Origin of the sequence: Gemmiger gallinarum (assembly GCF_014982805.1) — a bacterium.
GTDB lineage: Bacteria > Bacillota > Clostridia > Oscillospirales > Ruminococcaceae > Gemmiger > Gemmiger gallinarum.
This window is the reverse complement of record NZ_JADCKC010000002.1, coordinates 284,023-514,708: the sequence shown is the minus strand read 5'-3', so window position 1 is coordinate 514,708 and position 230,686 is coordinate 284,023. Positions and strand designations below refer to the sequence as shown.

At 59.0% G+C, this 230,686-nt stretch carries 212 protein-coding genes, 1 tRNA gene and 2 pseudogenes (2 of these 215 running past the window's edge); 143 read left to right on the top strand and 72 right to left on the bottom strand.

Annotation, left to right across the window (positions count from 1 at the left end; genetic code table 11):
* The 4 genes in view from INF35_RS07995 to INF35_RS07980 are tightly spaced (at most 16 nt apart) and all read right to left on the bottom strand, a layout consistent with a single transcriptional unit that may run on beyond the window.
* Positions 1-176: the 5' portion of a PHP-associated domain-containing protein gene (locus INF35_RS07995; RefSeq protein WP_193501299.1), read on the bottom strand. It extends 649 nt beyond the left edge of the window; the window shows 176 of its 825 coding nt (coding positions 1-176); its start codon is at positions 174-176; its stop codon lies beyond the left edge, outside the window.
* Between the two features lie 16 nt (positions 177-192).
* The gene (locus INF35_RS07990) at positions 193-1,020 is read right to left on the bottom strand and encodes an energy-coupling factor transporter transmembrane component T family protein (RefSeq protein ID WP_193501297.1); all 828 of its coding nucleotides are present in this window, start codon (positions 1,018-1,020) and stop codon (positions 193-195) included.
* On the bottom strand, positions 1,017-2,720 hold the full coding sequence (locus tag INF35_RS07985; RefSeq protein WP_193501295.1) for an ABC transporter ATP-binding protein: 1,704 nt from the start codon (positions 2,718-2,720) through the stop codon (positions 1,017-1,019). Before INF35_RS07985 ends, INF35_RS07990 begins: the two co-directional genes overlap by 4 nt.
* A gap of 6 nt (positions 2,721-2,726) precedes the next feature.
* Positions 2,727-3,557 (bottom strand): cell division protein FtsQ, encoded by an 831-nt coding sequence (locus INF35_RS07980; protein ID WP_193501293.1) that lies wholly within the window; start codon positions 3,555-3,557, stop codon positions 2,727-2,729.
* 329 nt (positions 3,558-3,886) lie between these two features.
* Here INF35_RS07980 and INF35_RS07975 point away from each other — a divergent pair, with 329 nt between their 5' ends.
* From INF35_RS07975 to INF35_RS07930, 11 genes and pseudogenes are all read left to right on the top strand, one after another.
* Complete coding sequence (locus INF35_RS07975) at positions 3,887-5,149, top strand: L-cysteine desulfidase family protein (RefSeq protein ID WP_193501291.1); 1,263 nt, start codon at positions 3,887-3,889, stop codon at positions 5,147-5,149.
* Positions 5,150-5,283: 134 nt separating this feature from the next.
* Positions 5,284-6,411: an ROK family transcriptional regulator gene (locus tag INF35_RS07970; RefSeq protein WP_193501289.1), complete on the top strand. Its 1,128-nt coding sequence runs from the start codon at positions 5,284-5,286 to the stop codon at positions 6,409-6,411.
* Positions 6,412-6,614: 203 nt separating this feature from the next.
* Positions 6,615-7,664: a zinc-dependent alcohol dehydrogenase gene (locus INF35_RS07965; RefSeq protein WP_193501773.1), complete on the top strand. Its 1,050-nt coding sequence runs from the start codon at positions 6,615-6,617 to the stop codon at positions 7,662-7,664.
* Between the two features lie 3 nt (positions 7,665-7,667).
* Entirely contained in the window at positions 7,668-8,060 is a 393-nt protein-coding gene (locus tag INF35_RS07960) for a VOC family protein (RefSeq protein WP_193501287.1), read from the top strand.
* A gap of 268 nt (positions 8,061-8,328) precedes the next feature.
* Positions 8,329-9,375 carry a LacI family DNA-binding transcriptional regulator gene (locus tag INF35_RS07955; RefSeq protein WP_193501285.1) on the top strand — a complete coding sequence of 349 codons (1,047 nt, stop codon included), beginning with the start codon at positions 8,329-8,331 and terminating at the stop codon, positions 9,373-9,375.
* A gap of 244 nt (positions 9,376-9,619) precedes the next feature.
* Positions 9,620-10,504, top strand: coding sequence for an ABC transporter substrate-binding protein (locus INF35_RS07950; protein ID WP_193501283.1), 885 nt, complete (start codon positions 9,620-9,622; stop codon positions 10,502-10,504).
* Between the two features lie 36 nt (positions 10,505-10,540).
* Positions 10,541-10,738: a hypothetical protein gene (locus INF35_RS07945; protein ID WP_193501281.1), complete on the top strand. Its 198-nt coding sequence runs from the start codon at positions 10,541-10,543 to the stop codon at positions 10,736-10,738.
* A gap of 71 nt (positions 10,739-10,809) precedes the next feature.
* Positions 10,810-11,007 carry a hypothetical protein gene (locus INF35_RS14115; RefSeq protein ID WP_407925638.1) on the top strand — a complete coding sequence of 66 codons (198 nt, stop codon included), beginning with the start codon at positions 10,810-10,812 and terminating at the stop codon, positions 11,005-11,007.
* Positions 11,008-11,028: 21 nt separating this feature from the next.
* Positions 11,029-11,598: an ABC transporter permease gene (locus tag INF35_RS07940; RefSeq protein ID WP_407925637.1), complete on the top strand. Its 570-nt coding sequence runs from the start codon at positions 11,029-11,031 to the stop codon at positions 11,596-11,598.
* Positions 11,595-12,383, top strand: coding sequence for an ABC transporter permease (locus INF35_RS07935; RefSeq protein ID WP_193501279.1), 789 nt, complete (start codon positions 11,595-11,597; stop codon positions 12,381-12,383). The genes INF35_RS07940 and INF35_RS07935 overlap by 4 nt, the downstream gene beginning before the upstream one ends.
* Positions 12,356-12,538, top strand: a pseudogene (locus INF35_RS07930) (ABC transporter ATP-binding protein); the annotation flags it as partial. The gene INF35_RS07935 and the pseudogene INF35_RS07930, both read left to right, overlap by 28 nt.
* A gap of 1,748 nt (positions 12,539-14,286) precedes the next feature.
* Here the strand turns inward: INF35_RS07930 and INF35_RS07925 are convergent.
* The 7 genes from INF35_RS07925 to INF35_RS07895 are packed head-to-tail and all read right to left on the bottom strand — an operon-like array spanning position 14,287 to position 23,191.
* Positions 14,287-15,105: a histidinol-phosphatase HisJ family protein gene (locus INF35_RS07925; RefSeq protein WP_193501277.1), complete on the bottom strand. Its 819-nt coding sequence runs from the start codon at positions 15,103-15,105 to the stop codon at positions 14,287-14,289.
* Positions 15,089-16,195 (bottom strand): ATP-binding protein, encoded by a 1,107-nt coding sequence (locus INF35_RS07920; RefSeq protein ID WP_193501275.1) that lies wholly within the window; start codon positions 16,193-16,195, stop codon positions 15,089-15,091. Before INF35_RS07920 ends, INF35_RS07925 begins: the two co-directional genes overlap by 17 nt.
* 10 nt (positions 16,196-16,205) lie before the next feature.
* On the bottom strand, positions 16,206-16,583 hold the full coding sequence (locus INF35_RS07915) for a hypothetical protein (protein ID WP_193501273.1): 378 nt from the start codon (positions 16,581-16,583) through the stop codon (positions 16,206-16,208).
* Positions 16,570-17,361: a HipA domain-containing protein gene (locus tag INF35_RS07910; RefSeq protein ID WP_193501271.1), complete on the bottom strand. Its 792-nt coding sequence runs from the start codon at positions 17,359-17,361 to the stop codon at positions 16,570-16,572. Before INF35_RS07910 ends, INF35_RS07915 begins: the two co-directional genes overlap by 14 nt.
* Before the next feature lie 31 nt (positions 17,362-17,392).
* Entirely contained in the window at positions 17,393-18,529 is a 1,137-nt protein-coding gene (locus INF35_RS07905) for a glycosyltransferase (RefSeq protein WP_193501269.1), read from the bottom strand.
* Positions 18,526-22,143, bottom strand: a complete 3,618-nt coding sequence (locus INF35_RS07900) for a glycosyltransferase (RefSeq protein WP_193501267.1) — start codon at positions 22,141-22,143, stop codon at positions 18,526-18,528. The genes INF35_RS07905 and INF35_RS07900 overlap by 4 nt, the downstream gene beginning before the upstream one ends.
* Complete coding sequence (locus INF35_RS07895) at positions 22,106-23,191, bottom strand: hypothetical protein (RefSeq protein ID WP_193501265.1); 1,086 nt, start codon at positions 23,189-23,191, stop codon at positions 22,106-22,108. Before INF35_RS07895 ends, INF35_RS07900 begins: the two co-directional genes overlap by 38 nt.
* 982 nt (positions 23,192-24,173) lie before the next feature.
* On the opposite strand from INF35_RS07895, the gene INF35_RS07890 reads away from it, so the two are divergent.
* The 6 genes from INF35_RS07890 to INF35_RS07865 all read left to right on the top strand — a co-directional run bounded on the left by INF35_RS07890 (position 24,174) and on the right by INF35_RS07865 (position 31,075).
* Positions 24,174-26,354: a dynamin family protein gene (locus INF35_RS07890; RefSeq protein WP_193501263.1), complete on the top strand. Its 2,181-nt coding sequence runs from the start codon at positions 24,174-24,176 to the stop codon at positions 26,352-26,354.
* Between the two features lie 54 nt (positions 26,355-26,408).
* The gene (locus INF35_RS07885) at positions 26,409-27,236 is read left to right on the top strand and encodes a hypothetical protein (protein WP_193501261.1); all 828 of its coding nucleotides are present in this window, start codon (positions 26,409-26,411) and stop codon (positions 27,234-27,236) included.
* A 5-nt stretch (positions 27,237-27,241) separates the two neighbouring features.
* The gene (locus INF35_RS07880) at positions 27,242-28,468 is read left to right on the top strand and encodes a hypothetical protein (RefSeq protein WP_193501259.1); all 1,227 of its coding nucleotides are present in this window, start codon (positions 27,242-27,244) and stop codon (positions 28,466-28,468) included.
* 9 nt (positions 28,469-28,477) lie between these two features.
* A complete protein-coding gene (locus INF35_RS07875; protein ID WP_193501257.1) occupies positions 28,478-28,828 on the top strand; it encodes a hypothetical protein in 351 nt (116 codons plus the stop codon).
* A gap of 140 nt (positions 28,829-28,968) precedes the next feature.
* Positions 28,969-29,364, top strand: coding sequence for a hypothetical protein (locus INF35_RS07870; protein ID WP_193501255.1), 396 nt, complete (start codon positions 28,969-28,971; stop codon positions 29,362-29,364).
* A gap of 895 nt (positions 29,365-30,259) precedes the next feature.
* A complete protein-coding gene (locus tag INF35_RS07865; protein WP_193501253.1) occupies positions 30,260-31,075 on the top strand; it encodes an alpha/beta fold hydrolase in 816 nt (271 codons plus the stop codon).
* A 267-nt stretch (positions 31,076-31,342) separates the two neighbouring features.
* Here the strand turns inward: INF35_RS07865 and INF35_RS07860 are convergent, their stop codons facing one another.
* From INF35_RS07860 to INF35_RS07835, 6 genes are all read right to left on the bottom strand, one after another.
* The gene (locus tag INF35_RS07860) at positions 31,343-31,609 is read right to left on the bottom strand and encodes a hypothetical protein (RefSeq protein WP_193501251.1); all 267 of its coding nucleotides are present in this window, start codon (positions 31,607-31,609) and stop codon (positions 31,343-31,345) included.
* Between the two features lie 14 nt (positions 31,610-31,623).
* On the bottom strand, positions 31,624-31,806 hold the full coding sequence (locus tag INF35_RS07855; protein WP_193501249.1) for a Sec23/Sec24 zinc finger-containing protein: 183 nt from the start codon (positions 31,804-31,806) through the stop codon (positions 31,624-31,626).
* Complete coding sequence (locus tag INF35_RS07850; protein WP_193501246.1) at positions 31,799-32,605, bottom strand: MerR family transcriptional regulator; 807 nt, start codon at positions 32,603-32,605, stop codon at positions 31,799-31,801. The genes INF35_RS07855 and INF35_RS07850 overlap by 8 nt, the downstream gene beginning before the upstream one ends.
* Positions 32,606-32,766: 161 nt before the next feature.
* Positions 32,767-33,498 carry an AlkZ-related protein gene (locus tag INF35_RS07845; RefSeq protein WP_193501244.1) on the bottom strand — a complete coding sequence of 244 codons (732 nt, stop codon included), beginning with the start codon at positions 33,496-33,498 and terminating at the stop codon, positions 32,767-32,769.
* 225 nt (positions 33,499-33,723) lie between these two features.
* Positions 33,724-34,899, bottom strand: a complete 1,176-nt coding sequence (locus INF35_RS07840) for a Fic family protein (RefSeq protein WP_193501242.1) — start codon at positions 34,897-34,899, stop codon at positions 33,724-33,726.
* Positions 34,900-35,047: 148 nt separating this feature from the next.
* A complete protein-coding gene (locus INF35_RS07835) occupies positions 35,048-35,995 on the bottom strand; it encodes a phosphoadenosine phosphosulfate reductase family protein (protein ID WP_235983159.1) in 948 nt (315 codons plus the stop codon).
* Positions 35,996-36,242: 247 nt separating this feature from the next.
* Between INF35_RS07835 and dndC the strand changes: the two genes are divergently transcribed.
* From dndC to INF35_RS07795, 8 genes are read left to right on the top strand one after another with little or no spacing between them, the layout of a single operon-like run.
* Entirely contained in the window at positions 36,243-37,655 is a 1,413-nt protein-coding gene (gene dndC, locus INF35_RS07830; protein ID WP_193501240.1) for a DNA phosphorothioation system sulfurtransferase DndC, read from the top strand.
* Entirely contained in the window at positions 37,627-39,822 is a 2,196-nt protein-coding gene (locus tag INF35_RS07825) for an AAA family ATPase (RefSeq protein ID WP_193501238.1), read from the top strand. Before dndC ends, INF35_RS07825 begins: the two co-directional genes overlap by 29 nt.
* Positions 39,819-40,199, top strand: a complete 381-nt coding sequence (locus INF35_RS07820; RefSeq protein WP_193501236.1) for a DndE family protein — start codon at positions 39,819-39,821, stop codon at positions 40,197-40,199. The genes INF35_RS07825 and INF35_RS07820 overlap by 4 nt, the downstream gene beginning before the upstream one ends.
* Complete coding sequence (locus INF35_RS07815) at positions 40,196-41,380, top strand: cysteine desulfurase family protein (protein ID WP_193501234.1); 1,185 nt, start codon at positions 40,196-40,198, stop codon at positions 41,378-41,380. Before INF35_RS07820 ends, INF35_RS07815 begins: the two co-directional genes overlap by 4 nt.
* Positions 41,381-41,408: 28 nt before the next feature.
* Positions 41,409-43,457, top strand: a complete 2,049-nt coding sequence (locus tag INF35_RS07810; protein WP_193501232.1) for a DEAD/DEAH box helicase family protein — start codon at positions 41,409-41,411, stop codon at positions 43,455-43,457.
* A 16-nt stretch (positions 43,458-43,473) separates the two neighbouring features.
* Positions 43,474-43,644, top strand: a complete 171-nt coding sequence (locus tag INF35_RS07805) for a hypothetical protein (protein WP_193501230.1) — start codon at positions 43,474-43,476, stop codon at positions 43,642-43,644.
* Complete coding sequence (locus INF35_RS07800) at positions 43,641-45,611, top strand: AAA family ATPase (protein WP_193501228.1); 1,971 nt, start codon at positions 43,641-43,643, stop codon at positions 45,609-45,611. The genes INF35_RS07805 and INF35_RS07800 overlap by 4 nt, the downstream gene beginning before the upstream one ends.
* A 2-nt stretch (positions 45,612-45,613) precedes the next feature.
* The gene (locus INF35_RS07795) at positions 45,614-46,000 is read left to right on the top strand and encodes a hypothetical protein (protein ID WP_193501226.1); all 387 of its coding nucleotides are present in this window, start codon (positions 45,614-45,616) and stop codon (positions 45,998-46,000) included.
* A 61-nt stretch (positions 46,001-46,061) separates the two neighbouring features.
* Here INF35_RS07795 and INF35_RS07790 read toward each other — a convergent pair whose 3' ends face one another.
* From INF35_RS07790 to INF35_RS07780, 3 genes are all read right to left on the bottom strand, one after another.
* Positions 46,062-47,858, bottom strand: a complete 1,797-nt coding sequence (locus INF35_RS07790; RefSeq protein ID WP_193501224.1) for a DUF262 domain-containing protein — start codon at positions 47,856-47,858, stop codon at positions 46,062-46,064.
* A 107-nt stretch (positions 47,859-47,965) separates the two neighbouring features.
* The gene (locus tag INF35_RS07785; protein ID WP_193501222.1) at positions 47,966-48,439 is read right to left on the bottom strand and encodes a YaiI/YqxD family protein; all 474 of its coding nucleotides are present in this window, start codon (positions 48,437-48,439) and stop codon (positions 47,966-47,968) included.
* Between the two features lie 155 nt (positions 48,440-48,594).
* Positions 48,595-49,056, bottom strand: coding sequence for a hypothetical protein (locus tag INF35_RS07780; protein WP_193501220.1), 462 nt, complete (start codon positions 49,054-49,056; stop codon positions 48,595-48,597).
* A 390-nt stretch (positions 49,057-49,446) separates the two neighbouring features.
* Between INF35_RS07780 and INF35_RS07775 the strand changes: the two genes are divergently transcribed.
* The 7 genes from INF35_RS07775 to INF35_RS07745 all read left to right on the top strand — a co-directional run bounded on the left by INF35_RS07775 (position 49,447) and on the right by INF35_RS07745 (position 55,244).
* Positions 49,447-50,505 (top strand): AAA family ATPase, encoded by a 1,059-nt coding sequence (locus tag INF35_RS07775; RefSeq protein WP_193501217.1) that lies wholly within the window; start codon positions 49,447-49,449, stop codon positions 50,503-50,505.
* Between the two features lie 97 nt (positions 50,506-50,602).
* Positions 50,603-51,694 carry a tyrosine-type recombinase/integrase gene (locus INF35_RS07770; RefSeq protein ID WP_193501215.1) on the top strand — a complete coding sequence of 364 codons (1,092 nt, stop codon included), beginning with the start codon at positions 50,603-50,605 and terminating at the stop codon, positions 51,692-51,694.
* A 216-nt stretch (positions 51,695-51,910) separates the two neighbouring features.
* Positions 51,911-52,246 (top strand): PadR family transcriptional regulator, encoded by a 336-nt coding sequence (locus tag INF35_RS07765; RefSeq protein WP_193501213.1) that lies wholly within the window; start codon positions 51,911-51,913, stop codon positions 52,244-52,246.
* A complete protein-coding gene (locus tag INF35_RS07760) occupies positions 52,239-52,901 on the top strand; it encodes a hypothetical protein (protein ID WP_193501211.1) in 663 nt (220 codons plus the stop codon). The genes INF35_RS07765 and INF35_RS07760 overlap by 8 nt, the downstream gene beginning before the upstream one ends.
* Before the next feature lie 288 nt (positions 52,902-53,189).
* Positions 53,190-54,365: a tyrosine-type recombinase/integrase gene (locus INF35_RS07755; RefSeq protein WP_193501209.1), complete on the top strand. Its 1,176-nt coding sequence runs from the start codon at positions 53,190-53,192 to the stop codon at positions 54,363-54,365.
* 97 nt (positions 54,366-54,462) lie between these two features.
* The gene (locus INF35_RS07750; RefSeq protein ID WP_193501207.1) at positions 54,463-54,732 is read left to right on the top strand and encodes a GNAT family N-acetyltransferase; all 270 of its coding nucleotides are present in this window, start codon (positions 54,463-54,465) and stop codon (positions 54,730-54,732) included.
* Positions 54,733-54,785: 53 nt separating this feature from the next.
* Positions 54,786-55,244, top strand: a complete 459-nt coding sequence (locus INF35_RS07745; RefSeq protein ID WP_193501205.1) for a DUF6998 domain-containing protein — start codon at positions 54,786-54,788, stop codon at positions 55,242-55,244.
* 103 nt (positions 55,245-55,347) lie between these two features.
* Here the strand turns inward: INF35_RS07745 and INF35_RS07740 are convergent, their stop codons facing one another.
* Positions 55,348-55,545, bottom strand: coding sequence for a ribbon-helix-helix protein, CopG family (locus tag INF35_RS07740; protein WP_193501203.1), 198 nt, complete (start codon positions 55,543-55,545; stop codon positions 55,348-55,350).
* A gap of 103 nt (positions 55,546-55,648) precedes the next feature.
* Here INF35_RS07740 and INF35_RS07735 point away from each other — a divergent pair, with 103 nt between their 5' ends.
* The 3 genes from INF35_RS07735 (at position 55,649) to INF35_RS07725 (ending at position 57,880) form a co-directional block, all read left to right on the top strand.
* Positions 55,649-56,131: an SLOG family protein gene (locus INF35_RS07735; protein WP_193501200.1), complete on the top strand. Its 483-nt coding sequence runs from the start codon at positions 55,649-55,651 to the stop codon at positions 56,129-56,131.
* 479 nt (positions 56,132-56,610) lie between these two features.
* Entirely contained in the window at positions 56,611-57,258 is a 648-nt protein-coding gene (locus tag INF35_RS07730; RefSeq protein WP_193501198.1) for a hypothetical protein, read from the top strand.
* The gene (locus INF35_RS07725; protein WP_193501196.1) at positions 57,245-57,880 is read left to right on the top strand and encodes a class I SAM-dependent methyltransferase; all 636 of its coding nucleotides are present in this window, start codon (positions 57,245-57,247) and stop codon (positions 57,878-57,880) included. The genes INF35_RS07730 and INF35_RS07725 overlap by 14 nt, the downstream gene beginning before the upstream one ends.
* A 312-nt stretch (positions 57,881-58,192) precedes the next feature.
* Here INF35_RS07725 and INF35_RS07720 read toward each other — a convergent pair.
* Positions 58,193-58,269 (bottom strand) — tRNA-Arg (locus INF35_RS07720).
* A 409-nt stretch (positions 58,270-58,678) separates the two neighbouring features.
* Between INF35_RS07720 and INF35_RS07715 the strand changes: the two genes are divergently transcribed.
* Entirely contained in the window at positions 58,679-59,797 is a 1,119-nt protein-coding gene (locus INF35_RS07715; RefSeq protein ID WP_235983158.1) for a linear amide C-N hydrolase, read from the top strand.
* A 6-nt stretch (positions 59,798-59,803) separates the two neighbouring features.
* On the opposite strand, the gene INF35_RS07710 is transcribed toward INF35_RS07715, so the two are convergent.
* From INF35_RS07710 to INF35_RS07690, 5 genes are all read right to left on the bottom strand, one after another.
* Entirely contained in the window at positions 59,804-60,772 is a 969-nt protein-coding gene (locus INF35_RS07710; RefSeq protein ID WP_193501194.1) for a hypothetical protein, read from the bottom strand.
* A 105-nt stretch (positions 60,773-60,877) separates the two neighbouring features.
* Positions 60,878-61,234, bottom strand: coding sequence for a DUF1667 domain-containing protein (locus INF35_RS07705; protein ID WP_193501192.1), 357 nt, complete (start codon positions 61,232-61,234; stop codon positions 60,878-60,880).
* Positions 61,231-62,508 carry an NAD(P)/FAD-dependent oxidoreductase gene (locus tag INF35_RS07700; protein ID WP_193501190.1) on the bottom strand — a complete coding sequence of 426 codons (1,278 nt, stop codon included), beginning with the start codon at positions 62,506-62,508 and terminating at the stop codon, positions 61,231-61,233. Before INF35_RS07700 ends, INF35_RS07705 begins: the two co-directional genes overlap by 4 nt.
* Positions 62,501-63,958 carry an NAD(P)/FAD-dependent oxidoreductase gene (locus tag INF35_RS07695; protein ID WP_193501188.1) on the bottom strand — a complete coding sequence of 486 codons (1,458 nt, stop codon included), beginning with the start codon at positions 63,956-63,958 and terminating at the stop codon, positions 62,501-62,503. Before INF35_RS07695 ends, INF35_RS07700 begins: the two co-directional genes overlap by 8 nt.
* A 76-nt stretch (positions 63,959-64,034) precedes the next feature.
* Complete coding sequence (locus INF35_RS07690) at positions 64,035-65,879, bottom strand: alpha/beta hydrolase (protein ID WP_193501186.1); 1,845 nt, start codon at positions 65,877-65,879, stop codon at positions 64,035-64,037.
* A gap of 391 nt (positions 65,880-66,270) precedes the next feature.
* Here INF35_RS07690 and INF35_RS07685 point away from each other — a divergent pair, with 391 nt between their 5' ends.
* A complete protein-coding gene (locus tag INF35_RS07685) occupies positions 66,271-66,858 on the top strand; it encodes a glycerol-3-phosphate responsive antiterminator (RefSeq protein ID WP_328740579.1) in 588 nt (195 codons plus the stop codon).
* A 30-nt stretch (positions 66,859-66,888) separates the two neighbouring features.
* A complete protein-coding gene (gene glpK / locus INF35_RS07680; protein ID WP_193501184.1) occupies positions 66,889-68,376 on the top strand; it encodes a glycerol kinase GlpK in 1,488 nt (495 codons plus the stop codon).
* 263 nt (positions 68,377-68,639) lie between these two features.
* Here the strand turns inward: glpK and INF35_RS07675 are convergent, their stop codons facing one another.
* From INF35_RS07675 to INF35_RS07635, 9 genes are all read right to left on the bottom strand, one after another.
* A complete protein-coding gene (locus INF35_RS07675; RefSeq protein WP_193501182.1) occupies positions 68,640-69,899 on the bottom strand; it encodes a glucose-6-phosphate isomerase in 1,260 nt (419 codons plus the stop codon).
* 25 nt (positions 69,900-69,924) lie between these two features.
* Positions 69,925-71,085, bottom strand: a complete 1,161-nt coding sequence (locus INF35_RS07670) for a diphosphate--fructose-6-phosphate 1-phosphotransferase (protein ID WP_193501180.1) — start codon at positions 71,083-71,085, stop codon at positions 69,925-69,927.
* A gap of 13 nt (positions 71,086-71,098) precedes the next feature.
* On the bottom strand, positions 71,099-72,595 hold the full coding sequence (locus INF35_RS07665; protein ID WP_193501178.1) for a lactate racemase domain-containing protein: 1,497 nt from the start codon (positions 72,593-72,595) through the stop codon (positions 71,099-71,101).
* Between the two features lie 29 nt (positions 72,596-72,624).
* Positions 72,625-73,470, bottom strand: coding sequence for a triose-phosphate isomerase (locus tag INF35_RS07660; protein ID WP_193501176.1), 846 nt, complete (start codon positions 73,468-73,470; stop codon positions 72,625-72,627).
* A 2-nt stretch (positions 73,471-73,472) separates the two neighbouring features.
* On the bottom strand, positions 73,473-74,627 hold the full coding sequence (locus INF35_RS07655; protein WP_193501174.1) for a class II fructose-bisphosphate aldolase: 1,155 nt from the start codon (positions 74,625-74,627) through the stop codon (positions 73,473-73,475).
* A gap of 258 nt (positions 74,628-74,885) precedes the next feature.
* Positions 74,886-77,342, bottom strand: coding sequence for a glycoside hydrolase family 3 N-terminal domain-containing protein (locus INF35_RS07650; RefSeq protein WP_193501172.1), 2,457 nt, complete (start codon positions 77,340-77,342; stop codon positions 74,886-74,888).
* 275 nt (positions 77,343-77,617) lie between these two features.
* Positions 77,618-78,055, bottom strand: a complete 438-nt coding sequence (locus INF35_RS07645; RefSeq protein WP_193501170.1) for a hypothetical protein — start codon at positions 78,053-78,055, stop codon at positions 77,618-77,620.
* 154 nt (positions 78,056-78,209) lie between these two features.
* A complete protein-coding gene (locus INF35_RS07640) occupies positions 78,210-79,826 on the bottom strand; it encodes a sulfatase-like hydrolase/transferase (RefSeq protein ID WP_193501168.1) in 1,617 nt (538 codons plus the stop codon).
* A gap of 21 nt (positions 79,827-79,847) precedes the next feature.
* Entirely contained in the window at positions 79,848-80,417 is a 570-nt protein-coding gene (locus INF35_RS07635) for a sulfatase family protein (RefSeq protein WP_193501166.1), read from the bottom strand.
* A gap of 5 nt (positions 80,418-80,422) precedes the next feature.
* Between INF35_RS07635 and INF35_RS07630 the strand changes: the two genes are divergently transcribed.
* From INF35_RS07630 to INF35_RS07595, 8 genes are all read left to right on the top strand, one after another.
* Positions 80,423-81,691, top strand: coding sequence for an ABC transporter substrate-binding protein (locus INF35_RS07630; RefSeq protein ID WP_193501164.1), 1,269 nt, complete (start codon positions 80,423-80,425; stop codon positions 81,689-81,691).
* 36 nt (positions 81,692-81,727) lie between these two features.
* Positions 81,728-82,696, top strand: coding sequence for an ABC transporter permease (locus INF35_RS07625; protein WP_193501163.1), 969 nt, complete (start codon positions 81,728-81,730; stop codon positions 82,694-82,696).
* A complete protein-coding gene (locus tag INF35_RS07620; RefSeq protein WP_193501162.1) occupies positions 82,689-83,573 on the top strand; it encodes an ABC transporter permease in 885 nt (294 codons plus the stop codon). The genes INF35_RS07625 and INF35_RS07620 overlap by 8 nt, the downstream gene beginning before the upstream one ends.
* Before the next feature lie 18 nt (positions 83,574-83,591).
* Positions 83,592-84,593 (top strand): ABC transporter ATP-binding protein, encoded by a 1,002-nt coding sequence (locus tag INF35_RS07615; RefSeq protein WP_193501161.1) that lies wholly within the window; start codon positions 83,592-83,594, stop codon positions 84,591-84,593.
* A 3-nt stretch (positions 84,594-84,596) separates the two neighbouring features.
* The gene (locus tag INF35_RS07610) at positions 84,597-85,547 is read left to right on the top strand and encodes an ABC transporter ATP-binding protein (RefSeq protein ID WP_193501160.1); all 951 of its coding nucleotides are present in this window, start codon (positions 84,597-84,599) and stop codon (positions 85,545-85,547) included.
* A 25-nt stretch (positions 85,548-85,572) separates the two neighbouring features.
* Positions 85,573-87,024 (top strand): sulfatase-like hydrolase/transferase, encoded by a 1,452-nt coding sequence (locus INF35_RS07605; protein ID WP_193501159.1) that lies wholly within the window; start codon positions 85,573-85,575, stop codon positions 87,022-87,024.
* 74 nt (positions 87,025-87,098) lie between these two features.
* Positions 87,099-87,941, top strand: a complete 843-nt coding sequence (locus INF35_RS07600; RefSeq protein WP_193501158.1) for an alpha/beta hydrolase family protein — start codon at positions 87,099-87,101, stop codon at positions 87,939-87,941.
* Positions 87,942-87,956: 15 nt separating this feature from the next.
* On the top strand, positions 87,957-89,450 hold the full coding sequence (locus tag INF35_RS07595; protein ID WP_193501156.1) for a sulfatase-like hydrolase/transferase: 1,494 nt from the start codon (positions 87,957-87,959) through the stop codon (positions 89,448-89,450).
* 338 nt (positions 89,451-89,788) lie between these two features.
* Here the strand turns inward: INF35_RS07595 and INF35_RS07590 are convergent, their stop codons facing one another.
* Positions 89,789-91,021 (bottom strand): ROK family transcriptional regulator, encoded by a 1,233-nt coding sequence (locus INF35_RS07590; RefSeq protein WP_193501154.1) that lies wholly within the window; start codon positions 91,019-91,021, stop codon positions 89,789-89,791.
* 48 nt (positions 91,022-91,069) lie between these two features.
* On the opposite strand from INF35_RS07590, the gene INF35_RS07585 reads away from it, so the two are divergent.
* Positions 91,070-91,279 (top strand): hypothetical protein, encoded by a 210-nt coding sequence (locus INF35_RS07585; RefSeq protein ID WP_193501152.1) that lies wholly within the window; start codon positions 91,070-91,072, stop codon positions 91,277-91,279.
* A 150-nt stretch (positions 91,280-91,429) separates the two neighbouring features.
* Positions 91,430-93,566 (top strand): annotated as a pseudogene (locus INF35_RS14110) (fructose-1,6-bisphosphatase).
* A 100-nt stretch (positions 93,567-93,666) separates the two neighbouring features.
* Here INF35_RS14110 and INF35_RS07575 read toward each other — a convergent pair.
* The 3 genes from INF35_RS07575 to INF35_RS07565 form a co-directional block, all read right to left on the bottom strand.
* On the bottom strand, positions 93,667-93,936 hold the full coding sequence (locus tag INF35_RS07575; protein ID WP_193501150.1) for a DUF6465 family protein: 270 nt from the start codon (positions 93,934-93,936) through the stop codon (positions 93,667-93,669).
* Between the two features lie 247 nt (positions 93,937-94,183).
* Complete coding sequence (locus INF35_RS07570; RefSeq protein WP_235983157.1) at positions 94,184-94,762, bottom strand: nitroreductase family protein; 579 nt, start codon at positions 94,760-94,762, stop codon at positions 94,184-94,186.
* Positions 94,763-94,813: 51 nt separating this feature from the next.
* The gene (locus tag INF35_RS07565; protein WP_193501148.1) at positions 94,814-95,158 is read right to left on the bottom strand and encodes a hypothetical protein; all 345 of its coding nucleotides are present in this window, start codon (positions 95,156-95,158) and stop codon (positions 94,814-94,816) included.
* A 213-nt stretch (positions 95,159-95,371) separates the two neighbouring features.
* Here INF35_RS07565 and INF35_RS07560 point away from each other — a divergent pair, with 213 nt between their 5' ends.
* The 24 genes from INF35_RS07560 (at position 95,372) to INF35_RS07445 (ending at position 113,977) form a co-directional block, all read left to right on the top strand.
* The gene (locus tag INF35_RS07560; protein ID WP_193501146.1) at positions 95,372-95,878 is read left to right on the top strand and encodes a CarD family transcriptional regulator; all 507 of its coding nucleotides are present in this window, start codon (positions 95,372-95,374) and stop codon (positions 95,876-95,878) included.
* A 346-nt stretch (positions 95,879-96,224) separates the two neighbouring features.
* Positions 96,225-96,509: a hypothetical protein gene (locus INF35_RS07555; protein ID WP_193501144.1), complete on the top strand. Its 285-nt coding sequence runs from the start codon at positions 96,225-96,227 to the stop codon at positions 96,507-96,509.
* Positions 96,506-97,855 (top strand): terminase, encoded by a 1,350-nt coding sequence (locus INF35_RS07550; protein WP_193501143.1) that lies wholly within the window; start codon positions 96,506-96,508, stop codon positions 97,853-97,855. Before INF35_RS07555 ends, INF35_RS07550 begins: the two co-directional genes overlap by 4 nt.
* Before the next feature lie 16 nt (positions 97,856-97,871).
* Positions 97,872-99,299 (top strand): capsid protein, encoded by a 1,428-nt coding sequence (locus INF35_RS07545; RefSeq protein ID WP_193501141.1) that lies wholly within the window; start codon positions 97,872-97,874, stop codon positions 99,297-99,299.
* A 97-nt stretch (positions 99,300-99,396) separates the two neighbouring features.
* A complete protein-coding gene (locus INF35_RS07540) occupies positions 99,397-99,885 on the top strand; it encodes a hypothetical protein (protein WP_193501139.1) in 489 nt (162 codons plus the stop codon).
* A gap of 27 nt (positions 99,886-99,912) precedes the next feature.
* A complete protein-coding gene (locus INF35_RS07535) occupies positions 99,913-100,851 on the top strand; it encodes a phage capsid protein (RefSeq protein ID WP_193501137.1) in 939 nt (312 codons plus the stop codon).
* 13 nt (positions 100,852-100,864) lie between these two features.
* Entirely contained in the window at positions 100,865-101,248 is a 384-nt protein-coding gene (locus tag INF35_RS07530) for a head-tail connector protein (protein ID WP_193501135.1), read from the top strand.
* Entirely contained in the window at positions 101,245-101,625 is a 381-nt protein-coding gene (locus tag INF35_RS07525) for a hypothetical protein (RefSeq protein ID WP_193501133.1), read from the top strand. The genes INF35_RS07530 and INF35_RS07525 overlap by 4 nt, the downstream gene beginning before the upstream one ends.
* A gap of 14 nt (positions 101,626-101,639) precedes the next feature.
* Positions 101,640-102,041, top strand: a complete 402-nt coding sequence (locus tag INF35_RS07520; protein WP_193501131.1) for a hypothetical protein — start codon at positions 101,640-101,642, stop codon at positions 102,039-102,041.
* A 41-nt stretch (positions 102,042-102,082) separates the two neighbouring features.
* A complete protein-coding gene (locus INF35_RS07515) occupies positions 102,083-102,532 on the top strand; it encodes a phage tail tube protein (RefSeq protein WP_193501129.1) in 450 nt (149 codons plus the stop codon).
* A gap of 82 nt (positions 102,533-102,614) precedes the next feature.
* Entirely contained in the window at positions 102,615-102,941 is a 327-nt protein-coding gene (locus INF35_RS07510) for a hypothetical protein (protein ID WP_193501127.1), read from the top strand.
* Entirely contained in the window at positions 102,874-103,350 is a 477-nt protein-coding gene (locus INF35_RS07505) for a Gp15 family bacteriophage protein (protein ID WP_268885734.1), read from the top strand. The genes INF35_RS07510 and INF35_RS07505 overlap by 68 nt, the downstream gene beginning before the upstream one ends.
* Positions 103,319-105,010, top strand: coding sequence for a hypothetical protein (locus tag INF35_RS07500; protein WP_193501123.1), 1,692 nt, complete (start codon positions 103,319-103,321; stop codon positions 105,008-105,010). The genes INF35_RS07505 and INF35_RS07500 overlap by 32 nt, the downstream gene beginning before the upstream one ends.
* Entirely contained in the window at positions 105,007-105,375 is a 369-nt protein-coding gene (locus INF35_RS07495) for a hypothetical protein (RefSeq protein WP_193501121.1), read from the top strand. Before INF35_RS07500 ends, INF35_RS07495 begins: the two co-directional genes overlap by 4 nt.
* A 12-nt stretch (positions 105,376-105,387) precedes the next feature.
* Entirely contained in the window at positions 105,388-107,241 is a 1,854-nt protein-coding gene (locus INF35_RS07490) for a hypothetical protein (RefSeq protein WP_193501119.1), read from the top strand.
* The gene (locus tag INF35_RS07485; RefSeq protein WP_193501117.1) at positions 107,238-107,396 is read left to right on the top strand and encodes a hypothetical protein; all 159 of its coding nucleotides are present in this window, start codon (positions 107,238-107,240) and stop codon (positions 107,394-107,396) included. Before INF35_RS07490 ends, INF35_RS07485 begins: the two co-directional genes overlap by 4 nt.
* Before the next feature lie 2 nt (positions 107,397-107,398).
* Positions 107,399-107,572, top strand: coding sequence for a hypothetical protein (locus tag INF35_RS07480; protein ID WP_193501115.1), 174 nt, complete (start codon positions 107,399-107,401; stop codon positions 107,570-107,572).
* Positions 107,565-108,557 carry a hypothetical protein gene (locus INF35_RS07475; RefSeq protein ID WP_193501113.1) on the top strand — a complete coding sequence of 331 codons (993 nt, stop codon included), beginning with the start codon at positions 107,565-107,567 and terminating at the stop codon, positions 108,555-108,557. Before INF35_RS07480 ends, INF35_RS07475 begins: the two co-directional genes overlap by 8 nt.
* A 56-nt stretch (positions 108,558-108,613) precedes the next feature.
* A complete protein-coding gene (locus INF35_RS07470; RefSeq protein WP_193501111.1) occupies positions 108,614-109,684 on the top strand; it encodes a hypothetical protein in 1,071 nt (356 codons plus the stop codon).
* A gap of 2 nt (positions 109,685-109,686) precedes the next feature.
* The gene (locus INF35_RS07465; RefSeq protein WP_193501109.1) at positions 109,687-110,178 is read left to right on the top strand and encodes a phage holin family protein; all 492 of its coding nucleotides are present in this window, start codon (positions 109,687-109,689) and stop codon (positions 110,176-110,178) included.
* 134 nt (positions 110,179-110,312) lie between these two features.
* Positions 110,313-110,462, top strand: coding sequence for a six-cysteine ranthipeptide SCIFF (gene scfA / locus INF35_RS07460; RefSeq protein WP_193501107.1), 150 nt, complete (start codon positions 110,313-110,315; stop codon positions 110,460-110,462).
* A gap of 83 nt (positions 110,463-110,545) precedes the next feature.
* Positions 110,546-112,006 carry a thioether cross-link-forming SCIFF peptide maturase gene (gene scfB / locus INF35_RS07455; RefSeq protein WP_193501105.1) on the top strand — a complete coding sequence of 487 codons (1,461 nt, stop codon included), beginning with the start codon at positions 110,546-110,548 and terminating at the stop codon, positions 112,004-112,006.
* A 163-nt stretch (positions 112,007-112,169) separates the two neighbouring features.
* Positions 112,170-113,030 (top strand): transketolase, encoded by an 861-nt coding sequence (locus INF35_RS07450; protein ID WP_193501103.1) that lies wholly within the window; start codon positions 112,170-112,172, stop codon positions 113,028-113,030.
* Positions 113,030-113,977 (top strand): transketolase family protein, encoded by a 948-nt coding sequence (locus INF35_RS07445; protein WP_193501101.1) that lies wholly within the window; start codon positions 113,030-113,032, stop codon positions 113,975-113,977. The genes INF35_RS07450 and INF35_RS07445 overlap by 1 nt, the downstream gene beginning before the upstream one ends.
* Before the next feature lie 135 nt (positions 113,978-114,112).
* On the opposite strand, the gene INF35_RS14030 is transcribed toward INF35_RS07445, so the two are convergent.
* The 7 genes from INF35_RS14030 to INF35_RS07410 are packed head-to-tail and all read right to left on the bottom strand — an operon-like array spanning position 114,113 to position 122,012.
* Positions 114,113-115,567 (bottom strand): aminotransferase class I/II-fold pyridoxal phosphate-dependent enzyme, encoded by a 1,455-nt coding sequence (locus INF35_RS14030; RefSeq protein ID WP_193501099.1) that lies wholly within the window; start codon positions 115,565-115,567, stop codon positions 114,113-114,115.
* A gap of 20 nt (positions 115,568-115,587) precedes the next feature.
* Positions 115,588-116,151, bottom strand: a complete 564-nt coding sequence (locus INF35_RS07435; RefSeq protein WP_193501097.1) for a prolyl-tRNA synthetase associated domain-containing protein — start codon at positions 116,149-116,151, stop codon at positions 115,588-115,590.
* A gap of 41 nt (positions 116,152-116,192) precedes the next feature.
* On the bottom strand, positions 116,193-119,003 hold the full coding sequence (locus INF35_RS13965; protein ID WP_193501095.1) for an AAA family ATPase: 2,811 nt from the start codon (positions 119,001-119,003) through the stop codon (positions 116,193-116,195).
* On the bottom strand, positions 118,991-120,139 hold the full coding sequence (locus tag INF35_RS07425; RefSeq protein ID WP_193501093.1) for an exonuclease SbcCD subunit D: 1,149 nt from the start codon (positions 120,137-120,139) through the stop codon (positions 118,991-118,993). Before INF35_RS07425 ends, INF35_RS13965 begins: the two co-directional genes overlap by 13 nt.
* A gap of 57 nt (positions 120,140-120,196) precedes the next feature.
* Positions 120,197-120,694: a GNAT family N-acetyltransferase gene (locus tag INF35_RS07420; protein ID WP_193501091.1), complete on the bottom strand. Its 498-nt coding sequence runs from the start codon at positions 120,692-120,694 to the stop codon at positions 120,197-120,199.
* 44 nt (positions 120,695-120,738) lie between these two features.
* Positions 120,739-121,083 carry a NusG domain II-containing protein gene (locus INF35_RS07415; protein ID WP_193501089.1) on the bottom strand — a complete coding sequence of 115 codons (345 nt, stop codon included), beginning with the start codon at positions 121,081-121,083 and terminating at the stop codon, positions 120,739-120,741.
* A gap of 29 nt (positions 121,084-121,112) precedes the next feature.
* A complete protein-coding gene (locus tag INF35_RS07410) occupies positions 121,113-122,012 on the bottom strand; it encodes a ribonuclease Z (RefSeq protein WP_193501087.1) in 900 nt (299 codons plus the stop codon).
* Positions 122,013-122,253: 241 nt separating this feature from the next.
* Between INF35_RS07410 and INF35_RS07405 the strand changes: the two genes are divergently transcribed.
* Positions 122,254-123,558: an Ig-like domain-containing protein gene (locus tag INF35_RS07405; protein WP_193501085.1), complete on the top strand. Its 1,305-nt coding sequence runs from the start codon at positions 122,254-122,256 to the stop codon at positions 123,556-123,558.
* 94 nt (positions 123,559-123,652) lie between these two features.
* Here INF35_RS07405 and INF35_RS07400 read toward each other — a convergent pair whose 3' ends face one another.
* Positions 123,653-124,528 (bottom strand): helix-turn-helix domain-containing protein, encoded by an 876-nt coding sequence (locus INF35_RS07400; RefSeq protein WP_235983156.1) that lies wholly within the window; start codon positions 124,526-124,528, stop codon positions 123,653-123,655.
* A gap of 281 nt (positions 124,529-124,809) precedes the next feature.
* Between INF35_RS07400 and INF35_RS07395 the strand changes: the two genes are divergently transcribed.
* From INF35_RS07395 to INF35_RS07360, 8 genes are all read left to right on the top strand, one after another.
* The gene (locus INF35_RS07395) at positions 124,810-126,420 is read left to right on the top strand and encodes a mannitol dehydrogenase family protein (RefSeq protein WP_193501083.1); all 1,611 of its coding nucleotides are present in this window, start codon (positions 124,810-124,812) and stop codon (positions 126,418-126,420) included.
* A gap of 47 nt (positions 126,421-126,467) precedes the next feature.
* Positions 126,468-127,568, top strand: coding sequence for a mannonate dehydratase (gene uxuA, locus INF35_RS07390; RefSeq protein WP_193501082.1), 1,101 nt, complete (start codon positions 126,468-126,470; stop codon positions 127,566-127,568).
* Between the two features lie 132 nt (positions 127,569-127,700).
* Positions 127,701-128,870, top strand: coding sequence for a M20/M25/M40 family metallo-hydrolase (locus INF35_RS07385; RefSeq protein ID WP_193501081.1), 1,170 nt, complete (start codon positions 127,701-127,703; stop codon positions 128,868-128,870).
* 238 nt (positions 128,871-129,108) lie between these two features.
* Positions 129,109-130,518, top strand: a complete 1,410-nt coding sequence (locus tag INF35_RS07380) for a hypothetical protein (RefSeq protein ID WP_193501080.1) — start codon at positions 129,109-129,111, stop codon at positions 130,516-130,518.
* A 319-nt stretch (positions 130,519-130,837) separates the two neighbouring features.
* On the top strand, positions 130,838-131,050 hold the full coding sequence (locus tag INF35_RS07375; protein ID WP_193501079.1) for a FeoA family protein: 213 nt from the start codon (positions 130,838-130,840) through the stop codon (positions 131,048-131,050).
* Positions 131,051-131,097: 47 nt separating this feature from the next.
* Positions 131,098-131,319 (top strand): FeoA family protein, encoded by a 222-nt coding sequence (locus INF35_RS07370; RefSeq protein WP_193501078.1) that lies wholly within the window; start codon positions 131,098-131,100, stop codon positions 131,317-131,319.
* Between the two features lie 38 nt (positions 131,320-131,357).
* Positions 131,358-133,544 (top strand): ferrous iron transport protein B, encoded by a 2,187-nt coding sequence (gene feoB, locus INF35_RS07365; protein ID WP_193501076.1) that lies wholly within the window; start codon positions 131,358-131,360, stop codon positions 133,542-133,544.
* 87 nt (positions 133,545-133,631) lie between these two features.
* Positions 133,632-133,790: a FeoB-associated Cys-rich membrane protein gene (locus INF35_RS07360; protein WP_193501074.1), complete on the top strand. Its 159-nt coding sequence runs from the start codon at positions 133,632-133,634 to the stop codon at positions 133,788-133,790.
* Positions 133,791-134,339: 549 nt separating this feature from the next.
* Here INF35_RS07360 and INF35_RS07355 read toward each other — a convergent pair.
* Entirely contained in the window at positions 134,340-134,645 is a 306-nt protein-coding gene (locus tag INF35_RS07355; RefSeq protein ID WP_193501072.1) for a hypothetical protein, read from the bottom strand.
* A gap of 111 nt (positions 134,646-134,756) precedes the next feature.
* Here INF35_RS07355 and INF35_RS07350 point away from each other — a divergent pair, with 111 nt between their 5' ends.
* The gene (locus tag INF35_RS07350; RefSeq protein WP_193501070.1) at positions 134,757-135,617 is read left to right on the top strand and encodes a hypothetical protein; all 861 of its coding nucleotides are present in this window, start codon (positions 134,757-134,759) and stop codon (positions 135,615-135,617) included.
* Between the two features lie 4 nt (positions 135,618-135,621).
* Here INF35_RS07350 and pdxR read toward each other — a convergent pair whose 3' ends face one another.
* Positions 135,622-137,031 carry a MocR-like pyridoxine biosynthesis transcription factor PdxR gene (gene pdxR, locus INF35_RS07345; protein ID WP_193501068.1) on the bottom strand — a complete coding sequence of 470 codons (1,410 nt, stop codon included), beginning with the start codon at positions 137,029-137,031 and terminating at the stop codon, positions 135,622-135,624.
* Positions 137,032-137,187: 156 nt separating this feature from the next.
* Between pdxR and INF35_RS07340 the strand changes: the two genes are divergently transcribed.
* The 3 genes from INF35_RS07340 to INF35_RS07330 all read left to right on the top strand — a co-directional run bounded on the left by INF35_RS07340 (position 137,188) and on the right by INF35_RS07330 (position 140,618).
* Complete coding sequence (locus INF35_RS07340; RefSeq protein ID WP_193501066.1) at positions 137,188-137,871, top strand: ECF transporter S component; 684 nt, start codon at positions 137,188-137,190, stop codon at positions 137,869-137,871.
* Positions 137,872-138,032: 161 nt separating this feature from the next.
* Positions 138,033-139,286 carry an SGNH/GDSL hydrolase family protein gene (locus INF35_RS07335; RefSeq protein ID WP_193501064.1) on the top strand — a complete coding sequence of 418 codons (1,254 nt, stop codon included), beginning with the start codon at positions 138,033-138,035 and terminating at the stop codon, positions 139,284-139,286.
* A gap of 165 nt (positions 139,287-139,451) precedes the next feature.
* A complete protein-coding gene (locus tag INF35_RS07330; protein WP_193501062.1) occupies positions 139,452-140,618 on the top strand; it encodes a cation diffusion facilitator family transporter in 1,167 nt (388 codons plus the stop codon).
* Between the two features lie 4 nt (positions 140,619-140,622).
* On the opposite strand, the gene INF35_RS07325 is transcribed toward INF35_RS07330, so the two are convergent.
* Complete coding sequence (locus INF35_RS07325) at positions 140,623-141,393, bottom strand: HD domain-containing protein (RefSeq protein WP_193501060.1); 771 nt, start codon at positions 141,391-141,393, stop codon at positions 140,623-140,625.
* A gap of 397 nt (positions 141,394-141,790) precedes the next feature.
* On the opposite strand from INF35_RS07325, the gene INF35_RS07320 reads away from it, so the two are divergent.
* The 4 genes from INF35_RS07320 to INF35_RS07305 all read left to right on the top strand — a co-directional run bounded on the left by INF35_RS07320 (position 141,791) and on the right by INF35_RS07305 (position 144,230).
* Entirely contained in the window at positions 141,791-142,408 is a 618-nt protein-coding gene (locus INF35_RS07320) for a TetR/AcrR family transcriptional regulator (protein WP_193501058.1), read from the top strand.
* A 141-nt stretch (positions 142,409-142,549) separates the two neighbouring features.
* Positions 142,550-143,062, top strand: coding sequence for a PTS sugar transporter subunit IIA (locus tag INF35_RS07315; RefSeq protein WP_193501056.1), 513 nt, complete (start codon positions 142,550-142,552; stop codon positions 143,060-143,062).
* A gap of 154 nt (positions 143,063-143,216) precedes the next feature.
* A complete protein-coding gene (locus INF35_RS07310) occupies positions 143,217-143,633 on the top strand; it encodes a PH domain-containing protein (RefSeq protein ID WP_193501054.1) in 417 nt (138 codons plus the stop codon).
* Between the two features lie 15 nt (positions 143,634-143,648).
* A complete protein-coding gene (locus INF35_RS07305) occupies positions 143,649-144,230 on the top strand; it encodes an Ntn hydrolase family protein (RefSeq protein WP_193501052.1) in 582 nt (193 codons plus the stop codon).
* A gap of 65 nt (positions 144,231-144,295) precedes the next feature.
* On the opposite strand, the gene INF35_RS07300 is transcribed toward INF35_RS07305, so the two are convergent.
* Entirely contained in the window at positions 144,296-145,612 is a 1,317-nt protein-coding gene (locus INF35_RS07300; RefSeq protein ID WP_193501050.1) for a cysteine peptidase family C39 domain-containing protein, read from the bottom strand.
* Positions 145,613-145,650: 38 nt separating this feature from the next.
* The gene (locus tag INF35_RS07295; protein WP_193501048.1) at positions 145,651-146,472 is read right to left on the bottom strand and encodes a YesL family protein; all 822 of its coding nucleotides are present in this window, start codon (positions 146,470-146,472) and stop codon (positions 145,651-145,653) included.
* A 232-nt stretch (positions 146,473-146,704) separates the two neighbouring features.
* Here INF35_RS07295 and INF35_RS07290 point away from each other — a divergent pair, with 232 nt between their 5' ends.
* From INF35_RS07290 to INF35_RS07185, 22 genes are all read left to right on the top strand, one after another.
* Positions 146,705-147,469 carry a hypothetical protein gene (locus INF35_RS07290; RefSeq protein WP_193501046.1) on the top strand — a complete coding sequence of 255 codons (765 nt, stop codon included), beginning with the start codon at positions 146,705-146,707 and terminating at the stop codon, positions 147,467-147,469.
* Entirely contained in the window at positions 147,466-147,633 is a 168-nt protein-coding gene (locus INF35_RS07285; protein WP_193501045.1) for a hypothetical protein, read from the top strand. The genes INF35_RS07290 and INF35_RS07285 overlap by 4 nt, the downstream gene beginning before the upstream one ends.
* Before the next feature lie 163 nt (positions 147,634-147,796).
* Positions 147,797-148,921, top strand: a complete 1,125-nt coding sequence (locus INF35_RS07280; RefSeq protein WP_193501044.1) for a bifunctional chorismate mutase/prephenate dehydratase — start codon at positions 147,797-147,799, stop codon at positions 148,919-148,921.
* Positions 148,918-149,949, top strand: a complete 1,032-nt coding sequence (aroB, locus tag INF35_RS07275; RefSeq protein ID WP_193501043.1) for a 3-dehydroquinate synthase — start codon at positions 148,918-148,920, stop codon at positions 149,947-149,949. The genes INF35_RS07280 and aroB overlap by 4 nt, the downstream gene beginning before the upstream one ends.
* A gap of 33 nt (positions 149,950-149,982) precedes the next feature.
* Positions 149,983-151,095, top strand: coding sequence for a chorismate synthase (aroC, locus tag INF35_RS07270; protein ID WP_193501042.1), 1,113 nt, complete (start codon positions 149,983-149,985; stop codon positions 151,093-151,095).
* Positions 151,096-151,147: 52 nt separating this feature from the next.
* Positions 151,148-152,401 (top strand): shikimate kinase, encoded by a 1,254-nt coding sequence (locus tag INF35_RS07265; RefSeq protein WP_193501041.1) that lies wholly within the window; start codon positions 151,148-151,150, stop codon positions 152,399-152,401.
* A gap of 42 nt (positions 152,402-152,443) precedes the next feature.
* Positions 152,444-153,733, top strand: coding sequence for a 3-phosphoshikimate 1-carboxyvinyltransferase (gene aroA / locus INF35_RS07260; RefSeq protein WP_193501040.1), 1,290 nt, complete (start codon positions 152,444-152,446; stop codon positions 153,731-153,733).
* The gene (locus INF35_RS07255) at positions 153,723-154,676 is read left to right on the top strand and encodes a prephenate dehydrogenase (RefSeq protein WP_193501038.1); all 954 of its coding nucleotides are present in this window, start codon (positions 153,723-153,725) and stop codon (positions 154,674-154,676) included. Before aroA ends, INF35_RS07255 begins: the two co-directional genes overlap by 11 nt.
* Entirely contained in the window at positions 154,634-155,629 is a 996-nt protein-coding gene (locus INF35_RS07250) for a helix-turn-helix transcriptional regulator (protein WP_193501036.1), read from the top strand. Before INF35_RS07255 ends, INF35_RS07250 begins: the two co-directional genes overlap by 43 nt.
* Positions 155,630-155,656: 27 nt before the next feature.
* Entirely contained in the window at positions 155,657-157,747 is a 2,091-nt protein-coding gene (locus tag INF35_RS07245) for a hypothetical protein (RefSeq protein WP_193501035.1), read from the top strand.
* 296 nt (positions 157,748-158,043) lie between these two features.
* On the top strand, positions 158,044-159,456 hold the full coding sequence (locus tag INF35_RS07240) for an undecaprenyl-phosphate glucose phosphotransferase (protein WP_193501032.1): 1,413 nt from the start codon (positions 158,044-158,046) through the stop codon (positions 159,454-159,456).
* Between the two features lie 44 nt (positions 159,457-159,500).
* Positions 159,501-160,676: a glycosyltransferase gene (locus INF35_RS07235; protein WP_193501030.1), complete on the top strand. Its 1,176-nt coding sequence runs from the start codon at positions 159,501-159,503 to the stop codon at positions 160,674-160,676.
* Positions 160,673-161,731 (top strand): glycosyltransferase family 4 protein, encoded by a 1,059-nt coding sequence (locus tag INF35_RS14025; RefSeq protein ID WP_193501028.1) that lies wholly within the window; start codon positions 160,673-160,675, stop codon positions 161,729-161,731. The genes INF35_RS07235 and INF35_RS14025 overlap by 4 nt, the downstream gene beginning before the upstream one ends.
* A 15-nt stretch (positions 161,732-161,746) precedes the next feature.
* Complete coding sequence (locus INF35_RS07225; RefSeq protein ID WP_193501026.1) at positions 161,747-162,688, top strand: glycosyltransferase family 2 protein; 942 nt, start codon at positions 161,747-161,749, stop codon at positions 162,686-162,688.
* Between the two features lie 143 nt (positions 162,689-162,831).
* On the top strand, positions 162,832-163,953 hold the full coding sequence (gene glf, locus INF35_RS07220; protein ID WP_193501023.1) for a UDP-galactopyranose mutase: 1,122 nt from the start codon (positions 162,832-162,834) through the stop codon (positions 163,951-163,953).
* A 37-nt stretch (positions 163,954-163,990) separates the two neighbouring features.
* Positions 163,991-165,070 carry a M24 family metallopeptidase gene (locus INF35_RS07215; protein WP_193501021.1) on the top strand — a complete coding sequence of 360 codons (1,080 nt, stop codon included), beginning with the start codon at positions 163,991-163,993 and terminating at the stop codon, positions 165,068-165,070.
* Between the two features lie 29 nt (positions 165,071-165,099).
* Positions 165,100-165,750, top strand: a complete 651-nt coding sequence (gene rpe / locus INF35_RS07210; RefSeq protein WP_193501019.1) for a ribulose-phosphate 3-epimerase — start codon at positions 165,100-165,102, stop codon at positions 165,748-165,750.
* A gap of 15 nt (positions 165,751-165,765) precedes the next feature.
* The gene (locus INF35_RS07205; protein ID WP_193501017.1) at positions 165,766-166,785 is read left to right on the top strand and encodes an RnfABCDGE type electron transport complex subunit D; all 1,020 of its coding nucleotides are present in this window, start codon (positions 165,766-165,768) and stop codon (positions 166,783-166,785) included.
* A complete protein-coding gene (locus tag INF35_RS07200) occupies positions 166,760-167,689 on the top strand; it encodes an Rnf-Nqr domain containing protein (protein WP_193501015.1) in 930 nt (309 codons plus the stop codon). Before INF35_RS07205 ends, INF35_RS07200 begins: the two co-directional genes overlap by 26 nt.
* Entirely contained in the window at positions 167,670-168,317 is a 648-nt protein-coding gene (locus INF35_RS07195; RefSeq protein ID WP_193501013.1) for an Rnf-Nqr domain containing protein, read from the top strand. Before INF35_RS07200 ends, INF35_RS07195 begins: the two co-directional genes overlap by 20 nt.
* Before the next feature lie 28 nt (positions 168,318-168,345).
* Positions 168,346-169,638 carry a DUF1015 domain-containing protein gene (locus INF35_RS07190; protein WP_193501011.1) on the top strand — a complete coding sequence of 431 codons (1,293 nt, stop codon included), beginning with the start codon at positions 168,346-168,348 and terminating at the stop codon, positions 169,636-169,638.
* 36 nt (positions 169,639-169,674) lie between these two features.
* Positions 169,675-170,250: a hypothetical protein gene (locus INF35_RS07185; RefSeq protein WP_193501009.1), complete on the top strand. Its 576-nt coding sequence runs from the start codon at positions 169,675-169,677 to the stop codon at positions 170,248-170,250.
* Between the two features lie 151 nt (positions 170,251-170,401).
* On the opposite strand, the gene INF35_RS07180 is transcribed toward INF35_RS07185, so the two are convergent.
* The 13 genes from INF35_RS07180 to INF35_RS07120 all read right to left on the bottom strand — a co-directional run bounded on the left by INF35_RS07180 (position 170,402) and on the right by INF35_RS07120 (position 184,174).
* Entirely contained in the window at positions 170,402-171,664 is a 1,263-nt protein-coding gene (locus tag INF35_RS07180) for a DNA polymerase Y family protein (protein WP_193501007.1), read from the bottom strand.
* Between the two features lie 30 nt (positions 171,665-171,694).
* Entirely contained in the window at positions 171,695-172,870 is a 1,176-nt protein-coding gene (locus INF35_RS07175; RefSeq protein WP_193501005.1) for an aldo/keto reductase, read from the bottom strand.
* Between the two features lie 166 nt (positions 172,871-173,036).
* Positions 173,037-174,512: a TrkH family potassium uptake protein gene (locus INF35_RS07170; RefSeq protein WP_193501003.1), complete on the bottom strand. Its 1,476-nt coding sequence runs from the start codon at positions 174,510-174,512 to the stop codon at positions 173,037-173,039.
* Positions 174,513-174,524: 12 nt separating this feature from the next.
* On the bottom strand, positions 174,525-175,916 hold the full coding sequence (trkA, locus tag INF35_RS07165; RefSeq protein ID WP_193501001.1) for a Trk system potassium transporter TrkA: 1,392 nt from the start codon (positions 175,914-175,916) through the stop codon (positions 174,525-174,527).
* Between the two features lie 149 nt (positions 175,917-176,065).
* Positions 176,066-176,611 carry a DUF4352 domain-containing protein gene (locus INF35_RS07160; RefSeq protein WP_193500999.1) on the bottom strand — a complete coding sequence of 182 codons (546 nt, stop codon included), beginning with the start codon at positions 176,609-176,611 and terminating at the stop codon, positions 176,066-176,068.
* 233 nt (positions 176,612-176,844) lie between these two features.
* Entirely contained in the window at positions 176,845-178,428 is a 1,584-nt protein-coding gene (locus INF35_RS07155) for a DUF4179 domain-containing protein (protein ID WP_193500997.1), read from the bottom strand.
* Positions 178,421-178,966 (bottom strand): RNA polymerase sigma factor, encoded by a 546-nt coding sequence (locus tag INF35_RS07150; protein ID WP_328740557.1) that lies wholly within the window; start codon positions 178,964-178,966, stop codon positions 178,421-178,423. Before INF35_RS07150 ends, INF35_RS07155 begins: the two co-directional genes overlap by 8 nt.
* Positions 178,967-179,119: 153 nt before the next feature.
* A complete protein-coding gene (gene mreB / locus INF35_RS07145) occupies positions 179,120-180,139 on the bottom strand; it encodes a rod shape-determining protein (protein ID WP_193500995.1) in 1,020 nt (339 codons plus the stop codon).
* Between the two features lie 95 nt (positions 180,140-180,234).
* Positions 180,235-180,792, bottom strand: a complete 558-nt coding sequence (locus INF35_RS07140) for a Maf family protein (protein ID WP_193500993.1) — start codon at positions 180,790-180,792, stop codon at positions 180,235-180,237.
* A gap of 114 nt (positions 180,793-180,906) precedes the next feature.
* A complete protein-coding gene (gene dut, locus INF35_RS07135) occupies positions 180,907-181,356 on the bottom strand; it encodes a dUTP diphosphatase (RefSeq protein ID WP_193500991.1) in 450 nt (149 codons plus the stop codon).
* Between the two features lie 48 nt (positions 181,357-181,404).
* Positions 181,405-181,641: a hypothetical protein gene (locus INF35_RS07130; RefSeq protein WP_193500989.1), complete on the bottom strand. Its 237-nt coding sequence runs from the start codon at positions 181,639-181,641 to the stop codon at positions 181,405-181,407.
* A 38-nt stretch (positions 181,642-181,679) separates the two neighbouring features.
* Complete coding sequence (locus tag INF35_RS07125; protein ID WP_193500987.1) at positions 181,680-183,809, bottom strand: peptidase U32 family protein; 2,130 nt, start codon at positions 183,807-183,809, stop codon at positions 181,680-181,682.
* Positions 183,809-184,174: a cell division protein ZapA gene (locus INF35_RS07120; protein ID WP_193500985.1), complete on the bottom strand. Its 366-nt coding sequence runs from the start codon at positions 184,172-184,174 to the stop codon at positions 183,809-183,811. Before INF35_RS07120 ends, INF35_RS07125 begins: the two co-directional genes overlap by 1 nt.
* A gap of 346 nt (positions 184,175-184,520) precedes the next feature.
* Between INF35_RS07120 and INF35_RS07115 the strand changes: the two genes are divergently transcribed.
* The 7 genes from INF35_RS07115 to gpmI all read left to right on the top strand — a co-directional run bounded on the left by INF35_RS07115 (position 184,521) and on the right by gpmI (position 195,151).
* Positions 184,521-186,929: a glycogen/starch/alpha-glucan phosphorylase gene (locus INF35_RS07115; RefSeq protein WP_193501755.1), complete on the top strand. Its 2,409-nt coding sequence runs from the start codon at positions 184,521-184,523 to the stop codon at positions 186,927-186,929.
* Positions 186,930-187,286: 357 nt separating this feature from the next.
* Positions 187,287-189,134, top strand: a complete 1,848-nt coding sequence (locus INF35_RS07110; RefSeq protein ID WP_193500983.1) for a glycoside hydrolase family 13 protein — start codon at positions 187,287-187,289, stop codon at positions 189,132-189,134.
* Between the two features lie 521 nt (positions 189,135-189,655).
* Positions 189,656-190,099: an NfeD family protein gene (locus INF35_RS07105; RefSeq protein WP_193500981.1), complete on the top strand. Its 444-nt coding sequence runs from the start codon at positions 189,656-189,658 to the stop codon at positions 190,097-190,099.
* A 64-nt stretch (positions 190,100-190,163) separates the two neighbouring features.
* Positions 190,164-191,069: an SPFH domain-containing protein gene (locus tag INF35_RS07100; protein ID WP_193500979.1), complete on the top strand. Its 906-nt coding sequence runs from the start codon at positions 190,164-190,166 to the stop codon at positions 191,067-191,069.
* 312 nt (positions 191,070-191,381) lie between these two features.
* Positions 191,382-192,590: a phosphoglycerate kinase gene (locus INF35_RS07095; RefSeq protein WP_193500977.1), complete on the top strand. Its 1,209-nt coding sequence runs from the start codon at positions 191,382-191,384 to the stop codon at positions 192,588-192,590.
* A 172-nt stretch (positions 192,591-192,762) separates the two neighbouring features.
* Entirely contained in the window at positions 192,763-193,533 is a 771-nt protein-coding gene (gene tpiA, locus INF35_RS07090; protein WP_193500975.1) for a triose-phosphate isomerase, read from the top strand.
* 91 nt (positions 193,534-193,624) lie between these two features.
* Positions 193,625-195,151 (top strand): 2,3-bisphosphoglycerate-independent phosphoglycerate mutase, encoded by a 1,527-nt coding sequence (gene gpmI / locus INF35_RS07085; RefSeq protein WP_193500973.1) that lies wholly within the window; start codon positions 193,625-193,627, stop codon positions 195,149-195,151.
* Positions 195,152-195,284: 133 nt separating this feature from the next.
* Here gpmI and INF35_RS07080 read toward each other — a convergent pair whose 3' ends face one another.
* A complete protein-coding gene (locus tag INF35_RS07080; RefSeq protein ID WP_193500971.1) occupies positions 195,285-196,718 on the bottom strand; it encodes a glycosyltransferase family 39 protein in 1,434 nt (477 codons plus the stop codon).
* Positions 196,719-196,974: 256 nt separating this feature from the next.
* On the opposite strand from INF35_RS07080, the gene INF35_RS07075 reads away from it, so the two are divergent.
* The 19 genes from INF35_RS07075 to deoC all read left to right on the top strand — a co-directional run bounded on the left by INF35_RS07075 (position 196,975) and on the right by deoC (position 217,453).
* A complete protein-coding gene (locus tag INF35_RS07075) occupies positions 196,975-198,093 on the top strand; it encodes an N-acetyl sugar amidotransferase (protein WP_193500969.1) in 1,119 nt (372 codons plus the stop codon).
* 81 nt (positions 198,094-198,174) lie between these two features.
* Positions 198,175-199,344 carry an amidohydrolase gene (locus INF35_RS07070; RefSeq protein WP_193500967.1) on the top strand — a complete coding sequence of 390 codons (1,170 nt, stop codon included), beginning with the start codon at positions 198,175-198,177 and terminating at the stop codon, positions 199,342-199,344.
* A gap of 197 nt (positions 199,345-199,541) precedes the next feature.
* The gene (locus INF35_RS07065; protein ID WP_193500966.1) at positions 199,542-200,915 is read left to right on the top strand and encodes an N-acetyl sugar amidotransferase; all 1,374 of its coding nucleotides are present in this window, start codon (positions 199,542-199,544) and stop codon (positions 200,913-200,915) included.
* Positions 200,916-200,927: 12 nt separating this feature from the next.
* Positions 200,928-201,689, top strand: coding sequence for an imidazole glycerol phosphate synthase subunit HisF (gene hisF / locus INF35_RS07060; protein ID WP_193500965.1), 762 nt, complete (start codon positions 200,928-200,930; stop codon positions 201,687-201,689).
* Positions 201,686-202,339 (top strand): imidazole glycerol phosphate synthase subunit HisH, encoded by a 654-nt coding sequence (gene hisH, locus INF35_RS07055; protein WP_193500964.1) that lies wholly within the window; start codon positions 201,686-201,688, stop codon positions 202,337-202,339. Before hisF ends, hisH begins: the two co-directional genes overlap by 4 nt.
* A 203-nt stretch (positions 202,340-202,542) precedes the next feature.
* The gene (locus tag INF35_RS07050) at positions 202,543-204,852 is read left to right on the top strand and encodes a 6-pyruvoyl-tetrahydropterin synthase-related protein (RefSeq protein ID WP_193500963.1); all 2,310 of its coding nucleotides are present in this window, start codon (positions 202,543-202,545) and stop codon (positions 204,850-204,852) included.
* Positions 204,853-205,126: 274 nt separating this feature from the next.
* A complete protein-coding gene (locus tag INF35_RS07045) occupies positions 205,127-206,059 on the top strand; it encodes a sugar nucleotide-binding protein (protein WP_193500962.1) in 933 nt (310 codons plus the stop codon).
* A 3-nt stretch (positions 206,060-206,062) separates the two neighbouring features.
* Complete coding sequence (locus INF35_RS07040) at positions 206,063-206,854, top strand: sugar phosphate isomerase/epimerase family protein (protein ID WP_193500961.1); 792 nt, start codon at positions 206,063-206,065, stop codon at positions 206,852-206,854.
* Positions 206,851-207,651 carry a glycosyltransferase family 2 protein gene (locus INF35_RS07035; protein ID WP_193500960.1) on the top strand — a complete coding sequence of 267 codons (801 nt, stop codon included), beginning with the start codon at positions 206,851-206,853 and terminating at the stop codon, positions 207,649-207,651. Before INF35_RS07040 ends, INF35_RS07035 begins: the two co-directional genes overlap by 4 nt.
* Before the next feature lie 18 nt (positions 207,652-207,669).
* A complete protein-coding gene (locus tag INF35_RS07030; RefSeq protein ID WP_193500957.1) occupies positions 207,670-208,788 on the top strand; it encodes an NAD(P)/FAD-dependent oxidoreductase in 1,119 nt (372 codons plus the stop codon).
* A complete protein-coding gene (locus INF35_RS07025; RefSeq protein WP_193500955.1) occupies positions 208,785-209,699 on the top strand; it encodes a glycosyltransferase in 915 nt (304 codons plus the stop codon). Before INF35_RS07030 ends, INF35_RS07025 begins: the two co-directional genes overlap by 4 nt.
* A gap of 33 nt (positions 209,700-209,732) precedes the next feature.
* The gene (locus INF35_RS07020) at positions 209,733-211,436 is read left to right on the top strand and encodes a hypothetical protein (RefSeq protein ID WP_193500954.1); all 1,704 of its coding nucleotides are present in this window, start codon (positions 209,733-209,735) and stop codon (positions 211,434-211,436) included.
* Positions 211,429-212,655: a BaiN/RdsA family NAD(P)/FAD-dependent oxidoreductase gene (locus INF35_RS07015; RefSeq protein ID WP_193501735.1), complete on the top strand. Its 1,227-nt coding sequence runs from the start codon at positions 211,429-211,431 to the stop codon at positions 212,653-212,655. Before INF35_RS07020 ends, INF35_RS07015 begins: the two co-directional genes overlap by 8 nt.
* Positions 212,656-212,690: 35 nt before the next feature.
* Positions 212,691-213,356 (top strand): (d)CMP kinase, encoded by a 666-nt coding sequence (gene cmk, locus INF35_RS07010; protein WP_193500953.1) that lies wholly within the window; start codon positions 212,691-212,693, stop codon positions 213,354-213,356.
* A gap of 37 nt (positions 213,357-213,393) precedes the next feature.
* Positions 213,394-214,014: a lysophospholipid acyltransferase family protein gene (locus INF35_RS07005; protein WP_193500952.1), complete on the top strand. Its 621-nt coding sequence runs from the start codon at positions 213,394-213,396 to the stop codon at positions 214,012-214,014.
* Between the two features lie 76 nt (positions 214,015-214,090).
* Positions 214,091-216,022, top strand: a complete 1,932-nt coding sequence (locus INF35_RS07000) for a bifunctional 4-hydroxy-3-methylbut-2-enyl diphosphate reductase/30S ribosomal protein S1 (protein ID WP_193500951.1) — start codon at positions 214,091-214,093, stop codon at positions 216,020-216,022.
* A 121-nt stretch (positions 216,023-216,143) separates the two neighbouring features.
* On the top strand, positions 216,144-216,596 hold the full coding sequence (locus tag INF35_RS06995; RefSeq protein WP_193500950.1) for a GtrA family protein: 453 nt from the start codon (positions 216,144-216,146) through the stop codon (positions 216,594-216,596).
* 48 nt (positions 216,597-216,644) lie between these two features.
* Complete coding sequence (locus INF35_RS06990; protein ID WP_193500949.1) at positions 216,645-216,800, top strand: hypothetical protein; 156 nt, start codon at positions 216,645-216,647, stop codon at positions 216,798-216,800.
* Positions 216,797-217,453: a deoxyribose-phosphate aldolase gene (gene deoC, locus INF35_RS06985; RefSeq protein WP_193500947.1), complete on the top strand. Its 657-nt coding sequence runs from the start codon at positions 216,797-216,799 to the stop codon at positions 217,451-217,453. Before INF35_RS06990 ends, deoC begins: the two co-directional genes overlap by 4 nt.
* A gap of 193 nt (positions 217,454-217,646) precedes the next feature.
* Here deoC and INF35_RS06980 read toward each other — a convergent pair whose 3' ends face one another.
* The 3 genes from INF35_RS06980 to INF35_RS06970 form a co-directional block, all read right to left on the bottom strand.
* Positions 217,647-218,879: a 6-phosphofructokinase gene (locus INF35_RS06980; protein ID WP_193500945.1), complete on the bottom strand. Its 1,233-nt coding sequence runs from the start codon at positions 218,877-218,879 to the stop codon at positions 217,647-217,649.
* 400 nt (positions 218,880-219,279) lie between these two features.
* A complete protein-coding gene (locus INF35_RS06975; RefSeq protein ID WP_193500943.1) occupies positions 219,280-220,518 on the bottom strand; it encodes a 6-phosphofructokinase in 1,239 nt (412 codons plus the stop codon).
* A gap of 122 nt (positions 220,519-220,640) precedes the next feature.
* On the bottom strand, positions 220,641-221,468 hold the full coding sequence (locus tag INF35_RS06970) for a Cof-type HAD-IIB family hydrolase (RefSeq protein ID WP_193500941.1): 828 nt from the start codon (positions 221,466-221,468) through the stop codon (positions 220,641-220,643).
* A 273-nt stretch (positions 221,469-221,741) separates the two neighbouring features.
* Between INF35_RS06970 and INF35_RS06965 the strand changes: the two genes are divergently transcribed.
* The 4 genes from INF35_RS06965 to INF35_RS06950 all read left to right on the top strand — a co-directional run bounded on the left by INF35_RS06965 (position 221,742) and on the right by INF35_RS06950 (position 225,479).
* Positions 221,742-222,509, top strand: coding sequence for a heparan-alpha-glucosaminide N-acetyltransferase domain-containing protein (locus tag INF35_RS06965; protein ID WP_193500940.1), 768 nt, complete (start codon positions 221,742-221,744; stop codon positions 222,507-222,509).
* Between the two features lie 114 nt (positions 222,510-222,623).
* Positions 222,624-223,574 (top strand): glycosyltransferase family 2 protein, encoded by a 951-nt coding sequence (locus INF35_RS06960; protein ID WP_193500939.1) that lies wholly within the window; start codon positions 222,624-222,626, stop codon positions 223,572-223,574.
* A 178-nt stretch (positions 223,575-223,752) separates the two neighbouring features.
* Positions 223,753-225,159 (top strand): MATE family efflux transporter, encoded by a 1,407-nt coding sequence (locus INF35_RS06955; RefSeq protein ID WP_193500938.1) that lies wholly within the window; start codon positions 223,753-223,755, stop codon positions 225,157-225,159.
* 26 nt (positions 225,160-225,185) lie between these two features.
* Positions 225,186-225,479 carry a DUF1294 domain-containing protein gene (locus INF35_RS06950; RefSeq protein WP_193500937.1) on the top strand — a complete coding sequence of 98 codons (294 nt, stop codon included), beginning with the start codon at positions 225,186-225,188 and terminating at the stop codon, positions 225,477-225,479.
* 83 nt (positions 225,480-225,562) lie between these two features.
* On the opposite strand, the gene fba is transcribed toward INF35_RS06950, so the two are convergent.
* Positions 225,563-226,426, bottom strand: a complete 864-nt coding sequence (gene fba / locus INF35_RS06945) for a class II fructose-1,6-bisphosphate aldolase (protein ID WP_193500936.1) — start codon at positions 226,424-226,426, stop codon at positions 225,563-225,565.
* Positions 226,427-226,594: 168 nt separating this feature from the next.
* Positions 226,595-227,509, bottom strand: a complete 915-nt coding sequence (locus INF35_RS06940) for a DNA-3-methyladenine glycosylase family protein (protein WP_193500935.1) — start codon at positions 227,507-227,509, stop codon at positions 226,595-226,597.
* A 589-nt stretch (positions 227,510-228,098) separates the two neighbouring features.
* On the opposite strand from INF35_RS06940, the gene rlmB reads away from it, so the two are divergent.
* Positions 228,099-228,884 carry a 23S rRNA (guanosine(2251)-2'-O)-methyltransferase RlmB gene (gene rlmB / locus INF35_RS06935; RefSeq protein ID WP_193500934.1) on the top strand — a complete coding sequence of 262 codons (786 nt, stop codon included), beginning with the start codon at positions 228,099-228,101 and terminating at the stop codon, positions 228,882-228,884.
* A gap of 44 nt (positions 228,885-228,928) precedes the next feature.
* Positions 228,929-230,686, top strand: partial view of a hypothetical protein gene (locus INF35_RS06930; RefSeq protein ID WP_193500932.1) — the 5' portion only. 2,157 nt of this gene lie beyond the right edge of the window; the window shows 1,758 of its 3,915 coding nt (coding positions 1-1,758); the start codon lies at positions 228,929-228,931; its stop codon lies off the right edge, out of view.

The window sequence follows — 230,686 nt, the reverse complement described above, 5'->3', positions numbered from 1 at the left end:
GCATGGGAGGCGATATAGCTGTACAGCTCGGCAAAGCCCCAGGTGTTGAAATGCTCGGTCAGGCAGAGGGCGTCCAGCCCGGCGGAGCGGGCCTCCCCAAACAGCCAGTGGGTGTATTCCTGGGAAAAGGGCAGCTTTTTGGCCAGCTTGCCGTGGGTGTGAAAATCCAGATACATAGGTTCCTTCCTCCTGTTACACAAGGTTGGAAAGCAGCACCGTGACGGCCACCCACAGCACCGAGACCGCGGCAAAAATACCGTCGTCCCAGGTGAGATGCAGCCCCGCCAGCTTGATGCGGCGCACCGCCTTGTCCTGCGCGGCATAGCGATAGCCGCGGATCTCCAGCGCCTCCACCGTAGTGCGGCTGCGCTTGGCAGTGTTGAGCATCAGCGGATAGAAGGCGTACATGATGATTTTGACCTGATAGATCAGGTAGCGGACCTTGCCCGCGAAGGTGTCGTGGGCGGGGGGATTGCCCCGCAGCCGGTAGCTGAGCAGCACGTTCTGGAACTCCTCCATGAGCATGGGCAGAATGCGGTAGGCGTAGGAGATGGAGAAGGACAGCCGTTCCGGGCAGCCGAACCACATCAGGCCGTTGGCCAGACGGTCGGGGTCCAGGCCGGAGAACACCGTCACCGATGCCAGGGAGATGGTGGCGACCTTGAGGGTCAGCACCAGCAGCGGCGCAATGGCGGAGGCGTCGCCGCCGAACAGCCAGGTGACCAGCAGCAGGTATCCGGTCTGAGAGAAGACCCCTACCCCGAACAGCAGCAGCACCAGCCCCGCCACCCGGGCCAGCAGGGTGGTGATCATGACCAGCACAAAGCAGCCCAGCAGAAATGCGGTGTCCTGCACGAACCAGGGCACCAGCCCGAAGAACAGGTACCACACCAGCAGCACCCGGGGGTCCCGGGCGGCAATGACGGTATCGTTGTTGCCGTAGGCGTTTTTCAGCACCTGATTGCGCAGGAAATCCATGGAAAATTTGTCCAGGATGTTTTCAGACAGTTTTTGCATCATACCGCATTCTCTCCTTCAAACTGCCGCAGGAATTCCGGCACCGTGTAGCACAGGGAAGTATCGTCCAGAGCGCGGCCCATGGCAAAGATCTCCGGCGGGCGGATGCCCACCTGCGCCGCCAGGGCGGTGTTGCCGAAGATCTCGTCCCGAGTGCCGTCCGCCACCACCTTGCCGCCGCAGAGCACAATGATGCGCTGGGCCCATTCGCAGACCAGCTGCATGTCATGGGTGGCGATGAGCACCGTGTCGGTGATCTCCTTCATATCGTTGAGGGTGCGCAGGATCTCCCGCCGGGTGGCGATGTCCAGATTGGCGGTGGGCTCGTCCAGCAGCAGGATGCCCGGGTTCAGGGCCACGCCGATGGCCAGGCTGGCCCGGCGCATCTGCCCGCCGGACAGCAGCCGTCCGTCCCGGTGGGCCAGCTCGGTGAGCCGGAACCGTTCCAGCAGGGCCCTGGTCTTTTCGGGCCAGTTTTCCACCCCGCGCACTTGCATGGCGTAGGCGATGTCCGCCTCGATGCTGTCCTTGATGAACATTTCCTCGGGGTTCTGGTAGACCAGGGAGATGCGGCGGGAAAGCTGTTCCGGCTTGGTGTCCCGCAGCGGGGTGCCGTCCAGAGAGACGGAGCCTTCGTTGGGCTTGAGCAGCCCCACCAGCAGCTTCATCAGGGTGGACTTGCCCGCGCCGTTGGACCCGATGAGGGCGATCTTCTCCCCTTTGTAAAGGGTCAGGTCCAGCCCTTCAAAGACTACCCGGGGCGCGCCCTTGACGCTGCGGTAGGAGACCGTCACCCCGTGCAGGGCGGCGGACTCGGGGCCCTGCTCCGCCGGATGGGGGAGAGCCCGGTCAATGTCCCGGCGGGGCAGGGAGGCAAAGGCTGCCTTGCCCTCCTCCACCGTGGTGGGCAGTTCCTGCTCCGGGGACAGCAGACCTTTCTGCTGCAAGGCATAGCCCGCCTGGGTCACCTGGGGCGGGAAGATGTTGCTCTGCTGCAATTCCTCCACCCGGGCAAGAGCCCGGCGGGTGGGCAGCATCCAGCGCACCTGACCTTCTTTGAGAAGCAGGACGTGCTTGCAGTAGTCGGCGATGTACTCGGTGTGGTGCTCAATGACCAGAATGGTCTTGCCCCATTTCTCGTTCAGCTCCCGCAGCACGCCGTAGATGCGGTCGGCGTGGCCGGGGTCCAGCTGGGCAATGGGCTCGTCCAGGATCAGGATGTCCGGCCCCAGGGCCACCGCACCCGCCAAAGCCAGCAGATGGGTCTGCCCGCCGGAAAGCTGCCAGACGTATTCCTCCTCCCGGCCCTGCAGCCCGCACCGGGCCAGAGCCTGCCGCCCCTGGGCCAGGTAGTCCTCCATGCCGTAGTTCAGGCAGGCGTAGGAAGCGTCGTCCAGCACGGTGGGGCGGACGATCTGGTTTTCAAAATCCTGATACACATACCCCACCTTGCGGGCAAGGGCGCCCACGTCGCTTTGCAGGGTATCCTGCCCGGCAACTTTGACCGAGCCGGTGAAAGTTCCCGTGATGAAGTGCGGGATCAGCCCGTTGAGCACCTTGCACAAAGTGGATTTCCCACACCCGTTGTTGCCAACGATGGCGAGGAAATCCCCTTGCTCGACCGTAAGGTCCAGATGATTCAATGTAGGCTGTGCCGCACCGGGATAGGTATAACAAAGGTCCCTGATCTCGATGATGGCCATAGTCTCTTATTTCGCCTCAGCTTTTTTCTTCATGAGCACCAGCACGGCCAGGGCCAGCAGGGCGGCCACGATCATGCCCACCGCAAAGGCGGTGCCGCTCTCCGCCCAGGAGGCTTCCCAGTCGATGAGTTCCAGACCGCTGGTGGCCAGCATTTCCGCCGCCACGGCGCAGACAAAGGCCACGGCGCAGCCTGCCAGCGTCCTGACGCTGAGGGCGGGGGCAGCGGTCTCCGGGGTGCGGGGGCTCATGCCCAGCAGCGGCTCGATCTTGCCGTAGAGCCTGGGGACCAGGTACAGCGTGGGCAGCAGGCAGAACAGGATGCCCGAGAACAGCAGGTCGTTGAGGAAGGCAAAGCCCTCGGTGGCAAAGACACTCTCCGGCAGGCCGGCCACGGCTTCAAAGTCCTCCACCGCAAACTGTACCTTGCAGATGTCCACGATGGTGCCCATGAGCAGCTGGGCGCCGGTGCCCAGGATGGCCGCAATGCCCACCATGCGGGTGTTGCGGGGATCGCGCACCAGACGGCCCGCCAGGTAGACGCCGATGGTGACGGTGATGAACTTTTCCAGCTCGCCCAGGCCGCCGAACTGGCCCAGCATGATCTCGCTGAACACCAGCTCTCCGGTGGCAGCGCCCAGCGCCGCGGACAGCGGGTCGAACAGCATGGACAGGACCAGCGGAATGAACAGGAAATACTCCACCGAGAATTCCACGATGCCTACCTGGAATTTCGGGATGAGCTCGGTAAACAGGGTCGCCAGACCGTACAGCGACATGGTCAGCACAAAGACCATCAGCTTCTGGGACTGATTCATTTTGCTTTGCGTCGGATTCATAGTGGATTGCCTCCCCAATCTTGTTTGCTCCGTTTTGCATTCCCGCTTGTCGGGAACAGTTTCATTGTAAGCTGAGCGTGAAAATTTCTCCACCTTGATGCGGTAAAATGAAAGTTAATTTTCAGTAAAGTGGGGACCTGCAGGGGCCCCTTTGCAACTGAACACAGAACATGGTATCATCCTTTTAGTATGCTGATTTTCCCGGCCGGTTCGGCGCAACGGCAGCTCCCGGCCGGGAAGTGAGGGCAGGGCCGGTCTGCCGTGCGCAGCAGCCTGCTGAAAGACTTTGGAACGAGACCGGACACCATCCTCTCGGAAAGGGGCTTATCATGACGGAAGAACTCTATGCAATGTATACCGCCATTCTGACGGAAGAACTGATCCCCGCGATGGGCTGTACCGAGCCCATTGCCCTGGCCTATGCCGCTGCCCGCGCCCGGGAGGTGCTGGCCGCCGAGCCGGACCGCATCCTGGCCAAATGCAGCGGTAACATGATCAAGAACGTGCGCTGCGTGCAGATCCCCAACTCCGGCGGAATGACCGGCATTGAAGCCGCCGTCTGCCTGGGCGCTTTCGGCGGGGATGCCGACCGCCGGATGGAAGTGCTGGAGTCGGTCACCGGTCCCGACCGTCAGCGGGCGGCGGACTTCATTGCCGCCGGACAATGCCGGGTGGAATTTCTGGATTCCGAGATCCCGCTGCACTTTATTGTGGAACTTTCTCACGGGACGGATACCGTGGCGGTGGAGGTGCGCTATGCCCACACCAACATTGTCTCCATCCTGAAAAACGGCCGGTCGGTCTTTTCGGGCGGGGACGGCCAGCAGGGCGTTCAGACCGACCGCAGCAAGCTGACCATCGATGCCATCAAGGAGTACGCCGACACAGTCCCTCTGGACAGGATCCGGCGCATCTTTGAGCGCCAGATCCGCTGCAATATGGACATTGCCTATGAGGGAATGAGCGGCAACTACGGCGTGGGCATCGGCCGGATGCTGCGCACAGCCTATCCGGACAGCACATTCACCCGGATGCGCGCCTATGCGGCGGCTGCCTCGGAAGCCCGCATGGCAGGCTGCGACATGCCGGTCATCATCAACTCGGGCAGCGGCAACCAGGGGATTGCCTCCTCGGTGCCGGTGATCGTCTACGCCCGGGAGCACTTTCTGCCCGCGGAAAAACTGTATCGGGCACTGGCCTTCTCAGGGCTGCTGACCGTCCACCAGAAGGAGTACATCGGCAAGCTCAGCGCCTTCTGCGGTGCGGTGTCGGCCTCCTGCGCGGCGGGCGCCGCCATCACCTATCTGGTGGGCGGCACCCTGGACCAGATCAAGGCGACCATCGACAATACTCTGGCCAATATCCCCGGCATCATCTGTGACGGCGCCAAGGCCAGCTGCGCCGCCAAAATCGCCGCCAGCCTGGATGCCGCCGTGCTGGCCCACAATCTGGCCATGGCAGGCAGGAGCTACGGCGCCCACAACGGCATTCTGCGGGAGGATGCGGACGAGACCATCAGCTGTGTGGGGCGCATCGGCAAGGAAGGCATGCGGGAAACCGACCGGGAAATCATTCGGCTGATGCTGCAGTAAGGCGGCCTTCCGGAGCTTCGGCATGGTCCCGCCCATGCCGAGCCGTGAATGGGCGGTGCAGCTGCTGCACCGCAGCAAACAGTTCCCGGACAGATGCCCGGGCAGATGAGGAAAGCGCGAAAGGGAGAAGGTACATGAAAAACAGCAGTTCAGAGATCCGCCGGCGTAACCGGACCTCCGCTTTGCGGGAGCTGCTTCACTGCGAAAAACTTACCAAGCCGGAACTGGCAGTGCGGCTGAAGCTGAGCCTTCCCACTGCGGGACAGCTGATGGAAGAACTGGAGACCCAGGGACTTGTGCGGGAGAGCGGACTGGCTGAGTCGGCCGGCGGACGGCGGGCAATGTACTACGAGGCGCAGAAAAACAGCCGGCTGGCCATAGGGGCGGATATTACCCGCAACCATCTGCGGCTGGCACTGCTGAATCTGGCCGGAGAGGTACAGGATACCCGGCGCATCCGCCTTGCCTTTGCCAATGACGAGGCCTACCGGCAGCGGCTCCGGCAGGAGCTGGAAGCATTCCTGAACAAAAATCAGGTGATGAAGACGGCTCTGGTAGGGGTGGGGTACTCTCTGCCGGGAATTGTAAGCGCCGACCGGCAGCGGCTGACACTTTCCCACATTTTGGGCATCATGGAGCCGGAGACCTTTGCTCCCGCACACTGGGCGGACTGTCCCTATCAGTGCTTCAACGACGCCGATGCCGCCTGTATTCGGGAGTGCTATGACCGGGAAGATATGACCGATTTTGCCTTTTTGTCTCTCAGCGATACGGTGGGCGGGGCGCTGGTGCTGAACGGAGAAATTCAGCGAGGGCTGAACGGCCGATGCGGTGAAATCGGGCATATGCGTGTGGAAGCCGGCCCCGGGGCACGGATGTGTTACTGCGGACGGCGCGGACATTACGATCCCTACGGATCGGCGGAACGCCTGGCGGAACAGGCGGACGGAAGCCTGGAACTTTTTTTTCAGCGGCTGGAACAGGGAGACCTTCCGGCGCGGCAGGTGTTTGAGGAGTATTTGGACCGGCTGGCGGCAGTGGTACAAAACCTGGCCGTCTTTACGGACATGGATGTGGTGATCGGGGGATATGTGGGTCACTATCTGGGGCCCTATCTGGACCGCCTCCGGGAAAAGGTCGATGGGATGGACAGCCGACAGTTTGCCAGCGCCCGTCACATCCGGCTGTGCCGGCACGGCGTGGACGCCGCGGCGGCAGGCAGTGCGCTGCCGTTGATCCGGCAGTTTATTCAGACAGTGTGATCCCGGCGGTTTGCACAAGAACCGCCGGGCTGTGGTGGGCAATGTAACGGTTTTTTTTTGCGGATTGACAGTACGGTGAAACCATGCTATTCTTGGGGCAAGTTAATAAATACACTTTATAAAGTGTAAACATGAAGATGGGCCGGTGCGCGCCCGACCCCTCGATGACCCGTTCAAAGGAGGAAACCAGAATGGGAAAAACCATGAAGCAGCAGGTGATGCTGGCTCCCGCTACAAAAGAAAAGCCCGCCGAGATCGTGTTCCGTGATGTGGAGATCCCGGAGCCGGGACCCGGGCAGGTGCTTATTAAGATCAAAGAAATCGGTGTGTGCGGCAGTGACATCCATGTTTATTACGGCGAGCATTCCGGCACCGGCTATCCGGTGACCCAGGGCCATGAGGTATCGGGCTGCGTGGAAAAGCTGGGCCCCGGTGTGGAGGGCCTTCATCCCGGCCAGAAGGTGACCATTGAGCCCCAGGTGGTCTGCGGCAAGTGCTATCCCTGCCGCCACGGCAAGTACAATCTGTGTGAGGAACTCAAGGTCATGGGGTTCCAGACCACCGGCATGGCCAGCGAGTATTTCTGCGTGGACCGGAGCAAGGTCACCCCGCTGCCGGATGACATGGACTACAGCGACGGCGCCATGATCGAGCCTTTGGCAGTCACGGTCCATGCGGCCCGACGGTTTGAAAAGATGGAGGGCGCCAAGGTGGCAGTGCTGGGCTGTGGTCCCATCGGCATCCTGCTGGCCCAGACCTGCAAAGCCATGGGTGCGGCCAAGGTGATGATTACCGATGTGTCGGATTATCGGCTGGAATTGGCGTCCCGCTGCGGTGTGGATGCGGCTGTCAATACAAAAAACAGGGATTTTGGCGAGGCCATGGTGGAAGAATTCGGCCCCGACAAGGCAGATGTGATTTATGACTGCGCCGGAAACAATGTGACCATCGGGCAGGCCATCCGTTATGCGCGCAAGGGCAGCAAGATCATCCTGGTGGCAGTATTTGCCGGTATGGCTTCCGTGGATCTGTTCACCCTCAACGACCATGAACTGGACCTGGATACCACCATGATGTACCGCCATGAGGACTATGTGGAGGCTATCCGTCTGGTGGGCGAGGGCAAGATTCAGCTCAAGCCCCTGCAGAGCCGGCATTTTGCCTTTACCGATTATGTGAAAGCCTATCAGTATATCGAGGCCAATCGGGAGACTACCATGAAGGTTCTGATCGATGTGGACCCGGAGGGGTGAGCTATGGGCGAAGCGGCATATATCACAGGCCTGCAGCATGTGGGCATCCCCACCAATGATCTGGAGGCGACCATCGCGTTTTACACCTCATTGGGGTTTGAAGTGGCCCTGCGTACAGGGAACCCGAAAGCCGACGAGCAGGTCTGCTTTCTGACCCTGGGAAACCTGTGCATAGAGACCTATGAGAACGGCTGCGCGGTGGGAAAGCCCGGAGCGGTGGATCACATCGCCCTGAACGTGACGGACATCGAGGGGGCGTTCCGGGAGGCAAAGCGCGCGGGGCGGACCCTGCTGGACCAGGAGGTGCAGTTCCTGCCCTTCTGGGAGAAGGGCGTCCGATTTTTTACCATTCTGGGCCCCAACGGGGAAAAGGTGGAATTCTGCCAGAAACTGTAATCCTGTTGGGTCTGTACGGAGTAAAGCCCCGCACCCGGCTGAAACAGCCGGTGCGGGGTTTTTCTCGTTTTTTCGGCGGTATCCCGTGGGAGAACGGCGCCGGCAGGCTTGATTGTGGAAGATATTGGCAGTATAATAATGGTAAGAAAAGATAGGATAGGTTCGCATCTCTGCCCACATACCGAAACTTGCCGCCCACCTGTACACGATTACCGGCATGCGCCTGAAGTGTGCCGGTTTACTTAGTGTTGAAAAGTAGGGAGATTGCATGACGTCAAGAGAATTTGCCAAACTGATTGGGGTTTCCCAGTCCACCGTTTCCCGGGCGCTGAACAACAGTCCGCTGGTGCCGGAGGAAAAGCGCAAATTGATCCTGGCCAAAGCCCGTGAAGTGGGGTTCGAACTCAATAGCCATGCCAAAAGTCTGCGCACCCAACGCACCGGCACCATCGGAATTCTGTTCCCCAAACACTTCGTCAGCATGAGCGCCAATATGATGCTGGCGCATCTGTATGACTGCATCCAGAATGAGATGCACCACTACAACTACGATATCATGGTCGTGTATTATGAATCCACGTCCGAGGATTTTTCCAGTTTTGAGCGGATTATCCGCACGCGCAAGGTGGACGGCTTTCTGGTATTGCGCATGGAATTGTCCCACGCGGAAATGTGTCTGATTGAGGAGTATCAGGTCCCCTGTGTCTTTCTGATGAACGCCGGCAGCAAGATCCGACCTCAGCTTAACTATCTGTTTTCGGATAGCGAATATGGCGGGTATATTGCCGGCCGGTATTTTGGGGGCTTTCCGGATTACCACAAACTGTTCATTACGGTACATGAGGAACTGGAGGACGCAGAGCGCCGTCTGGAAGGTTACCGCCGCGGTCTGGAAAGCTGCGGCTGCCCGCTGGAGGAAAGCGACATCCTGTTCTGCCGCCTGAGCATTGAGGATGCCTACAACTGTATTCTGCAAAACAGGGATCGCTTGTCCCGCCAGAAAACCGCCATTTTTGCCTACAGCGATACCCTGGGCGTCGGTATCATCAATGCGTGCCGGGAACTGGGGCTGTGTATTCCGGAACAGGTGCAAATCATCAGCATGGATGATATCCCCCTGGCCCAGCAGCTGCATCCCCGGCTGAGCACCCTGCACATCAATGTGGAGGAGATGGTGCCCCGCAGCTGCCGCTTGCTGATGGAAGGTATCGACCGCAAGGAGGGCCTGGTTCAGGAATGGATTCGTCCCCGGCTGATATTGCGGGATACCACCGTCAACCGGGAAGACCACTTTCTTTTGAAAGAGTTGGCATAAACGAAACACCGCACGGAAAACTTGTCCGTGCGGTGTTTTGTTGTCAAAAAGCACAAAAGGCATAGGAAAAGTTTGAAATAAATAGAGAAAAAGGCCTTTGCACGTTGACAACATAGGGGAATAATGATATAACAGGATCAACAAATGAATACGTATGCAAAGCTATTGGACCCAAGATTGCATACGTATTCAAAAATGAAAGAAATCGTCTGTCCGCTGCAAACCCGTTCACAAAGGAGGAACTGTGAAAACACGTTGGATCGCACTTTCTATGGTGGCTGCCATGGCGCTTTCCCTGGTCGGCTGCGGAGGAGACACTTCCTCCGCAGGGACTTCTGAGTCCACTTCGACTTCGACCGCCACTGCGGAGACCCAGTCTTCCGCGGAAACATCCGGAAAGCCCACCGCTTCCGGCAAAACGCTGATTGTCGGCACAATGGCCAACTCTCTGGGACTGCCGGTACACCAGGCGGAGATCGCCGGGTACTTTGAAGAGGCGGGCCTGGATGTCCAGATCGAGATCTTCGCCACCGGCGCTCCCATCAACGAGGCCATGGCCGCAGGCAACCTGGACGTGGCGGTCAGCGGCATGGCGTCGGTGTACGCACTGGCCACCGGCATGTATACCTACATCGGCGACGGCGTCATCACCTCCGGTGGCGAGGCCATCTACGCCCGGCCGGACAGTGCCATTGCCCAGCAGGCAGCGGATGACCGGGGCATCATCGGCAGTGCCGATACCCTGAAAGGCGTCTCTATCCTGGGCCCTCTGGCAACCACCGCCCACTATCAGGCCATCAGCTACATCGAGCACTTCGGCCTGACTGCTGACGATTTCAGCATGGTTTCCATGGATTATCCTCAGGCCTATCAGGCATTCATCACCGGCGAGGGCGACCTGGTGGTCATGAAGATGCCCTACACCAACCAGCTGGAAGAAGCCGGTTATGTGCGGGTCTGTGACATGAATCAGGTCCTGGACGACCCCATTGTGGACACCATCTTTGTGCAGAACTCGGTGGCAGAGGAGCGGGCCGGCGACCCGGAGCTCTTCCTGGACTGCTACTACCGTGCCTGCGCCGATCTGATGAGCGATGAGGCCAACCGCCGCGACGTGGCCATGACCTAGTACGCGGAGGAAGGCATCAACTACAGCGAGTCGGATATGGACGCGGAGATCGAGGTCAAAGATTACTATACGCTGGACGAGGTGGACACCGACAGCGCCATCGGCTCTTTCATGAATGATATTGCTCAGTTCTTTGTGGATCAGGAGATGATCGATCCCAACGACCTGCCCAATGTGGAAGCCAGCGTCGACCACAGCTTCCTGGATAACGTGAAGACCTGGAGCGGCAAATAACAGGAATATGACAGGGATTTGGCGAAATACCAAATCCCTGTTATATCAAGAGTGAAAAGTAGAGGTTAACGATGAAAGAGCGAAAAGGTAACGGTAAATATATTCTGATTTCCTGCGCGTCGGTATGCCTGGTGCTCCTGGTATGGTTTGTGTGCATCAACGTGCTGCACCTCAAGTCGGAAACGGTTTTCCCGGGGCCGGTCAAGGTGTTTGAGACCTTTGTGGAAAAGCTGTACACCAAGGCGCCGGACGGCGCCACGCTGCTCTAGCATCTGTGGTCCAGTATCCGGGTGGCGCTGTTCGGTTATGCGCTGGGCGCTGTGGTGGGAGTTCCTCTGGGAATCGCCATGGCGTGGAACAAGTGGGTGGACCGCTTTGTCCGCCCCCTGTTTGACCTGATCCGCCCCATCCCCGGTCTGGCCTGGATCCCCATGTTCATTCTGCTGTTCGGCATCGGCATCACCTCCAAGGCCCTGGTCATCTTCCTGGGCGCGCTGATCGCCTGCGTGGTCAACAGCTATACCGGAATCCAGCAGACCCAGGAGCTGCATCTGTGGGTGGGGGATGTCTTCGGTGCAAGCAATGCCCAGAAGCTGTTCAAAATCGCCATTCCCACCGCACTGCCCATGATCTTTACCGGCCTGCGGGTGGCGCTGGGCACTTCCTGGACGGCACTGGTGGCGGCAGAGCTGCTGGCCTCCACCCAGGGCCTGGGCTACATGATCCAGCAGGCCCGGGCTATCTCCCGGTCGGACATCATCATCGTGGGTATGCTGGCCATCGGCGCAGTGGGCGCGGTGTTTGACGCCCTGCTGCATCTGGTCGAAATCAAAGTGGCGAAAGGAATGAATGCGGAATGAAGGCAAAAAACGTTTCGGAAAAGGCGTTGGGCGCGATCGCTGCCTGCATTTCCATCGGCCTTTTTCTCATCTTGTGGGGCTGGGGTACGGCCGCCACTTCTCTGGGCCTGCTGATCCCCGGACCCATCGAGGTAATCCAGGCTGTTTTTGAAGGAATTGTGGGCAAGGTGGGCCGGCACAGCATTCTGGTCCACGCAGGCTACAGCCTGATGCGCGTCATGATCGGCTTTGTGATCGGCTCCGTTGTGGGCGTGATTCTGGGCCTGCTCATGGGCTGGTACCGGATCGCGGAAGCTATTTTTAATCCCTTGTTCCGCATCATCCGTCCCATCCCGCCCATCGCGTGGATTCCCATCTCCATCATCTGGTTCGGTCTGGGTGAGGATGCCAAGATTTTTCTGATCTTCCTGGCCTCCTTCTCCAACACCACTCTCAACTCCATGGCCGGCGCCAAGTCGGTGGACCCGGAGGTGGTCAACGCGGCCCGGATGCTGGGTGCAAATGAACGGCAGATCTTCACCACCATCGTCCTGCCTGCCTCAGTACCGGCCATTTTCGCCGGTCTGCAGGTGGCGCTGTCCAGCAGCTGGGCTACGGTTCTGGCCGCCGAGATGGTGCGCTCTTCCGAGGGCCTGGGATGGATGATCGTGGCTGGTATGAACAACAACGACATGATCCAGATTTTGTCCGGCATCCTGATGATCGGTGTGGTGGGCTTTATCCTGTCGATCATAATGAGAAAGGCGGAGAGTGTGTTATGCCGATGGAACAAAAGCGGACGGTGAGCCCCGTCATCGAGTGCACGGATGTTTGCAAATCCTTTGTCACCCCGGAAGGGGAACACCAGGTGGTGGATCACTTCTCCATGCAGGCAAAGGAAAATGAGTTTCTGGTCCTGTTCGGCCCCGGCCAGTGCGGCAAGACCACCATCATCAACCTGATCGCCGGATTTGAGAAAGCCTCCTCCGGCCAGATTAAGGCGGATGGCAAGACCATCCCGTTTTATCAAGCAGGTCGATAACATCCGTATGTGACATATCCTTGTTAATCATGCAATATACCGTTTGCAACATATCATAGTTGCCAATAGTTTCCAATGGCGCGGTTTCACTTTCTGGAACATCTTGGCTATCTCCATTTTGGCTTTTTAAGTCAGATTCACTTGAAGAAGATACGCTTTCACTGTTTGGGGTATCTACTTTATTGGCACAAGCGGAGAAAGCCAAAAGAGCAACCGTCGATATAACTATTGACGCAAAAATTCTTTTCCTAATTTTATATCGCCTCATTTGTCGGCACAGACCTTATTGCCACTATAAACTTTATCAGTTGATCTCAGCCTTTACTGATTACAGTATCCATATATTTACTTTTAGCATATTAAAGATTTATACAGCAAAAAAAGAGCACGTTACAATATGTGTACTGTAACGCGCTCTTGGTGCGGCCGGGGGGATTCGGACCTTTGGCCTTTGGAGTCGGAGAACTGTGACGGACAGGCAAATAGCATGAACCAGCGCCGGAAATTGTGTGGTATGCACAACTTCCGGCGCTGGTTGTGGTGGTTATAAAAGAATGTTGGGACGTAAAAATGATATACGGAACCGGCTGGGAGGAAGGAGTGGTCAGATGGTGGTCAGAAAAGGGGACCGTTTACTTCAATTCGTCATAAAACTCTTGATACTCCGGATACCTTTCTTGCATCTAAATAAAATTTTCGATTTTTTCGATGCTCATGATGTCTTCTGGCGGAACTGGTCCTTTCGTTTTCTCTGTAAAATCAATACTACAGCCCCTTTTCCCGAAAGAACTTATGATATTTCACAATTTTAGAAAATGCAGAAACGCTTATACGGTTCTTGTCTATAAAGATCTTGATTGATGCCTCTCAATGACCACCGTAAAGTTTCACCTCCGAAATTGAGCGTGTACACATTTACCTGGTCGTTTGTATATACTTGCTGCTTACCGCCAAAAAAATTGACAGCATGTGTTCTTGTTTCCTTATCTCTCCGCCAATAATTAAGAAGCGACTTACCTGCCTTTACAGGCAGACTTGTTTCCTAAAGATGGGATCTCTACACTGGATCTTTTTCAATATGCACACTGCAGTCCTATGACTTTGAGAAAACGACTCACTGTTCTGATGGGTGCCACCATGCTCTTGCTGAAAAACACAGCCATACCAAATTCTATCGGTTGAATTTCGAAACATTTCCCGCTCCAACTACAGACCAATAATTCCATCACCAAAAACATGCTATCCTCCAAGTAGGAGAAGATGTGAATTTTTATGAATGCTTAGATGCCAAGCCTTAAGCATCGGTTTGTTCCGTGCCCATGGTATTCACGCCAATGCCGAAGAACTGCCAGAAAAATCCTTTTTATTACGGGCTACGCTACCAAAACGGAAGACCGGCGTCATAAGTTTGTCGATGTTGGTGACGTTGATTTTGATCTCGCTATCCCGGAAGTAGTTATGCAAAAACTTGTGGATCTCCGGCTTTCGGAGCTTTTCTCCCTAGATTAGCCACCGCAATGCCTTTTCACACTCAGCGCTGACACAGCGGTTCCATTCTCGGCAAATAGAGCGAAAGGGGAGAGTAGAATGCCACCGCACAGGGCAATAAAAGGTCTTTTGTTTCTGCTCGCCTTCGATGTGCGGTTACGAGGGCGGGGACCGGATAATCAGTGCCTTGCTCCTATATGGATACTATCTTTGAGCATAATTCCTTTTTCCACCGCAAAGTAGAACGCTTGCCGCACAGCCAAATCATACAGTTGCCCACGATGGTGGCAGTCGCTTCCAATCATCCCCCATAGGCCATACTCCTTTACATATTTCCAAAACAAATCGGCAGGATATTTACGACGTTCTCCAATCTTGCTTAGGAAGGTCGGTTTTCTGAACCCGTTTGCGTTTATCTCCAAGACTGTATTTACAGAGGATATGGAACTCAGAAACTTACAGATTGCCTGTTCGGTTATATGGGTATAAACCAAATCACATCCGAAGCAGTAGTCAGGATGTGCGATCATGGGAAACAGGCCGCTTTGGGCCGCATAAATCAACGAATCAAAGTATTTTGCAATTGTTTTTTCATCTTCAATACGCTTTGTTTTTACATAGCATCCACTATTCTGATCTTTGAAATAGTGTTGTCCCAGTATAAGGTAGTCTACGCCATAATCGCGGTATAGTTGATGATAATACGGCAGGTCATCTTCAAAATACTCTATTTCCAATCCGGCAAAAATTTTGATATAAGGAGCGTATTTCTTCTGCAAAAGCCGTACTTGGCCGATATAGTTTATTAATTCAGAGAATGCCATCCGTCCGAACCGATTATCGGGAAACGGAGCATGCTCTGAGAAGCCGAGCTCCTGCATGCCAAGCGAAATTGCCTCGCAGATGGTTTCCTCCGCATCAATTGTTCCATGATTGCACCACTGTGTATGTGTGTGATAATTCCGGCAGAAAACTCCTGCCTCAGTTTCCATGCTCATTGGAACATATCTCCTGCAAATCAAAATGATCCGTATGGAACAATTCAATGATAAGTTCATGCAATTTTCCGGTGGAGAATCGTTTTTGGGAAAACAAATGAATATGCAGCTGGCGCTCTTTTTCCCATATTTCAGCATCTATTGCACCGCCCTCAAAAGACAAGTGCAGTGGGGCGACCTCCGTATAGCTGCATTCCAGCCGTTCCAGGATTCGTGCCAATATCGTTTGTATGATGGTCGTTTTCTCCAGTAAGAGTTGGGAAACCACAACATCAATAATATATGTATAGCAGCGGTATAATGGCTTCTCTGGAGGAACGTTCAGCTGTATATATTCACGGCACTTTTTCTCATATCCGCGGGGGATGGTCAGTACAAAACCGCTTGGCAGGTGCACTGAGGCGCGGATTTTATGCGACACGGCAAATTGGGAGGCTTTTTCATTCAGATCCTTTAATTGGTCCATCAACGGGATCGTATATTCAGCTCCATAATCCTTGAACTGCAAGGGGCAGCCTTCTCTGGAATATTCAAAATATTTGTCTCCGGTATCGCCGACCCGGCGTACTGATATGCCTTTGCCCGCAAGGTATTGTTGAATTTCATCATTGTTCATCTTTGCAAGCGGACGGAAAATCTGAAAGTGCGCGGGCAGTTCCACCGCCTGATTGAAATATCTATTGAAATATGGTGTGCCGCCTTTTCCGTTCCTTTCCAAACGATTGAATAGCATTTTGTCCTCTTTGGAATCTCCCGTGCAAATATAGGTAATTCCCTTTTCCACTGCGTATTCGACGGTCTTTTGATCCATGATTCCCTTGCAGAAGCGGCATGGTCTTCCGGAAAAGTTATTCAATAACAGGTCCGAAAGTTCCCGCGTAATATCAACAACGGTAAGTTGCACCCCGAATTGACTGCACTTGGCGATGGCCTCCTGTGTCGGAATACCATAACTCCATCTATGGGTAAAATGAATTGCCCGACAAGGCACTTCATGCTCAATAAGCATCAGCAATGCCGCTATACTGTCCTTGCCGCCCGAAAGCTGTAACAACACTTCCTGGTTCCTTACTCTGTCAAAAATTTCCACAGGATTCACCTCACTCCGCAACAAACATTTCATCTCCAAAATATTGAGAAGTTGTCTGCTTCAGCCATTGTAACGGAATATACTTTTCCATATTCATTCCGGCCATCAGACATTGCAAATTTTCTCTTGTATGGATGGGAGCGCGCTCTGTAATAAAAGTCGGCAAAACATTTTTGCGGATGTATTTCCTTTTCCGCAGACGCAAATTGAGCCCTTGGATTCCATGAAAAACGCCTGGCGGCAACCGGTCGATCACGTCATAGTCAGGGGTGAAAACATAGAAAAAATTTTGCGAACTATCCTCATAATACTCTATACGGCATATCTTAGCCGGAGCCTGGCACCCGTATGGAAAATAGATATGTGCTATAGTCTTATCTGTTCTCACTGTGCCACCTCTGCTTTAGCTGCGTGAAATTGTCACATAAAATTTTCAAGAACCAGTTTTCCGCTATTTGTTTGGGGACTGCAGAAGAACGTAATTCTTCTGCTATCTGCTGCAAAGAGAACTGGTCTATTACATATTGGGTGGCCAGATTGCACAGGGGAAACTGGCACGACGAAATAATGGCAATCCGCGGCTTTTTCTCGCCACGGAACGACATTCGCGGGACAGGTGGATCACCAACGCCAGTAAACGGCATTCCGGAATACAATTTGTAATAAAAGCTCGAGGAATTGTCAAATGCCGGTGCCGGGAAAAGCTGTCCCCGGTGCCCGATAAACCCCCAGTTGGATGCGTTTCGTCCACCCGCGCTTATGAGATAATCGACGAGGTAGAGTTTCCAGAACCATTTCAGCGCTTCGCATGGTTGCGCAATTCCTGGATACGCAAAAAGGATTTTGACAATGTTTTCATAGGAATAGGACACATCCGCATGATCGGCATCGTAGTTCTCCTCGATCATGCTGCCGAAAGGCAGAAAATAGTCACTTTTCTCCAAAAAATCTTCCACTAAAATGGACGGGATTCCTTGCCATCTCGTAATGACAACATTTTGCACAGGCCACCCGAGTTGCCGGTATACGATGGAGGCTACATACTCCGCATATATCTTAATTTCTTTCTGCTCATTGCGTGCAGGTTTCAAAATATAGTCTTTTCCATGCCATGTGACACCGTATTTTTCATCTTTCCCAGAGTAAAACTTCCCATTCAAATTCATTGTATTTGTTCCTTATCTCGTGCGGTCTCTGTCAACCGTGCTTTTCTGCAAGCAGAAGTTCAAAAAGGCGGTTATAGTAAGAAAAGACTTTTTCCCAGGAATAATCTGAGCGGGCCTTTACTTGATAGCCCTGACTTAAAATTTTATACAGACATTCGTTTGCCATATCGGGGGAGTCCAAACAGTATCCAATATGATCATTTTCACAGAATAGCTCTCTTGTCCCGCCGGCGTTGTGCGCAATCAGGGGAATCCCCTGTGTAATCGCTTCCATCATACTGCGGCCCATTGTTTCTGTATGAATAAATGTACCGCCGTCGATGTTCTCTTCCCATTCCAGACTGGAATTAACAAAAACATCCCCGATGGAAATACTGCGCACCGCGTCCGAATGAGATACTGCCCCAAGGTAAGTCCAGAAGTCTAAAGGAAAGTCTTGTTCCAGGGCGGACAGGATTCTTTGCTTCTCTTTACCATCACCGAGTAAAAGTAAATGGCACAGATCCAGGAAAGGAGCTTTGCGAAGTTCATGCAGATATTCTACAATCCCCTTAAACGGCGCAAAGCGGCTGGCTATGACAAGAAGGAACTTGCCGTTTGTGTGGTATTTTTGATCAAATTCAGCGCGATTTTTCTCCCGATTCAGAATATTTCTTTCTGTCTGGAGCGTGTCCACGCCCCCTCGCACTTTCACCATCTTTTCTTCATGTATTCCGATTGCTCTGTTGCGTTTGAGTGAATAGTCACTGTTTGCAATGAGAACATCCACGCATTGGTTTACAATCTGCACGACACACGTCACCTTTTGAGAAAGTGTCATGTCCGGTTCCTTTGCCAATGCCTTAAAGACATCATTTCCGCCGCTTCGGATCACAATGGGGACATATGGAAATCGCATCCTTAGCACCGGGATTTCCCTCACCCAGCTCAGATTATTAAAGAAAAAGATCGTTTCCGGTGTTGTTACAGACTCCAAGAATGCACAGACTTCGGTTAACGTAATATAGGAGGCAACACATTTTTGCCCTGTCATCACGTCAAAAGCACCGTGCTTTACAACCAGACAGAAACATTCCTTCTGGTAATATCCTATAAATGCCTCCTGATGTGCTTCCATCCCGCCGAAACGCGAACTGATGTTGTCAGAAAACAAAATGATTCTGTTCATGTTTTCCTTCTTTCCCACGAGGCTAGCCGTTCTTGCATTTCTTTACGGTCGGACCCCTTCCGAATGGCCCTTCCAATCCGAATTTTCAAAACAATGCACAGCAATTCCAAATCCGCCCGTGTCAAAGACTGAACCATACAGCTATCTACATTTTCAGGTGAAAATTCCGATAATAAATAGCATAAATCCCATCGACGCGGACCACGACAGCAGTTCTGGAAATCAAATACCCTCAGCCCAGCGCGTTCTGTCAGTCCCAAATTTTTCAGTAAAAAATCTCCGTGTGTAAAGGTTTCTGGATGTTGATCCCTCAGGACTTTCTTGTCTTTTTGCACATCTGTATCATAGGCATCTGCATATCGGTCAAGCGCCGAAAAGAACTCCGGCAAAAACTCCCGAAAGGAGCGCAGCGACTCACAATCTACCCGCTGCAGAAAATCAAGCAGCATCGTAATGTCGGCCAAAAACGTCCCGTCCAATCGCTTTTTCAAAACTGGATATACCGGATTATACTCGCTCTGGATATACCACATCGAGTTTTCATAATCATAAGAAAGAAAAGAAGGCTTTGGCGTAGGCACACCCTGTTCCCAAGCCGCTTTTTGCGCAAGGAACTCTGCCCGGACCTTTGCGTGGTTATCATAGCGGAAGTATTTGCGAACATTTTTCCCATTTTGATAACAAATAGAATAGCGCCCGGCATAAAGTTGTTTGCAGAATTTCAAATCCCAGTCATCATACGGTGTTTCCAGGTTAAATCTCCGATAGAGTAACTCCATTAACAGGCGTTCCCGTTCCACATAGTAAGAAACTCTGGTTCCTATTTTTAAAACTTCCTGCGAAGCTTTATGGAACATATCCGGCGTTGTATAGAGTTTATAAATGCACTCCGCCATTTCTTGCTCAGATGACAAAAAGAAAACGCCCGCATTCCCTTGCGCATATTTCTTCACAACACGAAGAGAGTCAGACAGAACCGAAGGAAGCCCAGCCACGAATCCTTCAAAAATCCCGCGCCCGAAAGTTTCCCACCGGCTGCATGAAATGCTTATATCCATTTCCTTGAGAATCTCATTGAGCTGTTTCTGTGAAATCCCGCTATAAATTTTCACATTGTCAGACAAGCCGTGTTCCCTCGTATAGGAAAGAATCTCCTGATAACAGGCATGATCATGGACAGCCCCAACCAGCGTCAAACACACCTCGGCAATTCCCATCTGTTTCAGAATTTCGACAACACGCAGTACTGCAATGTGGTTTTTCTGCTTTTTGAAGGAGCCAATCGCGATTATCTGCAATCTTTTTTGCGCGTGCGTTCTTACCTTACCCTGGATAACAGGCGAAATCCCCCGCGGAATAATGCGGATTTTTTCAGGTGCAATTTCCGAATAATCTGTTAGGATATCGTGGTATTCTTCTGTACTAGGGGTAATGATTCCGCTTACGTTCCTCAATACGCCCTCTTCCATCATGGTATATAACGAAGGAACCGTTTCATTGGCCCGCTGGTACCCGGACGTTAACATCATCGGGAATATGATGCTTTTTTGCATGATTGCCTTATCGTTTTCCAAGCCGAACAATTTACTGCAATGTCCCGCCAGAATCAGGTCATATTCTATTCCGTTCAGCACTGCAGTCCGGTTCGTTCCGATATTGTCAAACCGCCGGGAAAATTTATTGTCTTTCGGGTGAATATACTCTTCGTAACGTATGGCATGTACCATCGGATCAGCAAAAGTCTCATGTTCTTTTCGTATGAACGTAATATCCAGGCAGCAATGCGTCTTCAAACTGTCAATCAACTGATTGGCAAGTTGGCTTCCCCCATCAATATCAGACGAATCTGCCGGGAATTTTCCAAGATATAACAGGATCTTCTTCTTTCGGATTTGGATAAATGCCTGTATGCGTTGCAGCAGATCCTCTGTAACATCCTCTGGCATTTCCGCAAAAAAATCAAACGGAGGAAAATTGTGGTAATCATATCCAAGCCCATAGTGTAAAACAACCACACTGTGCCCACATGATACCGGCAGGCTCAATTCCGTTTCGCGGGTTATGCGTCCCTCTGAGTCCCGCACAACTTGTACACGTATATGCCGGTCTTTTGTAAGAGTATGTAAAATCGCGGCAAGGCTGGAAGAATCGATGCTTTTATGAAGGACAAGTAAAATCACATCGTCTTCACGTTTCCCTGTGTAATAATTCCACTTGTCCAAAGCATCCTTGCCAATCTGCGTCTGCTGTTTCAAAAGTTCTTCCATCTGACGGGCCATGAGCTGATTGGCCTTGGCATTGCAATGCAGTGGGAAATCCAAAAACCATGTTTCACTGTGCGGTTTGTATAGGTTGAACCATTTGTTCATATCAAGGATGCCATAGCTGGAGTCATCTGGAATATCCTCAAAGATATCCATAATTATGACTGTGTCCCCATCTGCAAGAGGGGTATTCATTACATCCATGCAAATATTCAGCAAATTGCGTCCAAGCAACGCACCACGATTTTGTACCTGTAACCTGTTTGTTTGGCAATACGCGGATTCCTGCAGAAAAGACGCGATCGTTTGCTGGTCTTTTGTATACAAACCAAATGTTATGCACGTTCCAAACAAATAGATCGTATTGACCGGATTTGCTATCTGTCCGGTTGTACGGCGGCGTCCGTTTTTCACCGTCAGCAAAGGAGTTTCCACATCACTTTGCTGATAGATAAAACCATTGTCAGATAAAAAAGATTTCCGGTAATTGCCGGTTTTAAGATAGGCAATCTCTGCGGTATCATCCCCTGCAAAACAGCGCATATATTCGGCGTCTGAAAATAGCTCCCGAATACTTTTTCTATGCAAGCGGCTTTGTTCTTCCCTTGCAGACAGGCAGGTCAGTCTATCGTAAACCGGATTGCGCAGGAGGTAAAAATGGATATCCCGATTTCGGCAGTAAGATACCATTTCAGAAAATGCTACCTTTTCTACGATTTTATAGAACTCCTTTACCTTTCCTAATACACAACTGCAGCACAATCTTTTATAACGGATTGGATACTTAAAATTAAAAACGACATCATAGTCGGAGTAATCAGATGCTTCGCACGGATCCTTATAATCAATCTTCCTCCAAGGGAAAAGAGCAGAAAATTCGACGTACGTTGTCTTATCTCCGATAAAAAGAATCTGTTTCCATCCTGATGAGGAAAAATAATTTTCTAGTGGCCGTGAAAACAAGGTGGCATACCGCATGGCCATTTTATTTTTTTCGATATTTCTAGCTTCTTCTGGCTGGGATTGGTCATCAAATTCAGCCAGCAGTTCCCCATCCTGTAAAAGGACCGCCAGCCTACTCAGCCCAGGCTCTTTTTGAAAGACATCTTCAATTTCCTCTTGTGTAAAAAGCCGGTCCGTTTTTTGGCAGACATAATATTGGTTTACAGAAGGCAATTTTTCATTCACTGGAATATCATTTTTTCTTAAAACAGAAATGACAGTATCGCCATCCATTACATACAAATATCGATACGGATACTTACAAAAAAAGTCGATTGCAATATCGTTTGTAAACTCTGTGCTTTGTACTTTAGTCAAGTCTTCCGCGTTTGTTCTGCGTAAAATCATAAAGAATCCTTTCCAGGCTATCTTTCCAGGACAGTTCCCTTATAAAACCGCTTTGCTGCCTATGCAATTCAGACAAATCTGACGTGGCCCTTTCTATCAGTTCGTCAATTGGAATCGTACCATCAAAGCGAAAGGCCATCGAAAATCCCCCATCAGGATTTACTACGTCATTCCAATTAGATATAGAAATAGAGCCTGCGTTGATTCCTCGTGAAATCCTTTCATGGATTGTAGCATGGTAGTTCGGATCTATATTGAGAACATAACGATACCGATTCATTTGTTTTTCAATTTCAAAATAATCATATTTGCCAATAAATCTTATGTTTTTGTTTTCAGGAATTTCCGGATTCTCATAGTTTTCTCCTGCGATATATACAGGCAGCGTATGAATTGAATTGATTGCCTGAATCCGCTTATTGGTTCTGAGGTATGAGTTTGTCAGGCGAAAAATTTCGATTTTCTTATCTGCCGAAAATCCCTGTGTGAAGGTTTGCAATTTTTGAATATAGGATGTGTCATAGTTATATGTCTCAATAAAATCCAATATTTCTTTACGATACACAGATTTTTTGATCTGTTGCCGAATCGACTGTAAATTTCTGATTTGGCCGGGAAATAAAATGGCATTCACCTTTTTGCTGGAAAAAGGCTGTTTCTTTTTTTTTGAATACCCGAGCGGCAATATCAATGGATTCTGTTGCAGTGTTCCTGCAATATCCGAAAACTGTTTATCTATAAAAATATACGTGATGTTTACACTGTGGTGGTCCAGATGAAATTTTAACGGATTATCCGAAAGCCATTGATAGTGCGGAAGATTGTATAAATCATAAAGAGGCGTCCCTTCTAATCTGTACGGGAAGACCCCTAGACACAAAGAAAAACTGATATCCTGACGTTCTATCGCTGCAATTGCGTCTTCGAGGCGGGAAACGAATATACAAGCTACGCCCAATTCCTGACAGGCATCTACAAGTTCCGAGTAGAAGTATTGATTAGAAACATATGAACCATAGAAATTGTTGTTTAGAAGTAATATTTTCACGATGCCCACATCTTTCCAAAGAAATGCACACAGCTATCTTTCATTTGTCGCTGGATTGTAGATGCAATATCCCCAAAATAAGGACGTGTATTTCCTTAATAGAATTTTTGTTCTGGTTGGAAGTAAAATTTTCTAAAAAGTATTTAATCAAGTGATAGACGTATATCCGAAAGGCACTTTATATATAACTAATTATATCAAAAAGCAATCACGGCTGGAACTATTTCCCCTATAAAATGCACACGCTAAAAAGCTATCTTAAATAGAATCTGAAAGTATGGTTGTGTACACATTACTCGCAACAGCGCTTTTCGGCACATCACTACCGTGCCCGAGTGTTATGCCGACTGTTTGTGGTCGTGATACGAGCTTGTACATTAGTCGGCAAGAAACAACCTAGTGGGCAATGAGTTAAGAATTAACTTATACCATAGAATAGAGTTTTGTAACAATGGTGAACAGATCAGAAAAAAGCATGTCTACAAAACGTTGGACTCTGGATGGAAGTAGCAGAATGGCGTTAACATAAAATGGTTGTTGTCTACATGGAACTGAGTAAGCGAAAATGGATAAGAGATAACATATTTCCTAACAGGGGACACAAACGCTGTATATCAAGCAGAGAGTGAAAAAAGATAAAGCCTCCCGGTCAATATTTTGTAGGATGCTAGCCAGTTTTATGTAGCGGGAAACAATGGATAATTTTCCGCAGTATCAGTATGGCAAGATTGTGTTGCACTCTTTCAGTGTTGCAGGAGGCTTGATTCCTTGTTTTGGAGGCTAGTTCTGTCTATACGTACTTATATAGTTCACGAATAGAAAAAGCAGCTGTCGAAGAGCAGGAAGATAATGAGATAAGCTCTGGTAGAAAAGACGAAATGCAAATTTGCATAATTATTTTATGCGAATTTGCATAAATCTATTGACAGATGGGGAGCGTAACGGTAAAATGTAGTCGTAAAATCTTAAAGGAGGCGTTTTTATGGATCTAAAATCTTTCCGTGAGGACAAGTTGAAAATTAAAACTCAGACTGCCTTTGCAGAGTTGATTGGTGTTGAACAATCCAATATTTCTCGCTGGGAAAAAGATCCGGACAGTATTCCATTTCAGATTATTCAACGGATTCTTGAAAAGACCGGTGCTACATACGAAGAACTTACAGGGTGGACAAAGCCTATACCAAAGCCGCTGAAGGTAGAAGATACATGGAAAAAGGCTGATTTCACCAAAGGCACACTGAGCGAATACATCGGCAATGCGCTCAAGCAGATAGACTTGCCAGAAGAGCAAAGAAAAGCGTATGTTGATGATCTGAGTGCTGGTATCAATGGGAATCTTGTAAAACCAAAAGTGGCCATTGTTGGGCGGTCAGATACCGGCAAAAGTACTTTAATTAATGCTCTGGTCGGAAGCGACAAAATGCCTACTTCTTGGACACCTACGACTTCTATTGCGGTTTACATCAAGCACATTTCGGATCGTCCATCCTTTATTGAGGAAGAGGCCTGGGTGTTTGCAAATCATTTGGGCAGTGAAAATATGTGGAATGAACGACACCTCTATGATGAAGAGTATTGCCGTTCATGGAAAATCGCAGCCGGTGGAGTGGAGATTCTTCGCTCCTTTGGAACCCGCCAGGGCGAGCACTATGATAAGCAAGCCGGGTCTGCCGTTGTCTTTCTCGATGCACCTATTCTCAAAACCTGCGACATTGTTGATCTTCCTGGTTTTGGGACTGAAACTGAAAGTGATGACGAAATCACATTTGCTGCTGCACAAAAAGCAGATGTTGTTATTTATTTATCCCAGGCAAACGGGTTTATGAGAATCGAAGATATTACATATCTCAAGCGCAATATCAGTGAACTGCCGGTCTGGGAGGCACAAGGCCAAAATGAACTAAAACCACTTTCCAATCTGTTTGTCGTTGCATCTCAAGCACATACCGTTAGTAACGGTAATCGTGCTCAGCTTTCGGAAATCCTCGATGTTGGTTGTAAAAATCTGATGAAAACGCTCCCGAAAGGATACTGGACAGAGAGAGAAAGGGCATCCGGTTATAACTATCAAGGCGATGGTTATGAAGAGCTTCGTGCACGTTTCTTTGCGTACACTACTGATATTCCGGATATTTGCGAACCATTCAATGAAGAGCTGGCAAAGGTTCTTGAAGTTCTTCCTGTAATTATTGATGAGCGGACAAAACAGTTTGTTAGAAAATATGTGGCTTCACGCAAGCCCAACCTAACAAAAGAAATTCAAAAATATGAGGGTATTGTAGCTGATCGTGAACGGTATATGGCCCTGCTGTCTGAGATTGAAGCTAACGAACTTACAAGGGTACGAGATAACGATAAGCGGAAATGTGATGTCCGTGATGAAATTTCGCGTTTGCAAAAAGATTCTATCAATGAATTTAGCACTTATATTTCCAGCTTGATCAATGTTGATACATTGGTTCAACTGATGCGCGAAAAGGGTATAAAAAATAAGAAGGAAGATGTTGAACTGTTTGGCAGTTCTTTGCAAAGTACCATTCAATCGCGGTGTGAAGGTATCTTAAAAGCAAAGTCCGCAACTCTTGCTGAAAAAACCAAAAACTATGTTGACGCTTTTTCCGCAAGCATAGAAAAACCTTTTAAGGACAGCAACCTTGATATTGATTTTGATGCGGGTTGGGCATTTGCTTCTGCGCTATCAACGCTGGGGGTGATTGGCGGATTTGGAGCATTCCTTGCCAGCACGATTTCAGGTGCAATTTTGTTTGCCGGTATAGGTTTAGGAATTGGTACATCTATTTTGGCGGGTATGGCAACTGCTTCCATCTTTGGCCCTGTTGGGATTGCGGCCGGACTTCTTATCGCTGGTGGATTAGGACTTGCAAAGCTTTTTGGTGGTGGATGGGAGAAAAGTGTCGCGAAAAAAATTGTTGCAGCAATGGAAGAAAATGATGTTGCGGACAAGTACAGAGAGGGAATCAAAAAGTATTGGACTCAGACGGAGCGAGCCTTCAATCAGGCGGCAGAAAAATTGGACACCGAATGGAACGCCTATGTTGAAAACCTGAGAGCAATGGTCGACAGTTACGATATCAATGAAATTCAGACCAAGATTGCAACGCTTAAATACCTTTCCGATTTTTTCGACAATATCCCATTGTAAAATATTGGCTTACGCATCTTTACAAGTGGGATAGCCCCAAAGGAGGTTGATTTAATGCTGGAACTCTTTAATACTTATAAAAATGCGGGGAAAATTTCCCAAGCCTTGATGGTTGGTCGTAATGCATTTAATCGCAATTCCGATAATGCCGAAGTTTTCGATGCATACTTTTCTTACCTGTGTACACTTGCAGAAACATTGCCTGCCCTTGCAGACAGATCTCATTTTGTCGATCAAGCAAATGTGGCCTTGTCATTCTATATCGAAAACGCAGACTTAACCGAGTCGGTTGTAGGCGATATTATGGAATATCGGTCCCGTCTTGATACTGTTTACAACGCAATTGCTAAGGATCAGCAGGAAAGGTCGGAGAAGCAGCGCAAGGAAATCGAGCATCATAACTCTGAATGCTTGAAGGAGCTTTATACGCTGAAGGACAAACTTCGGACGACTTCGTCGAAGAAAGAATTTGATGAACTTTTGGGCCAAATTGGGGATGTTGATGCAAAAATCGATAAAGAAAGTTTCACCAAAGAACAGAGTGACACCTATGATTCCCTCACCAAAGAACATACAGATTTGATCAGTTCCAAAATGCGGGAATTTGAATACAAGAAAAATGTTGCTTATAACAAACAGGCAGCGGATTCGTTTGCAAAAGCCTTCAATCAGTTCCGTAGCAATGAAGGCAAGTACAAGAACCAGACCCAATTGTTTTCGCTGGTATCGGCAACGCTCTTTAATTATGATGCATCCCGCCTGTTCAATGAAACGCTGATTTACTACAATCACGTGTATTCCTATATTTTTAGTAAGCTGGATGATGAGGGCAAACTTGCGCTTACCAGATTCTCTATTGAGTGCGAACGGAAGTTGAGGTGAGTTATATGCTGACGGCAATTCAGAAAAATCGCAGCCTCACTTTCTACCAGCAGCCGTCACTTTCCTATCAAAGCAAAATTTCCACTGCCCATACAGGTGGCATGGCGGCTGCCGCTCTTTCTGGTACCTCCTTCCAGACCGCTGCTACGACAACTGGGTTTAATCATCAGTTAAATGAGTTCCTTTCCGCATTGAATACAGAACGTGAACGTCTTGCGGAAAAAGTCGCGCAGGGATTAGCCCGGGATCCGTCTTATACGGGTGCCCGAAATGATGGCGTTTCCTTGGCGTGGGATTACGAAGCAGCCGACATCAAAATGGGCGGTAGCGGATCAGAAAACTGGAGCCCGGCAGAACAGCAAGAAATCTTGGAAAACCGTCCAGATATCGTAAATAAGGTCAAAGTTGTGGAAGGCAAAACTGTTAATCCTAGAGCAGGTATCCGTGGTGCAGAGGGGCACCATCAAAAAAATGTTGCAAATCACCCGGAGCAGCAAGCAGACCCCGACAATATCAAATTCTATAGAACCAAGCAGCAGCACAAAGAAGAAGGACATGGAGGCAACTGGAAAAACGAAAGCGACAAGCCGGTGACCGATAAAAATCGAATGCTTGAAAAAACCAACTCCAAGCGCGTCTTTAGGAATGAACTGCGAGGCATTGGGATTGCGGTGGCAATCGGTGCAGGACTTGGCATGACGATCGGATTTGCGACAACATTGGCACAGTCGGGTGTTACTCCGGATTCTGTTAGACTTGCTTTTGCAGAAGGTGCGAAGGGCGGATTGGAATCTGGTGCTTTGGCTGGTGTAAGCTATAGCATTGGAAGAACTCTCGGTGACATAGCTTCAAAAACAGTTGCAGGTGCTTTTGAAAATATCGGCGTAACAATCACAGAAAATATTTCTAAAATGATTAACATGGGCGTTGTCGGCACACTGACTATCGCAGTTTTTTCCACCTATCAGTTTGTTATGCTTAAACGCCACGGCATTGCAACGAAGGAAGCATTGATTCAAGTCGGAAAACAGGCACTTTTTTCATTGTCACTTTTGGCCGTTTCGATAGCGGTACAAGGCCTTTGTGGAGGCGCGTCCGGAATCATTGTATCGGTGAGCATGGGCATTATCATGATCACATATTCCGTTGTGGATTCAGTGCATCAGCGGCACTTCGCAGAAAAAGTTCGGATTTATACGATTGAAAAATGTTACCCGTCTTTTGTAGTGTGAGGGGATTATATGGAATTTTCAAAGTTTGTAGAGAAAGCCGTTCTGTATGATCATCGAAATATCTTTTCTGCATATGATGGAAATCTCAATGGAATACCAGACGAGTTAAAAGAGTTCTATCAAAAGAGTAATCCAGTCGATGTGGAAGTCAACAGTGTCCGCTTTTTCCCAGCTGAGGAACTTCACGAGTTGCAGGCAGAATATTCGTATTTGAATGCGCAGTTTGTGTTTGCCTCCTGCAATGGCGATCCGATTTTCCTTCAGGATGGACTTGTGTACACTGCCCCCCATGGAGTAGAAAAACCAAAGTGGGAATTATTGTCTTCAAATATAGAAACATACCTTGCAGAGCTGCTTTAAGAAAGGACATCTGCATAGGCTGTTGCTACTGAACCCGATGGGAAAAAGGGCTTATTACATGGCCACCCTTATCTTACAAAATCCAGATATTTGATGAAGTACACTTGGGGATTATCAGACTCGACAAAGGAGGAAAAACGATGGCAAATTTATATAGTCGTATGCTCAAACTTGGCCGTATTTTGCTGGAACCGGACTGTAATGACGATATCATATTGTTGGGACCACTGTGGCTGTTGTGGCATGGACAATGGAAAGATGTGCTGCGTGCCTATCTGCCATTGACGATCATCTGGGGAGCAGCCTTTGGTATATTCAGCTATGGGTGGGGTCAGCAAAATAAAATGTTGGTACTGCTTGGAAACGCCGGAATGATTGCAGTGATCGTCGTAGGACTTGCTATCAATATATGGTTGTTCCGGTATTGGCACAAAAGGCCGGTGGGGTCAGGCAGACACTTTGTGCAGCCTGTGCTTTGGATAATCGGCGTATTCTTGCTGGTAGATAGATGTATGTGGCTAGGATCGGTCCTTTAATACGGCTCTATAGAAAATATCAAATAAACCCGGCTGGCCAGGTGTTCAGAATAACATCTGGCCAGCCGGGTTGTTTTGTCTAGATTAGATATGTGATTTAAATTTATTCCCCGCATTTCGCAGTGCAGGTTTTAAGTGTATAGTGACTTACATTGTCATAGTCCTTTTGAAAAGAACTATATGGTCCGACAAGTGTGAATTAAAAGATGACTTTTGAATCGGGTACTTCTACAAAAAAGAAACGCAACAACGCTTTTATTGATTTTTAAGTGGCTTGGCTGATTTGGAATCAGTTGTCAATAGTCCAGTTGGACGTAGTAGTCTGGTCGGAGAACTGTGACGCACAGGCAAATAGCATGATACAGCGCCGAAAATTGTGTAGTGTGCACAACTTCCGGCGCTGTTTTTGATGGTTATAAAAGGATGTTGGAACGTAAAAAACAATACACGGAACCGGCTGGGAAGAAGAAGTGGTCAGATGGTGGTCAAGCTGTCTCGTCTTGCCTGAATCGGCAGTTACGGCCTGTGGATACTCCCGGCCACCTGTATAGGCTGGCCTGCACAAAACAAAAGACTTCTCTGCCCCTACGCAGGGCGGAAAAGTCTGTTTGCCTATCGAAGGACGGAGCCTCAGGCCTCGGTAAATACCTTGGCCATGATCTTCCAGCCGTCCGGTCCCTTCTTCTGGGCGTGGAAGTCCACATAAACGGCACTTACTGCAGAGAAAGCGTCCCGCCCACAGGAAAGCGCCGGAATCTGTGCAAGGTGTCCAGATTCCGGCGCTGATTTTTGTGAGTGCAAACAGAGGCTGGGGGCTGTCCATGCTGCTCCAAGAGGCTGTGCTTTCCCCGGGGTTGCTGTATAATGAAAGCAGAAATCGCAGGAGGTGACAGCCATGCAGGAAAAGCTCTACGAAACGCCCTGCGGCAAGATTCATTACTGGGTGAATCGTGACTGCGGCCCCGAAGCCATCACCCTGGTTTTTCTGCCGGGGCTGACCGCTGACCATCGGCTGTTTGACAAACAGATTGCCTGTTTCGAAGGAAAATACAATCTGCTGGTATGGGACGCCCCCGGCCATGCCGCTTCCTGGCCGTTCACGCTGACCTTCACCCTGATGGACAAGGCAAGATGGCTGGACGAGATTCTCTGCCGGGAAGCTCTGTGCCAGCCGGTGATCGTGGGGCAGTCTATGGGCGGCTATGTGGGACAAGCCTATGCGGAATTGTTTCCCCGGAAGCTGAAGGGCTTTGTGGCCATGGATTCGGCCCCTCTGCAGCGAAAGTATGTAACGGGCATCGAACTGTGGCTGCTGAAACGGATGGAGCCGGTCTATCGCCATTACCCGTGGAATTCCCTGCTCAAAACCGGGTCGAAAGGGGTGGCCACCTCCGCCTATGGACAGGCCCTGATGCACGCCATGATGATGACCTACGACGGCGACCAGGAACGATACGCCAGACTGTCAGGCCATGGGATGCGGATGCTGGCCCAGGCTATGGAAGCTGACCTTCCCTACGAGATTCCCTGCCCGGCGCTGCTGATCTGCGGAGAGAAGGATCATGCCGGTTCCTGCATCCGGTACAACAAGGCCTGGCACAAAAACACCGGCATCCCGCTGGTGTGGATTCCCGGAGCCGGACACAATGCCAACACCGATGCACCGGACGAAGTGAATGAGCTGATAAGGAAGTTTGTCGAAGGGTTGTGATGGAGAGGGGCGCACTTCCGGCAGGTACCCGGCTGCATACAGTGCCGCCTATTCCTCAATGGTAGCCTCTTGCATGTGAAGCTATTCTTGGGTATCTTGGCTCGGACCGATAGTTGTCTGTATTTCAACGGAACAGGAGTCTGAAAGAAGCAATCGACAAGCGCCCAAGATTTTCACCTTAATAAATGGAAAGTGGGCTGTATTCCAGCCTAGAAATATACACGGTATTCTAAGCCATCGTTCATTTATCGATAAGCTTCAATAAAATCATTTTTTACTTTTGATAAGTGCGTCCATTAACTCGATATCAGAGTGCGGCATGTTGTTATCTTCAAACTCGCCAACATAAGCAACATCGTGATATTTTTGTCCGTCATATTCATAACCTGTATATGGGTATCCTTTTTGCGTGGTCCCTTGGAATGGCTTGAATTCCGCCATAGCTTCTTCTTTGGTATAATACTTTGCATCAAAGTATATGCCCTCTTTTTCTTTTCCCCACCCCATTTTTGTGGCTTTAAAAACATGTCTCATTATGACTCTCCTTTTTATTGATTAAAGTTACGATATTCTTCCTCCGATTCATAGATGGAATCTGATGAAATACTGTTTTTATGGCCACATACTGTGCATTTCCAGACATAGTGATGGTCATCAAACCCTGGTTGATCATTGAGGTAAGCATTGCAACGATCACAGTACCAATCTACCTCGGGGAAACGTTCACTCATCTTTTTTGCTCCTTTCTCGATCTAACGATTCACAATATACCTGAAGGGCTTGCAACAAAAAATCTGTTGCTCCTTGTTTTGAAAAAAGTAGGTCCACCACTCTTTCAAAGCTCATATTGCTAAACAGCCGGGCTCCCAACAGGACGTCCTGTATTGACGACTTGCTTGGTTGTGCCGTCATCCCCATAAAACGGAGTATTTCCGAAATCGCTGTTTGCACTTTTGCGTCTTGTGGTTCGTATTTCAAAACCGTTCTCAGCTGCTCAAACAATTCCGTGACCTTTTGAGCTTGCTTTTCTATATCTCCTGCGTTGAGACCCTCTGTCAATTCATGGTTGATTTTTTTCATGCCTTGTTCAACAAGCTCATCATCATTATCTGCAAAACAGTCAACAGCAAATCGATCAATGTCATTATTAAAATCGGAACTGTCAAATGCGATCCACCGATGTTCAGCCTCATTTGCATATCTCATGAATTCAGCTACGAATATCGCATTTTCAAGGTGCCTCTTTCTCTGTTTTAGCTCCTCAATTTGTTCGTCGAGAACATTTTCCCAATCAAAACCCGGAGAGAGAATCATCTTTCTGATTTTATCAGCAGAATAGCCCAACTGACGATATAGCGCAATTTGTCGCACTTTTATTACATCTGCTTCGCTATACAGCCATGTTTCTTTAGCGCCTTGAATCATTTTGTCGGAAGGCTGAATCATGCCACGCTCTATGTAATATTTGATAGTCCGCTTATCAAGCCCGGTTATATGAGACACATCCCGAATTGTATACACGCGCTTCATGATTTTCCCCTCCTTTTAATTAGATACTAATATTGGCCGATATCGGCCGTCAAGGCTTTTTTGATAGATCTTTTAAAATATTCTGTTTATGGAGGAAAGCTTTTCATACAATGTAAGCTATCGATTTTCCTTTTCCAAATCGATTAGCACACTTCCATTTTTTAGGCACACCTTCCCAGCACCGCACGCAGTCGCTCTTCGGTGGCGGCGGGAAAATGGGCCTGAATCTGGCGGAACACCTTCGTCCGGGACTGTACCGGGTCGGTGGCGTAGGCTGCCGCGATGTACGCCGCGCCCCAGAGCGCTTCCGGCGTTGTATATTCTGCCCGGGACCAGCCGTAAGGCTGGCCTTTTTTGTTCAGTTTCTGACGGAAATCCCGGATAACCAGATAACTGCTCATCTGCAGGTCGGTCACGGTGCCCTCGAAGTTCTTCTCTCCGCCCTTGCCGAATCCAGCCCGCTCTTTCAGTTCATAGGAGAGCAGGGCGTCCGCTTCGGTGAACTGGTCCATGATCTTCTTCTGGCGGGCGGTGGCGAGGCCATCGTCCCACCGGCTGTCAAAGTCGTAGCCGTCCCGCCGCCAGTTGGCAAAGTCCGGAAACCAGGCTTTGGAGATGAAACCTGCCTTCTTGCCGAAGAACTTGCCGTAGGCCACCCGGCCGCTGCGGGCAATCGTCTGCCGCCACTCCCAGGGGTCACGGTCCACATCACCGCTCCACCAGTCAGTAGGGCAGGTGTGCTCCTCCGCCGAAAAGCCGTCGATGCCGTTGCGGAAGAGGGGCAGGAATCCCACCTCGTCGATCCAGTCCACCAGTTCCTGCCAGCTGTGGATACAGGCCGGGTCCTCCCAAGCCGGTCCCCGCATGATCCACTCCCCGTTTTCCACTGCCATGCTGACGTCCCCCTTTTCCATCTGATAAAAACAGTATAACACAAAAGCCTCCGGCAGATGGCCGGAGGCTTGGATTGTTTCTTATGGCAATGACCTGCTGGGAAAGAAAGGAAAAATCGTCTATATGTTAAGAGAAACCCCAACAAGTGAACTTAACAACTTAAGTTTTCGTTATGTTTCTTCACTTATTGCTGCATTTCCTCTTACGTTGCTGCGAGTCTTTCTTTACTTTCCATCCTGAATCCGGTATTTGACCCGGTTGCCGTAGTGGACCGAAGTCAGCAGGCCGAGGCGCTCGAATTTGAGAACGAAGCTCCGGATTGTGGCATAAGCCGCATCGCCGAAGTCTTTTTCCAACCGCTTGGTGGAAAACTCTTCGCTGCCATAGGCAGTGAGAACAAACTGCCAGAGGGCCCGCTCCTTCTCGGTAACCTTTCCTTGCTGCAGCGCTTCCTCAAAAGCCTGTAGCGTCCGGGGCTGCGGCTGATCTTCTCCCAGCCGGTGATACACCGATTCGGCAAAATAGACCAGGAACGGCGTCACATCCAGCACGCCGCTGATCTGCTGATTCTGTTCCACTTGGGTATACGCTTTATAATACCGGGAGCGGCTTTCCTCCACAAAGCGGGACATCGGCACGAACAATGCTGATGAGTATCCCTGCTGCACCAGATACCACAAATGGAGCAGGCGCGCCATCCGACCGTTTCCATCAAAGTAGGGATGCAGATAGGCAAGCGCGAAATGCAAAATGGCTGCCTTGATTAGATCATTCTGTGCTGTTTTCTCAGCAGCAAACGCAACCAGTTCTGCCATATAGGTCGGCAGTTTCTGCCAAGGCAATCCAGTGTGTTCCAACTTGCTGCCTACGATATACACGCTATCATGCCGATACCAATGTTCGGGCAGTAAACGATCCTCCTCTGGCAGGAAGTCGCCAATGGTCATCTGATACAGCCGAAAGAGATTTTCCTCCGTGATGGTATGAGATCTGTCCGCGATAAATTCCAGGCCTTGTTTCATGCCATAGATGCGATGTTCTTCCTTATCCTTGGGTGCCTGACCGGATAAAATCCGCCGCACACTTTCCCTGCTGGTGTCAATCTGTTCGATTCGGAAGGTAGACACGATTTCCTCTTCCATCGCCTTGGTTCCATACAGACGGGAACTCTGCTGCGGCGTCAGCAAAACACGCGCCGCCGACAGTGAAACCCGCGCCACACTTTCCAGGTATACCATCGGTTTTCCATCAAAGTCATGCAGGGGTAGTTCCTGATAAAAATCACGTTTGAGTAGTGTGAGAAATTCCTGCAGATCTCCTTGACCGTATTTATATCCCATCTTTTTGAGGTCCAACATCCCTGGGTCTGAGAGCATCTTGGCAAACACAGAAGCGTCCATGGAGGTCCTCCTTTCGAAAAGCGATATAAAATAGTATCATTTAGTATCAGTATAACCTATTTCATTAGTTTTATCAACCTGTTTTTTGTCCCATTCTTGTTAGAAGTCCCTGTTAATGTATGCATAGAATGATATAATCAAAATAGCATCAATAGGGAATTCCGCACGCTTTGAATAGAGATGCCCATCGGGACACCATGTAGTCATATTCCTTCGGGTGTGTCAGCGACAATCTCTCAAAGCGGTTAATTCCAAATTTCCGTCGCTCTGCACACAGACCGAAACCACAAAACATACATCCGTTTCTTTGATATCCTTGTCCATACAAATCGGAAATAGGTATTTTATAAAGTTCAATATAATCCCAGATGTCTCGTTCTGTCCAGAAAGACAGCGGCCTACACTGGTTGTCTTTCTTCTGAAAGAAGATATTGGAACCATACGCAATCCAATCCCTTTTCCGGACCCGGCTTTCTTCTGCCAGTGTTCCGATTATACTACATTGCGTTTGCATCCGTTTTGCCATACGCTTCAAGGGCGCCTTTTTCAATTTTTCACAGCACAGGTCAGAAATATTGTAATCCAGATAGGATAGTGCCTTGGGATACATCCGTCCCAAATAATCCAGTGCGTGCTGCTTTGTTACAGGCGTTTTCGCGTGTCGATATGTCCGTATTCCATTGGCAATCGCCTTGGAGAATAGTGGGTAGCCATAGGTTGCAACTACGCGCTCAAAGGTCCATACCGAGCCATCCCGACAAACGGGACGCACAGGCACAATGTTTTTCCCTCTCTGGCGCTCCTCCTCAACGAAAGACAGGGTTTCCGGATATTCACAGCCTGTATCCGAAAACAAATGCAGGATGTCCGGTTTTAAACTGCACACAAGAGATGACAGAACCGTTGAATCCTTTCCCCCTGAAAAGGAAATATAAACCTGCTCATCAAAGGTTTCCATGCAACTTACAATCAAGTTTTTAGAAAGCGCGATCTTCTCTTCCAACGGCAACTTTTGTAAATACTTCAGTCCTTCCTTTCTGGATTCAAATGCCCTTAGTATCGTCGTTTCTTGATTTTCACGAACCCTATTTTCCATTTCGTAACCTCCTCGGAAAAGCGTTTGTGTTGTGTTAACTCTATTCCGAGGGAATTGCAAGAGGTTTCCGCAAATTCGGTCAAATACCGGGAAGGCTGAGTTTTTTCGTCGGACAAGGTGCATTTTGTTCCGTAAAATGTTATACTTGATAATGGTGTAGTATTGGACAAGACTGTACTTCCACACAGGAAAAATATACAGTTTTCTCCATACCAGAAAAGACTTCTAGAGGGAGTAAAATCCATACATGAAAGAATACAATGGAAAGCCTCTGGTTGAGGGTTTGCTTGAAGAAATCAAGCATGTGTATAGGTCCGACAATCGTCCCTGGGTGATTGGATATAGCGGTGGTAAAGACTCCACCGTCGTTGTCCATCTGGTCTATCAGATGCTGAAAAACCTTCGGCCCGAGGAGCGCCATAAAACTGTATACATCGTATCTTCCGATACTCTTGTGGAAAATCCCCTGATCAAGATCTATCTGGATGATATGCTTCATCTTTTGGATAAGTCTGCCAAACGGGATAGCTTGCCGATCAGCGTAAATAAAGTCACACCCAAACCAGATACTTCGTTCTGGGCCAATGTCATTGGTAGAGGTTTTCCCACTCCGCGTCTGAACGGCACCTTCCGTTGGTGTACAGACCGCCTGAAGATTGCCCCCAGCGGACAGTTTGTAGAAAACATCATTAAGGAACAACATACCGAGATTGTTTTTATCCTTGGTGTGCGCAAGGCCGAAAGCGCGGCACGAAAGCGCCGCATTGAAGGTCGAGAACTGGCTGATCGCCTTTTGAATCGCCATGAGACCATCAAGGAAGCCTATGTATATCCCCCGATTGTTTCCTTGTCCACCGATGATGTCTGGGACATCTTGATGTCCAACAACCGGAAAAATGCCTGGGGTGGCGATAACTCCCAACTGATTGAATTGTATTCTGGTGCTGACAGCGGTGAATGCCCCTTCGCGGGATACTCCTCCAAGGAAGATCAGCAACAGTCCTGCGGTCAATCCCGCTTTGGCTGTTGGATCTGCACTGTCGTTCAGGAAGATAAGTCTTTGAATGGCTTCATCCGTTCCGGGCACCGTGAATTGATTCCCCTGGCCGAATTCAGAAAATGGCTTATGAGCATTCGCGATGTACCGGAGTATCGCGAAAAGAAGCGCCGCGACGGTAGTGTCTATCGCACCTCCCAAAACCAGCTCGGCTTTGGTCCGTTTACCTGGGAAGCGCGCCAAATGATTTTGCGTCGCCTTCTGCAAACGCAAAAGCAGATGAACTATGAGCTCATTACCATCGATGAACTCCGCGCCATAGACCGTATTTGGGACGAGGAACAGGATCTGAGCTGTCGTGTGCTGGTAGACCTCTACTATGATGAGATGGGAGAGCGCTTGCCTTGGGACCAGTTAAAGCGCCCCGTCTTTGATGAGGAAACCTGCAAAAAGCTGGAAAAGTATGCCTCTGAATTCTCGGTTCCCATGGACCTTATGAAGAGCATGATTTTCAGAACAAACAAAACCAAATTTTTCTCGAACACTCGCATTCTTCGTGAGTCTCTCCGGAAAGCCGTTACGCAGCAATGGCTCCAGGAAGCTGAATTGGTGAATGCGCAGGAAGGAACCCGGAATGAAGATCAACAGAGTGACACTCTATAATTTCAGCTCGTATGTGGGGGAAAACACAATCGCGTTGGATACCCATGGTGAGCAAAATATTATTCTGATCGGCGGAAACAACGGTGCTGGTAAGACCTCCTTTTTCACTGCCATCAAATTGGCTTTATATGGTCCCCAATGCTTCCGCTTTCAGGATAAAAACAACCGCTATACCGCACGAATCAAAGAGCTGATCAACCATGATGCGTTCTTGTCCAACAATGTCAAGTCCTATGTCGAAGTAGAAATCGACCTTCCTACGGATCGCGTCCATACACTGTATACCATTCGTCGTGAATGGTCTTTTATCGAAAAACGCCTTCACGAAACCTATTCCGTGTATAAAGACCAGCAGCTCCTTGCCAACAAGAACCTGGATTTCTTTCAGAACTATTTGTTCTCTGTCATTCCTCCCAACCTGTTTGACTTTTTCTTCTTCGACGGCGAAGAAATCGGGGACTTTTTTGCAACAGGCAATTACAGCAACTATATTAAGAATGCAGTCCTGACATTAAGTGGTTACGATACCTTCAATATAATACAGAAATTCTGCGATTCTTATATCGGAGATGAGGAAGGAAACGAAGATTACGACCAGGTTGCCAAACTGGTGGAACATGAAGAAGCCAACCTTTCTGCTTATACGACCAGAAACAGCGCCTTGGAGTCCCAAAAGCAGCAGCTGACGGCCCAATTGGTTTCTGCCCAGGAGGAAAAAGAATCTCTTGATCACCAATTTTCTCGTTCTGGTGGTCTGACCGCCCAAGAGCAAGAACGGCTGGAAACACAGCGTGCAACACAGGAACGTGTGAAAGGCGATAAGGCAAAACGGATTCGGGAATTTGTAGAATCCATGATGCCCCTTTACATCACCAAAGATCTAGCCGCTGTCGCCTATAAGCAACTCAAAGATGAACGGGCCGTTCGCCAGTATCACACCATTTGTGATCTGCTGGATGCGCAAACCATTCAGGATGTCTTGGAACAGCAGCCCAATTGCGACACAGCGCAAGTTCCTGCATTGGCGCAGGCGATTTCCAACGGAATTGCGAAGAAAGCTTTGCCCTCCTTTCCGCTGGAAAGCTTCACCTCTATCCACGATCTGTCGCAGGAACAGGAAAGCCAGGTTATCAGCGATATTGTAAGAACACAGCATTTTGCTGAAGTAGACGCGCCTCAATTGATTAAAGCCATCGCGGAGAAGAAAAAGGCTTCTCAAAAATACGATGAGATTAGCAAAAAGATTCGCGAGGCTTTGCCTTCTGTTGATGCTGCGGCCTACTTTGAAAGAGTTCGCTTTCTCACGGAGCGCATTGCAGCCTACGAGGATAGTCTGGAAAGCGTGGAAAACCAAATTGCGGAACTGGAAGCCACCATCACCGACCAGAAAGCTTTGGTGGAACGCTTGCGCAAAGCGCTGTTCGCCAAGGCGAAGGATCGTACGGCGCATGAATTTACCGCCCGCATCAGCCAAGTCATGCAGCGTATGATTTCCGATGTGACGCAGGAGAAATTCCACCAGATTGAGTCTCTTGCACTTGAGATGTTTAACAAGATCATCCGCAAGGAAAACTTTGTGCAGCTTATTGAGTTGGATGACAATTTCAATGTCAACCTTTATAAGAAGCAGACCTATACAACGCATGAATTGCTGCTGCTCGCCAACAACATTGGGCTGGATGCATTGGAAAAGCGATTGGGAAGTGCGGGACTCAAAGAGGCTGCCCACCTTTTAACAAACGATTCTATCGACGAACTGCGCCGGTATTTTTCAGGGAAAATCGTCACCGATCAAATTTCCTTCCAGGACGATATAGAGCTTCCCCTGTACAATCGCGTGGAGCTCAATCAGCTATCCAAAGGCGAAAAGCAGGTTTTTATTCTTTCCCTGTATTGGGCAATCATCAAGACCTCCAACCAGGCGGTTCCCTTCATCATCGATACTCCTTTTGCCCGTATCGATACGGAACATCGCGAACAAATTTCCGCCTTGTTTTTCCCCAACATCAGCGGTCAGGTTATCATCCTTTCTACCGACGAAGAAGTGGTGGGTTCGTATCGTGCCATCATCCAACCGCATATTGCGCACGAGTATCTGCTTGAGTACAACGTAGAACAGGGTTGCACCTCCGTACAACCAGGTTATTTCAAGGAGGCAAAGGCATGATTTTCAAGCTAAAGACTTCCAAAAAAACGCAGGAAATTTTTGAAGAGATTGGGAAAAGCACTGCCTTAAAGCCGTATACGCTGGTCAAGCACGCGATTGCCTGGTCTTTAAAAGAGCAAGGAAAAATCACTTCGTTCGACAGCGATACAGATGGCCTTGAACTCAATCGACAAACGATTACCGGCGAATATGACGATTACTTCAAAGTCCTGATTGAACAGGCAGAAGGACGCCATTTAAGCAATGAGGAATACTTTCCCAAGTATATGAAAGCGCACATAGATCGCGGAGCCATCCTTTTGGAATCCCGCTATAAACACGCCGGTGATCTGGACAAATATGTGCTGGAAACATTTGGGATTGGTGATACCGTATGATTTATTTAGACAATAGTGCCACGTCCCCCATCGCGCAGGAAGTGTTTGAGGCGATGCGCCCTTACTTGCAAGAGGAATACGGGAACCCTTCCAGCAAGTATTATCCCCTTGCCGCCCATGCTGCCGATGCTGTGGAAAATAGCCGGAGCTGGGTTGCCAAGTTAATTCACGCCAAACCGGAAGAAATCATTTTTACCTGCGGGTCCACCGAGAGCACCAATATGATTATAAAAGGTGTGGCGGACTACAAAAAATACTACGAAAAAAAGGGCAACCATATTATCACATCGAAGGTTGAGCATCATGCCACATTAAATACTTGCCGCTTTTTGAACGGCGATATTTACTCCAATCAGGATGCCACCTTTTCGCTGTTTGGCAAAGTTCCCAAAGTGGACCGCGGCTATGAGGTCACCTTCCTGGATGTAAACGAGTATGGCCAGGTGACGCCCGATTCCTTTGAAAAAGCCATACGCCCCACAACCACCCTAGCATCCTTTATCTGGGCAAATAACGAAATCGGCTCTCTCAACGATATGGACGCATTAGCGGCTGTTGCACATAAGCATCAGGTGTTACTCCACGCTGATGCCACCCAAATAGCTGGAAAACTGCCCATCGATGTTGAACAAACCAGAGTGGATTTTCTTTCTCTCTCCGCTCACAAGTTCCACGGGCCCAAGGGCGTGGGTGCTGCCTATATTCGGGGAGATGATTATGGCCTTCCTCCGATGAGTGCTTTCATGCATGGGGGCGAACAGGAACACGGCCTGCGTGCCGGCACATTGGCTGTTCACAACATTGTTGGCTTCGGGAAAGCCGCCGAGCTGGCCATTGCGAACGAGCAACAGCAGACAGCCTATATTCAGAAACTGGAGCAGGCCGCCAAGAAGATCATTGCATTCAACGAGCATCTGGAACTTTTAGGTGATCCGGAACATCACCTGCCAGGTGTCATCAGTTTGGTGGTTAATCAGGACGACTTTGACAACGAGCGCTTTGTGAAGCGTGTTAGCGCAAAGTTCGCAATCTCTACTGGTTCTGCCTGCACGGCGGGTATGCCTTCCCATGTATTGCAGGCTATCGGTAAGGGGGACGCTGTGTCCAGAGTTTTGCGCATTTCGCTGTCCGCAGAAAACACCATCGATCAGGTGGAGGCGTTCCTGAAAGAACTTTCCTAATATATTTTTCCGAAAGGGGGATGATGGCATGAGCCTGCGCACAGTGTCATTCCAAGACACTTACTGGAGCGGGGAAAACGATCTGATCAAAGAATTCTATGTTCCCTGCATGGAGGAGAGCATTGAATACTGCCGCGCTGTCGGATATTTCAACTCTTCCATCTTGTGCTACATCACCAACGGTTTGTATCCCTTTATTCAAAACGGCGGACGGATGCGCATTGTATGCAGTGTGAATCTGAGCCCGGAAGATGAGCGCCAGATCGCCCTCGGCTATGATATCCGTCAGCTGTTGGAGGATAAAATCGACCCTGTCACTCAGAATCTTATCGATCTTAATATTGCCAACATCAAGAATCTCTGTTGGCTCATCAAAAACAACCGCTTGGACATTAAAGTGTGCCTTCGGAAAGACCCCAATGATCCCGGCACCTATCACTTGTTCCACGAAAAATTCGGTATTTTCAAAGACGCAGACGGAAACGCAATCTCTTTCTTAGGGTCTGTAAATGAAACGCTTGGCGGATGGATTAATAACGAGGAGTCCTTTGAGGTTTCGCAAAATTGGATTCCGGTATTGCAGTCCAGGGTAGAGCAGAAAATCCAGCGCTTTGAAAGATTGTGGGACGGGACAGCCGGAAATATTGTAACATTCGATTTCCCCAAGGCCTCTCGCCTGAAGTTGATTCAAAATGCACCGGAACATCCTGTCGATTACGTTTATCGCGTATCCGCCGGGATTCATCCCAACTTCAAGCCGCGTTCCTGCCAAGAGGATGCCAAAAACGCTTTTCTGCAGAAAGACTTTTCCTGCCTTTTCATGATGGCAACCGGTTCTGGCAAAACCAAGGCGGCAATGTACGCAATCAGCCAGATCGACACCTGGAAACTTCTTCTTATCTGTGTTCCCAGCCTAGAACTCGTAGAACAATGGGAAGCGGATGTCCACCTGTTTTATCCTGATATCACCATTATCAAGTGTGGGTCCCCTTATCGTGGCCACAAAGAGTTGCTGAAATCCCTCACCCAGGCGCGTTTCCCAGAACAAGTGGTGGTCATTTCCACCTATGACTCTGCCCAGGGTGATTTCTACATGGCAAAGTGGCGACAGGCAAAGCCGGAACAATTTGCTATGATCTGCGATGAAGTTCACAATATGGGTGCTCCAAAATCTCAGTGCCTCATGGAACTGAATCCAGCTTACCGCATTGGCCTTAGTGCAACGCCTCGCCGGAACTTTGATGAAATTGGATCTGAAAAGATTCTGAATTTCTATCACCAGAACACCTTCGAATTCTCGATCAAGGATGCCCAGCGTGAACACTACCTGGTGGAATACCAATATAGGGTTCTTCCCTGTGCAATGCCGGAAGAGGACTGGGAGTCGTATAAAGCGTTCTCAAAGGAAATCGTACAGCTTCAGCACGCACTGGAACAGGAAGATGATGAGAAAGATCGCCTGCGGTTACAGCAGCGTATCGAAGGCCGCTACCGTGATCGTGCCAAACTGCTCAAGAAGAACGATCAAAAAGTTCAAACGCTGCAGACGATCTTTGACGAGATTCCCCCTTCCGCCCGGGTTCTGATTTATGGCGATGATCTGAACCATTTGGACGAACTGGGAAAAGAACTGGACCGGATGGGCAAATACTATTTCAAATACACCGGAGAACTGGACGCGCAAAAAGAACGCCCCACAATTCTGAAGGAATTCCGACAGGGAATCCGTAAAATTCTGTTGGCTGTTGGCTGTCTCGATGAAGGCATCGATATCCCTGCTTGCGATGTTGCAGTTTTTATCAGTTCGTCAACCTCAGAACGTCAGTTTATTCAACGCAGAGGCCGTGTCCTTCGTATTGCGCCGGGCAAGACAACTGCCTGGATTTATGACTATCTGGTCTATCCGGTTCTTCCGGCTAGTACCAGCGATGAGGAACGTCGCATGGCTCTGTCTATGATTGACGCGCAATATCGGCGAATCAACTTAATGGTAGACGATGCCATCAATGGCATCCAAGAGCGTCAGAAACTCGATCAGTTTTTATCTCAGCGGAAGTTGAATCCGTATGATTTTTAAGGAGGTCGGCAAAACGATGGATCCATTGCTTGTCCAAGTCGCAGAAGAATACCATATTGATGCCTCTATCGTAGAGAATATTCTCCAGGTGGAGAAGGACCATGTATACCAGAAAAGCCGTCATACTCGCGGCCCCATTAAACAGATCATCGCTAATATGAGCGGAGAGGAGGATTCGGACCAATGATTTTCAATTCTCTCCGCATAAACAACTACCGCGCTTATTATGGGGAATGCAACTTCGATTTTCCCATTGATGGTGAACGAAACATCAGCATCCTTTACGCCGACAATGACGTGGGAAAATCCTGCTTCTTTTCCGCAATTTTGTTCTGCCTGTACGGTCCCAAAGACAGCGACGATCTTAAAGATCTGATCAATGTAAATGCCCAATCGGAGAAGTGCTATCATGCTGAAGTTTCTCTGTTTGTAGAGAATGGATCTGACAAGATTGAAATTTCTCGCTTCATTGACCTGCGCGGGAAACTGGAGGCCACCCCAAGCAGCAAAGACTTCAAATGCACGTTGGAACTAATCAAGAACAATGTTCCGGTGAGCAGCGAAGAGGATGAGAAAGCGGATTTCATCAATTCTCTTGTACATCAGGATGCCTCACAGTATTTCTTCTTTGACGGCGAAAAAATCAACGATTATAGTACGGCCAGCGGAAGCCAGTATAAAGACGCCATTGCCCGTGTCCTTGGTATTAAGGAAGTTTATAACGCCGTAGAAGATCTCGGCCTGCTGAAAAAGGAATTTGAAAAAAGCCGGGATACTTGGATTCAAAATCAAAACAAGTATCAAGATATTCTGCAGCAGAAAATAGAAGCGGACCAGAAAGTTGCTGAGCAGGAAGCCTTGTTGCGCCAATATGAACAGGAGATTAACGCCGCCAACGAGCAGATACAAAAGGACGAAGATAAGCTGAAGGATTTCAAGGAGATTTCCGAAAAGGTTACCCAAAAGCAGAAATTGTCTGAGCAAATCAAGCAGCTTACCGACGACTTGAAACGTATTCGTCAGGAACAGTCTGAATGCTTCCAAAAGAATGCCACCCTCATGTTGGCTGCTTCCATTTTTGCTAAAATGCAGCAGGATACATCTACTGAACCTACGGAATACCATATCACCGAACCGGTGAAAGAGTATCTGGTTCGCCTTATGGAACAGCCTGTTTGTGTATGCGGTGAGCCAATGACGGATTCCCACAAAGAAAAGATCCAGGCATTCATTCGGGAGCACTTAGTCACAGACGATGCCATTCTTGTTGAAAAGGAGCGCCACGCTCTTTTCAATGCTTGTGCCCAATATCAACCCCACGGATTCCAGACACGTGCCGCTTACATTTCTCTGAGTGAGGAAGTTTGGAAAAAAGAGAAGGAACGCTCCTCAAAAAAGGAAGAGTTTGAGCATTTGCGTAAAGATATCGGTTCTTTTAGTGAGGAAGCTGGCGAACGTATCATCCAGAACATTGCCAGTACCGAGGCGAAAAAGAAGGAAACCGAAAATCGTCGCACACGGACAGAAGTTCTATTGTCGCAAGACCGAGAAAAACTTGCCCGGCTAGAAGAGAAGCTTGCCGAGCTTAGCCAGTTGGATAAAGAGGGTGCTCTGTGCCAGAAGAAATTGGAAAACACGATTGCGTTGGAAAAGATCTTCAGTGAGTATCGCAATCGTCTTCTGGAAGAAAAACGTGCTTCTGTGGAGAAATATGCCACCGAAGTTTTCTTGCAAATCACGAACGCACCCCAAAAGTATAAAGGCATCAAAATTTCCAAAGACTACAGCCTTTTGCTTGAACTTACGAATGGTGAAACCTATCAGATCGAGCCTGGCCGCACGCTGAATCCTTCGACTGGTCAGTCTAAGGTGATCAGCCTTTCTTATATTGCGGGATTGAATCGCTCCTCCAATTTTGCCGCACCGGTTATCATTGATAACCCCCTTGGCCTGTTTTCGGATGAGCATCGTGCTGCAATTACTCGTTTCTTGCCGCATATGGGCAAGCAGGTAATTTTTATGGTCTCCACCGGTGATCTGACTGAGAAGTATCAAAACGAGCTGAAGCCGTATGTTAAGACCGTTTATAAGTTGGAAAACCACAGTGATCAGACCTGGCCCAAGACGGTGATTGCAAGCAAGGAGGTATATTGAAAATGGCAGCACAAGAGTTCTTTTCAATGAATCCCTCTACTCACATTCGCACAACCACTGAAAATCGTCGCTTTTATGATCTCTTGGTAGATGAGAAGCACATTTTTTCCACAAAATATCAATTGTACACGTTTGCAATCATGGTTGCACTACAAGCTGGTGCTAAACCCGATCCTGCGACGAAAAACTTGGATATCTGCTTGGTTGGAAATGTGGACAAAGATAATTTTGCAGTTGCCAAAGGATTGGTTGCTCACCTTTGCCCGGAAATCAATAATGGCAGCGATCTGATAAAGCGCATGAATGAATATGCTGACGCCGGTATTGCGATTCTGCGCACCGACTACGAAAACAATGACGAGGACTTTGATCCAAGCGAATACCTCTAATAAATCAAAATACTAAATAGAGAATCGCCGCAAAGACTTTTCTTTGCGGCGATTCTCTCTATCATTTAACAACAAAAATTTTGCAACCAAAATCGACCAGATAGTTTTCCCATTCGGTGGCTTCATCCGGCTGCCACGCATCATACTTTGCTAAATCTCCATTGATCTTATAGCAGGACTTAGCATATGTTTCTTTCTTTTCTGCAAACGGTTTGTTACCCACTCTATTGCCATTATCATCTCTCGAAAGGATTGTAAGATTCTTCAATTTGTTTAAACTTTCTTTCGGGAGAGTGTTTCCATCTTGCGCATGTTGAGAGTCAATGTGCTCAATCGTCACATTATCATAGTTGATTATATGTTCCTTATTTGCACATGGATTCCCATGCTCTCCTTCTTTATGCCACCTGTAATAATCGCACAAAGTACTGAAGAAATACCGTAAAGATTTATTTCCTCCTGATGGTTGATATGCAAGATTTTTAAGTCCCACTTTAAACTTTTCATCATTTGCCTTTTCTTCAAGCAATTTTTGAAGCGCTTTTGATAAACTCGACAGTGAATAGTTGTCGGGGTCACGCCGAATTTCTTTGGCTTCTTTGTTATACAGTTCACTCAATACTTGATGTGGATTGTTACAAATCGTTTTATACCTAAACATAAACTTTTCAAGCATATGAACTAGGTCGGCGTATTTTTTCTGTTTTAACTTTGTGGCTGCCAGTAAAAGAGGCAATGTGATGTCATACGATAGGAATGTCACCAAAACCTGAAGTCGATTCCTATCCCATCCCGTAACGGGTTGCTCTTCAGGATACGGCCATTCTCCCGCGGTAATCTTTCTATAAATTCGAATTTCAGCGAGAATATTCTGTACTTCTATCAGTAAATCGTTGGCTTCCTGTTTTGTTTTAGGCAGATTTCCATTAAACGGCCCTGGAAAAAATACCTTTAAAAAGTCATCATACAGCGATGCTCTCCCAGCGCGCTTACCATAGCAAGAAGCATAATACGTTCGCAGAAAGTTTTCGACCTTTGAGGGATCCTCTTCCAATATCTCATCCCAACATTTTTGCGCTTGTTCTTGCTCTTCAGGGAATTTCTCTAGAGCTTCCAATGTTTTCGATTTTAAAAGGTCTCCTTCGTTTAAACCTGCACCTCGATCATTTAAAACTTGGAAAAGTTTGTAGGCTGAATCCCTGGAATCACAGTCCATAAATATTACAGTACAGTTGGCTTGCAGCGCGTGCTCAATCTTAGCGAGCACATCTATTTTTTCAGTATCCTCAGTGCATTGATTCAGTTTGTCTCTTACAAACTTTTCTAGCAGCTGATTTGCCTTCTTAATTTTTTCATGAGAATCTCTTTCAGGTTCTATTGGCCTACCGTTGAGGATGCCTTCAAAGAAATCCTTATCCGCAAGCGACAATACAAGCTTATGTACAATTATGGGCTTACGATTGATTTCGTCGTTGTAATTAATATACTTTTCATTCAGCTTATCTATGCGAGACTTTACAATTTTCTTATCATCTTCTGACAGTGTATCAACATTTAATAACTCTTCGTACTTTCTGATTAGGTTAATAATGAGCAGAATTGAAGTGGTAAGACGCTGTTGGCCGTCGATCAGCTCTTTCTGTTGGCGGGTGGACCCATCAACCTTTTTTGAAACACAAACAATTCCACCAAAAAAGTGGTCCTTCTCAGAATCCGCTAGAATTCCATCAAGGTCCTTTATAAAATCGTTGACTTGTTCAGGTTCCCACGCATAATATCTTTGATATTTGGGGACTTCAAAAAGGAAATTTTGTTCAAACATACGGCCTATTGCAATATATGTAGGTGTAATTGTCATAATTATCTCCTTAAGGTTATATCATTTTTCATGTCGATATTTTTTGAAATTATATCATATATTGCACAAAAAAACAAACTGTCTATTTATAATAATGTACTTTATGTCTAACTGTTTCGTTTTTTATCCTCTCTAATAATCTTATCGAGTTTTTCTACAAATACCTCGTCCTGCTCCTTCGTGCGTTTGGCTGGCTCCTTCGTGCGTTTGGCTGGCCCTTTCGGGTGCTTGCCGGCACGGAGGAGCTTTTTGTTTTCATGCCGACGGGCCAGCAGACCGTCAATGTTCTGGGCCGTGTACTCCAGCCCGTTTTGGTTGAGCACTCTGGCCCGCCGGGCCAGGCACATACTGGCAAGCCCATAGTCCTGGGTGATGACAATATCTCCCGGCTGCACACGGTTGACCAGGGCAAAGTCCACGCTGTCAGCGCCCTTGTCAAAGACCAGCGTCTCAGCACCCTCCCGCTCGATGCGATGGGCCGTGTCACAGAGGATTTTCACTGGCACGCCATGAGCCTGGCCGACTCGCACTGTCAGGTCCACCACCGGGCAGCCGTCTGCGTCAATCAAAATCGTTGGCATCCTGGTGTCCTTTCCGCCGCCGCTTACCGGCGGCTTTTTGTTTGTATTGTAGCAGTTTTACGCCCTTCTTTTCCATGATTTTCGAAAAAAGGAGCAGTGAATCTTAATAAGATTCACTTTTTCTTAAAACAGCCATGTATGAATCTTATTAAGATTCATAAGGGAGCACCTCTTTTCGGAAAAAGTGAATCATAGCATGATTCACTTTTTCTGAGTAAGCAAGAAATGTCGGCAGAGAGTGAATCATAGCATGATTCACTCTCCCAGCCGGTTTTACCACCGACTGGGACGAAAGAGGGGCCCAAAAGCCCCCCCACCTGCTGGCAGATGGTTTTGCTAGCATAGCGTTTGGATATCCAAACGCAAATTTGGGGGCTCACCCCAAACCCCGTTGTGCTGCCGCAGCCCAGCAGCCTCCGCTTGAAAAAACAAGAAACAGTCAACAAAGAAAATTTCATATTTGCCGTGTATAGTAAAAAGTACTCCAGTACCTTGAAAATTGAATATTCAGCACAATCGGTACGTTCCACGGAAAGTGAGCGAGAGATGTTGGCGCCAGGATGGCCGATACGGCCGGAGCGAATCCACAACAATCCAAGGGAAATCCCATCAGCCACCGGGATTTCTCCGCCAGGACCTTTCGAGTGGTGACAATGATACGCAGGTTTCCCCACACGTCAGATGGGGCTGCACGTTTCAGGTTGAAATCCTTAGACCTCCAACGACTGCAGGTGAACGGGCGGTGGCGCCCTGCCGATTGTGTTCCTCCAGTCCGGGGGCGAGCGGCAAACAGGACTGATGCTTTTCTTTTATTAATATAGAACTTGCCTGTGCAAGTGGTTTTTATAAAAGCGCATATTGGCGCGTATTTTTTGACTTTTGAAAAGATTCAAGGGGAAAGTGTACCCTTTTTTCAATCTATCACACATACAAAGCACCCGGTGCCTTTGACAGAAATGTCGAGGGCACCGGGTGCTTTTTTTATTTTTCAAGAAAGGAAATGTCCTATGTTAGATGAACTCAACACCTATACGCTTCAGGAACTCTACAAACAGCCTATCGAACCCATCCCTTGGGTGGTGGAAGATCTGCTGGCACCAGGGTTGTATTTCCTGGGTGGTTCGCCAAAAGTGGGAAAAAGCTGGCTGGCACTGCAGCTTTGCCTGGCTGTATGCCGTGGAGAGCCCTTTCTGGGGTTCGAGACCAAGCGGAACGAAGTTCTTTACATCTCTTTGGAGGACGGTCCTCGGCGGCTGCATATCCGCTCATTGCGGCTGACCGAGGAGGCTCCCGCCGGTCTGTATCTTTGCACCCATGCGCATTTGATTGGTCACGGACTGGAGCAGCAACTGGATCAGATGCTGGCTGAACACCCGGCCGTCAAGCTGGTCGTCATTGACACGCTGCAAAAAATCCGGGAGGCAACCAGTGCCACCCCCTCCTACAGCATCGACTACCGGGATGCCTCGGCTTTGAAAGCGGTGGCAGACCGGAACGATATCTGTATGGTGGTTGTACACCATCTGCGCAAACAGAAGGATGAGGATCCTTTCAAGCAGATGTCGGGAACGAACGGGCTGAACGGTGCCGCCGACGGATCCATCGTTCTCGACCGCCAAAAACGCCGGGAAGGGACGGCTACGATGTCAGCCACCGGACGGGATATCGAAGATATGGAACTGACGCTGGACTTTTCCGACTGCCGCTGGAGCCGAGGCTGCTCACCGGAGCAGCTGCAGATGCTTCAGCTCCTGTCCGCCCTGCAGCGTTTGTTGGCCGACAAGCCGTTTTCCGGTACTGCCACCGAATTGACAGCCCAGCTGGGCGACGAGGGAAACTTATGGGGGCCGGCTCAGCTGTCCCGGTACCTGCAGAGCCATGAAGAGGAACTGGCAAGGTATGGTATTTTGGTGAGTACCCGGCGTACCAGCAAGCAGCGCCTTCTGCAGCTTTGCTGCCGTCCGCATGACGAGAATGACGGTTGTGACGCTTCTGACACAGGATTTGAAATACCGGATGTTTCGTCACAACCGTCATCACCGTCACTGACGTCACAGGCATCTTAAGGAAGGAGGAACAAACATGGCCTATATTCAACAACGCGGAGAAAGAAAGTATAAAATTACAGTTTGTAATGGCTACACCACAACGGGGAAAAAACGGATGCAGGCGCGCACCATGGATGTCCCCAAGGAGATTCCCAAGCGCAGTATCAGGCAGTATGTCTATGCGGAGGCTGAGCGCCTGGAAAAACGATTCCGCACCGGCATCGACGAAAGTGAAAACACCAAGTTCGAGGCCTACGCAGAGCATTGGCTGGACAGGGCAGCCAAGCGATACAAAGGCAGTACGCTGGCCGGTTACCGAAAAATGCTGGAGGTGGCATACCCTTTCATTGGCGGTTTGCCGCTCTGCAAGATCCGGCCCATGGTCCTGGAGGAATTTGCAGAAGAACTGCGCAAGCGGCCCGGGCGGGGCGGCAAGCCTCTGAGCGAAAACACCGTACATAAATATCTGGATGCCGTTTCCGCTGTGCTGCAGGACGCAGCGAAAAATGACATCCTGCTCTATAATCCTGCCCATCGGGTTGAAAAAGTACGGGTGGAAAAGCCTCAGCAGCGCATTCCCCAACAATGGGAGATGCGAAAGCTCCTGCAGTGCCTTCTGCAGGAGCCGCTGCTCTATCGTGTATTCTATCTGATGGCCCTCTCCACCGGTCTGCGCCGCGGTGAGCTGTGTGCCCTTCGGTGGTGTGATCTGCACGGCGGGAATCAGGTAAAGATCCAGCATTCCCGCAGCACTGTGGTAGGGCAGGGCGTGCTGGAAAGTGACACCAAGAACCACCGTACCCGCATCGTGGTCATGCCGCAGATCGTCTTCGACGATCTGGGAGAGCTGTTCACTGAGCAGGCCCTGGAAAACAACGGAGCCGACTGGAACGGGCTGATTTTCCAGCGAAATGGCAAGCCGGTACACCCCAATACTTTCAGTCACCATCTGCGGCGGCTGTATGACCAGAACGGTTTTCCCGAGGAATACCACCTGCATACCATGCGGCATTTCTTCGCCACCTATCTGCTGGAACACGGAACCAGCAAGCAGGTGGCAGCCGACCTGCTGGGACACGCAGATACCGCCTTTCTGGAACGAACCTACTGCCATCCGCAGGATATCTGCAAAGAGGAGGCTGCCGGGTTGTTTGATTCTCTGCTGGCACCGGCAGAGGAAGAATACTACGACACTTTGCAGGACTAACATTCCCCGGGCAATGTGCCCGGGTTTTTTGTTTGTCCGGCACACCCACAGTGAGGATTTTGAATAAAGGCGAAATTATCAACGTCTGGTACTTTCTCAAAACAAACTCATACTTGACTAGGACACTACTATGTGATACGATGTAGTAAAGAAAACTTACCCTGGGGAAGTCAAAAGTTGCTATTCTCTGTAACCCAATATAAGAAAGGAGGTACCATGGGAAGCCAGACGCAATTTATGAAAGGCGTGTTGGAATTATGTGTCCTGAAAATCATCTCCGAAGAACCAACCTACGGATATGCGATCCTGACAGAGCTGCAAAAATCCTCCTATTCTGACCTGACTGAAAGCACTCTCTATCCGCTACTGTTTCGCCTGGAGCAGCACAAGGATGTGACCATCGAACGGCGAGCCTCGCCCAATGGTCCGAGCCGAAAGTATTATACGATCACAGAACATGGACGTGAAACACTCTCAGAATATTGGGAAAACTGGCAACAGGTTTGTGACCTTGTTTCCTCCGTTTTTCAGAAAGGAGCGCCCTATGAATAGCTACCTTACACTCCGCAAAGCCAACAAAATGCGTCTTGCCATGGTCTCGGAAACAAGCCAAAAGCAAATACGGGACATGGTACACTATCTGCAGGTGGTGAGCTGGGATATTTCTGGCGCAGAGGCAATCAAGAGCGACCTCATTGACATGGCAATTCAGGCAAATAAAGAGGGAAAAGAACTCTTTACTGTTCCGGAGGAAGCAGCTTCCTTCGCGGCGGAAATGAAGAAGCAGTGCGCCACGCCAAACTTCCGGAATCTTTTCTTCCTCCTCATCTGGTTTTTCCTGTACAATGCGGTCGGGTATCTGCTGTTGTATTTTGTGGATCAGCAATTGCTGGCACCAATGGATACCAACTACCTCTTCAGTCTGGTAATTGGTACACTGTCCACCTATGTCCTATGGAAATATGTGATACGGCAAATCGCATTTCCCATGAGAAAGCACCTACTTGTATTTATCGCGCTGCTGGTTGCGTATTCTGTGATTATGTATCTGCTGGTCGGGATTTTGCACAGCTTCGTGCCACCAATTGTTGCTGTCAACATGAACTTCTTGGGATGGAGTATATTCTACTGGGTGCTTTTCATCCTTCTATATTGTTTGCGGCTGTACCACTACGGACATAACCCTGCTGTTGTAAACAGACTGTGATACCGGATAGCATCTCTCTGCCACCTCTCTGCTGGAACGGGGCGTCAGCAGAGAAAGAATACTGTGCCACCTTGGATGAACAAACGCCAATGCTTTTGTTTGTCCGGCACACCCACAGTGAGGATTTTCCCTTTTGGGAGAATCCTCACTATTAGTTATGTTTGCAAACTTTTGGTGTTTTGCCCGGTTTGCACAAGTATCGTGGCCGTTCTTCGTTGGGTTTGGTGATAGCTTTGTATCGCAGAGGTTGGTATCCTTTGTGTCAATACACACAAAGGAGTGGTCAAAATGGCAAGCATCCGAAAACGAGGACAAAACAGTTATCTCATTGTAGTATCCCGCGGATACGATTACGAAGGGAACCGGCTGAAAGCCGCACAGAAAACGGTACACCCACCGAAAGAGCTCACGCCCGGCCAGTGCAAAAAATGGCTGAACGAACAGGCTGTTCTGTTCGAGCGGGAAGTACGGCATGACCCACAACCCGTGAACCATGCCATGACACTGGCAGCGTATACCGAACATTGGCTGCGGGATATCGCCCCAGGCAAGCTGGCAGCCAGTACCTATTCCCGTGACCAACAGGATATCCGGCGCATCCTGCCAGCACTGGGACATTACAAACTGACCGATCTGCGCAAGGAAACCATCCGTGCCTTCTACGAAGCCATGCGCTCAGAGCCTAAACTGACGGATGGACAGCCGCTATCGGAACGGTCCGTAGAGGGACTGCACAACACACTGTGCAGCATCTTGTCTGGTGCCGTGGATGAAGGCTACCTGACCCATAACCCAGCCTGGCGGGTGTACAAACCCAAAGGCGTGCGCAAAGAGCTCCCGGTGGCCGACGAGGAAACGGTGCAAAAGCTGATCGCCGCTCTGGAAACACAAAGCATGAAATATGAAGTGTACTTCAAACTGGTACTGGCCACAGGGATGCGCCGCGGCGAAGCCTGCGGATTACGCTGGTCTGACATTGACTGGAGGCACCGGACCATCCATGTGCAGCGGACGGTGGTCAAACTCAGCGGACAAAAGATCTTTACCAAGGAGCCGAAAACCACAAGCGGCAACCGGAGGGTGTACATCAGTAAAGAGATGTGCAAGCTGTTGAAAGCGTGGAAGCAGGAATGTGCATGGCAAATGGAACAGGCAGAAGGGCAGACCCTGACGGAGGAAGATTACCTCTTCCGGCAGCCGAGCGGCGATCCAATGGTACCCACGACCTTTACCTTCCGTTTCAAGAAAATCCTCAAGGAAAATGGGTTGCCTCAAAACTTATCTGTCCACAGCCTGCGCCATACCAACGCCAGCCTGCTCATTGCCCAGGGCGTGGATGTCCGCACCGTCGCAGGACTGCTTGGTCACTCCCAGCCCAGTACCACACTGGATATCTATGCCCACGCCTTTGATAAAACCAAGCGAGAGGCACAGGAAAAGCTGGGAAAGGTGATGGGGCTATAAACGAATCTGCAACAGCCATGTTCCTGCCGAGGCGGCAGGAACATGGCTGTTGCTCTTGTCCGACTTTTTTGTTACACTGAAGTTGGAGGTGTTTGTTATGGAGTTTTGCAAAGAACCGGGCCGGATTTTTGCCACGGATGAAACGGGGAAACTGCTGGCAGAAGTAACCTTCCCGGAACAGGAGGGCATTGCTATCATCAACCATACCTTTGTGGACGGTTCTCTGCGGGGACAGGGGGTTGCCGGACAGCTTCTGCGCGCAGTGGCCGATACTCTACGCCAGGATGGCCGTAAGGCCAGGGCCACCTGTTCTTATGCCATACACTGGTTTGAGACTCATCCCGAGGATCAGGACTTGCTGGGGTAAAATCATCCACGCAGAAAGTTTATCCAAAAGTTCTTACGAAAGGATGATTCGAGATGAACCCTGTTGACTTGCAGACATCGGTGGCCGAAAAGATCAAGGCACTGTATGCCATCTCCCGGGAACTGGAGCAGCTTTTCCCCGGCAGGCACTACACGCCGGACGGCCACATGATCGGCAGCATCGGGGAAGCCCTGGCCGCCGGCTGGTATGGGCTGGAACTCTTCGAAGCCTCCGCCAAAACCCACGACGCCAAAGCCCCCGACGGACGCCTTGTGCAGATCAAGGCCACCCAGATTGACCGGGTGGCGCTGTCCAGCAAACCGAATTGGCTGCTTGTGCTGAAGATCCACCCCGACGGAACCTTTACCGAGGAATACAACGGGCCCGGCAAACTGGCCTGGGAGCACTGCGGGAAAAAGCAAACGAATGGTCAGCGTCCCATTACGCTGGCGACTCTTCACAAGCTGCAGGCGGAAGTCCCGATGGACCAGCGGCTGCGGCAATTCGTTTGAACGGAGTCGTGCTGCCCACAGGAAAGTTCACCCTTCTCAACGAATACATCCCAATAAAAAGAAAATGGCAGGTATCCTCAAAATGAGGATACCTGCCTGTTTTTTATTCTTCGGTAATCTCCAGCCGGGCCAGCGCATAGTCGATGCACATCTGCACAAGCTCATTGCGGGAACGGCCCGTTTTGGACGCTACGTCCTCCAGCTTCGCCAGCATGGTGTCGGGCAGCCGCACCGATACCACCGTGGACTTTCCTACCGCGGGTTTGCGCTGCGGCACAATAAATTTATCCTCCTGCGCCATCGTGTACCTCCCGAGCATTTTGTTGTAGTTATTATGGCGCACATTGGTGTATTATTTATATACTACAAATATGTAATACATAATGTAATTGAGGAGGATTTTCATGGACAAACGCACACAAACTTGCTGTTTCACCGGCCACCGTCATCTGCCTGCCGGGGAGGAGGAAGCCATCTGGAAGCGGGTGCAGGAACATCTGATTCCTCTGCTGGAGCAGGGTGTCCGCTATTTCGGGGTAGGCGGTGCGCTGGGGTTTGATACTTTGGTCGCGGAAAAACTGCTGGATCTGCGACGGCAGTATCCGCAAATCCGGGTGATCCTGGTGCTGCCGTTCCGCGGCTACCAAAGCCGCTGGACAGCGGCCCAGCAGGCCCGCGCTGCGCGGATTGAATCCCGGGTCGATAAGGTGGTCTACTGCTGCGACGCCCCCAGCCGTGAGGCCTTTCTGGCCCGTGACCGGCATCTGGTGGACGGCTCAGCCTACTGTATCGGTTACTGTACAAGAGCCACCGGTGGTACAGCGTATACACTGCGGTATGCGGAGAAGCAGGGATTGCAGATATGGAATGTAATAAAATCAATATAATGTGCATGGCCTAATATTGATGCGGCAACGATATCCAATACTATGATGAACCGGAGAAAAGTCACACATTCCAACAGAACTCCTAAAAAGCCTTTGTGTTTTGCATCCAATTCAATAAATAATAGTAATGCGTAATATTAGCTATCATTTGTTATCCATTTTTAAAAATGGTATAATCCAGTTAATTAATATAATAGAGATAGTATATTATCCCGTTCTGTTTTGAAAATTTCATGTACACATTGTGCACAATAATAGCCGACCATACTATCTTGAAATGTCTAACAATCATCACGAGAACGGAATAAGTGATGTTGCCTCTATATGTCATTTGATATCGTCTCTTTTAAACCCCTTGACGGTTAAGAGTAGCCACTTATATTTTGCCTAGGGTTGGATATGTCAATTATTGTACTTCTACTATGATATACTAATTATAGGATGCACTGTTGAATATTTAAGAAAGTTGGGGATAAAAAATGCCTGATAACTTATTGACTCTTATTGATACCGCCATAAACTATTTAAACGCAAATATGCCCACAAATAATTTTTGGGGTGCTCTTTTTGATTCTACGATTTTTAGTACTTTCGTTGGTGCAGCTATTTCGCTTGTGATAACTAGGTGTACTACCCATTGGGCGGAAAAGCAAACCGAGAAAAAACAAAAAATTGAAGAATATGAAAAGAAACTTAAAGACTTTTATAATCCTTTGTATTTCCTTATTGTAAAGAACACAAAGCTTTATGAAATATTCAAGGTAGATAAAAAGTATAAGAATAAGCGTACTTTACTTATTTTGCTTGACCAAAAAGATGTTCTCTCCGATGCAGACAAAAGCATTCTTGAAGAAATCATTGCAAACAATCACGAAATTCTACAACTCATCAATCAAAACGCCGGATATATCGAAGATGATATGATGGACGATTTTGTAGAACTTGCAAGACATTACGTGTTACTTGAAAAAGCATTCCAAAATAAATTGCCAAATCTCCCCGAGTATCGGGAACATACATACCCGAGGGATATCAACACGAAAATCAAAAATAAAGTTAAAGCTCTCCGTTCAGAAATAATGGATACTTCACCTAAAGAGAAAAAGGAAACCAATGAATCAAAATAACTACCAATATTGGAATACATTCTACTTGGTCGATAACACTATAAAAGAAAACGATCAGTATGACAATTGGTTGAACAGTTACAAGGCCTATTTCAAATCTGGCATATCTGTTTTAGATTTAGGATGTGGCACAGGTATAAATTTGCCCGCATTACTTGGGTTTGGCGCTAATGTAGTTGCGTCTGATTTTAGTGAAGCTGCAATTAAAATAATAAAAGACTCTTTTTCCGAAGAAAGGTTGAAACTTCTGTGCTTTGATATGAAAGATAGGTTTCCATTCATTGATAACACTTTTGATATCATTGTAGCAGACCTGTCGCTACACTATTTTGGAAATGAAGAAATGCAACATATTGTCGGAGAATTAAAAAGAGTTTTAAAGCAAAATGGAAAACTAATAGCACGCGTTCACTCAATAAATCAAGTTAGACCTTCCGAAAGTATTGAAATCGAACCCGGTTTGTACTATTGTGACGGATGCTGCAGAAAGTATTTTACTAAAGAAGAAATACAAACTTTATTCTCCTGCTGGACAATGATAAGCCTGAAAGAAAAAAATATACACCGATACGGTCAGGAAAAAAAGGTCTTTGAATTTTCCGCCACAAAGATTTCCAAATGATCTGAAGAATAACAATAAAAAGCTGAATCCTTATTGATGCTGCTTTTTTATTTGGTAGAATTTCAAACTCATCCTTTTGCTTGCAGACGGAATCCGAAATCTTCCCATAAAAACAAAAACTGATAAAATAGCTCTCGTGCTGCCCGATGTACAAAACCAGCACGGAAAGGAGATTCCATGAGCTATCTTATCAGTTTTTTCGTGTCTGTCATGGCCGATGTTACCGCGTACATAGTCAAAAAATGGATTGACAAGCACTGAGCCGTGACAAAATAAAAAAGGTCGCTGTACTGCAATACAGCGACCTTTTTTTGGTGCGGCCGGGGGGATTCGAACCTCTGGCCTTTGGAGTCGGAGTCCAACGCTCTATCCAGCTGAGCTACGACCGCACATGTATGAAAATCGTCGCTGGGACGAGATTCATCGTATAAAATTGTGAAAATCGGGTTGGTGGTCAATTCGTGGTCAGTCTACCGCGAGCCACCGGGTGATGCGCCTTCTTTTTTACGTTATGACGAGCAATTTCTTGTCGATTGCCTAACGTGCCACAGTTGTCGGAGTCCAACGCTCTATCCAGCTGAGCTACGACCGCACATGTATGAGGGGGCTGGAAACGGTCAGGCGGAACGTTCCCGGCGCCGGTAAGTTATATTATAGCAAAGGTCAAAGCAAAAAGCAATCAAAATTTGACGAAACTGGATGGCAAGGCATAAAACAGCTCCGGCTGGTCCAGAATTGTGAGAAAATCGGAATCCGGCGGCGGGGAAAAGTCACCGGCCCAAACAGGAGGTTTCGCAAATGACGGACAGCAATCGGATGGCAGGCAGGGCAGCGTTTGCAGAGGCTATGGGGGCGGGGTGCAGCGCCATTTGCTGGCCGGGCGGGGATGGGCGCAGGCTGTACGGGCGCAATCTGGACTTTGACCGGCTGGCCCGGGGCACCGGCATTCTCTATCTGCCGGGTGGACAGCATTACCGGTGCTGTCTCGACGAGAAGGACGCCCGCCCGGGGGAGGCAGTCTGCAGTCGGTATGCCCTTATGGGAATGGGGCTTATGCTTCCCGGCGGGACGGCGGCCCTCTACGACGGCATCAACGAAAAGGGGCTGATGGGGGCGCAGCTCTACTACCGGGGCTTTGCCCACTTCGATGCCCCGCCCGCCCATGGAGTACGGCTGCAGCCGCCCTTGCTGGTGACCCATCTGCTGTCCCAGTGCGCCACCGTGGAGGAGGCAGTGCGGTTTTTGCGGGAAAAGGTGACCCTCTGTGCCGTGCCGCTGATGGGCACTGTGCCGCCGCTGCACTGGATGTTCTCCGACCGGGGCGGGGAGGCGGTCGTTGTGGAACCGGACGCCGATGGGCTGCACATTTACCGCAACACCATGGGGGTCATGACCAACAGCCCCGGCTATCCCTGGCATCGCACCCATCTTTTGTGCTTTTCCGGCATTCAGGACACCGACCGGGGTGCCATGCGCTTCGGTCCCGAGGTGCTGGAGCCCTGCTTTTCGGGCAGCGGATGTGCGGGGCTGCCGGGAGACTGGAGTTCTCCCTCCCGGTTTGTGCGGCTGGCCTTTTGGCAGAAGTACGCCCGGCCCGGCGCCGACGAGGCCGCCGACGTGGGCAATCTCTTCCATGCCCTGCAGAGTGCGGCCTTCCCCCTGGGCATGGTGCGGGTGGAGCAGGCGCCTGCCGCGGACTACGACACCGACATCCGGCCCTTTGACTACACAGTGTACAGCGCCGTCATGTGCACCCAGTCCCTGCGCTACTACTGGACCAGCTACGAAAACCAGCGCATCCAGTGCGTCTCCCTGGAGGAACTGAGCCGGGGCGGCGTGGCACGCCGGTTTGCGCTGGACCGTGCGCCGGACGTTCTCATGCGGGGCCCGGAGGAGGGGGAGGCGCTGACCGAGTAAAAGGGCTTACAGCCGCAGGGAGGCGGCCACCTCCGGCCGGTAGGAGGCGTGGTAGGCGTCCAGAGCAGCCCGGCGCACCGCCTGCACCCGGTGCTTCCAGCGGGCATAGTCTCCGGTGTATTCCTCCCCGAAGACCCGGCGGGAGAGGTCGCCCACCACCCGCCAGGCTGCATAGGCGTGGGAGTTGGCAGGGGAGGTGCTGTCCGCCGAGAAGAGCATACCCCGGAAGCAGGCGATCCCCGAGGAGTAGATCAGCTCCGCCAGCTTGGCCCGGTATTCCAGCAGCACGCCGGAGGTCTCGCCGCAGCACTCCCGATCATAGATGTGCTGGGCCTCGTGCTTGAGAAAGGACACCTGAAAGGCCTCCGACTCCACGCCGCCCCGGTACCGGTGCAGCACGCAGTACAGGGTATCCCCGTCCTGCCAGCCGCCTGCCCCGATCTGCCCCAGGGACAGATAGTCCAGCCAGCCTTTGGCGATAAAATCACTGAGCAGGCAGACCTTGCAGGGCTGGATGCGGTCGGGCAGCTCTACCTGCGCCACCTGCTCTGTGGTGGTCTGCCAGATGTAGGGGCCAAAGTATCCCTGGGTCCGTCCGCCCAGATAGTGGACGCCTCTGGCTTCCAGAAGTTCCGCCAGTCGGCCTTCCGTCACCTCCATGGCCCGGGGGATGTCGTCGGGCAGGTCGGCGGGGGAGAGCCCGGCCAGAGGCACCAGGGCCGCCAGCAGGCGGGCGTCGCAGTCCGGCAGGGGAAGCTCCTGCCAGAACACCTCGTTATAATAGGTCTGGAACGTCCTGTCCAGCGCGGCGAGCAGCGGGTCCGCATCCCGGCAGAGCGGCCGGGGGTTGGTGAACCGCCGTCGGGTGCGCTGGATGAGCCCGGCGGCTTCAGGAAAGGGGGCGAGGTAATCCAGGGCCTGGTGCAGGCGGCCCTGAACCAGCAGACCTTTGTAGACGGAAGAATCGTACGGCATGGCGGCATACTCCTTGGATGAAATTTAACCTTGCAGAATACAGTATAAGAAAACCCCGCCGGAAGTGCAACCCGGCGGGGTTTTGACAGGAAGAATGCTGGTAAATTACGGAGCTACGGGCATGGCCCGGGAGGCGATGAGATCGGCGCCGGTGCCCAGCAGGTCGGGGATGATGACCTGCCCGGCTTCCACCGGGGCGGTCAGGCTGACTTTGGCGGCCTCCTCCATGGCGGCCAGGAGCAGGCCCTTGGGAATGGCCCTGTTGGTCCGCACCGGCAGGCGGCGGTGCATGCCTCCTGCTACCTTGACGGTGGTGGTCAGCACACGGGTGGGGTTCTGCAGCTCGGTGCGGCCGTACTCGGCGCCCCGGGGGCAGCTGTTGCCGGTGACGGCATAGCCGTTGTCCTCATCCACCGTCAGGCGGCAGCCGCGGGGACAGACAATGCAGACAAGTTCTTTCATTGCGGCACCTCCTCAATGCGGATGGTCAGCGGGGACGAAGCGCTTTGCAGCGCGGCGGCGGGCAGGGCAATATGCTCCATCTCGCCGGGGGCCAGGTGACCCCGTTTGAAGCGGGCGGTCTCCTTGCCGTCGGCGTCCTCCACCACAATGGCCGCGGCCTTGGTGACCCGGTTGACCCGGAAAAAGACCTCGGCGGTGCGGGCCTGGGTCCCCAGGCGAATCTGCTGGGGCACAGTGTAGGTGACGCCCTCCCCGTTTTTCAGGGCGATGATGTGGTCGGCGGGCTCCTCCTGGCCGGCCTGGACGTAGGCGGCAGCCGCGGCACCGGCCCGCTCGCTCTCGGCGGAGACGTAGTCCACCAGGTCATGGACGTGCAGCACGTTGCCACAGGCGAAAATGCCGGGAATGCTGGTCTCCATGTTCTCGTAGACCTGAGCGCCGCTGGTGCGGGGGTCCATGGCAATGCCGGCACCCTTGGTCAGCTCGTTCTCGGGGATGAGGCCGACGCTGAGAAGCACGGTGTCGCAGTCAAAGACCATCTCGGTGCCGGGAATGGGGCAGCGGTCGGGGCCCACCTCACTCACCGTCACCTGCTCCACCCGGTTATGGCCCCGGATGTCGGTGATGGTGTGGGAGAGATACAGGGGAATGTCGTAGTCCTGGAGGCACTGGACGATATTGCGGGTCAGACCGCTGGAATAGGGCATGAGCTCCACGCAGGCCAGCACCTTGGCGCCTTCCAGCGTCATGCGGCGGGCCATGATGAGGCCGATGTCGCCCGAACCCAGGATGACCACCCGGCGGCCCACCATATAGCCCTCAATGTTCAGGTAGCGCTGGGCTGCTCCCGCTGTGAAGATGCCTGCGGGGCGCTCGCCGGGAATGGAGATGGCACCCCGGGTGCGCTCCCGGCAGCCCATGGCCAGAATCACGGCCCGGGTCTCCAGCACCTGGTAGCCCTCCTGGCCGTTGATGGCGTGGACCTGATGGGGTGCACCGTCCCTGCCGGGGACGATCTGCAGGGCCATGGTGTCCAGCTGGACCTGCACGCCGGTCTTTTGCAGCATGGTGATGAACCGCCCGGCGTACTCGGGGCCGGTGAGCTCTTCCTTGAAGCGCTGCAGGCCGAAGCCGTTGTGAATGCACTGGTTGAGAATGCCCCCCAGCTCCCGGTCACGCTCGATGACCAGAATCCGGCGCAGGCCCGCGTCCCAGGCTCTGCAGGCGGCGGCAAGGCCCGCAGGTCCGCCGCCAATGACGATCAGTTCATACATTGCCTGCATCCTCCTTTGCCTGTTTGGTCTCGCAGGCCAGCAGCCAGCTGCCTTCCTGCTCCATGCAGATCTGGGTGGGCGGAATGCCCAGCTCCCGGGAGATGATCTCCTGGACCCGGGGCCCGCAGAAGCCGCCCTGGCAGCGGCCCATGCCTGCATTGCACCGCCGCTTGACGCCGTTGACGGTGCAGGCGGGGACCGGCCCGTGCAGCGCCGCCACGATCTCCGCCTCGGTGATGGTCTCGCAGCGGCAGATCACCCGGCCGTAGCGGGGATCTTTGGCGACGAGGGCGTTTTTCTCCTCCGGGGGGAGATGGCGGAAGCGCACCACATGGCGCTCGTCCCGGAAATCGGGGTTTTCCTCCAGGGTGAGCCCCGCCTGGGCGGCCAGCTCCACCGCCCGCTTGCCGATGGCCGGGGCCGAGGACAGGCCGGGGGATTTGATGCCCGCCAGGTCGATGAAGCCGGGATAGTTGGGGCTTGCGGCAATGAGGAAGTCCCCCTGGTCAGTGTTGGCACGGATGCCGCTGAAATTGCGGATATTCTGCCGGAAGTTGATGCCCGGTACACTCTTGAGGGCCCGGGAGCGGACAAAGTCGAGGCCGTCGGCGGTGTTGCCCACATCCAGGCGGTCGGTGACCGGCTCGGCGTTGGGCCCGGCGATGAGGTTGCCGTGGACGGTGGGGGAAACCAGCACGCCCTTGCCCTCGGGGCCGGGGCACTGGAAGATCACATGGTCCACCAGACTGCCCTCGCTCTTGTCGAAGAGGTAGTACTCGCCCCGGTTGGGGGTCATCTTCCAGTTGACCGGTTCCAGCAGTTCATGGACGCGGTCGGCCTCCACACCCGCCGCATTGATGACGCAGCGGGCCTCAAAGCTGCCCTTGGGGGTGGTGAGGCGGAAGCCTCCCTCCGGCAGAGCGTCGATGGCGGTGACCGGGCAGCTGCGGTGAAGCTCCACTCCGTTTTGCACGGCGGTCTCGATCATGGCCAGGGCAAAGCCCCAGGGGTCGATGATGCCGGCGGTGGGGGCCAGCAGCGCCCCGCAGACTTCCGCAGAAAGATTCGGCTCCAGGGCGTGGGCTTCCTCTCCGGAAAGCAGGCGCAGCTGGGGCACGCCGTTGGCTACCCCCCGCTGATACAGCTTTTCCAGCATGGCCTGGTCCTCCGGGGTGAAGGCAACCACCAGTGAGCCGCACCGCCGGAAGGGAACATCCAGCTTCCGGCAGATCTCGGCGGTCATGCGGTTGCCCTCCACGTTGAGGGCGGCCATGAGGGTGCCGGGTTCGGGGTCGTAGCCCGCGTGGATGATGGCGCTGTTGGCTTTGGTGGTGCCGTTGGCCACATCGTTGCAGGCTTCCAGCACGGCGGTACGCAGACGGTAGCGCGCCAGCCGGTAGGCGGTGGCGGCGCCCACGACGCCGCAGCCGATGACAATGATGTCATACATAACAGTGAAGCCTCCCTTTTGTCAGGGTGAAAGGTGCCGGACGCCGCCCCGTTTCCGGGGCGGCGCGGCAGGAACATTACAGCTGGGTGAGGGTGTTGGTGCAGCTCATGGTGGTGACCAGCAATGCCATGAGGATGCCGGCCAGGTAGGGGTTGCGGGTCCGCTTGTAGAGAATGCGGGAGACCACTGCCGCCACCGGCAGGATGACGATGATGGGGTACAGCCAGATGCCGATGATGCTGCCGCCGAACCAGGGCACGAACTCACTGGGCAGGTGACCGGTGATGAAGAAGCAGGAGTACATGACGATGACCATGACCACCGGGGCCAGGGCGTTGAACACTGCCATGACGGTGGTGTTGACCCAGGGCTTCTTGCCCATCTCGAAGTAGCTGTAGCAGTTGATGGAGATGCTGTTGCAGATATAGTATACGAGGAAGAAAGGCAGATACATCAGGATGATGGGCAGCTTGTCGGCGGTGAAGGCCTTGAGGGGCAGCACCCACAGACGGAAGTCGGTCTTGAAGAAGTAGTCCGCCAGGAAGACCAGACCATAGGAGGCGACTGCCACGATGAGGGCCAGCAGGATGGTCAGGCCCAGCTTGGGCAGGGAGATCCTGACGCCGGTGAGGGCGGCATCCCGCTTGCCGGTGATGCGGTTGCCGATGGCGATGAGCACCAGAGTGAAGAGACCGCACAAAAGGCTCCACATGCCGATGAAATAGACGGGAGACTGGGGGAAGAAGGAGGGCATGGACCCGCCGATGATGGAGTAGCCGATCATGTAGACCACAAAGGAGAAGACGGCGGCGATGAGGTTGCTGGCCCAGAACCAGCTCTTGCCGCGGCCGGTGAGGGCGGGCGCCGGTGCCACCAGCTCGGGAGCCTTGAGGGAGGCGAAGGGTTTGGTGCCCACCAGGACCAGGGCCAGGCTGACGGCGAACATCATGAAGCCCACCAGGCCGATGGCGTTGAAGAAGACCTTGAACTGCCAGATCTGGTTGTTGCCGTCGATGGAGACGGGGGCGCCCAGGGCGGCGTCAAAGAAGCCGATGCTGGAGGCCACCACGCCCTTGGAGAAGTGCGCCCAGGGATGGGTGATGGCGGGGTTGAAGATGACACGGATGGCTTCCTGGCCGTCGATGTCCTGGGTGTACATGGTGTAGCTGGAGCGTTCCTCCTGACCGGCGGGGTCCTGACCGAAGTAGAGGAAGGACTGGGCCGTGGCCTGATGGATGTAATCCCGCGGGGCGGAACGGCTGCCGTCCTCCTGCTTGACGCGGTGGAAGAACTCGTCGTACTGGCAGGCAACGATACCGGCGTCACGGCTGCCGAACATGTTGTAGTAGCTGCCGTTTTCATCGGTGTAGACGGCGTCGTTGGAGACCAGCAGCGCCGCGGCGATGAGCTGGGTGTCGGCCTTGTTGTCCAGCAGCACGGCGGTGCGGCTGGCCAGGGCGCCGTTGGAGTGGCCGGTGACGCCGATGCGGCTGGCATCCACAAAGGGAAGCTGGGCCATCATCTTGACGGCGTCATACATGCCGTTGGCGTTGTTGGCGTCGTCCCACCAGGTGCCGTTGGGCAGGTTGTCCGAGTTGCCGTGGCCGTACATGTCGATGGACAGCACCACAAAGCCCCGGCGGGCATATTCCACATAGTTCAGGTCCTGCATCTCACGGTTGTTGTACCAGCCGTGGCTGCAGACGATGGCCGGGGCGGGATTTTCCGCCGTGGCGTTGTCGGGAATCAGAAGAAGGGCGCTCATCTGGTGGCCGCTGGATGTCTCAAACCGCAGATCCTTGATGGTGACCTTGCCGAAGTTGGTCTGCACCACACTGGCGCCGATGCAGCTGATCAGGCAGATGACCAGGGCGATGCACAGCCAGAACTTTGCCGTGCGCTTTTTTGGGGTTGCATTCATGTGTGATTCCTTCCTTTCTTTTTGGAGATTCGCTCCGGACAAGTTCTGCACCGAATGCCGTTCGGACCGCGCCTGTCTGCAGTCTGAAGCCGCGGCAGCTGCGTAAACAGGCGTAAAAAAAGCGCAAAGGCACCCATCTGCCTTTACGCCCGCACTCGATACTCCAGAGCATATCGTTCGGCTATCATGCTACCACTATGCACAGAAATTGTCAACGATATAGACAAAAACTGTTATTGTGTCCAAAACAGGAGGCCTGGATTCGTTAAAACACAGAATTTACACTTCAGGGCTTTACTTTTGGCAAGAGCTTTGCCATAATGAAAATCGTTCAGAGAGTAGCGAGCGGGACGGACTGTGGGTTCGGCCCGCTTTGTTTTATCAAAAGGGTGTGGAAATCACGAATCAGCTGCAGCATGAGCAGGCCTGCCATCGCCTGCTGGACAGCCCGGTCATCGCCGCCGTCAAGGACGACGCCGGACTGGATGCCGCCCTCCAGAGTGAGTGCGGCGCTATCTTTCTTCTGTACGGCAGTGCCGCCGGCGTCTGCGCACAGGTGGAAAAGGTCCGCCGGGCAGGCAAGCTGGCCATTGTACATATCGATCTCATCGACGGACTGTCCGGCCGGGAAGCCGCTGTGGATGCCCTGGAGGTACTCTGCCATCCCGACGGCATCATCTCCACCAAGCCGGTGGTGGTGCGCCGGGCGCGTCACCGGGGACTTCTCACGGTGCAGAGGGCCTTTCTCCTCGACTCGCTGTCGCTGGAAAACCTCCCCGCTCAGCTGGGGGTGGGCAAGCCGGACTTTATTGAGGTGCTGCCCGGCATCATTCCCCGGGTTATCGCCCGCATCACCGCATGTACCGAGACCCCGGTCATCGCGGGCGGGCTCATCAAATACAAGGACGAAGTTATGGCAGCCATGGGCGCGGGTGCCGCGGCGGTATCCAGCAGCAGCCCGGCCGTATGGGCCATGTGAGTGCAATACATCCAAAAGGGAGGCTTTGCCATGAAGCAATACGTCATCGCGCTTGACCAGGGCACCACCAGCAGCCGGTGCATCCTGTTCGACCGCGAGCAGAACATCGTCCAGCTGGCACAGAAGGAGTTCACCCAGAATTACCCTCACCCCGGCTGGGTGGAGCACGATCCCATGGAGATCTATTCCAGCCAGTATGGCGTCCTCATGGAAGTGCTGGCCCAGAGCGGCATCGATGTCCGGGAGATCGCGGGCATCGGCATCACCAACCAGCGGGAGACCGCCATCGTCTGGGACAGGGAGACCGGCCGCCCCGTCTACAATGCCATCGTCTGGCAGTGCCGCCGCACAGCCGACTTTTGTGAAGAACTGATGAAGGACGCCGAGTTCACCGCCTATGTGAAGGAACACACCGGCCTGCTCATCGACGCCTATTTCTCCGCCACCAAGATCCGCTGGATCTTGGATAACGTCCCCGGGGCCCGGCAAAAGGCCGAGGCGGGACAGCTTTTGTTCGGCACGGTGGACACCTGGCTCATCTGGAAGCTCACCGGCGGCAAGGTCCACGTGACCGACTACACCAACGCCAGCCGTACCATGCTCTACGACATCAAGAACCTCTGCTGGGACAAGCGCATCTGTGAAAAGCTGGGGATCCCCATGAACATGCTGCCCGAAGTCCGCAGCTGCAGCGAGGTGTACGGCACCGTCAACATTCAGGGCGTGGAGGTGCCCATTGCGGGCATTGCCGGGGACCAGCAGGCGGCGCTGTTCGGCCAGACCTGCTTTGACCCCGGCGAGGCTAAAAATACCTACGGCACCGGCTGCTTCCTTCTCATGAACACCGGCAGCGAGATGTTCGTCAGCAAAAACGGACTGCTCACCACCATTGCGGCGGGGCTGGACGGCAAGGTGACCTATGCCCTGGAAGGCAGCGTCTTTGTGGGCGGCGCCGTGGTCCAGTGGCTGCGGGATGAGCTCCATCTCATCACCGAGGCCTCCGACACCGAGTACTTTGCCCAGAAGGTCCGGGACAGCGCCGGGGTCTACGTGGTGCCGGCCTTTACCGGTTTAGGCGCGCCGTACTGGGATATGTACGCCCGGGGCGCCATCCTGGGCCTGACCCGGGGGGCCGGGCGCAACCACATCATCCGGGCGGCGCTGGAGTCCATCGCCTATCAGACTGGCGACGTGCTCCACGCCATGGAGGAGGATACCGGCATCTCCCTCAAGGAGCTGCGGGTGGACGGCGGGGCTTCGGCCAACAACTTCCTCATGCAGTTCCAGGCAGACATTGTGGGACGCAGCATCCGCCGTCCCATGATCCGGGAGACCACCGCCCTGGGCGCTGCCTATCTGGCCGGTCTTGCCACCGGCGTGTGGAAAGATCTGGACGAGATCCGCAGCCAGTGGACGCTGGACAAGGTATATACCCCTGTTATGGACGCCGACCGGCGCGACCGCCTTTATGCAGGCTGGCGCAAGGCGGTGAGCCGGGCAAGGGAATGGGCGGAATGAATGGAAAATCCGAGCATGGTCTCCTCCGATAAAAAATCATAAACATTACAGCGCGGCATATTTTTAATAAATATGCCGCGCTGTATTTTTTTGCGGCCGCGGAGGCTGCGGCGGAGGAAAGAAAAGAAACCCGAAAGCCCCCCGGAAGAGAAGCCCGGCAGGCTGCGGGCACAGCCAAAAAAAGAGACGGGAAGCCCCCGCAGTGCAGCGCACCGCGGGGGCTTCCCGTGTGAAAAAAATATGGCAAAAGGAAGAAAGCGGAATTATTTGCCCAGGGCCTTGAACATCCAGCCCTTGTAGGCTTCCACGCCGGGCTGATTGAAGGGATCAATGCCCAGCAGGCTGCCCGAGATATAGCAGGCAAACTGGAAGAAGTAGAACAGCTGGCCGAAGTTGTAGGCATCCAGCGCCGGAACGTCGAAGATCAGGCAGGGCAGCTTTTCGCTGTGAGCGGTGACGGTGGCGGAGAAAGCCGCCTTGTTGATGTCGTAGAAGTCCTTGCCGTTGAGGTAGTCGAAGTAGTCGGCCTTGCCGTCGGGCATGACCACCAGGCTGTCCTGGCGGGCTTCCACGTCCAGGAAGGTCTCGAACATGAGCGGCGCGCCGTCCTGAATGTACTGACCCACTGCGTGCAGCTCCTCAGAAAATTCGGCGGTGACGGGGAAAAGTCCCTTGCCGTCCTTGCCTTCGCTTTCGGCAAAGAGCTGGACCCACCACTTGTAGAACCACCGGAACTGAGGCTCGAAGCTGGCCAGAAGTTCCAGCTTGTAGCCCCGCTGATAGTACAGGTTGCGCAGCACGGCATAACGCAGGGCAAGGTTATCCTCCGGCGCGCCGGTGTGCAGGGCGGTCTCCATGTCGGAGGCACCGCGTACCAGGGCACGGATGTCGATGCCCGCTACAGCCATGGGCAAAAGCCCTACATAGGTCATGGCGGTGTAGCGGCCGCCCACGTTGGTGGGGAAGGGGACAAAGGTGTAACCCTCGGTCTTGCACAGCTCTTCCAGAGAGGAGCCGTAGGTGCCGGTGCAGATGATGCGGCTGGCGGCTTCCTCAGGAGAATAGCGGGCAGCCAGTTCCCGACGCAGTACCCGGAAGGAGGCGCCGGGTTCCAGCGTCTCGAAGTTTTTGGCGATGCAGTCGATGGCAAAGTGCTTGCCTTCCAGCTTTTTGAGCATGCGGTTCATGGCATTGGCGGACAGGGTGTTGCCCGCGTAGACGATCTCGGGGCCGGAACCGTCGGCCAGTGCCTCGATGACGGCACGGGCAGCATTGTTGGAGCCGCCCACGCCGATGAGTACAAAGGCATCGCAGGTCTCGCGGATGTGGGACGCGATACGCTCGATGTTGGCAAGGATCTCCTCCCCGGCCCATTCATCCACGTTGAGCCAGCCCTGGCTGTCGGCGTAGCGCTCTTCCCCGGCCTGGGCCAGCTGCAAGGCGGGAACGCCGTCCCGGATGGCGGCCGTGAGTTCGGCTTCGCCTACCAGAGCGCGCTGATCGCGGATACTCAATTTCAACATGATATTCACTCCCCTTTGGTTGTTGTCAGGGTCTTAGGTCCATGAGCTTGGGCAGAGGTGCTCCGATGAGGGGGCGGCACCACTCCTTGAAGGCCTCGGTGATGTTGTTGCCCCGGGCGTTGATGAACTCGTCGGGCAGTTTGCGCTCGGTCATCATGACTTCCTGGATGTCCACGAGGAAGGTCTCGCAGCGGTAATTGGGCCCCGGGACACGGCGCAAAGCCACCATCTTGCCGCTCTGGCCGGTGGTGACGGCATCCACTGCCGCACGGCCGCAGAGCTCTGCCTCGGTGCGGTCGGTGTCGCTCTGCCAGGCGATGGACGCCCGGCCCAGCAGGCCCGGTTTTTCCGCACGGGCCTTGTAGCCCAGCTTTTTGGTGATGAGGTTGGCCAGATGGGCGGACACGTCGCCGAAATAGGTGGCTCGGCCTACGGTAAAGATGGGCTCCACGATGGGGGTGCCGTCGGCATAGTGCAGGCCCTCGCTGGCCACCACCACGCCGTGGCCTTTCGTCTTGATGAGCTGCTCCACGTCGCAGAGGAACTCTTCCTCCTTGAAGGCGCGCTCGGGCAGGTAGATCAGGTCGGGGCCGTGGGCATAGCTGTCGGTGGCAAGGGATGCCGCCGCCGTGACCCAGCCCGCATTGCGGCCCAGGGCCTCCACCACCACAATGTGGATGGGCAGGCCCTCCACGTCGCAGCAGACCTCCGCCACGCTGCCCGCCATGTACCGCGCCGCACTGCCGAAGCCCGGCGAGTGGTCGGTGATGGCCAGGTCGTTGTCCATGGTCTTGGGGATGCCGATGACGTTAATGCCCCGTTCGGCGCAGCGGGCATACAGCTTGCCGCAGGTGTCCATGGTGCCGTTGCCGCCGTTCATGAGAACATAGCGGATGCCGTATTTCTCCAGGATAGGCACCATGGCCTCATACTCGGGGGCTTCCAGGGCGTCCCGGCTGGTGCCGATGGCGGACGCCGGGCTGGACAGCAGGCCCCGGAGTTCCGCGTCGGGCAGGTCGGTGACATCCCGCAGCTTTTCCTTCAGCAGGCCGCCGGTGCCGCCGATGGCCGCATAGACGCGGTCCACCAGCGGGCAGTCCTGGGCCTGACGGATGGCCCCGTACAGGGAGGAGTTGATGACGGCGGTAGGGCCGCCGCCGTGTACGATGAGAAGATTACCGGCCATGGGCGGCCTCCTTTCAGCCGCAGCCGCAGCCGCCGTGGCGATGGCCGTACTCGTCCATGCAGTCGTCGGCGGGGTTCTTCATGCACAGATGCACGCTGGTGGTCTTGAAGGTCAGGGGCAGAGCCAGGATGTTGGGGTTCTCGCCCACATACTTCTTCTTGGCGTCCTCCAAAGCCTCCTCGAAGGTGGCGCGGGTCTTGAGGCCCATGCCGCGGGCATAGCCCGGATCCTCGGCGCCGACAATGTAGATGGCGCTGGTGTTCATCTCGGCGATATGGCCGCAGCTCATCATCGAGAAGCCGTGGAAGGGATGGAAGGCGTTGGTGAAGCGGTACTTGCGGATGTACTCCTCGTTGGTGGCGAAGTACTCGCCCAGACGGTTCATGTCGGGCAGCTGGTTCATCTGGTCATGCTGGAACCACTCGTAGCACTCCCGCAGGTAGGGCCACTTCTTGTCGTTGAAGAAGCCGTTGCACAGGGAGGAGCAGATAATGACGCAGTGGTCGCTCATGACGCGCTTGAAGCGCAGCACCTGGGCGGACAGAGCCTGCATCATCATGATGGGGTTGGTGCCCATGCCGTCGCCGTAGTGGAACTTCTGGGGCATGCCGAAGACGAGAACGTCGTACTTCTTCTCCGCCCAGTGGACGTAGGTGCGCTTGTCGGCCACCTTCCAGCTCTCGGGCATCATTTCCTTGGCGTAGCCGGAGAAGATGGCGATCTGGCGGCTCTTGGAGTCGAGGACGGCGTCGCAGCAGAAGAAGGGATGGCCCATCTTCTCCTCCATGTGCATGGAGATCTCGTTGAACTTGTCCCGCATCAGGCTGCCGTTGTTGACGGGGGTGAAGTCGTCCCGGTGCATGACGGAAGGCACATGGTGGCTGGCGATGCTCTTCCAGTTGGTGATGCCGGTGGCGCTGTGCTTGTAGCCGCCGGAGTAACCGCCGTAGGGGTTGCCGTTGACATGGCCGATGAGGATGGGCAGGTCGGCTTCAAAGACCATGCGGTTCATCCAGACGGGGTCGCCCCGCTTGGTGAAGCCCAGATCCACCATGTTGTCCGGGTCCTCGGAGTCATGGCTGATGATCTGACCGGTGGGCCAGAACTGGTTGTACAGCTCGGGTCCGAAGATGGCCAGAGCGTCCTTGTCGGTGGAACGGGGATGCAGGCCGTTGGAGATGATGAACAGGATGTCCTTCTTCTCCACGCCCACGCTGTACAAATCGTTCAGGATGTACTTGATGGACAGTTTGCGGTGGCTGGTGGGCTGCTCGCCGCCCTTGACGCGGTCGGGCACGACGAAGACCACCTTGCTGCCCTTGTGGGCCAGCTCCTTGACGGTGGGCATGCCGATGGGATGATCCAGGCTCTCACGGTAAGCGGCTTCCAGCTTGTCCTCGGGGATATAGTCCGGGTCGGGCACCGTGATGCCGGGGATGAATTCGTCGGTGGAATCGGGCAGATCCGCACCCATGGTGCCGGCGCCGTACTCAAACTCAAAATGCTTCATGATAACGCTCCTTTGTTGTTATGAGGCAATCACTTGCCCAAGTAGAGGCGGATGATTTCCAGGTATTCCTCGGGGTAGAAGCCGATCTCATCGGTAAAGCGGGTGAGGGCGATGAGGCCGCCGTCGATCTCTGGGATGGAGGCCAGCATGGCGGCGTTGTCGGATTTCAGGCCGCCGCCGTAGACCACGTCCATGCCGCCGGTCTGTTCCTTGACAAAGCGGGCAATTTTGGTGATGTAGGGCTTGTCGGCCGGGGTCTTGCCGGGGCCGATGGACCAGACGGGCTCGTAGGCGATGACGACCTTGCTCTTGTCCACGCCTTCCAGGCCGATGGACAGCTGCTCGCCCAGGACCTGCTCCCAGTTGTCCTGCTCCTCGCTCTTTTCACCGATGCAGTAGAGCACCGTCATGCCACGGGCCACGGCGCAGCGGATCTCCTGATTCAGCAGGCGGTTGACGGTGCGGGAAGCCTCCAGCCCGGTGACGCCGGCCTCGGCCAGGATGCCCATCTTGTCGTTGCGCTCCTCGCAGTGGCCGATGAGGACACTCTCGCAGCCCAGGGCCACCGCGGCGCTGGCGGGACGGTTGGTGGTGAAGGCGCCGAAGTTGCCGCCCACGGCGGTGTCGGCGCGGAACACGCCCTGGCAGCCCAGCTGCAAAGCACAGCCCGGCTTGCGGGCGGCTGCGGCGCTGAGGAGGTGAGCCTCGGGCAGGTAGGCGGCGAACTCTACTTCATTCTTGTCGTAGGCAGCCAGGCCGTCCTGGGTGCCTTCCACAATGGCTTTGCCCCAGTCGGCCACGGGGGCCAGACGGTTGACGCCGCCCATCTCCACGGGCACGTCAAAGCGCTTGAGGTTGAGGAAGATATGCTTCATGCTCAGATGCCCTCCTTCTTGTAGCGGTCGGCCATCTGCTCGCAGGTGACGGGCTCGATGAGGTTGCTCTTGCGGTAGCTGCCGAACTGGACCAGCAGGGGAGCGATGGACTCGGTGACGCCGTTCTTCATGCACTCCACAACCTTGGCCACGTCCTCGTCGGCGATCTTGCCGTAGAGGATGGCGTCCATGATGGAAGCGGTGTAGTTGCGGGGGTCAAAGTTCTTGGGATTGGCTGCCATATCCCGGTAGACCTGGCCGATGGAGGGGCTCTCCTTCAGCTCGGGATGGTCACGGAACAGCTCCATGATGTTGCGGGTGCAGGCCAGACGGATGTCGGTGTCCACGTTGATCTTGTTGATGCCGCAGTGGGCCACGTCCACCAGCTGGGCCACGTCGATGCCGAAGGCGTTCTCCAGCTGGCCGCCCATGGCGTTGATCTGCTGGACGTACTCCTGGGGCACGGTGGAGGAACCATGGCTGACCAGGAAACCGCTGATGCCCTCGTGGAGCATGCACTCCTTGGTGGCGATGGCAATCTCGCGGCGGATCTTGGTGTCCTTGCCCTTGTTGGCACCATGGCAGGTGCCGTAGCTGATGGCCAGGGCGTCGCAGCCGGTCTTCTTGAAGAAGTCCACCGCCTGCATGGGGTTGGTGTAGGTGGAGGTGGCGCTGAAGACGTGGTCTTCCACGCCGGCCAGCACGCCCAGCTCGCCTTCCACGGTAACGCCGTAGGGATGGGCGTACTTGACGACCTCGCGGGTGAGCTCCACGTTGTCCTCATAGGGCAGGCTGCTGCCGTCGATCATGACGGAGGTGTAGCCGCCGGCGATGCAGGCCTTGACGCTTTCCAGCGTCTTGCCGTGGTCCAGATGCAGGGCAATGGGGATGGGGCTGTCGGCGCCGTACTTCTTGACGGTGTCGCCGATGTTCTTGGCGCCGACGGCCTTCTGCTCGGGAGTGCCGTGCATGAAGTCCAGCTCGCCGCTCATGTAGGCGTTGGATGCCTCTGCACCCTGCAGAATGGCGCCGGAGCGCAGCAGCTCATGGATGCGGATGGCGGCTTCGATCTGGCCGACGCTGTTCATGTTGAAAGCGGCCTGGCCGTAACGGTACTTGTCGGCGGCTTCCAGAATGGCTCTCATGGGTACCAGCATATGGGGGTTCCTCCTCAAGGTGAAGTCATAAAGTTATATTCATAAAATTAATAAATTAATTGACTGTGGATATTATAGAACGCTTTTAAGCGGATTGCAAGGGAAGATAGGGCAAAAAAACCTTGCGGTTCAAAGATTGTATAAAGCGACAAAATTTTACGGCATTTTTTGTGGGCCGCGTAAAACAAAAGCCGCATCACAGTGCGGGAAACAGCCCAAATCAGGCTGTTTCCCCACTGGAGATGCGGCAATGAGAGATCAGCTGACGCTGACAGCACAGGTGTAGCTGCGCCGGCCCATCAGATCAACCGGATCACCGGCCAAACGGATGGTATGGGTATCGCAGAGGTCTTCGCTGCTGGTGCCCAGGCTCAACTCGGCAGGACCGGGCTCTACCACAAAATCCATATCCTCATTGTAATAGCCCAGCTGTGCGGCTTTCAAGTCAAATTCGACGGTTTTGGACTCGCCGGGAGCAAGGGTGACCCGCGCAAAGCCCACCAGCTGTTTGTTGGGGCGGATGACATGGGCGCCGGAAAAATGGTAATACAGCTGTACCACCTGGTCACCGGTGCGGTCACCGGTGTTGGTTACGGTGCAGCGGGCGCGGATGGAGCCGTCGGTGGGCAGTTCTTCCGAATCCAGTTCCAGCTTGCTGACGGCAAAGGTGGTGTAGCTCAGGCCGTGGCCGAAGGGGAAAAGGGGACGGTCGGTGTTGTCCACATAGCCGCCGCCGAAGATTACACTCATGGCGGCGCTGTCACCGCCATAGCCGCTGCCTACCCGGTGATTGTAGGTAATGGGAAGCTGGCCGATATGATGGGGCACCGTGAAGGTCAGGTGTCCGCCGGGATTGACGGTGCCGTCCAGCACGTCGGCCAGGACACGGCCGGCGTCGGCGCCGGGCATGAAGGCCTGGACCATGGCGGCAGTGTGCTCGGCGGCCCAGGGCAGGGCAAAGACGCCGGGCCCGTACAGGATCAGGACCACCGGCTTGCCGGTAGCACACAGTGCTTCCAGAAGCTGCTGCTGTACGCCGGGCAGGTCCAGGCTGCTGCGGTCCTTGCCTTCGCCGCCGGTGACGTTGATCCAGCCGCAGTTGCCGCCCATGGCTGCGATGACCACATCGCTGTCCTCGGCAGCGGCAACGGCATCGGCAAAGCCGGAGGTGTCGTCCCCGATGATCTTGCAGCCTTCGGCATAGCGGACGGCAAAGCGGTCGCTGAGCACGGAATTCAGGCTGCGGGCACCCATTTGCCGCAGCACAGTGGGAAGGTCGTTGAGGCGGGCCTGGTCCTCCGGAGAGAACATGGCCAGGGTCGCCGCAAAGGGATTGGCAGCGCCGAAGCCGCTCTCACACTTTTTGTCCTTGCTGGCGGCGGCTTCGTCGGCAATGCCGTTGAAGGTAACGGAAGAACTGTCCTCGGCACCGGCCTTCATCATCTCGATGTAGGCGGGGTAGGTGTAGCCGCTGATGGGATAGCGGAGGTTGTCGGCATGAGGGCCGACGACCGCCAGCTTGAGGCCCTTCTTGAGAGGCAGAGTTCCGTCGTTTTTGAGCAGGACGATAGACTTTTCCGCAATGCGGCGGCTGAGGTCGGCTTTGTCCCCATTGGTCATGGAAGCGCGAACTTTGTCCACGTCCACATAGGGATTCTCAAACAGACCGTACTCAAACTTGATGGTCAGCACACGGCGGACCGACTCGTCGAGAAGGGACTCGTCCAGTTTGCCTTCCCGCACATAGTCGGGAAGCTGACGGTAGGCGTTGCCGATGGGGATCTCGGTGTCCAGGCCGCCCTTCTTGGCCAGCAGTCCGGCTTCCTTGTAGGTGGGGGCAATGTGGAAGTAATTGTACATTTTCATGATGGCCGCACCGTCGGAGGTGAGCATGCCGCGGTATTTCATGGTGTCGCGCAGCAGGGTGCGGGCAATCTTTTTGTTGGCGCCCACGCACATGCCGTCGATCTCGCCGTAGTTGGCCATCATGCCGGAAACATCCGCCTCGTTGGCGGCGGCCTCAAAGGGAGTGGCAAAAGTCTCATACAGTTCCCGGTCATTGATGCGGGCCACGGCGCAGTTCAGACCGGACTGGCTCTCCGCATAGCCCAGAAAATGCTTGGCAATGCAGGCCACGCCTTCCTTGTTTTTGCCCTGCATGCCCTTGACGTACTCCACGCCCATGCGGCTGATGAGGTAAGGGTCCTCGCCGTAGGTCTCATAGGTGCGGCCCCAGCGGGGGTCCCGGGAAACATCGATGACCGGGCTCATGGCCGAGTTGATGCCCACCGAGCGGCTTTCCTGTCCGATGACGGCGGCCATCTCGCCGGCGAGCTCCGGCTCCCAGGTGCAGCCCACATTGATCTGCGCCGGGAACAGGGTGCCGCCCGCAGCCGGATAGCCGCAGAGATTTTCCGTCTGCAGAGCCACGGGAATGCCCAGGCGGGTCTCCTCCACAAAATAGTGCTGCAGTTCATTGGAAATCTCGGCAATCTGCACCGGGTCCACAATGCCGATCATGGAATACTGGGTGAAGCGGCCGTGACCGTTGGGGAATTTCTCCCGCAGGGTCTCCGCACTGACTTTGCCATCTTTGATAAAAGAGGCGGGCAGGTCCCCGCAGAGCTGGGCGGCTTTTTCCTCCAGCGTCATGCGGGAGAGAAGGTCCTCCACACGTTCAGGGATGGGGCGTGTACTGTCCTTGTAAATCTCCATAATCTACTCCTTTCAGTACAAGAGCATGCTTTGTTTATTAATTAAAGTAACAAATTAGACGGGGGTTGTCAATTCCTCATCCGGAGGAATCGGGGAGCTGGAAAAAAGATTGGAGAGATGCACAAATTGACTTCGAAAAATTCGTTGTTCTGACGTTTTTACGGGGAGGAAAGAAGGTAAAACGGGCTTGGGATCCGGCTGTACACAAAAATGCCCGGGCTTTCCTCCAGACGGCATCGTCTGACGGAAAGCCCGGACTGGGGGAGGTGGCTGGATCAGGAAAGACTATAGAACACGTTTCCGGCATTGTAGGTTTCGATGGTGCTGTTCCACAATGCCTGCACCGCAGTAAAGCGCTCTTTGGTGTAGCAGAGATAAAGCATATTCCGGGGCGGCCATTCCAGCGCCAGGCGAAAACGGCTGTCCTTGTCCAGCGTACGGGGAGAAAAATAAATATACCGGGTGCCGGGACGCTTGGGGTCGTTATTGTTGAAAACCTTCAGCCCCACTACGCCCACCTCGGCAATGTCCGACCAGGGAATGCTGCGCATGGGAATACCGAAAAAGCTGCGGGAAAGTCCGCCGTCATCCAGAGTAAGGGTGGAGCCGTACAAAACAGCGACAAATACGAACAGTGCAGCCGCTGCGCCGAACAGTACGGCAGCAATCCAGTTGCCCGCCGCTGCGGCCAGAAAGGCCAAAAAAGCACACACGGCCACGGTGCACAGGGCAACGCCAAACTTGAACGGGTGGATCAGATACTGGTGTTTCGTGGCAGATCCCTCCTGACATACAATGCAGAATATGGATTTCAGTATATCGCACCGGTCGTTGCCTGTCAAAGCGCGGCAGAAAGAACGGCGCTGATTACAGCTTGTCGCTCTCGCCCGAGGCAAGCTGCAAAATGCGGTACATGGGAATGTTCTGAGCGGCGAGCTTCATGACGGAGTCCTTCTTCTCCGGGGGGACGATCTGCTTCAGATGTGCCCAGATCATCTCGCCGTTCATTCGGCCGTCGTACTGATAGGGGACCACATCGCAGGTGGACTGATACCAGTCCAGCATTTTGAGGCGCAGATCCGCCAGAACCGAAGCCATTTCGGGACGTTCGGCCAGATCCTCGGTTTCGTCGGGGTCCTGTTCCAGGTCAAACAGCTGGTCGGGCTCATACAGGCGGCGGACATACTTGTACCGGCCGCAGCGCAGCATGGTGGCCTTGGTGTGAGCAATATCATCTTCCTGTGCTTTCATGCGGGGCCAGTACTCGTTGACCGGCTGTGCGCCCTGGGGAGAGGTGGCGTGGCTTTCGTCACAGTGAACCTCGCCTGCAAGGCGCCCGCCTTCACAGCAGGCATATTCCCGCAGAGGCTTGTCCGGGCTGGCCAGATTCTCCCGCAGGCTGCGGCCAAACTGGGTGTGGTCCGGCGCAACGCCCGCCAGATCCATGGCGGTGGCATAAAAGTCCACCAGCTCCACCAGGCCGTCCCGGATGCCCGGCGTGACCGCTACGCCCTTGGGGGGCTTGATGAGCAGAGGAACCCGGACCAGGCTCTCCTCAAAGGTATTCTGGTTCTTTTCACTCAGGCCGAACAGGCCCTGATAGTCGCCGTGGTCGCTGAAAAAGAAGATGGCGCAGTCGTCGTAGATGCCCGCTTCCTTCAGACCGTCGCACAGGCGCTGGAACTGGTGGTCTATCTTCAAACACATGGCGGCATAGGCGGCGCGCAGCTCGTCCCAATCGGCTTCGGTGTACTCCTGCAGGCCCTGGCGCTGGCGAATCAGCGTTTCGATTTTGGGCTCAAAGCTGCCGGGGGCGCGGGCTGCCCTGCGGGGCGGCAGTTTGGAACGGTCAATGGCGGAAAAGTAAGGGTCTTCCGCCTGATAGGGAGGATGGGGATACATCAGGCCCAGGAACATGCACAGCGGTTCGCCGTTGGGCGTGGGGGTCTTGGCGCGGGCAATGGCCGCATCCACCACCTCGTCGTCCGACGAGTAGTTGCGGCCCCGGGCATCCACGCCCAGCTGGCCCTTGTAGTGGGAATAGTAATTCTTGCTGCCGGGCTCGCCCCGGAGATTCTTCAGGGGACCGGGGGCCGCGGGCACATCGCCGCCGTAGAAGATCTCGCTGGCATGCCGATGGAAGGCGGCTTCGTCCTGACCGGGGAGAAAGTCATTGCGGGCGTTCATCCAGACGTGATAGCCGGCGGCTTTCAGCTCGGAAAAGATGCTGCTCTCCTCGCTGTGCAGCATGTACCGCATGGTGCGGTGACCGTGCACATGAGGATACAATCCGGTCAGAAAACTGCACCGGCTGGGCACGCAGACGGGATTCTGGCAGTAGGCGTTGCGGTAAGAAGCGGCTTCTTCCGCTGCAAAATGGTCCAGAAACGGCGTCTGGGCGGCAGGGTTGCGTCCCATGTGTGCCAGCGCGTCGCATTGCATCTGGTCGGGGTTAAAGATGATGATATGAGGTCGGGTACTCATAGTCACACTCCTGCTTTTTTATCAGTGGGTGAAGGTGTATGTGGTCAGCCTCTTGATGATGTCGGGATGATCCTTGATAATGTTGTGCATTTCGTCGGGGTCCTGCTCCAGGTCGTACAGCTCATCGCTGTCGTTCCAGTTGCGGATCCACTTGTAACGGCCGTCGAATACCATCATCATGTTGCGCAGCTCGCTGATCTGAGCGACGCGCAGGGACACGTCCTCGCCCTTGAGCAGCGGCACCAGTGAACAGGCGTCCATGGCGGTGGCGTCGTAACTGGTCCCGGTCAACTCCAAAATGGTGGGGGCCAGATCCATGAGCATGGCCGGGGCGTCGCAGATGGCGGCCTTGTCCATGCCGGGCAGGTGGATCAGCAGGGGAATGCGCAGAGCGCCTTCGTACATGGTGGTCTTGGCGAACAGTCCGTGCTCGCCCATCATCTCGCCATGGTCGGCGGCAAAAATGATGATGGTGTTGTCCAGAAGATTGCGGCGCTCCAGCACATCCAGCATCTGGCCCACCCAATAGTCAATGACCTGGATGGCACCGTCGTAGTGCAGCTTGGTGTTGTTCAGGTCGTCGTCGGTCATACGATATGGAGATCTATGACTATGTCACTGACTCTGCCGGCAACCATATCACGGCAGACGACATCGTCTGGATGCTGCAGGCTTGTGTGGATGCCGGTCTGAAAACCTGCTACGACAAGATCGACACCATCACCAAGACCGGCGATTATACCCTGCAGGTCAAGCTGAAGCAGAACGTGGTCGGCGCTTTTGAGACGATCCTGACCAGCACCTATGTTGTATCCAAGGCGGCTTACGAGGCGGACGGCAACGATTTTGCCACCCAGATCGTCTCCACCGCGCCCTACATTGTGACCGAGTTTACTGCCGGCTCCACCATGACCATCGAAAAGCGCGACGATTACTGGCAGAAACCTGAACTGATCCCGGCCGGCAACGCTGCCAACGTGGACAAGATCACCTATCACGTCATTACCGAGGCTTCTCAGGCAGGCATCGCCCTGGAGACCGGCGAACTGGACGGTTTCATGAGCCTTGACCCCAACACCGCCACTCAGTTTGTGGGTAACTCCACTTTCAGCATGATTGATACTCCGTACATCAACGGCTACCAGATGTTCTTCTCCGGCGATCCCAGCCGCACCATCACCGATGATGTGAATCTGCGTCAGGCCATCTGCTATGCCATCGACGTGGACGGCCTGATCACCGGCGTGTTTGCCGGCTACGGCTCCAAGATGCATGACTCCGCAGCCAACACTGCTATGGGTTATCTGGAGAAGTGGGAAGACGAAGAGTACTATCCTTACGACCCTGAAAAGGCCAAGGAGCTGCTGGCACAGTCCAACTACAACGGCGAAGAACTGGTTCTTCTGGCAGGTTCCAACAGCACCATGCAGCGTCTGACCCAGATGATCCAGGGATATCTGGCTCAGGTCGGCATCACCGTCAAACTCAACCTGGCTGACCCGGCTCTGCTCACCTCCATCCGTCTGGATGGCAGCCAGTACGATATGTTCATCAACACCGTGGGCGGCGACTGGCTCTCCGACCACTGGGCAACCCGCTACGACATGAATGCCTACGCCACCGGCGACGCCTGCGCCCGTCATGACGAGGTGCTGGCCGATATGCTGTACTCCACCTGGACCGAGGACGGCTTCACCGAGGAAAACATTGACGCTGTCCACAACTACATCAAGGACAACATGTACGGTTTCGGCATGGTGCAGCCCAGCAACATCGACATCTGGCGTTCCGATATCGGCCTGACGGAGACCGTCCGCACCAGCAAGGGCAGCATCAACTGGGCTGCCAGTGTATACAGCGAGTAACAAAAACAAAGCAAGCAAAATGGAGGAGGTTGGCGCATGGCCAAATATGTACTGAAGCGGCTGCTTTGGATGATCCCCATCTCGCTCGGCGTGGCTGTTCTGGTCTTTACGCTGATGACGTTTTGCCCCGGCGACCCGGCAGAGATCATCCTGGGTTCCACCGCAACCGAAGAAAACCTGGAGGCCATGCGTGAACAACTTGGCCTGAATGATCCGTTTTTGATGCGGTTGGGAGATTATCTCAACGACACTTTCCTGCATTTCGATTTGGGTGAGTCCTGGACCACAGGCGTAAGCATTGCAGATTCCATTGTGGAATGCCTGCCCCGTACCATGACCCTTACCATCATCACGCTGCTCATCGCCATTGTCATCGGCATCCCGCTGGGAGTTATAGCCGCAGTGTATCAGAACCGCTGGCCGGACAAGGTCAGCATGGTGCTGGCTCTGCTGGGCGTCTCGGTGCCGAACTTCTGGCTGGCTCTGCTGCTGGTCATCCTGTTCTCGGTCAATCTGGGTTGGCTGCCGGCCATGGGCATCGGCGGTATCGAATACTACATACTGCCCGCCATGGCCGGTGCCGCCAACGGCATCGCCACACTGGCACGCCAAAGCCGTTCCAGTATGCTGGATGTTATCCGTTCGGACTATATTACCACGGCCCGCGCCAAGGGTGTGCCTGAAATTCAGGTGATTCTGAAGCATGCACTGAAAAACGGTCTGATCCCCATCATTACCGTTATCGGCACCCAGTTCGGCAAACAGCTGGGCGGCACCATGGTCATTGAAACCATCTTTGCCATCCCCGGCATGGGTCAGCTCATCATCACCGCGGTCAACAGCCGCGATTACCCCGTGGTTCAGAGCGGCTCCATTTTCCTGGCGATCGTGTTCAGCCTCTGCATGCTGGCTGTCGACCTGCTGTATGCAGCTGTAGACCCGCGCATCAAGGCACAGTATTCCAAGGGTAAAGTCAGAAGAAAGGCGGTGGCGGCAAATGGCTGAAGCAATTGCAGCAACCAAAACCACCAAAATCAAAAAGCAGTCGGAGTTTGTCCGGGTGTTCAAGGAACTGGCCAAGAACAAAACCGCCATGCTCGGCCTGATCATCCTGATTATTGAGGTGATCCTTGCCATTCTGGCGCCGGTGATTGCGCCTTACGACTATACCGCCATGGACATTGTGGCGGCTCAGCAGGGCCCTACGATGGCTCACTGGTTCGGTACCGATGAACTGGGCCGCGACATCTTCAGCCGCGTGCTGTACGGCGCCCGGTACTCCATTTCCATGGGCGTGCTGGCGGTCATCATCAGCACTACCATTGGTATGACCATCGGTTCCATTGCCGGTTACTTCGGCGGCTGGGTGGACAACCTTATCATGCGTCTGCTGGATATCATTCAGTCGCTGCCCGCCATGCTGCTGTCCATCGTGCTGTCTGCGGTGCTTGGCCCCGGATATTTCAACACGATCCTGGCGCTGTCCGTCAACGGTATGCCCGCTTCCGCCCGTATGCTGCGTGCTCAGATGATGAAGGTCCGCGGCAATGAGTACATTGAAGCTGCCCAGTCCATCAACTGCAGCAAGTTCCGCATCATTGTGCGGCATATGATCCCCAACTCCTTCTCCCCCAATATCGTGCAGGCGACCATGGCCATTGCCCATATGATCGTCATGGCGGCCAGCCTGAGCTTTATCGGCCTTGGCGTTCAGCCGCCTACGCCGGAATGGGGCGCCATGCTGACCGGTGCCCGCCAGTTTATCCGCCAGTGCCCGCACATGGTCATTTTCCCCGGCCTTGCCATCGCAGTTACGGTTCTTGCCGTCAACCTGATGGGCGACGGTCTGCGGGATGCCCTTGATCCCAAACTGAAACACTGAGAAAAGGAGGCGCGTGTAATGTCTGAACAGAGTAAAAATACGACTGCACCTTTTCTGGAAGTAAAGGATCTGGCGGTTGAATACTATTCCGGCGGCAAAGTGATCCATGCGGTCAACGGCGTCAATTTGACGCTGGAAAAGGGCAAGACCCTTGGCCTGGTGGGCGAAACCGGCGCCGGCAAGACCACCATTGCAAAGAGCATTCTGCGTATCCTGCCCGACGTGGGCGCCAAGGTGGCAAACGGCCAGATCTCTCTGGACGGTCAGAATCTGCTGAGCCTGCCCGAGCACGAAATGCGCAAGATCCGCGGCAACAAAATCTCCATGATCTTCCAGGACCCCATGACGGCGCTGAATCCGGTTCAGACCGTAGGCGACCAGATCGCCGAGGCAGTACGCCTGCACAACGGCGGAAACAAGCGCCAGGCAGAGGAACGCGCGGAAGAAATGCTGAAAATGGTCGGCATCTCGGCTGACCGGTACTACGAATATCCCCATCAGTTTTCCGGCGGCATGAAGCAGCGCGTGGTCATTGCCATTGCGCTGGCCTGCAACCCCGACCTGCTGTTGGCCGACGAGCCCACCACCGCTTTGGACGTGACCATTCAGGCACAGGTGCTGGACCTGATCGCGGAGCTGCGCCAGAAGTACAACACCGCCATGCTGCTCATCACCCATGATATGGGTGTTGTGGCCACCACCTGCGATGACGTTGCCGTCATCTATGCAGGCAACATCATTGAGTATGGCACCAAGGAGCAGATTTTCGATCATCCCACCCATCCCTATACCATCGGCCTGTTTGCCGCCATCCCCAGCATGAGCGAAGACGAGGAATGGCTGCATCCCATCGAAGGCCTGCCGCCGGACCCGGCGGCCCTGCCCGAGGGCTGTGCATTCCATCCGCGCTGCCCGTATGCCACTGAAGAGTGCAAAAAACAGCCCATCGCCATGCAGATCACCAAGGACGGCCATCAGTGCCGCTGCTGCTGCATGGAGCAAATCGCTAAGGGGGAATAAGAAATGGTACCTGTTATTGAAGTAAAGGGACTGAAAAAATATTTCCCGACCCCGCGCGGCATGCTGCATGCAGTGGATGACGTGACCCTGTCCATCGAGCGAGGCAAAACGCTGGGCGTTGTGGGAGAATCCGGCTGCGGCAAGTCCACACTGGGCCGTACCATCATTCACCTGCAGGAAAGCACCGGAGGACAGATCCTGCTGGAAGGAGAAGACATCACCCATGTGCGCGGCAAGGAACTGCGCCGCGCCAGAGAGCGCATGCAGATCGTCTTTCAGGACCCGTATTCCTCCCTGGACCCCCGCCAGACTGTCGACGCCACCATCCGTGAGCCGCTGGTCGTTTCCAAACGCTACAAGAAAAGCGAGATCGACGAGGCGACCGCCGCTTTGATGGAGTATGTCGGCATTGATGCCCGGCTGCGCATGTCCTATCCCCATGAGCTGGACGGCGGCCGCCGCCAGCGTGTGGGCATTGCCCGCGCACTGGCTCTCAACCCTGATTTTGTCGTCTGCGATGAGCCGGTGTCCGCTCTGGACGTGTCCATTCAGGCACAGGTCCTCAACCTGCTGAAAAAGCTGCAGCAGGACCGCGGCCTGACCTACATGTTCGTTACCCATGACATGAGCGTGGTCCGCCATATTTCCGACGATATCTGCGTTATGTATCTGGGCCAGGTGGTGGAAAAGTGCCCCTCCAAGGAACTTTTCAAAAATCCGCTGCATCCCTATACCAAGGCGCTGCTGTCCGCCATCCCCTCGGTAGATATTCACCACCCCAACAAGCGTGAAATTCTGAAGGGAGAAATCACCTCTCCCATCAATCCGAAACCCGGCTGCCGCTTTGCCGCCCGCTGCCCCTTTGCAACGGAGGCATGCTATCAGCCGCAGAAGCAGGAGGAAGTCGCTACCGGACATTTTGTGCGGTGCTGCCGCGTCCACGAGCTGGGCTGATTCTTTCTGAAAGGAAAGCGACAACATGAAGGACATTTTGCTGTTTATTTCCGACCAGCATTCCTGGCGTCAGCAGGGATATGCAGGGGATCGCCTTGTTCGGACCCCGAATCTGGACCGCCTGGCGGCCCAGGGGACGGTGATGCAAAACAACTATACCGCCTATCCGCTGTGTGTGCCGGCACGGATGTCCATGATGAGCTGCAAGCTTACCAGCAAGTGCGGCGTCATGAGCAATATGTCGGCGTTGGATTCCAACTGCCCCACGTTTGCCCACTGCCTGGACGCTGCCGGATATGAGACGGTGCTGTGCGGACGGATGCACTTTGTGGGCGGCGACCAGCGCCACGGATTCGGCAAGCGCATCGCCGGGGACATCACCCCCATCTACCAGAACCGTCCGGCCACCATCCAGCAGGAGCGCGGTATCCATAACCGCACCTTGCAGGATGCCCCCAACTGTCTGGCAGCCATGGGCGCCGGAGACTCTCCTACGCTGGCCTTTGACCGTTATGTGGTCTCCCGCGCGCTGGAGTATCTGGAGCAGGACCACGAAAAGCCCCAGTTCCTGTGCGTCGGAACTTACGCTCCCCACTACCCCTATGTGGCACCCCCTGAACTGTACGACTACTACTACGACAAGGTCTCCATTCCCGAAGAATCCTTCGGTTATGAGCAGCATCCCGCTCTGGCCGGCAAAAAGGTCCGGGATATGGATCCCGAGGTGGTCCGCGCCGCACGTGCTGCTTACTATGGCATGGTGGAATTTGAGGACCAGCAGATCGGCGCTGTGTATGAAGCGTTCCAGGCTTATCTGAAACGCACCGGGCATGAGGGCGTGTTTGTCTACGTGTCCGACCACGGCGATCAGATCGGAGACCGCGGCTATTACGGCAAGGGAGTATTCTACGAGCAGTCCTCCCATACCCCCATGATCTTTGTGGGCGACGGTATCCCCAAGGGACGCCAGCTGTTCGGTGCGACCTCCCTGATGGATCTGGGCCCCACTCTCTGCGAGATCGCAGGGACCGCCCCGGTCCCCAATGCCGACGGCAAGAGCCTCTGCCCGCAGCTGGGCGGCGGCGAGGACGAGCTGGACCGTATGGTTATCTCCGAGGTGGGCGGCAATGTCGGCCCCAAGGGATTCTCCTACGGCCAGATGGTCAAATGCGGAGACCTCAAGTACATTCACTATGACGGATACGACGAAGCCGACGCGGTGTACGACATCGCCAAGGACCCGGCGGAAACCGTTAATGTGATTGATCAGTATCCCGAGCTGGTTGCCCGGATGCGGGAACTGCTGTCCGCCTCCTGCCGGCCTGTGCCGGAGATCCGTGCGGCGGCAGAAGAAATGGGGACCAACCTGAAGCTCCTGATGAAGTGTGATTTTGACGACGCGGAGGAACGGTGGCATTCGCCGGAATCCGCCCGCCAGCGCCCGGAGCGGATGGTCAAGAGCCGTCTCTGCCCATAACAGTTCGTGCCGGAGCACGGCGGCAAGCTCAGCTGCCGTGCTCCGGCTTTTTCTTACAAAACAGGAGCATTCAAATGCGAAAAGTATGGAAACTTGGCCCTGCACGGCTCTGCTGCGGTTATATTCACGACATTGAATACGCCCGCCGCAGAAACCGGCCCGGAAACCCCGGAAATCCCTACGTGGAAAGGCCGCTGCATCTGGAACTGCTGCGCCCCGCCCCTGAACAGGGAGAAAAACTTCCCATCCTTCTGATGGTGCCGGGAGGAGGATTCCGGGAGCCCAAGGTGAAGTTCCGGCTGCCCTGGCTGTCGCCTCTGGCGGAGCGGGGCGTGCTGGTGGTTTTTGTGGAATACCGCGGTATGGAGGCTGCGCCTCTGGCCGGAATGGTGGAGGATATCCGTGACGCCGTGCGTTATCTGCACAATCATGGAGCGGTATACGGAGGAGATCCGGACAAAATCGTATTGATGGGAGCCTCGGCAGGGGGATATCTGGCCCTGCAGGCCGCTTACAGCCTGCCGCAGGTGAAAGGTGTCATCGACCTGTACGGCGTGGTGGATTTTCCCACCATGGCTCCGGGGCCTGACAAGGAGACTGAGCTGCGGGCCTCGGTGCCGGCACGTCTGACCGGGGAGACCGAGCTTTCGGCTATCCTGAAAAAAATGGAGGAAAACTCCGTGCTCCATGCCGTTGAGGCAGGGGGACAGCTGCCGCCTACCCTCATCGCCCATGGAACCGCCGATACCATAGTGTCCCCGGAACAAAGCGAGATGCTCTACCGCGCCCTGTGCAAGGGAGGGTATCAGGCGGATCTGCATCTGATCAAGGATGCGCGGCATGCGGATCTGCATTTCTTCCAGAAGGAAATGATCGACCTGTATGAGGAATTCCTCCGCACAGTCACCCAAAGCTGACAGAAAGGAGCTTGTATGCCCAAGGATATTTTGCTTTATATGTCCGACCAGCATTCCTATCGGCTGCAGGGCTATGCCGGAGATCCTCTGGTGAGGACCCCCAACCTGGACCGGCTGGCCTCCGAGGGCGTGGCCATGACCAATGCCATGACTGCCTGTCCCCTGTGTGTGCCCGCCCGTGCGTCCATGATCTCCGGCCAGCTGCCCAGCAACAACGGCGTGCTGTTCAATTTCGGCTCGCTGCCGTCAGATCAGGCGACGTTTCTTCACTGTCTGAATGCGGCGGGATACGATACCATCCTATGTGGACGGATGCACTTTGTGGGGCCCGACCAGCGGCACGGATATTCCAGCCGCATTGCGGGAGACCGCACTCCGGTCTTTCACAACGGCGTGCCCGCCCCCAAGCGGCCCGACGGTTCCCCCAGCAGGGTGACCGGATATGACGAAAACGGCTCGGTGCGATATATCGGCGCCGGGGATTCCCCCGTGCTGGCCTATGACCGCTATGTGGTGCAGCATGCGCTGGATTATCTGGCGGAGGATCATGAACGGCCCCAGTTCATTACGGTGGGAACCTACGGACCGCACTTCCCCTATGTGGCGCCGCCGGAACTGTACAATTACTATTACGACAAGGTCGATCTGAGCGACGTATCGGATACCTTTGACGGCGGCGATGCGCTGGCGGGCAAGATGCAGGAGGCCGACCCCGAGGTGGCCCGTGCCGCCCGCGCGGCATATTACGGCATGGTAGAATTGCAGGACCGGCACATTGGTGCGGTGTATGATGCCTTCCAGGCTTACCTGAAGCGCACCGGACGGGAAGGAATCTTCCTGTATGTGTCCGATCACGGCGACATGAACGGTACCCACGGATACTACGGAAAACAGGTGTTTTATGATCCCGCGGTGCACATTCCCTTTGTAGTGCAGGGGGCGGGCATTGCCCGGGGCAAAACCATTGACAGCCCGGTCAGCCTGCTGGATGTGGGACCTACCGTCTGCGAACTGGCCGGGGTGGAGCAGCTTCCCGGCGACGGCAAAAGCCTGGCACCGCAGCTGACGGACGGAACAGATGATCCCGACCGCATGGTCGTGAGCGAACTGTATACCTATCTGCCCGACGGCAGAACCTCTCTGGGCCGTATGGTCAAGTGGAAGGACTGGAAGTACTATGCCTATTCCGGCCTGGAAAACGATCCGCATCTCTATAACTGCCGCCAAGACCCCAACGAGGAACACAATGTGGCGGCCGACCATCCTGAGATCGAGGAAAAGATGAAGGCATTTGCCGATCAGTACAAAACCTACGATCAGGTCATGGTGCATGAGCTTTGGGCTATGAAGCAGCTGAAGATCCTGCGCAAATGTAATTTTGACGATCCCAACGAGCGGTGGCAGTGCCCCAACGATCTGCCGGAGCTGGAACACCCCGTGTGCAGCAAAAAGCAGTTTGGTCCCACGACCTGGGTGGCTGCCCTGAAAAAAATGCTGGAGCGACTGTAACCTGCTGACCAAAGAGGGGGCTGCCCCCGGGGGATGTCAATCGTCAGCATGCCGGTCTGTTATCGGCAGGGCAGACGGCTGCCGCATCTCCGAACAAGAAAAAGCGTTTCCCTCCCTTCGATCAGGGCCGCTGCCGGAGGCATCCGGCAGCGGCCCCTTTCTGTGGCAAAACGGCAAAAGAAAAGGGGGCGGTATCCCGTCAGCAGCCCGGAGTAGCCCTGCTGGGCGGCCCCGGGCAGCAGGAAAATAAGCAAATTTGTCCGGACAGCAAAACTCCCGCCCTGCCTTGGGAGTACGGCAGGACGGGAGCTTTTTGGACGGTAAAAGGAGACAATTTGTCAGCTGCGCAGAAAGTGCTTTTCAATGCAGCTGGCCGCGGCACCTACGGCACCGCCGTATTCCCCCAGATCCACATAGACAAGCTGGAGTTTTTCATCACTGGAGCGGAAGGCATATGTACGCAGCGATCTCTCGACGGTATCCACATTTTCGTGGTTGCGGAACATGGGGCCGCTGAGAAAAATCAGATGGGGATTCAAGAACCCTACGATATTGGCCAGGGCAATGCCCAGATAGAACATGCCCCGATCCAGAATTTTGCACACGGCAGGATCCCCCTTGGTCTGAGCTTCCAGAACCTGCTCCAGGGTAAGCTGGTCGGGGTCGGAACAAAGCTCGGCAAGGACAGTGCACTCACCGGCGCGCAGGGCCTGACGGCAATATTCCAGCACGGCACGCATGCTGGAAAGGGATTCCAGGCTGCCGGGCATACCACAGTCGGGAAGCTCGGGGCCCTTGGGGTCCAGGATCATCTTGCCGATCTCACCTGCTGCGGCATCCTGACCCCGGAACGACTGATTGCTCAGCACCACCGGGCAGGCAATGCCCCACGCCACATGGCAGAAGGCAAAGGTCGAGTCATCGGCAAGCAGGTTGGGACGGAACAGGGAAATGGCACAGGCCCGGGCACGGACGTTGTTCTCCACGCGGACGGGAAGATGCATGGCCTGCTGAATGGTCTCGCCAAAAGGCTGATTGCACCAGCTCACACGCTCGGTGCCCAGATTTTTGATGACGCCGGTGTGAGCGTTGACGATGCCCGGTACGGTGATGCCGATGCCGACCAGGCGTTCCCATTCGGCAGGATAGCGCTTTTCCAGCGTGTGAAGCAGCCGGAGAAGCTGCTTGACCATGGTGTCGTAATCTTCCGACAGAAGATCGTAGGCCCCCTGCGCGCGGACACCGCCGCGCAAATCAGTGATGCAATAATGGGTGAAATCACGGCCCAGAGAAATGCCCAGAGCCAGCCGGGAACCGGGAACCAGATCAATGTTGATGGGTTTGCGCCCGACACCATGGGAGGTGACGGCGTTGCCGGGACCGGTAAGTTCCTGTACAACACCCTGCTGGATCAGCTCCGCCACAATATTGGTGATGGTGGGAGGGGTCAGCTCAAGACGCTCGGCAATTTCGGCACGAGACAGGGGCGCATACCGAAACAAGATCCGTTTGATCGACTCCAGATTTTGCTGCTTGATTTTTGCCAGGTTTTTGCCATGCATCATGGCCATATACAACGTCCCACTTTCTATCAGATTTCGGGAGAATCCCCCGCGTAAATGTTTATTAAGATTATAAAATATAGAGGCCTTTTTTTAATCATACCATATTTTCCCCGGATTGTCAGATTTTTTGTTGATAAAAAAATCGACAAAAAAGCTTATAAAAAACTGACAGAACCGCCAAAGAAGGAGCTTTTCCCAAAAATGTGGGAGGAAAATATTGCCCGTGTGGCTGAAAAACAGTATAATAAACAGAAAAAAGCTTGATTAAATTAATAAACAAAATCAGAAGGAAAATTATTTACGAATTACTTTTCAAAACAGCGAGAAAATCCACTGGAAATCGCCTTGCGGGGACAATGAGATTTGCCGGGGGATTGCCGGAAAGTACAGCCAGAAAATGCATGGGAAAAAGCAATGGAAAATGAACGCGAAATGCCGGCCCGTGCAGATGCTGTCTTCAAGAGGTCCCGGTTGGACAGAATGGCCGAAAAAACAGGATGCCTATATGGGAAGAAAAGGAGAAACACAATGACAGAAGAACGGGGCGGCGCCGGGTACAGCGACGGGCAGATGCGATATCTGGCACTGCTGGCACGGCAGTATCCCACCATTTCGGCAGCGGCCAGCGAGATCATCAAGATCGAAGCGGTGCTGCGCCTGCCCAAGGGGACGGAGCATTTTATGAGCGATCTCCACGGCGAGCATGAGGCCTTTGTGCACATCCTCAACAGTGCATCCGGAGTTATCCGGGAAAAGATCGACACTGTGCTGGGGGAAAAAGTGCCCCCGCAGCAGCACGCGGAGCTGGCCACCCTGATCTACTATCCTGCGCAGAAGCTGCCTGAGCTCAAGGCTGCACAGAGGGATCTGGATGCCTGGTACCGGCAGACACTGCTGCGTCTGATCGAGCTGTGCCGGTTTGTATCCAGCAAACATACACGGGAGCACGTGCGCGGATGTCTGCCCGCTGACTGCGGTTATGTGCTGGACGAGCTGCTCCATGCCCATTTTGAGGATCACGACAAGGACCTCTACTACGGGGAAATTGTGGAAAGCATCCTGCGTTACGACCGGGCGGACGCTTATATCATCCGGCTGTGCGAGGTCATCAAGCGGCTGGCCGTGGACCGGCTGCATATCGTGGGAGACCTGTTTGACCGCGGCCCGCGGCCTGACCGCATTCTGGATCATCTCATGGCCCACCATGACGTGGACATCCAGTGGGGCAACCATGACGTGGTCTGGATGGGAGCCGCTGCCGGCAGCCCTGTGTGTGCTGACGGTGGTGAAAAACTCTCTTCAGTACGACAATGTGGACCTGCTGGAAAACGGCTACGGCATCAGCCTGCGGAGACTGGAACATTTCGCCGAGAGCGTCTACGGATGCAGCGCCGTGGGACGGTGGTATCCCCATGCCCGGGACAAAAATGCCAATGAGGCGACCCTCATGCGGGTGGCACGGATGCACAAGGCCGTCACCGTCATGCTGCTCAAGGCGGAGGCGGCGGTCATCGCCCGCAACCCCGACTTCGGCATGCAGGGGCAGGATTATATCAACCGCATCGATTACGAGGCGGGTACCGTCCGCTGTGCAGGCAAGGAGTATCCGCTGACGGACACCGGATTCCCTACCGTGGACCCGGCCTGTCCTGCCCGCATGACCGCCCGGGAACAGAGTATTCTGGACGAGATGGTACGGGCTTTCCGGGAGAGCGAGCGGCTGCAGCGGCACATCCAGTTCCTCTACGCCAGAGGCGGATTGTACAAGATCATCAACGGGAACCTGCTATACCACGGCGCGGTGCCCATGACGCCCGACGGCCGCTTTGCCGCTGAGGAATTTGAGGGCAGGCAATATGCGGGCCGGGCGCTGTTCGACTACTGCGACCGGCGCGCCCGTCAGGGGTACTTTTCCCCGGAAAACAGTGCCGCCCGCCGGTCAGGACAGGACTTTTTGTGGTATTTGTGGTGCGGGGCCGGGTCACCGGTCTTTGGCCGCAGCGCCATGACCACCTTTGAGCGGCTGTACATTGCCGACGCCGCCACCCATGTGGAGCGCAAAAATCCCTACTATACACATATTGAACGGGCAGAGACTGCCGAGCGCATTCTGCGGGAGTTCGGACTGTTTGAGGCGGGCAGCCACATCATCAACGGCCATGTGCCGGTGCGCGCCATCGAAGGGGAAAGCCCCGTCAAGGGCGGCGGCAGGCTGGTGGTCATCGACGGCGGGTTCTGCCGGGCCTACCACCAGCGTACCGGCATTGCCGGATACACTCTGGTCTTTAACAGCCGGGGACTGGCGCTGCGCACCCATCAGCCCTTTGAGAGCACCGAAAAAGCCATCCGGGAGGATGAGGACATCGATTCCCGCAGTGAGTACATTTATCTCTCTCCCCGGCGGGTGCTGGTGCGGGACACCGACGAGGGACGGGCACGTCAGGCCATGATCTCCGATCTGCGCAAGCTGGTGGATGCCTACCAAAACGGCCTTTTGCGTCAGCCGGGGCTGGAAAACGCCGCGGCGCCGGGAACTTTTGGGGTGGTCTGACATTTTCCGCGGCGGAATGGAACAAGCAATCAAAAACACCCGGACGCCAGAAGGCGTTCGGGTGTTTGCTGTAGGAACGGAAATCAGGCGGCGGTCCCGGTTACAGAGGAATCTTGCCGTCCACCTTGTTGATGACATAGTAGGCACAGCCCTCTGCCGGCTTGATATAGACCCGGCAGGAATGAATGCCGATCTTGTGGGTGGAACGGTAGTCGGCCTTGGCCTGCTCCACCAGCGCGGCACAGTCATACTCCTTGCCGTCCACCTGAAGGTAGATCTCGGTGGCGGGAGTGTGCGCCTTGCGGGCAGGCTGTTTTTTGGGCTGACGGCCCGGGGTCTTGACCTCTGCATTTTCTGTGGATTTACGCATATGAAAACCGCCTTTCTGGTGAGAATGCTCGGATAATTCGCATTCAGTATACCATATCATTCCGGGTTTGACCAGAGAAAAAAGCCTGAATTTGCCGCGTAGCCGCATCTTTTTTGCGAAAAAATCGGGAGAAAATGCAGAAGAAGGGCATGGTTTTGCCGCAAATCCGCATTATCTGCTTCATTAACCGGTCATAACGGAAAAACCACTGCGGAAAAAACGGATGTTCCGGCGGAGCCGGCAGCCCTCAGATGCGGCCCAGCAGGATCTCGGACAGGGGACGTTTGGGTACACAGTAATCCCTTGCATCGTCCAGATAGTAGCGGACATCGCCGTCATGCATTTCCACCACCCGGCTCTCGTGGGCGGGATAGCCGAAGGCCACCATGCTGTGCAGCCGCAGGGACGGTGCTGTGCCGAAAAGATCACACAGGGCGGGGCGATCGATGGCACCCATGATGCAGCTGCCCACCCCGTGGGACCAGGCGGCCGCCGTCATGCTGCCCAGGGCAAGGCCGGCGTCGGTGTCGTTGGCGCCGGGCAGGGCCTCATCCTGAAAGACCGCGATGAACAGAGTGGGGCGTTCCTCCGCCTTGGGGATGCCCTGCTCCGGCGGCAGGTAGGCTGCCCAGTGGACCAGGCCGTTTACCTTGTCCACCTGCTCGGGGCTCTGGACCACCAGGTACTTCAGCGTCTGGCGGTTGGCGCCGCAGCTGGCAATGCGGGCGGCTTCCAGAATATCGTCCACCACGGCGGCGGGCACCGCCTTCTGCTGAAAACGGCGGTAGGTGCGGCGGGTACGCAGAAACTCCATGAAATCTTGCATGACAATACCTCCTTGGCAAAACGGGTGGGAACTAAGGGCGGGAAACAGGGTTCAGCCCTCCCCGGGCAGGGTCACCGACGAGGCGGCCAGCATGGCACGAAACTCGGCATCGGGCATGTCGATGGACAGATCCTTGACCATGGTGGGCTCCTGAAAATGTACCACCCAGGGGGCGCCGCCCTCCTGCTGGCAGAACACTATGGCGCTGATCCTGCCGAAATCGGCAAAGGTCTGGTCCTCAAACAGGGCGGGGGCGGGCCTGACAAAATAATGGTCGATCATGGTGCCCTGGGCAAACAGATGCTCCACGGCGGCGGGAAGTTCGCCTTCCGCCTGCTCATTTTTGTACTGCGGGCGGATGGAGACAAAGTCGGCGGCACTGAGGGTATCCGGCATCCCAAAAGACCTCCTGTAGTTGTTTTGTTATCAGTATACCGCTCCGGAACCCCTTTTGCAATGAGGACGGAGCCTGCGCAAAAACACCGGCAGCACAACCCGCGTTTTTTGTACAAAAAAGCCATGACATATTTTGGAAAAGGGTGCTATACTATATAGTAGGCGAATCAGCGTTGTTTTTTTGAGGCGGCTTTAAGAGAAAAGGAGCGAAAGATGTTTCAGGTTGGGGATATGGTTTGTTATGGGACTACCGGCGCCTGCCAAATTGCCTCCCATGAGGAACGGCAGCTCGGGGATCAGAAGCAGAATTGCTTTGTGCTCAAGCCGGTGTTTGACAAGAGCATGACCATCTGTGTGCCCGAAGGCAATGAACTGCTCATGGCACGGATGCATCCGGTGATGACCAAGGAGGAGATCCTGGCCCTCATCCGGGAATTGCCCAGCGAGGACGTCAAGTGCGACCCGAACCCGGATGTGCGCAAGCAGTACTACAACGAGACCCTGAAAAAGGGCGACCACCGGGAGCTGCTGCGCATGGTCAAGGCCATTTACAACTTCCGCCGCGCCCGCCGTGCCGTGGGCAAGCGGCTGTCCGGCTTTGACGAGAACGCCATGCGGGAGGCGGAAAACATGCTGTATACCGAGTTTGCCCTGGTGCTGGACATTCAGCCTGCCGAGGTGGTGCCTTTCATCCGCCGGGAGCTGGGCGGCGAGGAGTGAAAACTCAAATACGGTTGATATTACGAGAAAAATACATGAACGCTTCGGGCGGTGTGGCTCTGTGAGAAAACAGAGGCGCGCCGCCTTTTTGTTTGGCCCGGCAGGAAAAATACGGGGCAAAACGGAGCCTGAGAGCAAAAGAGGGTCCCCAATGACCCTCGCAGACCCCCTGGACAGCGTGATATAACTAAACTGGAAAAACGCACAGAGACCGAAAAGGCAGCAGGGCAAAGCCCGGAGGTGCGTTACAGAAAAAGACGAGGAAACCTGACGGGACAACCCGCAGGCGGAATCGTCTTTTTTGTTGCCCGGGAGTCCGGGACAAACCGGGAAAGGGGGCGAAGGGATGGATCAGGGGCAGGACGGCGCCAGACCGGCGGCCGTGCCCAGACGGAGGCGGTCACCGGTGAAAATGAAGGAGATCCAGCAGATGTGGGCCGATGTCATGCGGGACGAGACGGTGGAGCTGCGCCAGCGGATGCACGCGGCAGAGCTCTGCGCCAAAGCCATCAACGCGGCAGACGCTGACGGCAAACAGGCGGAGGCGGAGGCCGTGGGGCGTCTGGATGAGGTGCTGGAAGCCCTGTGGGGCTGCACCGCCGGTCACTGGAAGGGGGAGGACAAACCATGAGGCTGGGACTGAAATTTTCCCCCAAGAGCATGGCCTTTCTCCGCTGCCGGGCCCGGTGCGAGTTTCTGGAAGGAACCACCGCCGCGGGCAAGACCACGGTGGCGTTGCTCAAGTTCATGCTGCGGTGCGCGGCCAGCAACAAGAAGCTGCACATCCTGTCCGGGCTGGACACCGGCACGGTGGAGAAAAACATTATCAACAAGGAGTTCGGAATTCTGGACGACTTCGGGCCGCTGGCCGACTACTACCCCGCAGGGTACGGCAAGACCACCCAGGCCCACATCCGCCTCAAGACCTCCGACGGGGAGCGGATCATCTACGTGCTGGGTTACGGCAACCGGGAGCGCTGGAAAAAGGCCCTGGGCGGCCAGTACGGCTGCGTCTACATCGACGAGGTGAACATCGCCGACATGGAGTATCTGCGGGAGGCCGCCATGCGGGCCGACTATCTTTTGGCCACCCTCAACCCCGACGACCCCCGCAAGCCGGTGTATGAGGAGTACATCAACCACGCAAGACCCCTGCCCCAATGGGAGCACTCCACCCCCGAGCAGATCCGCCAGCAGCTCAACCAGTCCCCCAAGGAAGGTTGGGTGCACTGGTTCTTCGGCTTTGAGGACAACGCAGCCCTGAGCGAGGAGACCCGGCGTCGCATTCTGGAAAATGCCCCGGCGGGCAGCCGTCTCTACCGCAACAAGATTTTGGGCCTGCGGGGACGGGGAGAGGGAGTCGTCTTTGAGGTGGGACCGGCCCACCGCGTGGGCGCGGCGGAACTGCGGCGTCAGCTGGAGGCGGGAAGCATCCGCTTTGCCCGGTTCTCCTGCGGGGTGGACACCAGCTACAGCCAGCGCACCCAGGATACCTTTGCCTTTGTCTTTGACGGATTTCTCGAGGACCGGCGCAAGGTGACCCTGGCGGTGCGGGTCTACTCCAACAAGGACCGGGCCCGGCAGGGATTGCCGGTACTGGCCCCCAGCGACATCCCGCCCCTGTTGGAGGAATTCCTGGAGGAGCAGCGGGGGGCCTGGGGATTCGGGCGGCGGGTGTTCATCGACAGCGCCGACCAGGCTACCCTGGCCGAGTGCCGCAAGTACCGGCGGCTCAAGGGCGGGCTGTATGAGTATCTGCCTGCCTGGAAGGGACTGCCCATTCTGGACCGCATCCGGATGGAGAGCGGCTGGCTGGCCCACGGCATGCATTTGTTTGTGGAGGAGGGCTGCGGGCCGCTGCTGGAGGAGATGGACTGCTACAGCTGGGAGGCGGACGGCCGCCCCGAGGACGGCAACGACCACTGCATCAACGCTGAGCAGTATGCCTGGATGCCCTACCGGGAGGAGATCGGATAAGGCGAGGAGGAAACAGATGAACTGGATGGAAAGGATGAGAACCATGTTGCAGACCTGGCTGGAAATTCAGCCGGCAGAGGGCCGGCGGCTGAGCATTCGGGAGCCGGTGAGCCACGGCACCAACGTGCTGCGCAACCGGGTGTGGTACCGGGGCGATGCCGGCGAGCTGGACCAGCTCTTCAAGCAGCTGGGGGAGGATGCCGTGGGCCGGGCACGGTTCTGGGCGGCGGCTCCCGAGAGCGAAAACCTGCGCAAGGCCCACAGCGGTCTGCCCGCCGTCATGGTGGACACTCTGGCGGGCATTGTGCGGGCTGACCTGGACGAGATGCACTTTGACGACCCACAGGCCGCCCGGCGGTGGGAGGACATCGCCCGGAACAACGACTTTGAGGCGCTGGTGGGCCGGGCGGTGGCCGAGTGTCTGGTCACCGGGGACGGGGCCTTCAAGATCAGTCTGGACCCCCAGGCAGCGCCGGGCCCCATCCTGGAATTTTACGGCGCCGACCGGGTGGAGTACGCCCGCCGTCACGGACGCATCACCGGGGTGGACTTCCTGACACCGGTGGGGCGCAAAGGCCGGGTGCTGTACGAAGAGTACCGCCCCGGCAGTGTGGGCTATCGGCTGGAGGCAGACGGCAAACCCCTGCCTCTCTCCGCCGAGGAGGACTGCGCCGGGCTGAGCAATACCGCCTTTGACCCCACGGTATCCCTGGCGGTGCCGCTGATGTTCTGGCCCAGCGCCCGGTGGCCGGGACGGGGAGCGTCCCTCTTTGACAAGAAGAACGACGCCTTTGACGCCCACGACGAGATCATCAGCCAGTGGCTGGACGCCGTGCGGGCGGGACGGGTACAGCGGTACATTCCCGAATGCCTGATCCCCCGGGACCCTGAGACGGGTGCCCTGCGGGTGCCGGGCCGCTTTGGGGCCAGCTTTGTCAAGATTGCCTCCAGTGACCGGGAGAACGCCGCCGACCGCATCGAGACGGTGCAGCCGGAGATCCGCTACGAGGCCTTTGAGAGCGCCTACGCGGCTACCCTGGACCTGTGCCTCCAGGGTGTGCTGAGCCCGGCCACCCTGGGCATCGACCTGGGGCGGATGGCCTCCGCCGAGGCCCAGCGGGAGAAAAAGGACGTGACCGGCTTTACCCGCAATGCCATCACGGCGGCGCTGGAGAAAGCCCTGCCCCTGCTGGCCCGGGCGGCTTTGCAGGCCCAGGACCTGGCCGAGGGACGGGCGCCCGGGGAGTATGTCGCCCGGGCGGGCTTTGGCGAGTACGGGGCCCCCGCCTTTGACGAGAGGGTGAATACCGTGGCCCGGGCTGCCGAGGCAGGCATCATGAGCGTGGAGGCCCAGGTGGACGAGCTGTGGGGCGCCAGCAGGGACGAGGCCTGGAAGAGCGCCGAGGCGGCGCGCATCCGGGCGGAGCGGGGCGCGGCGGGCTGAGGCCCGGCAAAACATTCTGAAGCGAAAGGGCGGAAGGGCCGATGGGTCCGCTGCCCTTTTGTGATACAAACAGCCCATGGGCGGAAAGGAGAACAAGATGACCGACAAGGAAAAGAACAAAAAGCCTGACCCCAAGCAGGCAGCACCCGGTCCGGCGGAGGCCGGGGCCGGCGGCACGCAGCCGGAGGCAGCCGGCGAACCGGCGGCAGAACCGGCAGCGGAATCTGAGGAGGAGACCGAACCCGCGCAGACCCCGGAGGAGGACAGTGCGGTCTGCATTGCCCGGCTGGAGCAGGAGCTTCTGCAGGCGCGGTGCCGTCTGGCGGCCTACGGGGCGGGGGTGAACCCTGAGATGGCGGAGGACGCCGTGACCCTGGCTGTCAGCGCGGCCCGGCGGGAGGGAGAAGTCACCGAGGAGAGCGTGACCCGGGCCATGGAGGAGGTGCTCAAACGCCACCCCGACTGGAAAAACGGCGGCCGGGGCATGGCGGGCTTCCGTCTGGGCGCCGACACCGACCCGGGTGCCATCCCTGCCCCCGGCGGTGAGCCGGAACCCGAAAAGCGGCGCTGGAACCGCTTCAAGTAAACCACACAACAGAAAGGATGAATGCAGATGCCCAATACCGTGAACTATGCTGAAAACTGGCAGTCCGAACTGCTGGAGGTCATGACCCAGAACGCCCTGTGCGGCCCCTTCGTCACCGACAACGTCCGCTGGCTGGATGCCCGGACCTTCCACTTTACCCAGATGTCGGTGTCCGGCTACAAGAACCACAGCCGGGACGGCGGCTGGAACCGGGGCAATGTGACCCAGACCGACCACGCCTATGTGGTCACCCACGACCGCGATGTGGAGTTCCTCATCGACCGGGCCGATGTGGACGAGAGCAACTCCGCCGCCTCGGTGATGAACATCTCCCGCACCTTTGAGCAGACCCAGGCAGCCCCCGAGGCTGACGCCCTCTTCTTCTCCAAGGTGGCGGCCGCTGCCAAGAAGGAGTCGGGCTACAACAGCTCCACCGCTGCCGCCGACTTTACCCCCGAGACGGTCTTTGCTAAGCTCAAGGCCATGCTGGCCGCCGGCAAGCTCCGCCGCTACCGCGCCCGCGGGGCCCTCATCGCCTATGTGTCCAGCGCCATTATGAACGCCCTGGAACAGGCCCCCGAGCTGACCCATACCATCGAGCTCACCCGCATCGCCGATGGCGGCACCGGCATCGAGACCCGCATCACCGAGATCGACGGCGTGCCCATTATGGAAGTGGTGGACGATGAGGTCTTTTACGATGCCTTCACCTTTGACGGGGAGGAGGGCGGCTTTGCCCCGGCCTCCGGCGCTCACAAGATCAACGTGCTCATTGCCTCGCCCCTGACCACCAAGCTGGTGCCCAAGATCTCCAGCATCTACTTCTTTGCCCCGGGCGGCCACGCTGAGGGCGACGGCTACCTCTACCAGAACCGCGCCCTGAGCGATGTCTTTACCTTCCCCAACGGCAAGGACGGCAAGATCGACAGCGTCTACGTGGACACCGACACGGCCGCTGTGTCCTGAGGACGGTGAGACCATGGCGCTGCAAAGCTATGCCGCCCGGCAGGACTATACCGGGCTGTACGGGGAGGATGCCGCCCTGAGCGGCGAGGCTCTGGACCGTGCCCTGTGGCAGGCCAGCCGCGCCGCCGACCGGCTGACCCTGGGACGCATCGAGGCGGCGGGCGGGGTGGATGCCCTGCCTGAACGCGCCGCCGAGCTGGTGCGCCGGGCAGTCTGCGCCCAGGCAAACTGGCTTTTGGAGGAGGGCTCGGCCTGGCGGCAGGGCCTGAAACAGTACGACGTGGGCGGGGTGAGCATGACCTTTGAACAAACGGATGCCCAGACCGGCGGTGTCTGCACCGAAATGCAGGAGCTCTTGCTCCTGAGCGGCCTTTGCTGCCGCGGGGTGGGACCATGAGCGGCCGGTGGCCCAAGCTGGTGCGACCCGAGCTCTGCCGCACCCCCGTCACCGTGACGCTGACCGACGGGGAAACCGCCGACGGCGCCCCCGACGGGGTGCTGGTGCTCTCCCTCATGTGCCGGCTGGACGACGAACCCAAACAGAGCATCAGCCCCAACCGGGATTTCGGGGACGGAACTCGGCGGGGCATCGATGCCGAGCGGGTGGTCCACTGGCGGCAGGGCGTGGCCCTTTTTGACGGGGACATCGCCCCCGAACGGGATGTGCTGGCGGGCAGCGTGGAGATCGGCGGAAAGAGCTGGCGCATTGACTCGGCCATGCGGGGACGCAACCCCGACGGTACCGTCAACTATACCCGGCTGACGCTGGTGTGAGGGGAGGAAAACGTATGACGCTGAAACAGCTGTACGGCTGGCTGGCCCCTCGCTTTGACCGGCCGGACTGTGTGCGCCTGGGCAGTGTGGACGGCAGCAAGCCCTTTTTTCTCGGCATCTTTGACGACCGGGAGGAAACGGCGGGCGCCCGGGCCAGAATCTGCCTGGGCGGGGCGGAGTGCACCCACTGGGATGTGCTGACCGCCCGGCTGCTGCTGCGCTGGGGCCAGAATCAGCCCGAGGCCGAAGCACAGGCCCAGAAGCTCTGGGCCATGTTTTACGGTCAGACAGGGCTGACCATGGACGGAACGCTGGTGTTCTGGGCGGACCCCGGGCCGGGGCCTGTTCCCCTGGGCAAGGGCGGCGACGGCGTGTTTGAGTACCTGATCCGGGTACAGCTTTACTACGGGCGCTGAGAGGCGGCCTGTTCACAGACAACAAAAAGGAGTGAAGACCAATGGCAAGAACCGGCGTTTATCCGGTATTTGAAAACAAGTTCAAGATCGGCACCAACGGCAGAAGCAGCATTGACGACGACATGAAGCCGGTGTCCAGTCTGGAGACCTTCTCGGTGGAGATCGACGGCAATGTGGAGGAGTGGACCCCCATGGAAGCGGAAGGCTGGAAGCGCCGCATGGTCACCGGCAAGAGCCTGACCATCACCCTGTCCGGCAAGCGGGAGATCGGCGACGAGGGCAACGACTACGTGGCCGCCAACGCCTGGGGTACCGGCAGCGGCTGCGACACCAAGTTTGAGTGGGAGTTCCCCGACGGGGCCAAGCTGGCCTTTGACTGTGTGCTCAGCGTGACCAACCCCGGCAGCGGCGACGCCACCGACGTGGCCGCTCTGGAGTTTGAGGTCCACAGCGACGGCAAGCCTACCTATACCCCGGCCTCCGGCGTCTGACCGGGCCGGAAACATATGACAGAAGGGAATGGGGCATCGTCCCCGACGGGTGGGCGGGAAAAACATTTGACAGGAGGATACCATGGCTAAACTGTATACCCTTGACGACAAGCTGCTGACCGAGGTGCCCGAGGTCCGGGTGGGAGACAAGGTCTACCCGGTGGACAACCGTCAGAAAACGGTGATGCGCATCCAGCGGGTGATGGCAAAGGAGGACGCCGAGGCGGAAGCTCAGCTGAACGAGGCCTTCCGGCTGGCACTGGGCGCCCAGGCGGCCAAGGAGCTGGAGGAGAAGAATCTGCCCTATCCGGCAGTGCAGGAGCTCTTTGCCCTAGTGCTGGCTGCCGTCACCGGCGAGGAGGCGGAGACCGTCCGCCGGCGATTTCGCACCGCCCGGGAGCAGGGCTGAACAACCCTTTGCAGGGCAGGAGGCCTATGACCTTCTGTTTGACGAGGATGCTATTTTGCAGAGCGTGGCCGCCCAGTACGGCGTGCTGCCCGCCGTCCAGGGAGAACTGCCCTGGGCGGAGTGGGCGCAGCTGGTGGAGGGCCTGATGGAGGATACCCCTCTGGGCAGACTGGTGGCGGTGCGCACCGAGCGGGACCCGGCAGCCCTGCGGCGGATGACGCCCTGGCAGCGCAAAGCCCGGCGGGACTGGAACCGCTTTGCAGCCCGGCGGGCGGCAAAACGCGGCCCCGATACGGGGGCGCAGCGGGCTTTGCAGGCAGAGCTGGCCCGGCTGTTCGGGCAAAACCCCGTCCCGGGGGGAGAAAGGAGGAAGGACGGTGGCACAGATCACCGAGAAAACAAGCGATAAAAAGCAGTCTGAGCTGAAAAAATGGCGGGCGGCGGCTGCCCTGATGCGACCTTCGGCGGCAGCGGCACGCAGCATGACCACGGTGGAAAACGCCGCCAAAGGGGCGGCCTCCGCCATGCAGGCGGCGGCCGCTGCTGCTGCAAAGACAGCCACCGCCACCGCAAAGGCGGCCAAGGCGGCGGCCAGATACACCGCCAGCTTTGATGAGATCGAAAAGCTGCCCGCCGCACCCCAGGCAGAGGAAGCCGGGACGGGAAGCAAGAGCAGCTCGTCCAAGAGCTCGTCGTCCAGGTCGTCGGGCAGCAAGACCGACAGCGACTGGGAAAAACTGAAAAAGGCGGCGGCAGAGTTCTGGGACTGGCTGCAGGATCTGGCCCGGGCAGGGCAGGCAATCTGGACCAAGGTGTGGGGTGCTGTTTCCCGGGTGGCCCTGACGGTGTGGAACGGGCTTTCTACTGCCCTGTCCGGACTGTGGCGGAGAACTTTTTCCCATTTTCTGGACTGGATGAGCGGGACCTTTGCCCCTGGAATCTTCGGCAGTCTGTCGGCGGCCATGGGGCCGGTGGCCTCAGGGGTGCTGACCACCGGGGCCAATGCCTTGGCAACGGCCTTTCAGACCGGGTGCGGGCTGGCCTCCGATGCGGTGCAGACGGTATTGCTGCCTGCCATGGGCCTTGTGCTGCAGGTCTGGAACGGGCTGATGGAGGGCATCTCCACGGCCTGGCAGAGCTGGGGACAGCCCATCCTGACCGGGATGAGCCTGGCCGTGCAGAACCTGATGACGCTGATCACCAGCCTGTGGCAGACAGTGGTCCAGCCGGTGCTGACCCAGTTCATCGCCCTGGCGGAAAGTTTGTGGACCGAACATCTGCAGCCCCTCTGGATCCAGGCGCTGAATCTGCTGGGGGCAGGGCAGACCATGCTGCTGAACTTCTGGAACAATCTGCTCATGCCCCTGCTGAACTGGATGACCCAGACCTTCGGGCCGCTGATCGCCCAGCTGCTGACCGTCATGGGGCAGACCGGCACCAGCGCGGCGTCGGTGCTCAGTGAGGCGGCAAACCTGATCATCACTGCCTTTACCGGGGTGGCGCAGTTCATGTCCAACGTCTTTGCGGGGGACTGGGCTGCCGCCTGGGAGAGCGTCCGCGCCACGGCGGCACAGGTCTGGGCCGGCATTCAGAATCTGGTGCGGACGGCGGTCAACGGGGTCATCGGTCTGGTCAACGGCATGCTGAACGCCGTGGCCGCCGGCATCAACGGGGTGGCGGGGGCCATCAACAGCCTGAGCTTTACGGTGCCGGACTGGGTGCCGGGGCTGGGCGGACAGCGCTTTGGATTTTCCATCCCTGCGGTCACGGTGCCCCAGATTCCCATGCTGGCCTCGGGCGGCGTCATCCGACAGCCCACCCTGGCCATGATGGGCGAGTACCCGGGGGCCTCTTCCGACCCGGAGATCGCGGCGCCCCAGTCGGCCATGGCCCAGGCTATGTCCGACGCCAACGGCGAGGTGGTGGACGCGGTGCTCACCGCTGCCCAGCAGATCATCGAGGCCATCCGGGAAAACGGCGGCGGTGTCGTCATCGGGGATGAGGTCATCGGCCGGGCGGTGCGCCGCTATAACAGCCGCCGAGCGGTCATCACGGGAGGTGTGGTATGATCCGGGCTTACAGTACACAGTACACCATCAACGGCTATCCCATGCTGGAACCGGATGAGGAGGCGGAACTGAGCTTCTCCGACCTGGACGCCAGTGACAGTGGCCGCACCGAGGACGGCGTCATGCACCGCATCATCGTGCGGGAGCGGGTGATGACCTTCGGGTTCAGCTATGCCTTGCTGGACCGGGAGGACTATCACTATCTGGACGGGCTGCTCAAGGGAGAGGCATCCTTCACCTTCGGCTATACCGGGGCGGACGGCAAACCCCATACCTGCACCGCCTACTGCTCCAAGACCAGTGTGGTCCTCAAGCGGCGGGACGGGCTGTACAAGAATTTCAAGTTCAATATCATCGAATGCTGAGGAGGTGGTCCATTGCTTGCCTATAAAATAGCCCTGCCCGACGGCACTCTGCTGGATGCGGGCAGCATCCGCAGTGTGACCCTCACCGAGCAGGTCAGCGACCAGGAAGACCTCTGTCCCGGGGCGGCCTGTGCGGCCTGCGCCGAACTGGAGCTCTGGGCACCGGCTAACGGCCTGCGCATCGCCCAGGGCACCGAACTGATCTTGACCCGTCTGGATACCGGCACCAAAGCCGAGACACAGGCGGGTGTTTTTCTGGCCGAAAAGCCGGAGAAGGTCAGCGCCAACGTCATCCGCGTCACGGCCTACGACCGCATGACCCTGCTGGACCGGGATCTTTCCCCCTGGCTGCGGGAGCAGCAGGGAAGCTTTCCCATGGCGCTGGCTGATTTCGTCCGGGCGGTCTGCACCCAGTGCGGGGTGGCCCTGGCGGACGCCGCCCTGACCGACCTGCCCAACGGGGCATACGGCATTCAGGCCTTCTATGCCGACGGCCTCACCGGGCGGCAGCTCATCCAGTGGGCGGCCCAGGCGGCCTGCCGCTTTGCTCGCATGACGCCGGAGGGGCGGCTGACCTTCGGCTGGTACCGGCAGACCGCAGCGGGAGGCATCGGACCGTCCACCGAGGAGGGCGTCCGGGCGGGGCTGCGTCTGGCCGGGGCTGCTCTGCGCACGGCCGAGGGAGACATCTGGCGGTTCGGCATGCGTCAGGCGGGAATCCTGTCCGGCACCCTGCACTACGAGGATTACGAAACAGCCCCCATCGACAAGGTGCAGATCCGCCAGTCGGAGGAGGATGTGGGGGTGATCTATCCGCCGGAGGAGACCGGCACCAACGCCCTGGTCCTGCAGGGCAATCTGCTGCTGACCACCTCCGCCGCTGACGATCTGCGGCCGGTGGCTCAGGCCATCTTTGAGGAGATGGGGGACATTTGCTACACGCCTTTCTCGGCGGCGGTGCAGGCGGCGGAGGACCTGCCTGAGCCCGGCACCATCCTGACGGTCACCGACAGCTACGGCCGGGCCATGCAGACCTGCATTATGGCGCGGACCATCTCCGGCCAGCGATGCACGTTGGAAAGCACCGGAAATCCCCGACGGGATTCCACGGCGGCGGTCAACGAGCAGAGCTATTCCAATCTGAAAGGCAGAATGCTGGAGATCAAAGCCAATGTGGAGGGGCTTAAAATCACGGCATCCGAGCTTTCGGGCGGAATGGCGTCCCTGGAGCTGAGCGTGGAAGGACTGCGCACCCAGGTGTCCGGCAAGCTGGACGGTGAGGGAGCGCAGACCCTCATTGACCAGAGCCTGGAAGGACTGACCCTCTCGGCGAAAGCGGGGGACCAGTCCAGCACCCTGACCCTCAAGGCGGGAGGCGTGACGCTGTCCAGCGCAGAAATCACCTTTGAAGGCATGGTAACCTTTGCCGACCTGTCCACGGCGGGAAAAACCGCCATCAACGGCGGCAACATCACCACCGGCAAGATCGGCTCCGAGGCAGGCAATACCGTCTATGACCTGGATGCCGGGACCCTGCGCACCGGGCGCTCGGGCAGCAACCGGGTGGAGATGGACGACCGGGGTATCAAGTGGTATGTGGAAAACGGCGGCAAAAGCTATCTGACGGGGGTGCTGTACAGCAGATACGGCGCAACCTACATCGGGGACAACAGCCGGTATACCTTCCTGGGATGGTTTTCCAGCGGGACGCCGGATTTCGGCTGGTCCAGCGGCGGGGCACACAGCAATTTTGTGGGCATTGCCATCGACCAGACCGGCGCTACCATCCACTGCAATGCCAGCAAGTTTGAGATCCCCGGCCGCATCGAATGTACGACCCTGGCCGTCAACGGGAGGGAAATATGAGACAAAAACTTACTGTCTGCCTGATTCTGTGGCTCATGGCGGCGGTCCTGACATCCTGTCTGCCCAGCGGCGGGGCGTTCGGGCACGGGGACCCCGCACCGCGGCCGGAATTTTCCGGCAGCCCCATGGCGGACGTAGAAGAAATGGAGGGATGACAATGGACGCAGGACGCGCGGTGGAAGCCTTTGAACAGCAGGTGGTGGAGGCCATCAACGCAAGCGGGCTGCACCCGGTGGTGGTGCGGCTGGTCCTTTTGAACCTGGTTCATGTGGTGGAGGACAAGGAGCGGGAACTGGCCAGACAGGCAGAACAGGAGGAGACCGGTGGCTGAGACAACCTATTACGACAGTCCCATGACGGGGGCGGAACTGGATGAGGCCTTTGCGGGGCTGGCCGGGATGGAACAGACCGCGGCTCAGGTGGCCCAAAACGCTGAGACCGCCCGGCAGTACGGGCAGATCGTGGCGGACAACGCCCAGGGGATCGAGCAAATCAGCGAAAACCTGGAGGAGATCCTTTCGGCGGCGGACAATGCCCGGGCGGCGGCCCAGAGTGCCGGACAGGCGGCAGTGAGCGAAAGCAATGCAGATACCTGTGCCCGGCAGGCAAATGCCAGCGCGGCGGAGGCGGCGGAGGCAGCCCGGCAGGCCCAGCAGATCGCCCAGGGCGCGCTGGGGTGGTATGCCACGGAAGAGGCCCTTCGGAGTGTCCATCCCACCGGCGAAAACGGCCAGTGGGCAATCATCGGCTCGACGGATACCATCTGGACCTGGGACGGCGATACCGCAGCCTGGGTCGATACCGGGGATCAGGTGGACCTGTCCGACTACTACACCAAAATCCAGGCGGATTCTGCGTTTGCGCCGAAGTCCCATGCCAGTACCCTGGCCACCTATGGGACGGGCAGCAGTGCTGTTTACGGGCACGTCAAACTGTCCGATACGCCCGGCACGTCGGGGGTATCCGACGGCACGGCCGCAACGCCCAAATGCGTGCAGGATGCCGTCGCATCTCTCAGTACCACTAAAATTGTTCTGCTGTGGACAAATTCAAGTCCGTCGTCCACCTTTCCCGCCAAAAAGGTGTCGCTGAGTCTGTCGGGGTATCATGCCGTACTGGTGCTGGGATGGTCTTATTCCGCCGAGGCGGTGTGCTCCAGCATCCTGGTGCCGGTGGGCAGCAAAGGGGTGATTACCCTTGTGGGAACCGGAACGGCATACCGGAATTTTTCCACCAGCAGCAGCGGCGTCACATTTGAAGCGGCATCCGTGGAAAACACGGCGACGCCGTACAAAATTTACGGAATCAAGCTGTGAGTCCAGAGAGCTGTCGGACTGGTTTGGACAAAACAGGAAATTCAGGAGGAAGCGCAATGTACCAAAAAGCGTATATGCCCGCCGTTGGCGAAAACGGCGGAGTACATAGAGTCAGCGGCTACCGCATGGGCTACGCGGTGGACGGGGTGACGCCCAGCACCGGCAAGGGCCAGCATGGCGGCCGCCTGCCCATCGATGTGGGCGGCAAAGATACCGGTAAATCCAAGGTGTACGCCGGCAATGATATGACCGCCCTGGCCTGCGGCAGCTCGGCGCAGGGCGTCTGGTTTTTTGCAAGCACCGAGCCGCTCCTGCTTGTTTCCGGCGAGATCTGTTATATCCTGCTGGAATGCATCCACATGACGGCCGCCGACCGGTCGGCTCTGGGCCTGGCTGCGGGCAAGACCATCCCGGCGGGGGGCTGGATGTATTCCGAGGGCACCGCGGGCGGGGCATCCACCCACCTGCACATCGACTTCGGCCGGGCGCAGGACAAGCCCAAAGCGGGCAAGTGTCCCTGGCACAGCATCGGGGGCGGCAGCTATGCCCCGGATGATAACTACCCCATCAACCGGGCTTTGCACATTCCCGCCGGCATGACGGTTTACGGCGGCACCGAGCTGGGCAGCGGCAACGTGCGGGACAACGCCGGTTACATCTGGCACCGGGACACCGGCGAGCAGCCCGTGGGCGAGATCCGCATTGGCGACAGCAACTACATGAGGCGCACCGGCCCCGGTACCGAGTATGCCTTGGTGGACTGGGGCGAGCATTCCGCCGACGACTGCAAGGCCCTGGCCGGGCGGCTCTATGCCGTCTATGAGGTGTCGGACGGCTGGCTTCGCATCACCCAGCGTGGCGTGGGCGGTGCCGCTGGCCAGTGGATCAGCGCCGAGGCCGGCGCTGTCAAACACTATGAGGAGGAAAGCATGGAAAACAATCTGCAGAAGCTGTGCATCGTGGATGCATCCGACAATATTCTGGCATCGGCCAGGGAGAAGGGCCTTCCGGTGGAGCAGCGCACCTGCTGGCTCATCGGTCCGGCGTCCAGCGGCGACGCCATGGACCTGTGGATGCAAGCACAGGCGGAAGGCCGTCCCTACTTTGCCAGTACTACGGAGGTGTGATGATGGACAAAGACAATGTGTTTCTCTGGATCAAGGCGGCGGTGGCGGGGCTGTGCGGCGCATTCACCGCGGCCTTTGGCTGGCTGGGGTGGCTGGTGGTCGCCTGGGTGGTGTGCATGGCCATCGACTGGATCAGCGGCAGCGCGGCGGCTGCGGCAAAAGGGGAGTGGTCCAGTGCTGTTGCCCGGGCGGGCATCTGGCACAAAGGCGGCATGATCCTGGTGGTGCTGGTCGCTGCGGTGGTGGATAACGTTCTGGCCCTGGCAGTGCCCCATTTGCCCGGGCTGAATATCTCCTACACCTCGCTGGTGCTGCCGGTGATTCTGGTCTGGTACATTTTCACGGAGCTTGGCTCCATTGCCGAGAATGCCGCCGACATGGGGGCGCCGGTACCGGCAGGGCTGGTCAGGCTGTTGGCGGCAGGCAAACGGGCGGCGGAGCATCCGGCGGGAAGCGGGGAGGACGACTCCGACTCCGGTACCCCCGAGGTCTGACCGGGGAGCAAACCATCGCCGCGGCGGGCGGACTGTGCCCGCTGCAGTGCCTCAGACGGCGCCCCAAGCCTTGACAACCGGCAGGGCGGCGTGTAAAATGAAGGTAACTTTGATACTAAGGGGTGACTGTTTGTATGAAACACATTCTTTCTCTCGATACCCGTGACATGGCGAAGAGCGTTGAGAACGGCGGCTGCGGCGAGTGCCAGACCTCCTGCCAGAGCGCCTGCAAGACCAGCTGCGGCATTGCCAACCAGCCCTGCGAAAAGGCTGAGAACAACTGATTTCGCCTGCGGCCCAATGACCCACCGCCGGGATGCATTGCATTCCGGCCATTTTTTTGCGCGCTGCGCCCAAGGAGTTTTCTATGATCCATCAATACAAGCTTGGCGGCTACAACATTGTGGTAGACGTGTACAGCGGCAGTGTCCATGCGGTGGACGAGCTTGCCTATGACGCCATCGCCCTCATCGACGCCGGGCATCCCCGCGCCGAGGCCGAAGACCTGCTGGCAAAGAAATATGCCGGGCATCCCGAAGTGTCCGCTGCCGACATCTCCGACTGCTTTGACGACATCGATGAGCTGACGGCTGCCGGAAAGCTTTTCGCCCCCGATGCCTACGAGGACAAGGCGTTCGAGTTCAAAAAGCGCAGCACCGTGGTCAAGGCACTGTGCCTGCATGTGGCCCACACCTGCAACCTGAACTGCCATTACTGCTTTGCCGCTCAGGGCAAGTTCCACGGCGAGAGCGGCCTGATGAGCTTTGAGACCGGCAAGCGCGCGCTGGATTTCCTGGTGGAGCATTCGGGCAGCCGTCATAACCTGGAAGTGGACTTCTTCGGCGGCGAACCGCTGATGAACTTTGAAGTCTGCAAACAGCTGGTGGCCTACGCCCGCAGCATCGAAAAGCAGGCGGGCAAGAACTTCCGCTTCACCCTGACCACCAACGGCATCGGCATCACCGACGAGGTCATTGAGTGGGCCAACCGGGAGTGCTACAATGTGGTGCTTTCCCTGGACGGCCGCAAGGAGGTCAACGACCGCTTCCGCAAGGACCTGGCGGGCAACGGCAGCTACGACCGCATCGTGCCCAAGTTCCAGAAGCTGGTCAAGGCCCGGGGCGACAAGAACTATTACATGCGGGGCACCTTCACCCATTACAACACCGACTTTACCAACGACCTGTTCCACATGGCGGACGACCTGGGCTTCACCGAGCTGTCCATGGAGCCGGTGGTCAGCGCGGCGGGCAGCCCTGAGGCCCTCACCGAGGCTGACCTGCCTGTCCTCTTTGACCAGTATGAACTGCTGGCCAAGGACATGCTCCGCCGGGAAAAGGCGGGCAAGCCCATCACCTTCTACCACTACATGATCGACCTGGCCCATGGCCCCTGCATCTACAAGCGCATTTCGGGCTGCGGTTCCGGCACCGAGTACATGGCAGTCACCCCCTGGGGTGACCTGTACCCCTGCCATCAGTTTGTGGGCGACCCCGACTACAAGCTGGGCAATGTCTGGGACGGCGTGACCAACACTGCCCTGCGGGATGAGTTCAAGCTCTGCAACGTCTATGCCCGCCCCGACTGCGCCGACTGCTGGGCACGGCTCTACTGCGCCGGCGGCTGCGCCGCCAACGCCCTGCACGCCACCGGCGACATCCACGGCGTTTACGAGTATGGCTGCAAACTGTTCCGCAAGCGCATCGAGTGCGCATTGATGCTGAAAGTGGCCGAGGCCATGGACCCGGAACTGGCGGGGGCGTCCCTGTCGGCAGAGGCGTCGGCGGGCGGACAGGCCTGCAGTGAGGACTGCACAGGCTGTGAGTAAGAACTCTGTGCAGAAGTCCGGCCTTTTTTGTAAAAACATGTTGCGATAGGGCAGTGTTTGCGTGTATAATAAAACCGCGGCGGTGTACGCTGCCGCCAAATATTGTATTTACCGACGGCATTGCCGTCCTGACCCTTGATCCTGGTCATCTGGAGGAAGCGTTATGACAAAAGCTGAAGTGTTGCAGTTGAAAATGACTGCGACCCGCGTGCGGATGGGCATCATTGAAGCAACGCACGGCGCCAAATGCGGACATCCCGGCGGAAGTTTGTCTGCCGCCGATGTGCTGACCTATCTGTATTTCAAGGTTATGAACGTCGACACCGAAAATCCCAAGGACCCCCTGCGGGATCGTTTCGTGCTGTCCAAGGGCCACTGCGCCCCCGCACTGTACGCCACCCTGGCGGAGCGCGGATTTTTCCCCGTGCGCGACCTGCCCACCCTGCGCCATGACGGCAGCTATCTGGAAGGACACCCCAACATGAACACCGTGCCGGGCGTGGATATGTCCACCGGCAGCCTGGGTCAGGGTGTGTCCACTGCCTGCGGCATGGCGCTGGCTGCCAAAATGCAGAAATCCGGCGTCAACGTCTTTACCCTGCTGGGTGACGGCGAGATCGAGGAAGGCCAGTGCTGGGAAGCCTTTATGTTTGCCTCCCACTACAAGCTGGACAACCTCTGCATTATGGTCGATGTCAACGGCCTGCAGATCGACGGCCCCACCGGCAAGGTCATGTCCAGCGAGCCGCTGGACCAGAAGATGGATGCCTTCGGCTTCAATACCATCGTCTGCAACGGCAACTCGGTGTCCGAGCTGGAACAGGCCTTTATCCTGTTCGACCGCGCCCACGGCAGCGGCAAGCCCACCTGCTTTTTGCTGCACACCACCAAGGGCCTGGGCGTCAGCTACATGGAAAACCAGGTGGACTGGCACGGCAAGGCCCCCAATGATGATGAATACACCCAGGCGATGGCCGAGCTGCATCAGGCCTACGACCTGCTGGAGAAGGAGGCACAGCGCTGATGCCGGAAAACAAACTGATTGCTACGCGTGACAGCTATGGCCATGCTCTGGTGGAGCTGGCCGACGCGGGCTGCAACGATCTGGTCGTGCTGGATGCCGACCTGTCCGTCTCCACCAAGACCTGCATGTTCCGGGACGCATACCCCGAGCGGTTCTTTGACTGCGGCATTGCCGAGGCCAACATGATGGGTGTGGCTGCGGGCCTTTCCACCTGCGGCTATGTGCCCTTTGTCTCCAGCTTTGCCATGTTTGCGGCGGGCCGTGCCTATGAGCAGATCCGCAACACCATCGGCTACCCCCACCTCAACGTCAAGATCGCCGCCACCCATGGCGGACTTTCTGTGGGTGAGGACGGTGCCTCCCACCAGTGCTGCGAGGACTTTGCCCTCATGCGCTCCATCCCCGGCATGACTGTCATCTGCCCTGCCGACGATGTGGAAGCCCGCGCCGCCGTCAAGGCTGCTTACCGCCACAACGGTCCCGTCTATCTGCGCCTGGGCCGCCTGGCTGCACCGGTCATCCACGACGAGATGAAGTACAGCTTTGAGATCGGCAAGGGCGAACAGCTCACCGACGGTTTTGACATTGCGGTCATCGCCAACGGCCTTATGGTGGGTGAGACCCTCAAGGCTGCCGCGGTCCTGAAAAAGCAGGGCATCGGTGTGCGGGTCATCAATATGCCTACCATCAAGCCCCTGGATGACGATCTGGTCCTCCGCGCGGCCCACGACTGCAAGCGGGTCATGACGGTGGAGGAGCACAGCGTCATCGGCGGTCTGGGCGAGGCGGTCTGCTCCCTGCTCAGCGAGCAGCTGCCCACCCCCGTGCGCCGCATCGGCGTCAACGACCAGTTCGGCCATTCGGCTCCCGCCTGGGAGGTTCTGGCGGACTTCGGCCTGACTGCCGATCACATCACCGCGGCCATCACCGATTTCATCCAGAAATAACGAACATCAAAACAGGCCCTGCTTCCCGTTGGGGAGGCAGGGCCTGTTTTTTTGCTGCCGCGGGGGGAAAACTTTCCTCCGCAGGCGTTGAAATTGTGGAAAACTTTTTGGATTTTGGCGGGAAGGGACAGAGGGTCACCGGGCCAGAACCAGCAGCCGATGGGGAGGTGTGCCCCCCTTGTGATGGAGAGCGGTGCCCCGGGCAGTCAGAGCGGCGCAGGCGTCCAGCACCCGGCGGGTAATCCGCTCCCCCGGCACAATGAGGGGCACCCCCGGCGGGTAGGCCCAGACAAACTCGGCGGCAATGCGGCCCTCCACCTGGGCCATCTCGCAGGGGGCGGCGGGCATTTCCAGAGCCCGGGCGATGGGGTACACTGCCTCCCCCGGCGGGGGCGGGGCAAGATGGGAGGCGGTCCGGGATGGGACTGTGACGGGGGCGGCGGCGTCGATTTCCAGCAAGGCACATGCCAGCCGGTCCAGGGCGTCGTCGACGTCGCAGGGGCTGGTCATGGCCAGGACCAGATCCCCGCACACCATCTCCAGCTCAAAGCCCCGGTCCCGCAGGGCGTCGGCCAGCTGCGCCCCCGTCAGGCCGGCGCCGCTGCCGTCCAGAAGGAGTTTGCCCGGGTCGTGGGCAAAGCAGGCGGGGTGGTCGGCCAGCCGGTCCGCCCCGTGGCAAAACACCCGCAGCCGGGAAAGCCCGGTCACTGCCCGGTCAAAGCGGCTCAAGTGCTCTGCCCAGGCGGCGAACCATTCCTCCCCATGGGCGGCCAGCAGGCCGGTGCAGCCGTCCAGCGACGCCATGAGGGGGTAGGAGGGGGAGCTGGTCTCGAAGATTTCCAGCTGCCGGGCAATTTTATCTGCCAGGGCCGGGCCGTACACCCCGCCCAGATGGAGCAGCGCCGTCTGGGTCAGGCTGGGCAGCGTCTTGTGGGGGCTCTGGATGACCACATCCGCCCCCGCCGCCAGTGCCCCGCCCCGCCAGCCATAGGCTTCCGCAAAGGGCAGGTAATGAGCGCCGTGGGCCTCGTCCACCAGCAGGGGAACGCCGTGGGCATGGCAGAGGGCGGCCAGGGCGGCAATGTCGCTTAAAACCCCCTCATAGGTGGGGCTGGTGAGGATGACGCACCGGGCTTCGGGGCAGGCGTTCAGGGCGGCGGCCAGGCCGTCGGGGGCCACGCTGCCGTGGATGCCGAAGGCCTCGTCCGGCCGGGGCATGACCCACCGGGCATGGAGGCCGCCCAGCTCCAGAGCATGGAACACTGATTTATGGCAGTTGCGGGCGGCGATCACTGTGCTGCCCGCGGGGGCCAGAGCCCGGATGCCCGCCAGCAGGCCGCAGGTGGCCCCGTTGATGAGGTAGAAGGTGCGGGCAGCGCCCCACAGGGCGGCGGTGCGGGCCATGGCGTCGGCCAGAATGCCCTCGGCCTCGTGGAGGTCGTCGGAACCGGGGACTTCGGTAAAGTCCCAGGCGGCGGGCAGGCCGGGGGCGGGCTCCACCCGGCGCTTGTGCCCCGGCATGTGCAGGGGGTAGCGGGTCTTTGCCAGGGCGATGAGCCGGGTTTCAAGAATATGGGTGTCCTGGGGCATGGTGTCTCTCCTGAAAGGGGTCAGCCCTGGGGCGCGGCGGCGTCGGGCAGGGTGACGAAGGTGGGCTCGTGGCCCAGGGCGGGCAGAATTTTGTGGAGCAGGTCGTCGGTGGACAGCCGCAGGCTGGAGGTGTTCTCGCAGGGGTGGCAGCCGAAAAAGGCACCCTTGCGCACATCTTCATCGATGAGCAGGCGGACCCGGCGGTCGGGGTCGTTCATCAGGGCCAGCACGCTGACGCTGCCGGGATGCACGTCCAGAAGTTCCGCCATTTTGTCGGCACTGCCGAAGCTCAGGCGGGCGATGCCCAGCTGATGGGACAGATCCTTGGTGTGGAACACCTTGCCCCCGGGGATCATGAGCAGATAAAAGGCGGTCTGCTGCCGGTTGCAGAGAAACAGATTCTTGCAGATGGTGGCGCCAAGCACCCGGTCAATGTCGGCGCAGACCTCCATGGTGTCGGCGGCGGGGTGGTCCACCCGCTCATAAGAAATGGCCAGACGGTCGAGAAAATCATAGCAGCGCACTTCTCGCGCGCTGCGGGCAAGGCACTCTTCCGCCGAAGGACGGCCGGAAACAAGCTGCATGGGAAACTCCCTCCTTGTGATTGTGTGAAAGGGGAAAAGGCTCAGTCCAGCACCAGACGGGCGGTGCTGCCGGCACGGGTCTTTTCCACCAGAATCTGCCGGGTCAGACGGTTCTGCAGCGCCTCCACATGGCTGATGACGCCGATGAGTTTGTCGTTGCCCGCCAGGGCGGCCAGGGTGTCCACTGCCTTTTCCAGTGCGTCGGGGTCCAGAGTGCCGAAGCCCTCGTCGATGAAGAGGGTGTCGATGCGCACACCTCCGGCGCTCTGCTGGATGATGTCGCTGATGCCCAAAGCCAGGCTCAGGGCGGCCATAAAGCTCTCGCCGCCCGACAGGCTGGCCACCGGACGGTATTTGCCGGTGTAGGCGTCAAAGACATCCAGGTCCAGGGCGGTCTTGCCCGAGATGGCGTCGCTCTGGCGGCGGCGCAGACGGTACTGGCCGTCGGTCATGCGGGAAAAACGGCGGTTGGCGGCCTCGATGACCTCGTCAAAATAGAAGGCCTGGACGTACTGCTCAAAGGGCAGCTTGATCCGCCCCGCCACGTTGCCGTTGAGGGTGCGGGACAGGCTGTCCAGCACGGCGTGGCGCTGATGGGCGGCATCGGCCCGGCGGCGGGCCACCGCCAGCTGTTTGGCGGCGGTGCGGTTGGCGGTCAGGCGCTGGTCGGCGGTGCGGCGGGCGGTCTCGGCCTGGGCGCGGCGGGCCTTCTGGTCAGCACAGGTCTTTTCCAGGGCGGGCAGGTCGGCGTCGGCACCCCCGGCGTTGGCCAGGGTATCCGTGAGGGCCCGCACCCGCTCGGTGAGGGCGGTCTGCTGTTCCTCGGCCTTGCGGCGGGCCTGAGTGGCGTCCTCCAGTGCCTTGCGCAGGGCGGTGGATCTGGCCTGCAGGTCGGCCTGGGCCTTGCGCAGGGCGTCGGCGTCGGGATAGCGCAGGGCCGCGGCAGCGGTCTGGACTTTGGCCTCGTCGGCGGCACTCTGGGCGGCCCGGGCGGAGGCGTCGGCCTGCAGGGCGGTGATCCGCTGGGCCAGCTGCCGGCGCCGGTCGGCCAGGCCGGTGAGCTGGGCGGAGAGTCTGGCGGCCTGGGCTTTCCGGACGCGGAGGGCTTCCACCTTGGCGGAAAGCTCCTTCAACCCCTTTTGCAGGCTGGCGCGCTGGGCGCTCAGGGCGGCAGAGAGCCCGTCGTCGTCCAGCTGAGCGGCGGGGGGACCGTCATAGCGGTTTTTGCGCCGGGCAAAAAAGGCGTCGGCATCCTTGAGGACTGACTCCCGGGCGGCCCGGGCGGCGGCTGCGGCGCTGCCTGCCTGGGCGGAGGCCTGGGTGGCGGTGCGCTGGCAGCGGGCCAGGGTCTTGGCGGCGGCGTCCACCTCCCCCTCGGTGACGGCGGTGTCGGACAGGTGAGCGGGGGCGGGATGGCTGGTGGAGCCGCAGACGGGGCAGGGAGCGCCCTCCCTCAGGTCCCGGGCCAGCAGTCCGGCCCGCTGGGCGTTGAGGGCCCGCAAAAGCACCGTGTGGCGCCCGGCGGCCTCGTCGGCATCTTTCTGGGCGTCCAGGTAGCGGCTCTGGGCCTTGCGGGCGGCCTCGTCGGCCTCCCGCAGGCCGGGCAGGGCGCCGAGAAGGGCATTGCAGCTCTCCAGCAGGGAGCCCGCCGTCTCGGACTGGGCCTCTATGTGGGCCAGGTCGGCGTCGGGGGTGCCGCAGTCGGCCAGGGCTTTCTCGACGTCGGCCTGGGTCCTGGCCAGATCGGCATCCTGCTGCCGGGCATTGGTCAGGGCCTTGGCGGCGGCGTCAGCCTCCCGGCGGGAGGTATCGGCGGCCTTGCGGGCATCGGCCAGAATCTTGTGGCGGGGAAATTCCTCCGCCAGACCCTGCAGGGAGGCGGCCAGCGTCTCCAGCTCGGGACGGCGGGCCTCGGTGTCGGCCCAGGCCTTCTGCTGTTCCGGCAGGGCGGTTTGCAGGTCGGCCAGGGACTTCCGGGCGGCGGCCAAATCGGCCCGCTGCCCCGCCAGCGCCCGGGCGGATTCCAGGGCGGCGGAGGTCTTTGCAATGTCGGCATCCAGCGCCTCCACCTGGCGGGAGGCCTCCTCGGAAGCCTTCTCGTCGGCGGCAATGAGGGTCTCGGCCAGCTCGGCGGCCCGGGCGGCCTGGTAGGGGTCATGGGCGGACTGGAGCTCGGCCAGGGCGTCGGCCTCGGGCAGGCCGGGGTCGGCGGTCAGGGCGCCCATTTGCAAAAGCACCCCGTCGTCGGCCCGGTTGGCGTCGGCTTCCGCTTCCCGGGCGCGGCGCTGGGCGGCGGCCCCCAGCTGCTGGTAGGACGCCGTGCCGAAAATCTGCCGCAGAATGGCGCTGCGGTCGGCGGAGGGGGCGTTGAGCAGCCGGGTAAAGTCGTTCTGGGCCAGCATGGACACCTGGGCAAACTGCCGGGCGTCGATGCCCAGCAGGTCGGTGATGGCAGCGGTGACCGGACGGGTGCCGGACACCGGGGCATCCGGCTCCCGCAGCAGTTCGGCCTTGGCGGCAGCGGTGGTGGTGCCCTCCCCCCGGGCCTTGCGGCGCTGCTGTTCGGGGGTGCGGTAGACGGTATAGGTGCGGCCCCGGTGCTCAAAGGTCAGCCGGACATAGGTGGTGGCGGAGGGGTCGGCAAAATCGCTGCGCAGCATGTCGGGAGCGCGGTAGGCGCCGGTGACCTCCCCGTAGAGGGCATAGGTCACGGCGTCAAACAGCGCCGTCTTGCCTGCGCCGGTATCGCCGGAAATGAGAAACAGCCCGCCTTGGCCGAACCGGGAAAAATCCAGCTCGGTCTTGGCGGCATAGGGCCCGAAGGCGCACAATTCCAAGGTCAGCGGCCGCATGGGAACACCTCCTCCCGCAGTTCGGCCAGGGCGGCAGCCTCCGCCTCGGTGGGCTCCCGGCCCTGCACCGTCACAAAGAAATCGGAAAACAGCTCGTCAAAGCTGCGGCGGCGCACCTCGGCGGCGGTGTGGGCGGCGTCGTCGGTGGTGCCGTTTCTGGGCTTGTAGTCCAGCTTCATGGCGTTGGGATAGGCCGCCCGCAGCCGGGCCATGGCGTCGGGGATGGGCGTGTCGTCGGTGAGGGTGGCCCAGATGTAATCGTCGGCGTCGCAGACGGCGGCGGGGGCGGTGAGTTTTGCCAATGGCCCTTCCAGATGGCGCATGGCCCGGCGGGGATGCAGCTCGATGAGCTCCACCTCCGCCTGCCCGCTGCCGTCGATGGTGACCAGCGGCACCGACTTTTGGGCGCCGCACTCGTCCAGGGAGTAGCACAGGGGACTGCCCGCATACCGCACGGTGGGGCTGCCCACCGCCTGAGGGCGATGGATGTGGCCCAGAGCGGTATAGCAGAACCCGGCAAAGCGGGCGGCGTCCACCTGCTCCACCGTGCCCACCTCAATGGCACAGCTCTCGCTGCCGGAGACCTCCGGCGCCTTGTGGGAGGCGGTGACAAACTGATGGGCGGCCAGCACCCGGCGGGTACCGTCCCCGGCGGGGGTGCCGCTCAGGGCCGCGGCCACGGCGTCGTCGTAGCAGGTGATGGAGGCGTCCGGCAGATGGTGACGCACGGTGGCGGAGCGCACAAAGGGCAGCAGATAGAACTCCACGGGGCCGTCGTCGTCGGAGAGGACCACGGGGTCCAACTGCCCGGTGTAGCGCCCGGCCAGCCAGACCCCCTGGCGGGCCAGCAGCTGCCCGGCATAGTCCAGCCGCTCGGCGCTGTCGTGGTTGCCCGAGATGGCCAGCACCCGGATGTCCCGCCGGGCCAGCTCGGTGAGAAACCAGTCCAGCAGCAGCACGGCGGCGGCAGGGGGCTGGGGCACGTCGTAGATGTCCCCCGCCGCCACCACTGCCTGCACGCCCCGGGACGCACAGAGATCGACGATCTGTTCCAGGATATACCGCTGGTCTTCCAGCATGTCAAAGCCGTTGACCCGCTTGCCTAAGTGCAGGTCGGCAAGATGCAGAAACCGCATACGCCGCCTCCTTTGCTGACGTGTTGAGATTTTGCGAGGAAGGGAAAAGGGAGGAACTTACCGCCACAGCTTTTCCCAGGTTTTCAGCTCCATGGTCACACCGGGCAGCGCCTCCACGGCCTCCACCCCGGCGGGCCGGAAGCCCCGCTTTTTGCAGAAGGCCTCCGCCTGCAAATCCCGGGCCCAGACCTTCATGAACACCCGGGTGCGGCCGTCGCCCTCGGCCAGGCGCTGGGCGTAGGTCAGCACCCCCCGGCCGATGCCCCGGCCCCGCACGTCCTCGCACAGATACAGCCGGGAAATGCACATGGCCCCCACCGGGGACAGGTCCAGGGCAAAATAGCCCACCTCCCGGCTGCCCAGGTAGATGAGAAAGTAGTTGACGCCGTCCCGGATCTCATCCTCGGTCAGATCCTCGTTCTGGTAGGTCTCGGCCAGCAGAAGGCCGTTCTTGCCCCCCAGCTTGCGGTAGACGCCTGGAAAGATCTCCCGGGCCAGTTCGGCCACACGGGCGATGTAGCGGGCTTTGGTCACCTGTTTGTAGGTCGGATTCATAGGGAAACTCCTTTATGATGGTTGGGTTGAAGGGCGGATGGGAATCATTCCACGGTCACCGATACCTGGGCGGGCATGCAGGCGGCCCAGTCTCCCTCCTGGGAGAGACGGCCGAAGCCCTCGCACAGATGGTCGGGGCAGGGGCTGTTCACAAAGGCGATGGTGCCGTCCCGCACCTGCAGGTGGACGGTGTAGCCGTTGCTTTCCAGGTCATAGTCGGCATCCTTATTGAGGGGCACCTCCATGGTCTGTTGGGGATTGCCGTACTGGATGAGGGCAGTGCGCCCGGTGCCGCCCCGGGTGAAGAAGTAGAGCAGGGCGGCCAGCAGCACCACGACGGCCACAAAGACCAGACTGCCCCGCCGGGTGCCGGAAAAAAGCTTGTGCATCAAAACCTCCTGAGAAAATGCAGGAAGAATCAGTCGGGGTCAAAGTTCAGGGTGAGGGTCTTGCCGTCAAAGCCTGCCTCCGCCCCGGCAAAGAATTGCTGTGCTGCCGCAAGTCCGGGTTCTATGTCGGTGACGGCGGCGCTGTAATGGGTCAGCCACAGCCGCCGCACCCCCGCCTGTGCCGCCAGCCGCCCGGTCTCGGCACAGGTGGCGTGGCCGTAGAGGCGGGCCTTGTCCAGATCGGCGCCGGTAGGATAGGTGGAGTCCATGCAGAGCAGGTCGGCCTCCCGGGCGGCGTCGGTCAGGTCGCCGTAGGGGCGGGTGTCGGTGGCGTAGACCACCCGCAGCCCTCGCCGGGGCGGGCCCAGCACCTGCCGGGGAAGGAAGCCCTCTGCCTCCTGCCCGGCCTGCAGCTGCCGCCACAGCCGGACAGGAATGCCCAGCGCCCGGGCCCGGTCGGGGTCAAAGCGTCCCGCCCGGGGCAGGGTGAAGGCATAGCCGCAGCAGGGCGCCCGGTGGCGCAGAGGAAAGGCGGTGACTGTCCCGCCCAGCACCGGCAGCGGCCCGGCCCTGGATGCGTCCTCGGCCAGGCGGAGCTCAAAGGGGAGCGGCCCCGCCACCGTCAGAAAGGCCCGCACCACCGCCGAAAGCCCCGGCGGTCCGGCCATAAGCACCGGCTCGGTGCGGCCCAGGGCCGCCATGGTCTGCCACAGCCCCGGCAGACCGAAGATGTGGTCCCCGTGGTAGTGGGTCAGCAGGATGGCGTCCACCTTGTACAGGCTGACGCCCCACCGCCGGGCCGCTGTCTGGGTGCCCTCGCCGCAGTCGATGAGGAGGCTGCGCCCGGCCGCCGTCAGGGCAAGGCTGGTCAGCGCCCGGTGGGGCAGAGGCTGGGTGCCGCCGCAGCCCAGCAGGGTGGCTGTGAGCATGGGAAATCTCCTTTCTGCATGGTGGGGAGGGGGCAAAGCCGGAGGGCGCTGCCAAATCCGGAAAAACTGCTTCGTCCTTCTGGTATAGTTCCCTATTATAGCACCGGGATGCCTTTGGGAAAAGTGCAGCCCCGCCCTTGCAAAAATCCGGGCGCAATGCTATGGTATTAGTATCTGTAACTGTAAAAATTTCACGCTGTTACGCGAGAAAAAAGGATGACAAACACAACGGAGGGTAGCAATGATGGCAAGACGACACAAGATGTGCCTTTTGGGGCTTTTGGCGGCGGTGGTATTGATGCTGTGCGGGTGCAGCGCATCCGACCTGCATCTGCCCGAACAGGTGGACCTGTTTGCGGGGGAGAGCTTTCCCCTGGCCTCGGCAGCGGAGTGGAAGGGGGAGGCGGATGCCGCCTCTGCAGCTCTGCTGCTGACGGCGGCGGGGGACAACGGCATCGCCGTCACCTTTGAGAGCGCCGACCCGGGCATTGCCGCGGTGGACAGCCAGGGCATCATCCAGGCCGCCGCCCCCGGCGAGACGACGGTGACAGTGTCCTGTCCGGCCTTCGGGTATGAGGCGCAGGTGGCCGTCACAGTGACCGAGCCCCTGGGCGGGCTGTACATGGAGAGCACCCTGGACCTTCAGCCGGGGCAGACGGGCAGCCTTAACCCCATGCTGCCCGGCGGAGACCTGTCCAACGTGCGGTATACGGCGGCCGACCCGGCGGTGGTGTCGGTGGGGGCCGACGGCGCCGTCACCGCTCTGGCCGAGGGCCTGACCACCATCACCGCCACCGTGGAGGGCAGCTCCCTCACGGCGCAGTGCGAGGTGGTGGTGGGCAGCCCGGTGCAGGGCGTCCAGCTCTCCCGCCCGGCGGCGGAGCTGGACCCGGGACAGACCATGGTGCTGAGCGCCCGGGTCTGGCCGGACAAGGAAGTGACGGTCCATTGGTCCAGCAGTGACCCGTCGGTGGCTGCGGTGGACGAGAACGGCAAGGTCACCGCCCTGCTTCCCGGTAGGGCGGAGATCATGGCGGAGGTGTCCGGCAAGACGGCATCCTGCACCCTGACCGTCACCGGCCCCGCCACAGCCGAAACAGCCACCGGGGAAACCGCCTCCACCCCCGAAAGCGCCACCCCGGAGACGGCCACGCCGGAATCGGCTGCTACCCCGGAAACGGCAGCCACGGGGGAGAGCGCAACACCCGAGTCCGCAGCCGCCCCGGAAGCCGCCACCGCGGAATCCGCCGCGCCGGAGACGGGCACCACCCCGGAAACCGCCCTGCCCGAACCGGCAGCCACAGGCGAAACCGCCTCCCCGGAGGCTGCTTTGCCTGAAAAAGCCACCCCGGAAACGGCCGCCACCCCGGAAACGGCCGCCACCCCGGAAAGTGCCACCCTCGAGAGCGCGGCCACAGCGGAGACCGCCACCTCCGAGACCTCCACACCGGAGTCTGGTACATCAGAAACGGCACCCGGGACGGAGAAGGGCGGCGGATGGCTGGACTGGCTGGGCAATGCTCTGTCCCGGCTGTTCGGCGGCTGAAATCAGGTGCCGGATTCAGAAATGCTTACATAATCAATAAAAACAGTCGAAAATTTCAAAAGAATATGTTACAATAGCAAAAAGGCCTTTGCGGTCAGTAGGAGGGAGTCTCCTTCTGGGACTGAGCGTACTGTCGGGGTGTGATATGGTATTCCGCCCGGAAGGCCCGGTAAAAGTTGGCGTAATCCCCGAAGCCGCAGTACTGGCAGACTTCGCTGGGGGCCACGCCGCTGCCCAAAAGCTGTTTGGCAATCATCAGCCGCTTCTGCAGAATGTAGCGGTGCACCGTGGTGCCCACCTGCCGGTCAAACTTGCGCAGCAGGTGGTATTTGCTGATGAAAAACCGGTCGGCCAAGTCGTCCAGCGTCAGCGACTCGCTGTAGTGGGCATTGATGTACTCCACCACCGCATCCACCACCCGGTCGCAGGTGCAGGCGGGGGGCTGGGCCGAGGCCTCGGTCACTGCCTTGTTCAGAGCCACCAGCAGGGAGACCAGGCAGCCGGTGGCCAGCAGATCGCTGCCGTACTCATCCTGGCTGTGCAGGGTGCCCAGCGTCTCCAGTTGGTGGCGGAAATCGGCGCTGCCCTGGGGCGTGGGACGCAGCAGGTTGCCGTGCCCCGGCTGGGAGGCGTCAAAGCACCGGGTCAGGCTGGTCTTGGCGCTGGAAAGCCCCTCCAGATAGCTGCGGGCCACCCACAGAACAATGCGCTCGTAGGGCTCGGCGTCGGTGGAGATGCGGGCCTGATGCAGTTCCAGCGGGCTGATGAGCATGATGTCCCCCGGCCGTACCTGATAGATACGGTTTTCCACTGTGTAGGCCACCCGGCCCCGCAACAGCAGGTAGATCTCGTAAAAATCGTGGTGGTGGAGGGCGACCTCGTTGAGGTAGGTGCTGCGGTAGCGGTATACCTCAAAATCCGGTGCGATCATCTCCTGCCGGGAAGTAAAATCCTGAAAACTGGCGCCCATCGTTGCAACGTCCTTTCTGTGCCTCTGCCCGGCCGGACCGGCGTGTCCGGCGGCGGGGAGAACATCCTCTATACATATATAGCACGACGCGGCAATTTTTACAAGGTATCAAGCAATCCAGTCAATTTGAATTGTAAAAATAATGGCGTATACTGTGCTTGCAGGGCGAGAAAGAAAAGACCCCCGCCCGGCAAACCGCTTTCTGGTAAAACGGGGCGCAAACCGTCCGGACACTCCGGCGGGGCAGCCCTTTGATAAATTGGATAAGGAGAGATTTTGCCATGAAGATGAATGCTGCATCCCTGCAGGACAAAGCCGGCTGGCAGGCCGTCAACGTTACGCTGCCCGCCTTCGACCACGCTGCCATGACCGCCGCCACCAAGGAACACCCCATCTGGGTCCACTTCGGCGCCGGCAACATTTTCCGCGGCTTTATCGCCGCTCTGCAGCAGAAGCTGCTCAACCAGGGTCTGTCCGACAAGGGCATCATCGCAGCCGATACCTTCGACTACGACATCATCGACAAGATCTACACTCCCTTTGACAACCTGACCATGATGGTCACCCTGAATCCCGACGGCACCACCAGCCGCGAGATCATCGGCTCTGTGGCCGAGGGCCTGCGCGCCAACTCCGCCGATGCGGAGATGATGGCCCGCTTCAAGGAGATCTTCACCGATCCCGGCCTGCAGATGATCTCCTTCACCATCACCGAGAAGGGCTATGCCCTTTACCGTCCCGACGGCAGCCTGATGCCCGTTGTCCAGGCTGACATGGACGAGGGTCCCGCCCATGCCCGTCACGCCATGAGCATGGTCGCCGCCCTGCTGTTCGAGCGTTTCAACGCCGGCAAGTATCCTCTGGCTGTGGTCAGCATGGACAACTGCTCTCACAACGGTGAAAAGCTGCAGTCCAGCGTCATGACCGTCGCCAAGGCCTGGGCCGAGAAGGGCTACGTGGGCCAGGACTTCATCGACTACCTGTCCGATGAGAGCAAGATCAGCTTCCCCTGGTCCATGATCGACAAGATCACCCCGCGCCCCCACAAGATTGTGGAGGAGGCTCTGGCCGCCGACGGCATCGAGGATATGGCTCCCATCGTCACCGGCAAGAACACCTTCATTGCTGCCTTCGTCAACGCGGAGCGTCCCCAGTACCTGGTCATCGAGGACAAGTTCCCCAACGGCCGTCCCGCTCTGGAAAAGGCCGGCGTCTACATGACCGACCGCGACACCGTCAACAAGACCGAGCGCATGAAGGTCACCACCTGCCTCAACCCCCTGCACACCGCCATGAGCGTCTACGGCTGCATGCTGGGCTACACCCTCATCTGCGATGAGATGAAGGACGCCGACATCGTCGCCCTCATCAAGCGCCTGGGCTACCAGGAAGGCCTGCCCGTCGTCGTCGATCCCAAGATCCTCGATCCCAAGGCATTCATCGACGAGGTTGTGGAGCAGCGTCTGCCCAACCCCTTCATGCCCGACGCTCCCCAGCGTATCGCCACCGATACTTCCCAGAAGGTGGGCATCCGCTTCGGCGAGACCATCAAGAGCTACATTGCCACCGGCCGTGACCTGAACAGCCTGGTTTCCATTCCTCTGGCTCTGGCAGGCTGGCTGCGCTACCTGCTGGCTGTGGACGACAATGGCGAAGCCTTTGAAGTTTCCGCCGATCCCCTCAAGGACGACCTGCAGGCCAAGCTGGCCGGCATCGAGGTGGGCAAGCCCGAGACCTACAAGGGCCAGCTCAAGGAGATCCTGTCCAACGCTTCCATCTTCGGCGTCGATCTGACCACCACCCCGCTGGCAGAGAAGGTCGAAAACTACTTTGTGGCAGAGCTGGCCGGCCCCGGCGCCGTCCGCAAGACCCTGCACGACGCACTGCAGTAATTCTTCGCCTGAAAACGGCGTGAGACCAATACAAAGGAGGACAACCTATGCCTATGCAAATGGGATGGCGCTGGTATGGTGAGGGCAACGACCCCATCACCCTCGGCGACATCAAACAGATCCCCGGCGTTTCCACCATCGTCTGGGCCCTGCATGACAAGATGCCCGGCGAAATCTGGGAAGTGGATGAGATCAAGAAGGTCGTGGACCAGATCGAATCCTACGGCTTCAATGCCGATGTGGTCGAGAGTGTCAACGTTCACGACGACATCAAGATCGGCCTGCCCACCCGCGATGCCCTGATCGAGAACTACAAGCAGTGCATCCGCAACCTGTCCAAGTTCGGCGTCAAGGTCATCTGCTACAACTTCATGCCCATCTTTGACTGGACCCGCACCGACCTGTTCCATCCGGTGGGCGACGGCTCCACCGCCCTGTTCTATCAGAAGGACATGATTCAGGACGACTACAAGGCCATGGCCGAGTACATCCTGAACTTCACCGAGAAGTACAACATGACCTTCCCCGGCTGGGAGCCGGAGCGCATGGCCAAGCTGGACGAGCTGTTCAAGGCCTACGCCCCCGTCACCAAGGAGAAGCTGTGGGAGAACCTCAAGTACTTCCTGGAAGCCATCATGCCCACCTGCCGTGAGTGCGACATCAAGATGGCCATCCACATGGACGATCCCCCGTGGGACATCTTCGGCCTGCCCCGCTTGATGGTGGACGAGGCCAGCATCGAGAAGTTCCTGACCATGGTGGACGATCCCTACAACTGCCTGACCCTCTGCTCCGGCAGCCTGAACGCCAACCCGGAAAACAATGTTGCCGAAATCGTCCGCAAGCACTGCGACCGCATTGCCTTTGCCCACATCCGCAACATTCATCACTTCCCCAACGGCGACTTCTCTGAGGCTGCTCACCGCGACTGCTGCGGCGAGACCGGCATCATCGAGATCCTGCGCGCCTACCATGACTGCGGCTTCGAGGGCTATATCCGCCCCGACCACGGCCGTCAGCTGTGGGAGGAAGGCCCCGGCAACTGCCGCCCCGGCTACGGCAAGTACGACCGTGCCCTGGGCATCCAGTATATGCTGGGCGTCTGGGACCTGCTCGACCGTCTGGACGAGGAGAAAAAGCAGAAGTAAAAATTCTGCCTGCTGAAAACTGAGACCGCCCCCGCTCTGTGCCCTGCGCCGGAGCGGGGGCGGTTTTGTCTTGACGGGGACCGCCGCCAGGGCCATAATGGGAACAGACCATACAAAAGGGAGAAAACCGCCATGAACGCCGAGACCAAAGCCCGCATCCAAGCCTATGCCCGGTCCTGCCGGGAGGAGCAGAAGGAGCTGCTCTGCACCCTGGGACAGATCCCTTCCCCCACCGGGGAGGAGGACCGGCGGGCGGTTTTCTGCCGGGACTGGCTGCTGGCCCAGGGAGCTAGGCAGGTCACCATCGACGAGGCCGAAAATGTCATCTGCCCCATCGGGGACGACGGCGCCGGGGACCTGGTGGTCTTTGCCGCCCACACCGACATCGTCTTTCCCGACAAAGACCCCCTGCCCATGGAGGAGCGGGAGGGCAGACTCTACGCCCCCGGCATCGGGGACGACACCGCCAACCTGGTCAACCTGCTGCTGGCGGCCCGGTATCTCATTCAGCACCACATCCCCCTGACCTGCGGCCTGCTCATCGTGGCCAACTCCTGCGAGGAAGGTCTGGGCAACCTGAAGGGCACCAAAGCCCTCTTTGCCAGGTACGGCACACGCATCCGGGCGTTTTACTCCTTTGACCTGTATCTGCCCCTTTGCTGCCATACGGCGGTGGGCTCTTACCGCTACCGGGTGACCTGCAAAACCCGGGGCGGGCATTCCTACGGGGATTTCGGCCGCCCCAGCGCGGTGCGTATCCTCTGCGGGCTGGTGGATGAGCTCTACCGCATCGATCCGCCCACCCGGGCCCGTACCACCTACAACGTAGGACGCATGGAGGGCGGCACCACCGTCAACTCCATCCCCCAGGAGGCGTCCATCCTCTATGAGTTCCGTTCCACCGCCCAGGACTGCCTGGAGGAGATGGAGCAGAAGTTCCGCACCGCCCTCTCCCACTGGCAGGACAGGGGCGGCACCCTGGAGGTGGAACTGCTGGGCATCCGCCCCGGCAACGGCCCCGTGGACCCGGCGGCTCTGGAGGCCCTCACCGCCCGCAGTACTGAGGTTATCCGCACCTTTACCGGCAGGGAGCCGGAGTATACCCCCACCTCCACCGACGGCAACATCCCCCTCTCCCTGGGCATCCCCGCCAACACGGTGGGCACCGTCACCGGCGGACTGGAACACACCCGCCAGGAGTGGATCGACCTGGCCTGCCTGCCCACCGGCCTGAAAGTTGCCCTGGGCCTCATGCTGGGCTACGCGGCGTCAGATACTCCCGACTCCCCGGAAATGACCTGACGCCCATTCGGAAACGCCCCGCCCCGACCTGCTTGCCCCTGCACCCCGCCGCGCCGGGATGACCCCGCACCCTCCCTGACAATCCAACCCGAACCTTCCGCCCGATTGCCCGGCATTTCCCGGGAAACCGGGCGGTTTTTTCATGCTGCGGCAAAATTCCGGGGCGGATTGATACATCTTTGCTGAAATTGCCCGGTACGCTGGAACCATTCCAAAATGAAAAGGAGAGGTTCCCACCATGAAACGCCCCGAAACCCGCCGCAGGGCAGCCCTTGCCCTGCCCGCCCTTCTCATGGCCCTGCTGGTCCCCACCGCCGCCCTGGCCGGGTGCACGCCGGGAGAACCGGCCCCGTCCTCTCCCGCTGCACCGGCGGACACCTCCTCTGCCGGGATGACCCCCGCGGAAGAGGCTCCCCCGGATACCGCCGGAACCACTGTCGACCTTGACTGGACCCCAGTGGCCCCGGCCACCCCGCCGGAAGGAGACTATGCCGATCCGGCGGACTTTGCCCCCCAGGGGGAGGTGGAAGGGCTTGCCGACCGCTCGGGCATCAGCGGATACGGCTCCGACACGGGGTATTACAGCTTCCGGCTGCGGGAGGATGCCTCCGCCAGCCTGTGCTATCTGGACTATGCGTCGGGGCGGGAGATCGTCCTGTGCAGCCAGCCCAACTGCACCCATGACAGCGACGCCTGTCCGGCCTGGTATCCCTTCGACAACGGGCTGCGGGCGGTGCCGGTGGGGGACAGGCTCATCGTTTTGCAGGGCGGCAGTCCCAACTACGTGGACCTGCTGGGGGCGGATGCCACCCCCAAGATTCAGGTCATGAATCCCGACGGCAGCGACCGGCAGGAGGTCTTTGCCTTCCCGGCCGGCAGCTGGGTCAGCACCCTGCCCCGGGGCGGCTTTGCCCGGGATGATGTGTATCTTTATTTCACCATCACCGACCAGAGCGCCGGGGCCAACGCCCGCACCCTCTGCGCCGTGGACGGCGAGGGCAAGGTCTTTGCCCTGTGCGCTCTGCCCGAGGACGAGGAGCGCATCGCAGGCGGGGACGGCCAGTCCCTGATCCTGACCTGCATGCCCGGCTCCTCGAATCTGGAAGGAACGCAGACCTATACCACCCAGGTGCTGCGCCTGGACCTCACCAACCTGCAGGCCACGCCGCTCTTCTCCTACCCGGCGGAGGCGCTGGGAGTCTGCGGGCAGGGGGCCTACTACGTGCTGGACGGCCAGACATTGCCGGGATACAGCCTGACCGACGGCAGCAAACTGTCGGATGTGGCGGTGGACAATCCCGGCGTCCAGACCCTGTACGGCGTCTTTGACGGCAGACTGCTGGCGTCGGGCTATACCCGGGAGGGCGAACCGCTCTGCTATGCTCTGGACGTGGAGACCGGGGAGCGCACCGACCTGCCCTATATCTTCCGTGAGGACGGTACTGTGGCGTTTGGGGAGATCCTGGCCCAGGCAGGGGGCCGCTTTGTCTGTGTGGCCGGCGTGCAGAGCGACGCCGTCACCTACCCGGCCCAAAGCGGAGAGGAACCCATGCGGACCTCCTGGCTGTCCCCTGCCTATACCCTGGTGGACCATGCGGATTTTTGGGCGGGCAGCCCCATGCAGGCCATTCCCCGGCCGGTGGAATGACGGCAGAAATCCATTGATAGACTATCAAAAAGCCCCGGCACATGCAGGTGTGTGCCGGGGCTTTTTGTGCCTTTCCCACCCGGCAAAATGGCAAACCAAACACATGGAATTTGCATAAAACAACTTACGTTAGCTGTGATTAACAACAAAGAACCCACCGCCCTTCCCGGCGTGCTTTGGCAGGTTTGACAAATCTTTGATTAGTGCTTGACAACTACAGTTAGCAATATTAAACTACGAATTGGAAAAAGCCGGGAACACAGCCCAGGCGCGGGGCGCCCCGGCGGCAGACGCGCCCACAGACGAAGGAGGGGCTTCCATGATGCCACTTTCCATGGCAAGACCGGGTGAGACGGTCACCATACGCAAGATCACGGGCAAGGACGATGTCCGCCAGCATCTGGCGGAGATGGGCTTTGTTGTAAATACCGATGTCACCGTTGTGAACGAGCTGGGCGGCAGCCTGATCATACAGGTCAAGGACAGCCGCGTGGCCCTGGACCGCACGATGGCCAACCGCGTGATGATCTGACCGCCGGCGCGGCTGGCGCACGGCAATCAGAAAAGGAGGAATTTGTGATGAAAACACTCAAAGACGCCAAAGTGGGCGATGTGGTCACCGTGGCGCGCCTGCACGGCGAAGGCCCGGTCAAGCGGCGCATCATGGACATGGGCATCACCAAGGGCACGGTGCTGAAAGTGCAGAAGGTGGCCCCCCTGGGCGACCCGATGGAACTGACCGTGCGCGGGTACGAGCTGTCCGTCCGCAAAGCTGACGCCGAGATGATCGAACTGGTTTGAGCGCAGCAGAGCTGCATTGGATTACGGAGGAATTTGTCATGCCAATCAAAATTGCACTTGCCGGCAACCCCAACTGCGGCAAGACGACACTGTTCAACCACCTGACCGGCGCCAACCAGTATGTGGGCAACTGGCCGGGCGTCACTGTGGAAAAGAAGGAAGGCCGCCTGAAGAGCCACGACGATGTCATCATCCAGGACCTGCCGGGCATCTACTCGCTGTCCCCCTACACGCTGGAGGAGGTGGTGGCCCGCAACTACCTGGTCACCGAGAAGCCCGACGTCATCCTGAACATCATCGACGGCACCAACATCGAGCGCAACCTTTACCTGACCACCCAGCTCATCGAGCTGGGCATCCCGGTGGTGATGGCGGTCAACATGATCGACCTGGTGCGCAAAAACGGCGACCGCATCGATGTGAAAAAGCTGGGCGCCGCCCTGGGCTGCGAGGTGCACACCATCAGCGCCCTGAAGGGCGAGGGCTGCATCGAGGCCGCCGAGGCCGCCGTCAAGCTGGCCGGCAAGCCCCGCACCGCCGAGCTGCCCCACGTCTTTACCGGCAGTGTCGAGCACGCCATCGCCCACATCGAGGAATCCATCTCGGACAAGGTGGACCCGGGCCTGCTGCGGTGGTACGCCATCAAGCTGTTTGAGCGGGACGAGAAGGTGCAGCAGCAGCTGGCCCTGCCCGCCGACCTGGCCCGGCACATCGACCAGCACATCGCCGACTGCGAGAAGGAGCTGGACGACGACGCCGAGAGCATCATCACCAACCAGCGCTACACCTACATCGCCGGCGTGGTGGCAAAGTCGGTGGCCAAAAAGCGGGCCGTCCATTCGCTGACCACCTCCGACAAGATCGACCGGGTGGTCACCAACCGCATCGCCGCGCTGCCCATCTTTGCGCTGGTCATGGCGGCGGTCTACGCCATCGCCATGGGCGGCACCCCCATCTCCATCGGCACCATGGCCACCGAGTGGACCAACGAAGTGCTCTTCGGCGAGATCGTTCCCCCGGCGGTGGAAGGCTTTTTGACATCCATCGGCTGCGCCGACTGGCTGGTGTCCCTCATCAATGACGGCATCGTGACCGGCGTGGGCGCGGTGCTCGGCTTTGTGCCCCAGATGCTGGTGCTTTTCTTCCTGCTGTCCATCCTGGAGGACGTGGGCTATATGGCCCGCATCGCCTTCATCATGGACCGCATCTTCCGCAAGTTCGGCCTGTCCGGCAAGAGCTTTATCCCCATGCTCATCGGCACCGGCTGCGGCGTGCCCGGCGTCATGGCCTCCCGCACCATCGAGAATGACCGCGACCGCAAGATGACCATCATGACCACCTGCTTCATCCCCTGCGGTGCCAAAATGCCCATCATCGGCCTGTTTGCAGGCGCCATCTTCGGCGGCAGCACGCTGGTGGCGGTCTCCGCCTACTTTATCGGCGTGGCGGCCATCATCGTCTCCGGCATTATCCTGAAAAAGACCAAGATGTTCGCCGGCGACCCGGCCCCCTTCGTCATGGAGCTGCCCGCCTACCACATCCCCGCCTGGGGCAACGTGCTGCGCGCCACCTGGGAGCGCGGCTGGTCCTTCATCAAGCGGGCGGGCACCGTCATCCTGGCATCCACCGTTGTGCTGTGGTTCCTGCAGGGCTTCGGCTTCACCGACGGCGCCTTCGGCATGGTGGAGGATAACAACAACAGCCTGCTGGCGGCCATCGGCGGCGCAGTCAGCTTTGTCTTTGCCCCGCTGGGCTTCGGCACCTGGCAGGCCACCGTTGCCACCGTCACCGGCCTGATCGCCAAGGAAAACGTCGTCGCCACGCTTGCCCAGCTGTTCGGCTACGCCGGCGAGGTCTCGGAAAACGGCGAGGAGATCTGGGGCCTGATCCCCACCCACTTTACCGCGCTGACCGCTTACAGCTTTATGATCTTCAACCTGCTGTGCGCCCCCTGCTTTGCGGCCATGGGCGCCATCAAGCGGGAGATGAACAACGGCAAGTGGACCGCCTTTGCCATCGGGTATATGTGCGTCTTTGCTTACGCGGTGTCCCTGATGGTCTACCAGATCGGCGGCCTGATCACCGGCGAGGTCAGCTTTGGCATTGGCACTGTGGCGGCGCTGATCGTGCTGGCGGGCATGATCTGGATGCTGGTGCGCAAAAATCCCTACGACGGCAAGGAGGAGCAGACCCTCAAGGCTTCCCGCATGGAGGCTGCCCGCTGATCCTTCGGCCCGTCCTGTAAATGTAACAACGCGCCTGCCCCGGGTCAGACGGCCCCGGAGGGCAGCGCCCCGGAAAGGAGCTAGTCTATGGCGACCGTAATTGTTTCTCTTGTTGTATTTGGAGCCGTGGCCTTTGTCATCGGTAAGGGCATTTACAACCGCGTCCACCGCAAGGGCGGCGGATGCAGCTGCGGCGGAGGCTGCTCCGGCTGTCCGGGCTCCTGCCTCTGCCACCCCGAAAAGTAAGCATTTCCCCCTCCGTTTACATCATATGCAAGGCTGGAAAGCCCCGGACTCTGCCGCTGCATGCGGTATGGCTCCGGGGCTTTCTCTGCTGAAAGGGAGAGGGGAGAGTGCCCGGCAGCCAAGGCGTCCGGCAGCGCGACAGGATACGCAGATCGGGAGGGCAGCCGTCCGCCCTGAACCGGCAACAACACAAGAGGCGCACTGCAGACAAGCAGTGCGCCTTTTGTGTTGCTGTATATGCTTTCATCAGGAGATGGGAGCTGTCAGAAGAAGAGCTTCCAGGGAGCGGCCGCCCCTTGGAATGAATATAGTTTAACATGGCTAACGTTAGTTGTCAATGGCTAACGCAAAAACATTTTTGGAGCTTTCCCGTGACCAAAACAGAGAAGGCGGTGCAGAGGGGCACCCCCTGGTCCGGAAAGCTGCGGCATCCGGCCTGACGCCGGGTACCGGTTGGGCGGGGGGCCGGAGTGTGATTGTTTTATGTAGTTTCCGCACCCGGCCTGCCCGGGAAACCCTTCCGGACGGCAGCGTGTGCGGAGACTGCCTTCAGATAGCCGGGCCGCGGGGCGTCTCAGCTGCCTGATCGTCGCCGGTAATGCGGGGAGCCTGCTCGGGGGCGTCTCCCGGCCGGACGGCGGGGGTCTCGGGGTCCAGGGCCTGGCGCAGCTCGTCGATCTCCTCCGGCGTTACCCGGTCGGCGGCACGGTGATGGGCCCGGGCGGCGCCGGGCGCCTCAGTGTGGTCGTCGGTGGGCAGCATGCCGGGCAGCATGTCCCCACCCTCGGGAATGCCGGTCCAGAAGTCGTCCCGCTCGTCCTCGGCCCCCCGGGGGCCAAACAGTTCATGATACATAAGATGCCCTCTCCTTTCGCGAATAGCCTGCCCGGTTTGCGGCCACACTGAATGATGTGGCAGCGCTTCGGGGCGGTCACTTTCCAGTATGGGTACGAAAGGATGGTTTTTATGCGTTCGCGCGGGGGACTTTTTTGGCAAAGCCTGTTTCTGACGCTTCTGGTGCTGGTGCCCTTGTCGGCGGGAGTGCTGTATCTGTCGGGTCAGCGGCAGCATCAGGCGGAGGTGGAGCTGGCCGCGGCGGCGGGCCGGGGAGACGTGGGGGTGGATGCAGGAGCCACCAACACCCATCGCCTGCTGCTGGCCATCCAGACCGAGACGCCGGAGTTCCTGCTCCTGCGCATCGACGCCCCGGCGCGGACCATCACCTTCTGCGGAGTGCCGGGGACAACCCTGGTGGATGCTCCTGAAGGCCAGACTACGCTGGAGGACTGCTATCTGGCGGCAGGGCCTGCCCGGGCGTCTCAGCTGCTGGCCGACACGGTGGGACTGGCGCCGGACGCCTATTTTGCCGCCACGCCGGACACCTACGCCCAGCTCATCGGCACCGAGACCACCGCCCGTTTTGACACCGCCTCGGTGATGGATTATGAGCAGAGGGTGGCTCTGGGCTACGGGGAGGAAAACGCCCCCGAGCTTACCCCTGCCGTCACCGAGGAATTTCTCACCACTCTGCGGGAAGGAATGGATGCTCGGGAGTCCGCCTCGCTGCGGGCGGCGGTGTGGTGCGTTTTTCTGCGGCAGAACCCTGCCCGGCTGACCCTGCTGGTGGAGGCTGCGCGGGAGCAGTCCTCCCGGACGCTGACCAGCATGACCGCCCAGGACCTGCTGCGGGCAGAACAGACGCTGGAATATCTCTCGGCACAGACCGCCGCCACGGTGGAGTATACCGTGCTTTCCGGCAGCGAAACCCCGGCGGGCTATGCCCTGGATGAGGAGGGGCGGGAGGAGGCCGCCCGGCTGCTGGGATAAGGCGTCAGCTCAGCCAGGCCCGGGCCAGAGCTGCCGCCGCTCCGGGAATGTCCTCGTCCGCCAGGGCGGCGTAGCCTGCCACCACGGTGTCGGAAGGGCAGAGTTCCGGCCGGGCCAGATAGTACTCGCTCAGCCCGTGAAGAAGGACCCCCTCCCGGCCAGCGGCCTCCACCATGGCCTCTTCGCCTCCTGCGCCGGGCAGGGTCAGCAGCAGATGCAGCCCTGAATGCCGTCCCCGCATGGTCAGCCCGCAGCCCAGAGCATCGGTGAGGGCGGCGGTAAAGTGCTCCATCCGCTTTTTATAGGTCAGGCGCATGCGGGCCAGATGGCGGGTAAAGTAACCTCCCGTCATGAAGCGGGAGAGAGTCTGCTGTTCAAACCGGCTGACGGTGTTGGAGTAGAGGGCAAAATCCCGGCGGTACCGGTCCAGCAGGGCCAGGGGCAGCACCATGCAGGCGATGCGGATGCCGGGGGCCAGGCTCTTGGAGAAGGTGGTGAGGTAGACCACCGGCCCGTCCGGCCCGGCCATGCCCTGCAGGCTGGGCAGGGGACGGATGTCAAAGCGGAACTCCGAGTCGTAGTCATCCTCCAGAATGTACCGCCCGGGCACCTCTCTGGCCCAGGACAGCAGCTGGGCGCGGCGGGGGGCAGGCATGGTCACGCCGGTGGGAAAGTGATGGCTGGGAGTGATGTAGCAGAGGTTGGCCCCCGTGGCGATGAGCCCCTCCACCGACAGGCCGCTTTTGTCGATGTCGGCGGGCAGGCAGGGGATACCGCTGTTCTGCAGCACCGCCCGGGCACGGGAGTAGCCGGGGTTTTCCACCGCTGCGGTGCCCCCCGCAAACAGATGGGCCAGGCAGCCCAGCAGATACTCGATGCCGGCGCCTACCACCACCTGCTCGGGAGTGCAGCTGACCCCCCGGTAAGCGGCCAGATACTGGGCAATTGCGGCGCGCAGCTCGGCGTCGCCCTGGGCCTCCCCGCGCTGAAGGAGAGCCGGACTGTTGTACAGCAGGTCCCGCTGGATGCGGCCCCAGCTGCGGGCGGGAAAAAGTGCCGTGTCCACGCCCACGGTGGACAGGTCGTACCGGGGACCGGTGGCCCGGATGGGGGCGGGTCTGGCAGGGCGGCGGGGTGCCTCGGGGCGGGGGGCGGGCGCCTCCCCCCGGAGCATGCCTCCCGTCTCCTGCACAAAGAAGCCCCGGCGGGGACGGCTTTCGGCCAGGCCCTCGGCGGCCAGCATCTGGTAGGCGGTGTCCACCGTGTTGACGCTGACCCCCAGCTGCTCGGCCATGGTGCGGCGCCCGGGCAGGGGGCGGCCCGGCGCCAGAATGCCGGAGCGGATCTCCCCGGCCAGGGAAAGATAGAGCTGTTCATAGAGAGGGATCCGGCTTTCCGGATGCAGTTCGATCATGGCACTCACCTCAGTCTCAGAAAAACTGGCCCCATAAAAAAGTTGCATTCTGGATATTTTTACAGAGCCAGATGCGGCTATAATGGGAGCATACCTTCCGCACCGGCATTTGTCAAGGGCGGAGGAATTCTTCATTCATAGAGAGGGGAGTCCACCATGGCTGTATCCACGCCTGTTTTGTGGCTGTTGTTATTCCTTGTCGTTTTTGTCGTTGTGCTGTTCAGCGCGCTGGGCCGTACCCGGTTCACCCCGCAGAAGGTCAGTATGATCGGGGTCATGGCGGCACTGAGCTTTGTCGCCTACGAGTTTTTCCGCATTCCCACCCCCAGCGGTTCCTCCTTCCACCTGGGCAACACCTTCACGGCGCTGACATCTCTGCTGCTGGACGGTGTTTCGGGAGGTCTGGCCGGAGCCATCGGCCTGGCCCTGGCCGACGTGGTGGCCGGTGACCCCGGCTATGCCCTCACCACCTTTATTCTCAAGTTCATCATTGGCCTGGTCTGCGGCACGGTGGCCCACAAGGTCTTTCACCTCCACGACCTGGACGGCGCGGGCAAGGGCAAGGTCAAGTATATGACCGCCGTGACCCTCAGCTCCTTCAGCGGTCTGCTGGTCAACGTTTTCACCGATCCCTTCCTGGGCTACTTCCGCAACCGGTACCTCTTCGGTCAGACGGTAGAGTTGGCATCGGTGGTGGCCAAGGTGGCCAGCGGCGTCACGCTGGTCAATTCGCTGCTGTCCACCGTCTGCGCGGTGCTTTTGTATCTGGCCCTCTACCCGGCGCTGAAAAAGGCCCGGCTTCTGCCCGGCCTGCGGGAGAACCGCATCCGTGCGCACTGACAAACAGGAACAGAAAAAACGCTTCCATACGCCGCTTTTTGGACGGAAAAGATGAAAAAAACGGAAAGCTATAGCGCTCAACGCCAAAATGGTGTAAAATAAATACCGTATGATTTTTTGTGATCGACGGGCAGGAAGCCTTCGCCCGGAAAGGATACGGTATGTCTAAACGGAAGAAGAAGGAAAGCCAGAGCAACTTCTGGCAGCGCATGGATCTGCGCAGCAGGATGTTCTTTGTGCTGGCCATGTGCAGTTTGGCGATCCTTGTGACGGTGAGCGGCACCTTTCTGGCGGTGCACGGCACCCTCAAGGCGGAAACCTCCCAGGAGGATGACAGCTCGGTGGTGACCGACAGCGACTACGATCAGGGCGAGAATGCCATCGATACCGCCCAGTATGCCTCCACCATTCTGGAAGAGACCGAGGATGCAGGGGAGGATTACATCGACGAGACGCTGTTCCTGGGCGATTCCAACACGGCCCGTATGCGTCTGTACGGCTATATCAGTTACGATAACTCGGTGGCGTCGGTGGGCATGGCGGCCCGCAGCATCGAGAGCTATGCCTGCGCCAAATTCTCGGGCTATTCCTCCTACAAGACCATGCCCGAGGCAGTGGCCCTCATGCAGCCCCGCCGGGTGCTCATCACCTTCGGCACCAACGACGTGTCCTCCAGCCTGACCGCCGAAAAGTTTGTAGAAAACTATAAATCCGGCATCCAGGCGGTGCAGGAAGCCTACCCCAGCGTGGACATCATCATCAACTCCATTCCGCCCATCGGCAAGCAGCACAGCAACTCGGACATGTCTCAGTCCCAGATCGACGCCTACAACAAGGCCATCGTCCAGATGTGTGAGGACAACGGCTGGAAATACCTCAACAGCGCCGAGGCACTCAAGGGCACCGACGGCTATGCCAAGAGCGGCTATGTGGATTCCGACGGCATCCATCTGACCCGCACCGCCCTGGATGCGCTGTTTGATTATATCCGCACCCACAGCTATATCACCGACGACGACCGTCCCACCCTGAAGGATGTGCCCAAGCACACCGAGGACAAGGACGTGAGCGTCAGCACGGCGGCCTCGGTGCTGGCCACCCCCACCCCGGCGGCATCCAGCTCGTCGGAGCAGGAGGAGTCCTCTTCCCAGGCGACCCCGACGCCCACGCCTACGCCGACCCCGACGCCTACGCCCACGCCGGAGGCAACGCCCACCCCGACGCCAACCCCGACACCTACGCCTACTCCGACGCCGACGCCTACCCCCACACCGACCCCCACCCCGACGCCCACTCCTACCCCCACGCCCACCCCGGCGGAGACTGCAACACCCAGCCCTGACAACGGCGGCGACCAGGTGGACGGCGCCGGTACCGAGGAAACCAATTCTGAAAATGAAACACCCCAGGCTTGACATACTGCTATAAATGATGTAGTATAACAAAATTCAACTGCATATTCAGATACACAAGCAAACAAGTAAAAAACCACATCCGTACCGGTTCGCCGGGACGGGTGTGGTTTTAGCATATATGGATTTTTTCAATACCTGTTTTTTACAGAAAGAGAGGCGCCTGCCATGGAAACGCAGCCTGTAACTGCCTCCCGCGCTGCGGAGGGAAAACGTGCCAGCATTGTGGGCATCTGCTGCAACCTGAGCCTGTTTCTGGCCAAACTGCTGGCCGGGCTTTTATCCGGTTCGCTGTCGGTTGCAGCGGACGCCTTCAACAATATGTCGGATGCATCCAGCAGCCTCATCAGCCTGCTGGGCTTCAAACTGGGGGAAAAACCCGCCGACCCCGAACACCCCTACGGCCATGGCCGGTATGAGTATCTGGCCGGGCTGTGCGTCTCCGTACTGATTATGGCGGTGGGCATCGAGCTGCTCAAGAGCAGTTTCTCCCGCATTGTCACGCCGGAACCGGTGGACTTCACCCTGCTGACGGCGGTGATCCTGGGGCTTTCCATTGCGGTCAAGGCGGGCATGATGATCTTCTATCGCCGGGTGGGCCGCCGCATCGACTCTCAGACCCTCATTGCAGCCGCGGCAGACAGCCGCAACGATGTGCTGACCACCGCCTGTGTTCTGGCCGGGGCTCTTATCTCCCGGGTCAGCAGCTTTGAGCTGGACGGCATCGTCGGTCTGGGGGTGGCGCTGTTTATTCTGTACAGCGGCTTCGGTCTGGTGCGGGACACCCTGGACCCGCTGCTGGGGCATGCCCCTGCCCCCCAGGAGGTGGAGGCCATCCGGCAAAAGATCCTTTCCTACCCCGGGGTCATCGGCACCCATGATCTGCTCATCCATGACTACGGCCCCGGCCGTCAGTTTGCCAGCGTCCATGTGGAGATGTCGGCGGCGGGGGACCCCCTGCAGAGCCATGCCGTGGTGGATACCATCGAGCGGGACTTTTTGCGGGAGCGGGGACTCAATCTGGTGGTGCACATGGACCCGGTGGCGGACGTGGACACGGCGGCCGGGCGATTCCGGGAATGGATCGCCGGGCAGGCGCGGACGGTGGACCCGGCGCTGACCATTCACGACCTGTGCGTCATTCCCGGAGGTCCCGAGGGACGCACCGCCTTTAATTTTGACTGTGCCGCCCCCGCCGACCTGGCTCTGTCCGACGATGAGATCCGCCGCCGCCTGGCCGACAAGGTGGCGGAACGCTATCCTCGCTGCCGCTGCGACATCACGGTGGATCGGGGCTATGCGGCCATGCCCCACCCCGAACCGCCCCGCGCCTGAACCCTCAGGTCAGCTGCTCCTCCAGCCAGGCGTGCATATGGGTGCGCATCCCGGATAGAGTATGGGCAGTTTCGGCGTTTTCCGAGGAAAATGCCATAAGCTTTTCCAGCCATCCCTGCTCCTTTACGATGCGCAGACTCTCGGGAAAGACCAGCTCATACACCAGGGACATATGCCCCACAATGTTGTCGATGGGCCCGTGCCTGAGGGTGCGCAGCACGGCGTGATGCTCGTAGAAGGCCTCCGCCACCCCGGCGCTGATGGGCGAATGGTACAGCTCTTCCCGGGAAACATTGTAGATATCCTCCAGGGGAAACTCCACGTTGGCCCGCAGAATATCGATCTTGTCCGCATCCCGCAGAATGTTGCAGAAGCGTGCCGTGCGTTCGTCCAGGGGCGGCAGCCGGTAGACGCTGTGCAGGGCCACCGCCTGATGCAGCAGTTCGTCCTCGGAATCGTCGTCCAGATAGTCCCGGATGTGTCCCTCCTCAAACAGGACCTGGGCGCCGCAGGCAGCGTGGTCGATGGACTGGGCGTCGATGAAAGTGCCGAACCGGCGCAGCTGCTCAAAGCGGCCCACATCGTGGAGCAAACCGCACAGCCAGGCCAGACGGACCTCCTCCTCGGGCAGGTCCAGAGAGCGGGCGATGCGGCGGCAGAGCCCGGCCACCCGGTAGGTGTGGTCGATCTTGAGACGGACTTTGGGGTCCTGATCGTTATAGTGCGCCGCATAGGCGGCAAAGGCGTCCAGTGCCTTCTGAGTGTGGAAAACCATCGAAGAAAGGCTCCTTTTATCCTGAAAGTGCGGCCCGGGCCGGAAGCGCGGGTGACATAAGAAAATGAGGATTGTGCAAAAAGTGCCGCCCTGTTTTCTTATGGGACCCGGCAGAAAGCCCCGGGCCGTTTTATGCATTATACCACATCAGTTCCAGCCCGGCGGATGAAGGCTGGAAAAATTGCAGGAAACAATAAAAATCCGGTGATTTAAGACAAAAAATATATGACAATATTGAAAATATTGTGCAAAACACTCATAAATTCTTGACTTTTGCAGGCACGGAAACTACTATTATGGTAAGGTATTGTCGCCGGACCAGAGCGGGGAAGGTCCGGCGCCGCCTTCAAACAAAGCGCCGCTTTGTGCGGGTGGCGCGGCGAAAGGTGGATGCACCATGAATGCAAAAGGGGACGCTAACCGCAGCGTACGGATGACCAAGCGCCGTTTGTGCGACGCGCTGATCACACTGCTGGCCCAAAAGCCCGTGCGGGAGATCACCGTGCGGGAACTGACCGCCCTTGCCAAGGTGAGCCGGGGCACGTTTTATTTCCACTATACCGATATTTACGATCTTCTGGCCCAGATCGAGCGGGAACAGTTTGAGGGTTTGGACGCCCTGATGGGGGTGCTTCTGCCCAGCCTGGACAGTGATGTCCCGCCCGAGGCACTGCGCACGCTGTTTGCCTATCTCAATGAGAATGAGGCGCTGTGCAGCGCGCTGATGGGCCCCAACGGCGACCCGGTGTTTGTGCGCCGCATCCGCGAGATGCTGGAGCGCCGCTGCATCGGCCATTTTGCCGAGCCCGGCTGTGAGACGCCCCGGCAGCTTTACCTGACCAGTTTTGCGGTCAATGGCTGTGTGGGCAGCATCGAGACCTGGCTGCTCAACGGACGCAAGGAATCCCCCGACCGCATGGCGGCGCTGCTGTGGGATGCGGTGCGCGCCATCCGGACGGCGGCCACCACGGTGCGGCTGCCGGGACAGGTGGCTCAGGATATGACCAAACCGTGAATTTTTTGACGTTTTGTCAGACAAGGGGGCTGTCGGCATTGATTTTCCATGCCGGAGCACGATATAATAGGCTCAGAATATCCAGACAGTCGGCCGCAGCCCCGGGCCACGGCCGCCAAACAATCAAAGGAGAGAACGACAATGGGATTTTTTGACATTTTCAAGAAAAAGGCAGAACCTGAAACTCCCGCCCCCACCGGCCCCATGATGGTTGCCGCCGACGCCAAGGGCACCATCGTCCCGATGGAATCTATCCCTGATGATGTCTTTGCACAGGGCATTCTGGGCAAGTGTTGCGGCATCGATCCTGCCGAGGGCAAGGTGTTTGCTCCGGTGGACGGCGTCATCACTCAGGCTCCCGACACTCTGCATGCGCTGGGCATTCAGGGCAACGGCGGCGTGGAAGTGCTCATCCATGTGGGCGTGGATACGGTTGAAATGAAGGGTGACGGCTTCAGCGCCAACGTCAAGGTGGGCGACAAGATCAAGAAGGGTCAGCTGCTGCTCACCATGGATCTGGACAAGATCAAGGCGGCGGGTCATCCCGCGGTGGTCATCACCGTCATCACCAACACCGATGAGTTTGCCGACGTGGACGTTGTGGCTTCCGGCGAAGTGGAGCCCGGCGCCGACATGATCAAGGTGACCAAATAATCAAAAGCCGTCCGGGCATCTGCCCACGGCATACAGGGCGCGGTTCTGCCTGCGGGCGGGGCCGCGCCCTGCCTTTGCAGGAAAGACGTTCGCCCTTGCCGGGCGGTGCGGGGTATGGTATAGTAGAACACAACAACATAAGGAGGCTTTGAAGATGGAACAGAAACAGAATCAATCCGCCGAGACAATGTGGAAGGACCGTCGGCATATCCTGTGGTTCCCCTGGACCTTTGATGTCTACCGCATTGCCAACGGCCGCATCTACACCCAGCACGGCCTCATCAACTGCGAGGAAAACGAGTGCATGATCTACCGTGTGCTGGACATTTCCCTCAAGCGCACGCTCATCAACCGCCTGTGCGGCACCGGCACCATCATTCTGCGCACCAAGGACGCCTCCGACAGCATTTTGACCATCAAAAACGTCAAGGACAGCCAGCGGGTCAAGGACATGATCAGCGAGCTGGTGGAGCAGGAGCGCCGGGACAACGGTCTGCTGGGCCGGGAAATGTTCGGCGCAGGCGGCGGGCATATGGACGGCGCCTACCGCGATGCCATCGACGAAGAATAAGGGAGGAACAACAATATGAGCGCGATCCTGGCCGTATGCGGCGAGAATTTCTGCGCCATGGCCAGTGACGGGCGCATGGTGGAGGAACCGGCAAAGGTGGACAGCCCCAACATCCTGACCGAGGAGCTGCCCAAGCTGCGCAAGGTCAACCGCAACGTCTGCGTGGGCTTTGCCGGGGATACCCTGGCCGCCGTGCGCATTGTCAATGCTCTGGATGAGTATGATGTCCAGTACCTGACCTTTGAGAAGATCGTCAAGATCCTCCGGGACCGTGCCCGGGAGGTCGAGACCCTGCCGTTGGGCATCCGCTTCCTGGTGGGAGGCCGGGGCCGCAAGGGGGGCTTCCAGATGGCCACCCTGGGCAGCGACAACAACTATGAGCCGGAGGTCCGGCCCGCCCAGCCGGGGGCCTACCTCATCGAGGGCGCCAGCGCCCACACCGAGATCGGCCCCATGCTGGAAGAGTACCTGCAGGGCGGGGTGGAAAACTGGCGCTCGCTGGACGATGTGGCCGCCTCCATGGATGCCTGCATCCAGGCCATTGCGCAGCGTGACAAGACGGTCAACACCAAAATGTACCGCCAGCTGATCCTGTAATACACAATACAAAACGCCTCTGCCCGGTTTTCGGGCAGAGGCGTTTTCTGCTGGTACGCAGCAGGTTATACCGTCACATCTCCCACCAGCATGCAGCCGGCGGTGTCGATGGCGTAGACGGTGTATTTGGTCAGATCGCCGGTGGAGTCGGGCAGGCGGATGCAGCCGGACTCGGGCCGAACATAGTGGAACAGCTTGTGGGCGGTGGTGGCGTGGGGGCGCTCCTCCTGGGCTGTCCAGGCCAGCACGCCGCCGGGGTGCTCTTCATCGCCGCAGAAATCGTCGGGCAGCTCCCGGGCTTCTCCGGCCTGCATCAGCCGGTAGAGCCCCGGCTGATCCCTGCCCGCCCGCCGCAATGTCACGCTGGACCGCCAGGGACCGCCATGCTCGGGCACCGGCTTCCGGGGCCGCATGCAGAGGGCCAGATTGGTCCAGGCTACCAGGAAGTCATCCAGCGCAACGCTGACCTCGGTGTCAAAATCATTGTCGGCAGCCCAGGGGTCGTTGAGCAGGGCGTGGAGCTCACCGTTCACCGTCCCGAAGCCCCGCAGTGCGGCATAGCGGCGCTCGGGCATACCGGCGGCCAGCTGGGCAGGGGTGCTGTCCAGCTCCACCACCACGCCGTACCCGGCGCGCAGCTCGGCACGCAGGGCGCCCAGGTCCGCCCAGCGCACCCAGGCGGGAAAGCCCCAGCAGCCCATGGCAGCCGCCCCGAAACTCAGATTGCTGCAGCCCCGGCCGTCCCGCATGGCCAGCACCAGCTCCTCGGGCAGGATGTCGGCACCCCAGCGGTTGGTCAGCCCGGCAATGGCACAGGCCAGATCCATCTGGGGGCGCAGTTCCGGGGCGCGGCGCATGACCGAGTAAGGCGGCAGATGCAGCCGGGCGTTGACCGGTCGGCCGCCCCCCGGAATGACATCCACCCGCCGCACACTGACGCCCAGCAGCGACACCGACGGGGTGTGTCTGTCGTCCTTGGTGTAGAGATAAATGCGCAGCTGTACATGGGTGGCCACCTTGGAATCCAGGGTCAGCTGGTCGCCGTTCAAAGCCAGAGCGCCCCGGGCGGAGGGAGCGGCACTTTCCCTGGGGAGGAAGGGGCTCCACTTGCCGAAGGCCGACCAGGCAGTCCAGTTGCCGTCCACCATGACCCGGGCCTGGGCTTCCACGGCGGTACCCGGCGGGGTGAAGGCATTCCAGCTGGGACGCAGGGCATCAAAGGGCGGCATGGGAATGGAGGGGCTGGTGTAGCAGCCGTAGGGCACATAGCCGCCCTGCACCACGTCGAGAATGATGTGGGAGTTGGCCACCGTCACGTTGTCCAGCTCGCCGCGCATGAATTCTTCCGTCTCCTGCAGAAGGAACAGGGTCTTTTTTTCCATGGGAATGTGTCACCTGCCTTTTGGAACGATGGGGAAAATCAGTCGTCCCCCCGGGGACCGAACATGGAATGGTTTTCCATGCTGTCGTTGAGCTCCTCCTCCCGACGGTGACGGATGATTTCCTCCACCGAGAAAGCGGTATCCAGAGGCTGATAGACGACCATGACGGCAATGAGCCAGGGCAGCCAGAAGCCGGTCACCAGCATCAGGGGCAGGGTGAGGGGCAGAAACAGCACAAAGAGCACCCAGTACGCCGCCTGGACCGCCGCAGCCAGCAGGGTGCGGGGCAGATACCCCAGGAAAAAGAAGATGCAGTTTTTCAAAAACTGTGCCGGGGTCAGATGGACCAGAGGGATCTGGGCAAAAGCGTAGGTAAACAGTCCGGCAGCAAAGATCAGACCTGCACCCATGCAGATCCAGATGATGGAGGGAACAGCCTCCATGGCGGGCAAAATCATCAGCATGGAAAGCCAGCTGCCGCTCAAAAGCCCCAGCACAAAACCGGGCAGCAGGCTGTCCTTCCAGTTCTGGCGCCAGGCTTTTTTGTAGGTCACCCACCAGAAGCCGGGCTCATCCCGCAGAGAGCGCAAAATGGTGTCGATGAGGCTGCAAAGGAAAGGCGCGCCGAGCATACCGCCCACAATGCCGCCCAGCAGGGTGAACAGCACCGAGCTGCCGATGAAACCCAGGGCCATCAGGATAAAACCGGGCAGGCATCCCAGGCAGCAGAGCATGCTGGCTTTGTAAAAGGACAGGCCGTCCCGGCCCAGCACTTCAAAAAAACGTGCGGCGCCCTTTTTGCGGATGGGGGAGGCATCCTCCTTGGGGGCCTCGGTCCATTTGGAACTGTTGAAGAACATGGCGTTTTCTCCTTGCACGGGGCGGCGGGCGCCCCGGTTTGTTCTGTTTTTTGTATACTATATATCATATCCGGTTTGCAGGCAGCTTGCAAGCGGGCAGAAGCGTACAAAACCGTGAAATCCTGCCGCCTGGGGGAAATTGTGAAAGCCGGGAACGGCAGATGACTTTTTGCCTGAGATGTGCTATGATAGCAGACAACAAAAGCGATTGGGGAAAAGGAGAACATCAGCCATGGCCTGGGTGACGAAAAGCAGCAGCGAGAGCTATGAAAATCTCAAGGAGCCGGAGCGGGTCTATACCCCGGCAGAAAAACTTGCCAACTGGTGGCATTATTATAAATGGGCGGTACTCATCGTGCTCATCGTACTGGGCATCACCGGCTGGATCGCCTACAGCGTTCTGTCTCAGAAGACCCCCGATTATCAGGTGGCCTGGGTGGCAAGCTACGACCTGCCCACCGAGACGGTGACGGCATTGCAGGACCGGCTGGAAGGCTATGCCATCGACCGAAACCGTGACGGGGAAACCTATGTGCAGGTCAACCGCTATGTTATCGACTTTGATGAGGCGGAGACCTCTGAATCTGCCGATCCCTCCATGGCGGCCTACAGCAGGATCGCGGGCATGACCCGGCTGTCGGCGGACCTGTCGGAGGGGATGAGCTATATCTTCATCATCGAGGACCCGGAAAATTTCCTGCGGGCCACCGAATGCCTGCAGTATCTGGACGGCACCACACCGGCGGAGGGTGCCAAAGACTGGCAGAACATGGTCTACCGCTGGACCGACTGCCCGGTGCTGACCGGCTTTGACCTGGGCCAGTATGAGAATACCCTGACCGGGGAGCCGGAGGAGAGTGCCCAGCTGTTTGAAGGTGTGTATGTGGCCCGCCGCGGCGCCTGGACCGAGGAACAGCAGGAAGAAAACACCCATTATGACGGCATGTGGGAACTGCTGACCAAGGAAGTTCAGCCCATGGGGGAGAGTGACCGGTGAGCCCCCGCCTGCCCGCCTGGCTGGCCAGAATCCTGGGCCGCCGGCCACGGAAGCCGGAGCCCCGGCAGACACCGCCCCTGCCCCAGAATCCCTATCGGCGGTTTTACACCGCCCCCCGGCGGCTGGAGGACCTGGCGCCCCGCCCGCCCAAATGCCCCAAATAGTCTTTTTCACCCGCAGCAGAGGATGCAAGGAAGCACCCTTCGCTGCGGGTTTGACATTTTTGGGGAGAATGCCGAATTTTTGCGGCGATTTTACGCCTGCGGCCTTGAGGAACAGACCGTTTTATGGTATAGTGAAACTGTATATCTATCGGAGGAAACTGCCATGGAACTTTTGGAGCAGGCCCGCGCGGAGATCGACGCCGTCGACGCGCAGATGGCCGAACTGTTTGAGCGCCGCATGCGTGCGGTGGCAATGGTGGCGCGCAGCAAGGCGGACAGCGGCAAACCCGTCTTTGACCCCGAGCGGGAGCGGGCCGTCATTGCCAAAAACACCGCCCGCATCACCGATGAAGCCCTGCGCCCCTACTATAACCGCTTTCTGCAGCAGGCCATGGCGGTTTCCCGGGCCTATCAGCGGGAACTGCTGGGCCGCGGGACGGCAGCCTATCAGGGGGTAGAAGGCGCCTGGGCGCACATTGCCTCCCGGCGGGTGTTCCCCTTTGCCCGGCAGATGGCCTGCAAGACCTGGGCGGATGTGTTTGAAGCGGTGAGCACCGGCAAGGCGGAGTTCGGCGTCCTGCCCTTTGAAAATTCCACCGCCGGGGATGTGTCCGCTGTGCTGGACCTGCTGTATGGCCATCCCGACCTGTCGGTGTGCGGCGTCTACGACCTGCCCATCCGCCAGGACCTGCTGGGGATCCCGGGGGCCACGCTGGCGGGGCTGCGCACGGTGGTCAGCCACCAGCAGGCGCTGAGCCAGAGCGCGCCCTTCCTGCGGGCCCACGGCTTTGAGACCAAGGTTTGGGGCAACACCGCCGACGCCGCCCGTTATGTCTCCGAACTGGGGGACCCTGCGGTGGGGGCCGTGGCCTCCGCCGAGACCGCCCGCCTCTACGGGCTGCAGGTGCTGGCCCAGGGCATCAACGAGGACGGTGACAACACCACCCGCTTTGTGGTCATCACCCGCACCCGCAGCGAGGACATCCCGGTGGGGGAGGGCCAGCGCATTGCCCTGCTCTTCACGGTGGACCACAAGCCGGGCAAACTGGCCCAGGTCATCGAGCGCATCGGCAGCATGGGCTTCAATATGGAGAGCATCAAGAGCCGTCCGCTGCCCCATGTGCAGTTTGAATATTATTTCTATGTACAGCTGATCTGCCCGCAGCGGGCGGCGGGACAAAGCTGCCGCACCCTGCTCCATGATCTGGAAGCCCCCTGCCGCACCGTGCGGCTGCTGGGCGTTTTTGACCACGAGACACTGTGTGATGAGGAAGGGGTAACCGTATGAAATTAACAATGCAGTTGAAAAAGAACAGCTATGACATCATCCTCAAGCGCGGATGTCTGAAAAATCTGTACCAGTTCGCCAACCTGGTCAACCGCAAGGTCTTTATCCTCACCGACGACGGGGTGCCCGCCGCCTATGCCCGGACCATTGCCGACCAGTGCAGCGATGCCAGGATCTACACCATCCCCCAGGGGGAGGGCAGCAAGTGCCTCAAGGTCTACGGCAATGTGCTGGAGGCGATGCTTGCCTTCGGCATGAGCCGCCGGGACGTGGTCGTCGCGGTGGGCGGCGGCGTTGTGGGGGATCTGGGCGGATTCTGCGCCGCCACCTATATGCGGGGCATCGACTTCATCAACTGCCCCACCTCCACCCTGGCCCAGATCGACTCCTCCATCGGCGGCAAGACGGCCATTGACCTGGGGGAGACCAAGAACATTGTGGGCGCCTTCTGGCAGCCCCAGGTGGTGCTCATCGACCCCGATGTGCTGGCCACCCTGCCCCGCCGCCACTTTGTCAACGGCCTGGCCGAGGCGCTGAAGGCAGGCATCATTGCCGACCCCGAGCTCTTCGCCCTCTTTGAGAAGAACACCCCCGAGGAGGACATCGAGCAGATCATCTACCGCAGCCTGCGGGTCAAGAAGCACATCGTGGAGCAGGACGAGCGGGAGCAGGGCCCCCGGGCGGCGCTGAACTTCGGCCACACCATCGGCCACGGCATCGAGGCGGTCAAGGGCATCCGGGGCCGCCGGAAAAACGGCCTCTACCACGGCGAGTGCGTCGCCCTGGGTATGCTGCCCATGATCGAGGACAACTCCCTGGTCAAGCGCACCCGGGCCGTCATGCGGGCGCTGGGCCTGCCCACCCGTGCCGCCTACGACAAACAGAAGGTGCTGGAACAGATGCGCCACGACAAAAAGGGCCGGGGCGACAGCATCACGGTCATCCGGGTGCCGGGCCTGGGCTGCTGGCGGGCGGACAAGATCCCCATGGCTGAGTTGCCCACCCTGCTGGGAATTGAGGAAGAATAAGTCCTGTTTGTGCACAAGTAAGGAGCCTTTTGCATGAAAAACACCTTTGGCAGTGCTGTTTCCATGACCATTTTCGGGGAGAGCCACGGCCCGGCGGTGGGGGCGGTGCTGGACGGTCTGGCGGCGGGCCTGCCGGTGGACACGGCGCAGATCGCTGCCGCCATGGACCGCCGCCGCGCCCGGGGAGACGGGCTTTCCACCTCCCGCACCGAGCCGGATGAGGTGGAGATCCTCTCCGGCCTGCTGGACGGCCACACCACCGGCACCCCCCTGACCTTTGTCATCCGCAACACCAACACCCGCAGCGGCGACTACGCCAAAACCGCCGCCCTGCTGCGCCCCGGCCATGCCGACTACACCGCCTTCGCCAAGTACGAGGGCTTCCAGGATGCCCGGGGCGGGGGACATTTCTCCGGACGCATCACGGCGGCGTCGGTGGCGGCGGGTTCGGTCTGCCGCCAGGTGCTGGCGGGGCTGGGCATCCGGGTCTACACCCATATTGCCCGGTGCGCCGGCATCGACGACGCCCCTCTGGATTATAACAACCTGCCCCCCGAGGCAGCTCCCGGGCATTTCGCCCTGGCGGACCCCGCCAAGGAGATCCCCATGCAGGAGGCCATCCGCGCCGCAGGGGCCGAGGGGGACAGCGTGGGAGGCATTCTGGAGACGGTGGTCACCGGCATCCCCGCCGGGGTGGGCGAGCCCTTCTTCGACAGCGTGGAGAGTGAGCTGGCTCACCTGATGTTCTCCATCCCGGCGGTCAAGGGTGTTGAGTTCGGCGCCGGGTTCGCCTTTGCGGGGCTGCGGGGCAGCACCGCCAACGATGCCTTCCGCATGGAGGGGGACCGGGTGGTCACCGCCACCAACCGCAACGGCGGCGTCAACGGCGGCATCACCAACGGCATGCCGGTGGTCTTCCGCACGGTGGTCAAGCCCACCCCCAGCATCTACAAACAGCAGGACACGGTGGATTATATGGCAAAACAGAACGCCGAGCTCACCATTCACGGCCGGCACGATCCCTGCATCGTGCCCCGGGCCGCGGTGGTGCAGGACACGCTGACGGCTCTCGGCATTCTGGATCTCTGGACGGTTCGCTACGGCACCGCCGCCCAGAAGCACGGCCTGCCCCAAAGCGGCCGCTGACCCCGCCCGGCAGAGGGAACAAGACAGCCGGGCCGAAAGGAGGAATCCGAAGATGGAATACGGATTGATCGGAGCAAAACTGGGACACAGCTATTCCCGCCAGATTCACGAGGAGATCGGCGGCTACAGCTATGAGCTGAAGGAACTGCCCACCCGGGCGGATGCGGAGGCCTTTCTGGAAGCGAGGGACTTCAAGGCGGTCAACGTGACCATCCCCTACAAAAAGCTGGTCATCCCCTATTGCGACGAGGTGGAGCCCCGGGCGGCGGCCATCGGTGCGGTGAACACCCTGGTCAACCGGGACGGCAAACTCTACGGCTACAACACCGACTACGACGGCTTTGCCTATCTGGCCCGGCGCCACGGCGTGCGGTTCCGGGGCAAGACGGTGCTCATTCTGGGCAGCGGCGGCACCCGCAACACGGTGGCGGCCGTCTGCCGGGACCGGGGCGCCGAGCGGGTGGTCACCCTCAGCCGCAGCGGTGCGGACGGGTGCATCACCTACGAGCAGGCCGAGGCCTCGGGTGAAGGGCAGATCATCGTCAACGCCTCCCCGGCGGGCATGTACCCCAACAACGGCGAATGCCTCCTGGACCTGAAAAAATTCCCCGACCTGGAAGCGGTGCTGGATGTGGTATACAACCCCTTCCGCACGGAACTGCTGCTCCGGGCGGAGGAACTGGGCATCCCTGCCTACTGCGGCATGGAGATGCTGGTGGCCCAGGCGGTGTATGCCTCGGCCCGCTTTCTGGACCGCAAGGTGGACCTCTCCCACGTGGAAAGGATTCACCGGGATATCCGCCGTCAGGTGTCCAACATCTCCCTCATCGGCATGCCCGGCTGCGGCAAGAGCACGGTGGGCCGCGCCCTGGCCCGGGCGCTGGGCAAGACCTATGTGGATCTGGACGATGTGATTGAGCAGGTGGCCAAAATGCCCATCCCCGACATCTTTGCCCAGCGGGGGGAGGATGTCTTCCGCAAATATGAAGCCGACGCCGTGCGGGAATGCGCCAAAAACCACGGCCAGGTCATCGCCTGCGGTGGCGGCGTCATCAAGACCCCGGGCAACGCCCGCCTGCTGCGGCAGAACGGCCCGGTGTTGTGGATTCGCCGTCCGGTGGAGAAGCTGCCCACCACCGGCCGTCCTCTCTCCATGGGAGGGCACAGCCTGAAAAAAATGGAAGCCGAGCGCACGCCTCTCTACCGTTCCGGTTCCGACGCAGCGGTGGATAACTTCGGCCGCCTGTCCGACACGGTGCGGGATGCGGTGGAGGCCTTTGACCAGACCTTCGACCCCGGCAACTGAAAACCGATCGTGCGTTCACCGCAGGGGGAAAGGAGCCTTTTCTTGGACGCGAAACTCTATGTCAGCCACATTGGGGGCAGCATTGCGGTGCCGCCCAGCAAAAGTGCGGCCCACCGGGCGGTGCTCAGCGCGGCTTTGGCCACCGGCACCAGCCATATCCACAACATTGAATACAGCGACGACATCCGCGCCACCATCGACGCGGTGGCCCAGCTGGGGGCAAAGATCATCCGGGAGGAGGACAGCCTGACGATGCAGGGCTGCGGCGACGGCTTTGCCACCGTGACCCGCCCCGTCTTTTGCAAGGAGAGCGGCAGCACCCTGCGGTTTCTCATCCCGGTGTTCAGCCTGACGGCCCAGAAGATCCGCTTCACCGGGGCGCCCCGGCTCTTTGCCCGCCCCCAGGAGATCTACCGCGCTCTGTTTGAAAAGCAGCATCTCCGCTTTGAGCAGGGGCCGGAAGGCATCACCATCTTCGGGCGGCTTCTGCCGGGGATTTTCACCCTGCCGGGGGATGTGTCCAGCCAGTTCATCAGCGGCATTCTGTTTGCCGCGCCCCTGCTGGAATCGGACAGCACCATCCAGGTGCTGCCCCCCTTTGAGAGCAAAAGCTATGTGGGCCTGACCATCGATGCCCTGAGCCGTTTCGGCGTCCGGGTGGAGGAGAGCCCCGGCCCCGAGGGCAAGACCATCTTCAAGGTGGCGGCCCCCCAGCACTACCGCCCCTGCGATCTCTCGGTAGAAGGGGATTACAGCCAGGCGGCCTTCCCGGCGGTGCTGGGTTGCCTTACCGGCGGCGTCACCGTCACAGGCCTGCGCCCCGAAAGCCGTCAGGGGGACAAGGTGATTCTGGACATCCTGCGCCGGTGCGGGGCCAAGTTCTCGGCGGAGGCCGACGGCACCCTCCGCTTTGAGCGCAGCCTGCTCCACGGGGTGGAGATCGACCTGTCCGACTGCCCCGACCTGGGGCCCATACTCATCGCCATGGGGTGCTTTTGCAGCGGCACCACCGTCATCCGCAACGCGGGACGGCTGCGCATCAAGGAATCCGACCGCATTGAGGCCATGCGCTGCGAGCTGGCCAAGATGGGCGGCCGGGTATCCGCCGCGGGGGACACCGTCACCATCGACGGGTGCGCCCTCCACGCCCCGTCGGAGCCTTTGGAGGGCCACAACGACCACCGCATCGTCATGAGTCTGGCGGTGGCGGCCCTGGGCGCCGGGCTGCCCGCCGAGATCCGCGGAGCCCGGGCGGTGGCCAAGAGCTGGCCGGGATTTTTCGATGCCATGAAAAAATTGGGCGCAAAGGTGGAGTTGAACGATGGAACGTGACAAGACCATCCTGATTGTCGGCCTGGGACTGCTGGGCGGCAAATATGCACAGGTGCTTTCGGGCAAGGGCTACCCCGTCTGGGGCATCGACCGGGACCCGGAGGCTGTGCGCTGGGCGCTGGAACGGGCCTACATCGCCCGGGGCGCTGCGGAAAACTTTGAGGAACTGGTGACGGGGGCGCAGCGTATCGTCTTTGCCCTGTACCCCACCGCCTTTCTGGAATGGGTGAAGGCGTACGGGCATCTGATTCAGCCCGGCACCCTCATCACCGACGTGTCCGGCGTCAAGCGGGGCGTGGTGGACCCGGTGCAGGAGCTGTTGCCCGAGGGCGTGGAGTTCATCGCCAGCCATCCCATGGCCGGGCGGGAGTCCAGCGGCATCACCCACAGCGCCGAGGTGGATTTTGCCCCGGCCAACTTCATTGTGACCCCCACCGCCAGAAACACCCCGGAAGCCATCGCCTGGTGTCAGGACCTGGCAAGGACCCTGGGGTTTGCCCACATCACCACCCTGACGGTGGCGGAGCACGACCGGATGATCGGCTATGTGAGCCAGCTCTGCCATGCCATTGCGGTGAGCCTGATGTGCGCCAGCGACAACAGCCGCCTGGCTGAGTACACCGGCGACTCCTTCCGGGATCTGACCCGCATTGCCCGCATCAACGAAAAGCTGTGGGCGGAGCTGTTTTTGTGGAACCGGGACAACCTGATCGGGGAAATCGACATGTTTGACGCAGCCATGCAGAAGCTGCGCACCTGCCTGGCGGAGGGCGACCGGGAGGGGCTGGAGGAGATGTTCCGCCTGTCCACCGTCCGCCGTGCCGCCTTTGACAAAAGCCCGATCCCAAGCCGTCCGACGCAGGCCGCTGACCGGCCGCAGCATGAAAGGAGGGACGCTTTATGTCCCGCAAAGAAGGGCAGAAACTCAAGCTGCTGGCCTTGATTGAAATTCTGGCCAGGGAGACCGATGAAAAGCATCCTCTCAGCGTGCCGCGGCTGGTGGAACTGCTGGCCCAGCGCGGCATTGAGGCCGAGCGCAAGAGCATTTATGCCGACATTGATACCCTCAACGACCTGCCCGGCGGCCGGTTTGAGATTCTGCAGCGCCGGGGCCGGGGCGGCGGCTATTACATGGCCGACACCCCCTTTGAGCTGGCGGAGCTCAAGCTTCTGGTGGATGCGGTGTATACCAGCAAGTTCATCACCGCCCGCAAGAGCAAGGCCCTGATTGAAAAGCTGGGGCAGTTCACCAGCAAATGGCAGCAGGCGGAGCTTTCCCGCTCGGTGCTGGTCTCCGGCCGCATCAAGAGCCAGGACGAGAAGATCCTGTATACGGTGGACACGCTGCACCGGGCCATCACGGCGGGGGTGCAGGTGCGGTTCAAATACTGCGACTGGACGCTGGACAAGCGGATGGTCCCCCGCCACGACGGCAAATTCTATCAGGTCAGCCCCTGGACGCTGGTGTGGGAGAACGGCAACTACTACCTCATTGCCTACACCGACGGCCAGCTCAAGCATTTCCGGGTGGACAAGATGGCCCGGGCGGAGGAACTGCCCGACGCCCCCCGGGAAGGCGCCGACGCCTACGCTGGGTTTGATGTCAATACCTACACCCAGCAGCTGTTCGGCATGTTCAACGGCCCGGCCAAGAAAGTCACCCTCCGGTGTGAGAACCGTCTGGCCGGCGCCATGATCGACCGCTTCGGCACCGAGCCCACCCTGGTGCCCCGGCCGGACGGAGAACAGTTCGACCTGACGGTGACGGTACAGGTCAGCCCCCAGTTTTTCGGCTGGGTGGCGGGCTTTGCCGGCGGGGTGGAGATCGTCGGCCCGGCGGACGTCCGTGCCGAGATGAAAAAGGTGCTGGACCTGCTGCAGCAGCGCTACCGCTGACCGGCAGAACAGATGAGGAAGGTACTCTTGAAAGAAACGACCAAACATACCTTGCGCCGCCTGGCGCCCTGGGCGGCGCTTTTGATATTGCTGGCGGGCTTTGCCGCTGTCCGGGGACTGGCCGGCAGCTTTGTCATTGACTATGACATCATGAACGGGGACTTCCAGAACTACAATCCGGTGCGGCGTCTGCTGGCCGGACAGGCCCCCTATGCCCAGTTTGCCGCCTACCTGGGCGCAGGCGAACTGTACGGTGTGGCGGCGATTCTGCTTGTGGTGGGCAACACCTTTGCCCGCAGCATGTTCGCCGCTGATTTTCTGACCTGGTTCTGCTTTGAGCTGCTGATTCTGGCGGTCAGCCGGGCCCTCATGGGCAGGGGACGCCCTGCCCGGGCCCTTACCGCCGTCCTCAGCGGCTACTGCCTGCTGGTGGTGCAGGGGATCTCCCTGCCCGGCGGCGGATGGCTGGGGTCGCTGCTGGGCTATGCCTCCTCCAGCGGCAACAGCGCCCGCATGATCCGATCGGGGGCGCTGCCCATTGCCGTGCTGCTGTGCGGGGTGGCCCTCTGCCTTTGGCGGGAACACCCGCCCCGCCCGGAGGCCCGGGGCCTGAGAAAGTATCTGCCCCTGGGCCCGGCGGTGGCAGTGCCCTTCATCGCCGGCATGATGGTCCCCTGGAGCAACGACATGGGCGCCGCCATGTACATTGCCGTGGCTCTGGGCTACGGACTGTTTCTGCTGCGGCACTACGGGACCAACCTCAAGGCGGTGGCCCTGCGGGTGGGACAGTATATCCTGGTCAGCGTGGCGGGACTGGGCGTCTCGGTCATGGTGGTCAGCTGGGGGCATCCTCTGTCCTGGCTGCGGCAGACCCGGGGCACCTCCGCCTATCAGGCCTGGTATTACAGCTCCAGCCAGGAGGCCAAGCTCTACTATCTCAATGAGCTGGAACTGAACTGGAGCTTCTGGGCGGCCCTGGCTCTGGCCGTGGTCTTTGCTGTGGTCATCTTCCGGGCCCGCACCGATGAAAACGCCGTGCGGGCGGCGGCACTCTTCGCCCTGTCCCTGGGCATGGCGCTGTGGAACATCCTCTACTGCCTGCTTTCCTCCGCCCGCAACGGCCCCGACGGCGGGGCAAAGGCCCTCATCGCCGTAATGCTTCCGGCGTTGGCCGTGACGGGGCTGGCCTGGCTGGCCCGGCACAGGGAAAAGCTCTTCCGCATTCTGGGCCGGGTGCTGCCGCCGGTGGCGGCGGTGGCGGGCTGCGCGGTGCTGGTCTGGGGGGCTTGCGATCAGATCGACGCCCGCATCCAGGGCAGGGGCGAGGGCTATACCCGGGTGGATTCCCTGGGCGGCTGGCTGGGGGACAAGGCCGAAAAGCTGGCCACCGAGCAGAGCATTCTGGCCGGGCGCACCCTGTGGAGCACCTACGCCAGCGCATTGGAGACGATGGAAGGGGTCTTTCAGCCTTCGGGCACCGACTATATCATCCATGTGCTGGGGGACAGTCAGCGGCTGGCCTACCTGCAGCAGTTCCAGGCGGGGGGCTTCGACCTGGTGCAGACCCCCAGCTACAAGGTCAGCTCCTATGAGCGGTGGAGCCGCAACGCCAACTGGTGGTTCTACCGGGAACTCTACCGCTACTGGGTGCCGGTGGGCACCACCTACGCCTGCGGCGGCATGCACATTTTCTGGCAGCGCAACGGCGTGGACAACGACATGGGGATGACCACCACTGTGGACATTGCCCAGACGGCGGACAACGTGGTGACCCTCACCGTCACCGCCGACGACCCCACCTTCTGCGGGGTGGCGGATGTGACGCTCCACTATACCCAGACGGTGGACAGCAATTTCCTGCTGCGGGGCGGGGTGGGCAGCTACCTCCACGTCTCGCCGGACACCGAAAAACGCCTGTGTGAGGAAGCGGGGCGGGAAAGCCTCAACTGTGAGTTCTTTATCCCCACCTCCAAGGACGGCTACGACATCCCCGTCACCATGGAAAACGGCACCGGCACCGTCACCCTCACCGCCCTGCCCGGGAACGCCGCCCACCTCACCGTATCGTCGGCCCAGGTCAACGGCACCTTCTTTGACTGGGAGTATTTTTACGAGTAAGCGTCCCGCCCGGCGCCCAAAGCGGGGCGGGAGAGCGCAGGCGACACGAGAAAACAAGGGTTTTGAAAAAACTGCAAAGCATCGTAAAATCGCTGCAAGGGGGCAGATGCAAGGCAGAGGGCCGAAGGGCTCCTTCTTGGAACACAAGGCCCGATCATGCAGCAGGTGCCCCCTTGCAGATAGAATTTTACGGCGTTGTTTTCTTGTGGAACCGCGCAGAATGTGGTATCCTTATTCTATGTATCGGTCGGCGGCAAGACGCCGCCGGGGACGTTTGACAAAAAGGAGAGGACGGCATGATCGAAAAAAACCGCAAAATCAAAGCGGTCTGCAGCTGTCTTGGGGATATGCTGCTGATTTTCGCCGCCTATCTGCTGGCAAACTATCTGCGGTTCAACTATATCCGCTTCTTCCAGGAGGGCGGCGCGGGTCCGGCGCTGGACATTGCTCAGGATGCCCGCACCCTGGCCGCCGGGGCGGTGTTCGCCGTTCTGGAAGGCGGTGTGCTGTGGTTTTTACGCCTGTATGACGATACCCGCCTTTACGGGCTGTGGCGCAAGAGCCGCATCATCGCGGTGGTGAACCTTGTGGGCATTGTGGCCTTTCAGGCCGTTTTGTACCAGATGCGCCTCACCAACTTCTCCCGCATGGTGCTGGTCCTGTTCTATCTGCTGGCAACCTTCTTCCTGGTGGTCAAGCGACTGGTCATGCGGTGGTACCGCAGACGCCGCCGGGACCGGGGGGAAGGGCTTCGCCATGTTTTGATGATCGGCGGCGGCAAGATCGCCGCCCAGTATCTGCTGGCCCTGGAACACAACCCCTACTACGGCTTTGCGGTGGACGGCTATCTGGCCGATCAGCCGAATCCGGACTTTTCCTGCCCCTGTCTGGGCGGATACGAGGCGCTGGACCACTGCCTGGACGACCCCGTCATTGAGGAGGCCGTCATCGCCCTGGATGCCGCCGATATGAGCCACATCACCTCGGTGCTGGCCGCCTGCGACAAACACGGCACCCGGGTGACCATGGTACCTTTTTATAATGATTATCTGCCTGCCCGCCCCACCATCGACGTGCTGGGGGAGTGCAAGCTCATCAACATCCGGCAGACGCCTTTCGACAATCTGGCCAACGCCTTTGTCAAGCGGCTGCTGGACATTGTGGGCAGCCTGATCCTCATTGTGCTCACCAGCCCGGTCATGCTGGCGGTGGCCATCGGCGTCAAGCTGTCCAGCCCGGGGCCGGTGCTCTTCCGTCAGGAGCGGGTGGGCTTAAACAAAAAAACTTTTATGATGTACAAATTCCGCTCTATGCGGGTCAACACCCAGCAGGACACCGCCTGGAGCACCAACGCCGATCCCAGAAAGACAAAATTCGGCAGCTTTATCCGCAAATTCAGCCTGGATGAACTGCCCCAGTTCTTCAATGTCCTGAAAGGGGACATGAGTCTGGTGGGCCCCCGGCCGGAGATCCCCTTCCATGTGGAACACTTCAAGGAGGAGATCCCCCGGTACCTGGTGCGCCAGCAGGTCCGCCCCGGCTGTACCGGCTGGGCGCAGGTCAACGGCCTGCGGGGAGACACCGACATTGCCGAGCGCATCCGCTACGACATCTGGTATATTGAAAACTGGACGGTTGCGCTGGACATCAAGATCATTTTCCGCACGGTGTTTGGCGGCAAGATGGTCAACGACGAAAAATTGAGCTGAGCGGCCGCGCCGCTGTTTGATACGCTGAAAGGCAGGGACCCTGTATGCAGAACAAAAAACCGAAAGTCGCCATTGTACACGACTGGCTGGTGGCCTATGCGGGCGCCGACCGGGTGGTGGACTGCATGCACCATGTCTTCCCCGACGCGGTCATCTACACCCTGGTGTACGACAAGAAAAAAATGCCCGCCTGGTTCCGGGATTACGACATCCGCACCACCTACATCCAGAAGCTGCCCTTTGCCACCAAAATTTACCGTTCCCTGCTGCCCTGGATGCCCGCCGCCTTTGAGGCGCTGGACCTGTCGGAGTACGACCTGGTGCTTTCCTCCAGCTCTTCCTGCAGCAAGGGGGTCATCACCCGGCCGGACGCGGTGCACATCTGCTACTGCCACACCCCCACCCGCTATGTCTGGGACTTCTACTACACCTACCGGGACAACGCCAACTGGCTGGTTCGCCGGGTCATGCCCCATCAGATGCACAAGCTGCGGGTGTGGGACAAGTGTGCCGCCGACCGGGTGGACTACTTCATCGCAAACTCCCACTACATCGCCAACCGCATCAAAAAATATTACCGCAGGGACGCCGATGTCATCTATCCCTGCGTGCATATCAACGAACAGCCGCTGTGCCCCAAAGAGGACTTTTACCTGGTGGTGGGCCGCTTTACCTGGTACAAGCGCATTGACCTGGCGGTGGCGGCCTGCACCAAGCTGGGCAAGCGGCTGGTGGTCATCGGCGGCGGGGGAGAGGCGAACCATCTCCACGCTCTGGCCGGGCCGACCGTTGAATTTCTGGGCGGCGGCCTGAGCGACGAGGAGGTCCGCGGCTATTACCTGCGGGCCAAGGCCTTCCTCTTCCCCGGGGAGGAGGACTTCGGCATCACCCCGGTGGAGGCCCAGAGTGCCGGCACACCGGTGCTGGCTTTTGGCCGCGGCGGCGTCTGCGAGACGGTGCTGGACGGCAAGACCGGCCTCTTCTTTGAGGAGCAGACGGTGGATTCCCTGGCCGAGTGCATTGAGCGGTTTGAGAAGGACGGCGTGTCCTTCTCGCCGGAGGAGATCCGGGAGCACAGCCGCGGCTTCTCGGAGGAGCGGTTTGAAAACGAGCTGCGGGACTACTGCGCCCGCCGCTGGAAGGACTGGGCCGATGAGCTGTATGCCTGTTCCCGCCGGGACGAGCTTGCCGCCAAATCGAACGGAGGAGAGACAAAGTGAGGCCTATCGTCATCAACGGCACGGTTCTGTGCGATAACATCACCGGCATTCCCCGGTATGTGTATGAGGTGATCTCCCGCCTGGACAAGCTGCTGGAAGGCACCGGACTGGACGTGCGTCTGGCCTACCGGGACGACGGCCGTCCCCTCCACCTGACGGGACTCAAAAATATTCAGGTGGTGCCGCTGCATGCGGTGCGGTACTGCTACAATCTGTTTGTTCTGCCCCATTACCTGCGCAAGAACCATGCCTTTTTCGTGGGTCTGGCCAGCGATATGCTCATGACCCGCGACAGCGCCGTGGTGCTCCACGATATCCGCCCCCTGGTCATGGATACCGACCGGGGCTTTTTCCGCTTCAAGTTCTGGGTGCACTGCCTGTCTACCAAGTGGTTCGCCCGGGAGGTCTACACCGTCAGCGACGACCAGCGGCATCTGATCTCGGACAAGCTGGGCATCCCCCTGGACAAGATCGGCGTCACCTACAACGGCTGGGAACACATGAACGCTGTGGAGCCCGACGAGAGCGTCTTTGAAAAGCTTCCGGATGTGAAAAAAGGGGAGTACTTCTACGCTTTGGGCAGCCTGGCCAAGCACAAAAACTACAAGTGGATCCGGGAGGTGGCGGCCCGCAACCCGGACAAGACCTTTGTGGTGGCGGGGGGCGCCGACCTGGCGGCCTTCGGCAAGGACGAGGCCGACGCTGCCAGAGACACCGGCAATGTGTTTTACCCCGGCTATGTCACCGACGGGGAGAACAAGGCCCTGATGCAGCACTGCAAGGCCTTTCTGCACCCGGCGGTGTTCGAGGGCTTCGGCATTCCTCCGCTGGAGGCACTGAGCCAGGGCGCGCCCATCCTGCTGTCCAATGCCAGCTGCCTGCCCGAACTGTACGGCGACTGCGCCCGGTATTTTGACCCCAATGATTATGAGGCTGATCTGGACGCCCTGCTGGCGGAACCTGTGTCCAAACCGGATAAACTTCTGGAAAAATACAGTTGGGATAAAACAGCGGCTTTCTGGCTGGAGCAGATCAAGCGTTATGCCGCGGAATAAGGAGAAAACCAGACTATGGATAAAATTGCGGTTTTGATTCCGTGCTACAACGAGGAAAAGACGGTGGAAAAGGTGGTGCGGGACTTCCGCGCCGTCCTGCCGGAGGCGGTCATCTATGTGTATGACAACAATTCCTCCGACCGCACCGTCCAGCTGGCCGAGGCCGCCGGGGCGGTGGTGCGCCACGAGTACAGCCAGGGCAAGGGCAACGTCCTGCGCCGGATGTTCCGGGAGATCGACGCCGAATGCTACATTCTGGTGGACGGCGACGACACCTATCCCGCCGAGTCCGCCCCCGAGATGTGCCGTCTGGTGCTGGAGCATCAGGCGGACATGGTGGTGGGCGACCGCCTGTCCTCCACTTATTTCACCGAGAACAAGCGCCCCTTCCACAACTTTGGCAACAGCCTGGTGCGCCTGAGCATCAACTGCCTGTTCGGCGCCAAGATCCAGGACATCATGACCGGTTACCGGGCCTTCAGCTTTGCCTTTGTCAAGACCTTCCCGGTGCTGTCCCGGGGCTTTGAGATCGAGACCGAGATGTCCATCCACGCGGTGCAGCGCAACATGCAGGTGGAAAACGTGGTCATCGAGTACCGCGACCGCCCCGAGGGCAGCGTCTCCAAGCTCAACACCTACTCCGACGGCGCCAAGGTTCTGGGCACTATCCTGAAACTGTACAAAAACTATCGGCCCTTCGGCTTTTTCACCGTCATTGCGGTGGTGCTGGCTCTCATCAGCCTGCTGTTCATGATGCCGGTACTCACCGAGTACTTTGTCACCGGGCTGGTGCCCCGGTTCCCCACCCTCATCGTCTGCGGCTTTGTCATGATCGCCGCCCTCATGCTCTTTGTGGCGGGCGTTATCCTGTCCAGCCTGCTGGGCAAGGACAAGCGGGACTTTGAGTTCCGCCTGCAGGAGGCCGAGCGCTGGAAGCAGGACGCCATGCAGCATTGATTGGCCCCGCGGCGCTTACCCCGTCAAACCCGTTTCCACCCGCAGATTTTCCCCAGCCTGCCGCTGATGGGCAGAACAGGGGAAACCTACGGTATTCCTTATATTTTTCATTGCCTTTCTATGATTTTTGGAGGAACACTGCCATGCAATATGATTATCTGATCGTCGGCGCCGGTCTGTTCGGCGCAGTTTTCGCCCACGAGGCCAAGGCTGCGGGCAAGACCTGCCTGGTCATCGACAAGCGGGACCACATCGCCGGCAACATCTACACCGAGAGCGTGGAGGGCATCAACGTCCACCGCTACGGCGCGCACATCTTCCACACCAACAACAAGGAAGTGTGGGACTATGTCAACCAGTTCGCGGTGTTCAACCGGTACACCAACTCTCCGGTGGCCAACTATCACGGCGAAATTTATAACATGCCCTTCAACATGAACACCTTCAACAAGATGTGGGGCGTGGTCACGCCCGCCGAGGCCCATGCCAAGATCGAGGAGCAGCGCGCCGCCCACTTCACCCCGGAGCCCAAGAATCTGGAGGAGCAGGCCATCAACCTGGTGGGTACCGACATCTATGAAAAGCTGGTCAAGGGCTACACTGAAAAGCAGTGGGGCCGTCCCTGCACCGAGCTGCCTGCCTTCATCATCCGCCGCCTGCCGGTGCGCTTCACCTACGACAACAACTACTTCAACGCCCTGTACCAGGGCATTCCCAACGGCGGCTACACCAAAATGGTGGAAAAGATGCTGGACGGCATCGAGGTCCGCCTGGGCGTCAACTACCTGAAGGACAAGGCCGAACTGGACAAGCTGGCCGGCCGGGTCATCTACACCGGCCCCATCGACGCCTACTTTGATTACAGCCTGGGCGCATTGCAGTACCGCAGCGTCCGCTTTGAGACCGAGGTGCTGGATATGCCCAACTATCAGGGCAACGCCGTGGTCAACTACACCGACGCCGAGACCCCCTACACCCGCGTCATCGAGCACAAGCACTTTGAGTTCGGCGACCAGCCCAAGACGGTCATCAGCCGGGAGTACTCCGCCGAGTGGAAGCCCGGCGACGAGCCCTACTATCCCGTCAATGACGAGGCCAACAACACCCTCTATGCCCGCTACAAGGCCATGGCCGACGCCGAGCCCCATGTGGTCTTCGGCGGCCGCCTGGGTGAGTACAAGTACTACGACATGGACAAGGTCATCGAGAGCGCCCTCAACTGCTTTTTGGTGCAGCAGGACAAAGTCAACCAGTACACCGTCTGAAATCTGAACACTGTCTGAGGAAAGGGAGGCATCTGCTATGCCCAAAAAGCCTCTGACCCGGCTGGAGCGGGTCCGCGCCGAAATGGCGGCCCACGGCCTGACCCAGCTCATCGTCAGCGATCCCACCACGATTTTTTACCTGACCGGTCTGCACATCGACCCCGGTGAGCGGATGTACTGTCTGCTGCTGTCCGCCGACGGTTCCGCCCGGCTGTTCATCAACCGCCTCTTCGGCACGCCCGACGTGGGCCTGCCGGTGGTGAATTTTGACGATACCGACGATGCCCCCGCCCTCATGGCGCCCTATCTGGACTGCCATAAGGGGCTGGGCATCGACAAGGACTGGCCCGCCCGGTTTCTGCTGCGTTTGCAGGAGTTGCCGGTGGCCCGGGAGTACCGGGTGGGCAGCATCTGCTGCGACATGGTCCGCGCCGTCAAGGACGAGGCCGAGCAGAAGGCCATGATCGCCTCCAGCAAGGTCAACGACGACTGTATGGCGGAGTTTGCCGCCGCCGTGCACCCCGGCGTCACCGAGCTGGAACTGGCGGAAAAGATCAAGGCCATCTACAAGGCCCACGGCTGCAGCGGGGTGAGCTTTGAGCCCATCGTCGCCTTCGGGGAGGATGCCGCCGACCCCCACCACCAGAACAGCGCCCGCGCCCTGAAAGAGGGGGAGATGGTGCTCTTTGATGTGGGCGGCGTCTACGACCACTATTGCAGCGACATGACCCGCACCTTCTTTACCGCCGAGCCCACCGCCCATCAGCGGGAGGTGTACGAGCTGGTCCGCCTGGCCAACGAGACGGCGGAGCAGCTGGTGCGTCCCGGCGTCAAGATGTGCGAGCTGGATGCCGCCGCCCGGGAGGTCATTGCCAGGGCGGGGTACGGGGAATATTTCAACCACCGCCTGGGCCACTTCATCGGCCTCAACGACCACGAGTACGGCGACGTTTCGTCGGCCTGCCGCATTGAGGCAAAACCCGGCATGTGCTTTTCCATTGAGCCGGGCATCTATCTGCCCGGGGATGTGGGCGTCCGCATCGAGGACCTGGTCCTCGTCACCGAGGACGGCTGCCGGGTGCTCAACCATTATCCGAAAGAGATCACCATTCTGTGATCTGTTTGCAAGGGAAAAAAGGGAAGTATATGATTCAGCTGAGTCCTTCCATCCTGGCGGCGGATTTCGCCGACCTGGGACGTGAATGCCGCAAGGTCCTGGACGCCGGGGCCGATATGCTGCACATTGACGTGATGGACGGCCATTTTGTGCCCAACATCAGCCTGGGCGTGCCGGTGCTGGCCAGCCTGCACAAGGCCCTGCCCGACGCTTATTACGACGTTCACCTCATGATCTCCCAGCCGGTGCGCTACGCCGAGGCCTTTGTCCAGGCGGGCGCCTCCTGCATCACCTTCCACGTGGAGGCGGTGGAGGACGCCGCCGGGGCTATCAAAGCCATCCATGCCCTGGGCGTGGGGGCGGGCGTCAGCATCAAGCCCGCCACCCCCGTGGAGGATATCCTGCCCATTCTGGACCAGGTGGAGATGGTGCTGGTCATGAGCGTGGAGCCGGGCTTCGGCGGGCAGAAGTTCATGCCTGCCGCCGTGGACAAGATCGCCGCCCTGGACGCTTACCGCCGGGAACACGGCCTCGGGTTCAGGATCTCGGTGGACGGCGGCGTCAACAGTCAGACCGGGGCCCTCTGCACCGCAGCGGGCGCCGACATCCTTGTGGCGGGCAGCCAGGTTTTTGCCGCCGCTGACCCCGCCGCTGCTGTGGCCGAGCTTCGCGCCCTGTAAACAAAAGGAGCTACCATGCCAAGACATCCCAAAATTGAACGCAGCGCCAACTATGCCTATTACACCGATATCCTGTGGTGCAGTGTGCCGCTTTTTGCCATGAGCTGCTACTACTACGGCGCCCGCCCGGCTCTGCTGGGCATTGTGGCCGCCGCCACCGCTTATCTGTGCGACTGTGTTCTGGCGCCGCTGCACGGCCACGGCTATCAGCCCCATGAGCCGTCCAGCGAATGCTTTGCCGTGCTGGTGGCACTGCTGCTGCCGGCCAGCGTGCCATACTACATCGTCATTGCCGGGGCCATTGTGGCGGTCTTTGCCAAGGAGACCTTCGGCGGCGAGGAACACTATCCCTTCCACCCGGCGGCGGTTGGTCTGGCCGTGGTGGGTCTCTCCTGGCCCAACCAGGTCTTTTTCTATCCCACGCCGGGCACTGCCCTGCCTCTGTGGGATGCCGCCGATGTCACCCTCACCGCCGGCATGAACGCCACCCTCAGCAGCGGCGGCCTGCCCACGGCCAGCACCCTCAATCTGGTCACCGGCAATGTGTCGGGGCCTTCCGGCACCTGTGCCATTCTGGTCATCGCTGCCTGCGGCCTCTATCTGCTCTGCCGGGGACATCTGAAATTGTCCACCTTTTTGCCCTACCTGATCGTCTGCGTGGCCGTGCCCTGGCTGCTGCCCAACCTCAATGAGCTGCCCAACTTCAGCTTCCCCTGGGAGTTTGTCCGTCAGCGCATTTATCTGGAAAAATATATCGTGCTGTCCGGCACCATGCTGTTCGGCGGCATCTTCCTGGCCAGCGAGCCCGTCACCCAGCCCAACCGTCACACCAGCCGCATCATTTACGGTCTGGCCCTGGGCGTGTTTGCCACGGCCATGCGCTATTTCAGCGACTACGAGACCGGCTTCTGCTTTGCCCTTTTGCTGGTCAACGCCATCCCTGAATGGCTGGACCTGGTGGCCCGCCGTGCCGAGCGCGTCCGATTTATGAAGAAGGAGGAACGGCGTCTTGCAAAACACACCAAATCGGAATAAACCCCGCAGCGGCAAGGCAGGCAAGGGCAAACAACAGCCCGAGCGCTCCCAGACGCTGATCATCCCCCAGATTTCTCCCGAAATGCTGGAAAGCGCCCGCCGTGCCGCCATGGAGGGCAAGACCCAGCATGAGATCGAACAGGCTGCCATGGAGGCGGAACAGCGCCGCCAGGCGGAAACCGCCGATGCGGCCCAGACCGCTGAGCCCCCCAGACAGCCCGCCCCCAAGCCCGCCGCGCCCAGACGCAAGACCCGCGCCGAGGCGGAGGCGGAGCTGGACCAGAAGATCCACGACGACCATCTCTGGCTCAACAACCCCGTCATGATGCGGGGCCTGGGCCTGGCGCCGGTCATTGCGGCGGCCTACAACTGGGACAACGCCCTCATGCTGTGCGCGGCGGCGGTGCTGCTGCTCACCACCACCCGCGTGCTGGCAGTGGCTATCTGCCACCTCACCGGCAACCGCTTCCGCCCGGTGATCTATGCCTACTCGGCAGCCATTCTGTATATCCCGGCCTACTGCATTCTGTACGCCTGGTTCGGCACCGATCTGTCGGTGCTGGGCATTTATCTGCCTCTGCTCGCCGTGGAATCCGCCATTATCAAACGGATGGAAAGCCCCGAGCTGGAACCGGTGGGGGAGGCGCTGCGCCGGGGCATCAACAATACCGCAGGCCTGTGCATTGCAGTACTGCTGGTAGGTTTTGTGCGTGAACTGCTGGGCGCCGGCACCGCCTTTGGCCATGTCATCATGGAAATTGCCCCGCTGCCCATTGTGCAGCAGCCCGCAGGCGGCTTTATCCTGCTGGGCCTTATTGCGGCGGCATGGACCGGCATTGTCAATGCGTACACCCACTTCAAGCGCGAGGAGGTGCGCCACCAATATGCTGAACGTCGCCACTGAGCTCAGCGTCATGGAGGCGGTGCTGAAATTCTTCAGCTACGCCGTCATGGCCGTCTTTGCGGAAAACATTGTCTTTACCCAGGGCATGGGTGTCTCCCGCCTGCTCAAACTGGTGGAAGACCGGGACATCCGCACCCTGCAATACTGCATCCCCATCATTCTGGTACAGCTGGTGTCGGCGCCTCTGGGCTGGATGGCCCACGACTGGTTTTTCCCCTGGATTCGGAATTACTTGCCTTCGTGGCTGCCGATCACAGCCCTGCGCCCCGTCGTCTACCTGACCTGCGCCACCGTGGCCATGGGGGTCGTCTGGCTGATCCTCTGCATCGGCGGCAAGCACAGCCGTCCCTTCCGGGAACAGCTGCCCCTTGCCACCTATAACTGCTGCATTCTGGGCACCATCCTGATTTGCGCCAATCAGAACTTTACTCTGCTGGAGACGGTCGCCTTCAGCCTGGGCAGCGGCATCGGCTATCTGTTCGCCGTGGCCATTGTGGACGAAGGCCGCCGCCGTCTGCGCAGCAAGGATGTGCCCGGCGTCTTCAAGGGGCTGCCCAGCTCACTGATCTACATCGGTATTCTGTCGCTGGCTATCTACGGCCTGGTGGGACATTCCATCACCGCCTGACGCCATCCCGAAAAGGAGTGATGTTTCCATGTCCAACACCACCAGACCGTGCTTTGCGCCGGCCCGCATCCTGCTGCCCCCTGAGGGCACACCCCTGAACCCCTGGGCCTGCATCGCGGTGGACCAGTTCACCTCCCAGCCCGGGTACTGGGCAAAGGCCGAGGCCCTTGCCCAGGATAAGCCCAGCACGCTGCACATCGTTCTGCCCGAAGCCTACCTGGGCACGGCAGAGGAGGAAGCCCGGCTGGCGGAGATCCGCCGCACCATGGCGGACTACCGCCGCAGCCTGCTGACCCGGGAGGTCAACGGCTTTGTCTACCTGGAACGCACCCAGATGGACGGCACCATCCGCCAGGGCCTGGTGGGAGTGGTGGACCTGGAAGCCTACAGCTTTGAAAAGAACGCCACCCCTGCCATCCGTCCCAGCGAAAACACGGTGGTGGAGCGCATCCCGCCCCGCCTGCGGATACGCCGGGGCGCCGAGCTGGAGACCCCCCACGTCATGCTGCTGGCAGACGATGAGGACTGCACCCTCATTGAGCCCATCGGCCGGGAAAAGTCCCGCCTGCCTCTTCTGTACGACGGGGAGCTCATGCTGGGTGGCGGACACCTCTCCGGCTGGGCGGTGGAGGACCCCGCCCTCATCGCACAGATCGAGGAGGCAGTCATCGCCCTGGGCGACCCTGCCCGCTATGCAGCCCGCTGGCCGGAGGCGGCGGGGCAGCCCCCCATGACCCTGGCGGTGGGGGACGGCAACCACTCCCTGGCCACCGCCAAAGCCTGCTGGGAGGAGCGCAAGCAGACTCTCTCCCCGGCGCAGCAGCAGACCGACCCCGCCCGCTGGTGTCTGGTGGAGGTGTGCAACGTGCACTCCCCGGCCATTGAGATCGAGCCCATCCACCGGGTGCTCTTCGGCATGGAGGAGGCCCGGGTGCTGGCAGAGCTGAAACATTGGGCCGCAGACCGGGGCATCAGCCTCATGGACGGGGGAGAACAGTGCTTCACCCTGGTCAGCCCCGAGGGGGAGCGCGCCGTCGGCATGACCGGCAAACTGGAACCCCTGACTGTGGGCACGGCGGAAGCCTTTGTGGAGGCTCTGCTGACCCGGTGCCCCGAGGCCTCGGTGGATTACGTCCACGGGGAGGACGCCGTGCGGGCGCTGACCCGGAACGGCGCTGTGGGCATGCTTATGCCCGGCCTGAAAAAGGCGGACCTGTTCCGGGGCGTTGTGCTGGGCGGCGTGCTGCCCCGCAAGACCTTCAGCATGGGCCACGCAGAGGAAAAGCGATATTATAACGAGTGCCGCAGCCTGGTGGACTGATGCCCCCGGCGGCTTCGCAGATTGAGAGGAATGGATATGGCTAACAACGAACGACCCGAGGCCGCGGCAGGCAGTGTCAGCTCTTCGGCACGCCGCCGCCGTCGCCGCCGCAGCCAGCAGGGGGCGGCAAAGGCCGCACAGCAGGGGCAGCAGCCCCAGCAGCAGACTGCCCGGCAGCCGGCAAACAACAACGGAGGGGGAGCCCCCCGCCAGAACAATCCGCGGCAGAACGGCCAGCGCCAGGGCCAGGGCAAAAACCCTTCCGGGGAGAACAAGGCCCCGGCCCGTTCCGGACGGAGCACCCAGCCTCAGCAGCAAAACAGCCGCCGCCGGGCACCGCAGCCCCAGCAGGAGACTCCGGCGCCCCGTCAGCCCCAGCGCCCCGCCCGCAGCGAGGAGCCCCGCCGGGCACCCTCTCCCCGCAAGGGACGCCAGCCTGCCGCCGAGGAGGACCCGGGCCTGATCCTCATCACCCGCCGCCCGCCCAAGCAGAAGTACGCCAATTTTGAGGAGTACATTGCGGCCCACGGCGGTGTGACCGGCTCCCTGCCCGGAGAAGATGTACCTGCCGGGGAAAGCAGCGAGCCTGCCGGAAAGCCTGCTGAAAAGTAAGGCCTGCCCCCACACCCGCTGCCGGGAAACCGACCCAACCGCACAAAATAACGCCGAAGCTCTGCGTAAGCCGCAAAGCTCCGGCGTTTTTTTTTGAGTTGGTGCCTGTCCAAGCGGCCCGGCGGGCCGCTTGCCCCAAAAAGAAAAGCTCTTACTGTCCTTTTTTTCGCTTGTCCCTGGCCTTGGCGGCGGACAGGGCTCCCGGGGTGACCGGCTTGTCGGCGGGGTCCAGCAGGCGCGCCCGCACCACTGCTTTATCTCCAAACCGGCTGCGCAGGGCATCGGCGGCCCGGTCCAGCTTTTCCTGCTTGTCGCTGTGGCGGGCGTCGGTGAAAAGATCCAGCTGCTCAAACTGGTCGGCGCTGGTCTTTTCGGCGGTCACCCCCACCAGCCGCACCGGGCGGTGGGGCCACATCTGGCGAATGAGTTTGCGGGCGGTCTGGTAGATGGTCTCGGTGGTGTTGGTGGGGTTGGCCAGCACCGTCTGGTGGGAGGTACGGCGGAACAGGTTGTCCACCAGCTGCACCGTCACCACCCGGGCGGTCTTGCCGTCGGTGCGCAGCCGCCCCGCCACCGACTCGGACAGAGCCAGCAGGGTGGCGTCGGCCTGCTCGGGTCGGGTCAGGTCCTGGGGCAGGGTCACGCTGTTGCCGTAGCTGTTGTCCCTGACCTCCCGCTTGCCCAGGGGCGTGCCCTCGATGCCGTTGGCATGGCGGCGCAGGCTGTCCCCCCGTACACCGAAGGCGCCCCGCAGTACCTCGGGGTCGGCGTGGGCCAGATCTCCCACCGTGCGGATGCCCAGGGCGTCCAGGGTGCGCACGGCGCTGGGCCCCACCCCGAAGAGATTGCCCACCGGCAGCGGCCAGAGTTTTTGGGGCACCTCCTCCGGCCAGAGAGTGTGGGTGCGGTTGGGCTTTTCAAAGTCGGAGGCGGTCTTGGCCAGCAGCCGGTTCACCGATACCCCCACATTGACGGTAAAGCCCAGCTCCCGCAGCACCCGTTCCCGCAGGGCGTCGGCGGCCTGGACCGGGGGACCGAACAGCCCCTCGCTGCCCGTCATCTCCACAAAGGCCTCGTCGATGCTGAACTGTTCCACCACCGGGGAGTAGTCGTTGAGGATGGCGATGAGCCCCTTGCTGCACTGGACGTACCAGTCAAAGTCAGGGGGCGTCACAATGAGGTCGGGGCATTTCAGCCGGGCGGAAAAGAGAGATTCCCCCGTGTGGATGCCGTACTTTTTGGCCGCCTGGCTTTTGGCCAGCACCACCCCGTGGCGCTTTTCCTCGTTGCCACCCACCGCTGAGGGCACGGTGCGCAGGTCCAGGGTCTCGCCTTTCTGCAGCAGCCGCAGGGCCGACCAGGACAGAAAGGCCGAGTTGACATCCACATGGAACCATACCTTCCTCGCAGCCATGATGAAATCCTCCCTTCGGCGGAAAACAGCTTACCAGAGATGCAGAATCCTGACCCCTGCCCGGGCCAGCTTGTAGAGGGGACCTTCCAGCTCTCTGGCGGCGTCCTTCAGAGTGGCCCGGATGGGCAGATGCTGGGGGCAGTGGGCCTCGCACTTGCCGCAGCCCACGCACTGGGAGGCTCCCGTGCCCTTGCGGCGCAGGCCGGTGGTGCGCAGATACTCCTTTTTGGCGTGGCGGCCCTCGGCGGTGGCCCGGTTGTAGCAGGCAAAGACGCCGGGAATGTCCACCCCGGCGGGGCAGGGCTGGCAGTAGCCGCAGCCGGTGCAGCCGATGCGCATGGCGTCCTGCAGGTCGGCTTTCAGCCCGTCGATGAAAGCGTGATCCTCCGCCGACAGGCAGCCGGGCAGGGCGTCCTCCGCCGCACGGACGTTGTCCCGGATCATCTCCAGGCTGTTCATGCCGGAGAGCACACAGGTCACCCCCGGCTGGTCCCACAGCCAGCGCAGGCCCCAGCCCGCCGCCGACCGCCCCGACGGATGGTCGGCAATGCGCTTTCGGGCGGCGTCGGGCAGCCCTGTGATGAGCCGCCCGCCCCGCAAAGGCTCCATGATGATGACGGGAATGCCCCTGGCGGCGGCAGCCTCCAGTCCCCGGCGACCGGCCTGGGTGTGCTCGTCCAGATAGTTGTACTGGATCTGGCAGAAGTCCCAGTCGTAGGCGTCCAGCAGCTGCACAAAGGCCGCTGTGTCCCCGTGGAAGGAAAATCCGATTCGCCCGATCTTGCCCCCAGCCTTCAGCTCCTCCAGCCATTCCCGGATGCCCATGGCACAGAGCTTTTCCCAGGCGGAACAGTCGGACAGCATGTGCATGAGGTAAAAGTCGATGTGGTCGGTGCCCAGGCGGGCCAGCTGCTCCTCAAAGCATTTCTGTGCCCCCGCCCGGGAGCGGATGAGGTACTGGGGCAGTTTGTCGGCCAGATAGACCCGGTCCCGGCAGCCCAGACGGCGCAAGGCCTCCCCCAGGGCGGCCTCGCTGCCCGGATAGATGTAGGCGGTGTCAAAGTAGTTGACGCCCAGATTCACCGCCTCGCCAATCTGTGCGGTGACGGCGTCCTGGTCGATGCGGCCCCCCGCCCGGGGAAACCGCAGGCAGCCGTATCCCAGCACCGAAAGCTGGGCGCCGGTTTTGTCGGCCCGGTACTGCATGTATGTGCTCCTTTCCCATCAGGGACGAGACCTCTGTGCGGCTTTGTCCCATGCTGATTTCAGTTATACCATACTTGGCCCCCGGATTCAAACAACCGGGAATGCAAAAAGGCGGAGTGCGGACGCCGGTCGGGGCATCCGCACTCCGCGGAAAAAGGAGACAGGATCAGTGGACACCGCGGGCCACAGCGGCGCGATGGCGCAGCAGGTTTTTCCAGCAGGGCGGGTAGAAGAGCAGCAGCATGGGGAAAACTTCCAGCCGTCCGGCCAGCATGTCGAACATGAGGACCCACTTGCTCACCGGGGAAAAGACGCTGAAGTTGCCGGAAGGGCCCACCAGTTCCAGGCCGGGGCCGATGTTGTTGAAGGTGGCAGCCACGGCGGTGAAGTTGGTGACCATGTCCAGCCCGTCAATGCTGACGGCCAGTACCGACAGGGAGAAGATGAGCATGTAGGTGACGAAAAAGACGTTGATGCCCCGCAGCACCTCGTGCTCAATGACCTTGCCATCCATCTCGATCTTGCGGATGCTCTTGGGATGGATGTAGGAGCCCAGCTCCTTGATCATGGTGCGGAACATGACGATGATGCGGGAGACCTTGATGCCGCCGCCGGTACTGCCCGCACAGGCGCCGATGAACATGAGGATGACCAGCACGGTGCGGGAGGTCTGGGGCCAGCTGTTGAAGTCGGTGGTGGCAAAGCCGGTGGTAGTGATGATGGAGGAAACCTGGAAGGCCGCATTGCGCAGGGTGTCGGCCAGGGCGAGGCCGTCCCCCCGCAGGTCCCACATGAGGATGCCGATGGCCGCCAGGATGATGATGAAGTAGGTGAGGACCTCCTCCATGGAGAAGGCATCCCGCACCCGGCGGAGGAGCAGCAGATAGTAGAAGCTGAAGTTGACGCCGAAGAGGGCCATAAAGATGGTGACCACCCATTGGAGATAGGGGGAGTAGCCGGCCATGCTGTCGTTCTTGATGCCGAAGCCGCCGGTACCGGCCGTGCCGAAGCTGGTGGTCAGGGCGTCAAAGAGCTCCATGCCGCCCCCCAGCAGCAGAACGACCTCGATGACGGTCATGACAAAGTAGATGATGTAGAGGATGCGGGCGGTCTGGCGGACCTTGGGCCGCAGCTTGCCCACCGAGGGGCCGGGGCTTTCGGCTTTCATCAGGTTCATGTGGGAGCCGCCGGGCAGCTGGATCACCGCCAGCAGAAACACCAGCACGCCCATGCCGCCCAGCCAGTGGGTGAAGCTGCGCCAGAACAGCATGCAGCGGGAAAGGCTTTCCACATCGGAGAGGATGCTGGCGCCGGTGGTGGTAAAGCCGGACACCGTCTCAAACATGGCGTCGGTGAAACGGGGGATCTCCCCGCTGAGATAAAAAGGCAGACAGCCGAAAAAGCTCAGCTCGATCCAGCCAAGGGCAGTGGCAATGCAGCCCTCCCGCATGTAGAACACCGAGCTGGCCGCCTTTTTATAGGCCAGCGCAAGCCCCAGCACAATGGAGAAAGCCCCCACTCCCAGAAAATACCAGGCAGTATCCTCCCGGTAGAGGAGCCCCACCACAAAGGGCAGCAGCATAAAGGCCCCTTCCAGAGCCAGCAGCCAGCCCAGGACCCGGCGAATGATGGATGTGTTCATACAGCGGCCTCCTTATGCCAGAATGTCGCTGAGATCGCTCAGGCCGGTGTGGGTGGTGACGATGATGACCGAATCCCCCGGCTGGATGGCATCGTCGCCGCCGGGAATGAGGATGCTGCCCTTGTGGCTGATGCAGGCCACCAGCAGATGATCCCGGGTAGGCAGTTCCCGCAGGGGGCGTCCCACCACGGGGGAACCCTCGCTGGCGATAAACTCAATGGCTTCCACCCGGTTGTCGAACAGATGAAGCAGCGTCTCGATGTTGGAGGAACCCTTGGACGCTGTGCGGGAGCGGACGTAGGCCACGATGGCGTCGGTGACCAGAGCCTTGGGATAGACCACGCTGCCCAGATTGAGCCGGTCGATGGCTTCGGGGAACATGATACGGTTGATCTTGGTGACCACCTTGGCCCGGGACACTGCCTGGGTGTGCAGGGTCAGCATGATGTTTTCCTCGTCGATGCCGGTGAGGGGCACCACGGCGCCCACATGCTCGATGCCGGCCTCCCGCAGCAGGTCGGCGTCGGTGCCGTCGCCGTTGAGGATGACTGCCTTGGGCAGCTGGGTGCTCAGTTCCTCACAGTGCTGGCGGTCGCTCTCGATGAGCTCCACATTGACGCCCACCCGCAGCAGCTGCTTGGCCAGATAGTAGCCGGTCTTGCTGCCGCCGATGATGAGGGCATCCCGCACCTGGTGGGTCTCCAGCCCGATGCGGCGCAGAAACTGCTTGGAACCCCGGGTGGGGGCGATGAAGGAAACCACGTCCCCGGCCTGCAGCCTGAAACTGCCGTCGGGGATGTAGACCTCGCCCCCGCGCTCCACGGCACAGATCAGCACGGCGCCGGCCAGCTCCTGGCCCAGCTCCCGCAGACGGCGGTCGTCCAGACGATTGCCCTCGGGGATACGGAAGCGGATCATCTCGGCCAGGCCCCGGGCAAAGGGGGTCACGCCCACAGCGCTGGGCAGGCAGAGGATGCGGGAAATCTCCAGGGCGGATTCCAGGTCGGGATTGATGATCATGGCAAGGCCAAGCTTGCTCTTGAGGTAAGCGGCGTCCTGGCTGTATTCCGGAGTACGGACGCGGGCGATGACCGCGCAGTCAGTGACACGCTTGGCTACAATGCAGCACAAAAGGTTCAGCTCGTCCGAGTTGGTCACCGCGATGAGGATGTCGGTGTCGTAGATACCGGCCTCCTGCAGGGTGGAAAAGTTGGCGCCGTTGCCTACAATGCCGTTGACATCAAACAGGTTGGTGATGTCCTGCACCTTGCCGGCGTCCCGGTCAATGATGGTGATGTCGTGGTTCTCCTTGCTGAGCTTGTCCACCAGGGACAGGCCTACCTTGCCGCAGCCGACGATGACGATATTGAGACCTTTTTTAGGATGGGTAAATTTGTGCTCCATAGAAGATGTTTCCTCGATTCTGACAGGAAATTCCGGTTGGCTGTCCGGGGCGGACAGGCGCAAAAACGGCCTTTCCGCTTTCGGTCCGGAAAGGCCGGACGGAAGGGAAAGGCGCGCAGACCGCTGAAAAATTAGAATCTGTTGGGCTCTCAGACGGTGAAGTAGACGGTGTACAGATCACCCTGTCCATCGTTGCCGTCCTCGTCGGTGTACTGTTCCAGATAGACAATGCTGAAATTGGTCACATCGGCGGGAACTTCAAACAGCAGGTCGTAGGTTTCCACGGCGCCGTCGTCCATGGACCACTCCAGCGGCATCTGGTCGTTGGTGGGCATGCCGCTGCCGTCCTCTTCCAGGGGGTCCACCGACCATGCGTAGTCCTCGTCACCGTCGCCCCACTGGAGCTGAAAGTCGGAGTCATACATGGGCAGGGCTTCCTCAAAGGTGTTCTTCAGGGTGATGTTGCAAAGGATCAGCTGGTTTCCGTCCGAAGGTGTGTAGCCGTCGTAGCTGTCCACCGTGCCGGCGCTGTTGACGGTAAAGTCGAAGAACATGTTGGACATGGTGTCGCCCAGTTCCCCTTCGGTCTGTTTGCTGATGCCGTTGAGCAGGGAAATGCCGCTGCATCCCGTCAGTGCCGTTCCCAGGGTCAGAGCGGCAAGACCGGCGCAGATGTACCGGTGCGCAGAACGCATAATAACCTCCTCGTTCTCCCCAAAACTCCGGGAGAGAATATTTCGTTGATTCTAAGATAGCGGAAAAAGCAAAAAAAAGCAATATCCGCAGCCGGAAACAGGGAAAATTTTGTGATAAAACGTCGGAAGTGTTCAAACATGGATGGCACGAATGGACAAAAAACGGCCCGGCCGCCGGAATTTTTCCGACGGCCGGGCCGCAGCGCGTGTTGAAATGGTGAAAAACCAGGGGGTCAGGAAATGGCCTCCAGGGGCAGGGTGATGGCGTTGGCGGTGTCCAGCGTGGCGCCGGGCGCGAAGTAGTAGTGGAAGGTGTTGATCTGTTCCAGTTCCTCCTGGGTGGCGGCGTAGTAGTCGTAGCGGATGGTCACGATGCCGGTGGCAGGGTCGGCGAAGGCGTTGACCATGCCGGTGCGGGCGATGGTGGCGGTGCCTTCCTCGTTGAGGCCCTGGACTTCCTCGCTCACGGTGGAGACCGCCTCGTCGTCGGGCATGACCAGGTCCACCAGCATGCCGGAGGACATGCCGTGCACCCAGCCGTAGGGCACCAGGGAGAAGCTGATGGAGCTGTCCTGGACGGTGAAGTCCTGCACCGTGAAGCCGCCCAGGTCGCTGAAGGGAATCTTGGCGCCGTCGCGCATCTCGTCGGCGGTGACGGTGCGCAGCTCGGTCTCGGCGGTCTCGTCGTAGGAAACCGGCGTCAGGGTGATGGAGGTGGCGCCGTCGGCGGGGCGGGTGAGCTGATAGTTGCTGACCGAGCTCTGCTCCACCGTGCCGTCCTGGATGTAGTTCTGGGCGGCCTGAGCGCTCAGGTAAAGCTCCTTGCCGGTGTCGTCGGTGATGACGAACTCGCTGGCGTCCATGCCCTTGCTCCAGGCGACCTCCGTCTGGGTGTCGTCGGTGTAGGCGTACTCATAGCGGGTGGTGATGCTGCCGCCCAGGGGGCCGAAGGTGAGATTGTCCAGCAGCAGCACGTCGCCGCCCACCTGGTACTCCCCGGCCTTGGCCTGGGTGGCCCCGGCGCGCAGGGCATTGCCGTCCAGAGAGACGCTGAAGTCCCAGCTGCCCTCATGGTTCAGCACCGAAGTCTCCGACAGGTTGAGGACCACGGTGTCCCCCTCGGGCACGGCGGTGATGATATAGTGGACCCACATCTTGAGGGTGCTGCCGTCCACCCGGTAGTATTCCCGCAGGGTGGGGCTGTCGGCCACAATATCTTCCCCGTTGAGGGTGCATTCGCTGAAGAAGGGAGCGCTGAACCACACCTGGTCGGAGGAGGAGTAGAAGCTTTCCTCATCCAGGGCATCGTCCACAATGTTGTCCCCCGTGATGGTGAAGAAGACGTCCATGGAGGAGACGTCGATGGAGATGTTGTCCAGGGTGACGCTGACGCCGTCGTCGGTGACGGTCTGGTCCACCGGGGCGTTGTAGGCGGTGAGCTCCGCCTCGGTGCCCTCGTGGGTGCCCCGGGGCGCATCCAGGTTCTGGGAGACCTGGCTCTGTTCGGGGGCGGTGGAGAAGAAATCGATGTTGCCCTGGATCATCTTGACCAGGGAGGGGCCCACGGCGGCTGCGGTGCCGCACAGGGCGCAGATCACCGCCGCCGCAATGCCGAAGGTGAGGGCCCGGTGGCGGACGACGTGGACAGCGGGGACCTTTTCCGTCTCGTGGGAGGATTCCGCTTCAGGGGTATGGGAAGCATCCACCCGGCCCATGACGGCCCTGGTCAGGCGGTCCATCTCCCCGGCGGAGAGGGGCGCTTCGGGAATGTCCAGGGCGTCCAGTTCGTGCAAGAGATCCTGTTGTGTGTTACGCATGTGCGTGCACTCCTTTCCGTTCCAGTTCCCGGCGCAGGCGTTCCCGCCCGCGGGACAGCCGGGTGTTTACCGTGCTTTCACTCATGTTCAGTGCCCGGGCGATCTGCCGGGCAGGCTGCAGCAGGTAATATTTGCGGAGAAAAATCTCCCGGTCGGGCTGGGTCATGGCGGCCACCAGCGTGCCCACCAGGTCCTCGGCGTCGCTGGGCAGGGCGTCCAGCAGGGCCAGGGCATCCCCCAGCTCCTCGTTGAGAGGAAGCTCGGTCTTGCGGCGCAGCCTCCGCCAGCGGGTGATGCCGGTGTTGCGGGCGGTGACCACCAGCCAGGCCTTGACCGGAGTGCCGGTCTGACACAGGCGGGAGGCATGCTTCCACAGGGCCACGAACACATCGGCCATGCATTCCTCCACGTCCTGGGGACGGCCGGGCAGTATCTTGGATAAAATTCCTTTGACGGCGGGGGCGTACCGCTCCATGGCGGTCTTGAGCCCCGTTTCGGGATCGTTCACGATCCACAGGGCCAGATTTTCTTGCTCCACATCGTCACCTCCAAATCCGTTGATTTTAAGGCCTTACACCCATACAGACGCCGGCCGGCATCCAAATCTTACACAGGGGAACAGAAAAAAAACAAAGACCGCAAAGCAGCATTTCCCATGCCGTTTTGCGGTCCTGCAAATCACATGTACAGGTTACAGATAGCTGGGCTCCTCCCGGCGATGCCCGGCCAGAGCGGGATTGTCCAGGACGGCCCCCGCCCCCAGCACCACGCAGTCCAGGGGACTTTCGGCCACATGGACCTCAATGCCGGTCTCGTTCTGGATCAGGCGGTCCAGCCCCTTGAGCAGGGCGCCGCCGCCGGACAGCATGATGCCCCGGTCGATGATATCGCTGGACAGCTCGGGCGGGGTGCGCTCCAGCGTGTCCTTGATGGCATCCACAATGCGCAGCAGATTTTCGCTCATGGCCTCCCGGACTTCCTCCGACCGGATGATGATATCTTTGGGCAGGCCGTCCACCAGATTGCGGCCCTTGATCTCCATGGTGGTCTCAGGGTCCAGGGGACTGGCGGAACCGATCTCCAGCTTGATCTGCTCGGCGGTGCGCTCGCCCACCAGGAGGTTATACTTGCGTTTGATGAAGGCGATGATGCTCTGGTCCAGGGCATCCCCGGCGCAGCGGATGCTGCGGCTGGCCACAATGCCGGACAGGCTGATGACCGCCACCTCCGCCGTGCCGCCGCCGATGTCCACAATCATGCTGCCCACCGGCTCGGTGGTGGGCAGTCCCGCCCCGATGGCCGCGGCCATGGGTTCCTCAATGACGGTGACCTGCCGGGCCCCCGCCCGGGCGGCAGCCTGACGCACGGCCCGGCGCTCCACCTCGGTGACGCCGGAGGGCACGCAGATGACCACCCGGGGACGGCTGAAAAAGCCGGAGCCGCAGGCCTGACGGATGAAGCTCTGGAGCATGGCGGCGGTGATGTCGAAGTCGGCGATAACGCCGTCTTTCAGGGGGCGCACCGCCACGATGGACCCGGGCGCCCGGCCGATGACGGCCTTGGCCTCGTGACCGACGCTGCGCACCCGCAGTTCGTCGGTTTTGGTGTCCACCGCCACGACGCTGGGTTCCCGCATGATGATGCCGCGGCCTTTCATGTAAACAAGGGTGTTGGCGGTGCCAAGGTCAATGCCGATGTCTTTGCTGAACATAGTGTGAAATCTCCTGGAAATGAATGCAAAAAAACGTGCCAGAATCCCCATTTCGTTCCTCCCCCGGCCCGGCACGCCGGACCGAAGGGAACAACTTACTCGCCGAACGCGGCAAGGAGCTGTGCCGTACGGTGGACGGGCAGGCCCATGATGTTGTAGTAGCAGCCCTCGATCCCGCTGCACCACAGCGCCGCCCGGCCCTGAATGGCGTAGGCGCCTGCCTTGTCGTAGGGTTCGTCGGTGTCGGCGTAGGCCTGCAGCTCGGATTCGGGGATGGAGGCAAAATGCACCAGCGTCGTCTCCACCGCGGCGGTCATGCGCCCGTCGCGGCAGAGGCACACCCCGGTGTGGACCTTGTGGGTCCGGCCGGACAATGCCCGCAGCATCCGCAGGGCGTCCTCCCGGTCACGGGGCTTGCCGAAGACCTGCCCGTCGCACTCCACAACGGTGTCACAGCCCAGGACCGTGCAGCCGGAATTGGCCGCGGCCACGTCCTCCGCCTTGGCGGTGGCCAGCGCGCGGGCCAGCTGGGCGGGGGTGGGAGCGGTGATGCGGCTTTCGTCCACCGAACTGGGCCGGACGATGAAATCGCGGGTAATAAGGGCAATGAGCTCGCGGCGCCGCGGGCTGCCCGAAGCAAGAATCAGGGACATTGGTGCTGCCTCTCTCAAGTAAGGATTATACGGGTCCCCGGCGTCGAAAGAACGGGGATCAGGACGGAAATGGAAAATTTTACCAAATGCACAAAGAGCACAAACCGGGCTGCTTCACAGCCGGCCGGTGGAGCCGAAGCCGCCGGCGCCGCGGTCGGTGTCGTTGAGGGCATCGGCCTGCACAAAGGCGGCCTGCCACACGGGGGCGATGCACAGCTGGGCGATACGCTCCCCGGGGGCGATGGTGTAGGGCTCGGTGCCCAGGTTGACCATGGGGACCCGCAGCTCGCCGCGGTAGTCGCTGTCGATGACGCCCACGCCGTTGGCCATGGTCAGGCCGTGCTTGATGGAAAGCCCGCTGCGGGCGTAGACCAGTGCCACGCACTCGGGGCCGGGCAGCTCAATGGCCAGGCCGGTGGGGACGAGAGCCCGCTGCATGGGGGCCAGGGTCAAGGGTTCGTCCAGCAGGGCGCAGAGATCGGCGGCCGCGGCCCCGGCGGTGGCGTAGGCGGGGGCTTTGGCCCGGGGGTCAAGCAGTTTGTATTTGACGGTTTTGGTCTCCATGGAAATCCTCCGGTTGTGAAAGCGCGGGTGATACAGGACCGCGCAGAATTAGTCGTAGTCGATGGTATAGGCCACAGGGGGCTTTTCGTCGGACGGCTGCTCAGTCAGGCCCAGCAGCGCGGCAATGCCCGCCAGCGCCAGCATAACGCCCAGAAAAACAGCCGCGGCCTTTTCCAGAGCCAGATAGATGCGGCAGAGCAGGCGGGGCGGATGCAGGGCCAGGGCGACGATGGCCGCGCCGATGCCCAAAAGGGCAAGTCCTTCCTTGAGGGTCTTGTTCTTCATGGCGTCCTCCTTGTGGGTGTTTGTGCGCAGCGTTGCAGTCACTGCGCCTTGGTGGGGTCACTATAGTATAGCCCGCGGGTGAACTCGCCGTCAAACGGTTTGCCCTCCTGCAGCAGCGCCAAAATCTGGGCAGCCCGCTGGGGCGTCTCGATGGTGAAGGCGGCCACCGCCCAGTCCACCGGCAGCTCGCTGAGGCGGTCCCCCATGTAGAGGGGCACCGGGTTGTAGACGGTGCGCACGCCGTTTTCGGGCAGGCCGCACCGCACGGGGAAGTCCCGGCCCTTGCGGTCCCGCAGACGGCCCTGACGGCTGCATCCGGCGCAGCTGGCGTGGTCGGGGCGGTTTTTCAAAGGGCAGGCCCGGGTGAGCATGAGGGGAATATGCCCGTAGCACAAAGCCGCCGTGGGCAGGGACCCGCCCTCCGGCAGAGACCCCACCGTGCCCATGGCGTGGACGGGGGTCTCGGGGTGGATCAGCAGGCCCTCGGCGCCCAGCTGGCCGCAGCGCAGGGCGGACAGGGGGTTGGTGACGTTGAGGCCCAGCCCGCCGCAGACGGGGCTGTCCCCCGTCAGGCGGAACTGTGCCAGATTGTTGACCACAAAGCCTTTGAAGCCGCCCTCCGCCCGGAGCTTGTCCATGCGGCGGCGAACCTTCTCCTCAATGCCGTACATGGCCCGGGGCAGCTCGATGAGGGTCTTGCTCCGCAGCCCGGCGGGGACGTTCTCGGCTTCCCACAGGGGGAAGATCAGCAGAGGCAGGGCCTCCGCCTGCCGGGGCATCTGGTCCACCCGGGCAAAGCGGGCGGCCAGCTTGGGCTGACCACTCCGGGGCCGGGGTGCAAAGACAGGCGGGGTACAGGACTGCACCGGCAGGGGATGGGGCTGGCTGCGTTTTTCCAGCAGGGCGTCCAGACAGCGGCGGCGCAGATCGTTGGCCATGCTGCTCGGCAAAAACCAGGGGCCGCCCTCCTGCTCGATCTGGCAGGAAGCAGCCGCAAAGGGGGTGCCTCCGGTTTTCTGCAGGCTCTTTTCCAGAGCCGGGGAGGGGTCGTTTTTGGCAGGGGAGAGGACGGTGTCCGGGTCGGTGTAGGCGGATACCCGGCTGCCCTCCCGGTCGGCGGCAGTCAGGCGGGCGCCGTCCTCGGTCACCGTGAGGGTAAAGTCCACCGGCACACGGGAATATTCCCGGCGGAACAGCTCCCGGGCCCTGGGGGCGGCCAGACGGCTGCGCTCGGCATCGGCCTCGGTGCGGACGCCGAACATGGCCCCGTCGTTCTTGCCGGTGAAGTAGCCGTCGGTAAAGCCGGAACGGGAGAAAATGTCCCGCACCAGGGCTTCGTCGTAAGGTTTGCCCTCCCGGGCGCAGCGGCAGGCCACCACCGAGGCGGCGGTGTATTCGGGGGTGCGCAGGCGGCCCTCAATCTTGACGCTGGCCACCCCCGCGGCCATGATGTCGGCCATGTGGGGAATGAGGTCCATGTCCTTGAGGCTGAGATGGCAGGCCTGACCCGGCTTGCCGGGGCGCAGGTCGGAGGCGTCGAAGGGCAGGCGGCAGGGGCCGGCGCAGGCGCCCCGGTTGCCGCTGCGGCCGCCCAGGAAGGCGCTCATCATGCACTGGCCGCTCATGGCCATGCACAGGGCGCCGTGGACGAAGATCTCCACTTCAATGGGGCTTTTCTCTACCACGGCGCGAATCTCGGGGAGGGAGAGCTCCCGGGCCAGAATGACGCGGGAAAAGCCCATCTCCGCCAGCTGGCAGGCGCCTTCCGGGGTGTGGATGCTCATCTGGGTGCTGCCGTGGAGGGCAAGGCCGGGAGCAATCTGCCGGGCCAGGGCGGCGGTGGCCAGATCGTCCACGATCAGGGCGTCCACCCCCGCCTCGGCGGCGGCGCGAATGGCATTGGCCAGACTGTCCAGCTCGCTGCCGTAGACCAGAATGTTCAGGGCGGCGTGGACCCGCACCCCCCGGGCATGGCAGAAGGCCACCGCCTGCGCCAGGGTATTGGTGTCGAAATTGCCGGCCGTCCGCCGGGCGTTGAAGCCTGCAAACCCCAGATAAACAGCATCAGCGCCGCTGTAAACAGCGGCGCTAAGCATTTCGGCATTGCCGGCCGGGGCAAGGATCTCCAACCCGCGGGGCGGGCCGGACGGGTGCAGTACGGCCCCCATCAGTCGGGGATGTCCTGCCGTGCCTTGAGGCGGGCCTCAAGATCGGCGACTTTTTTGCGCAGGGCGACGTTGTCCCGGCGCAGCTCCTCGGCGGCCATTTTGGCGCTGGCTGCGTCCTCCAGATAATCCTTGATCTGACGGCGCATGTTGTCGGCGCTGCCGCTGGCCTTTTCCAGCTCGTCGCGGTAGCTCAGAGCGGTCATGACCGCTGCCGTGGTGATGGAGACCGACTTGGAAGAGCTCATCAGCTCGTTCATGTCCAGATTGAGGCGGTCGGCCAGGTTCTGCATATAATCCTCGCTCTCGCTGGTGGCGATGACGTAACTGGAACCGCAGATGTTCAGGCGTACCTTCGATGTTGCCATGTTTCCAACTCCTTTGACGATAAATGAGAAAAACGTGCGGCAAAACGGGTCTGCCGCGCGGGGGATGACAGTGTCTGTCCCGCATTTTGCGTGCGGGCGATATACAAACTTATTATAATATAAAACCCCAAAGAGAAAAAGCCCCTTTTGTGTAAATTCAAAAAAATAGCGGATTGTTCCCAAAATCCCTTGCACCAGTGCGGAATATTTACTATAATCGAAAAGGTGAGAGGTCTCAAAAGACCTGTTTTCCAGTTATTTTGAGCCGGAAAAGGACGCTTTAGTCCCATATCCCGTATTCCTGCCCTGGGGCGCCCGGACCGGCAATTCAGATAAGGAGAGAAACATCGTGCTCAAGTACACCAAAAAAGAATTTGACAAGATGCTGCGCGACAAGCTGACCAGCGAATACGCTGTCAGCCTGGAGGTTGCGTCCGCCGTTCAGATCTATCGTGCCCTGGCCATGATCACCCGTGAGATCATGTCCAACCAGCAGAAGGTCTTTCAGGCAAAGACGCTGGGCTCCGGCCACAAGCAGGTCTACTACCTGTGCATGGAGTTTTTGATGGGCCGCAGCCTGCGCACCAACCTGTTCAACTTGGGCATCAATGAGGTGGCCGAGCAGGTGCTGGCCGACGCCGATATCCGCATCGATCAGATTTACGACCAGGAGCCCGATGCAGGCCTGGGCAACGGCGGTCTGGGCCGTCTGGCCGCCTGCTATCTGGACGGCATGGCCACCGACTGCATCCCCGGCACCGGCTACTCCATCCTGTATGAGTACGGTATCTTCAAGCAGAAGATCGTGGACGGCTGGCAGCAGGAAGCTGCCGACAACTGGCTGCCCGGCGGCCAGGTCTGGATCAAGAGCCATCCCGACCAGGCACAGGAGATCCGCTTTGACGGCCAGGCCATCGAGACCTGGGACGGCGGTTTCCATCACGTCAAGTATGAGAACTACAACAGCGTCATGGCAGTGCCCAACGATATGTACGTGGCGGGCTACAACTCCCAGGGCGTGTCCAAGCTGCGCCTGTGGCAGGCCAAGGCCCCCAGCTTTGATATGAGCAGCTTCAACGCCGGCAACTACTCCACCGCCATCAGCCAGAGCGCCAGCGCCGAGCTGATCTCCAAGGTCCTCTACCCCAACGACAACCACACCGAGGGCAAGATCCTCCGCCTGCGCCAGCAGTACTTCTTCTCGGCAGCATCCGTTGCCGATATCCTGGGCATCCACCTGAGCCAGTACGGCACGCTGGACAACCTGCCCGACAAGGTCGCCATTCAGCTCAACGATACCCATCCCACCCTGGCCATCCCCGAAATGATGCGCATCCTGCTGGATGAGTGCAGCTACGAGTGGGATGCCGCCTTCGACATCTGCCGCCGCACCTTCGCCTACACCAACCACACCGTCATGAGCGAGGCGCTGGAAAAGTGGAACGTGGACATCTTCCGCTCCACCCTGCCCCGTATCTGGCAGATCGTCTGCGAGATGGACCGCCGCTGCCGCATCGACCTGGAGCGCGCCTTCCCCGGCGACCAGGGCAAGATCAACTACATGGCCATCCTGGGCGACAACCAGGTCCGCATGGCCAACATCTGCGCCTACACCTGCCACTCCATCAACGGCGTTTCCAAGCTGCACAGCGAGATCATCAAGGACAGCGTCTTCCATGATTATTTCCTGTACAAGCCCAAGGCCTTCACCAACGTCACCAACGGCATCGCTTACCGCCGCTGGCTGCTGGCTTCCAACCCCGGCCTGACCAACCTGCTCTCCGATGTCATCGGCGACGGCTTCAAGCAGGACGCCTCCGAGCTCAAGAAGCTGGAGAAGTTTGCCGGCGACGCCTCCGTGCTGGAGCGCCTGGGCAAGGTCAAGCGAGAGAACAAGGCCATCTTTGCCGACTACCTGCGCAAGGCCACCGGCCAGGAGATCGATCCCGACTCCATCTTTGACTGCCAGGTCAAGCGTATGCACGAGTACAAGCGCCAGCACCTCAACGCCCTGAACATTGCGGCGCAGTACCTCTACCTCAAGAATAACCCCAACGCCGACTTTGTGCCCAAGACCTACATCTTCGGCGCCAAGGCCGCCCCGGGCTACTACATGGCCAAGCAGATGATCCGTCTGATCTGCAAGCTGGGCCAGCTCATCGACGCCGATCCCGCCGTGCGCGACAAGCTGCGCGTCGTCTATCTGGAGGACTACTGCGTCACCCTGTCCGAGCGGCTCATGCCCGCCAGCGAGGTCTCCGAGCAGATCAGCCTGGCCGGCACCGAGGCTTCCGGCACCGGCAACATGAAGTTCATGCTCAACGGCGCCATCACCCTGGGCACCCTGGACGGCGCCAACGTGGAGATTGCCGACGCCGCCGGCCGTGAGAACGAGATCATCTTCGGCATGCTGACGCCGGAGGTCAACGCTCTCAAGGGCATGGGCTACCATCCCAGCAGCTTCATCTATGACGACAACGTGGCAATGGCCGTGCTGGATATGCTGGAGAGAGGCTGGAACGGCGACAACTTCAGCGAGATCACCAACAACCTGCGCAACTCCGATCCCTACATGGTCATGGCCGACTTCAAGGATTACCGCCGTGCCCAGGCCGATGTGCAGCGTCTGTACGCCGACCGCCAGACCTGGAACCGCATGAGCCTGATGAACATCGCCAACTCGGGCATCTTCTCCGCCGACCGCTCGGTCATGGACTACGCCCGCGGCATCTGGGGCATCACTCCGGTCAAATAATTGCCGCCCCGCATAAACTGAAAACAGGCAAGGCCGCCGCAGGGCCGGTACACGGAAAACTTCCGTGCCGTGCCGGCGGAGTCCGCAACCGGAACCTTTGTCGCAACCCCTGAAAGCGGGCCATTGTCGGCGCCCTGTGCGCGTTGACACTGGCTCGCTTTTGCGGGTTTCACAGCCATACGAATGGCTGTTCCCGGTCCGGAGAAACTTCCCCTGGGGCAAAATCCCTGCGGCCGCCCCTTTGCCGGGATGCAGGCACGGCAAAAAGTACGAGGAAACGCTGTATTTGAAAAAATGCTGTTTTCGTCCGGCCCGCGGCTGCGCCCCGCCCAATCCCACAACGAAGGAGTCCTGTGCATGCATACCTATTACAACAGTACCGACCCGGCCTGCAAACAGCCCTTTGGGGCGGTGACGGCCGGCACGGAGGTGACCATCCGGCTGACGGTACCGGAACATCTTGGGTATGTGGACCCGCACCTGGTGCTGACCAAGGACCGGGAGGACCCGGTCCACTACCGGATGAACTTTGAGGGCCAGACCCCCGGAGTCAATCATTTTTCGGTCAAGGTCCGCCCCACCACGACGGGACTGTATTTTTACTATTTTGATCTCTACACTGATTTCCGCAAAATCTTCCGGGGCACCCATGGGGAGGGCGAGCTCTCCTGGACGGCGGGCCGCCAGTGGCAGCTGACCGTCTATGAACCGGATTTTGCCACGCCGGCATGGATGCGGGGCGGCACCATGTACCAGATCTTTCCCGACCGCTTCAACGAGGGCAAACCGGGAAAGACCATGCCCTTTGCCGACCGCATCTACCGGGAGGACAAAACGGGGGAGCCTTACTTCTGGCCCAATGAGCAGGCCGACGGCTATCTCAACCGGGATTACTTCGGCGGAGATTTCGAGGGCATCCGCCAGAAGCTGCCCTACCTGAAAAACCTGGGCGTCACCTGCATCTACCTCAACCCCATCTTTGAGGCCCATTCCAACCACCGGTACAATACGGCCAACTACCTCAAGCCCGACCCGGTGCTGGGCACCACCGAGGAGTTCACCCGGATGTGCGCCGAGGCTGCCCAAAACGGCATCCGCATCATTCTGGACGGCGTGTTCAGCCACACCGGCTCCGACTCCATCTACTTCAACCGGGAAGGCCGCTACGGCCCCGGCGGCGCCTACCGCGACCGCAATTCCCCCTACCGCTCCTGGTATGACTTCGACTCTGGCTACCCCTGCGGCTACCGCAGCTGGTGGGGCTTTGAGACCCTGCCCGAGGTGGAGGAGGAGGATCCCTCCTACATCGACTTTGTGTGCGGCAAGGGCGGCATCATCGACACCTGGCTGAACCTGGGTGCCAGCGGCTTCCGCCTGGATGTGGCCGACGAGCTGCCCGACGATTTTATCGAAAAGATCCGTCAGGCCGTCAAATCCCATGGGGAGGACAAACTGCTCATCGGCGAGGTGTGGGAGGATGCCACCACCAAGGAGGCTTTCGGCCGCCGCCGGACCTACCTGCGGGGTCACGGCCTGGATACCACCATGAACTATCCCTTCCGCAACTGCGCCATCGACTTTGTGCGGGGCGCCGACGTGGCTGATGTGGCCGAGGGACTGCTGGATATCTGCGAGAACTATCCCAAGCCGGCGGTGGACTGCCTGATGAACTTCCTCTCCACCCACGACACCGAGCGGGCCATGACCGCCATCTCGGGGGAGCCGCCCAACGGCCGGGACCGCTACTGGCAGAGCGGCCGCCGCATCCCCGCCGACCAGTACGATGCCGCCGTCCGGCGCCTGCTGCTGGCCTACGCCATGATCTTCACCCTGCCCGGGGTGCCCTGCGTCTACTACGGCGACGAGATCGCCATGCAGGGCTACCGTGACCCCTTCAACCGTGCCTTCTTTGACTGGAACAGCACCGAGGAACGGCTGCGGGGACCCATCCGCAACCTGGCGATCCTGCGCAGGACCTGTGATGCCTTCCAGGGCGGCAGCTTCGAGATCGTCCGTGCCGAGGGCGACCTGCTGCAGTACCGCCGCCGCGGCAAGACCCGCACCGCCGAGATCGTCCTGAACCGGGGTGATCATCTGCTGGCCACCGAGGCCTTCGGCAAGGTTACCGAGGTCAACCCCGGCGGATTCACCATCCTGGTGGAAGAAAACAACCCCACCCATGTCGGGTATTTCGCAATCTATTGATGGATTCCGGTTTCCCTTTCTGAGCCGGTTTCCAGGCGCCGCTCTGTCTCTGGCAGGGCGGCGCTTTTCTGTTTGCCCTTCCGGGGAAGAAGGTTGGACACTACCTGGTGCCTATGTACAAAAAATGGCGCGCGCGTTTGTGCAAACTTCCCATTTGTACAAAATTTACGACGATTTTACAATTCAAAACGGTAAACCGCGGCCTTTTGCGGCATATTTTCTACCAGCGCTGGCCATCTGAAACACTGAAACCACAATATATAGTGTAAAATGGGCGCCGCGGCGGAATATATTGACTTTCCGGGGCGATTGTGTTAAAATATTGACAACCTGGAACGGAGGAATCTTCCACACGCAGACAGGCTGTTGACCGGCACTGAGCGGTGGGCGCAAGGCCCGGGGGAGATACCGTAGCCAAGTCCGGCAGAATGCGCAGCAGCGTACGATGTGAGGCAAATCCGGCTCCGTCTCCAGTGGTTACGTTTTCCCACGGTTTACCCCGATAGCTGGAGGTGCTATATATGGGAATGGATACCCTGATCTGGTTGATTCTGACCATCGCCTTTGTGGTGGCCGAGGCCGCCACCACCGCCCTGATTTCCATCTGGTTTGCAGTGGGTGCAGGCGCGGCCATGATCGCCAGCATCTTTACCGACTCTGCCATTGTGCAGTTTGCCGTCTTTGCGGTGGTGTCGGCCGTGATTCTTGCAATCATGATCCCCACCCTCGCCAGACGCCGTGCGGCCAGCAAGCCCCCGGTCACCAACGGCTCCCAGCTGGTGGTGGGCAAGCGGGGCGTGGTGCTCAAGGCCATTGTGCCGGGAACCATCGGCCGCGTCCGGGTGGACGGGCTGGACTGGCAGGCCAAGGCCGACACCGCTCTGCCCCAGGGCACGCCCTGTGAGGTCACCGCTGCCGACGGCGCCGTCCTCACCGTTGCTTCTGTACAAACCGCCCAGGTCTGATGTTCCCTGAACTCCGGACCCGGCATCCGAATCTTTCCACACAAACCAAAAAAGGAGAATACATATGGAACTTCTCATTGCTGCGATCCTTCTGGTGATCGTACTGGTCGTTCTGGTGCGGTGCATCGTCATCGTTCCCCAGTCCAATTCTTTCGTCGTGGAGCGCCTGGGCGTCTATAAGGCGACCTGGGAAGCCGGTCTCCACCTCAAAATGCCCTTCATCGAGCGGGTGGCCCGCCGTGTCTCCCTCAAGGAGGAGGTCGCGGACTTTCCCCCTCAGCCCGTCATCACCCGTGACAACGTCACCATGATGATCGACACCGTGGTTTTCTTCCAGGTGTTCGACGCCAAGGCTTACGCCTACGGCGTCAGCCGCCCCATCCAGGCCATCGAGAACCTGTCTGCCACCTCTCTGCGTGACATCATCGGCAGCATGTCCCTGGACGAGACCCTGACCAGCCGCGACGCCATCAACACCCAGATCACCGCCACCCTGGACGAGGCCACCGACCGCTGGGGCATCAAGGTCAACCGCATCGAGCTGAAAAACATCGAGCCCCCCACGGAGATCCGTCAGGCCATGGAAAAGCAGATGAAAGCCGACCGCGAAAAGCGCGCCAGCATCCTGCTGGCCGAAGGCGAAAAGCAGGCTGCCATCACCCGCGCCGAAGGCGAGAAGGAATCCGCCATCCTGCGCGCCGAAGCTGTCAAGCAGCAGCGCATCCGTGAGGCCGAAGGCGAAGCCCAGGCTTTGCTGATGGTCCAGCAGGCGAAGGCGGACTCCATCCGCCTGATCAACGAGGCCGCGCCCACCCAGAACATGCTGGCTCTGCGCAGCATGGAGGCCATGGAAAAGGTGGCCGACGGCAAGGCCACCAAGATCATCGTGCCTTCCGAGATGCAGAACCTGGCCGCCACTGTGGCTGCCATTCAGGGCATCGCGGGCGGTGCGTCCACTCCCGCCAAGTAATCCATATCGCCATGCAAAAGGGGCCTGCCCGCAGGGGCAGGCCCCCCTTTTTTATACACCGTCCGGGCGGGGAAGGAAAGCTTCCATCTTGTCCCGCCCCTGGGCAGGGCTCCGTCCCGGAGAAATGCTCCCGGCGATCCCGCGCCGGAGCGATAAAAAATCCTGCTTGAAAGAGAAAATTTTACAGAAACGTTAAATAAGTATCAATAAATGTCTTGCGAAATGAAACCTTTGTGCGTATAATAGAATCAGACCCAAAGGGGCCTGGGGCCCCGGATTATGCAAGGTAAAACCGAGAGGAGATTTTTTGCTATGGGATTAGGTAAAAAGACCATTGACGATCAGAATTATGCGGGCAAGCGCGTGCTGGTCCGCTGCGACTTCAACGTCCCCATGAAGGACGGTGTCATCACCAATGACAACCGTATCAACGCTGCTCTGCCCACCATCAAGAAGCTGATTGCGGACGGCGCCAAGGTCATCCTGTGCAGCCACCTCGGCAAGCCCAAGAACGGCCCCGAGGCCAAGTTCAGCCTGGCTCCCGTTGCGGTCCGCCTGTCCGAGAAGCTGGGCCAGCCGGTCACCTTCGCGGATGACGACGAGGTCGTCGGCCCCAACGCCAAGGCTGCCGTCGCCACCATGAACAACGGCGACGTGGTCCTGCTCCAGAACACCCGCTTCCGCAAGGAAGAGACCAAGAACATCGACACCTTCAGTGAGGATCTGGCCAGCCTGGCCGACGCTTACGTGGACGACGCGTTCGGCTCCTGCCATCGCGCTCACTGCTCCACCGCTGGCGTGACCAAGTACGTCAAGGACACCGCTGTGGGCTACCTGATGGAAAAGGAAATCAAGTACCTGGGCAACGCTGTCAACGATCCCGTCCGTCCCTTCACCGCCATCCTGGGCGGCGCCAAGGTCGCGGACAAGCTCAACGTCATCTCCAACCTGCTGGAGAAGGTCGACACCCTGATCATCGGCGGCGGCATGGCTTACACCTTCCTCAAGGCCAAGGGCTACGAGATCGGCAAGAGCCTGTGCGACGACACCAAGATCGACTACTGCAAGGAAATGATGGCCAAGGCCGAGGAAAAGGGCGTCAAGCTGCTGCTGCCCGTTGACACCGCCTGTGTCAAGGACTTCCCCGACCCCATCGACGCTCCTGTTGAGACCGTCATCGTCCCCGTGGACAAGATCCCCGCCGACATGGAAGGCTGCGACATCGGCCCCGAGACCATGAAGCTCTTCGCCGACGCTGTCAAGGCTTCCAAGACCGTTGTCTGGAACGGCCCCATGGGCGTCTTTGAGAACCCCACCCTGGCACAGGGCACCCTGGCTGTTGCCAAGGCTATGGCTGAGAGCGATGCTACCACCGTCATCGGCGGCGGCGACTCCGCAGCAGCTGTGCAGCAGATGGGCCTGGGCGACAAGATGACCCACATCTCCACCGGCGGCGGCGCTTCCCTGGAGTACCTGGAAGGCAAGGAGCTGCCCGGCATCGCCTGCATCACCAACGCATAAGGCTGACATCCCTGTGCGCGCCGCAGGTTGTCCGCTGAGCTGATTTTCAGCAAACCGCACGCGGCGCGGCGGCCTGACGTACCGTCAGGGCTGCTGCGCCGCGTTTTGTGTGCGGCCGGGAAAAATCCCCCGGCTGCGCCCCAACAATACAATATCCGGAGGTTGAATCGTTATGAATAAGCGGAAGCGCAAGGCAGTTATTGCCGGCAACTGGAAAATGAACAACACCCCCACCGAGGCAGGCCTGCTGCTGGAGGCCCTGATCCCCGGTGTTCATGACGCCGACTGCGAGGTCGTCGTCTGCGTGCCCTTCACCGACCTGTGCAACGTCGTCGCCAAGTGCGCCGGCACCAACGTCCATGTGGGCGCCCAGAACGTCCACTTCGAGAAGTCCGGCGCCTTCACCGGCGAGGTTTCCGCCGACATGCTGCTGGACCTGGGCGTGGAGTACGTGGTCATCGGCCACAGCGAGCGCCGTCAGTACTTCGGCGAGACCGACGAGACCGTCAACAAGCGCACCCTGGCCGCTCTGAATGCCGGCCTGAAGCCCATCGTCTGCGTGGGCGAGAGCCTGACCCAGCGTGAGCAGGGCGTCACCGAGGAACTGGTCCGCATGCAGGTCAAGATCGCCCTCAAGGATGTCACCGAGGAGCAGGTCAAGAACGTCATCATCGCCTACGAGCCCATCTGGGCCATCGGCACCGGCCGCACCGCCACCTCCGACCAGGCTCAGGAAGTCTGCGCAGCCATCCGCAAGGTGGTGGGCGAGCTGTACGGCAACGACATCGCCGAGGGCATGACCATCCAGTACGGCGGCAGCATGAACCCCGCCAACGCAGCTGAGCTGCTGGCCAAGCCCGACGTGGACGGCGGCCTCATCGGCGGCGCCTCCCTGCATGCCGGCAAGTTCTGCGAGATCGTGGACGCAGCCACCAAGGGCTGATTTGCCTGCATTTGAACTGAATTCACCCATCCGGGCGGGCGGGAAACCGTCCGCCCGCATTTGACCCGATACCAAAGGAGCAAATACGTTTATGTCCAAGAAACCTGTTCTTCTCTGCATCATGGACGGCTTCGGCTGGACGCCGGACCAGACCTTCGGCAACGCCGTCGTCGCCGCCAAGACCCCTCATCTGGATGAGATTTTCTCCAAGTACCCCATGACCACCATCGATGCCTCCGGCATGGCAGTGGGCCTGCCCGACGGCCAGATGGGCAACTCCGAAGTCGGCCACACCAACATGGGCGCCGGCCGCATCGTCTACCAGCAGCTGACCCTCATCACCAAGTCCATCCGCGACGGCTCCATGAAGGAGAACCCCGTCCTGGTCAAGAACATGAAGGCTGCCATCGACGCCGGCAAAGCCATCCACCTCATGGGCCTGGTGGGCACCGGCGGCGTTCACAGCCATGCCGACCACTGGTTCGGCGTGCTGGACATGGCCAAGCATATGGGCGCCACCAAGGTTTACCTGCACTGCATCATGGACGGCCGTGACACCGACCCGCACTCCGGCGAGGGCTTCCTGGCCGACCTGCAGGCCAAGCTGGACGAGCTGGGCATCGGCCAGATCGCTACCGTCACCGGCCGTTACTACGCCATGGACCGCGACAAGAACTGGGACCGCGAGGAGAAGGCCTACGCTGCCTTCGTCTACGGCGAGGGCGACCATGCCGCCAGCGCCAAGGAAGCCATCGAGAACAGCTACAAGAACGATGTCACCGACGAGTTCGTGGTTCCCTGCGTCACCTGCGAGGGCGGCCGCGTTCAGGAGGGCGATACCGTCATCTTCATGAACTTCCGCCCCGACCGTGCCCGTCAGATGACCCGCATCTTCGTGGACGATGCTTTCGACGGCTTTGAGCGCCGCTACGGCCGCTTCCCCGTCAACTACGTCTGCATGGCCGAGTACGACGCCACCATGCCCAACGTGGAGGTTGCCTATCCCCCCGTTGAGCTGAACAACGTTCTGGGCGAGTATCTGTCCAAGAACGGCAAGACCCAGCTGCGCATCGCCGAGACTGAGAAGTACGCCCATGTGACCTTCTTCTTCAACGGCGGCGTGGAGGCTCCCTACGAGGGCGAGGACCGCAAGGTCATCCCCAGCCCGAAGGTTGCCACCTACGACCTCAAGCCTGAGATGAGCGCCCCCGAGGTCGCCGAGGAGTGCAAGGCCCGCATTGAGAGCGGCAAGTATGACGTGGTCATCCTGAACTTTGCCAACTGCGACATGGTCGGCCATACCGGCGTCTTTGACGCTGCCGTCAAGGCCGTTGAGGCTGTGGACGCTGCTGTGGGCAAAGTGGTGGATGCCACCCTCAAGATGGGCGGCGTGGTCTTCCTGACCGCCGACCACGGCAACGCCGAGAAGATGGAGAACCCCGACGGTACTCCCTTCACCGCCCACACCACCAACGTGGTGCCCTTCGCCGTCATCGGCGCGGGCGATGTCAAGCTGCGGGAGGGCGGCTGCCTGGCCGATATCGCTCCCACCATGCTGCCCTACGTGGGCCTGCCTGTCCCGGCGGAAATGACCGGCAAGAGCATCATCGTGGAGTGATCTCCCGCTGACAAGCTGCCGGGCCGCTGACCCGGCAACAGCAAACCTGCCATAGCAATGAAAAATCCCCGCTGCGGATGCAAACCGCGGCGGGGATTTCTTTGTTGTGTTTTGCGATGGGAAAGGGGCGGGCTTACTGCGGCGTCAGGTAGTAGATGCGGCACCACTGGTTGTCCAGCAGCGCCCCCTGCCACTCCACCGCCGTCAGACCGGCGGCGGTAAGCCGGTCGGTCAGCTCAGGAGAAAGGTCCTCCTCGGGGTAGACGAGGAAAAGGCTGCCGCCTTCGTCGGGCAGGGCATCGGCCAGGTCGCCGCCCGCATGGGTGTCGCAGTCAGGGTAGAAGAACTCCAGCACCCGGTTGTCCACGTGCTCGGTCACCGAGTAGATGCTGTCTCCGGGCTGGGCGCGGTCCTCCACAAAGCTGACGGTCTGGGCAACGGCGGCGTTGGTGTCCAAAAGGTCGCTGCGGTACTGCATGGCGGGCTCATACATGGCGTAGAGAATGAGCACAACCAGCAGCACCCGCACCGCCGGCAGGCGTTTGGTCAGCCCGGCGGCGGCCACCGCCATGGCCAGCCACAGCAGTCCGCAGACGGGGAAGAAATACCGGGAAAGGTACATGGGCCGCAGCGCCACACTGGCCAGATACCCCATGGCGATGACGCCCACCGCCGCCAGCAGGCCGGAAAGCCCCAGCCAGCGGCAACTGCGGGAACCGCACCCGGGCAGGAGATAATAGGTGATGACGGAAGCCGTCAGCAAAAGCAACAGAGTGTGGCTGGATACCCGGCTGCCGATGATGAGCTCCAGCGTCTCGGACAGGGCGGGCAGCTCCTGCAGCCAGAAGCCGCCGGTGGCCTGATAGAGAATGTTGCTTACCGCCATGAACACCCAGGGCAGATAGCAGATTACCGACACCGCCGCGGCGATCAGCCAGCCGCGCAGGAGCTTGCGGTCAAAGCGCAGGGTATAGATGAGCAGGAACAGATAGACAAAGCAGACGGCCAGCAGGGCGAAATAGTGAAGATAGGCCGAGCACAGCCCGGTCACGGTCAATGTGATCCACCAGCCCCGCCTGGGCGACTGGGCGTCGGTGATCTTGTAGGCCGCAAACCCGCACAGGGTGACGAAAAACAGCGCCCAGCCGTACATTCGCGCCTCGGTGAAAAAGCGCAGGGAGGAGACGTTGGGGGCCATGAGGCAGAGAAAGACCAGCGCTGCAAACCGCCCGAAGGCCGGGCGGAACAGCACCAGCGCCATGAGGACCGTCAGCACATAGGGCACAAAGGAGGCAATGCGGTAGACGATGTGGGTATTGCCGAACACCGTCACAAACAGCTTTAAGATAAAGTAGTACAGCGGCGGGTGAACGTCGGCAGCGGTGGCGGCGGGGATCTCGGTCCAGTCCAGCTTGACCATCTCGATGGAGAAGAACTCGTCCAGCCAGAAGTTGCCGTTGGTGGTGAACTGCGCCCCGAACACGACCAGCACAGCCGCAAAGACGACCAGCAGCACATCCGGCAGCCAGCGCCGCGCCAGGGCGGCGGGGGAGGGGGTGTTTGACATGGGGAAAACATCCTTTCAGCACCGGACCGGGGCGGGGCCTGCCCTGCGGGACAAAATGCCGCGCTGAAAAGGCTCTGCCGGGACCTGGTGGGAATCATCTGTATTATACCGCGGGCAGGGTGGCGGCGCAAGGCGGCGCAGACCGCCGGGATACTTGCCAACCGGCGTTAAATGGGGTATCATAAACGCAGGTATATCCGCTGCCCAACCGGCAACTTCCGCCGCGCCGCGGCGTTGACAGAAAAGGAGACAAACCATGCGTTACTGCAAAAAATGTACCATGCCCGACACCCGTCCCGGCATCACCTTTGACGCCGAGGGCGTCTGCAGCGCCTGCCGCCATTACGAACACCGCAAGCAGGTGGACTGGGATGCCCGTTTCAAGGAGTTCGAGGCCCTGTGCGACAAGTACCGCGGCTGCAACGGCCCCGGCGGCTACGACTGTGCCGTGGCGGTCTCCGGCGGCAAGGACAGCCACTTCCAGGTCTGGATGCTCAAGGAAGTCATGCACATGAACCCCATCCTCTTCAGCGTGGAGGATAACTTCCCCATGACCCAGGCGGGCATCCACAACCTCAAGAACATCAGCGAGGAGTTCGGCTGCACCATCATCAGCTGCAAGCCCAACATCAAGGTCCAGAAGATCCTGATGCGCAAATTCTTTGAAAAGTACGGCAAGCCCACCTGGTACGTGGACCGTCTGATCTACACCTTCCCCCTGCACATGGCGGCCAAGTTCAACACTCCCATGCTCTGCTACGGCGAGAACGTCAGCTTTGAGTACGGCGGCAACGCCGACAAGGAGACCTACTCCGCCATGGACCAGATCGAGAACGGCGTGGCCGTGGGCTTCCCCATGGAGGAACTCATCGGCGACGGCGTCACCGAGAAGGACCTGAGCCTGACCCTGGCCCCCGACGCCGAGGAACTGAAAAAGCTGGACCCCTTCTATATGAGCTACTTTGTGCCCTGGAACAGCTACAAGAACTACCAGATCGCCAAGGCCCACGGTTTCCATGACCTGACCCACGAGTGGGACCGCACCCATCACGCCGAGAACTTCGACCAGATCGACTCCCGGGCCTACCTGGTGCACTCCTGGCTCAAGTATCCCAAGTTCGGCCATGCGGCGGCCACCGACTACACCGCCCGCTATATCCGCTACGGCCTGATGACCCGGGAGGAAGCCATCCCCATCATCAAGGAGCGGGACGGCAAACTGGACCCCCTGTGCGTTCGGGATTTCTGTGAGTTCTGCGGCTATACTGAGAGCGAGTTCTGGGCCATCATGGACAAGTTCTACAACCGTGATTTGTTCGAGAAGAACGAGTACGGCGAGTGGGAACTGAAAGACCCCATCTGGAAGCAGGGCTGAGCCCAACCATACAAAATACCCGCTGCCGGTCTGCAACGCCGGCAGCGGGTTCATGTTTCACAGGAAAGAAGGACGTACAACATGCAAACCAAACCTGTTCTGATCCGCGGCGGCCGGGTCCATGACGCGGTCCACCCCGAACCGCAAGCCGTCGACATCCTGCTGCAGGACGGCAAGATCGCTGCCATGGGTGCTGACCTCGATGCCCCTGAGGACTGCGAAGTTGTGGATGCATCCGGGCTGGATGTGTTCCCCGGCTTTGTGGACGCCCACAGCCACATCGGCCTGGACGGCTCCGGCATCGGCTACGAGGGTCGGGACTATAACGAGATGAACGACATCTGGACCCCGCACCTGCGGGCCATCGACGGCATCAATCCCCGTGACCCCAGCTTTGCGGCGGCCCGCAATGCCGGCGTGACCTGTGTCTGCACCGGCCCGGGCAGCGCCAACGTGCTGGGCGGCACCTTCGTTGCCCTCAAAACGGTGGGGGAGCGGGTGGACAACATGGTGGTCAAGGATCCCGTTGCCATGAAGTGTGCCTTCGGTGAAAACCCCAAGCGGGTCTACAAGGATAAGTTCGATTCCACCCGCATGTCCACGGCGGCCTTCCTCCGGGGCGCCCTGGCGGCGGCCCGGGATTACGGCGCCCGCAAACAGGCGGCCAATGGAGATATCACCAAGATGCCTGCCTACAACCAGAAGCTGGAAGCCCTGCTGCCGGTGCTGGACGGCACCATCCCCCTGAAGGCCCACGCCCATCAGGCTAACGACATCTTTACGGCGCTGCGCATCGCCCATGAGTTCGGTGTGCGCATCACCTTGGAGCACGTGACCGAGGGCCACCTCATCGTGGACGAACTGGCAAAAGAGAAGGATGTCCCCATGGCGGTAGGTCCCACCCTGACCCACGCCAGCAAGTTCGAGCTGCAGAACAAGAGCTGGGCCACCCCCGGCGTTCTGGCAAAGGCCGGCTGCCATGTGTCCATCATCACCGACAACTCGGTTATCCCCCAGCAGTATCTGCCCCTGTGTGCCGGTATGGCTATCAAGGCGGGTATGGACCCCTTCGCTGCCCTGCAGGCGGTGACCATCCACCCCGCGGAGCACATCGGCGTGGCCGACCGCGTGGGCTCGCTGGAAGTGGGCAAGGATGCCGACCTGGTCCTCACCGACGGCTGCCCCTTTGAGGTGCTGACCCACGTCAAAGCTGTCTACATCGACGGTGTGCAGGTGGCGGGAGAGCAGTGACACGGTTGAGCCGGATGCTGCCATGAGAATTGCAATCTGTGCTTGCAACCCGCCCAAACCTGTGCTATAATACCCGCTATACGGCAAGGACGCCGCCCGGAAGAGGGAAAATCTCTCTTCCGGGCGGCGTTTTGTTTTTGCCCTGCCGGGTAAGAGATCAGGAAAACAGCAAACCCACCGATCGGGAGGAAACCACCATGGAAAAACTGCCGCGCTACGTCGACATCGATTATTCCAAATATGCGCCGGACATTCCGGAGGACCAGCTGGAGACCTACTACGGCCTGCCCCAGAAAGTCCGGTTCTGCAAGGAATGCGTCATGAGCAACCAGAAGCCCAACTCCTGCTACGAGTTTGAGCACACCATCCACTCCATCAAAAAGACGATGGTCATTCAGGAGGACGGCGTCTGCGATGCCTGCCATGCCTGCCGCAACAAGGCCAACGGCAACATCGACTGGGCCCTGCGGGAGAAGGAACTGCGGGAACTGTGCGACCAGTACCGCAAGAACGACGGCTCCTACGACTGTCTGGTTCCCGGCTCCGGCGGCAAGGACAGCTTTTACGCCGCCCATCTGCTCAAGTACAAGTACGGCATGCATCCCCTCACCGTGACCTGGGCGCCCCACATCTACACCCCTTGGGGCTGGGACAACATGCAGGCCTGGATTCATGCCGGCTTTGACAACTACCTCTGCACCCCCAACGGCATGACCCACCGCCTGCTCACCCGCCTGGCCACCGAGAACCTGTTCCATCCCTTCCAGCCCTTCATCCTGGGCCAGAAGCAGCTGGCCCCCAAGATGGCTGCCAAGTTCGGCATCCCTCTGGTGTTCTACGGCGAGAATGAGGCTGAGTTCGGCAACCCTATTGCTGACAACAACTCCGCCCTGCGGGACGAGCACTTCTTTGCCGTCAACGATTATGACCACATCTACCTGGGCGGCGTGAGCCTGCGCCAGCTGGAGGAGGACTACAAGATCGACAAGGCCGACCTGGCCATTTACCTGCCCTCCGAGACCTCCAACCTGGAGAAGAACCACGTCCAGGTCCGCTACCTGGGCTACTATGAGAAGTGGCATCCCCAGGGCGCCTACTACTACGCGGTGGAGCACGGCGGATTCCGTCCGGCTCCCGAACGCACCCAGGGCACCTACTCCAAGTACAACTCCATCGACGACAAGATCGACGATTTCTTCTACTACACCACCTATATCAAGTACGGCATCGGCCGCACCACCTACGACGCCGCCCAGGAGATCCGCAACGGCGAGATCACCCTGGACGAGGGCAAGGCGCTGTGCAAGAAGTTCGACGGCGAGTACCCCGACCGCTTCGAGAAGGAGATCATGCAGTACCTGTCCATCGACAAGCAGCATTTCCCTTGGGCCAGCCAGCTGTTCGAGCAGCCCAGGATGGACCGGGAGTACTTCATGCATCTGGCCGACCGGTTCCGTTCGCCCCATCTGTGGAAGTACGAGGACGGCATCTGGAAGCTGCGCCACACCCCCTACGAAGGCGACAGCGAAGTGCTGTGGGGCGACCCGAAAGGCACCCATCACGAAATGTAAGGAGGCGGCGGTATGTCCAAAAAAATCCGCCTGATCGCCCGGCTGGATGTCAAGGACGAAAACCTTGTCAAGGGCATTCAGCTGGAAGGCCTGCGCAAGCTGGGCGACCCCAACGCCTTTGCCCGCAAGTACTACGAGCAGGGCATTGATGAACTGCTCTACATCGACATTGTTGCCAGCCTGTACAACCGCAACAACCTGTCGGACATTGTGCGCCGCACGGTGGACGATGTCTATATCCCCGTCTGCGTGGGCGGCGGTCTGCGCAGCGTGGAGGATGTCCGAGCCATCCTGTCCATGGGCGCCGACAAGGTGGCCATCAACACGGCGGCCATCAAACGGCCGGAGCTTATCTCGGAGGTGGCAGCGGCCTTCGGCAGCCAGTGCATGGTGCTGTCCATCCAGGCCAAGCGCAGCCGCAGCTGGTCCGGCTGGGAAGCCTACTACGACAACGGCCGGGCTCATTCCGGCTACGACGTGGTGGAGTGGGCCAAGCGCGGCGTCGAACTGGGCGCCGGCGAGATCCTGCTGACCAGCGTGGACTGCGAGGGCCTGCAGCGGGGGATGGATCTTGACCTCATCCAGGCAGTGACCAGCGCGGTGGATGTGCCGGTCATCTGCGGCGGCGGCGTGGGCTGCTGCGATGACATTGTGGACGCAGTACATGCCGGGGCCGATGCCGTGGCATGCGCGGCGGTGCTGCACTATAACAAGGAAACGGTGCCCGAACTCAAGCAGGGCCTGCGTCAGGCCGGTGTGGAGGTGCGCGCATGAAAGTTACAGTCATCGATTACGGCCTGTCCAATCTGCTTAGCGTCACCCATGCCTTTGAGCATTTCGGCGCCGAGGTGGAAGTCACCGGCGACCCGGCCGCCGTCCTCAAGGCGGACGCTCTTGTCCTGCCCGGGGTGGGCGCCTTCCGGGACGGCATGCAGGGGTTGGAAAAGCTGGATCTGGTGGGCCCTCTGCGGGAAAAAGCTGCCCAAGGTACCCCCATCCTGGGCATCTGCCTGGGCATGCAGATGCTCTTTGACGAGTCGGAGGAGTTCGGCTACTGGACGGGGCTGGGGCTCATCCATGGCCGGGTGGTGCGCATTCCCTCCGCCGCCATGGACGGCAGCCGCCAGCGGGTGCCCCATATTGGTTGGGAGCCTCTCTACCCGGCGGGCGGACGGATAAACTTCCACGGCACCCCCCTGGAAGCAGTAACGCCGGGGCAGGAGTGCTACTTCATCCACTCCTATGAAGCCCTGCCCGCCGCCGATGCCGACCGCCTGGCCGATACCGTCTACGGCGGCCGCCGCATCTGCGCGGCGGTGGCCCATGGCAATGTGTACGGCACCCAGTTCCACCCCGAAAAGTCGGGACCGGTGGGGCTGTCCATCATTGAGGGGTATCTGGAGATGTGCCAGAGACAGCTCTGACACTGCCGGACAGCAAAAAATGTGATATCACGCTCTGCTTTTTCCTTTGGATAAAAGGCAGAGCATTTTTTGTTGCCGTGTGTTGGGCGGGTATGGTAAAATCGATACGCAGATACAAAAAGTCCTTCAGACTGCGTGTGCCCCCGTACACCAAACATGTAGATACAAAAGAGCGGTTGACAGTTAACAGGTGAGGAGAACAGATGAAAAATCAACGAGGCCGAGAATTACTGAGATTTTGGGCAAGAAATCCTGTCAGGATGGTTTTGCTTGTTGTAGAACTGGTGTGCATTGCGGCGGCAATTTGGACAGCAGTGCAGCCGCCTATCTGCTATGCCTTTGAGGCCGAACAACTGGAGAATACCGCGCAAGGTGTTACTTTGGGATATGATGAAAATGGATATTACGGTGCAACATATGATATTGAATGGCAGGAAATTCTTGCTACGCCGGAACTGACTCTTTCACCAGGCAGGTATGAAGCCACAGTAGAGTATTATATACGCCCCACGATGATGAAAGATGGGCTATACCACCGTTCGGGGATTGGGCTCATTGATTCTAAAAACGAATCGACAGTCGAAGACGGAATTCTGATACTGGATGAAACCTCCAATACCGATACGGTTACCCTGACGGTTTGGAAACAAACCGATACCGCAGTGGTACGGTTTGTGGATGACGGTGGGATTTTTACTGTTGGAAAAATCAGTATCGTCCAAAACATGACATACACGGTGTTTGAGGCGATAGCCACGATTCTGTTGTGTCTGGCATTGGATTTGGCGATTTTGATGCTTTGTCCGTCCAGTCCGCTCTATGTAGGGGCAAAAACCGCGGTGGTAGTGATCGTTCTGGGGTGTGCTACGGCGCTTGCCAGTGCTTTGGCTTTAATTGACGGGGTATGCCTGTTTGACGATTGCAGATTTCATCTGATCCGAATTGAAGGGATCGTCCAAGCGCTGCGCAACGGGCAATTTCCGGTCAGGATCAACCCCATTGCAAAGAACGGTTATGGCTATGCAACTTCGCTGTTTTATGGAGAGTTGTTTCTGTATTTCCCAGCGATTTTGCGTTTGTGCGGCGTTACCATACAGGGGGCGTATCAGACCTTTGTGGTGGCAGTCCACGTTCTTACAGCGGTCATCTCTTATCGGAGTTTCCGCCCGATTTTCGGTAGAAAAATTGGTTTGGTAGGGGCAGTTTTGTATGTTCTGTCACCGTATCGGCTTCACCGCTTGTATGCCGCGGCTGCGATTGGGGAATACCTTGCGATCACATTTTTGCCGGCGGTTGTATATGGTCTTTGGCTTTTGTACAACAAGGATTCTGACAGGAAATCCCGGGCACGGGCAAGCATCGTTCTGGCATTGGCGTTCAGTGCGTTGCTTCAAAGCCATATGATCAATACGGAAATTGCAGTTTTAGCGACAGCGGCGGTTTGTCTGATCTATTGGCGGCAGACTTTCCGCAAAACGGTACTTTTGGCCTGGATCCGGGCGGTTGGTCTGGCGGTTCTGCTGAATTTGTGGTTCCTGCTCCCCTTTGTTACGGTGATGACCAGCGGGATTTACAATGAAATCAATGAACCCAATATTCAGCAGAGAGGCCAGACATTGATGGCACTGTTCAATAACAGTAATAAGTTTGCCATCGGACCCTCTGTCTTGTTGTGCGGTGCTGCCGCGGCTTTGATTTTGTGCGCAGTTCGTGAATTGCCGCACCGTTGGAAAAAACTTGGTGCAATATCGCTGGGATTTGGAACGGCCGGAGTTGTCCTTTCTACAAAATTATTCCCGTGGGATGCAGTGGAAAAACTGCCGTTTGGTAAAATCTTTACGGTTATCCAGTTCCCGTGGCGTTATACAACATTGGCTACCATTGGTTTGATTCTGACGTTCCTTTTTGTCATAAAAGGGATCCAGCAGACCGAATATGGTTCTTGGGCAAAACCGTTGCTTTCAGGGACTGCCGCTGTTGCGGTGATATGCGTTCTGATGTATTGGAGCGACTGGGGACAATCGATGTCTCCTCTTACCATTACAGATACCCCCCAACTGGCATATAATAATGAGAATTTTGCCTATAAAATGGATGGAATGTATTTGCCCAAAAATAGCTGTCAGACAGATGACGGTTTTGCGACGCCAAACATTTTTACGACTGTTACCACGGGGGATTTCAGCCGGGAGGACAAAGGTGTTACCTCAGTGGAATATACTGAGTATCTTGGCCAGGAAGGTTATGTGGAGTTCCCGCTTCTGTACTATCCTGGGTATTCGGTGATAGAAGGCGAAGGCACAGTGGTGCAGAGCAGCAACGGACTGGTCGGGGTCGTGGTGCCTGCAAACAGCAGCGGGCGGCTGGCCGTGGCGTTCCGTGAACCGAAACGCTGGCTTTTGGCCAATTCTGTAAGCGCAGTGACGGTACTGGCACTCGTTGCTTGTGTGATATACAAAAAGCGGTGCAAGCGTAAATATCTTATGGAGGACGGACAAAACAGTCTGACATAAATCAAAACATTCAGAGCCCTCGTTCTGGTTGACGGAACGGGGGCTTTTTGCATATCACGACGGTGCCGGCATAGATGCGAAGATTTTTGAACATTGTGGCTAAAGTTGTTCAGTGCGCTCCGTTGCTTTTTCGATACGGAATCGGTATAATAAACTCGGTATGCCATTTTTTTTGACAACCTTTTTGAATCAATTTCCCGCGGCAGAACAGACAGTCCGCGGTGGTTTTGCCCGCCTGCGCGGCGGGTTATGCAGGAAAGTGAGTGCTGCAAGTATGGCAAACGATCTTCTGGTGGGTTCCACCGGTTTTGTGGGGGGCAACCTGGCGGCAAAGCATGCCTTTGCCGCGGCGCGCCACTCTTCCGATATCGGGCAGAGCTACGGCACCAAGCCGGACCTCTGCGTTTATGCGGGCATCCCGGCGGCCATGTTTCTGGCCAACGCCGACCCGGAGGCTGACCTGGACGTCATGCGCGACGCGCGGGAAAATATTCGCGCCATCGCGCCGAAGCAGCTTGTGCTGATCTCCTCCATTGCGGTCTACCCGGACAGCCGCGGCTGCACCGAGTCCGATCTGCCCGATCCCTTTGACGCGGACCTGCCTGCCTACGGCCGCAACCGGCGGACACTGGAACTGTGGGTGCGGGAGGATTTCCCCGACGCCCTCATCGTCCGCCTGCCTGCCTTGTACGGCATCGGGCTGAAAAAGAATTTCCTGTTTGATCTGCACACCATCACCCCGGCCATGCTCCGCACCCAAAAGTATGAGGAGCTGGCGGCCGAAAGTGAGCTGGTGCGGCAGAGCTACCGCCCGGCGGACAACGGCTTTTACAAGCTGGACCCGGCAGCAGACGCCGCGGCCCTGCGGGACTTCTTTGAACACAACGACTTCAACGCTCTGGCCTTTACCGACAGCCGCAGCCGCTACCAGTTCTACGATCTGCGGCGGCTGTGGTCGGATATTGAGACGGCGCTGGCCAACAAGCTGACGCTGCTCAACCTGACCCCGCCCCCGGTCGCGGCGGCGGAGGTCTACACCGCGGTGACCGGCCGCACCGACTGGACCAACGAGCTGCCCCGCCCGCCCTTTGACTACGACCTGCGCAGCGAACACGCAGCGCTGCTGGGCGGGGCGGAGGGTTATCTCTGCACCAAACAAGAGGAACTGGACGGCATCTGCCGTTTCATGCAGGAATGGAGGCATTGACCGATGGCGGACCCCATCCAACTGAGTATCAGCAACATCGCCTGGGACAAGGCGGACGACGAAGCAGTCTACACCGAGATGAAGGCCCACGGTTTCACCGGGCTGGAACTGGCCCCCACCCGCATTTTCCCGGAGGAGCCCTATGAGCAGCTGACCTCTGCCATGCTGTTTGGCGGCTACCTGAAAAACCGCTGGGGCTTCTGTGTCCCCAGTATCCAGAGCATCTGGTACGGCCGGACCGGCAGCATTTTTGACGCCGCCCAGGCCGATGAACTGTTGGAATACACCGAGGGCGCCTATCAGTTCGCCCACGTGCTCAACTGCCCCAGCCTGGTCTTCGGCTGCCCCAAAAACCGCACCCTGCCCGAGGGCACCGACCCCGCCGCGGGGGATGCCTTCTTTGACCGGGCGGGCACTCTGGCGGCCCGCTACGGCGTGCGGCTGGCCGTGGAGGCCAACCCGCCCGTTTACACCAACTACCTGACCCGCACAGCGGACGCCTTTGCTCTGGTCAAGAGGCTGTCCAATCCCGGCCTGGCCGTCAATCTGGACCTGTCCACCATCCTGACCAATGGGGAGCGGCTGCGGGACTTCGCGGCCGACCTGGCCTGGGTCAGCCATGTGCATATCAGCGAGCCGGGTCTGGAACCGGTCCGCCGACGCCCCGAACACGCCGAGCTGGCCGCCATGCTCCACGCCGTGGGCTACCGGGGCTTTGTCTCCATCGAAATGCGCCGCGCCCCTCTGGACGATGTGCGCCGGGCCATTGAGGATATCGCGGAGGTGTTTGCATGACCACTGCCACAGTGAAACACATTTCCGGTGTGCCGGACTATACCATCTGCGAGATCGCACCCCGCCGCGCCGACTATTGCCTGCTCATCCCCGTCATCAACGAGGGCGCCCGCATCCTCACCGAGCTGGGCCGTGCCCAGCGGGCGGGGGTGGACAAGGTCTGCGACATCATCCTCTGCGACGGCGGCTCCACCGACGGCAGCATGAACCCCGATACCCTGGCTTTGTACGGCGTCAACACCCTGCTCACCAAGACCGGGCCCGGCAAGCAGGGGGCCCAGCTGCGCATGGGCATCCACTATGCCCTCAAGCGGGGTTACGAGGGCGTCATGACGGTGGACGGCAACAACAAGGACTCCATCGAGGACGTGCCCAAATTCATCGCCAAGCTGAAGGAAGGCTACGACCTGGTCCAGGGCAGCCGTTTTGTCAAGGGCGGCCATGCCGTCAACACCCCCAAATCCCGGTATCTGGCGGTGCGGCTCATCCATGCGCCGGTCATCAGCCTGGCGGCACACCAGTGGTTCACCGACACCACCAACGCCTACCGGGCCTACAGCCGCGCCTACCTGACCCACCCGGAGGTCAAGCCTCTGCGGGATGTCTTTGCCGGGTATGAGCTGCTGGCCTATCTCAGCGTCCGCGCCACTCAGCTGGGCCTTAAGGCCTGCGAGGTCCCCGTGACCCGGGCCTACCCGGCCACCGGCGCCACCCCCACCAAGATCAGCGGCTTCAAGGGCAACAGCGACCTGCTCAAGATCCTGTTTGCCACGCTGGCGGGAAAGTACAATCCGTAACACAAAGGAGCGTTTGCCATGACGGTGGACAAGATCATCCTCGGCGCGGGACTCTACGGCCTGTATGCCGCTCTGCAGTGCGGCCGCCGGGGCCAGCGGGTGCTGGTGTTCGAGCGGGACGCCGCACCCTTCATGCGCGCCACCTACATCAATCAGGCGCGGGTGCACATGGGGTATCACTATCCCCGCAGCTACTCTACCGCCATTAAGAGCGCCCATTATTTTGAGCGCTTCTGCAAGGATTACGGCTTCTGCCTGCGCACCGATTTCGACCAGATTTATGCCACCAGCGCCCACTTCTCCTGGACCAATGCGGCTGAATTCCGCCGCTTCTGCCGGTCCGCGGGCATCCGCTGCGACGGCGTGGACCCCGAAAAGTACTTCAACCCCGGCATGTGCGACGGTGCCTTCCTCACCACCGAATATACCTACGACGCCCAGGTGCTGAAGGACTGGTTCCTGAAGGAACTGAACCAGTGCCCCAATGTGGAGATCCGCTACGACCACCCGGTGGAGCGCATCGAGAAGGGCAGCGATACCTGGCGCATCACGGCGGGGGGCGATGCGGCGGAGGCTCCCTTTGTCCTCAACGCCACCTACGCGGGGGTCAACGACATCCACGCCATGGCGGGGTTTGAGCCCTTCAAGATCAAGTACGAGCTGTGCGAGATCATCCTCTGTGAGGTGGATAAGCGGCTCTACAATACCGGTATCACCGTCATGGATGGGCCCTTTTTCAGCCTGATGCCTTTCGGGCAGACGGGGCTGCACAGCCTGACCAGCGTGACCTTCACCCCCCACGAGACCAGCTATGACACGGTGGCTACCTTCCCCTGTCAGGCGCACAGCGAGGGCCGCTGCCGTCCGGGCAGCCTCTACAACTGCAACGAATGCCCCGCCAGGCCCCAGAGCGCCTGGCCCTACATGGGACAGCTTGCCCGCAAGTATCTGCGGGAGGAATACGGCTTTACCTACAAAGGAAGCCTGTTCAGCATGAAGCCGATTCTGAAAGCCAGCGAGATCGACGACTCCCGCCCCACCGTGGTGCGCCGGATGTGCGACATGCCGGTCTTTTACAGCGTGCTTTCCGGCAAGATCAACACGGTATACGATTTGGACGAGGTGCTGGCGCAATGACGACGAACAAGGAAAAAAACTTTATCTCAGCGGTGGTCTACCTGCACAACGACGGGGTGCGGGCGGTCAAGTTCTTCAAGCTGCTGACCGAACAGCTGGACGCCCACTTTGAGCAGTACGAGCTCATCGCCGTGGACGACGCCTGCACCGACGATACCGTATCTCTGCTGCGGGACTGGGCCAAGGAACTGACCAAGCCGCTGACTTTTCTGCACATGAGCCTGTTCCAGCGGCTGGAACCCTGCATGAACGCCGGCCTGGATGCCGCCATCGGGGACTATGTCTATGAGTTCGACACCACCGACACCCCCTACCCGGCGGACATGATCTTTGCCGCCTACCAGACCGCCCTCACCGGCAGCGACATCGTCTCGGTCTGCCCCAACCGAACCAACGGCAGCAGCCGGCTGTTCTACGGGGTGTTCAACGCCAACTCCCACTCGGCCTACCGGCTGCGCACCGATGCCTTCCGCCTGGTCTCCCGCCGGGCCGTCAACCGGGTGCATGCCTCCAGCGAGCACCTGCCCTACCGCAAGGCCGCCTATGCCGCCTCCGGCCTGAAAATGACAGACCTGACCTTTGAGGGCCGCATCATCGACAAGGGGGCCGGCCGCTTCAGCCTGGCCGCCGACAGCCTGACCCTCTACACCGACGCGGGCTTCAAGTTCAGTGCGGGCATCACCCTCATCATGATGGTGCTGGCCCTGGCCGAGCTGGTCTACACCCTGGTCATCTTCGCCACCGGCCACCCGGTGGAGGGCTGGACCACCATGATGTTTGTCCTCACCCTGGGCTTTGCCGGCGTTTTTGCAGTGCTGGCCATCATCGTCAAGTACCTCTCCCTGCTGGTGGATCTCATCTTCAAAAAGCAGAAATACCTCATCGAGAGCGTAGAAAAAATCCAGAAATAACGGCACCGGCCGGGAAAGGAGGGCAATGCGCCTATGGAAACAACCAACAAAGCACAGCTGCACTGCCCCCGTCTGCCGGAACTGTCCGCCCGGGCCTTCTGGCTGTGTGTGGCGGCGGTGGTGCTTATCAAGTGCGTGCTGACCTCCTTCCAGTCGGCATATATCTGGGTGGGGGGCGCGCCGCTGGACGATGAACTCATGTTCCGCGCCGCCAACGCCATCTCCAACGGGGAGTGGCTGGGAGCCTACGACTACCTGACCCTCTCCAAAAGCATGTTCTTTGCGGTGTGGCTGGCCTTTCTCCATGCCCTCCATCTGCCTTACCTGATCTCAGGACAGCTGCTCTGGTGCGGCGCGTCGCTGCTGGCGGCCCTGGCCTTCCGGCCCTGGCTGCGCCATGCGGGGCGGGGCCGCTGGGCGGAGCTGGTGCTCTTTGCAGTGCTGGCCTTCAACCCGGCCTCCACCGCCGCCTACACATTGCGGGTCTACCGGGATAACATCTTCCCGGCCCTCTGCCTGTTCTGCTTCGCGGGCTTCTGCGGGGCGTTGCTGCGGGCAATCTTCACCCCGGAGGCCCGGCGCTGGCCCTGGCTGCTGGCGGCGGGGGCGGGACTGGTCACCGGCTACCTGGACCGGGAGGACGCGGGGCTCTTCCTGCTGCCCTTTGCGGCCCTGGCCACCCTGGTGCTGGTCTGGCTGACCCTGCGTCAGCACCACCCCCGGCGTCTGGCGGCTCTGGTGCTGCCCTTTGCCCTGCTGGGGGCGGGGATTCTCACCTTCTGCGGGCTGAACCAGCACTATTACGGCGTCTTTGCCCTGTCCGACTTCTCCACCGGCAGCTTTGCCGACGCCATGGGCGCCATGGCCCGGGTGGAGGCTCCCGAGGGCTACACCCCCCTGGTGGCGGTGACCAAGGGCGCCCGGGAACTGCTCTATGAAAACGTCCCCGAGCTGGCCCCCCTGGAATACTGGCTGGAGGAGGACCCCCAGCTGCAGAACGACTTCCGCGACCCCGAGCTGGACGACTACCGGGCGGGGAGCTTTTACTGGGCCATCCGCCGTGCCGCCCAGTTCGAGGGCCTCTACGACACCGCCCAGGAGGCGGAGGAGTACTGGGCCTCGGTGGCAGCGCGGATCAACGCCCTGTGCGACGACGGCACCCTGCCTTCCTGGACGGGGGAGCGCAGCAGCACCACCCCGCCCATCCGGGCCGAGCATGTGCTGCCGGTGCTGGCCGAGAGCGCCAAGGGGGCCCTGTGGGCGCTGACCTTCCAGGATTGCCAGCCCTATGAAGCGCTGCGCTCCATCGGCACTGAGGAGGACTTTGCCCAGTGGTCGGCCTACCTCCATTGCAGCTTCAACGGCGCGGCGGAGGCGGGGAAGGACACCCCCTACTACAGCCCCTACCAGAAGATCGTCTTCGGCTTTCTGCAGGGGGTGCGCTATGTCTACGCCGCCCTGCTGCCCTTAAGCTTTTTGTACACACTGTATTTGCAGATCAAAAAAATACTGGCTGTATTCAAAAGCCGGAAGCGGGAAACGCTGCTGCCCTGGGCACTCTTGCTGGTGCTGCTGGGCATGGCGGCGCTGCGCTGCGCCATGATCGCCTTTGTGGAGGTGTCCAGCTTCGGCATCGGCACGTCCACCATGTATCTGGCCACGGTGCACCCCCTGCTGCTGCTCTATGCGGCGGCGGGCATTCTGACCGAAAGGAGGTCCGGCCATGTCCATGCCTGATTTGTTGATCGTGGGTGGTGGTGCGGCCGGACTTATGGCCGCAGGTGCCGCCGCGGCCCGGGGGCTCTCGGTCACCGTGCTGGAACACAACCCCAAGGGCACGGGGCAGAAGATCCTCATCACCGGCAAGGGCCGCTGCAACCTGACCAACGACTGCGACGTGCAGGAATTTCTCCGGTTTGTCCGCCGCAACCCGCGGTTTCTCTACTCGGCGCTGTACGCCTTCCCGCCCGCCGCGGCCATGGAACTGTTTGAGTCCCTGGGGGTCCCCCTCAAGACCGAGCGGGGCCGCCGGGTCTTCCCCCAAAGCGACCACGCCGCCGACGTGCTGGAGGCCCTGCGCCGCTACGCCGCCGACGCCCGCATCGTTCACGGCTCTGCCCGCCGCCTCTGCATCGAGGACGGCCGCTGCACCGGCGTGGAGACCTCCGACGGCCGCACCCTCCATGCTGGGACAGTGCTGGTGGCCACCGGCGGCCTCAGCTACCCCGTCACCGGCAGCGACGGCAGCGGTTACAAGCTGGCCCGCCAGGCAGGGCACCGGGTGGTCACTCCCCAGCCCAGCCTGTGCAGCTTGGTCTCGCCCGACCCGGCCTGCCGCAAAATGATGGGCCTGTCCCTGCGCAATGTCCGGCTGACCCTGCTGGAGGACGGCCGCTCCGTCTTTACCGAGCAGGGGGAGGCGCTGTTCACCCACTTCGGGCTGTCGGGGCCGCTGGTGCTGTCGGCGTCCACCTGGATCGACGATTTCGCCCGCCACCGCTATATGGTGGAGTTTGATCTGAAACCGGCTCTCGATGAAAAGACCCTCTACGACCGCCTGACCCGGGACTTTGCCGCCCTGGGGGGACACAGTGCCCAGGGGGCGCTGGAAAAGCTGCTGCCCCGGTCCATGCGGCCGGTGGCGGTGGAAAAGTGGGGCATCGACCCCGCCACCCGGGCGGCCCAGATCACCAGGGAGGAAAAGCAGGCCCTGGTGGAGCTGTGCAAGCACTGGCAGGTGCCGGTGACCCGGCTGGGGGACCTGCAGCATGCCGTGGTGACGGCGGGGGGCGTGGACTGCGCCCAGGTGAACCCCCGCACCATGGAGAGCAAGCTCTGCCCGGGGCTCTACTTTGCCGGAGAGGTGCTGGACGTGGACGCCCGGACAGGCGGCTACAACCTGCAGATCGCCTGGGCAACGGCACAGGCTGCGGCCCGCGCCGCCGCAAATGCATGACACCGCAATGCGGTAGAAATAAAGGAGTAAGAAATATGGTTTCCGTTGCGATTGATGGCCCTTCCGGGGCAGGAAAATCCAGCATGGCCAAACGACTGGCCGCCGAGCTGGGCTATACCTATGTGGACACGGGGGCGATGTACCGCAGTGTGGGGCTGTACGCCCTGCGCGCGGGCAAGGACCCTGCCGACAACGCCGCGGTGGAGGCGCTGCTGCCTCAGATCCACCTGGATATCCTGCTGAAGGACGGCACCCAGCATGTGCTGCTCAACGGGGAGGATGTTTCCTCTGCCATCCGCGCCGAGGAGGTGGGTATGGCGGCCTCTGCGGTGGGAGCCAACCCCGCCGTGCGGGCTTTCCTGCTGGACACCCAGCGCAATCTGGCCAAAAGCCGGGACGTGCTCATGGACGGCCGGGACATCGGCACGGTGGTGCTGCCCGACGCAACTGTGAAGATCTTCCTGACCGCCAGCCCCGAGGCCCGGGCACAGCGCCGCTTTGCCGAGCTGCAGGCCAAGGGGGAGCAGGCCGACTTTGAGACGGTGCTGGCCGACATTCGCCGCCGGGACGATCAGGACACTCACCGGGCCACCGCGCCCCTGCGCCGCGCCGACGACGCCGTGCTGGTGGACACCAGCGAATTGGACATTGAGCAGAGCTTTGCCCTGCTCAAGCAGACCATCCTCGACCACATCGGTTGAGCCGCCGCAGAAAGGGAAGTTTAAGAGAGGTACGAACATGGTACTATATTGGATCCTGCTGCCCATCGTCTGGGTGATCTGGCATGTCCTGTGGCGCATCCGGGTATACGGACGCGAAAACCTGATCCGCGGGCGCGGCTTTGTCATTGCGCCCAACCATATCTCCGACCTGGACCCGGTGTTCGTGGCCATCTCGGTGTTCACCTTCCACCGTATGTGCATCCTGGCCAAGGAGGAACTGTTCCACAACTGGTTCATCGGCTGGTTTTTGCGCAATATGGGGGCGGTGCCCATTGCCCGGGGCAAGGGCGACACCAATACCGTCGGTCAGGTTACCGAGCAGGTGAGCAAGGGCCGGGGCCTGCTGATCTTCCCCGAGGGCACCCGCACCAAGGACGGCAAGATCGGCGTCATCAAGAGCGGCGCCTTTGTGGTGGCCGGCCAGGCAGGAGTGGATATGATCCCCTGCCGCATCATCTACGGAACCAAGGACGGCCGCCAGCACCTGTTCTGCCGGGTGAAGGTCTGCTTCGGTGAGCCCATCCCCGCCGAGGAGCTCAAGATCGAAGACCCGCGGCATTCCATGTCCGAGCTGCGTGCCCTGAAAAACCGGCTGCGCGGCTGCTGGGAAGAACTGTACGAGCAGAATAAATTCTGATTTTCCGCTCCGGCGCTGTATGAAACGCCCGGGACGGTGGTATACTGATTGACGAACGCACGGAGGTGCAACTGCCATGGAGATCCGCCTTGCCAAGACGGCCGGCTTCTGTTTCGGCGTCAACCGCGCGGTCAAGCTGACCTATCAGCTGCTGGACGAGGGCCGCAAGGTCGCAACCCTCGGCCCGCTGATCCACAACCCACAGGTGGTGGACGACCTGCAGAAGCGGGGCGCCCTGACCTGCAGCGATGTGGATGATGTGCCCGACGGGTACGAGGTGGTCATCCGCAGCCACGGGGTCCCCGAGACGGTTTACGACAAAATCCAAACACGGGGCCTGGTGTTTCATGACGCCACCTGCCCTTTTGTTGCAAAAATCCATAAAATTGCTGCAGAAGCGGGCAAAAACGGTGCGGTGCTGCTGGTGGCAGGGGACCGCACCCACCCCGAAGTGGAGGGAATTGTAGGCCATGCGACGGGCCCTGTGGTGGTTTTTGCGGGTCTGTCCGAGCTGGAGGCATGGGCATCCGAAAATGAGCCACAAAAATCCATATATGCCGTTGCCCAGACCACATTTCGGGTGGAAAGCTGGGAGGCCTGCAAGTCTTTTCTAAAAAAATGGTGTACAAATCCCAAAATATTTGATACAATATGTAGTGCAACGTGGACGAGGCAGCAGGAAGCGGAAGACCTCAGCCAAAAATGCGACCATATGGTCATCATTGGCGGTCATCATTCTTCCAATACCCAAAAGCTGTTGCAGGTCGCCGCCAGGCATACCGACGCCGTCAGCATTGAGACAGCCGCTGAGCTGGACAAAAACTGGCTGCGCGGTGCAAAGGTGGTGGGCGTGACAGCCGGGGCTTCAACGCCTTCGTCTATAATTGAGGAGGTACTTAACTGTATGAGTGAAGAAATTCGTGACGACATGAGCTTTGCCGAGATGCTGGAGGCCTCGGAGGCAAAGCCCCTGTTTGCTGGTAAAATCGTCAAGGCCAAGGTCATCAGCGTCAGCCCCACCGAGTGCACCGTCAGCGTGGACGGCTCCAAGCACACCGGCGTTGTCAAGCTGAGTGAGATGACCACCGATCCTTCCGCCCGCATGGAGGATCTGGTCAAGGTTGACGACGAGCTGGATCTCGTCGTTGTCAAGACCAACGACCAGGAAGGCGTCGACACCCTGTCCCGCGTCCGTTTCGAGGCCCAGAAGGGCATGAAGGACGTGTCCGAAGCCTGCGAGAACGGCACCGTCATGGAAGGCGATGTCATGGAGTCCAACAAGGGCGGCGTTGTCGTCAATGTCAAGGGCGTCCGCGTCTTCGTTCCCCGCAGCCAGGCTACCATGCGCCGTGATGAGGACTATACCAAGCTGGTTGGCCAGCATGTCCGTCTGGTCATCACCGAGTGCGCCGGTCGCAAGATCGTCGGCAGCATCAACAAGGTCACTGCCGAGGAGAACAAGGTCAAGCGCGAGGAGTTCTGGGCCAATGTTGAGGTCGGCAAGAAGTACACCGGCGTGGTCAAGAGCCTGACCAGCTACGGCGCCTTTGTTGACATCGGCGGCGTGGACGGCCTGTGCCACATCAGCGAGCTGAGCTGGTCCAACATCAAGCATCCTTCCGAGGTTGTCAATGTTGGCGATACCATCGAGGTTTACGTCAAGAGCTACGACCCCGAGAACCAGAAGGTTTCTCTGGGCTACAAGAAGGAAGAGGACAACCCCTGGGAGAAGCTCAAGACCGAGTATCCCATCGGCAGCGAGTTTGTTGCTCCGGTCGTCTCCATCACCAAGTTCGGTGCTTTTGTCCGCATCCTGCCCGGTGTTGACGGCCTGGTCCACATCAGCGAGATTTCCAACGAGCGCGTCAACAAGGTCAGCGATGTGCTGAAGGTTGGCGACGAAGTCAAGGTCAAGCTGATCGACGTCGACTTCGACCGCAAGCGCATCAGCCTGTCCATGAAGGCTTGCCTCAATGAGGATGCCGAGGGCGAGAACGACGCGGAGTAATCACGTGGTCTGACCCCGTAAATTCGTAACAGACGGAGCCTGCCTGGCAAACAGGCGGGCTCCGTTTTCTGTTGTTTTCACCCGGGACTGCCGCCTTCGCTGCGGCCAAAACCAATCTGTTATGGAAAAAATCAAAGCCATTATTTTGAAATACTACGAACAGCTGGCCTACCTCTTTTTCGGGGGACTGGCCACCCTGCTCAATCTGGTGATCTTTGCCGTCAACCAGGCGGCCTTCGGCGTGGAGTTCGCCACCGGTCTGGGCAACATCATCGACAACATCATCTGCATTCTGTTTGCCTACTGGACCAACCGCACCTTCGTCTTCAAGAGCCAGAACAAGGGCGCCAGTTCCCTGCGGGAGTTCGGCGAATTCATCTTCTTCCGGCTGGTGACGCTGGTCATGGACCAGTGCATCATCTGGGTGGGCGTCAGCCTGGTGGGCCCCATGCTGGGCTTTGCCAGCGACGCCGCCGGCCTGTGGCCCATGGGGGTCAAGGTGTTCAGCCAGGTGGTGGTCATCCTGTCCAACTATGTGTTTTCCAAGGTGTTCGTCTTCAAAAAGAAAAGCTGATCACGGGCTTTCCGCCTGCGGAAACGTCCGGGAAAGGAGAACATTGCCATGAGAAAAGTACGGGGTAAGGGTCTGCGCATTGCAGGTCTGGTGCTGGGCATTGTGGGCGTCACCGCGTCGGTGACGGCGGTCATTCTGTCCGCATGCGGCATGTACCAGGCACGTCTGTGCAAGAAATGCAAGAAAGGGGCTGAGTTCCGTTGAGTCACTATTCCAGGGAAGAAATCCTGTCCAAGGTGGATCATACGCTGCTGAAACCGGAGGCCACCTGGCCTCAGATCCAAAAGCTCTGCGATGAAGCCATGGAATACCACACTGCCTCGGTGTGCATTAACACCTGCTATGTCCGTCAGGCCGTGGAGTATATGGCGGGCCGGGTGCCGGTCTGCTGCGTGGTGGGCTTCCCTCTGGGCGCCATGGATACCAGGAGCAAGGCCTTTGAGGCAAAAACCGCTGTGGAGAACGGCGCTTCCGAGGTGGATATGGTCATCAACATCGGCTGGCTGAAGAACAAGCAGTACGACGATGTTTGCGCCGACATTGCGGCGGTGAAGAAGGCGGTGGGGGACAAGGTCCTCAAGGTCATCATCGAGACCTGCCTGCTCACCGACGAGGAGAAGGAAAAGATGTGCGACATCGTGGTGGAGGCGGGCGCCGACTTCATCAAGACCAGCACCGGCTTTTCCACTGCCGGCGCCACCTTCCACGACATCGAGCTCTTTGCCCGCTGTGTCAACGGCCGCTGCAAGATCAAGGCCGCGGGCGGCATCTCCACAGTGGAGGACATGGAAAAGTTCCTCGACCTGGGCGCCGACCGTCTGGGTACCAGCCGTGCCGTCAGTCTGCTGACCAAATAAACAGGATTGTCCCTCCCGGATCAGCGGGCTGACAATGCTGTTTCACAAAGAACAAACACCGCGCCCCGGTACTGCGTTTTGGCGGTACCGGGGCGCGGTGTTTGCTTGGCAGAGGTCCCCTTGGGAGGCGGGGCCGTATGACTGTCCGCCGGACCGAGAAAACCGGCGGACGGGGAATGTCAGAGAGGAAAAATTATTCCGGCAGGTAGATGTGATGGGGCAGGCCCTCCACATAGATGGGGGTGAGCTCGGCCTGGATCAGGGGCAGGGCATAGGAGAGAAATTCGGGGGTCATGCCGGTATGGTCGGCGTTGATCCACTCCAGAGGCACCTTCTTTTCCAGGTTGGCCACCTCGCTGATGGGATGGAGCTCGGTGGTGCACTGGTAGGGGGCATTGGAGATGCGCTTGAGGGCGACCATCTCGCCGGTATGGCCCTCAAAGGCAGCCTTGACGGCGGCGCCGCCTACCTGATAGGCTTCGGTGATATCGGTGCGGCTGGTCAGATGCCCGGCGCAGCGCTGCAGGGTGGATAGCTCGATGCAGCGGGTCTTGGTGTCCAGGCGGCGGGCCACCGTGTTGGCCAGGAAGCGGGCGGTGCCGGTCAGGGCCTTGTGACCGAAGGCGTCCACCGCGTGGACATCGTCGGCCAGCTCGCAGACGTAGCGACCGTCCTCCAGTTTGACGCCTTCGGACACGGCAATGACGATGCTGGGCTTTTTGGCCTGCATCCGCTCCACCTTCTCCACAAAGTGGTCCACGTTGAAGGGGATCTCAGGCAGGCAGATCATGTCCACACCTTCGCAGTCCTCGGCTTTGGCCAGGGCGGCGGCAGCGGTCAGCCAGCCGGCGTTGCGGCCCATGATCTCCACGATGGTGACATACTTGGTGCCGTAGACGGTGGCGTCCCGGATGATCTCCTTCATGACCACGCCGATGTACTTGGCGGCACTGCCGTAGCCGGGGGTGTGGTCGGTGACCATCAGGTCGTTGTCGATGGTCTTGGGCACGCCCATGAAGCGGATGTCGCTGCCCACATGCTGGCCGTAGTCCGCCAGCTTGCCGATGGTGTCCATGCTGTCGTTGCCGCCGATGTAGAAGAAATAGCCGATGTCCAGCTCCTTGAGAATCTCAAACAGCTTGACGTAGACAGCCTCACCCTCGGGGGTGTGCCAGTCGGGGAGCTTGTAGCGGCAGCTGCCCAGATAGCTGGACGGGGTGCGCTTGAGCAGCTCAATGTCCATGGCGGTTTTCAGGTCGTCATCCAGCACGGTCCAGCGGCGCTCCAGCAGCCCGGCCACGCCGTGCATCATGCCGTAGACCTTGCCGGCGCCCCGGCGTTTGGCGCTTTCAAAAACGCCCGCCAGGCTTGCATTGATGACCGAGGTGGGGCCGCCGGACTGACCGACGATTGCATTTTTTGCCATAAATTCGTCCTCCTGCCTGATGTGGTTTGTGGGTGCGGATGCCCCGTGCCCGGGGCGGACAACAGGCGCCATCCGTACGATCTATCGTTGTATTGAGTGTAACATAACGCCTGGCCCTTGACCATTGTTGCGGTTGCCGACCCGCAGATCACAGCGCCCGGAATGTGGTTCCGCCCAACGGAATCTGCCTGACCGGGGCAGTGCCGATGACAGGAATGAAATTCCATGATACGGAACCGCAAAGCGAAACCACCAAAGGAAAGATTGCAAAAATTGCGAAAAACTGTCTCTTTGATGCATTGTGATAGAAAAAACGATCATGCCCGGGGGACAGAAAAACGCCCCGGAGCAGGGGAGAGAAACCTTGCTCCGGGGCGGATGCTTTGTATTGGGTTGGCGATCAGACGTTGCCCAGATGGATGTGGCGGGGCACGCCGTTGATGTAGATGGGAGTCAGCTCAGCCTGGATGAGGGGACGGGCGTAGCGCTCGAACTCCTCGGTGACCTGCATGCCGTCGGGGGTGATCCACTCATCAGGCACACGCTTTTCCAGGTTGGCCACCTGCTGCACGTCCACCAGCTCGGTGGTGACCTGGTAGGGTTGGTCGGACAGGCGGCGGATGGCGCACATCAGGCCGGTCTTGCCCTCGGCGGCAGCCTCCACAGCGGCGCCGCCCACCTGATAGGCCTCGGTCACGTCGGTGCGGCTGGCCAGATGGCTGGCGCAGCGCTGCAGGGTGGAGAACTCGATGGCCCGGGTCTTGCAGCCCAGGCGGACCCGGATGAGGTCGGCCAGATAGCGGCTGGTGCCGGACAGGATGGCCTTGTGACCGAAGGCATCCAGCTGACCGGCGGTGGAGACCAGGTCGCACAGGAAGACGCCGTCCTTGTTCTTGACGCCCTCGGACACGGCGATGGTGACGTTGTGGCGGGTGGCGGTGAGCTCGCTGACCCGGGCAAGGAAAGCAGCCTCATCAAAGCGGCGCTCGGGCAGCAGGATGATGTCGGGGCCGTCGGAATCGGCACCCTTGGCCAGGGAGGCGGCGCCAGCCAGCCAGCCGGTGTGACGGCCCATGATCTCGGCTACGGTGACGCTGCGGATGTTGTAGACGCTGTCGTCGCAGATGACTTCCTTGAGGATGGTGGCCACATACTTGGCGGCGCTGCCGTAGCCGGGGGTATGGTCGGTGAGTGCCAGGTCGTTGTCGATGGTCTTGGGCACGCCGATGAAGCGGATGGGGCTGTTGATGGCCGCACCGTAGGCGGACAGCTTGGCAATGGTGTCCATGCTGTCGTTGCCGCCGATGTAGAACACGGCACCGATGGCGTGCTCCTCAAACAGCTGGAACAGCTTGCGATAGGGGCGGTCGTCCACACTGGCCTCGGGCAGCTTGAAGCGGCAGCTGCCCAGGAAGCTGGACGGGGTGCGTTTGAGCAGCTCGATCTGCATTTTGTCGGAGAAGTACTGGTCCAGATCGACGAATTTGCCCTGGAGAAGGCCCTCAATGCCGTACTGCATGCCGTACACGTGGGGAGCGCCAAGGCTCTTGGCCGATTCGTAGACGCCGGCCAGGCTCGAGTTGATGACGGCGGTAGGTCCGCCGGACTGGCCGACCAGAACGTTGGTTGTCCATGCCATAAGGAAATTACACCTGCCTGTTCGTATTGTTTTGCCGCAAGATCGCAGCACAGCAGGCACACAGACCGGAAGGGCCGGTGTGCCGGAACTGGTATGAAAAGAAGTGCGGAGCTTTGCCCGGGTCAGTCGCCCAGGATATAGCGGTGGATAGCCTCGGCCACGCCGTCGTGGTTGTTGTCCGCCACAATGACATCGGCGGCCGCCTTGACCTCGGGCTCGGCGTTGCCCATGGCCACACCCAGGCCTGCCGCCCGGATCATGGCCAGGTCGTTGTCCGAGTCGCCGCAGGCCATGACCTGTTCCCGGGAATAGCCCAGCGTCTCGGCCAGGTTCAGAAGGGCCTGGCCCTTGGTCACGCCGGGAGCGTTGAGTTCCAGGTTGCAGCCCAGGCTGGAGGTGGCCTCCGCCGGGCAGGCGGCGGTCACGGCGGCGCGGGCGGCGTCCCGGGTGGGATAGTCGGGGTAAAGGATGCTGAATTTTTCAATGCCGTGGGCATGCTGGCGCATGAGGGCGTGGATGTCGTCCACAGCGATGCGGCTGTCCCGCAGATAGGGGCGCAGTGCCGGGGGCGAGAGTTCCTGCATCCGGTCGAAGTTGTCGGTGGAGGTGTAGGACTGGCCGTCAATAAAGATGCTCATGGCGCAGTCGAAGGGCCGCAGAATATCATAGATCTGCATGGCGGCGTCGGCGTCGAAGGTCAGCTCCACGATACGGCGGCCGGTGGCCAGCTCGGTGACGGTGGCGCCGTTGGAGGTCAGGGCATAGCGCACCCCCGGCATGTGGAGAAATTGTTCCGGCACGCCGCTGACCGGACGCCCGGTGGCGGGCAGCACCACGACGCCCCGTTGGATGGCGGCCTGCATGGCATCCAGTGTGCGGGGCGAAATCTGCTTGTGATCGTCAAAAACCGTGCCGTCCAGATCCAGCCCCAGGATACGAATATCCTGCATATGTTTCCTCCCCCTGTATGTTCCCCGCCTTGGCGGGGAAGCCTACCAGGATTGTAGCCTATTTTCACCCACATTGCAACAAAATCCCGGTAAAATCCCGGTGCATCGGAGCTGCCGGGGAAATCTTCTCCCGGACGCCGTCCGGCGGGAACTGTTACAGAGGGAAAAGCTCCCGTGCTGAAGCGTTCCGCCGCTTTACCGCTCCCGTCCGCCGTGCTATGATAGACGGAGAAAACAGGACCGGCTCACCGGCCCGGGAGGGGAAAGAATCTCATGGAACAGGGAGCAAAGCGCATCTGGCAGATGGATGCCCTGCGGGGGCTGGCGCTGCTGAACATGCTGGTCTACCACGGTATGTACGACTGGGTCTATGTCTTCGGCCATCCCAGCCGGTGGTACGATATCGGGTCGGCGGGGTGCCATGTCTGGCAGCAGTATATCTGCTGGAGCTTCATTCTGCTTTCGGGGGCCAGCTTCTGCCTGGGCCGCCGCCAGCTGAAAAACGGTCTGCTCACGGCGGGGTGCGCCCTGATACTCACAGCAGTCACGGCGCTGGTCATGCCGTCGGAGCTCATCCTGTTCGGGGTGCTGCACTTCAACGCCTGTGCGGTGCTGCTCACCTGCCTGCTGCGCCCGGTTCTGGAAAAGATCCCCGCCGGGGCAGGGCTGGCAGCCAGCGCGGTGCTGTTCGCCGTGCTCAACCAGCTGCCCTGGGGCTATCTGGGCTTTGAGGAGCTGCATCTGGCTGCGGCGGTGCCGCAGACGCTTTACCGGGCCAATCTCTTCTGGCTGGGCCTGCCCGATCTCACCCGGTTTGCCTCGGCGGATTATTTCCCCATTCTGCCCTGGCTGTTTCTGTTCTGGTGCGGTTATTTCGGCTGGCGCTGGCTGACCGGACTGGGCAGAGTTCCCGCTGCCGCAAAGCCTCCCGCCGCCCTTCGTCCCCTGTGCGCTGTGGGCAGCCGCACGCTGCTGGTCTACATGCTCCACCAGCCGGCGATTTACGGGGTGCTGCTGGCCGTGGACGGCCTGACGATGTGAAAAAATTGCCTTCCCTTGTCAGGATTTCGGAAAGGCGCTATAATAGGTAAAACCGTAAAGAAATTCCGCACCGGAAGTCTCCGGGACGATGAACATAAAGAGAGGATGGGCCGGATGCTGATCAGCCTGGTAGTGCCCTGCTACAATGAGGAGGAAGCGATGCCTCTGTTTTACAAAGAGGTATCGCGGGTAGCCGAAACAATGCGCCAAAGCCACGGCGCCGAGTTCGAGTTTATTTTTGTGGACGACGGTTCCAAAGACGGGACTTTGCGGGTGGCCCGCGAGCTGCACGATCAGGACCCCCGGGTACGGTATGTCTCCTTCAGCCGCAATTTCGGCAAGGAGGCGGGCATCTATGCGGGGCTGCAGGCAGCCAGGGGGGACTATGTGGCCACCATGGACGCCGACCTTCAGGACCCGCCCGCCCTGCTGCCCGATATGCTGGACGCTCTGCTGTCGGGGGACTGGGACTGCGCCGCCACCCGCCGCACCACCCGCAAGGGAGAACCTCCGGTGCGCAGCTGGTTTGCCCGCAAGTTTTACCAGATCATCAACCGCATGGGCGACACCGAGATCGTGGACGGCGCCCGGGATTTCCGGCTGATGAGCCGCCGCATGACCGACGCGGTGCTGCAGATGTCGGAGTATAACCGCTTCTCCAAAGGTATTTTCAGCTGGGTGGGCTTCCGCACCAAGTGGTTCGACTATGAGAACATCGAGCGTGTGGCAGGCAAAACCAAGTGGAATTTCTGGGGCCTGTTCAAGTATTCCATCGAGGGCATCGTGGGCTTTTCCACAGCGCCGCTGGTGTTTGCGGCCCTGATGGGTGTTATTTTCTGCCTGGCCGCCTTTGTGGGCATTGTATTTGTGGTGGTGCGGGCGCTGATCTTCGGAGACCCCACCTCGGGCTGGCCCAGCATGATCTGCATCCTGCTTTTGTGCAGCGGCGTGCAGCTGTTCTGCCTGGGCATTGTGGGCGAGTACCTTTCCAAAACCTACCTGGAGGTCAAGCACCGTCCCATCTACATCACCAAGGAGACAGAGGCCGACCGCCACAGGCGCTGACCGGCCCTTCCGCTCAGGTTCCGTCAAAAGGCCGCCCCGCGACCGTGTACGGCATTTGCTGACGGGGAAATCATTTTTTCCCGCGGCAGCCGATACAGCAGCGGGGCGCGTGCTTTTTCCATTCCGATTTCCCGACAACCGGGCGGCTGCCGGACCAAAAAAGGAGGTTCTTCCCATCATGCAACACCAAGCACCTTCCACAGCCCAGGGCGGCGCGGACCTGGGCAGCGGCAGCGTCGGCAGCCTGCTTTTCCGGCTGGCACTGCCTGCCATTGTGGCACAGCTCATTAACGTACTGTACAACATGGTGGACCGTATGTATATCGGCCACCTGCCGGAAATCGGAGAGACGGCGCTGACCGGTGTGGGCGTCTGCTTCCCCCTTATCACCGCCATCTCCGCCTTTGCCGCCCTGGTGGCCATGGGCGGCGCGCCCCGTGCCTCCATCTTTCTGGGCAAGGGCGACAAGGAAACCGCGGAGAAGATCCTTGGCAACTGCACCACGGCGCTGGTGGTGGTGGGCGTCCTGCTGACCGCCGCTTTCTATCTGTTCGGCTATCGCCTGCTGGAGATGTTCGGCGCCTCCCCGGATACCATCGGCTATTCCTGGGAGTATTTCCGCATCTACCTCATCGGCACTATCTTTGTGCAGATCTCCCTGGGCCTCAATGCCTTCATCAATGCCCAGGGCTATGCCATGGTGGGCATGCTCACCGTCATCATCGGCGCGGTGCTCAACATCATCCTCGACCCCATCTTCATGTTCGGCTTGGGAATGGGCGTGTCGGGCGCGGCGCTGGCCACCATCCTGTCCCAGGCGGTATCGGCCGCCTTTACCGTCTGGTTTTTGTCCAGCAAACGCAGCTATCTGCGGCTGCAGGTCAGGAACCTCCGTCCGGCGCCCCGTATTTTGCTGCCCAGCATTGCTTTGGGCCTTTCGCCCTTTGTCATGCAGCTCACCGAGAGCGTCATCCAGATCAGCTTCAACACCCAGCTGCAGGTCTACGGCGGCGATGTGGCCGTGGGCGCCATGACCATCCTGTCCAGCGTCATGCAGTTCTCCATGCTGCCCCTGCAGGGACTCACCCAGGGGGCACAGCCCATCTCCAGCTTCAATTTCGGCGCCGGAAAGATCGACCGCGTGGTCAAGACTTTCCGGGTCCTGCTGATCGCCTGCCTGGTCTATGCCACGGCCATGTGGTCCATCTGTGAATTCGCGCCGCAGCTGATCATCGGCATCTTCACCCCGCCCGACGGCACTCTGGGCGTCTATACCCGCACGGCCCTGCGGATCTATATGGGCGCCAGCTGCCTGTTCGGCGCGCAGATCGCCTGCCAGCAGACCTTTGTGGCCCTGGGCAAGGCGGGCGTCAGTCTCTTCCTGGCTGTGTTGCGCAAAATCATCCTGCTGGTGCCGCTGATCTTCCTGCTGCCCCGCATCCTGCCCGTCTCCCAGGATATCGCCGTGTTTATGGCAGAACCGGTGGCCGATGGACTGGCTGTCATCACCACCTGCACCATGTTCGGCGTGGTCTTTGGAAAAATTGTCCGGGAGTGGAAGGCAAAACAGAAAACCGAAGTCTGACCCCCTGCCGGAAAGGAGTGCCCGTCATGACTTTGCCGGACCTGCGGCCGCTGCTGGTGCTGTGGCTGGCTGCTATGAACCTCGTTGACTTTCTCCTCATGGGGTGGGACAAGTCCTGCGCCCGGAAAGGCCGCCGCCGCGTCCCGGAAAAAATGCTCTTTCTGCCCGCCCTGCTGGGCGGTGCGGCGGGCGGCTGGGCGGGCATGTACCTGTTCCGCCACAAGACCCGGCACTGGTATTTTGTGCTGGGCATGCCTTTGCTGCTGGCCTGCCACATCGGGCTGGGCCTCTGGCTGAGCGGACTGTTCCAGCGCCTGTGAGACAAACCCATACAAAAAGCCCCCGCCGGGAAACTCCCGGCGGGGGTTTTTGCGGTTTTGCTATGGGATGGGGTCAGGAACGATCAGGCCTTGTTGGCGCTGCCGAACAGCTCGATCTTCTCGCGGACCTTCTCCATGATGGCGTCGGCGCCCGGCTTGAGCAGCTTGCGGGGGTCGTAGCCCTTGCCCTGCTGATCCTTGCCGGCCTCGATGTAGGCGCGGGTTGCCTCAGCAAAGACGAGCTGGCAGTCGGTGTTGACGTTGATCTTGCAGACGCCCAGGCTGATGGCCTTCTGAACCATGGAGTCGGGAATGCCGGTGCCGCCGTGCAGGACCAGAGGAATGTTGTTGGTGGCCTTATGGATGCGGTCGAGAGCCTCGAAGTCCAGGCCCTTCCAGTTGTCGGGGTAGATGCCGTGGATGTTGCCGATGCCGGCAGCCAGGAAGTCAACGCCCAGAGCGGTGATGCGGGCGCACTCCTCGGGATCGGCGATCTCGCCGGAGCCCACAACGCCGTCCTCGACGCCGCCGATGGAGCCGACCTCAGCCTCGATGGACAGGCCCTTGTCGTGTGCGTACTCGACCAGTTCCTTGGTCTTGGCAACGTTCTCCTCGATGGGGTAGTGAGAACCGTCGAACATGATGGAGGTGAAGCCGGCATCGATGCAGGCCTTGGCGCCCTCGTAGGTGCCGTGATCCAGGTGCAGAGCCACGGGGACGGTGATGCCCAGGCTCTCATCCATGGCGCGGACCATGGCGGCGACGGTCTTGAAACCGGTCATATACTTGCCGGCGCCCTCGGACACACCCAGGATGACCGGGCTGTTCATGGCCTGAGCCTGAAGCAGAATGCTCTTGGTCCATTCCAGGTTGTTGATGTTGAACTGCCCGACGCCGTAGTGGCCGTCACGAGCCTTGAGCAGCATATTGGTTGCGTTTACCAGCATAATTAAAACCTCCCTGCGATCTTGAGCCGTGACATGACGCATCCGGCCCCGTCCGCGTTTTGCCGCCGCCGGAACCGTCCCCGCCCGCCCGGCTCTTCGAGCCAAACGGATCGAAAAGCGCGTTTGTGCGCTTGTCTGGTCTCATTATATCCCGGCATTGACAAAAAATCAACAGCTTTGCTCCGGTTCCCGGGGTAAAGTTTTTCCTTTGGCGGATTTTGCCCTGGAAAGGCCCGGCTTCCGGGGCTTGGCGGGCGGTTTTTCACCCCGGGGCAGGTGGGTGCGGGCGTATTCAAAGATATACTGCTGAGCGATGCCTTTGCAGGCTCCCGCCGCCCGGGGCATCCCCCGGGGAAAAAGGACTGCCATGGCCCGCTTCATCCAGACATCCATGGGGCAGGCGTCGGCAAAGCCCAGACCGTACAGCAGTACGCAGTCGGCCACCTTGGGACCCACCCCCCGCAGCTGCATCAGCTGTTCCCGGGCGGCGTCCATGGGCAGGGCGGACAGAGTCTGCGGGTCCAGCGCCCCGTCACAGACCCGGCGGGCGGCGTTCAGCAGATAGTCGCTGCGCCAGCCCGCCCGCAGCACCGCCATGCTCTCGGGTGTTTGGGTGGCCAGGGCCTCCGGGGCGGGGAAGGCATACACCCCCGGGGCAAGTTCCTCCCCGCACAGCATGCACAGCCGTTCCACAATTCCCTTGATGCGGGGAATGTTGTTGTTCTGGCTGATGAGAAAGGTGCACAGCACCTCGAAAAAGGGCTGGTTCAGCACCCGCAGCCCCGGCGCGGCCTCCACACAGGAGGCCAGACGTTTGCTGGCGGCAAAACGCCGGTGCAGCGCCCCGTAGTCGGTGTCCAGGGCAAAGTAATGCCGCCAGAAGCCGTCCTCCTCCGGGGGAGAAAGCAGCCACAGCATATCGTCCTCCACCTTTGCCGTGACACGGCGGCCCTCCGCGATGCCGTGCCACCCGTCGGCCTGACGCTGCCAGCGGAAGCACTGCCCGCTGGTCAGGGTCTGGTCCAGGTCCATGCCCCCGGCGCTGCCCAGCACATGCCAGCCGGGCACCTTGCTCTCGTCCATCCGGACCGCCTCCCTTCTGCTTTTTTTCGGGGATATTATAGCATATTTTTACGCCCGTGTAAGGGGCACGGCGAGAGCTGTCGGGCAGGGCGGAGCCTTGTGGAAACTGCGGAACTCCGGGCGGCAAAGGGCGGAAAAATCAGCGGTTTGCCAACTTGACAGGGCGGCTTATCCACTCTGTTATGTTGAAAAGTTTTCCACAAATTGTGCAAAACGGGGAGGAAAACTTTTCCCCTCAGAGGTAAAAACCCGCTTGGCAGGCGGGTTTTCAACCTTTTCCACAGAGTTTTCAACATGTGGAAACCCTTTTCCACCGTCTACGGTTTGTATAAACCGCGTTCCAGCGTCCGACAGGGCCGGGGAAAAACCGTCAAAAAACCCCCGCAAAAGGGGGTGCGGGACGGTAGCAAAAAGGACGAAAGTGTGATATACTACTACCGTGTATCTTAAACTGCCGGTTCTGTACCCGCCTGTCCGCGGGGGAGAGCACGGTGTGAAGTTGCCCGCCCGGCCGCAGACGGCGGACGGAGACGGGGCAGGATAGAGTTGTGCATGGCGGAAAACACCGGTCATGCGTCGGAGGAAAGCAATGGAGAAAAACAACCGCGACAACCGCGAACCGCGGGAAAGGACCGATACCCTGATCTACGGCAAGAATCCTGTGGCCGAGCTGCTGAAAAGCGGCCGCCCGGTGGACACCGTCTGGCTGGCGGACACCATGCCGGAGGCGACGGTGGGGTATTACAATGCCCTGGCCCGTCAGGCAGGAGCCGTGACCAAGCGGGTGCCCTCGGGCAAGCTGCGCCAGATGTGCGGCGGGGCCGAGCACCAGGGGGTGGCCGCCCGGGCTGCCGAGATTGAATATGCCTCGCTGGAGGACCTTCTCCAAGCGGCCCGCCAGAAGGACGAGCCGCCGTTTTTGGTCTTGTGCGACGGCATCGAGGACCCCCATAACCTGGGTGCCATCATCCGGTCGGCCCTGCTGTGCGGCGCCCACGGGGTGGTCATTCCCCGCCGGGGCGGCGTGGGCGTCAGCGGCACCGTCATGAAGGCCAGCGCCGGGGCGGCGGCCCGTCTGCCCGTGGCCCGGGTGCCCAACATGGCCCAGGCCGTGCGCGACCTCAAGGAAAACAATGTCTTTGTCTACTGCGCCGATATGGGCGGCGAGCCTTTGGAGCGCACCGACCTTTCGGGAGCGGTGGCGCTGGTCATGGGCAGCGAGGGCAGCGGCGTCAGCGCGCTGGTGCGCAAGCTGTGCGACGGCATTGTCAGCCTAGATATGGCCGCCCGGGGTACCGGGGTGGACAGCTACAATGTGTCGGTGGCAGCGGGCATCCTGATGTACGATATAATGCGCCGCAGACGGAATGTGTGACAGAGCAAACGGACGGTTTAGAGTAAGAGGGAGAGAAACACACCATGCCAAGCAAGCGGACAAATGATTCGGTGGAGCGAATTCTGGAGGAGCTCAACCAGCAGCAGGAGGCAAAGGGAATCCGTGACGGTGTTACCGACCGCAACGTGGACGAGATTCTGCGCAGCATCCCGCGTTCTGGCGCTCATCCCGACAACACCACCGTACAGCTTGGGCCCATTCCCCAAAATGAAATGCCGAAGGTGGAGGTCAGCGCCGATGTGGCGGACCCGGAATCCCGGTTTTCCACGCAGACCATTGACGCACTGCTGGCCGACCTGCCCATCTTCCGCAGCGAGGAAGCAGTGCGCCATCCCTCCTCCACAGTGACGGCCCAGGCCCCGGCCAAAAAGGCGATGCCCAAAACGACGGCGTCTGCCGCTCCGGCGGGAACCACGGCCCGCACCCCTGCCGGCACGCCCCGGCAGCCTGCCCGCCGTCAGAGTGTACCCGACCAGGGCGGGGAAGTCCCTGCCCGCACCCGTCAGCCCGAGACGACGCTGCGCGCGCCGGAACCCGAACCCAAGCCTCAGCCTGAGCCCAAGCCCCAGCCGGACAAGCCGGACAACACCATGGGGGATACCACCCGCACCGGCATCATCAAGAATTTTCTGCGCCAGATGGGCGGGGACAACGCCCCCCAGAGCACCGATGAGCTGGCGCTGCGCAAGAATCAGTTCCAGGAATTCTTTGAGGAGAGCGTGGCCGTAGTGCCCGACGCCAACGGCAAGCTGCCTCCTGAGAGAAAGAGCGGAAAGAAACGCGGCCTGTTCAAGCGGGCGGAGGACACGGCGGAGATCACCCCCATCCGTGTCTCGGTCTTTGGCGACAAGGACGCCGTGCCGGAGGACGGCGGGGAGGAAACCGGCCGTCAGCGTTCCCGCAAAAAGAAGGGCTTTTTCGGCCTGTTCGGCGGCCGCAGCGAGGAACCGGAGGACGAGGAAGAAACCGTCTTTGAGCCGGAAGAGGAGGAAAACCCGCCGGAGGAGGATGTCTTTGAGCCGGATCAGGACGATGCCCTGCCCGGGGAAGCATCCGAACCGGAATATGACGCGGAACCTGAGGAGGCGCCGGAGCCGGACACCGGCTACGGCGCAGGATATGCACCTGCCCCCGAGCCCCAGCCTGCCCCGGAACCCGAACCTCAGCCCCAGAAGTATGTCTACCGCTCCAAGTATGCGGGGACCCGGCGGGTACATGGTTCGCTGACTGAGACGCTGTCCTCTCTGGGCATTTACCATACCACCACCTCCCAGATCCGGGAGGAGGCAGCAAAAGCGGACCGCACAGAGCCCCAGCCGGAAGCCCGGCCCCAGCCCGAGGCGGAGCCGGAAACGCTGCGCACCTGGCCGGAGCAGCCCGCTGCCGGCACCGACGCCGAGGCCCAGCGCCCCCGCAAAAAGCGGGACACGGTGGAGTTCACCCCCGGCAAGGAACCCCATGAGCCGCCCCGGGAGAAAGCCTCCACCCGGAGCTTTTCCACCTCCGAGCCGGTGGGAGAGCCGGTCATGACCAAGGCGGACACTTTGCCCTCCGGCTTCACGGTGGACATGTCGGCCCATGATGATGAGGAGGATACCCATGATTTCCTCCGCTCTATCCAGCCCCAGGCACCGGCACAGTCCCGGACGGAACCCCGTACCGGCCGCACCGCGCCTGCGGAAGGCGAGACCGTCCGCCGTACCCGCTCTGCCGGGACGGCTGCCGGACAGACCCCGGCCCGGGATGCCACCGGTCAGATCCGCCTGAATGTCGCCGGCACG

Excerpts from the sequence above, each read along its gene's own strand:
- INF35_RS07400 (WP_235983156.1), bottom strand. The coding sequence starts at position 124,528 with ATGGGCGCCAGTTTTCAGGATTTTACTTCCCGGCAGGAGATGATCGCA.
- INF35_RS07585 (WP_193501152.1), top strand. The coding sequence starts at position 91,070 with ATGTTTATTAAGATTATAAAATATAGAGGCCTTTTTTTAATCATACCA.
- INF35_RS07015 (WP_193501735.1), top strand. The coding sequence starts at position 211,429 with ATGCCTGATTTGTTGATCGTGGGTGGTGGTGCGGCCGGACTTATGGCC.
- INF35_RS06950 (WP_193500937.1), top strand. The coding sequence starts at position 225,186 with ATGACTTTGCCGGACCTGCGGCCGCTGCTGGTGCTGTGGCTGGCTGCT.
- INF35_RS07755 (WP_193501209.1), top strand. The coding sequence starts at position 53,190 with ATGGCAAGCATCCGAAAACGAGGACAAAACAGTTATCTCATTGTAGTA.
- INF35_RS07565 (WP_193501148.1), bottom strand. The coding sequence starts at position 95,158 with ATGCCGGATACCCTCAGTGCCGCCGACTTTGTCTCCATCCGCCCGCAG.
- INF35_RS07965 (WP_193501773.1), top strand. The coding sequence starts at position 6,615 with ATGAAGCAGCAGGTGATGCTGGCTCCCGCTACAAAAGAAAAGCCCGCC.
- INF35_RS07540 (WP_193501139.1), top strand. The coding sequence starts at position 99,397 with ATGACCGACAAGGAAAAGAACAAAAAGCCTGACCCCAAGCAGGCAGCA.
- INF35_RS07235 (WP_193501030.1), top strand. The coding sequence starts at position 159,501 with ATGCAGAACAAAAAACCGAAAGTCGCCATTGTACACGACTGGCTGGTG.
- INF35_RS07820 (WP_193501236.1), top strand. The coding sequence starts at position 39,819 with ATGATTTTCAAGCTAAAGACTTCCAAAAAAACGCAGGAAATTTTTGAA.
- INF35_RS07560 (WP_193501146.1), top strand. The coding sequence starts at position 95,372 with ATGTTTCAGGTTGGGGATATGGTTTGTTATGGGACTACCGGCGCCTGC.
- INF35_RS07735 (WP_193501200.1), top strand. The coding sequence starts at position 55,649 with ATGGACAAACGCACACAAACTTGCTGTTTCACCGGCCACCGTCATCTG.
- uxuA (WP_193501082.1), top strand. The coding sequence starts at position 126,468 with ATGCCTATGCAAATGGGATGGCGCTGGTATGGTGAGGGCAACGACCCC.
- INF35_RS07935 (WP_193501279.1), top strand. The coding sequence starts at position 11,595 with ATGAAGGCAAAAAACGTTTCGGAAAAGGCGTTGGGCGCGATCGCTGCC.
- INF35_RS07670 (WP_193501180.1), bottom strand. The coding sequence starts at position 71,085 with ATGGCCGGTAATCTTCTCATCGTACACGGCGGCGGCCCTACCGCCGTC.
- INF35_RS07380 (WP_193501080.1), top strand. The coding sequence starts at position 129,109 with ATGAAACGCCCCGAAACCCGCCGCAGGGCAGCCCTTGCCCTGCCCGCC.
- INF35_RS07155 (WP_193500997.1), bottom strand. The coding sequence starts at position 178,428 with ATGCGTAACACACAACAGGATCTCTTGCACGAACTGGACGCCCTGGAC.
- INF35_RS07485 (WP_193501117.1), top strand. The coding sequence starts at position 107,238 with ATGAGACAAAAACTTACTGTCTGCCTGATTCTGTGGCTCATGGCGGCG.
- INF35_RS07030 (WP_193500957.1), top strand. The coding sequence starts at position 207,670 with ATGACGGTGGACAAGATCATCCTCGGCGCGGGACTCTACGGCCTGTAT.
- INF35_RS14115 (WP_407925638.1), top strand. The coding sequence starts at position 10,810 with ATGAAAGAGCGAAAAGGTAACGGTAAATATATTCTGATTTCCTGCGCG.
- INF35_RS07775 (WP_193501217.1), top strand. The coding sequence starts at position 49,447 with ATGTTAGATGAACTCAACACCTATACGCTTCAGGAACTCTACAAACAG.
- INF35_RS07175 (WP_193501005.1), bottom strand. The coding sequence starts at position 172,870 with ATGCAGTACCGGGCCGACAAAACCGGCGCCCAGCTTTCGGTGCTGGGA.
- INF35_RS07625 (WP_193501163.1), top strand. The coding sequence starts at position 81,728 with ATGGCCAAATATGTACTGAAGCGGCTGCTTTGGATGATCCCCATCTCG.
- INF35_RS07330 (WP_193501062.1), top strand. The coding sequence starts at position 139,452 with ATGGAAACGCAGCCTGTAACTGCCTCCCGCGCTGCGGAGGGAAAACGT.
- INF35_RS07665 (WP_193501178.1), bottom strand. The coding sequence starts at position 72,595 with ATGAAGCATTTTGAGTTTGAGTACGGCGCCGGCACCATGGGTGCGGAT.
- mreB (WP_193500995.1), bottom strand. The coding sequence starts at position 180,139 with ATGTTCAGCAAAGACATCGGCATTGACCTTGGCACCGCCAACACCCTT.
- INF35_RS07730 (WP_193501198.1), top strand. The coding sequence starts at position 56,611 with ATGCCTGATAACTTATTGACTCTTATTGATACCGCCATAAACTATTTA.
- INF35_RS07180 (WP_193501007.1), bottom strand. The coding sequence starts at position 171,664 with ATGGCTGCGAGGAAGGTATGGTTCCATGTGGATGTCAACTCGGCCTTT.
- INF35_RS07570 (WP_235983157.1), bottom strand. The coding sequence starts at position 94,762 with ATGCAAGATTTCATGGAGTTTCTGCGTACCCGCCGCACCTACCGCCGT.
- INF35_RS07745 (WP_193501205.1), top strand. The coding sequence starts at position 54,786 with ATGAACCCTGTTGACTTGCAGACATCGGTGGCCGAAAAGATCAAGGCA.
- INF35_RS07410 (WP_193501087.1), bottom strand. The coding sequence starts at position 122,012 with ATGCTCACAGCCACCCTGCTGGGCTGCGGCGGCACCCAGCCTCTGCCC.
- INF35_RS07040 (WP_193500961.1), top strand. The coding sequence starts at position 206,063 with ATGGCGGACCCCATCCAACTGAGTATCAGCAACATCGCCTGGGACAAG.
- INF35_RS07890 (WP_193501263.1), top strand. The coding sequence starts at position 24,174 with ATGGATCTAAAATCTTTCCGTGAGGACAAGTTGAAAATTAAAACTCAG.
- INF35_RS06980 (WP_193500945.1), bottom strand. The coding sequence starts at position 218,879 with ATGGCAAAAAATGCAATCGTCGGTCAGTCCGGCGGCCCCACCTCGGTC.
- INF35_RS07415 (WP_193501089.1), bottom strand. The coding sequence starts at position 121,083 with ATGCACAAGCTTTTTTCCGGCACCCGGCGGGGCAGTCTGGTCTTTGTG.
- INF35_RS07335 (WP_193501064.1), top strand. The coding sequence starts at position 138,033 with ATGTCTAAACGGAAGAAGAAGGAAAGCCAGAGCAACTTCTGGCAGCGC.
- INF35_RS07825 (WP_193501238.1), top strand. The coding sequence starts at position 37,627 with ATGAAGATCAACAGAGTGACACTCTATAATTTCAGCTCGTATGTGGGG.
- INF35_RS07595 (WP_193501156.1), top strand. The coding sequence starts at position 87,957 with ATGCCCAAGGATATTTTGCTTTATATGTCCGACCAGCATTCCTATCGG.
- INF35_RS07700 (WP_193501190.1), bottom strand. The coding sequence starts at position 62,508 with ATGTATGAACTGATCGTCATTGGCGGCGGACCTGCGGGCCTTGCCGCC.
- INF35_RS07910 (WP_193501271.1), bottom strand. The coding sequence starts at position 17,361 with ATGAATTTGAATGGGAAGTTTTACTCTGGGAAAGATGAAAAATACGGT.
- INF35_RS14030 (WP_193501099.1), bottom strand. The coding sequence starts at position 115,567 with ATGCCCCAGGACACCCATATTCTTGAAACCCGGCTCATCGCCCTGGCA.
- INF35_RS07025 (WP_193500955.1), top strand. The coding sequence starts at position 208,785 with ATGACGACGAACAAGGAAAAAAACTTTATCTCAGCGGTGGTCTACCTG.
- INF35_RS07630 (WP_193501164.1), top strand. The coding sequence starts at position 80,423 with ATGGAGATCTATGACTATGTCACTGACTCTGCCGGCAACCATATCACG.
- INF35_RS07855 (WP_193501249.1), bottom strand. The coding sequence starts at position 31,806 with ATGAGTGAACGTTTCCCCGAGGTAGATTGGTACTGTGATCGTTGCAAT.
- INF35_RS07885 (WP_193501261.1), top strand. The coding sequence starts at position 26,409 with ATGCTGGAACTCTTTAATACTTATAAAAATGCGGGGAAAATTTCCCAA.
- INF35_RS07710 (WP_193501194.1), bottom strand. The coding sequence starts at position 60,772 with ATGCCGTACGATTCTTCCGTCTACAAAGGTCTGCTGGTTCAGGGCCGC.
- INF35_RS07845 (WP_193501244.1), bottom strand. The coding sequence starts at position 33,498 with ATGGCAGTGGAAAACGGGGAGTGGATCATGCGGGGACCGGCTTGGGAG.
- INF35_RS07610 (WP_193501160.1), top strand. The coding sequence starts at position 84,597 with ATGGTACCTGTTATTGAAGTAAAGGGACTGAAAAAATATTTCCCGACC.
- INF35_RS07205 (WP_193501017.1), top strand. The coding sequence starts at position 165,766 with ATGCCAAGACATCCCAAAATTGAACGCAGCGCCAACTATGCCTATTAC.
- INF35_RS07810 (WP_193501232.1), top strand. The coding sequence starts at position 41,409 with ATGAGCCTGCGCACAGTGTCATTCCAAGACACTTACTGGAGCGGGGAA.
- INF35_RS07095 (WP_193500977.1), top strand. The coding sequence starts at position 191,382 with ATGGGATTAGGTAAAAAGACCATTGACGATCAGAATTATGCGGGCAAG.
- INF35_RS07905 (WP_193501269.1), bottom strand. The coding sequence starts at position 18,529 with ATGAACAGAATCATTTTGTTTTCTGACAACATCAGTTCGCGTTTCGGC.
- pdxR (WP_193501068.1), bottom strand. The coding sequence starts at position 137,031 with ATGATCGAACTGCATCCGGAAAGCCGGATCCCTCTCTATGAACAGCTC.
- INF35_RS07765 (WP_193501213.1), top strand. The coding sequence starts at position 51,911 with ATGGGAAGCCAGACGCAATTTATGAAAGGCGTGTTGGAATTATGTGTC.
- INF35_RS07325 (WP_193501060.1), bottom strand. The coding sequence starts at position 141,393 with ATGGTTTTCCACACTCAGAAGGCACTGGACGCCTTTGCCGCCTATGCG.
- INF35_RS07445 (WP_193501101.1), top strand. The coding sequence starts at position 113,030 with ATGCCGGAAAACAAACTGATTGCTACGCGTGACAGCTATGGCCATGCT.
- INF35_RS07960 (WP_193501287.1), top strand. The coding sequence starts at position 7,668 with ATGGGCGAAGCGGCATATATCACAGGCCTGCAGCATGTGGGCATCCCC.
- INF35_RS07980 (WP_193501293.1), bottom strand. The coding sequence starts at position 3,557 with ATGAATCCGACGCAAAGCAAAATGAATCAGTCCCAGAAGCTGATGGTC.
- glf (WP_193501023.1), top strand. The coding sequence starts at position 162,832 with ATGCAATATGATTATCTGATCGTCGGCGCCGGTCTGTTCGGCGCAGTT.
- INF35_RS07385 (WP_193501081.1), top strand. The coding sequence starts at position 127,701 with ATGAACGCCGAGACCAAAGCCCGCATCCAAGCCTATGCCCGGTCCTGC.
- INF35_RS07840 (WP_193501242.1), bottom strand. The coding sequence starts at position 34,899 with ATGGACGCTTCTGTGTTTGCCAAGATGCTCTCAGACCCAGGGATGTTG.
- INF35_RS07925 (WP_193501277.1), bottom strand. The coding sequence starts at position 15,105 with ATGAGCATGGAAACTGAGGCAGGAGTTTTCTGCCGGAATTATCACACA.
- INF35_RS06970 (WP_193500941.1), bottom strand. The coding sequence starts at position 221,468 with ATGCAGGATATTCGTATCCTGGGGCTGGATCTGGACGGCACGGTTTTT.
- INF35_RS07265 (WP_193501041.1), top strand. The coding sequence starts at position 151,148 with ATGGAATACGGATTGATCGGAGCAAAACTGGGACACAGCTATTCCCGC.
- aroB (WP_193501043.1), top strand. The coding sequence starts at position 148,918 with ATGAAATTAACAATGCAGTTGAAAAAGAACAGCTATGACATCATCCTC.
- INF35_RS07900 (WP_193501267.1), bottom strand. The coding sequence starts at position 22,143 with ATGATTTTACGCAGAACAAACGCGGAAGACTTGACTAAAGTACAAAGC.
- INF35_RS07105 (WP_193500981.1), top strand. The coding sequence starts at position 189,656 with ATGGGAATGGATACCCTGATCTGGTTGATTCTGACCATCGCCTTTGTG.
- dut (WP_193500991.1), bottom strand. The coding sequence starts at position 181,356 with ATGGAGACCAAAACCGTCAAATACAAACTGCTTGACCCCCGGGCCAAA.
- INF35_RS07875 (WP_193501257.1), top strand. The coding sequence starts at position 28,478 with ATGGAATTTTCAAAGTTTGTAGAGAAAGCCGTTCTGTATGATCATCGA.
- INF35_RS07690 (WP_193501186.1), bottom strand. The coding sequence starts at position 65,879 with ATGAATGCAACCCCAAAAAAGCGCACGGCAAAGTTCTGGCTGTGCATC.
- rlmB (WP_193500934.1), top strand. The coding sequence starts at position 228,099 with ATGGAGAAAAACAACCGCGACAACCGCGAACCGCGGGAAAGGACCGAT.
- INF35_RS07750 (WP_193501207.1), top strand. The coding sequence starts at position 54,463 with ATGGAGTTTTGCAAAGAACCGGGCCGGATTTTTGCCACGGATGAAACG.
- INF35_RS07525 (WP_193501133.1), top strand. The coding sequence starts at position 101,245 with ATGAGCGGCCGGTGGCCCAAGCTGGTGCGACCCGAGCTCTGCCGCACC.
- INF35_RS07795 (WP_193501226.1), top strand. The coding sequence starts at position 45,614 with ATGGCAGCACAAGAGTTCTTTTCAATGAATCCCTCTACTCACATTCGC.
- INF35_RS07545 (WP_193501141.1), top strand. The coding sequence starts at position 97,872 with ATGAACTGGATGGAAAGGATGAGAACCATGTTGCAGACCTGGCTGGAA.
- INF35_RS07045 (WP_193500962.1), top strand. The coding sequence starts at position 205,127 with ATGGCAAACGATCTTCTGGTGGGTTCCACCGGTTTTGTGGGGGGCAAC.
- INF35_RS07785 (WP_193501222.1), bottom strand. The coding sequence starts at position 48,439 with ATGCCAACGATTTTGATTGACGCAGACGGCTGCCCGGTGGTGGACCTG.
- INF35_RS07605 (WP_193501159.1), top strand. The coding sequence starts at position 85,573 with ATGAAGGACATTTTGCTGTTTATTTCCGACCAGCATTCCTGGCGTCAG.
- INF35_RS07435 (WP_193501097.1), bottom strand. The coding sequence starts at position 116,151 with ATGCAGCTTGTTTCCGGCCGTCCTTCGGCGGAAGAGTGCCTTGCCCGC.
- INF35_RS07215 (WP_193501021.1), top strand. The coding sequence starts at position 163,991 with ATGCCCAAAAAGCCTCTGACCCGGCTGGAGCGGGTCCGCGCCGAAATG.
- INF35_RS07650 (WP_193501172.1), bottom strand. The coding sequence starts at position 77,342 with ATGGAGATTTACAAGGACAGTACACGCCCCATCCCTGAACGTGTGGAG.
- trkA (WP_193501001.1), bottom strand. The coding sequence starts at position 175,916 with ATGGAGCACAAATTTACCCATCCTAAAAAAGGTCTCAATATCGTCATC.
- scfB (WP_193501105.1), top strand. The coding sequence starts at position 110,546 with ATGATCCATCAATACAAGCTTGGCGGCTACAACATTGTGGTAGACGTG.
- INF35_RS07195 (WP_193501013.1), top strand. The coding sequence starts at position 167,670 with ATGCTGAACGTCGCCACTGAGCTCAGCGTCATGGAGGCGGTGCTGAAA.
- INF35_RS07715 (WP_235983158.1), top strand. The coding sequence starts at position 58,679 with ATGACGGACAGCAATCGGATGGCAGGCAGGGCAGCGTTTGCAGAGGCT.
- hisH (WP_193500964.1), top strand. The coding sequence starts at position 201,686 with ATGAAAGTTACAGTCATCGATTACGGCCTGTCCAATCTGCTTAGCGTC.
- INF35_RS07695 (WP_193501188.1), bottom strand. The coding sequence starts at position 63,958 with ATGTATGACATCATTGTCATCGGCTGCGGCGTCGTGGGCGCCGCCACC.
- INF35_RS07815 (WP_193501234.1), top strand. The coding sequence starts at position 40,196 with ATGATTTATTTAGACAATAGTGCCACGTCCCCCATCGCGCAGGAAGTG.
- INF35_RS07350 (WP_193501070.1), top strand. The coding sequence starts at position 134,757 with ATGCGTTCGCGCGGGGGACTTTTTTGGCAAAGCCTGTTTCTGACGCTT.
- INF35_RS07170 (WP_193501003.1), bottom strand. The coding sequence starts at position 174,512 with ATGAACACATCCATCATTCGCCGGGTCCTGGGCTGGCTGCTGGCTCTG.
- INF35_RS07185 (WP_193501009.1), top strand. The coding sequence starts at position 169,675 with ATGGCTAACAACGAACGACCCGAGGCCGCGGCAGGCAGTGTCAGCTCT.
- INF35_RS07465 (WP_193501109.1), top strand. The coding sequence starts at position 109,687 with ATGGACAAAGACAATGTGTTTCTCTGGATCAAGGCGGCGGTGGCGGGG.
- INF35_RS07420 (WP_193501091.1), bottom strand. The coding sequence starts at position 120,694 with ATGAATCCGACCTACAAACAGGTGACCAAAGCCCGCTACATCGCCCGT.
- INF35_RS07080 (WP_193500971.1), bottom strand. The coding sequence starts at position 196,718 with ATGTCAAACACCCCCTCCCCCGCCGCCCTGGCGCGGCGCTGGCTGCCG.
- INF35_RS07600 (WP_193501158.1), top strand. The coding sequence starts at position 87,099 with ATGCGAAAAGTATGGAAACTTGGCCCTGCACGGCTCTGCTGCGGTTAT.
- INF35_RS07295 (WP_193501048.1), bottom strand. The coding sequence starts at position 146,472 with ATGTTCTTCAACAGTTCCAAATGGACCGAGGCCCCCAAGGAGGATGCC.
- INF35_RS07395 (WP_193501083.1), top strand. The coding sequence starts at position 124,810 with ATGAAGATGAATGCTGCATCCCTGCAGGACAAAGCCGGCTGGCAGGCC.
- INF35_RS07425 (WP_193501093.1), bottom strand. The coding sequence starts at position 120,139 with ATGCGGTTTCTGCATCTTGCCGACCTGCACTTAGGCAAGCGGGTCAAC.
- INF35_RS07070 (WP_193500967.1), top strand. The coding sequence starts at position 198,175 with ATGCAAACCAAACCTGTTCTGATCCGCGGCGGCCGGGTCCATGACGCG.
- INF35_RS07255 (WP_193501038.1), top strand. The coding sequence starts at position 153,723 with ATGGAACGTGACAAGACCATCCTGATTGTCGGCCTGGGACTGCTGGGC.
- INF35_RS07000 (WP_193500951.1), top strand. The coding sequence starts at position 214,091 with ATGGAGATCCGCCTTGCCAAGACGGCCGGCTTCTGTTTCGGCGTCAAC.
- INF35_RS07870 (WP_193501255.1), top strand. The coding sequence starts at position 28,969 with ATGGCAAATTTATATAGTCGTATGCTCAAACTTGGCCGTATTTTGCTG.
- INF35_RS07880 (WP_193501259.1), top strand. The coding sequence starts at position 27,242 with ATGCTGACGGCAATTCAGAAAAATCGCAGCCTCACTTTCTACCAGCAG.
- INF35_RS07805 (WP_193501230.1), top strand. The coding sequence starts at position 43,474 with ATGGATCCATTGCTTGTCCAAGTCGCAGAAGAATACCATATTGATGCC.
- INF35_RS07660 (WP_193501176.1), bottom strand. The coding sequence starts at position 73,470 with ATGAAGCATATCTTCCTCAACCTCAAGCGCTTTGACGTGCCCGTGGAG.
- INF35_RS07990 (WP_193501297.1), bottom strand. The coding sequence starts at position 1,020 with ATGATGCAAAAACTGTCTGAAAACATCCTGGACAAATTTTCCATGGAT.
- cmk (WP_193500953.1), top strand. The coding sequence starts at position 212,691 with ATGGTTTCCGTTGCGATTGATGGCCCTTCCGGGGCAGGAAAATCCAGC.
- INF35_RS07160 (WP_193500999.1), bottom strand. The coding sequence starts at position 176,611 with ATGCGTTCTGCGCACCGGTACATCTGCGCCGGTCTTGCCGCTCTGACC.
- INF35_RS07320 (WP_193501058.1), top strand. The coding sequence starts at position 141,791 with ATGAATGCAAAAGGGGACGCTAACCGCAGCGTACGGATGACCAAGCGC.
- INF35_RS07975 (WP_193501291.1), top strand. The coding sequence starts at position 3,887 with ATGACGGAAGAACTCTATGCAATGTATACCGCCATTCTGACGGAAGAA.
- INF35_RS07305 (WP_193501052.1), top strand. The coding sequence starts at position 143,649 with ATGAGCGCGATCCTGGCCGTATGCGGCGAGAATTTCTGCGCCATGGCC.
- INF35_RS07800 (WP_193501228.1), top strand. The coding sequence starts at position 43,641 with ATGATTTTCAATTCTCTCCGCATAAACAACTACCGCGCTTATTATGGG.
- INF35_RS07225 (WP_193501026.1), top strand. The coding sequence starts at position 161,747 with ATGGATAAAATTGCGGTTTTGATTCCGTGCTACAACGAGGAAAAGACG.
- INF35_RS07510 (WP_193501127.1), top strand. The coding sequence starts at position 102,615 with ATGGCTAAACTGTATACCCTTGACGACAAGCTGCTGACCGAGGTGCCC.
- INF35_RS07405 (WP_193501085.1), top strand. The coding sequence starts at position 122,254 with ATGATGGCAAGACGACACAAGATGTGCCTTTTGGGGCTTTTGGCGGCG.
- INF35_RS07865 (WP_193501253.1), top strand. The coding sequence starts at position 30,260 with ATGCAGGAAAAGCTCTACGAAACGCCCTGCGGCAAGATTCATTACTGG.
- INF35_RS07970 (WP_193501289.1), top strand. The coding sequence starts at position 5,284 with ATGAAAAACAGCAGTTCAGAGATCCGCCGGCGTAACCGGACCTCCGCT.
- INF35_RS07470 (WP_193501111.1), top strand. The coding sequence starts at position 108,614 with ATGTACCAAAAAGCGTATATGCCCGCCGTTGGCGAAAACGGCGGAGTA.
- INF35_RS07005 (WP_193500952.1), top strand. The coding sequence starts at position 213,394 with ATGGTACTATATTGGATCCTGCTGCCCATCGTCTGGGTGATCTGGCAT.
- INF35_RS07555 (WP_193501144.1), top strand. The coding sequence starts at position 96,225 with ATGGATCAGGGGCAGGACGGCGCCAGACCGGCGGCCGTGCCCAGACGG.
- hisF (WP_193500965.1), top strand. The coding sequence starts at position 200,928 with ATGTCCAAAAAAATCCGCCTGATCGCCCGGCTGGATGTCAAGGACGAA.
- INF35_RS07590 (WP_193501154.1), bottom strand. The coding sequence starts at position 91,021 with ATGGCCATGATGCATGGCAAAAACCTGGCAAAAATCAAGCAGCAAAAT.
- INF35_RS07100 (WP_193500979.1), top strand. The coding sequence starts at position 190,164 with ATGGAACTTCTCATTGCTGCGATCCTTCTGGTGATCGTACTGGTCGTT.
- INF35_RS07290 (WP_193501046.1), top strand. The coding sequence starts at position 146,705 with ATGGCCTGGGTGACGAAAAGCAGCAGCGAGAGCTATGAAAATCTCAAG.
- INF35_RS07375 (WP_193501079.1), top strand. The coding sequence starts at position 130,838 with ATGATGCCACTTTCCATGGCAAGACCGGGTGAGACGGTCACCATACGC.
- glpK (WP_193501184.1), top strand. The coding sequence starts at position 66,889 with ATGAAGCAATACGTCATCGCGCTTGACCAGGGCACCACCAGCAGCCGG.
- INF35_RS07280 (WP_193501044.1), top strand. The coding sequence starts at position 147,797 with ATGGAACTTTTGGAGCAGGCCCGCGCGGAGATCGACGCCGTCGACGCG.
- INF35_RS07075 (WP_193500969.1), top strand. The coding sequence starts at position 196,975 with ATGCGTTACTGCAAAAAATGTACCATGCCCGACACCCGTCCCGGCATC.
- INF35_RS07740 (WP_193501203.1), bottom strand. The coding sequence starts at position 55,545 with ATGGCGCAGGAGGATAAATTTATTGTGCCGCAGCGCAAACCCGCGGTA.
- INF35_RS07760 (WP_193501211.1), top strand. The coding sequence starts at position 52,239 with ATGAATAGCTACCTTACACTCCGCAAAGCCAACAAAATGCGTCTTGCC.
- INF35_RS07955 (WP_193501285.1), top strand. The coding sequence starts at position 8,329 with ATGACGTCAAGAGAATTTGCCAAACTGATTGGGGTTTCCCAGTCCACC.
- INF35_RS07310 (WP_193501054.1), top strand. The coding sequence starts at position 143,217 with ATGGAACAGAAACAGAATCAATCCGCCGAGACAATGTGGAAGGACCGT.
- INF35_RS07550 (WP_193501143.1), top strand. The coding sequence starts at position 96,506 with ATGAGGCTGGGACTGAAATTTTCCCCCAAGAGCATGGCCTTTCTCCGC.
- INF35_RS07050 (WP_193500963.1), top strand. The coding sequence starts at position 202,543 with ATGAAAAATCAACGAGGCCGAGAATTACTGAGATTTTGGGCAAGAAAT.
- INF35_RS07315 (WP_193501056.1), top strand. The coding sequence starts at position 142,550 with ATGGGATTTTTTGACATTTTCAAGAAAAAGGCAGAACCTGAAACTCCC.
- INF35_RS07850 (WP_193501246.1), bottom strand. The coding sequence starts at position 32,605 with ATGAAGCGCGTGTATACAATTCGGGATGTGTCTCATATAACCGGGCTT.
- INF35_RS07575 (WP_193501150.1), bottom strand. The coding sequence starts at position 93,936 with ATGCGTAAATCCACAGAAAATGCAGAGGTCAAGACCCCGGGCCGTCAG.
- INF35_RS07770 (WP_193501215.1), top strand. The coding sequence starts at position 50,603 with ATGCAGGCGCGCACCATGGATGTCCCCAAGGAGATTCCCAAGCGCAGT.
- INF35_RS07705 (WP_193501192.1), bottom strand. The coding sequence starts at position 61,234 with ATGAAAGAACTTGTCTGCATTGTCTGTCCCCGCGGCTGCCGCCTGACG.
- INF35_RS07355 (WP_193501072.1), bottom strand. The coding sequence starts at position 134,645 with ATGTATCATGAACTGTTTGGCCCCCGGGGGGCCGAGGACGAGCGGGAC.
- INF35_RS07985 (WP_193501295.1), bottom strand. The coding sequence starts at position 2,720 with ATGGCCATCATCGAGATCAGGGACCTTTGTTATACCTATCCCGGTGCG.
- INF35_RS07140 (WP_193500993.1), bottom strand. The coding sequence starts at position 180,792 with ATGTCCCTGATTCTTGCTTCGGGCAGCCCGCGGCGCCGCGAGCTCATT.
- INF35_RS06965 (WP_193500940.1), top strand. The coding sequence starts at position 221,742 with ATGGAACAGGGAGCAAAGCGCATCTGGCAGATGGATGCCCTGCGGGGG.
- INF35_RS07655 (WP_193501174.1), bottom strand. The coding sequence starts at position 74,627 with ATGCTGGTACCCATGAGAGCCATTCTGGAAGCCGCCGACAAGTACCGT.
- INF35_RS07110 (WP_193500983.1), top strand. The coding sequence starts at position 187,287 with ATGCATACCTATTACAACAGTACCGACCCGGCCTGCAAACAGCCCTTT.
- INF35_RS07480 (WP_193501115.1), top strand. The coding sequence starts at position 107,399 with ATGGACGCAGGACGCGCGGTGGAAGCCTTTGAACAGCAGGTGGTGGAG.
- INF35_RS07515 (WP_193501129.1), top strand. The coding sequence starts at position 102,083 with ATGGCAAGAACCGGCGTTTATCCGGTATTTGAAAACAAGTTCAAGATC.
- INF35_RS07835 (WP_235983159.1), bottom strand. The coding sequence starts at position 35,995 with ATGGAAAATAGGGTTCGTGAAAATCAAGAAACGACGATACTAAGGGCA.
- scfA (WP_193501107.1), top strand. The coding sequence starts at position 110,313 with ATGAAACACATTCTTTCTCTCGATACCCGTGACATGGCGAAGAGCGTT.
- INF35_RS07520 (WP_193501131.1), top strand. The coding sequence starts at position 101,640 with ATGACGCTGAAACAGCTGTACGGCTGGCTGGCCCCTCGCTTTGACCGG.
- INF35_RS07340 (WP_193501066.1), top strand. The coding sequence starts at position 137,188 with ATGGCTGTATCCACGCCTGTTTTGTGGCTGTTGTTATTCCTTGTCGTT.
- gpmI (WP_193500973.1), top strand. The coding sequence starts at position 193,625 with ATGTCCAAGAAACCTGTTCTTCTCTGCATCATGGACGGCTTCGGCTGG.
- INF35_RS07370 (WP_193501078.1), top strand. The coding sequence starts at position 131,098 with ATGAAAACACTCAAAGACGCCAAAGTGGGCGATGTGGTCACCGTGGCG.
- INF35_RS07535 (WP_193501137.1), top strand. The coding sequence starts at position 99,913 with ATGCCCAATACCGTGAACTATGCTGAAAACTGGCAGTCCGAACTGCTG.
- dndC (WP_193501240.1), top strand. The coding sequence starts at position 36,243 with ATGAAAGAATACAATGGAAAGCCTCTGGTTGAGGGTTTGCTTGAAGAA.
- INF35_RS07125 (WP_193500987.1), bottom strand. The coding sequence starts at position 183,809 with ATGGGGGCCGTACTGCACCCGTCCGGCCCGCCCCGCGGGTTGGAGATC.
- INF35_RS06940 (WP_193500935.1), bottom strand. The coding sequence starts at position 227,509 with ATGGACGAGAGCAAGGTGCCCGGCTGGCATGTGCTGGGCAGCGCCGGG.
- INF35_RS07300 (WP_193501050.1), bottom strand. The coding sequence starts at position 145,612 with ATGGAAAAAAAGACCCTGTTCCTTCTGCAGGAGACGGAAGAATTCATG.
- INF35_RS07790 (WP_193501224.1), bottom strand. The coding sequence starts at position 47,858 with ATGACAATTACACCTACATATATTGCAATAGGCCGTATGTTTGAACAA.
- INF35_RS07120 (WP_193500985.1), bottom strand. The coding sequence starts at position 184,174 with ATGGCAACATCGAAGGTACGCCTGAACATCTGCGGTTCCAGTTACGTC.
- tpiA (WP_193500975.1), top strand. The coding sequence starts at position 192,763 with ATGAATAAGCGGAAGCGCAAGGCAGTTATTGCCGGCAACTGGAAAATG.
- INF35_RS07250 (WP_193501036.1), top strand. The coding sequence starts at position 154,634 with ATGTCCCGCAAAGAAGGGCAGAAACTCAAGCTGCTGGCCTTGATTGAA.
- INF35_RS06975 (WP_193500943.1), bottom strand. The coding sequence starts at position 220,518 with ATGGCATGGACAACCAACGTTCTGGTCGGCCAGTCCGGCGGACCTACC.
- INF35_RS07860 (WP_193501251.1), bottom strand. The coding sequence starts at position 31,609 with ATGAGACATGTTTTTAAAGCCACAAAAATGGGGTGGGGAAAAGAAAAA.
- INF35_RS13965 (WP_193501095.1), bottom strand. The coding sequence starts at position 119,003 with ATGCGGCCGCTGACCTTGGAATTGTGCGCCTTCGGGCCCTATGCCGCC.
- aroC (WP_193501042.1), top strand. The coding sequence starts at position 149,983 with ATGAAAAACACCTTTGGCAGTGCTGTTTCCATGACCATTTTCGGGGAG.
- INF35_RS07065 (WP_193500966.1), top strand. The coding sequence starts at position 199,542 with ATGGAAAAACTGCCGCGCTACGTCGACATCGATTATTCCAAATATGCG.
- feoB (WP_193501076.1), top strand. The coding sequence starts at position 131,358 with ATGCCAATCAAAATTGCACTTGCCGGCAACCCCAACTGCGGCAAGACG.
- INF35_RS07130 (WP_193500989.1), bottom strand. The coding sequence starts at position 181,641 with ATGAAGAACAAGACCCTCAAGGAAGGACTTGCCCTTTTGGGCATCGGC.
- INF35_RS07635 (WP_193501166.1), bottom strand. The coding sequence starts at position 80,417 with ATGACCGACGACGACCTGAACAACACCAAGCTGCACTACGACGGTGCC.
- INF35_RS07675 (WP_193501182.1), bottom strand. The coding sequence starts at position 69,899 with ATGTTGAAATTGAGTATCCGCGATCAGCGCGCTCTGGTAGGCGAAGCC.
- INF35_RS06960 (WP_193500939.1), top strand. The coding sequence starts at position 222,624 with ATGCTGATCAGCCTGGTAGTGCCCTGCTACAATGAGGAGGAAGCGATG.
- INF35_RS07615 (WP_193501161.1), top strand. The coding sequence starts at position 83,592 with ATGTCTGAACAGAGTAAAAATACGACTGCACCTTTTCTGGAAGTAAAG.
- INF35_RS07495 (WP_193501121.1), top strand. The coding sequence starts at position 105,007 with ATGATCCGGGCTTACAGTACACAGTACACCATCAACGGCTATCCCATG.
- INF35_RS07945 (WP_193501281.1), top strand. The coding sequence starts at position 10,541 with ATGGACGCGGAGATCGAGGTCAAAGATTACTATACGCTGGACGAGGTG.
- INF35_RS06955 (WP_193500938.1), top strand. The coding sequence starts at position 223,753 with ATGCAACACCAAGCACCTTCCACAGCCCAGGGCGGCGCGGACCTGGGC.
- INF35_RS07530 (WP_193501135.1), top strand. The coding sequence starts at position 100,865 with ATGGCGCTGCAAAGCTATGCCGCCCGGCAGGACTATACCGGGCTGTAC.
- INF35_RS06990 (WP_193500949.1), top strand. The coding sequence starts at position 216,645 with ATGAGAAAAGTACGGGGTAAGGGTCTGCGCATTGCAGGTCTGGTGCTG.
- INF35_RS07620 (WP_193501162.1), top strand. The coding sequence starts at position 82,689 with ATGGCTGAAGCAATTGCAGCAACCAAAACCACCAAAATCAAAAAGCAG.
- rpe (WP_193501019.1), top strand. The coding sequence starts at position 165,100 with ATGATTCAGCTGAGTCCTTCCATCCTGGCGGCGGATTTCGCCGACCTG.
- INF35_RS06995 (WP_193500950.1), top strand. The coding sequence starts at position 216,144 with ATGGAAAAAATCAAAGCCATTATTTTGAAATACTACGAACAGCTGGCC.
- INF35_RS07450 (WP_193501103.1), top strand. The coding sequence starts at position 112,170 with ATGACAAAAGCTGAAGTGTTGCAGTTGAAAATGACTGCGACCCGCGTG.
- INF35_RS07725 (WP_193501196.1), top strand. The coding sequence starts at position 57,245 with ATGAATCAAAATAACTACCAATATTGGAATACATTCTACTTGGTCGAT.
- INF35_RS07020 (WP_193500954.1), top strand. The coding sequence starts at position 209,733 with ATGGAAACAACCAACAAAGCACAGCTGCACTGCCCCCGTCTGCCGGAA.
- INF35_RS07360 (WP_193501074.1), top strand. The coding sequence starts at position 133,632 with ATGGCGACCGTAATTGTTTCTCTTGTTGTATTTGGAGCCGTGGCCTTT.
- INF35_RS07035 (WP_193500960.1), top strand. The coding sequence starts at position 206,851 with ATGACCACTGCCACAGTGAAACACATTTCCGGTGTGCCGGACTATACC.
- INF35_RS07240 (WP_193501032.1), top strand. The coding sequence starts at position 158,044 with ATGATCGAAAAAAACCGCAAAATCAAAGCGGTCTGCAGCTGTCTTGGG.
- fba (WP_193500936.1), bottom strand. The coding sequence starts at position 226,426 with ATGCTGGTAAACGCAACCAATATGCTGCTCAAGGCTCGTGACGGCCAC.
- INF35_RS07190 (WP_193501011.1), top strand. The coding sequence starts at position 168,346 with ATGTCCAACACCACCAGACCGTGCTTTGCGCCGGCCCGCATCCTGCTG.
- INF35_RS07640 (WP_193501168.1), bottom strand. The coding sequence starts at position 79,826 with ATGAGTACCCGACCTCATATCATCATCTTTAACCCCGACCAGATGCAA.